Source organism: Solirubrobacter ginsenosidimutans, from assembly GCF_027587205.1.
On sequence record NZ_JAPDOD010000006.1, the window covers coordinates 56,639 to 226,223 of the forward strand.

The following is a 169,585-nucleotide window of genomic DNA, read 5'->3' on the forward strand; positions in this document are numbered from 1 at the left end:
GTTGATGCAGACTGCGTCGTCCGGCTGGCGACCAACCCGCGGATCGGCCGGCCGGACACGGTCGACGCCGTCCTGAGCTTCATCGACGTCGTGGCCGAGCCGCCTGCGCAGCTGCTGCAGGCGGGCTCGAATCGACGGATGAACTGGTCAGGCAGGCGCGCGAAGCGTCTCGATCGCCGCGTTGAACGTCTCGCTCGGTCGCATCACCGCGTCGGTCTTGTCGCGATCGACGAAGTAGTAGCCACCGAGATCGACACTCACATCTTGCACCCCATTGAGCTCATCCACGATCGTCGCCTCGTCCGCCGCCAGGCGCTCCGCGAGCGGCGCGAACGTCTCGCCCAGTTCCGGATCGGAGGCCAGCGCCTGCGCCCAGTACAGCGCCAGGTAGAAGTGCGAGCCGCGATTGTCGAGCTCGTTGACGCGGCGCGACGGCGACTTGCCCTCCTCGAGCAGCTTGCCCGTGGCTTCGTCGAGCGTGCGGCCGAGGATCGCGGCGCGCGGGTTATCGCTCGCTTCCGCGAGCTTCTCGAGCGAGACCGCCAGCGCGAGGAACTCGCCGAGCGAGTCCCAGCGCAGGTGGTTCTCGCGCACGAGTTGCTGGACGTGCTTCGGGGCCGATCCGCCGGCGCCCGTCTCGAACAGCCCGCCGCCGTTCATCAGGGGCACGATCGAGAGCATCTTCGCGCTGGTGCCGAGCTCGAGGATCGGGAACAGGTCCGTGAGGTAGTCGCGCAGGACGTTGCCGGTGACGGAGATCGTGTCCTCGCCGCGGGCCGCGCGGGCGAGCGTGAACCGCGTCGCCTCACCCACCGGCAGGACGCGGATGTCGAGGCCCGACGTGTCGTGGTCCTCCAGATACAGCCGCACCTTGGCCAACACCTGGGCGTCGTGCGCGCGCGTCTCGTCCAGCCAGAAGACGGTCGGCGAGCCCGTCGCCCGCGCGCGCTCGACGGCGAGCCGAACCCAGTCGCGCACCGGTGCGTCCTTCGTCTGGCAGGCGCGCCAGATGTCGCCGGCGTCGACGTCGTGCTCCAAGAGGACGTCGCCGGCCGACGAGACCACCCGCACCACGCCCGGAGCGGCGATCTCGAACGTCTTGTCGTGCGACCCGTACTCCTCGGCCTTCTGCGCCATCAGGCCGACGTTCGGCGTCGTGCCCATGGTCGTGGGGTCGAACGCGCCGTTCTCGCGGCAGAAGTCGATCGTCTCCGCGTAGAGGGCCGCGTAGGAGGAGTCCGGGATGACGGCCTTGGCGTCCTGCGGGTCACCGGCGGCGTTCCACATCTGCCCGCTGGTACGGATCATCGCCGGCATCGAGGCGTCGATGATCACGTCGGACGGCACATGGAGGTTCGTGATCCCGCGGTCGGAGTCGACCATCGCGAGGTCGGGCCCGGCCTCGTAGGTCGCCGCGATCGCGGCCTCGATCGCTTCCCGCGAAGGCGAGTCGGCGATCGACGTGAGCACGCTCGCGAGCCCGTTGTTGGGGTTCGCTCCCGCCAGCGCGTCGGCGAACTCGGTGAACACGCCGCCGAAGTACGCGCGCACCGCGTGCCCGAAGATGATCGGGTCGGAGACCTTCATCATCGTCGCCTTCATGTGCAGGGAGAAGAGGACGCCACGCTCCTTGGCGTCGGCGATCTGCTCGGCCAGGAACGCGTCGAGCGCGCTCCGGCGCATCACCGCCGCGTCGACGATCTCGCCGGCGAGCACCGGGATCGACTCCTTCAGCACGGTCGGAGCGCCGTCGGCACCGACGAACTCGATCCGCAGGGTGTCGTCGGCGTCGACCGTGACGGACTTCTCGGTCGAGCGGAAGTCACCGTCCGACATCGTCGAGACGTGCGACTGCGACTCCGGAGACCATGCGCCCATCGAGTGCGGGTGCGAGCGGGCGAAGGCCTTCACGGACGCGGGCGCGCGCCGGTCCGAGTTGCCCTCGCGCAGCACGGGGTTGACGGCGGAGCCCTTGACGCGGTCGTACGCGTCGCGCGCCGCGCGCTCCTCGTCGGAGGCCGGCGAGTCCGGGTAGTCCGGGACGGCGTAGCCCGCCTCCTGCAGCTCCTTGATCGCGCTCTTGAGCTGCGGGATCGAGGCGCTGATGTTCGGCAGCTTGATGATGTTGGCCTCGGGCGTCTTGGCCAGCTCGCCGAGCTCGGCGAGGGCGTCCGCGACCCGCTGGTCGTCGGTCAAGCGATCCGGGAACTGGGACAGGATGCGCGCCGCCAAGGAGATGTCGCGCAACTCGATGTCGACGCCCGCCTGGCCGGCGAACGCCTCGATGATCGGCAGGAACGAGTGCGTCGCCAGCGCGGGCGCCTCGTCCGTGTAGGTGTAGATGAGCTTCATCAGAGCCTGCCCCGAGTTCGTGATCCTGAGAGGGTGCAGGCTATCGGCGATAATCGAGCGGCGATGGCCTACGCCCCACCCGCCCGTCACCTGCTGCGTGCCAAGGACCTCGCGGACGCCCGCTACGCCGACGACCTCGACGTCGAGGACATGGCCAAGGCAGCCGGTTTGTCGAAGGCGCACTTCTCCCGCGAGTTCCGCCGCGCGTTCGGTGAATCACCGCACGTCTATCTCCTGACCAGACGGCTCGAACGGGCCGCGGCGCTGCTGCGGACCACGGATCGCAGCATCGCCGACATCTGCTTCAGCGTCGGCCTGCAGAGCATCGGCTCGTTCACCACGAGCTTCACCCGCATGTTCGAGCTTTCGCCGGCGGCGTACCGCGCCTCGTTCCCGCCCGCGGCGTCGCAAGTCGTCGTGCCGTCGTGCGTCGTTCGGGTCTACGGCCGCCCGCAGCACCGTCCCGCAGATCGCTGAAAGAGCACATTTCGAGAAGACAAGGCACGGCGGGTAGCGATTAGCTTCCGTCCATGCTCAAGATCGCCACCACGCAGGTTTGGGTCAACGACCAGGAGGAGGCGCTCGCCTTCTACACCGACAAGCTCGGCATGGAGGTTCGCGCCGACGTGACGATGCCCGAGATGGGCGACTTCCGCTGGCTGACCGTCAGCCCCGCCGGCCAGGAGGACGTGGCGATCGTCCTGATGGCGGTCCCGGGTCCGCCGGTCTTCGACGCCGACACCGCCCAGGCCATCCGCGACCTCACCGCGAAGGGTGCCGCGAGCGCCATCTTCCTCACCACGGACGACGTCTACGCGGAGGCCGAGGGCCTGAAGGCGCGCGGCGTGGAGCTCGTCGACGAACCGCAGGAGCGCCCGTACGGCATCGACTGCTCCTTCCGTGACCCGTCGGGCAACCACTTCCGGCTCACGCAGCTGACGGAGTTCTAGCGCGCTCCTCCCCGGGGTCGCCGCCTTCGGCCCGTCCACGGCGCCGGAGGCGGCACACCCTCAGAACGCGTACGCGTCTTCGCGGGAGATCCAGAATCCGACGCGGTGCGACGCCCAGCTCGGGACGTAGGAGCAGGACAGCCCGGAGGATGAGGAGTCGCAGCGGTACGGGCCGAGCTGGTAGGTGCCGCCGTAGTACAGCGTGCGCCCACGGCCGCGCGCGACGGGACGGTAGTGCGTCGAGTAGGCGTCCCCGCGGGTGGAGATACTCATCGTCCGCCCGGGGTCGTCGGCGCTGCACGTGAGGCTCCAGCCGGGGCCGCCGTAGTTGCGGGCCACGCAGTTGATGTTCCCGGTCGGGGTGTGGGCCCGGACCGCGCTGGACGCCGAGGCGCTGGAGGCACCAAAGGCACCGAGCAGCACGGCTGACGTGGCGATGATCTTGGTGATGTGCATAGGGGCAGGTTCCGGCGAGAAGGGTCGTTCGTGAATGACCCGGCCGGGGGGACCGCATCCCCCGGTAGGCTGCGATCGAATGTCGTTGGCCATGCCTCGCCCCGGCGATCGTGTGGGTCCCTACCGGCTGATCGAAGTGGCCGGCGAGGGCGGGATGGGCGTCGTCTACCGAGCGGCCGACACGCTGCTCAACGACCGCGCGGTGGCGGTGAAGGTGATGGCCGCGCATCTGTCTGCGGAACCCGCGTACCGAGCCGCGTTCCTGCACGAGGCGCAGGTCGCCGCGGAGGTCAGCCACCCGCACGTCGTCCCGGTGCACGCCGCGGGCGAGAGCGACGGCCTGCTCTACCTCGCGATGGCCTGGATCGACGGGCGCAACCTGCGCGAGCTCGCGGCCGCCGGCGGGCTCTCCGCCGCCCACGTGGTGATGCTGGTGCGCCAGATCGCGCGGGCGCTCGACGCGATCCACGACGCCGGCATCGTCCACGGCGACATCAAGCCGTCGAACATCCTCGTCCACGACTCCGACCACGCCTACCTGCTCGATTTCGGCGTCGCCCGAAGGACCCGCTACGCCGACCCACGCACGAACGAGCTCGTCGGCGGGACGCCCGCGTACTCGGCGCCGGAGGCCGTCAAAGGCCCTTTCAGCGATCGCTACGCGCTCGGCTGCGTGGTCTTCGAACTGCTGACCGGCGAGCGGCCGTTCGGCGGCGGCGACGCCCACCTGCTCGCCCGCCGCCACGCCCAGTCGCCTCGCCCGCGCGTCTCAGACGTCGTGCCCGAGCTGGCCTCGTTCGACGTCGCGGTGATGCGCGCGATGGCGATCAACCCGGCGGAGCGCTTCGACTCCGGCGCCGAGTTCGGCCGCGCGCTCGAGCAGGCGGACCGGGCCGCGGTCGAGCCGACGACGCTGGTGCTGCTCCCGCGCCGGCGGGAGCCGACGACCCCGAGCGAGCACGAGACCGCGATCTGGACCGACGACGACGGAGACGCGACCCCCGGGTTGACGGCGCCGCGTCGCGAGGTAGGGACGCGCCGCGCGCCCACACCCGCCCCACCGCCCGCCAAGACCCGCCTCGGCGTCCTCACCCTCGTCGCGCTCCTCCTCGCCGCCGCCGCCGTTCTCGTCGTCACCACCCAAGGCGGAGGCGGCGACGACCTCGCCACCCGCCAACGCGCGGAGGACCAGAAGGTCATCACCCGCCTGATCACCCACTACGGCACCGCGCTCGCCGACGGCGACCTCGACCTGCTCGCCCGCACCGTCTCGCCAAACGTGATCCGGCACGGCTCAGACGGCGTCCAGGGCAAGTGCGCCAACGATCAGGGCTCCAAGCGAGCCCTCGCCCGCTGGGCGGCGCAGTTCGACGAACTCAAGGGCTACAAGGTCGCCAAGCCGACCATCCGAATCGACGGCAGGAGCGCCACCGTCACGGCGCAGAGCGGCGTCGCCGAGTCCGAGCCGGAGCCCATCCGCTTCACCACCCACCTCGACGACGGCACCTGGCGGATCACCGAGGTCGTCGCGCCGCCGTGCTCATAGATCGGCGCGGCCGACCACGCCGAGGCGGACGGCCCGGGCCGCCAGCTCCGCCCGCTTCGCCGCCGGCGCGACGGCATCGAGCCCGAAGCGCTCATAGAGGTCTTTGAGGTGCGACTTGACCGTCTCGGGCGAGATCACCAGCGCCGCGGCGATCTCCGCGTTGCCCGCCGGCGACGCCGCACCCGAGAGCACCGGTCGCACGAACGCGACGAGCACCGCCCGCTGCGCCGCCGTGATCGCCGGAGCCGATTCGCCGGTCGCGGTCACCGTCGCGTCGACCGGCCGCACCGCACCCGCCCGGTACGAGAGCACGGTGTGCCCGATCCGGACCCGAGCGCCATCCCCGAGCCGGCGCCGCCCGTCGAGCCGCGCGTCATCCACCCACGTCCCGTTGCGCGAGAGCCCGCGATCCTCCACGACCCACCCGTCCCCGAGCCGGACCAGCTCGAGATGGGTGCGGCTCACGCCGGGGTCGTCGTCGATGACCACGTCGCAGTCCACGGCGCGCCCAACCGTCAAGTGATCGTCGCCGGCTTCGAGCACGACCACCTCCGCGAACCCGTCGCCGCGCGTGCGCTGCAGCAACGGCAACCCCAGTCGCTCGAGCGTCACCAGCAGCTGGAGTCCGGACGCGACCGTCGCCGATTCGGACACGTGCACCTCCACCGGCCAGAGCCTACGGGGGAGTCCGCACCCCCGCGCGGGCGATGGCGCGCAGCCAAACCCAAGCCAGAATCGACGCCATGAAGTCCGTCGCGCTCGCCCTCGCCGCGCTCACCCTCACCGCGTGCGGCGCCGAGACGCCCGTCCGTCACTCGATCGCCGGCGGCGACCCCGGCACCACGGCCGCACCCACCGCGACCCCCACGCCCAAACCCGAGGACTTCGAGTCCTTCCGGACCCCGTCCGGCCGCCTGCGCTGCACCATCGCCGAGCAGGCCCTGGTATGCCAGGTCACGCTGCTGCCGAGCGACACGCACTATCCCGAGCCGAGCCAGAGAATCTCACCGGAATGCGAGGAGCTCGCCCCCAAGCAGTGGGGCAACGCGGTCAGGCTCCCGGCGGACGCCGACGCGTACCCACTGTGCGCCACCGACGTCGAGGTCCCGGACCCGGATCCGCCGGCGCTGGCCTACGGGAAGACCTGGGAACGCGATGGCTTCACGTGCACGTCCGAGGAGCAGGGGCTGACGTGCAACAGCGGCCGCCACGTCTTCTTCGCCAACCGCGACGTCATCACGATCAACCCTTGAGCGAGGCGGCAAACCAGGTGCGCACGATTCGAGAAGACAGAGCGAAACGGCGCGCGTAATTTGCCTCCTATGCAGACACTCGCCAACGCACAGCTCTGGGTTCTCGATCAGGACGAGGCCCTCGCCTTCTACGTGGACAAGCTCGGCTGGACCAAGCGCGAAGATCTCTCCCCGCCGGAGCTCGGCGGCTTCCGCTGGCTCTCCGTCGCGCCGACGGCGGACGCCGACACCTCGGTCGTCCTGATGGCCATCCCGGGCGAGCCGGTGTTCACCGACGAGACCGCGGCCACGGTTCGCGACCTCCTGACCAAGGGCGCCGCCGGCGCGATCTTCCTGACCGTCGACGACGTCCAGGCCGAGTACGAGGCGCTCAAGGCCCGCGGCGTCGACCTCCCCGAGCCGACGGAACAGCCGTGGGGCATCGACACCGGCTTCCGCGACCCGTCGGGCAACCACATCCGGCTCGCCCAGCGCGTCGAGATCCCCGCGGTCGCGTAACGGCCATGTGCCTCTACGCCCCGCCGCGCTCATTCACGAGCGCGGACCGCATCACCTACCCGGCTGCCGGCGACGACGGGGACGATCTCGAAGTCGGCGAGGTCCTCCCAGTTGGCGACCCACGCCTGCAGAAGAGTGATGTCCTCGCATTCCATCACCTGGAAGCAGCGCGTTAGATCCGCGGTCACGTAGCTGGCCACGAACTCCAGGCCCTCGGGCATCAGGCGCCCGTCCCGCTCGAAGCGTTCATAGATGGGGCGGGCGCCGTTGACGAAGTGCTCGATCACCATGAATTGCATGGGGGCGATCCTATGGAGGGTCACGGGATCGTCACCGGCGCAGGGTGGAGCGGACCGTAGCGTCCGCCCGACACTGTCGCTTATGGAGGAGCGCTTCCTTGTCACGTGTTCTTCGCACCGTGCTGCTCGCCGGTGCGCTGTCTGTCACCGGCGTCGCCAGCGCGCACGCCGCCACGCCTGATCGGATCGCCGTCGTCGCCGTGGGCACGCCCGGCGGCCCGGCGTTGACCGCCGCCGCGGCGCCCGTCTCGATCCTGCAGGTCGTCGCGGGCGGCGACGGCTACGGCTCGTTCACGAAGCTGCCGAACGACGTCACGTTGAGCGGCACCGAGCAGATGGAGGGCCACTTGACGGCGTCGCCGGACGGCTCGCTGCTGCTGCCCGCCTACGGCGCCGCGGTCGGGACGCCCGCGGTGAACACCACGGCGTCCGCGGACGTCCCGCGCGTCGTCGCGAAGATCGCCGCGACCGGCACGGTCACCACGCCCACCCGCCTCACCGACGCCTTCAGCGGCGGCGCCATCACGTCCGTCTCGACGATCGACGGCGACCGTCTGTGGCTGTCCGGCACCGGCGGCAACGGGTCGGTCGTGACCACGACCACCGGCTCGACCACGTCGGTTCCGCTGGTCACGACGCCGAACGCGGCAAGCGCCGTCATGGCCGTCCCCGGCGGCGGGCTGTTCGTCAGCCCCGGCTACGCGAGCAACGACGAGCACCTGTACCAGGCGAGCACGGACCTCCCCACAAGCGGGATCCACCCCACGACCCGGGTCATGACGACCAACCCGAACAGTGACTCGACGATCCCGGGCCAGTCCGTGTTCCTCGACCTCGACGGCACGCCAGGCCCCGAAACCGCCTACGTCTCCACGCCGTCGAACCTCTACAAGTTCCGCCTGCTCAACGGCGTCTGGGAGAACGCCGGCGCCACGAGCACCAACGGCGGCACGATCGCGCTGACGATGTCCGACGGCGTCGCCCACATCTACACCACCAACCGCGTCGGGGTGATGGAGCAGGACGACCTGACGCCGAACGCGAACACGTTCACCTATTCGCAGTCGCAGTTCCTCGCGACGGCGCCGGACGGCATGGAGTTCCGCGGCGTGGCCGTGCTGCCGGCCGCCGCCACGCCCGCGCCGCAGCTGGACCTCAGCACGCTCAGCCTGCCCAATGCCGTCGGCGATCCGACGCAGCCACCGCTCGGGGCGACCGTGACCGACACGGTCACCCCGGCCGGCCCGTTCACCTTCTCGAGCACGACCGAGGTCCCGTTCACCTTCCTCGCGCCGAACGCCTTCGACGTGGCCGCACTCGACCCGACCCACTTCAACCTGACGTTCAAGCCCAGCGCCATCGGCCGCGCCACGATCACCGTTACGGTCGCGGCGCCGGACGGCCGCAGCTTCACGCGGACGTTCGGTTACGGCGCCTCGGCGGCGACCGACGCCACCTCGCGCTACCTCGCCGGCGGCTCGGACGCCTCGACGGCGATCGACGTCGGCGGTGGCTACTCGCTGGTCGCCGATGACGAGCTCAACGTGATCGGCCTCTACCCGGACGACCGCTCCGGGAAGCCGCTCACGAACTGGGACTTCAGCGCGGTGAGCAACGTCGATCTCGCCGTCGTCAACAAGAAGAAGGAGCGGGACATCGAGGCGTCCGCGCGGGCCGGCGATCGCGTCTACTGGGCCGGCTCGCACGGCCTGGACAAGGACGCCAAGGTCGCGCCCGAACGCAACACGCTCTACGCGACCGACGTCACCGGAAGTGGCGCCGACGCGAGCCTCAGATACGTCGGCCAGTACAACAACCTGCAGGCCGATCTCGCCGCATGGGATCACGCCAACGGCCACGGCCTTGGCGCCGACTACCTCGGCATCACGAAGTCGGTGACCAAGGGCAGCGACCCGAAGGCCGCGGACGGCTCGGGCCTCTCGATCGAGGGTCTCGAGTTCGCGCCCGGCAGCACGTCGACGGCGTACGTCGCGTTCCGCGCGCCGCTTGAGCCGGCGTCGAACCGGCACCTCGCGCTGGTCGTGCCGGTGACGAATTTCGACCAGCTCGTCCAAGGCAATCCGCAGACGGCCGTCCACGCCGCGTTCGGCGCACCGCTGCTGTGGGACCTCGGCGGGCTCGGCGTGCGGGAGATCCGCCGCAACGACGCCGGCCAGTACCTGATCGTGGCGGGTGCGGTCGACGCGGCGCCGCGGTTCGCGCTGTACGCGTGGGACGGGGTCGCGGCCCACGCGCCCGTCAAGACGCAGGACCTGGCGGCCGGGACCGAGGGCACCGGCTGGGAGGGCGTGATGTCGCTTCCGTCGCCGTTCGTGCACGGGTCCGTCGCGCGTCTGGTCGGCGACCGCGGCGACGCCGACATCTACGCCTACGGCACCGCGGCGAAGGATCTCGGAGCCGTCATGCGCACCTCGCGCAGCGACACGTTCGCGCTGGACGCCGTGCCGACGGTGCTGGGCGGCCCGGGCGGCGTCGTGCCCGCGACGCTGTCGCTCACGCTCGGCGCTCCGGCCTCCTTCGGCGCGTTCACGCCGGGCGTCGCGAAGGAGTACACGGCGGCGACCACCGCGAACGTCATCTCGACTGCGGGTGACGCGACGCTGACGGTCAGCGACCCCGGCCATCTGATGAACGGGACGTTCGCGCTGCCTGAACCGCTGCGGATCGCGATCGCGCCCGCCACTTGGAGCGCCCCGGTCTCCAACGCGCCGGTGGCCATCACGTTCCGCCAGACGATCGGCGCCACCGACGCCGTGCGCACGGGCACCTACACGCGTTCGTTGACGTTCACGCTGTCGACGACCACGCCGTAGCGCCTCTCTCGCGGGCGGGGGGCGAATTTCCTCGCTCCCCGCCTACGGGAGTCATGACCCCACTCCTCCAGCTCGTCGACGCGCTCATGGAGTCGACCGACCCGGTCTTCTCGATCGTCGACGACATCGACCTCGCGCCGTCACCCGACGACGCCCGCGCGATGCTCAGCGCGATCCTCGCCCCGCTCGAGCAGCTCTACGACCCGCGCGACCTGCTCGTCGCGACCGCCGTGCTGGAGGCCGTGGCGCCGATGCTCACCCACACCGGGATGCTCCTCGGGCCGCCGCCAACCGGCCGCCCGGTATAGCTCAGGGTCAGACGACGCGATGCAGTTGCTGCGGCTCAGGTAGGCGCAGAAACACGCCAATGTTGGACTCCGCGTAGCCAACGAGTTGAGCATCCACGATGAGACGCTTGCCCTGAGCGTTGAGCCGCACGATTGCCGGTTGGTACGTCCGTGCCGCCGCGCGCGAGAGGTGCGCGACATGGCGGCCGTCGACGTGGACCGCCACTGCGACTGCATCCCATGGGTTGTCTGGCTCCGGCACAAGCTCAGCTCGGACCGGCACGCGGACGCGTCCGGTGCGCGCAACGCCGTAGGCGTCCACGATCGCGCGGAGAGAGTCGCGGTAATGACTCTCTCCGACGACATCGACCTCTCGCCAATCCAACCGCGCCGATTGCGGTGTGCCAGTCGCACCATTGCGCGAGGCGTCGATCGCCGCTCCCACCCGGGCGACGATCTTGCTTCCGCGACGTTTGAACCCGAGCTCGGCGATCGCCGCCGTGAGCAACTCCTCGCGGGTGCGCAGCAGGGTGTCGGATTCGATCCAGCGGACGATCGCGATTAGATCACCATCGGTGAACTGGTCGATTTGGCCCCATGGGAACACGTCCGGTCGCTCCTCGCGGGCGGGCGCCGCGTCGGCGACGGTCAGCTCAAGCCGTTCCGCGTCAGACACCGGCTCTTTCCGGTCCTTTCCGGACACCGCAGCGTCGTACGCCGCGCGAGCGCGCTCGATCTCGTGCCCTCGCGCGGTAAACCAGTCCTGCGACCAGATGCGATGGAACCGCCACCCGAGGCGCTCCAACTGCTCTTGGCGAAGGCGATCGCGGTCGCGAGCGGTCTGCGCCGAGTGGTAGCTCGCGCCGTCGGCCTCGATGGCAAGTACCAGCCGGCCCGGCTGATCGGGGTGCTTCGCGGCGAAGTCCAGGCGGTATTCGCTGACGCCGTACTGGCAGAGCAGCGGGATGCCCGCATGCTGAAGCGCGTCGTAGACGTCAAGCTCGAACGGGTTCAGCTCGACCGGGATCACCCCCTCCCGGTCGAGGCGATCGCCATTGGTCTCCGCGAAGGCGAGATACCGGCGCAGCAGGTCGGCGCCGCGAGCGCGGGTGCGATCGGGATCGAGGTCGAACGACGTGAAAGAAGACACGACGGTCATGCGGCTGCGTGCGCGAGAGATGGCGACGTTGAGGCGCCGCTCGCCGCCCTCGTTGTTGAGCGGCCCGAAGCGATAGATCATGCGACCGTCGGCGCCCTTGCCGTACCCGACGGTGAGGATGATCGCATCGCGCTCGTCACCTTGGACGCGTTCGAGGTTCTTGATGAAGAAGCGATCGGGGACCGTCTCGTCGAAGAAATCGTCGAGGTCGCTCCTGTCGCGCAAGGCATCGCGCAACGCCGCGTCGATCCGGTCCGCATGCGCGATGCCCATCGCGATCACACCGAGGCTTTCGCTCGGCCGCAGCTCCGCGTGTTCGAGGATCAGCTCGACCACGCGCAGGACCTCGGCGCCGGCGCTGACGTCTGAGCCGTGGTCGTAGGGCTGCCATTCGACCAGCTCATGACGCAGGCACTCCGGGCCGCTGATCCCCGGGAAAGTGAGCAGCGAGCGCCCGTAGAGGTGGGCGTTGGAGAAGGCGATCAGGCGCTCGTCGCGACTGCGGTAGTGCCAGCTCAGCATCTGCCAGTCCACGAGGAAGAGCAGCGTGTCGAGGATTGACTCGAAGTCCCCACTAGCGGCCGACAGTGCGGACTCGTCCTCGTCGAGCGCACCGATCGTCGGCCCCGAGAAGAAGTCAGTGGGCGGCAACTGCTTCTCATCGCCTGCGACCACCAGTTGACGCCCACGAGCGATCGCTGGCACCGCTTCGGCAGGGCGCACCTGGCTGGCCTCGTCGAAGATCACGACATCGAAGTACGGCCGGTCGTTGGGCAGCACCTGGCTGACGACCAGCGGGCTCATAACCCAGCAGGGTTTGAGCGCCGTCATCACATCAGGAGCGTCGCGGACGTTGTCGCGCACCGGCCGGTGGCGCGACTTGCGCGCCGCCTCCTTGCGGATCAACGTCGCCTGTTCAGGATGCTCGTCCTCTGCGCGCGTCGCCCGCTCGGCCGCCAGTCGTCGTACACGCTGGGCGCTGCCCTTGATGTGACGCCGGTCCGACTCGCGGAAGTCGGCAACCGTCCGTTCGTGCTGCTCGCCGTCGAAGCCGCCGACTCGCAGGTCACTAAGCCGGATCTCGTCGACGATCGACGCCATGACAGCGTGGTCGAGCGTCGCGACGCCGACGTCGGAATCCACCGGTGCGTGCTCGAGCTCCCGGACCAGTTCGTCGATTCCGGCGGCCGTCAGCCCGGTCCGCAGCTGGTGCAGGTCCGGCAAGCGTCCCAGCGTTGCCGCGTCCGCGCGCAAAGCGCGCAGACGCTCGGTGACGCCCTCCCGCGAGCCGTCGACGGCGACGCCCAGCAGCGCCTCGAGCTCCGCCATGCGCTCGGTCAACGCAGCGTGCTCCTGGGACATTCGTTCGAGGGCCGCCGGCGCCGTCGGTGGTCCGTCGGCTCCCGCCGAGTGCCACTGGCGCTGAGCCTCCGCGCCGATCGAAACGGCATCCAGCAACGCCGCTTTCCCCAAGCCGGCACCATCGCGCAGCAGCCCCTTGATCTGCTTGCGCGCAGCACGGAAGTCCGCGTCCCCGAGCGTGGCTGACAGTCGCGCGCCAGCACCGCGGCCGAGGGGCGCGAGCTGCTCGGCCAACGTGTCCAGCGACTGCTCGAAGAGTTCGGGCTCGAACCGCTCGAGCGTCCGCTGGATCGCCTGCCAGAGCGCGATGCGCTCGCCCCATCCGCGGAGAGTCGTCGGAGCGGGAAGACCCACCTCCGCGCAACTATGCTCGAGGTCGTCGAGCGTCGCGTCCAGCAGTCCCGTGGCGAGCAGGTCGACGAGATCGCGGGCCTGCTCGACCTGCCCGCGGGTGGTGATCGCAGCGCCACCCCAGGGAGAAGCCGCCGCGGCGCGCAGCCCGCCAAGACCGATGTAGTCCCGTAGTCGCTCGCGCACGTCCTCCAGCACCTCGTCCGTCAACGCCCGCAGGACGGAGCCTCGCAGCCGCACGGACGTTTGCGCGTCGAGTGCCAGCAGCTGCTGCTGGGCTTCCAACAGCGACACGTCCCACGGCTCGCGACGTGCGTGCAGGGCGGACGTCCAGTCGTTGAGCGCTGTGCGCCGGGTTTCGAGCAGTCGCTGCTCGCGCTCGAGGTTCGGCTGCGGGATGCTCGCGTTGGTCCGCAGTGCCGCTTCCAGCGACTGGGCCACCTGGCGCTTGCCGGACACCCCGCCGTGCAAGTCCAGCACGAGGTCCCCAAGACCTGCCTTGTCCAGGCGTTTGAGGACCGCGTCGATCGCGGCCCGCTTCTCGGCGACGAACAACACGGTCTTGCCGCGCGCCACCAGCGCCGAGATGAGATTGCCGATGGTCTGGCTCTTGCCGGTGCCGGGTGGGCCTTTGATGACCAGGTCTTGCCCCGCGAGAACCTTATTGATCGCGTGGTTCTGGCTCGAGTCGGCGTCGAGGACGAGAAACTCGTCATGCGGGGGTGTCCGGTCCGGCAACGACGGGTCGATGTCCGCTCGCCGCGCGCGGATCGCGCCCTGTGCAGCCGGGTCGCCCGCGAGCGCCGCAATTAGGTCATGCGCGACGAGCGCATCGACCGAGCTCTGCAGGTCCCGCACCATCGGTAGCTTGGCGTAGCTGAAGTTGCCGAGAGCGAACTTCGGACCGATCGAGAAGCCAGGCACCGACGCGGCCTGCTCGCGCAGCCATGCGAACGCCGTCTCGAGTTCTTGCGGCGTGTCGATCGCTCCGTCGATCCCCGCCCTGGCCAGCAACTCGTCGGGATCGCAATGGCAGTCGAACTCCGCGGCGAGCGCGTTGAGCAGCGTGGGATTGACCTCGAGGTCCCCGGTCACCGCGAGATCGAAGCGCTTCTGCGCGGCGCCGCGGACGCTCAAGGTCGCCGGCGCAAGCAAGACCGGCGCGGCCGGGATCGCCGTCCCGTGCGCGTTCTCCCATGTGGCGAGCCCGCACGCGACGTGCAGCGTGTGGATGCCGCGCTCCTCGTAGATCGCCTGCGCCTTGTTGTGGATCGCCCGTGCACGACGGGCGGCGTCCGCGCGGGCCTCCGGATCGTCTCCGGCGAGCTGGTCGAGCGAGCGCGAGCGGCCGGCGAGCACGTCGAACAGCGTCGCGCCCGTGCCGAGATCAAGAGTGCCGGTTCGCTGGTCGCGGAAGAACAAGAGGTTGTTGCGCGCGGAGCGGTCGACGAGCTGGTCGGTCCAGGCTTTGACCGCGCGCTCGACGACCTGGCGGCGCGACGAGCTACTGTCGGATTCCGGTGCGGCGGGCATCAGAGGTCGATGAGTCTCTTTCGGTCCCTCGGGCGGCGCAACTCGAACGAATGTCCACACGCGGACCGCTGAAGAAACTCGAACTGAGCACTATGTCAGGCTCGGGCACCCGCAGACGACTCTGCCCCCGACATGCTCCTGCGCATAGACCCCTGGAACCCGGAATACGGGTCCTCAGTCGAACTCGACATCGAGTCCGAGAGCGCTCCGGCGCTTGACCTCACGGTCGAGGTGAGCGGCCCCTGGGCGCCGTTCGCCGCCGCGTTGCCCATCAGCGGGCGCTGTTGCGCCTTCGTCGACGGCGCCCGCCGGATCGACGCGAACTTGTTCGCCGAGGAGAACGACCTGAGCGTCCCCGCGCTCGCGGGGACCTGGGCGGTTGGCTGCGCCTGGTCCTCGCGCCCACCAGTGATCGACGACGTCCGGGTCGGCCGCGCCCTGGTGGTCGGGGGAGGGCTCACACCGCCGCCGCCGCTCGAGATCCGGATCGGCACCGGGCGCCACAGCTTCACACCGTCGTCGGTGACCGGCAGCGACACCTCGGACCCGCTTCGTGGGCTGCAGAACGCGATGCGCGCCGCCGAGGGTGATGCGGCGCGGGTCGCGCTCGAATCCGGCCGCGCCGAGCTCGTTGTCGTCGACGGCCCGCTCGGCTCCGCGCTGGACGGGGCGATCGTCGGGATGGTCAAGCGCCAGAGCCGCACCTACCTCGATCGCGAGCGGGCGAGGGTCGTGCCCGCGCTGCAGGCAGGCGAGCGGACGCCGATGTTCAAGCTCAGCCGGCAGCAGTTCGAGTGCTACTCGTGGTACCTGCGCCTCACCGATCGGCGGGCGATCGACGGGGCGATGGCGGGCATCGTCCGGGTCGAGGTCGCCGCGCAGGCGGGGCTCCCCGCCGCCCAGGCGCTGGCCGAGCTCGTCAGCGGCGTGCTCCCCCAGTTCGCCGGCGACCCCGCGCGCGACCCCCGCGCGCCGCAGAACCTGTACCCCGTCGGCGCGCTGGAGAGCGTGCTGCGTCACCGCCTGGGTGACCCGCTGCTCGTCCGCCGCGCGATCGAGGCGGCCCTTCTCGAGGAGATCACGCGTGTCTGATCAAGCCGGTTCCGGCAATGAAGTCGGGAAGGTCCTCGGGACCCAGGACGCGACCCCGCTGGACTTCTGGGTCGCGATCAACGAGGACAACTACCTCCAGCTCGACGACGTGGTGGGCGTGCAGACGACGGTTCCCGGCGCCGGGCGGCTGACTATCTCCGGGGTGGTCGACATGGTCCGCGCGCGTCACGAGGGCGTGACGTTCGACTCCGACGTGTTCCTCGCCGATCGCGGACTCCTGCCGGTCCAGACGTCGCGCGCCGCACACGTCGTCAGCACCCGCTTCGAGCCGGAGCTCTACGTCCCGCCCACGCCGGGCGACGCGGTGCGCCGGGTCGCCGGGCTGGAACGCGACCAGGCGCTCTACTTCGACACGATGGAGCAGCGCGTCGTCGCGGGATTCGCGCGCGACGGCGAGCCGATCTACCTCGACCTCGAGTTCATCGACGGCCGCCGCGGCGCGCACGTGAACATCTCCGGCGTCTCGGGCATCGCGACCAAGACGACGTACGCGTCGTTCCTGCTCTATTCGCTTTTCCACAGCACCGTCCTGGGCGCCGAGGCCGCGAATACCAAGGCGCTGATCTTCAACGTCAAGGGCGAGGACCTGCTGTTCCTCGACAAGCCCAACGCACGCCTTACCCCGCAGGCGCGCGAGCAGTACCGCTGGCTAGGCCTGCCCGCGGGCCCGTTCGAGTCGGTCGGGCTGTGGGCGCCGGTGCATCGCGGCAGTGACGTGGCCATGCCGGACACGGGCAGTCGCCAGCGCGGCGTGACGGCCTACTTCTGGACAGTGCTCGACGTGGTGCGCGACGGGCTGCTGCGGTTCATGTTCGCCGAGGAGGGCGACGAGCGCAGCCAGATCGCCGATCTCGTCGGTCGCGTAGAGGCCCAGCTCCAGCGCCACGCGGAGGAGATTCGCGACTTCCCAGCATCCGTCCGCCTCCCCGACGCGGACGGCAACCCGACCGTAGTGCACTCCTTCGACGACCTCTGCGAGCTGATCCGAGTGCACGTCGAGCAGGACGGCGGGTCCTGGCGCGGGCCGATCGCCACGGGCACGGTGAACGCGTTCCTGCGCCGGCTGGAAGGCGCGCGGTTCCACTGCGGTCACCTGATCCGCGGCCGCGACGCGGCGGACATCGAGCAGCACCGTGTCGATTGGCGAGCAAACCAGGTCTCGGTGATCGACATCCACAATCTGCACGATCGCGCCAAGCGCTTCGTCGTCGGCGTCGTGATCAAGAAGCTCTTCGAGGCCAAGGAGCGCTCGGGTCAGGCGCGTCCGCTGGTGTTCCTCGTCCTCGACGAGCTGAACAAGTACGCGCCGCGTGAGGGCTGGAGCCCGATCAAGGAGGTGCTGCTGGACATCGCCGAGCGCGGGCGAAGCCTGGGGGTGATCCTCGTCGGCGCGCAGCAGACCGCCTCTGAGGTCGAGCGACGGGTGGTCTCTAACTCGGCGATCCGCGTCGTCGGCCGGCTCGACCCCGCCGAGGCCGAGCGCGCCGAGTACGGGTTCCTGTCCCCCACGGCGCGCCAGCGCGCCGCGATCCTCAAGCCGGGGTCGATGCTGCTCCAGCAGCCGCAGATCCCGGTGCCCCTGCAGATCACCTTCCCGTTCCCGGCGTGGGCGACGCGCTCCAGCGAGGTCGCCGACGAGCCGGAAAGCGACCCGTTCGCGAGGTTCGGCGCATGAGGCTTCTCCACACCGGTGACTGGCACGTCGGCCGGACGCTGCACCGCCGCCAGCGCCTGGACGAGTGCGCCGCCGTGCTCGGCGAGCTCGTCGAGGTGGCAGCGGCCGAAGCGGTCGACGCCGTGCTCGTCTGCGGAGATGTCTTCGAGCACTTCGCGCCGTCGGCCGAGGCCGAGTCGATCGTCTACCGGACGCTGCTCGCGTTGCGCGCGACCGGGGCCGAGGTGGTCGTCATCCCGGGCAATCACGACTACGCGCGCCGGTTCGCGGCGGTCGAGGGCCTGTTCGCCGCCGCGGGCGTCACGGCCGTGTCGAGCGTCCGGCGGCCCGACCAGGGCGGGATCGTGCGGTTGACCGCCCGCGACGGGACCGCGCTGGAGGTCGCATGCCTGCCGTGGGTGGGGGAACGGACGCTCTCGAGCGCCGCCGATCTCATGCTCGCCCAAGAACGGCCGTACCAGGAATACGCCGACGAGCTCGCGAGCCTGATCGCCGCGCTCTGCGCGCCGCTGGATCCCGCCGCGGTGACAGTGCTCGCCGGCCATCTCTTCGTGTCCGGCGCCCGCACCGGCGGCGGCGAGCGCGACCTCACAATCGGCCAGGTGTACGCGGTCAGCCCGGCGGCGCTGCCGACGACGGTGCAGTACATCGCGCTCGGCCACGTCCATCGCCCGCAGGACGTTCCGGGCGCCGCGACCCCCGCTCGCTACGCCGGGTCACCGCTGCAGCTGGACTTCGGCGAAGCCGCGCAGCGCAAGACGGTCACGATCGTCGACGTCGAGCCCGCGCGTCCACCGCGCACGCGGGAGGTCGAGATCACCCGCGGCCGCTCGCTGCTTGAGATCCGCGGCACGCTCGAGGAGCTCGCCGAGCGCGCGGGGGAATTCGGTGAGGCGTGGCTGAAGGTCGAGCTGGTGTGCGACGGTCCGGCGCCCGGCCTCGCCGACCGCGTCCGCGACCTCCTCCCGAACGCACTCGAGGTGCGGCTCGACTACGAGCGCGAGGACGCCGAGCGCCGAGCGGGCGAGCTGCGGCGCTTGTCCGCCCACGACCTGTTCGCCCGCTACTTCCGCGAGACGCATGGCGCCGACGCGGACCAAGCCGTCATGAAGTTGTTCGACGAGTTGCTCGAGGAGGTCGGCGGTGCGCCCACGCAGGCTTGAGATCGAGGGCTTCACGGCCTTTCGCACGAAGCAGGAGATCGACTTCACCCAGCTCGACCTGTTCGTGATCACCGGCCCGACGGGCGCGGGCAAGACCAGCCTGCTCGACGCGATGGCGCTCGCCCTCTACGGCCAGGTCCCGCGCATGGGAAAGCAGGGGCTCGGGCAGCTTGTCAGCCACGGCTCCGCCGAAGCGCGGGTGCTGCTGGAGTTCGAGTCGGGCGGTGAGCGGCTGCAGGTCGCGCGGCGTCAGCCTCGTCGCGGCGCCCAGTCCGCCCGCATCGAGCGCTTCGACGGCGAGCGGTGGGTGGACATCGCCGAGCGCGGCGGTGTGCGCGCGGTCAACGAAGCGGTCCTCGAGCGCGTCAAGCTCGACTTCGACTCCTTCTGCAAGGCCGTCGTGCTGCCGCAGGGCGAGTTCGCGCGCTTCCTCAAGGGCGATGCCGCCGAGCGCCGGACGACGCTGGTCACCCTGCTGGGGCTCAACGCTTACGAGCAGATGGCAAAGCTGGCCCGAGGGCGGGCGCGTGAGTTGGTCGTCCGCGGCGACCAGACCCGCACGATCCTGGCCGAGCAGTACGCGGACGCGACCGCCGAGACGCTGACGGTGGCCGAGGCCGAGGTGGTCACCGCCGCCGCCGCGGCCGAGCTGGTCGCCAAGCGCCTGGACGAAGGGCGCGCGCACGAACGGGCGCGCGTCGAGGCGGTGTCGGACGCCGCGACCGCCGCGGGGTTCGCGACTCGCTTGCGCGTGCTCGGAGAGGACCTCGGCGCGGAGGTCGCGCGCTGCCGGGCCGCCGAGGCGTCGGCGGCCGGCGCCGCGGTTGCGCGCGGCCGCGAGGGCGAGGCCGTGACCGCCGTGCTCGCCCTGCTGGCGAGCGCCGACGCGGCCGTAACGGCGCTGCGCGAGCGGGCGGGAACGCGCGAGGCCCTCGGTCGCCTGATCCACGCCGCCGAGCGCCGGCCATCGCTGGACGAGCGCGTGACCGAGGCCGAGCGCGGCGTGGCCGCGGTGGCCGCCCGCATCGTCGAGCTGAGCGCTGCCCTGGAGAAGACGACCTCGGACGCGGCCGCGGCGACGCAAGCAGTCTCCGTGGCTGCGGCCGACGAGACCCGCCTGCGTGAGGCGGCGGAGACCCTGAGCGCCGAGCGGGCTGGGCTCGTCCGGCTCGCGCAGGATGCTGAGAAGGCGGCCGCCACGGTGGTCCGGGCGCAGGCGACGGTCGACGGCGCGGCGGCGAGCGCCGCCGCGGCGGACGTCGTCGCAGAGGCCGCGGCGCTCACGCTCGCCGATGCCGAGGAGACCCTCGCGACGCTGCACCGCGTCCACACCGTGGCCGGGCTTGTCGTGGGGCTCGCCGTCGGCGATCCGTGCCCGGTCTGCGAGCGCCCGCTGGCGTCGCACCCCCCGGTCGATGACGACGTCGCCGAGCGGCTGGCCGCGGCGGACGCTTCGTGCGCCACGGCGTGTGCGGCGGCGGGGCTCGCCCGTGAGGAGCGCAGCGGAGCCCGCGGGCAGCTGGAGCTGGCCGAAGGGCGGCTGACCGACGCGCGGGCCGCGCTCGCCGAAGTGCTGAGCGAGCACGCCGACCGCGCCGGCCTCGAGGCCGCCGCGGCCGAGAGCACCGTGCGCGCCGAGGCGGCCGGTTCCGCGCTCACCGCCGTGACGACGACGCTGACGCGGCTCCGCGGTGCCGAAGGCACCGCCAACGTCGCGCTCGAAGCGGCGAAGAACCACCTTGAGGCGGCCCGCGGGGATCAGGTCACGCGGCGCCAGTTGCGCACCACCGCGCTGGACGAGCGCGACTCCGTCGACGCCCTACTGCGCTCCCGCTTCGGCGAGACGATTCCCGGGGACGTGCTCGACCAGCTCACTGCGGCACGCGCCGAGCTCGTCGTGGCCGAGACGGCGGCCGAGGAGGCGCGCTCGAGCGCCGACGTCGCACGCGGTCGTCAGCGCGAAGCCGACGAGGCGCACGCGCAGGCGGAGAAGGCGCTCAACGCGATCGACCTGCACCTCGGCACCTTGCGCACGCGCGTCGAGACGACGCTCGACGAGGTGCACCGCGGCACGTCACCGCCCGCGCTCGCGCGGATCCCGGAGCCGGCGCCGGCGCGCGACGAGTGGGCGTCGGCGCTCGCCGGCTGGTGCGACGTGGCGTCGGCGGCGCTGGCCTCGGCGGGCGCCGGGTCGTCGGAGGCGGCGGAGCGCGCCGGGGCGGCGTTGGTCGTCCTCGCCTCCGCGGGCGCGCCCGCCGGGGCCCCGGTGCCGGCGGCCGCGGACGCACTGGCGGCCCTTGTCCGTGACGAGCGCGCGGCCAGCGAGCTGCACGTGCAGGCGCGGACTGCGGCCAAGCATCTCGAGCAGCGAGTGCAGCAGCGCGCCCAGCTCGAAGCGGAGGTGGCCGCCGACAGCGAGCTGATCGCCGTGTTGGAGGTCCTCGCCCGGGAGCTTCGCGCCGACCACTTCATCGACTTCGTCGTCCAGGAGACGCTCGACATCCTCGCGCTGCGCGCGTCCGAGGAGCTGCATCGCATCTCCGACGGCCGCTACAGCCTGGTCTCCGCGGATGCCCAGTTCAGCGTCGTCGATCACGTCAACGCCGACGAGCAGCGCTCGGTGAGGACGCTCTCGGGCGGCGAGACGTTCATGGCGTCGCTGAGCCTCGCGCTCGCGCTGTCCAAACATGTCTCCGAACTGGCGGGCGAAGGCCTTGGCGCTCGCCTGGAGGCCGTTTTCATCGACGAAGGCTTCGGCACGCTGGACCCGGAGACGCTCAGCGAGGTCATCGACGCGCTGGAACGCCTGCGCGAGGACGAGCTGATCATCGGCGTCATCAGCCATGTGCCTGCCCTGGCCGAGCGGATCGGCGTCGGGCTCGAGGTACGAAAGGAAGGCAACCGGAGCGTCATCGTGGAGGCGACTCAATAACGAATGGTTCACATGGCGTGAACTGGGCGTTCACGCCTCACCGGCTACTTGGCCTATGCTGGTGAGCGTGCCTGTCGCCGATCCACGCCCACTGCTCGGGGAACCGCTCCCGCTCGACCTGCTGAACACGACCTGGGTGTCCGGGGATGGACTGCAGGATCTGCTGGTCGACGCGGAGGGTGCACGGATCTTCCTCGACGCCCACGGGTTCGACGCGCCGGCCGACGCGACCGCGCGGCGCGCGCTGCGCGAGACGCGCGAGGTGCTTCGCGCGTTCCTGTCGGACCGTGATTCCGCGACCGCACGGCACGAGGTGAACGCCGTGCTGGCGCGCGGTGCGCAGCGTCCGCTGCTGAATCCGTTCGGCGTCGACGTCGAGGTCGACGCCGCGGCGGCGTGGCGCGTGCCGTGGGTGTGCGCGGCGGCGATGGTCACGCTGCTGGAGACGCGAGCGGACCGGATCCGCGGCTGCGCCAATCCCGACTGCGTGCTCTGGTTCCTGGACACGTCGCGGCCGGGCACGCGGCGGTGGTGCTCGATGGCGGCGTGCGGCAACCGCGACAAGGCGATTCGCCACGGTCGTAGTCACCAGTAATCTTGCGTTAACCGGTTACCTCCGTTATGGTGGTGAGCATGACAGCGCTCGCCACCGGCCACGTCGGCCTCAACGTCAGTGATCTCGACCGCTCCGTCGGCTTCTACCGCGAAGTGCTCGGCTTCGAGGTCAAGGCAAGTGGGGACGGGTACGCGTTCCTCGGCGACGAGGAGCGGCTCGTGCTCACGCTCTGGGAGCAGAGCGACGGCGCCTTCTCGACCGCGACGCCGGGCCTGCACCACCTCTCGTTCGAGGTCGATTCGCTCGAGGACGTCACGGCGGCCGAGGCGCGCGTGCGCGCCGCCGGCGCGGTGCTCCACCACGACGGCATCGTCGCCCACAGCGAAGGCGCCTCCAGCGGCGGCATCTTCTTCGAGGACCCCGACGGCATCCGCCTGGAGATCTTCACGGGCGCGGGCGTCGTCGCGGCCGCCCCGTCCGGCGACGCGCCGACCTGCGGCTTCTTCTAGGCCGATGGCCTTCCATCCCGGAGAGCTGGCGGTGCAGGAGCGGGCGGGCGTGCTGGACCGCGCCGCCCAGCTCTCCGGCATGTTCACGGACGTCGTCCCACCGTCGGCCGTCGAGTTCCTCGAAGATCAGCCGTGGATCGTGCTGGGCGCGGCCGACGGCGAGGACCGCATGTGGGCGACCGTCCTGTACGGCCGCCCGGGCTTCGTCACGGTGCCGACCCCGTCGACGGTCCACATCGCCGCGCTCCCCCTCGCCGGCGACCCGCTCGAAGGCGCTTTGAACGGGCCGGTGGGCGGCATCGCCCTCGAGCCGGACACGCGCCGCCGCATGCGGCTCAACGGCGAGGCGAGAACCGCCGCGGACGGGGTGACGATCGCGCTCGAACAGGTCTACTCGAACTGCCCGAAGTACATCGCGACCCGCTACATCAGCGCGGTCGCGCCACCGCGTCCAGCCCGCCACACGGGAACGTTGCTCGACGCACGTGCGATCGAGCTGCTTGGCAATGCCGACACCGCCTTCGTCGCCACCCGCGCCCCGGGCCACGGCGTCGACGCCTCCCATCGCGGCGGGAACCCCGGCTTCCTGCGCGTCGTCGACGAGCACACGCTCGAGTGGCCGGACTACACGGGCAACTCGCTGTTCAACACGCTCGGCAACATCGCGCTCGACCCGGCCACCGGGCTCACGGTGATCGATCCGGAGACGGGCACCACGCTCTATCTCTCGGGCCGCGCCGAGGTCGTCTGGGAGGACGGCGGATTCCCGAGCGCGCAACGCCTCGTCCGGTATATAGTGGACGCAACGGTCCGGCTGGAGCACGCGGCGCCGCTCAGATGGGCGCTCGAACGTCCAGCGCGGAACCCCCCGATCGATACTGGGGTCACCCCCCGGCCGTAGTGCGGCTAGCCCGAACGAATGTTCGTGGCCAGTTCCTTAATCTCGCGCTTATGCGCAGTCTTGCCGCTTGGTGCCACGATCGGCGCCGCACCGTAATCGGCCTCTGGGTCGCAGCCTTCATCGTTTGCGCGGGTCTCTGGGCGACCGCCGCCGGCGACTATGTCAACACCTTCAACCTGCCAGGGACCGAGTCCCAGCGGGCGTACGACCTGCTGAAGGACAAGTTCCCGCAGGCGTCCGGCGACACGGCCACGGTCGTGTTCGCGGTCAAGGACGGCAGCGTCCTCGACCACAAGGCGCAGATCGAGGCGGTCCGCCAGAAGATCGGCAAGTCGCCTGAGGTGCTGGCCGTCGCCGACCCGACCGCCCCCGGCGCGCCGGTCTCGGAGGACGGCAAGATCACCTTCGCGCAGATCCAGTTCAAGAACGCCGCGGGCGACGTCGACGCCCCGGCCGTCAAGACGATGGCCGAGGACGTGCTCACCCTCGACGGCAAGGGCGGCGTCCAGGTCGCGCTCGGCGGCGACATCATCCACTGGTCGACCGCGCAGCAAGGCGGCGCCGGCGAGATCATCGGCATCCTCGTCGCCGCGATCGTGCTGTTCCTGACGCTCGGCATCGTCGCGATGGGTCTGCCGCTGCTCAACGCGCTCTTCGCGATGGTCGTGAGCCTCTCGATCACGGCCGTGGTCGGCACCCAGCTGCTCGACGTCGTCGACTGGACGCCGCAGCTGGCGGCGATGATCGGCATCGGCGTCGGCATCGACTACGCGCTGCTGATCCTGAACCGGTTCCGGCTGGAGCGAGGTGCGGGCAGGGATGTCCGCGAGGCCACGCTGATCTCGATCGACACCTCCGGCCGCGCCGTGCTGTTCGCGGGCATCGTCGTCGTGATCGCGATGCTCGGCATGGTGCTGCTCGGGATCTCGTTCCTCTACGGGCCCGCGATCGGCGCCGCGCTCTCGGTGCTCGCGACGATGGTGGCCGCGCTGACGCTGATGCCGGCGATCCTCGGCACCCGCATCGGCCGCCGGATCAAGAAGGCCGCGGCGACCAGCGCCGACGAGGAGACCGGCTTCGCCGCGCGCTGGAGCGGGTTCGTCGCCCGCCGCCCCGCGCCGGTGGCGATCCTCGCGCTCGTCGTCCTGATCGCGCTCGCGCTCCCCGCGCTGCACATCCGCCTCGCGTCCAGTGATGCGAGCACGTACAAGTCCGACGACACCTCGCGCGTCGCCTACGACCTGCTCAAGCAGGGCTTCGGCCCCGGCTTCAGCGCCCCGCTGCTGACCGTCGTCGAGCTGCCGAAGGCGGGCGATCAGGCGGCTCTGCAGAAGATCAGCGACGCGCTGAGCAAGCAGGACGGGATCGCCACGGTCCTGCCGCCGGCCATCAACAAGGCGGGCGACACGGCGACGATGATCGCCTACCCGAAAACCACCGGGCAGGACGAGCGCACCGACGAGACCGTCAAGACCGCGCGTAACGTGACGCTTCCACCGATCGCGAAGGAGACCGGCACGCGGATCTCGATCGGCGGCACGACGGCGAGCAACATCGACTTCTCCAAGACGATCCGCGACAAGCTGCCGCTGTTCATCGGCGTGGTCGTCGGCCTGTCGCTGCTGCTGCTGATGGTGGTCTTCCGCTCGATCCTGATCCCCGTCAAGGCCGGCATCTTCAACCTGCTCTCGATCTCGGGCGCGTTCGGCGTCGTGACGCTGATCTTCCAGGACGGTCACGGAGCCAGCCTGTTCGGCGGCGCGACCGGGCCGATCGAGTCGTTCCTGCCGATCATGGTCTTCGCCGTCGTGTTCGGCCTGTCGATGGACTACGAGGTCTTCCTCGTCTCGCGCATGCACGAGGAGTGGACGCACACCAAGGACGCCACGTACGCGGTGCGCCACGGCCTGGCGATGACCGGCCGTGTGGTGACGGCGGCGGCGATCATCATGATCGCGGTCTTCGGCGCGTTCGCGATCGGCAACGAGCGCGCGCTGGCGATGATGGGCGTCGGCTTCGCGGCGGCGATCTTCATCGACGCGTTCATCATCCGATTGCTGTTGCTGCCGGCCGTGATGCACCTCGCCGGACCGGCAATGTGGTGGATGCCGAAGTGGCTCGACAAGCGCCTGCCGCACCTCAACATCGAGCCGCCCGAAGAGGTTGTGGAGCCCGAAGAGCGCGAGCTCGCGTACCGCTAGTGCAGTAGCTCTGCGCGCACCTCACCCTTGAGCACCTTGCCGACGCGCGAGCGCGGCAGCTCGGGGGTGAGGTGGACGCGCTTGGGCGCCTTCACGCTCCCGATCCGCTCCTTCACGAACGCGATCAGGTCGGGCGCCTCCGCGGTCTCGCCGGGCTTGAGCTCGACGACCGCCTCGACCCGCTCGCCCCACTTCTCGTCGGGCAGGCCGACCACCGCGCAGTCGCGCACGGACGGGTGCTGCATCAGCGCCTGCTCGACCTCCGCCGAGTACACGTTGAAGCCGCCGGTGATGATCATGTCCTTGAGGCGATCGACGATGAACAGGTAGCCGTCGGCGTCGAGGTAGCCGACGTCGCCGGTGTGGTGCCAGCCGAAGCGGCTCGCCTCCGCGGTCGCCTCCGGGTTCTTGTAGTAGCCGGCCATCACGAGCGAGCTCTTGACGACGATCTCGCCTCGCTCGCCGTCTGGCAGCAGCACGCCGGTCTCCGGGTCCATGATCCCGACCTGCACGAGCGGCGCGGGCCGCCCAGCTGAGGCGAGCCGGTGCGTCGCGATGTTCCCGTCCGCGTCGAAGTGCTCCTTCGGCGGGAGCATCGAGACCATCATCGGCGCCTCGGATTGCCCGAAGAGCTGCGCCATCACGGGGCCGATGGCGGTGATCGCCTCCTGCAGGCGCGCGGTCGACATCGGCGCCGCGCCGTACCAGAAGCACTGCAGTGACGAGAGATCCGCGGTGGCGAGGTTCTCGTGCCCGAGCAGCATGTAGATCAGCGTGGGCGGGAGGAACGTGTGGGTGATGCGCTCGGCCTCGACCAGCCGCAGGAACTCGCCGAGATCCGGCTGGCGCATCACGACGATCTTCCCGCCGAGCGCGAGCACCGGGAAGCACAGGACGCCGGCCGCGTGGGTGAGCGGCGCGAGCGCGAGGTACGCCGGGCGCCCTTGGAACGGGTAGCCCATCAGCGTCAGCGCGGTCATCGTCTCGAGGTTGCGGGCGGTGAGCATCACGCCCTTCGGCAGCCCCGTCGTTCCGCCCGTGCCGACGAGCATCGCGAGGTCGTGCGGAGGGTCCAGCTCCAGCGCCGGCATGCCCTCGTTCAGCCAGCTCTCGAAGTCGTCCTCTTGATCGAGGCAGACGACCGTCTGCAGGGCCGGCAGCTGCTCGGCGATCTTGGCGACCATGTCCGCGTAGCTGGAGTGGAAGAGCAGCAGCTCGCAATCGAAGAGCTCGAGCAGCGCGCGGTTCTCGTCCGCTTCGTTGCGGGGATTGATCGGGCACCACACCGCGCCGAGCCGAGCGATCCCGAAGACGCTCGCGAACGCGGTCGCGTTGTTGGACGACAGGATCCCGACCTTGCCGCCGGGCTGGACGCCGGACGTCGCCAGCGCGCCCGCGACCCGGTGGCTCAGGTCCTGCACGTCGCCGTAGGTCAGCGTGGTGGCGCCTTCGACCAGGCAGGGCGCGTCACGACCGAGCGACGCGCCCTTGTCCAGGTAGTCGACGAGCGAGGACATCGCGTTAGTCGTGGACGGTGATGATCGGTTTCAGGACCAGGCCGTGGGTGCGTAGGAGGCCGAGCAGCTCGCGGTGCCCGAAGGCCTGGCAGGCGCTCGCGAGCCCGACGCGCTTCGGCGGCTGCTGCAGCAGCGAGTACGCCGCGTACGCCTGGAGCAGCCCCGTCTGCTTGTAGTTGGAGTTGCCGTGGATCACGGCGTGGGCGCGGCCGAGCGGACCTGACGCGTAGACCGAGTCGACGGAGGTGTTCACGCGCGGGTTCTCCCGCGGCGGCATCCCCGCCTGCAGCGAACCGGCGATCTCGGCGAGCTTGGCCTCCTGCTCCGCCGGCGCGAGCGGCCGGATCTGCTCTTCGAACATCTGCGTCGTGGCGACGACGCCGTCCATCACGGCGCGGTCGAGCACGCCGCCGGTGACCGTGACCGTGGAGACGCGGGGGTCGTTCTTGAACCACACCGGATGGCAGGTGCCGCCCCAGGGCACGGTCAACGCGGTGCCGTGCTGGCCGGGGACGACGCACTCGCGGGTGGCGGTGTGATCCCACGCCACGTACTCGTTGTTGACCAGGTGGAACCAGTCCGCCTTCAGGATCGTGAAGATCGTCTGGGTCGAGGCGTAGGTCGGGAAGCCCTTCCAGAGCACGAGGATGTCCAGCGTCTCCATGCCCGGCGTCTCGAGCGCGAGGTTCGCGGCGATCTCACCGGTCGTGTACATCTGCGCGACGCCGGGCGCGATCAGCAGCCCCTGCTCGGCGAACTTCTCGCCCCATCTCGCCTGGGCTTCGAGCACCCAGTCCTGCTCACCCGTGGTGTCGAGGTAGTGGGCGCCGACGTTCAGGCACGCCTCGGCCACCTCGTGGCCATAGGAGATGAACGGCCCGACGCAGTTGCAGACGACGGAGGCGCCCTCGAACGCCTCGCTGAGCGAGGCGACGTCGTGGGTGGCGGCGGCGACCTCGTGGTCGATCGTGTCGACGCCGGGGACGTGGTCGACGACGTCCTGCGTGCGCTGAAGGTCGCGACCGACGGCCTTGAACGGCACGTGCAGCTCACGCAGGTACTCGCAGATCAGGCGGCCGGTGTAGCCGGACGCGCCGTACACGATCACTGGCTTCATCGTCTACATCCCCATTCCACCGTCGACGGGCAGGCCGATCCCCGTGATGAACCGCGCCTGGTCGGACGCGAGGAAGACCACCGCGTCCGCCATGTCATTGACCTCTCCGAGACGCCCGAGCGGCGTCTGCTCCACCACCGCGCCGACGGCGGCCTCCGGGCTTCCAAACAGGCCGAGCGCCGCCATGTCGACGGCGAGCCGCTGGCCCATCTCGGTCGGCACGAGACCGGGGTAGACGCAGTTGACGCGCACGCCGAAGCCGAGCTTTCCGGCCTCGAACGCGGCGACCCTGGTGAGGCGGTCGACGGCCGACTTGGTCGAGGAGTAGCCGGCGATGCCGGGGAAGGCGATGGTCGCCGCGACCGAGGAGACGTTGACGATCGCGCCGCCGTTCCCGGCCGGGCCGTCCGGGCGCATCGCGCGCAGGCCGTGCTTGATGCCCAGCGCGGTGCCGAGCACGTTGACCTCGAGCATCTTCTTGAGGTCATTGGCGTCGATGTCCACGATCAGGCCGGAGATCTCGATCCCGGCGTTGTTGACGAGGATGTCGAGCCCGCCGAGCTGCTCGACCGTCGTCGCGATCGCGCCCTCCCAGCTGCCCTCATCGGTGACGTCCAGCCGCGTCGAGAGCGCGCCGATCGACTCCGCCGTCTCCCGGGCGAGGTCCTCCTGGAGGTCGCCGATCATGACCTTCGCGCCGGCCGCGGCGAGTGCCTGCGCCATTCCCGCGCCAAGGCCCTGCGCGCCACCCGTCACCAGCGCATGCCGGCCCTCGAGCACACCTTCAGCCATCTCGTCTCCTCTTGCCGCTGGACTGCGCGGGACCCTACGACTCGGTCTTGACACTTGTCAAGGATTTCTTGGACGCTTGTCAAGACGCCCTGTAGTCTTCGCCGCCATGGCCACCGCCGCCACGCACCCGCGCCGCCCCGTCGACAAGTTCGAAGAGCGGCGCCGTGAGCTCGCCAACGCGGCGCTGCAGACCCTCGGCGAGCTCGGCTACGCCCGCACCTCGCTGCGCGAGATCGCCCAGAACTCCCCGTACTCGCACGGCGTCGTCCACTACTACTTCGCCGACAAGGTCGAGCTGATCACGTACTGCGTGCGGCAGTACAAGGCGTCGTGCGTTCAGCGCTACGACGCGATCGTCGAGGCTTCGCGCGATGCCTCCGAACTCGCCGTTGCGTTCGCCGACGCGCTGGTGACGACGATGGTCGAGGACGCCCCGATGCACCGGCTCTGGTACGACCTGCGCTCCCAGGCGCTCTTCGAGGCCTCGTTCCGGGCGGACGTCTTGGAGATCGACGCCCAGCTCGAGCACATGATCTGGCAGGTCGTCGCGCGTCACGCGGCGCTGCGGGGAGTCGAGGTGGCGATGCCCTCACCGCGGGCCTACGCGATGTTCGACGGCCTCTTTCAGCAGGCGCTGTTGCACCACCTCGCGGGGGTCGACGGTGCGTCCGAGGAGCTCCGCGCCGGAGCGCGGCAGTTCCTCGGCCTCACCGCCTGACGTCAGGTCAGCCGCGGGCGCAGCAGATCCGCGGCCTGACGCCGGATGCGTGCGTCACCCAGCCGCAGCGCGTCGACCAGCGCGAGCGCCTCGTGCATCCACGGGTCGCTCAGGGAGACCTCGCTCGCCGCCTTGTGCAACGGCGTCACCGAGAGCCCGCGAGCGCCGCCGAGCGGGTCCGGCCACACCGGCGGAAGCTTGTTCGAAGCCGGGGTCCGGGCGGAGAGCGGAGGCGCCGCCCACGCCGTCGGCATGCCGCGCGCCGGCGCGCCCAGACGCGCGGGTGCGACCAGCGCGACGGCGTTCAACAGCAGCTGCTGCGCCGCCGGGCGGATGACCTTCTCGCTCCGCTTGTCGAAGACCGGCGACTCGCCGAGCCGCGTCAGGGAGCGCTGCAACTCGGCCTGCGGCATCGCAAGATCGCCCGCCAATTCCTGGACCGACCACCCACCGCCCCGGGCGGGCGTCAACAGACCGAGCAGAACGAACACGTCAGGCGGGCGGAGCACCGCCGCAACCTAGCGCGGCGGACGTCGTGTATCTTCTGTATAAGTCCACGCTTATACTTGGGAGGGAAGATGATCGCCGACCCCGCAGCTCTCGCCGGCCTCGTCACACGCGAGGTCCGGACCGGTTCCCGCGCCGGAGCGACGACGAGGATCGCCGTCGCGCGCCGGCTCTACCCCACCGATCAGGCCGATCTCTGGGACGCCGTGACGAACGCCGAGCGGATCCCGCGGTGGTTCGTGCCGGTCAGCGGGGAGCTCGTCCTCGGCGGGCATTACCAGCTGGAAGGCAACGCGGGTGGCGTGGTCGAGCGCTGCGAGGCGCCTTCGGAGTTCGCCGTGACCTGGGAGATGGGCCCGATGGTCTCGTGGCTCGAGGTCACCTTGTCGGCGGTCGACGATGGAACCGTCCTGGAACTGGTCCACGAGGCGCCGGTCGATCCGGAGATGTGGGGGCAGTACGGTCCCGGCGCGGTGGGCGTCGGCTGGGATCTCTGCCTCCTGGGCGTGGGCATGTACGTCGCGGGCGACGCCGTGCCCAATGCCCCCGCGGAGGCGGATGCCTTCCGCACCTCGGTTGAGGGCACCGAGTTCATCCGCCGGTCGGGCGCGGGGTGGCGAGAGGCCGCGATCGCCGACGGCGACGAAGCGGACGCCGCCCGCGAGGCGGCTGAGCGCACGATCGCCGCGTACACCGCTCCCGTGGACGGTCACTCGAGCTAGATGGGCGATGTCTTCGACGCGCTCGGCGAGCCCACCCGCCGGCAGATCCTGGGCCTACTCGCCGGGCGCGAGCAGCCGGCGGGAGCGCTCGTGGCGGCGCTGCCGTCAATCTCCCAGCCCGCGGTCTCGCAACACCTGAAGGTGCTGCGCGACGCCGGCCTGGTGACCGTGCGCGCCGAGGGCACCCGCAGGTTCTACGCCGTCGACGAGGCGGGGATCGAAGCCGCCCGCGCGTGGCTCACGCATCTGGTCGACCCCGTGGCGCCGTTCGCGCAACCGCTCGACGCGCTCGCGACCGAGGTCGCGCGCGGCAAGCGGGATCGAGCTCGTTCACAAATGCGGGCGAGGCGCTCCGCTTAGGAGCCTCCGATCGCTCTCATCAAGCGTTCCTCCCGCGGTTGACGCCGCGCCCCAATAGTCGGAGAATCGGTTCCTTCGACTTGGAGGTGGTGCACCGTGGCCTGGAGCCTGCGCGGCAACTACGTCGAGACCTGCTCGTGCGAGCTGATGTGTCCGTGCAACCTGTCGTTCGATCACGGCGCGACGTACGACTTCTGCCGTGCGACGCTCGCGTTCGAGATCCGTGAGGGAGAGATCGAGGGCACCGCGATCGGCGGCCTCAACATCGTCGCGATCATCGACACGCCGAAGGTCATGACCGACGGGAACTGGAAGCTCGGCGTCTTCGTCGACGAGCGCGCCAGCGACGAGCAGTCCGACAAGCTCGTCCAGGTCTTCACCGGTCAGCTCGGAGGCCCGATGGCCGGGCTCGCGCCGCTAGTAGGAGAGGTGCTGGGCGTCGAGCGGGCGCCGATCGAAGTGCTCCACGACGGGCTCCGTCACAGCGTGCGAATCGGGGACGCGGTCGACTTCGAGGTCGAGGACATCGTTCCGTTCGGGGTCACGACGGGTGAGCCGGTTCGGTTCGACGGCATGTTCCACCCTGCGGGGTCCGATCTCACGATGGCGGAGGCGACCCGTTCGCAGATCAACGGCTTCGGGATCCAGTACGAGGGCAAGACCGGGCTCTCGAAGAGCGAGTTCGCCTGGGCGGCCTGAAGTACGTGATCGCCCCGGCGCGAGATTCGGTCTCCGCCGACGCCGGACTGGCGCCTGCGTTCACAGCCGCGCGTGCACGTCTCGGAATCGTCGCCGTGCTCGTCGGGCTCGCGGCCATCGGCTGGTGGTCGACGATCGATCGCATGCAGGGCATGGACGACGGCCCGTGGACGGCGCTCGGAACCGCGGGCTGGTTCGTCGGCACCTGGATCGTGATGATGGCCGCGATGATGTTCCCCGCCCTCGCTCCGACGGTCGCGCTGTATTCGCGCATGACCAAGGAGCGCTCGCCTGTGGCGCCGCTGCTGTTCACGGCGGGCTACCTGCTGTTGTGGGGTGCCGCGGGAGCGTTTGCGTTCGTGCTCGCGCGTGCGTGCGGACGGATCGCCGGCGATGCGCTCGCGTGGGACGAGGCCGGGCGGTGGCTCGCCGGCGGCACGCTCGTGGCCGCTGCCGTCTACGAGTTGACGCCGTTCAAGGACGTCTGCCTCGGCAAGTGCCGCAGCCCGCTGGGGTTCTTGCTCGGCGCGTGGCGCGACGGCCGCGCGGGGTCGCTGCGGATGGGCGCCGAGCACGGCGCGTGGTGCGTCGGGTGCTGCTGGGCGCTGATGGCATCGTTGTTCGCACTCGGCGTGATGAGCATCACGTGGATGGCGTGCGTCGCCGCGCTGATCGCCGTCGAGAAGACCCTCCCGTGGCGTCGCGCCGCGACCTTCGGCACCATGGCGATCCTCCTCGTGCTCGGCATACTCGTGCTCGCGGCGCCCGATTCCATCCCCGGGCTCACGATTCCCGAGCACATGGCGATGCCGCAGATGTAGTCGTCGGCGAAGATGTCTGGCGTGACCGTCGAAGCGCCCTCCTTCTCCCCTGAACTGTTCACGTTCCTGCGCGACCTGGCCGACAACAACGACCGTGAGTGGTTCGCGGCCAACAAGCCGCGCTACGTCGCCGAAGTGCAGGAACCCGCGCTGGCCTTCATCGAGGACATCGGCCTGCGGCTCCCGGAGATCAGCCGCCACTTCGTCGCCGACGCCCGCACCAACGGCGGATCGATGTTCCGCATCCACCGCGACGTCCGCTTCTCCAAGGACAAATCGCCCTACAAGACGCAGGTCGGCATCCAGTTCCGCCACGCCCGCTCGCGCGACGTCCACGCCCCCGGCTTCTACCTCAACCTCGAACCCGGACGCGTCTTCATGGCCTGCGGCACCTGGCGCCCGGACCGCGACACGTTGCACGCGATCCGCACCGCGATCGCGGCTCGCCCAGCCCGGTGGCAGGGGATCGTCGAAGCGCCGCCGTTCAGCGACCGCTTCCGCCTCGGCGGCGAGACCCTCAAGCGCCCGCCGGCGGGCTTCGACCGCGAGCACCCGCTGATCGAGGAGCTCAAGCGCAAGGACTTCATCGCCGCCGCCGAGTTGACCGAGGCCGACGTGACCGCGGATGGGTTCCTCGACCAGTTCCTCGAGCTGTGCGGCGAGGCGGGCGAGTTCATGCGCTTCCTCTGCGACGGCGCGCGCGTGGCCTACTGAACGTCAGAGCGGAGCGCGGGCCAGCGTCAGGGCCGAGATGCCGCCGAGCGCGGTGAGGTACTCGCGATCGGCGGTCGAGAGCGGCCGTTCGTCGGCGAAGCCGACGCCCAGCACGCCGAGGCGAGCAGAAGCACTCGCGCCAGAGCCGGCGTCGGTGCTGACCACTGACGCGCGTTTTGCACGCGCCGTCGCGGCACACGCCCGCGTTCCGGTGCTTCTCGTCGGCTGACGACACGGGGGCGAGTCTCGCGCCGCGGCACCTATGTAGGGGCATGGACGACCGACCCACACCGATAGATCCAGACCAGGTCGAACGGCGTTTCGCCGCGCTGCTCGAGAAGGCCGGGCTGCCCCGCTTCACCTCCTCGTTTCACGACACGGAGACGGACCTGCTCGAGGTCAGCTGGGATCACGGATTCACGATCCACATCGACCTCACGCGCTCCGACATGGCGCCGATCGACGACATGGAGCGGGCCGCGATCCTCGAACTGCCCTACCAGTGCGAAGACCATGAGCCGATTCACGTGACCGTTCCCGGGTCAGCGGACGATCCGCGCTCCGTCGCATCGATCCCCGGCGTCGTGGTCCACCGCGGGCCGCCACTGCACCCGGACGATCTCATGGTGTACGAAGGCATCCCGGTCACGTCTCCCTCCCGCACGCTGATCGACCTCGCCGAGGTCATGACCGCCGACGAGCTCAGGGCGGCGTTCGGTCGCGCGCGGGAGATCGGGCTGCTCGACCCGGACGCGCTTCGCGCCTCACGAGCCCGGGTCGAGTGGCGTCCGTCGCTGGCGATGCTCGACGAGGTGATCGAGGAGTTCTGCGGCTGAGGTCGAGCTGAAGTCCGCACAGAGACATCGACGCGCGGCGCGCCACCGCGCACGCGACACGGCCCTGAGCTTCGCACCGCTTCCTGGTGACGGCGACCGGTTGACGGCGTCGCCGGCGGCCCCGGAGCATCCCGGACAAGTGCACGATCGGTCGCGCGAGAATCCCAAGAGACGCCGCCGAGACCAACCAGCGCCGGTGGTCGAGCGCGGGCGCCCGGTCGGCGCGGCCGCGGTGCTGGCGCTGCAGCGCAGTGCCGGCAACCGCGCGGTCTGCGAGGCGCTCCGGCCGCGCACCGCGGGCGTCGCGCGCGCTCCGAAGCCTGAGCCGAAGCCTCAGCGGCCGCGCTTGCGCAGCTCCCGCGGCAGCCTCCAGCGGCTGATCGTCAACGTCGGCCACGACATGCTCGACACCGAGCTGCGCAAGGACAACGGCTGGATCATCGCCAAGGACATCGAGATCGCGCTGCGAGACGGCGGCGTCACGCAGCAGGTGCGCGAACTCGCCCTCGTGTCTGCCTACAAAGGGCTCAAGCGCGACGAGAACATCTACCTCGTCGGGCACGGCGCGCCGGGGTTCGTCGGTGTCAAGGACGCGGAGGAGGTGGCGGCGGCGCTCGGCCTCGCGCTGCCGGAGGACTACGCGGGGAAGATCAAATCGCTGTCCTGCTCGACCGGCACGGCCCCGATGCCGACCGAGAAGGAGCAGCGGTACTGGTCCGGCGTGGCCGAGCTCGCGGCGCTGCTCGAGCGGGTCTCCGTCCCGGTCGAGGGCGCGTACGGCATCGCGCTCAACCACCCGGCCTTCCAGGGCGCCAAGCGCACGGTCAAGCCCGGCGCGGACAACTGGGACAAGGTCCTGGCCGAGATCGTCAAGACCCAGAAGTACGTCGACGCTGCCTGGAAGAACTACGTCGCTCCACTCGCGAAGCAGCCGATGCTCGAGCCGTTCATGACGATCCCGCTGATGGCGGAGATGCTCTCACGGCCGTTCTACGTCGACCTCGAGCGCAGGATCGAGCCATATCTGGTCGACAAGACCGAGGACACGACGATCGCGGTCAGCTCCGGCACCGGCTTCTCGTCGATCATCCTCGATCTCCACGAAGCGAGTTTCAAGGCCTGACGCGCGCGTCAGTGGTAGCGGTCGAAGTCGTCCGGCCAAGGCAGCGGGAACAGGTGCCGGAGCGGCCGCGCGTTCGCGATCACCTTGGCGAAGGACGGGCGTTGCGCCAACGCGCGGTAATACCGCGTGAGGTGCGGGTGCGTGGCCTCATCCCACGGGTGGATCGCCAGGGCGTAGAAGAGTCCCGGCGCCGCGGCGCAGTCGGCGATCGTGAACGCGTCGCCGGCCACGAACTCGTAGCGGGACAGCTGCGCCTCGAGCATGCCGTACGCCATGTCCATCTGGCCGTGCGCCTTCGCGATGGCACGCTCGTCGAAGCGCTGCTCGATCGTGTCGAAGACGACCGCCTGGACCGCGTCGGAGACGTACTGGTCGCAGAGCCGATCCCACAGGCGGGCCTCGAGCGTCGGGACGAGCCGGGAGCCCGCGACGTGCTCGATGATGATCGAGGTCTCACCGATGATCTGGTCGCCGTCGCGCAGCACCGGGATCGAGGCCGGCGGCCACAGCTCGGCCAGTTCGGCACGGTCGAAGTCACGCTGCTCCTCGAGGATGTCGTACTCGACGCCCAGCTCGTCGAGCGCGATCAGGACCTTCTGGCAGTACAGCGCGAAGGGGTGCTCGTACAGGGTGAGCATTCCTTAGGCCTCCTCGCCGCCGCCCTGCATCAGCGCACGGATCTCCATGCCCCAGTGCAGGGCGTCGGGCCAGCGCGCGGCGATCTCCTCGGCGCGTTCCGGCGTGGCGACGTCGACGATGCAGTAGCCGGCCAGTGCCTCCTTGGCCTCCAGGAACGGGCCGTCGGTGACGGTGACGACGCCGTCGCGGACGTGCGTCGAGCGCGCCTGCGAGGCGTCGGCCAGACCCTCGCCGCCGACCCACTCGCCAGTCGCCGACAGCTCCTCGACGATGTCGCCGGCGGTGTGCATCAACACTTCCTTTTCCGCCTGCGAAAAGCCGTTCCAAGCTTCGGTGTTCTGGTAGATCAGCAGGATGTAGCGCATCGAAATACTCCTCGTGGTTAGGGCTGGTCACCCTACGGTCGGAGCTGCCGGCGGGTTCTCTACATCGCCTCGCAATCTTTCTGCTCGGGCCTGCAGATACCGCTGTTCGGGGATGCTGGTGGTGCGGCGGGCGGCCTCTTCGTACCCAGCGAGCGCGGCCCGCGTGTCACCGGCCATCTCATGCAGGTGCGCGCGCACGGAGGCGAGCCGATGATGCTGCGCGAGCCGCCGGTCGTCATCCAGCGCGTCGAGGCTCGCCAGCCCCGCGCGCGGGCCCTCGACCATCGCGACCGCGACGGCGCGGTTGAGCGTCACGACCGGACTCGGCGACAGCGCCTGCAGGAGGTCGTAGAGCTTGAGGATCTGCGGCCAGTCGGTGTCGGCGGCCGTCGCGGCTTCGCCGTGGACGGCCGCGATCGCCGCCTGTAGCTGGTAGGGACCGAGCGGGGCGCGCGACAACGCCTGCTGGATCAACGCGCTTCCCTCCTGCAGCAGCGCGCGGTCCCACTTGCCGCGGTCCTGCTCGGCCAGCGGGACGAGCGCGCCGTCGGGACGATCACGCGCACCGCTGCGCGCCTGGGTCAGCAGCATCAGCGCCAGCAGCCCCGCGACCTCGCCGTCCTCGGGTAGAAGCGCGCGCGTCATCCGCGTCAGGCGGATCGCCTCGTGCGCGAGCTCGCGCCGCTGGAGGCGCTCGCCCGATGTCGCGGTGTAGCCCTCGTTGAAGATCAGGTAGAGCACGTGCAGCACGACGCCGACCCGCGCCGCGCGCTCTTCGCCGGGCGGAAGCTCGAAGCGGGCACCGGCGATCGTCGCCTTGGCACGGCTGATGCGCTGCGCCATCGTCGCCTCCGGCACGAGGAACGCGCTGGCGATCTGCGCGGTCGTCAGACCACCGACGGCGCGCAGCGTGAGCGCCAGCTGCGACGGCGGCGACAGCGCCGGATGGCAGCAGAGGAACAGCAACGTCAGCGTGTCGTCCTCGTCGGGAACGCTGACGCTCGGCACCTCCTGGGCGAACGCCACCTCCTCGCGACGAGTCCGCGCCGCCTCGGCCCGCAGGGCGTCGATCAGCCGGCGGGTGGCGACGGCGATCAACCAGCCGCGCGGATTGTCCGGCACGCCCTCCTCCGGCCACTGCTGCGTGGCCGCGATGAGCGCCTCCTGGGTGGCGTCCTCAGCGAGGTCGAAGCGGCCGTGGCGCCGGGTGACGGCGGCGAGCACCTGAGGTGCGAGCTCCTGCAGGTCCCGTTCGTTCACCGCACCTGCATCTTCCCGGTAGAGGTCTGACGGCGGACAAACACTCTGCCGCAATCTCTACTACAGTCTGTAGTACGAGGTTCTGTAGTAGGCCCCGACAGGAGAGTGATGAAGCCCCGCATCCCCAAGCTTGCCTCGACCGCGACGTGTGCCGCCGCCCTGCTCGGCCCGGCGGCGTTCGCGCACGCGGCAGCCGAAGCCCCGAACGCAGCCCCGACGACGCACGTGAGCATCAAGCAGTTCGCGTTTCACGCCAAGCGCGTCGTCGTCAAGAAGGGGAGCCGCGTCGTGTGGAAGAACAGCGACAGCGACCCACACACGATCAAGAGCGCGAAGGGTCACTTCTCCTCCGAGGCGCTCGACACCGGCGACACGTACAGCGTCGTGATGCGCCACGCGGGGACCTTCTCCTACATCTGCACGATCCACCCGTACATGCACGGCGAGATCGTCGTCCGGTGATGGCCATGGAACACGACAGCGAAGACGACGGGATCGACCGCCGCGGGTTCCTCGGCTGCATGGCCTGGGCGGGCACGGCGGTGGTGCTCAGCGCCTGCGGCGGCCAGGTCACCTCGCGAAACGCCTCGAGCGCCGTCGCGAACCCGCGCGCCGACTTCACGTTCGCCCAGATCAGCGACAGCCACATCGGCTTCAATCACGCGCCCAACCAGGACGTGGCCGGCACGTTCGAGCAGGCCGTGGCGCGCTTGAACGCCCTCCCGCAACGGCCCGCCTTCGTCGTGCACACCGGCGACCACGTCCACCTCTCCGCCCCGGAGGAATTCGACACCGTCAAGCAGATCGTGAGCACGATCAAGACCGATCGGGTCTTTCACGTTCCGGGCGAGCACGACGTCTTCGTCGACCAGGGCAAGCGCTACCGGCAGTTCTTCGGCAAGGGCTCGCACGGCTCCGGCTACTACAGCTTCGACTACAAGGGCGTGCACTTCCTCGCCCTCGCCAACGTCCAAGCCTCCGAATCCGAGACCGGTGCCGGCGGCATGAATGGCCTCGGCCGCCTCGGAGCCGAGCAGATCGCGTTCGTCAAACGCGACCTCGCACACCACTCCTCCGACACACCGCTCGTCATCTTCGGCCACGTCCCGCTGCTCGCCGTGTACCCGAAATGGGGCTGGGCGACGGAGGACAGCGCCCAGGTCCTCAAACTGCTCACACGGTTCTCCTCGGTGACAGTGCTCAACGGCCACATCCACCAGGTGCTCGCCAAACACGAAGGCCGGATCACGATGCACACCGCCAACTCGACGGCCTTCCCGCAACACCGCCCAGGCGAAGTGGCGCCGGGCGCGTTCGACCTCCCGGCAGGCGAGTTGCCGAGCCGCCTCGGGATTCGCACGGTGCGCTTCGTCCGCGGCCGCTCGCGACTCGCGCTCACCGACCAGACGCTCGCGTGACCTTCGGGCGGGCGAGCGCCTCGCGGCGCTCACCCGCCCGAGGTTCAACTCACGGGTTCGTGGTCGACAGCGTGAACGTCAGCGTCTTCGCGTAGGAGCCCGTGCGGAGCGCCTCGTTCGCGCCGATCGACTGCTTGAAGTCGATCGCGACGTTGTCGTTGGACACCGGAGCCGCGTACGTCTTGACCGTCGACGGCAGCGGCGTGCCCGCGACCTGCAGCGGGGAGGTGAGGGCGAACGTGCCGTTCACCAGGCGGCCCGGAGCGGTCGTGCTCGGGTCCGTGGCGGTGAGCGCTGCGTCGCCGGCGGTCGAGACGACCGTGGCGGTGGTCGACGCCGTGTAGTCCTTCGCGATGCCCGGCGTGAACGCGCCGAACGCGGCCTGCGCGCCGAGCGTCAGTGCGAGAGTGGCCGGGACGGTGCCGCCGACCGGAGCGTCGGCCGGGGTCTCGGCCGCGTGGATGACGACCCTGTCGACGATGGAGCCGACCGGCTGCGCCGCGGCGCCGCCATTGTTCGGGCCGCACCACGAGACGTTGCCGACTTCGACGGCGGCGTTCGGAGCCGCGCACGTGCCGGAGCGGATGTTCTCGACGACGAGGGCGTCGTCGCGCGCCTGGACCTTGACGTAGGTCCGGACGTGCTCCTGGTTCTCGACCGAGTTCGCGTAGTGGCGCTTGCCCGTCGGGTCCAGCGGGTCCGGGCCGAACTCGCCGGCGCGCGGGGTGCTCAGGTCGTAGTACTTCGAGCCGGACGCGGAGTTGCCCGTGACGTAGATGACGCCGCCGGGACCCTGCGTCACCTGGTTGGCACCAGGCTGCTCGCTCGCGTTGCCCTTCTGGCCATTCTTGAGCGCGTAGGAGCGCGAGTAGCTGTGATCGTGGCCCTGCAGGACCAGGTCGACGCCCAGGTCAGAGAAGGCGGTCGGGAAGTCCTTACGACGCTGCACGTTGTCGCTGTCGTTGGCGTGCGACGCCGGCGAGTAGATCGCGTGGTGATACACGAGGACCGTGTACTTCGCCTCGGCGCCGTGCGCGTTGACGACGCTGGTGATGTAGTTGACGTGCGCGACGTCCTTGGCAACGCTGTACGCGTTGCTGTTCAGGTGGATGAACAGGACGTTCTTGTACGTGTACCAGTAGTCGCCGCCGGACCGGGTGCTCGCGTCGCCGTTGTAGAAGTCCGCGGAGCGGTCCGTGTTGGGCGTCCAGAAGTGCTGGTCGTAGGCCCTGCCGCCGACGTCATGGTTGCCGATCGTGGCCGCCCACGGGTACGAGCGCAGCTTGTCGGAGCCCAGGAACGCGTTCCACTGCGCCTCGGTGTTGGCGGTCTCGACCTGGTCGCCGCCCGACACGAGCAGCTCCGCGTTCGGGTTCGCCTCGGTCGCGACCTTCAGCGTGTCCTCCCAGCCGGCGCCGTCCTTCGGCACGTTGCCGGACGAGCCGATCTGCGGATCGCCGAAGAACAGGAAGTCGACATTGCCGCTGAACTTCTGCGTCTTGAACGTGTACGTCGCCGACCAGCCGCCCTCGGCGCCGACCCGGTACGAGTACGCCGTGTTCTCCTGCAGGCCGTCGAGGACGGCGTGCGCGTTGAACCCACCGTTGACGGTGTTGGCGGCGACGGTCGCCGCGAAGGTCGGGGCGTTCGCGGGGAACGCGCCGTCCACCAGCTGCGAGGTCGGCGCGAGCTGCACCGACTGCGTCGTGTTGGCCGACGTGTACCACGACACGACCCGCTGCGACGGCTTGGCGCCGACGCCGAGCACGATCGCGCTGTTGGTCGCCGGGGCCTGGGCACCGGCGATGGTGATCGAACCGATGCCGAACGCTGCCGTGACGACCAGAGCCGCCAAGCCAGCGACCCCCGCCGAACGGCGTGTGGCGTTGCGGGACTTCAATGTCCCATTGGAGAGCTTCACCGACGTTCCTTCCCTCTTTCGTCGATACGAGTGCGAGATAGACCGCGGTCAGCTTCCAAGACCCGCTAGGCCGGATTGTGAAGAACTCGGTGAACCTGTCGTGTGCTGACAATGAGGTAGGTGTGAGCACCTCGGAGTTCAGAGGCGCGGTGTCGCGAGGTCGGCCAGCGTGAAATCGAGGTCCTGCCCGAAGTGCCGCCGCATCCGGGCTCGCAGCGTCGCGTACCGGCGCTTGGCCTCCGAGTGGCGCCCGCGACGGATGGCGAGCGACAGCAACAGGCGTTGCACATCCACGTCGAACGGTTCCATCTCGGCCAGGCGCATCAGGTAGGCGGCGGCGTTGTCGAGCTGGCCATCGGCCAGATGGAGCCGGGCCAGCGTGCGCAGCGCTTCGGCAGCAAGGCCGCGGAGCCGCTCGCGTTCGGCGAGGACCCAGTCCGCGTAGGGCTCGTCGGCGAGAAGCTCGCCCCGGTAGAGGTCCGCGGCTCGCGTAAGGGATGCCGACGCACCAGCTTCGCCTCGAGCAGCGGCGGACCGACCCGCGGCGACCAGCGACTCAAAGCGGTCGGCGTCGATCTCGATTCGCGTCGTGTCGAGTCGGTATCCGCCGCTCTCGGCGACGATGAACGAGGAAGGTCGGCGCCGCTGCCGCTCGGGCTCGAGCGAGTTTCGGACGACGTGCACGAAGTAGCGCACGTTGCGCAACGCGGCAGTCGCTCCAGCGGGCCAGAACACCTCGGCCAGTTCGTCGATCGGCACGGGGCGAGCGCGGTGGACGAGCAGGTACTTGAAAAGCTGCCCTGCGCGCTGCTGCAGCCATTGGCCGGCGATCGACGTCTCCGCGCTCGCGAGCCTGGTCCTTCCCAGGACGCCGACGGTGAGCCGAGGCGTGGTGATCCAGTGCGGTTCCGTGCGGCGGCGGCGGTCGCCACGCTCGCCGGGCCGGGCAGTAACGAGCAGGCCCGCGTCCTGAAGTTGCGTGACGGTGATCCAGAGCGCACTGGGATCGCCGTCGCGTGCAAGGTCGACGCGGAACTCGGGAATCGGGTCCTGCGCATCGGCGACGAGGTCGAGGAGGCACCGCCTGGCCAGCACGCTGGAGGGACGCCGGCAACCGAGCAGATCGCAGCAGCGCAGCGGCAGCTCGCCGTCGGGCCGGCGCAGTGGCCCCAGCAGCCGCTCCGCCTCCGGGTTGTTGCCGATCAGTCGCCCATCGTGATCGAAGGCGAGCACTCCGAACGGGACGGACGCGAGCACCTCTTGAGAGCTCAGCCCAGGCATATCCACCCGCCCCACGCCGCTGGTTCTGGAGATCCAATGTCGCCGAGGACGGCGCGCGGCGAAACTGGCCACGCGACCAGTGCGGCCCCGTCCTCGGCCGTGTCACTCGACGGATCCAACTCCCTACCAACACGCCCGCCAACCGAGGGTCAACCGACCCCACGTAGCGTCAAAACGGCCGAGTCCAGACCGCTCACACACCAAGAGACAAGCGTCCAAAGCGCTGATCGGCGGCGGTCTGCTCGCGCCGTCCGTCCAAGACGGGCGGCACTTGAACAAATCCAGCGGGAAGGAGTAGGAATGGCGCGTCTCGGACGTTGTGCAAGTGCTATTGCGGCGATGGTGGTGCTGCTGGGGGTCGTGTTCGCCGGGACCGCGAGTGCCGTGCGGCCCGGCAGTCCTGGAGCGAGCGGTCGGGCGAGTCTCTCGCAGTTGCCCACGGGGCTTGCCTCGGCGGTCAGAAGCGCCGTTGTCACTTCGCCACAGCAAAAGCTCCGGGTTCCGAACACCGCCCTGTTCGGGTTCTCCGTGTCGCTGAGCTCAGACGGCGGCGTGGCGCTGATCGGCGCGCCCAACACCGACCCGCCCAACGGCGCAGCGTATGTCTTTGCACGCATCGGCGGCATCTGGATCCTGCAGCAGAAGCTCCAAGTCATCCATCCCATCCCGTTCAGCGCCCGGTTCGGCTCGTCGGTGTCGCTGAGCTCAGACGGGCGCACCGCACTGATCGGCGCGCAGGGCACCAACCCAGCGAGCGGCGGACAGGACACCGCGTACGTGTTCGCCCGCAACTTCGCGGGCCTATTCATGCTGCAGCAAGAGCTTCCGAACCCGGCGGGTGCCTCCTCCGGCAACGCGTTCGGGTTCTCCGCGTCGCTCGGCTCGGATGGGCGCACGGCGGTTATCGGCGCGCCCAACACCGGCGGCGGCAATTCTCCCACCGGCGCGGCGTATGTGTTCGCTCGAGGCTTGTTCGGCGGCTGGACCCTGCAGCAAACCCTCCGGCCTAGCGACAACGCTTTCGACGCGTTCGGCTCCTCGGTGTCGCTGAGCTCGGACAGCCGTTCGGCGTTGATCGGCGCCCCCTCCAGGGACGGCGGCGCGGCGTATGTGTTCGCCCGCGGCCTCGCCGGCGGCTTCAGCCAACAACAGAAGCTCCAAGCCAGCGATCGCGCCTCCGTCGACGCGTTCGGTGGTTCGGTGTCGCTGAGCGGCGACGGGCGTACGGCATTGATCGGCGCCTCGCAGAAGGCGATCGGCCCGAACGACTTCCAGGGCGCAGCGTACGTGTTCACTCGCGGCGTCGCCGGCGGCTTCACGCAACTCCAAAGGCTGCAAGCCGCAGACGGCGCTGCCTTCGATGCGTTCGGGACATCCGTCTCGCTGGACAGCAGCGGCACCCGGGCGCTGATCGGCGCGCCCGGCGTCGACGGCGAGACAGGCGCGGCCTACCTGTTTGCTCGCGGCACCGTGGGCGGCTTCACCCAGCGCCAAGAGCTCCAAGCCGCGGATCGCGCGACCCGCGACTTCTTCGGCTGGTCCGTGACGCTGAGCTCTGACCACCGCGTGGCCCTGATCGGCGCGATCCAGATTCCGGACACCCCCGCCCCGCGGACCGGCGCGGCGTACGTGTTCCCCGGCCTCACCTAATTGCAGAAGCTCGTGTGTGTGCCGTCCGCCCGGGGGCGGCGCACACACGATCTAGCGCGCTGGCGTTTCGAGAGCGTCGTCACACACGGTCGGCGGCGCGGCGCTCGACCTCGCGCAGCAGCGCCTGGACCTTCGGATCGCGGCGCAGCCGCTCGTCGACGAGCGGGTTCAGGATTCCGCGCAGCACCGACAGGGGCGCCCACCGGCGTGGACGCACGATCCGCGCGGCGCGACGCTCGATCCCGGCCGCGATCGCGGCGCCCGCCACCTCCGGCGAGAGCCGCTTGTGCAATGGCTTCGGATACGTCGCGAGCATCCGGTCGGCGAGCGGGTCGGCGTCGATGGTCTGGTGCACCATGTCGGTGTCGATGAAGCCGAAGTAGGCGACGCCCGCGCTCGCGCCATGCTGCGCGAGCTCGACGCGTAGCGCCCGGCCGAGCTGCTCGACACCCGCCTTGGCGACGGCATACGGCGTCGCTCCGACGCCGTTGGCAAAGGCATACACCGACGCCACCAGGACGACGTGGCCGCCGCGCTGTGCGATGTGCGGCAGGCCGGCGTGGACGGTGCGCCAGACGCCCAGCAGGTTGACCTCGACCACCCGCTCGAAGACGTCCGGGTCCATGGCCAGCGCGGTCGTCACGTACGGGGCGATGCCCGCGTTGGCCACGATCACGTCCAGCCCGCCGAAGCGCGCGACCGTCGCCTCCACGGCGTTGCCGATCGCCTCGCGGTCGGTCACATCGGCAGCGAGCCCTATTGTGCGCGCGGCGTCGAACGCGTCGGGCGCATCGAGGTCGATCAGCGCAACCGAGGCGCCGCGCGCGTAGAGCTCGCGCGCGGTCGCGGCGCCGATCCCGCGCGCCGCGCCGGTCACCAAAGCGACCTGGCCATTCAGCGAGTAGCGGCCCATGAGGGGACTCTATTCCGGTTGAATACGTCGATGTCGTTGGCACATGGTGAGACCGCCGTTCGTGAGGCCGCTCCCGAGGTGGTTCGCCCGAAGGGCGTCGCGCTGGCGATCGAGTCCGCTCCGACCCTGCTGCTCGGGCTGCAGCGGACCGTCGGCAACGCGGCCGTGTGCCGGTTCCTCGCTCGCCAGCCAACTCCGGCGCAGACGCCCACGGCCACACCGGTCGCGAAGGTCGGGACCGTCGGCGGCAAGCGGCCGGCGATCACGGAGACGTCGAAGACGTTCGACGACTGCAACGCCGCGGTCGCATGGATCAACTCCGGCGTTTACACCGGCGAGGCGCAGCCCGTTTACAAGCCGACCGCCGGGAAGATCCGGCACAAGAAGCTGCCCGACGGGACCCAACAGGGCGAGGTCGACATCAGCTGGGCCTACGACCCCTCCTCGACGGCCGAGGTGATCGTCCCGACCTGGGCGGACATGACCGCCGACGAGAAGGCGGCGGTCGCCAAGTACAAGTCCGCGCTCAAGGCGCACGAGGTCATGCACTTCGACGTCACCGACAAGGTCGTCAAGGCGCTACCGAAGACGGTCAAGGCGACCGGCAGCGACCCGCTGGACGCGACGACGAACCTCCAGAACGAGGTCAACACGTACCAGTCGGACGCGCAGACCGCGATCGACACCGCGACGACGGACTACGACACGCTCACCGGGCATGGCGCGACACAATCCGCGGTCGGCGGTGTCGATGTGCACCTCGCATGCCCGTAGGTTGACGGGGACACCGGCAAGGAGTAAGACCGAACGATGGCGCACGCCTCCGGCGCCCGCAGCGTGTTGATCGTCGCGAACCGCACGGCCGCGACTCCCGGGCTGCTCGAGGCGGTCCGCCGGCGCACCGCGGAGGGGCCGTGCCGTTTCGCGCTGCTCGTGCCACGCGCGTATTGGGACGGGGACACCGAGGAGTCGGGCGTCACGCTCGAGCTCGCCATCCCGCTCATCGAGGAGGCTGCAGGCGGCCGCGTCGACGGGCTGATCGGCGACGAGGATCCGGTTCGCGCCGTAGAGACCGCGCTTTCCCAGCGACACTACGACGAGATCATCGTGTCGACCCTGCCGGCGCGCGTGTCGCGGTGGCTGCACATGGATCTGCCGGCGCGCCTGCACCGCATCGGCCTGCCGATCACGGTCGTGACCGCGAAGGAGGCCGACCGGCCGCTTGCGCCGAGCGGGAAGCCGCGAGTGTGACCTCGCGCCCGCGCCCGACGATCAGGGCGCGGAAAGCTCGGCCCAGACCACTTTGCCGTCGGGCGTGAAGACCACGCCCCAACGAGTGGCGACCGCGGCGATCAGCTGCATCCCGCGCCCGGACAACCGCGTCACCGACGCCTCGCGCATCGCGGGTGCGACCGGGCTCCGATCCCCCACCAGGATCCGAACGCTCGAGCCCTCCTCGCGGACGGAGACGGAAAACGACGAGCTGGCGTGGACGACCGCGTTGGCGGCGAGCTCGGTGACCACGAGGCGGGCGTCGTCCAGGAGCTCGCCGTCGTGGCCGAGGTGCCTGAGCGCATCGACGAGCAGATCACGCGCTCGTCCCGGAGCAGCGCGGTCGGCGGAGAACTCCCAGCTCGTCTCGACCCGCGGGGCCGTCACGACGGCCGAATGCAGATGGCAGACTCGCTTGAGCGCGTCAGCGTGCTCGTGGCCGACAACCGACGTGCGGCGGTACGCGCAGTACAGCGAGAAGGGGACCCGCGTCCCAAGCTCGTTCCAGAGCGTCTCGAGGTCGATGGCGGCGATGACATTGCCCGCGTCCCAGAGCAGCGCCACCATCTCGCCGTACGCCCGCACCGGACGCCGAGTGGCGGCGGCCGAGTGGACGACGCTTCCGACGACCTCGAAGAAGGCGTCGCGGTCAACTGCGCCTTCGTGCATGAACCGCGCCAGCATCGTCGCCGCGTCGAGCCACACGAGCGTGCCCACGTCGCGTTCCGCCGCGACATCGACACCCGCGCTGCGCAGATGCGCCTCAAACGCCGCACGATGCGCCTCAGTGGCGATGACGATCCCGACCGCCCCGGCGAAGACGCCTTGGCTCAGGTAGCCGCCGGCACCTTCGACCAGCTCCGCGTCGCGCACGTAGAACTGGACGACATGCTGACCGTCGTCGACCGCGCGGGGATCGATCACTGTTGACACTCGCGGCCCAGCGTAGCCCTGCCACGCGGCGGGCCGTTCGACTTACCTCCGTGTTGGGCCTAATACTGACCGCGAAGCCCGCTCACGCCGCGATCAGGCGCGATTGAAGCGCTCGGGCTCCTCGCAAGGACGCGCTCGGTCAGTTCCCGCGGGCGTAAGATCTGGGTGCCTCGTTTACACCCTGGGGAGGAACGATGACGAAGCCGATCCCCGAGGGCTACCACACCCTCACCACGTACCTCGCCGTCGACGACGCGGAGGGCGCGATCGACTACTACACGCGGGCGTTCGGCGCGAAGGAGCTCGGGCGCATGCCTGCGCCGGGTGGGAAGATCGGGCACGCCGAGCTGCAGATCGGCGACTCGCATCTCATGCTGGCGGACACGTTCCCGGGCCAGTCGACGCGACCGCCGAAGGAACTGGGCGGCACGAGCGCGAGTCTGTTCCTCTACGTCGAGGACGTCGACGCGGTGGTTCAACAGGCGATCGACGCGGGTGCGACGGTCACGATGGAGGTCGCCGATCAGTTCTGGGGCGATCGCTTCGGCACGGTCACCGACCCGTTCGGGCATGTGTGGTCGGTCGCGACGCACATCGAGGACGTGCCGGAGGAGGAGATGGCCGAGCGGGCCAAGAAGGCGATGGCGGGCATGGCCTCGAGCTGAGGATCGCTTCCGTCGCCGTACATCCGCGACGGCTCTCGAGCACGAGCGGTCGGGATCAGTCGCTCGAACACCCCCGCGACTCCTACTCGTCGCCTGTGGGATGCTTCGGTGCACACCGCCGTGATCCGCCTGAGTAGGTGTGTGCGTCGCCTTGGGCTCCATTTCCGTCATCGCCTGGATGGACGAGGTCTCCGCGGTGATCGCGGCGGAGGCCGATCACCTCACGCAGCTCGACGCGGCGATCGGCGACGGGGACCACGGCGTGAACCTCACGCGCGGCTTCCTCGCTGTCCGGGAGGCGGTCGCGAGCAGCGGCGATCTGCCGCCGGGCCGCCAGCTGATCCTCGCGGGAAAGACGCTGGTTTCGACCGTCGGCGGCGCGAGCGGGCCCCTCTGGGGCACGGCGCTGCGGCGCGCGGGACGTGCGCTTGGTGACGCGCCGGAGCTGGACGGCGCCCGGCTCGCCGACGCGCTCGACGCGGCGCTCGCGGGTGTCGTGGAGCTCGGGGCGGCGGAGTCCGGCGACAAGACGATGGTCGACGCTCTGCGGCCGGCCGTGGCGGCGCTGCGCGCCGCGGTGGAGCGGGGCGCGTCGCTGGCCGAGGCGCTCGAGGCCGCCGGGAACGCCGCCGCGGAGGGGGCCCAGGCGACGGTGCCGATGCAGGCACGCAAGGGCCGGGCGTCGTATCTCGGGGAGCGCTCGATCGGCCACGAGGATCCGGGCGCGGCCTCGACCGCGCTGATCGTGGCCGCGTTGGGTCGCGCGCTGAGCGCGTGATCACGACTGCTGGGCGGCTTACACTCTCGAAGTGGATTCGATAATGCCGAACAGCGAAGAGCCGACGACGGGGCGCCGGCGAGGCACGATCCAGTCGGTGGACCGGGCGGCGCGCATCCTGAAGGCGCTCGCGGGCGGCCCGCGGCGTCTCGGCGTGTCGCAGCTCGCCGACCAGCTCGCGCTCTCGCGTCCAACCGTCCACGCACTGCTGCAGACGCTGTTGGCGCACGGCTTCGTGGAGCAGGATCGCGACTCCGACAAGTACCAGCTCGGGCCTGGGTTGCTGCACCTCGGCTCCTCCTATCTCGACCTGAACGAGCTGCGGGCGCGCTCGCTCGTGCAGGCCGAGCGGCTCGCGCAGCAGACCGGTGAGGCGGTGCGGGTGGGCGTCCTGCACGGGCCGTCCGTGGTCGTCGTCCACCACGTCTTCCGGCCCGACGCCGCCTTCCAGGTGCTCGAGGTCGGCGCGCAGTTGCCCGCGCACGCCAGCGCGCTCGGCAAGGCGATCCTCGCCTACCAGCCGGACGCCCTTGTGGCCGAGCTCACCGCGGAGGCGCTCCCGCGGCTCACGAGCCGTACGCTGACGGCCACGGCCGTCACCGCGGAGCTGGCCGGCGTCCGTGAAAACGGCTTCGCGCGCGAGCGCGACGAGGCCGTGCTGGGCGAGTCGAGCCTCGCGGCGCCGATCGTCGACCACGGGGGCCACGCCGTCGGCGCGATCGGGGTCGTGGGCGAGACGCGGCGGATCTTCCCGCGCGGGCCGGCGAAGGGACTGCCGGAGGCGGTCACCGACGCGGCGCGCAGCATCTCGCGCGAGCTCGGCGCGCCGCGCTGGCCGACCGCCGCGCCCTAAAACCTCCAGCTACTCGACCAGCCCGGCGACGCAGGCCGACAGGGCCGCGACCGCGCGGTCGGCGTCCGGGCCCTCGGCGCTCAGCCTGAGCGCGGTGCCGCGTCGCGCGCCGAGCGCGAGCACGGCCAAGATGGACTTCGCGTCCGCGCGGCGATCGGCGGCGAACACCTGGACGTTCGCGTTGAAGCCGATCGCGGTGCGCACGAACCGCGCGGCGGGCCGGGCGTGCAGATCGACGTCGGCCGGGAGCCAGACGACGGACTCAGAGCTTTCGGGCATCGCGCGCCTCCTCGGCGGCCTTGACGACTTCATCGAGCGGCAGGCCCATCGAGGCGACGACGGCCGCCGCCACGGCGCCCTCGACCACCGGCGCGTCGGCCAGCCGCACGCCGCCGTTGCCGCTCTCGAGGATGTGCCGGATCGTCAGGACGGCGCTTCCCAGGTCGGCCAGGATCGCCACGCCATCACCGTCGTCGGCCCGGTGGATCGCCTCGCGTACGCGGCCCTCGTCGGTGCCAAGCGTGCCGTGCGAGTCGCCGCCAACGCCCTCCAGACGCACTTCGCCACCGGCCATCTGGCCGGCCAGCTCCACGACGCCCCGCGCGATCTCCGCGCTATGGGACACGACGACGACACCCACCATCCGCTTCCTCCTAAGGCTTGGCTAGGTCTGAATGCTATTCGACAATGCCGAATCGGTCAATGGCACGTGCGGCTTGACATGAGCACCTCGAGGGGTTTACGGTTCGCTAATCGGATTCGGCATTACCGAATCGAAGTCCGCAGGAGCGAGGAGGAGGACGATGCAGGAGCATTCCCTGGGTCAGCGCGCGGTCGCCGAAACGATCGGTACGGCGCTGCTCGTGCTGGTGGGTCCCGGCTCGGTGGTCGCGACCCTGGTCCTCGCAGGCGACAGCAAGCCCGCCATCACGGGAGCCGACCTGCTCGGCATCTCGGTCGCCTTCGGCCTGATCATCGCGGCGCTCGTGTACACGATCGGCAAGGTCTCGGGCTGTCACATCAATCCGGCGGTGACGTGCGCGCTCGCCCTCACCAAGCGGTTCCCCTGGCGCGAGGTGCCGGTCTACGTCGCCGCCCAGGTCGCCGGCGCCGTCATCGGCGCCTTCGCCATCTGGGCGGTGTTCGCACACAACGCGATCGACCTCGGGATGGGGATGACCTCGTTCAACGAGGACTCCAGCACCTGGGCCCAGGCCATCTTCAGCGAGGGCATCGGAACGTTCATGCTGATGTTCGCGATCCTCGGGATCGTCGATTCGCGCTCGCCCAGCGACCTCGCCGGCCTGGTCATCGGCGGCGTCGTGATCGCGATCATCATGATCGTCGGCCCGATCACCGGCGCCTCGCTGAACCCGGCGCGCGCCTTCGGGCCTGAGCTGGTCTCGGCGATCGGCGGCGGCGCGACGCACTGGGGCCAGCTGATCCCGGTGTATGTGCTGCCCGGCCTCGTCGGCGCCGGCCTCGCCGCCGCGGTCTACGACCTGCTGGCCAAGCCGCGCCGCGTCAAGCGGCCGATCCACGAAGCGGTCACCACCCCCGACACTGTCCCGGCCGCCGCGGCGCGCTGACAGAGAGGATCATCATGGCCACCGAAGTCTCCGCCGCCTCGATGCGAAAGCTGCTCAACGATCCCGCCGACGTCGTCAAGGAATCCCTCGCCGGGCTCGCGGCCGCGCACGCGCGGGTCCTCCGCTACGACGCCGAGGCGCAGATCCTTACCCGCACCGACGCTCCCGTCTCCGGCAAGGTCGCGCTGATCTCGGGCGGCGGCTCGGGGCACGAGCCGCTGCACGGCGGGTTCGTCGGGAAGGGCATGCTCGACGCCGCGTGCCCCGGCGAGGTCTTCACCTCCCCTGTGCCCGACCAGATGCTCGCCGCGACCAAGGCGGTCGACGGCGGCGCCGGCGTGATCCACATCGTCAAGAACTACACCGGCGACGTGATGAACTTCAAGCTCGCGGCCGAGGACGCCGCCGACGAGGGCATTCACGTCGAGTCGGTGCTCGTCGACGACGACGTCGCGGTCCAGGACTCCCTGTACACGGCGGGCCGGCGGGGCGTCGGCGCGACCGTGCTCTTGGAGAAGATCGCGGGGGCGAGCGCCGAACGCGGCGACGACCTCTCGACGGTGGCGGCCATCGCGCGGCGGGTGAACGAGCGCGCGCGGTCCTTCGGGATCGCCCTGTCCTCCTGCACGCCGCCGGCGGCCGGGAGGCCGATCTTCGACCTCCCCGTCGGCGAAGTCGAGCTCGGGATCGGCATCCACGGCGAGCCGGGCCGCCGGCGCGGGCCGCTCGGCACCGCGCGCGAACTGGCCCGCGAGATGGTGGAGCCGGTGCTCTCCGACCTCAAGCCCGGCGGCTCGCGCGTGCTGGCGTTCGTCAACGGCATGGGCGGCACCCCGGAGCTGGAGCTCTACCTCCTGTACCACGAGGTCGACAAGCTGCTGCGCGCCGCCGGCCTCGAGCCCACCCGCAACCTCGTCGGCAGCTACATCACCTCGCTCGAGATGGCCGGAGCGTCGGTCACCGTGCTCGAGCTCGACGACGAGCTCGAGTCCCTCTGGGACGCGCCCGTCGACACCCCTGCCCTGCGCTGGGGGGTGTGACGCGCCGTGCTCACCGAAGCGCCGCTGCGGTCGGCCACCATCGCCGCGTGGATGGCGGAGGCCGGCGCGGCCGTGCGTGCGCACCGCGACCAGCTCACGCAGCTCGACGCCGCGATCGGCGACGGGGACCACGGCACCAACTTGGTCCGCGGCTTCGACGCCGTGGAGCAGGCGCTGGCCGGCCGGGGGGAGGACGCCCCCGGCCGGGTCCTGATCACCTGTGGCAAGACCCTGGTGGCGACGGTCGGCGGCGCGAGCGGCCCGCTGTGGGGATCGGCGTTCCGTCGTGCGGGCCGGTCGCTCGACGACACGGCGGAGATCGACGGCGCCCAGCTCGCCGCGGCGCTCGATGCGGCGCTGGCGGCGATCCAGGAGCTGGGCGCCGCCGAGGTCGGGGACAAGACGATCGTCGACGCCTTGGCGCCCGCCGTTGTCGCGCTGCGGACCGCGCTCGGCGCGGGCGAGCCGCTCGTCCTCGCCCTGGAGGCCGCCGCCGCGGCCGCCGAGGAGGGCGCCCGCGCGACGGTGCCGCTACAGGCGCGCAAGGGCCGCGCCTCGTATCTCGGCGAGCGGTCGATCGGTCACCAGGACCCGGGAGCGACCTCCACGGCGCTGATCATGCGAGCGCTCGTGCGCGCCGTCTCGCGAGATGGCTGACGTGCTCCAGGGTCTGCCTGCCTCCCCCGGCCTGGCCGCCGGCCGCGCGGTCATTCTGGACGCGCCGACCAGCGCCGCGGCGGACGTGCCGCTCGAGGAGCGGCCCGCTACGGCGCTGCTCGCCACCCGCGCGCTGTGGGCGGCCGCCGACGAACTCGAGGCGCTGGCGCGCACGCTGTCCGACGCTGACGCCGAGATCCTGGAGGCCGGGGCGCTGATGGCGCGCGACCCCGAGCTGCAGGCGGCAGTCGAGCGCGCCGTGCTCGAGCACGGCCGACCGGCCGTCGCGGCGGTCCTCGAGGCCACGGACGCGACGGCCGCGGTGCTGGCCGCGCTGCCCGACGCGGTGCTCGCCGCCCGCGCCGACGACGTGCGCTCCGTCGGACGCCGGGCGGCGCGCCTTGTGCACGGCGCATCCGCGGCGAGCGGCGTGGAGGGCGGCATCGCGATCGCGCAGGATCTCGGGCCCGCCGACGTGGCCGAGCTCCAAGGCTGGGCGCAGGGCATCGCGCTCGCCGCCGGCGCCCCCACGGCGCACGCCGCGATCGTCGCCCGATCGCTCGGGCTGCCGATGGTCACCTGCGCCGGGCCGGAGCTGCTCACGATCCGGCCGGAGGTCGACCTCGTGCTCGACGGCGAAGCGGGCCAGGTGCTGGTCGCGCCGCAGCGGGAGCGCCAGGCCGCTGCGCGGCAAGCGACCGCGGCCCGGGCCGCCGCGCGCCGGGCCGCGATCGAGGCTCGTTCAGAGCCCGCCGTCACGACCGACGGGCACCACGTGACCGTCCTCGCCAACGTGGCCAGCGCCGCCGAGGTGGGCGCCGCGCTGGACGCCGGCGCCGAGGGCGTCGGGCTGGTGCGCACCGAGTTGCTCTGCCTGGATGCGGGGCGGTGGCCGGCCGAGGCCGAGCACCGTCGCGCGCTCCGCCCGCTGCTCTCCCCCCTGGCCGGCCGCGTGGCCACGGTCCGGGTGCTCGACTTCGGCGGCGACAAGCTGCCCCCGTTCCTCGCCGGCGATGACGACGGCAGCCGCGGCATCGCGCTGCTGCTGCGCCATCCGGCGGCGCTCGAGGACCAGCTCGCCGCCATCCTCGCCGAAGGGGCGGGATGCCGGCTGCGGATCCTCCTGCCGATGGTCGATGACGTCTCGCAACTGCTGGCCGCCGGCGAGCTGCTCGCGCGCGCCCGCAAGCGCACGGGTATCGAGACCGGCTCGCTCGGCGCGATGATCGAGACCCCGGCCGCTGTAGCGGGTGCGGCGGCCATCGCTGCGCACTCGGCCTTCCTCAGCATCGGCACGAACGACCTGACGGCATCGACGCTCGGCATCGACCGCTTCGCCGCCGGCACCGCGCCCGCGGATCACCCGCGGGTGCTCGCAGCGATCGCCCGCACCGTCGCTGCCGCACACGACGCCGCGCTCACCGTCGAGGTGTGCGGCGAAGCCGCGGGCGACCCGGCGATGCTCCCGCTGCTGCTCGGCCTCGGGGTGGACGAGCTCAGCACCGGTGCGGCCCGGGTCGGGCCAGCGCGCGCGCAGATCCGCTCGCTCTCGCTGGACGATTGCCGCAGGGCGGCACTCGCGGCGCTCGAGGGCGCGGCCACGCCGCAGCGCGGGTAAGCGGCGCTCATTGGAAGGTGAACAGCACCTTTCCGTGGCGATCGTTCCGGTCGGCGTGACCGAACGCTTCGCGGTAATCCGCAAGCGCGTAGGTCGCTTCAACCTGAGTGGCGAGGGTGCCGTTGTCCACCAGGTCGGCGAGCTCGCGGTAGGTACGGACGATCGTTGCCTGCGGCGTGCTGGCTAGCCAACGGTTCAGCCAATAGCCGTGAACACTCAGCCCCCTGAAGATGAGATCGACGATCGGGATGTTCAGAGGCTGTCGGTTTCGCGCGGTATAGCTGACGATTGGGCCGCCGGCCTTCAGGAGGGATGCGAGCTTCGCCACGGGCTCGCCGGCGACCGCGTCGATGATCAGCTCGAGCGGCGCGTCGCCGATCGCTTCGGCGGCCCGATCGGCGAGATCGCCGCCCTCGACCAGCACGACATCGGCGCCCGCGTCCAGCAGAGGGGTGACGGAGTCTGCGCGTCGCACCACGTTGAGCGTCCGCAGGCCTGCGTGCTTGGCCAGTGCGACGACATAGCCGGCTGTCGCCGAGCTCGCACCGGTCTGCGCGACCGACGCGCCGGGAGCGAGCTTCGTGTAGCCGTGCAAGAGGCAGTGCGCCGTGATCGGGTTGATGCCGAGCATCGCCAGCTGCATCGGGTCGCCGTCGGCGTTGACCGGGACACCGTTGCGTTCGTCGAGGACCGTCGTTTGGCGCCAGGTGGTTTGCTCGAGCGTCGGGACGACCAGCACTCTCTCTCCTACACGCGATGGGTCGACGCCGTCGCCGACTGCTATGACGCGGCCGACTCCTTCCGCGCCGATCGCGGCAGGCAGCTCCGGGCGCACCCCATAGACGCCCTTGATCAGCATCAGATCTGATGGGTTGATCGGTGCCGCTTCGATCGCGACGGTGAGCTGGCCGGGGCCGGGATCGTCCGGCTCGATCTCGGCGAGCTCGACGACGTCAGCGGGCGAGCCGAAGCTCGAAAGCTGAAGGGCCTTCATCGGGACCGCTCCTTGCGGGAGATCTCGCTCTGTGCGGCTTCGAGGATCACCTTCGTGACTGCAGCAGGCTGCGAGATCATCGAGAGATGCCCTGCCTTGACCTTGGTGATGCGGGCGTGCGCACGGTTGGCCATGAACAGCTGAATCGACGACGGAATCGCGTTGTCGATCGTGCCAACCAGATCCCAGCTCGGAATCGTCTTCCACGCCGGCGGTCCTGACGGCGCCGTCAAAGCACTGAACACCGCAGGTCCCTGCGTCGCCTCGAGAGCTGCGCCCTCCTTCGCGGGCAGGTCGTTGGCGAAGCCCTGCGGGAAGACGCTCGGCTTCACGTACAGCAGCGCATTGCCCGGAGCCGCTCCGGGGAACGGCACGAAGTTGAATACGGTGTTCGGTGGTCCGGCTCCGAGCACCGAACCGGGCTGGCTGGAGTCGAGACCGAGCGCGGACTCGCCCTGATCCGGAATGAAGGCGTTGATGTAGACGAGCGCCTTCACGTTCGGGTTTCCGGCGGCCGCGTTGGAGATCACCATGCCGCCGTAGGAGTGGCCGACAAGGACGATCGGGCCGGGAATCGTCTGCAAGAGGTCCGCAATCGTCTCCGCGTCGCCGTTGAGACTTTGCAGCGGGTTAGGCGGTGCGACGACGGAGTAGCCGTCGTTCTGCAGACGCTTGATCACTCGTGACCAGCTGGCGTTGTTCGCCCATGCGCCGTTCACGAGCACGACCGTCGGCTTGGCGTGCGTCGTCCTCGCCACCGCGGCGGTGGAGCGGGCGGCGAGAGTGACAGCCGCGAGCGCGGTGATGGCGCACACCGCTGCGACGATGGCTGCAAGGTGTTTCATCGCGTCACCGCCGGCGCACCGACTGCATTGGCGGCCTTCTCGATCAGGTCCGCGACCTCGTTTGGGTGCGAGATCATGGGGACGTGGCTCGAGGGGATTTCGACGGTGGTCGCGCCCATGCGCGCTGCGAACTGCCGTTCGGCGTCGGGCGCCAGCGTCTCGTCGTTCTGGGCGACCAGGTACCAGGAAGGCAATGACTTCCAGGCCGGGGCGCCCATGACGTCGCCGAGAACAGACGTGCTGAGCGGCTGCTGTACGGCGTAGAGCACTCTCGTCTTGGTCGGGTCGACGTCGGCGGCGAAGTGATTGACGAAGTCGTCCTCTGGGATCCAGTTGAAGCCGCGCGCGTCGGTGATTAGGTGGGCGAGCGCCGGCGCCGCAGGCCCCTGGGACAGAAGCGCACCCAGCGATTCGCCCTCGTCGAGGCCGAAGGCGGCGACATAGACGAGTCCGACGACGTTCGGAGCCTCGGCGCCGAGGGCGGTCATGATCTGGCCGCCGTAGGAGTGTCCGACGACGAGTGTCGGACCGTCCTGGAACTCGAGCACCTGGCGCAGCCGCGCGACGTCGTCGGCCAGCGAACTCATCGGGAACTGGGGGGCTCTGACCTGGAAGCCGTCGGCTTGCAGGCGCTCGATGACGCCGCTCCAGCAGGACCCATCGACTCCTGCGCCGTGAACCAGAACGATGTTCGGTTCCTTCGGTGGCATAGCCCGCTCCCTTCGTGAGGCCCAATGCTTTCGATGACGATCGTCATCGGAACACACCGTACCAAAAGCGATGACGATCGTCATCGAACTTCGGTATTCTGTGCGGAATGCAGGAGAAAAGCGAAGGTTCAGTTCCGAGGCGAGATCGGCGGCGGTCATCGGCGCGGGCGCGCATGGTGCAAAGCGCCGCGACGCTGATGCGCGAGCGCGGCATCCACGGCGTCGGGCTTCGCGAGGTAGTTGCGCACTCAGGTGGCCCTCGCGGCTCGCTCGGCCGCTACTTCCCCGGCGGCAAGACGCAACTCATGAGCGAAGCGATCGATGTCGCTCTCGCCGGCCTTTATGACGAACTCGAACGGACGCTTGCCGAGGCCCAGACCTTCCCTGAAGCCGTCGGCCTGATCCTCGCACCCTGGCGGCGCGTTCTCGTCGACCACGAGTTCGCGCTGGGCTGTCCCCTCGCCGCCACGGTCGTCGACGCCGCCGAAAACGACGGGCTCCGCGTTCAGGTCAGCGACCTGCTCGCCCGCTGGCAACGCGCAGTCGCCGACGTCTACATCAAGTTCGGAGCGTCGCCGGCCGTCGCGGACGAACACGCGACAGTTCTACTGAGCGCAGTCGAGGGCGCCCTCATCCTCGCCCGCGCCCACCGCAGCGCCGCCCCACTCGACACAGTCGAACGCTATTTCGCGGCCGCAGCTCCAAGCGCGACCGCCGGTGTGCCCACGCCGGCGCCCTAGCCGGTCACTCCGTACCGAGCGCGTGCCGCTGAACGTGATGGTCTGCGGGCACGCACACGCCGAGCCGCGCGCTCGACCTCGCGCAGCAGCGGCTGAACAGGGCTCGAGGCCACAGTTCTGACTCCGGCACGAAGAACGTATTTGCGGCTGATGTTGGTCGCCTCTACAGTCGCGTGACGGTGAGCGGAGGAGGGACGTGGAGGGCCTGGCTGTTGGCCGCGCTGATGATGCTCGGCTTGGCGGGCCCGGCAGAGGCCGCCGGCGGCTACCCGCAGTCAGTGACGGACACCGCAGGTCTCCTCGGCTACTGGCGTCTCGGGGAGCGATCGGGGACGACGGCGGCCGACGTCACCGGGCGCGCGCCGGGCAGCCTGCTCGGCGGCGTCTCACTCGGGGCGCACGGCGGACTGAGCCTCGACGCCGACACGGCTGCGCGCTTCGACGGCGTCGACGACGAGCTGCAAACCGGCGACAGCAGCTTGGCGCTGGCCGACGCGGGTTCGCTCGAAAGCTGGTTCTTCTGGGAGTCCGGGGTGGCGCTGATGCGCGACAACACGACCGGAAGCGGCTGGATCCTGGCCTACGACAGCGGCAGGCAAGTCGCGTACCGCGTTCGCGGATCCTCGTTCACGACTGGGCTTGCGGTCTCGCAGCTGCGCGACGGCTGGCATCACGTCGCGCTCACGGTGCAGGGCCAAGCGACGGCCTTCTACGTCGACGGCGAGCCGGTGCACGCGGGCACGACCTCCGGGAGCGCGCCAGTCGCGCTGCCGTGGCACGTGATGCGCAACGGCGCCGTCACGGGCCAGTTCACGCGCGGACGAGCTGACGAGATCGCGGTCTATGACCGAGCGCTGAACGCCGAGACCGTGCGCGCGCACTTCCTCGCCGGCCGCGACGTCGCCGACGTCACACCCCCCGCCGTGCCCTCCGGCGTCACGGCGACCGCGCGTTTCGGGAGCGTCGAAGTCGACTGGAGCGGCAACGGCGAGAGTGACCTGGACGGCTACGACGTGTTCCGGGGTACCAGCCCGACCGGACCGTTCGCGCGCGTCAACGCCTCACGCCTGGAGGCCTCGACCTACACCGACACCAGCGTCGCCGCGGGAACGACCTACATCTACGTCGTGACCGCGAGCGACGTCGCCAACAACCGCAGCGCCAACTCGGCCACCGTCACCGCCACGCCGCCCTCGACGACCGACCTGCTGCGCCAGTATGCGCCCGAGCTGCGCTATGAGACCCAGGAGAGCTACTTCGCCGACTCCGCGGCGGAGATGACCGACAACTACGTCTCCGGGTCGCAGACGAACTACCTCGTCGACGGCAGCGGAACGCGGATCGCCGCCGCGAACCCGGCAAACGCGCTGGCGGACCTGTCGCTCGGGTTCCTCGGCAACCCGCTCTACGCCGACGGGCGGGCGGCGACCGACAGCGACTACCTCGACGCGGCGAACACGACCTACCAGCAGGACGCGCAACGGATGCGCGCGGCCGGCTACGGCGACCGGATCTACGGGCGGGTGGTGAGTTCCGCCGGCCGCACGTGGCTCCAGTACTGGATCTTCTACTACTACAACCCGCAGAACGTGATCGGGTTCGGCGTGCACGAGGGCGACTGGGAGTTCGCACAGGTCGCACTCGATTCCGACGGCGCGCCGACGGTGGCCACCTACGCCCAGCACGACAGCAGCGAGCGCTGTGTGTGGAGCCAGGTGCGACGGACCTCCGCGGGTGCGCCCGTCGTCTACGTCGCGCTCGCCTCGCATGCGTCGTACTTCGCGCCGGGCGTGGCCTCGCGCGGCTGGCTCCCCGACGACTACCACCGCGGCGACGGCTACCGCGTGCGCCCCCAGCTCGAGGTCATCACGCCGTCGACGCCGTTCATGGCGTGGCGGGGACGCTGGGGCGCCTCGTCGTCGAGCCCGATCGCGCCACGCCGGCAGGGCAAGTGGGGCGACCCGGCGGGCTTCGAGTCCAATGCGGCCGCCTGCACAGCGCCGAGCAGCGCGGCGACCGCGACACGTCGGCGACCGCGATCGTCCGTGCCTGCGCCGCAGATCCGCGTGCGCCGGCTCGGCGGCGAGGTCGTCGTCGACTACCGCTTCCCTGCCACGCGGCGGCGGCCCGTCACCCTGCTGGTCAGCGTCGCGCCGGCCGGCGCGCCGGACGTCGCGACAGCCCGGCGCACAACGATTCGCTCCCGCACGGGCACGGTTCGGCTCGCGGTGGCTTCTGGAGCGGACGGTCCCGTCGTGGTGCAGGCGAGCGCGTTCTCGCAACGAGGTACGCGCAGCGCCGTCAAGCGCGTTCCCGTCTCCTGAGCGTGCGGCGCCTGCTCGCGGCCGCGCTGTTCGCCGCGGCCGCGTTCGCGACATGGCTGGCCTGGATCGCGTATGAGGTGCTGTGCGAGGAAGGGTGCGCCGGCCGGCCGTGGCCGCTCGTGGCGCAGCTGATCGTCGCCTGCTGCGGGCTGCCGCTCGTCGCGTTCGCCGCAGTCGCAATCGCCCGTGGGGGCGTTCGGCATGCGCGCCGGCTGATCGTCGCCGCGGCGATCGTCTACCTCGCGTGGGCGCTGCTGTTGATCGCCGCGTAGTCAGTCGATGACGTCGATCCACCCGAGCGTCCGCGAGGTGCCACTGGGGTTGGTAGGTCGGCTCAGGGACCGATGACCCGGCCTACCAGCCGGATGACCCGAGCGGGAAGCACGGCGTTGCGTTCCTCCTCCCAGACCCGTGCGCGCGTGAAGCGCCGGTAGCCCAGCAGCCGCAGCCCGAGGTCGGCGGGGCCCGATGCGCCGCCGTGGCTCTGAGCAGGCTCCGCGGTCAGCACCTCGATGCGGCACAGGTGCTTGACGTTCACAAAGCCGTAGTGCGCTGGAGCGACCAGCCGCACGGGTGCGCCGTGCTTTGCACCGAGCGGGGTACCGTCGAGCCGGTCCGCGAGCAACACGTCGTCCGCGAGCGCGTCCTCGAGGAGCATCACCGACCAGTGTCCGTCGAGACCGACGAGGCGAACGTGGGTCGCCGCCGCGGACGGCCGCAGGACCTCGCGCAGCGGGACGCCCTCCCAACGCAGCCCGCGCGCCGACCACCCGGCGACGCAGTGGAAGTCGGCGAGCAGCGTCCGCCGCGGGAGTGAGGCAAAGTCGGCGGCGGCGATCGTCGTCGGCGCATCGACGGCTCCGGCGAACTCGATGACGGGTGCGGACGGCACGGCGGGCGGCGGGCCCTGGTTGGTGCCGAAGCGCGGGAAACGGTCGAGCGCGCGTTGGCCAGGAGGGAGCGAATCATCCATACGCATCCGTATGGATACGCTAGCGTATGGTTCATGCCCGCGCAAGCTCGTACGCCGCGCAGCGACTGGATCGCCGCCGGCCTGACCGCACTCGCCCGTGGCGGCCCAGAGGCGGTACGCGTCGAGCCGCTGGCGCGTGAGCTCGGCGCCACCAAGGGCAGCTTCTACTGGCACTTCGACGACCGCGCCGGGCTGCTCGAAGCCATGCTCGACGAGTGGGAGCGAACGGTTGTCGATGACGTGATCGCCCAGATCGACGCCGGCGGCGGCGACGCGCGCGACCGCTTGCGCCGTCTGTTCGCGCTCGCCGGCTCCTTCCGCGACCTGCCCGCCGTCGAGCTCGCGATCCGCGACTGGGCCCGCCGCGATGCCGGCGTCGCCCGCCGGCTCAAGCGCCTGGACAACCGCCGCCTCGACTACATGCGGACGTTGTTCGCCGCGTTCGCGGACGACGACGCCGACGCCGAGGTTCGCTGCACCCTGGCCTTCGCACTGTTCGTCGGGCACCCGCTGATCGCCGCCGACCACCCGGGCCGCACGCGCAGGGACGTGCTCGATCTGGCGCTAGCTCATCTCCTGCGCTGACAAGCCATCGACACCGCGTCGACTGGAGGCCCAGAGACGGACGGCATCCCAATGACGACCGTGAGCAGCAAAGTCTGCGAGCCGGCGCCAACCAGCGTGTCGGGGGGACGATGATCGCGGCGATACGACCCAGAGCGCTGACAGGAAAAGGGCCGGCACGCGGGACCTTTAGGGCAGAGCCCTCTGCCGGACTCGAACCGGCGACCCCTTTCTTGCCATCGATTCAGAGCGTCGCGTGTAGTCCGCAGTCGTCGTCCGTTTTGCCTGCAGGACGGCACTTTTTCGGCTGACGCTCTGAGTGGGATCGAGGCTCGGGCGCAGGCCCGTGTGTCCCTGGTGTGTCTCGCGCGATGGCTGGACGAGTCGCGTGACGGCTTCGAGTTGGGCTGCCGCAAATGTATTTTTCAGACTGCCGAATCTGTCTGCTACGGCCTTGATTCGGAGCTTGTGCGGCGTCCGCGAGCGGTCGTGGCCAGAGACGTTGCGCGATTTGGGGGGGCGAACTTTGTTCGGGCCCAGCCTATACGGGGGGTGAGACAAGACCAGGCGTTCGAGCATCGGCGCGAGGATCGTTCGTGACCGGCTCATTGTTCGACTGCGGGGCCCAGCTACGAACGGCCCCGGGCGAGTCGTTTGAGATCTGCCTTCGCGTCCGGCGAACGGCCGACGGATTCGAGGCCGAGCTCTCGGACTACGCCGTAGTGCGAGAAGCGGGCCAGACGCCGTGGGAGGCCGTCAATCGGTTGTTTGGCGCACATCGGGCGCTGCTCGAGCGGCGGTGGCCGGCGTGATCGGACGAAGCCTGGAGTTCCTGCTCGATCTCGATCCGCCGTGGTTTGTGTTCTGCGTGGCGAGTGTCATCACCGTCCGCGGATCCCGGGCCGGCTCGGAGGGGCATCGGTCAAGTGGAGGTGACCAGCGTGTTGATCGCTGATGGCGTGGCGCGAATCCAGCGCGAGCTGTTTGAGCGGCGGTGGTTGCAGTGACGCCCGACGACTATCTCGGCCAGGCGGTGTTTCGCGTGCGTGACTACGGGGCCGAGCACGAGCACTTCCGCTTTGAAGTGGACCTCGCGTTCGATGGTCCGTCGGTGCTTGGCTGGGGCACGAGCCCGTGGGAGGCGCTGCGCGATCTCCTGGGCACGCATCCGGGGCAGTTCGAAGCGGCGCTTGCTTCGCAGGATCGCGACGTCGACGCGTGGGTCCTGCTGGGCGATTGGCACATGCTGCCCGAGGACGAGCTGGTCGGGCTGACGTGCATGGTGCTCCGCGATGAGCGCCGGGTGCCGGTCGATCATCAGCGGCCGTACATCTACATGCCCGAGGACGCGCCCGAGGTCCACGAGCTGGCGCGCTGGCTGCTGCATCGCTGGCGCGACGCGCGGGAGCTTGAGTCGTGACCGGGCTACGTGTGCGCTCGCGCTCGGGCCGCTCGAAGTCGCTGACTCGCGGCGACTTCATCCGCCGGCTCGGGCAGACGGTGCTCTGGCTGCTGGTGCTCGTGCTGCTCGTGCGCGGGGTCGCGCAGATGTTCGCACGCGAGCCGGTGGCGGTGGTTCCGGTGACGCGTGCTGTTCCGGCGGCTTGGCCGGATGACGAGGCGCGCGCGTTCGGCGCTGCGTTCGTGCGGGCCTACTTCACGGCTTCGCCACGGGAGCCGGGTGCGCAGGCGAGTGCGCTTGCGCGGTTCGTCTCGCCGGAGCTGGCGGAGTCGATCGCTCCTGAGGTCGGCGAGCGCTCGCGTGGCGAGTCGGTCACCGCTGTCACGTTCGCTCGTGCTGCGCGTGTGGGTCGCCGGCAGGCGCTGCTGACGTTCGCTGTCGCGGTGGGCGACGGGACGCGGTACGTGACCGTGCCGGTTGCGCGCGACGTTCGCGGCGGGCTGGTCGTCGACGAGCTGCCGTCATTCGCGGCGCCGCCCCGTGTGGCCTCGGTGCCCGAGTCCTCGGCGGCGCCGATTAGCGGGGTGGAACGGGATCAGCTGGGCGCGATCGTCGAGCGGTTCCTCCGTGCGTACGTGGCCGGGGATGCCGGCGGGTTGGCCTACATGGTTCTTGCGGGCGCACGGATCGCGACGCCCGGAACGCGGGCCTACGAGCTCGTCGAGCTGGTGTCGCTCGCCCAGGCCGAACCGGCGAGGGCAAACGTGCGCGATCTCGACGCGACCGTGCGTGTGCGGGAGCTGGGGTCTGGAGCGGTCTATTCGCAGCTCTATCGGCTGCGGCTCGAGCGGCGCGAGCGCTGGTACGTCGCAGACGTCAACGGCTCGAGGGAGGGCTGAGCGATGCGTAAGCAAGTGCAGTGGTGGCTGGTCGCGGTGTTTGTCACGGCGGCGGTCGTGTGGGTCTCGCTGACGATTGCCACGGCGGCGTTCGCTGCGGGTGACGGGGAGCGAGTCGGCGAGAACGTCGGCCGGTTGCTCGGCGGTTGGGCCAAGAGCCTGTACGTCGGCATCGCCGCCCTGGTCGCGCTGATGTTCCTGCTCAACCGCCGCTTCGCCGATCTGGCGGTGTTCCTGCTGGCCGCGGCGCTCGTCGGCGGATTCGTGCTCGCGCCCAACGAGGTCGCCGGCACGATCCGGGACATCTGGCGCACGATCACCGCGTGATCCGCGATGGCACTTACGACGTCCGCTCATCGCCGGAGAGCTTCCGATGCGGAGCTGGCTGAGCGCGCATGCCGTGGCGACGGCGCCGCGTTTACAAGTCTGGCCCAGCGTTACGACCGGCTGATCGGCCACACGATCCGGCAGAGGGCCTTCGGTTTGAGCCACGAGGATCAGCGCCAGGAGGCGTTGATCGGCCTGTTCGAGGCGTGTCGAGCACACGATCCAAGCAAGGGTGACTTCGGAGCGATCGCCACCGTCTGCATCCGCCGCAAAGTCTGGAGCGCGAAGTACAAGCAGCAATCGCACCGACACCGGATCCTCACTGAGGCCGTCGGGCTCGAGCATCGCAAGACCCCGGACGCACCCACGATCGCCGAGCGCCTGCCGGCCGGCGCGGCGTCCGATCCCGCGATGGTGATCGAGCTGCGCGACGAGCTGCGCGAGCGAGCCGCCAACTACCGGCCGCCTCGACCGCGGCGCAAGCCAAACCCGAGCCCGATTCCGGCCAGGCGCTACACGCCCGAGGAGATCGCCACGGCCGTGCGCCTGGTCGGCGAAGGTAGGACGCAACGCGAGGCTGCTGCAGCGATCGGGGCTACACATCACAGCGTGCAGCGCTGGCTACGGGAAGCCGCATGAGACGCCTATGGACCACGCGGGGCCGAGTGGCGACGCTGTGCATGAGCCCAGTCGTCGCCCCTCGAACCCGGGGTCGCACCTCATCCGGCACCCGCCTCCGTCAACAGCCCGCTTAGCCGTCGTGCAGCACCTGAGGCTTCACCGCATCACGCATCGCTGGCCGATTTCGCGTAATTGGCTACTACGGGCTGCGGGATTGGCCAATAGCCGAGCTTTGACGCTGCCGATTGCGCCCCCTTGCGCGGCGCCACGACATTCCGCTTATGCCCAGGTTCCGCTGGCACCGGATACGGCTGATAAGCGGAGACGCCACGCCGCGACCGAATGTCTTCTCACTCCAGGATGCGATGTCCCGGGCCGGGTTCGAGCCGAACAAGGTGCCACGATGGGTCCGTGGGAAGTCTTGCGAGCGTGTTCGACGTGTGGGACGCCGACACGGGTCGTCGAATCGCGAGCGATGCGACTCGGGATGACGCGCGACACGCGCTTGAACATCACGGGGTTTCTGCTGCGGCGGCGCGCGCATGCCTGGAGCGTGCTGACGATGGGAGCGGCCTTGCATTGCTCGTCGGCGGCTTCACGATCCTCGCGAAGGACGGTCAGGCGTGTCCCGGCCCTTGACGTGTCTCAGCGCAGCGGACGTTCCCGCTGTCAACCGGCGCAGCCGGTCATACCTGGCTCATCAGCGCAGGCGGCCGGCGGGGTCAAGAGGAGCCCGACAGGGCCGAGCGCAGCGAGCTGCGAAGCAGTCCTCTTGACGCCGACGGACGCCGGAGCTATCTGCAGGTGGCTAGGAGGATCACAGCAGGAGGTCGATCGAGCCGTAGCGCGGTTGTTGATCGGTGACGCACGCGCTGTTCGTCAATCCCGCCGCGGCGTCGGCGGTGTGTCGCAAGCGGTCGGTAGCCCGGCTTTCTTGTCGCTACGGCTTGAGTCGCTTCAGGTGCCGAATCGCCTCACGTCGCAGTCGCGGGTCGTCGTGCTCGAGGAGGTCCAGCAGTGTGGCGGCGATGGGCGCTTGCGACGAGGCGATCGTGGTCCACAGCTCGTCCGCGAGGATCCAGCGGATCAGTGCGAGCCCCGGGCCTGGGTCAAGCGCGTGCGCGCGCACGATTTCTGCGCGATGCGCCATCGGAGCGTAGATCTCGATGTCGTTGCGGGCTCCGTGCACGCCGACGCGGTTCGCCGCCGAGGCGCCTGTAGGCATGGTGTCGTGGCGCGCCGCGAGACGGTTGAGTTCGGATGGATGGACGTGGAAGGACTCGGGTCGAGCTCGTTGTCTCAACGCGTGCGCTCGATTCGCGAGGATGTGTGTTTCGAGCCAGCGACTGGCCCGTCGCCGGTGATACGGCGGCCCGAGCTCTTGTGCGCGTTCGCCGATCCCGCTGGCGAGAAGCAGGACGGTCCAGGTCATCGTTGGCGAGAGCGGACGCCCTGGGCTGGTCGGCTGTCGGCGGCGCCGCTCGATGCTGCGGCGGTGGAGCCACCACATGTTGCCTCGCTTGATCGCATCGATTTCGTGGCCACTAGCCAACGCGCGAACCTCGCGCTCGCTCAGCCCGAGAATCTGTGCTGCTTCATTGACGGTCACGTAGTCGGCGAGACTCACCCGAACGGAAGTGTGCCGGAGCCGGAACTATTCTGTTCGACTGACGCATCGGCGCTCACGGTGTTTGATGCTTCGCGTCGTCTTGCGACGGGGGGTCCGTCGCTTATCCGATGGCAGTCGATTGGCAGATCAGGACTTGGCGCGTAGGGTTTCCCGAATGGCACGAGTTTTCGGCAACATTGCCGGCCAGCCCGAGGGCCGCCGATATGTCTCGCGTCGAGAGGCGCATGAGGCCGGGGTGCACAAGCCGCTGCAGGCCGGCATTTCTGGCGCATCGGCTGAAGGAGCCGATTCAATCGTCGTCTCGGGTGGTTACGAGGACGATCAAGACTTTGGGGACACGATCGTCTACACCGGGCATGGGGGAAACGACCCGGCCACGGGCGTACAAGTCGCAGATCAGGTCCTCGAGCGGGGCAACGCGGCCCTCGCGTTCAATCACCGGCGAGGACTTCCGGTGCGCGTGATCCGAGGCGCAGGTGGCGACCCGACGATCTCACCCGAGACCGGCTACCGATACGACGGCCTCTTCGATGTCGATGACTACTGGGAAGAGACCGGAAGGTCCGGCTTCCGCATTTGGCGTTTCCGACTCGTGAAACGAGCAACGTCCGGGCGAGGCTCTGACGGGCCAAGCACCGGCGCTGGCGTACGCCGGCCGGCGACTGGGACTTCGCCGCGGCCCTCGGAGCCCGGTACGACGTACGTCCCGGCGGTGCCGACGGTGGCAGCGGACGGTGGAGAACCGTTCGAAGTAGACCCCGACAAGCTTGATCGGGCAACGAGAGCTCACGCCGAATTGCAGAACTTCCTCGCGGAGCGGCTGGAGGCACTCGGGCTCAAGCCACTGTCGCCGGCGCTGCCGCATGATCCGGAGTTCGACATCGCGTGGCGCCATGATGGGCGTCTGCACGTGTGCGAAGTCAAGACGACAACCTCTGCGAATCGTGACCGGCAGCTTCGCCTCGCGCTCGGCCAGGTTTTGCACTACGCGAAGCAGCTCGAGCAGCGGGGCGAGACGGTTCGCACGCTGGTGCTGACGCCGGGGAGTCCTCCGGAAACGGGCGACATCTGGTCCAGCGTCATGGACGGCGTAGGCGTCGGTTGGATTACCCGAGAAATGATCGCCGGGGACGACGTCGCCGCGCGCGCCGCGATCCTTCGCGGGATCTGACGGCTAAGACCCGCGCGACCGCGCGTGACTCGTCTGGCGTACTGGGCCCGATGTGGCTCGGCGCGCCGGCGAGGACGGCCGCCTGCGGCCGCCCGCAGCCGGCGCCGGCGGCGAGCGAAGCGAGCCGCCCTTGAATATGTAGAGATAGTCCGCACGGAACGAGTCGCGGCCGTGTTGTCGTCGAGTGAAGCGTTGCGCCGGCCCGCGGGCGGGCGCGATCTCAAACCGTCGCCCAAGGGGGACACGCGCCAATCCGGGGAGCCCACCGCGCTCGGCCGTCGGAGTGCGCACGGGCAACGGGCGCAGCGAGCGCCCACCATTCGCACTAGCCAGACCGGACAGGATCGGAGAGGATGCCGCAGCCCAACGCGCAGGCGCGGTTGCAACGGAACCCAAAGGAGCACGAATCAATTGAGGAGCTTGACCGAGTTCGAGGTATGGGCCCCGCACGGAAATGCTGCGCGAATCCTGCACGACGGCCTCGTCGCGGAGGGGATTATCGAGGCCGAATCTGCCAATGACTTCGGGAAGACGGTCTCGGAGGCGATGGCGCAGCTCGAGCGCCGAACGCGTGAGGTGTACGGGTCATTGCCTTCCTACAAGGACAACTTGCAGGCACAAATTCATGCGCTGCCGGCCGACCCTGACCATCCGCTGATCTGGGAGATCGCCAACCAACACATTTCGGACCTTGTGGGGTCGTCTCCTCAGGGCGCGGAGAGCGCTCCCGTTAGCCTTGTCCCGCCAGCTGAGGTTGCGCGGCGAACCTTTCTCATCCGCAACGTGCTGGCGATCCTAGCGCAGACGCCACAGAGCAAACGGCTCTTGGCAGAACAACTCAATGTGAGCGTCCTGTACTTCAACAACCTCGACTCAGTCGGAATCATGTACTGGCTGCCCGACCGAAACCGAGTCGTTATCCGACTTCGCCAACGGAACCCTGTTCGACTTCGCGAGGTGACACAACTGTTGGTGACCACGCTGAAAAAGATCGGAAATCAGCAGCTAGGCAATCCTGAACACTTCGTGGGATCGACGGGGTCGGTCGTTAAGAGTAATCCGCAGCATCTGCGGTTTACGTTCGATCGGGTGCAACTATTCACGCACTCCGTCGGAGACGAGGAGGAAATCGATCACGGCGAGGTAGTGCAGTTCGAGAGTCCAAAGTCAATCTACAGATTCATCTGGCGCCGGCGGGTGGAGAGGGTGGCGCGACTTGCCGTCTATGTCACGGCGGCATTGAGTATCGCGTTCTTCGCTACACAGTTTGTTGTCGATGCGCCAGATCTAGCCAAGACGTTTGAATTCTTGTCTCAAGTATTCGGCCGACTCTTCACCACTGCTCTCTGGGTGGTCTTTCTCCAGATCTTCGTTGAGCATGGCGCACTCGTTCGGGCCATGCGGAGTAAGGGCACGAAATTCGCGGGCGGGGCCGTGGTTCTCTGGGGCGACGCTCGCCGATACTCGTTGATCAACTAGATTGCGCGACGAAAGGGATGGATCGAAGTCGCGACCGCTCGTCCCCTCTCGCCAGGTCAGCTGGGACGGCGACCGACCGCTGGCGGGTCCGCTCGCAGACAGCGGCGGAACTGGACGGGCGAGCGGGTTGCTCTGAGCCTGGCGGCGCACCGCTGCTTCCACGCAAGACGCAGCCGTGCGTCGGGCGGGCCGTCGGACGTTCGGACTCGGCCGAGTCCCATGGAACAAGCAATTCAGCGCCTGAGGATCGCAATTGCCGTCGCCAAGGTGTCTCGTTGGATTGCAAACCCTGAACCGATGTCTCAGGTCCGATTGACCTTTGAATCCGTTTAGCAGAGGATTCGAGGAGCGATGAGCAATACATGCCTCGAGTGGGCTGACGACAACCAAACGCTCGTCTTTCGACGCCTCAAGAAGCCGGAGGTGCTCGAGCTGATCGAGCGCACGCAACTTCTGCACGGTGCATTGTGCAACAAGGTGACGTTCGATCTGTCGGGGATCGACACGGCCTTCTCAGCGCAGGCGCTTCCGCTCGTGATTGTCGCCCACGCCCTGCGACAGCGGGGGGTGCAGGTCGACCTCATCCTGCCCGGGGAATACGGGCTGCGTACGCTCTTTACCAATACAAACTGGGCGCATCTCATCGCTCCGCACCAGTTCGACGAGTCGACTTTCGACGGCCATCATATGCATGCAACCACCTATTCGTCGTCTCCTGTCCAGCAAGAAATCGTTAATGGCGTCATGGATCTTCTCCTCGAGGAGGGCCACATTGATCGCCCGATTCTCGGGGCGCTTGAGTGGGCGCTGAACGAAGTTACCGACAATGTGCTGGTTCACTCCGGCTCCCATGGCATCGTCCAAGTGACGCGCTACCAGAACGAAGCGCACATTGTTGTGTGTGACGCAGGGCGTGGTATTGGTGCATCAATGCGCGACGCCTTCCCTGCACTCACTGACGATGTAACCGCTACCCAGCGAGCGATACTCCCCGGAGTCACGAGCGGTCCCGGACAGGGAAACGGCTTGGCCGGGATCAATAGCATCGCCCGGTTGGCTCAAGGCGAAATCAGCCTCATCTCGGGTCGAGCTTTCGCGATGCTGTCGTACGGATCGGGGCGGAGCCGAGCGACATGGGCGCCGGTCGCCGGGTCCGTAGCGTTTCCGGGCACCGCTGTTGTGCTGCAGTTGCCACTCAACGTCCATCTCGACCTTCGCGAGGCATTGCGCTTTCAGTCGCCAGACTGGGAACCTTGGGACTTCATCGACGCTCGCTACGAGCCAGAAGACGGGGAACTGACGCTGCGGCTAGCGGAGGAGCGGCGTGGGGTTGGAAGTCGCGAGGCAGGACACGCGATCCGAACAAAGACCGAGAATCTGCTTGACATGAGTCCGACGGCGCGTCTCACCATCGACTTCTCCGGCGTGCGCATGATTGCTTCGAGCTTTGCTGACGAGTTCATGGGCAAGCTGCGGTTAGCGCTCGGGGTTGCCACGTTCGATGAACGAATTCGACTCATCGGCCTAGATCCGTCGATCGAGGCGGTTGTACGTGGTGCGATCTCTCAGCGAATGCGATAGAGCGTCATTTCGGCGACGACCGGCGCCGCCTCCAGGACGACGAGGAGCAGTGCCGTTGATGGCCCGAGTCGACTTCGTGGACCGCGAATCGGATTGGCCGGCCGCATACACACCGCGCTGGAACGGCAAGGTCGAGCGCTTCCACCAAACGATGGAACGCGAGTGGGCCAAAGGCCCGCGCTACCGCAACAGCACCACCCGCAACCGCGCCTTGCCACACTGGCTCGAGCACTACAACCAGCGCAGACCCCACAGCTCACTCGGCGCTCACAACCTCCACGGGCACGACAACTAGGCGAGCGTTATTGAGGGAGCCAGCCGGTGCACGCTCCGGACGTGAACTGGTGGCTGTTCGCGAATCCTACGAGCGCTGCGGAGCGCCAATGGTTGACTCCGCGAATTGCGGCAACATAACCCGCCTGTCGCCGAAGGTCATCCTGGAGGTCAGAGGGAGATGCGCCGTCGGCCAGCTCCTCGGCCACGTACTGCACCTGAATTCCCGCCTCCTCGATGGCCCTACGTTGGTAGTACTTCGCCAAGTCGAGCTTCGTGAAGTGAGTTTTCAATCGACTGGCGACGTGTGCGGGAACTGCTGGGGTGGGTTCGACTCGGTACTCAATCTCCGGCACCCCGCTCTGCACGGTGACGTCGGCCACGAGAAATGGGTCGACATCACTCAACCTGTCGAGATACAGGTGCAAGTACAAAGGAGCACCATTCTCGCGAATCAAATTCAGTTTGGCGGTATTGCATTCTCGGCAGCAGGGCACCAAATTGAGCGGGAGCACTGCAAACTCCGGGTATTGTGACCGTGGGAGATAGTGATCCAGGGTAGTTGCCTCTCGATAGCCGCACATCGGGCAATTGCCCCCCGGAACCGCATTCAATATTTGGTTGCGGACGTCCTCATGAGTCCGCAAAAATGCAGGGTAATTTGCCTTGAGGCGCCGTCGTGTTGTCCCCCCCAACGTGAGAGGCTGCAGAGCAGTAACGTCCGCCGCCTGTGCTTCGTAAGCGCGGTAGCTGGCAATGACGTGTGGTCGCACCAACTGTAGTGCCAGGCGCGTAGAGGATCTGCGGCGAGAAAGCACTGTGTCGAATAGTTCGTCCGCATCGACGATGGGCGGTTTAAGCGTCCGCATCGCCCAGCTGCTCTAGTCCTCGTTTCTCCGATCTGATGATTGCTCGGCCCTGGGAGCTGATCCTGCCTCCAAACAAGGCTTCGATGCGTTCAAGTGAGTGGGTAGCCGCTAGAGCACGAAGTACGCCCTGAAAGTCGCGATCGCTGTTGTCGAGATTGAAGATCTCAGTCGTCAGGAGTGACACGTTCTCTCCGAATGTTTCAATCTCCGGGGCTTCGACCCGTAGCCATCGGCCGTGCCGCCGCAGCACTAACACATTGCGGCCGGGAATCTCCTGAACCACGACAGGAGAGTGCGTTGCGACGATTCCGAACGAGTCAAAGAGCTTTAGGCCTGCTCCGATGGACTTCAAAAGCGCGGCGACCAGCGGGGGATGAAGATGCATCTCCGGCTCGTCGATGAGCACGAGCGTTCGGCGTTCGAGTCGAGCGCACAGTTGCACAACGATGTTCAGAACAATCTTGTGTCCTGCGCTCAAGCGCGTGAATGCGTCGTCCCAGGAGTCCCGTTTCGAGTCAACCTCGGGCATCTCGCCAACCATCGCGAAGGACGGTTCATCAAAAATCGGTTCGAGGATGAGCCGAAGTTGTCCCTCTCGAAGTTTTGTGGACGCAAGTTCGCGAGCAACGTGGAAGTCTTGGACGATGTCGGACAGGCTCTTAAGTTCAGTTGCTGCTGTCGAATTCACTACACCGATTCGCCGAAGCCCAATGTATGTATAGCGGCGTGCAGAGGTCTGACCGGTGCGGTCGCGTGCCTGTTCGAGGGCTGCTTCGGAAGCCTCGAATGCGCCTTGACCTGGGACCGGAAAGTCGTCAAAGGCACTGTACGAAACGGCGATCACTGCGCCTAACTTCGGTCGATCGCCGTCGAAGGCTCCGTACTGTTCAAACTCAGGCGTGGACAGCTCATGATCGTCGGCGGCCGCGACCATCGCGAGGTTTGCGAGGAGACGTGTCTTTCCTACACCGTTGTACCCAATAACTGCAATTAGCCGGGTCGGAAGCGGATCATGTGCGCCGAAGTTGAAGGAAACAATGTCGTTGTTCACATGTGGTTGGTAGCTGAAGGACAATTGGCCTTCGGCTAGATCCGGTTCCGTACCCGAAAAGAGTTCTCGTCCAAGAACGTAGGCTTGATGGGCTGCAGGAAATCGGAAGAGGGACGTCGCGTACCCAGGCTCGGGACTGAAACGTTCGTCAATAGCTGGAGATGCTGAGATATCTCGCATCCTGCGCAAGTAGTCGGTTGCGACTGTCGAGCCCGCGGCCTGTAGTGCCTCGTAATACGAGGTAGCTTGCCCGAGCGAACAGAAGTCCTCGGGCAACTGTTCAAACGCCTGCGGTGGCTCCGCTCTCCCGGATGTTCCCATGCCAAGTTGGAGAATCTTGACGTCCTCCAGGTCGAGCTTTCGCCCGTCTTCCAGCCACAGGGTGACGTGAAACATCGTCACGAACCCGTAGTCGTTCCATCCGTCTGGCCGTAGGACAGCCGTCGGGCGAGTCTCTGGTGCGGCCGAGCGGTACGAGAGTCGGAAGAACACGCGGGCGTCAGGTTCGCAGATCGAGTCGAGGAGCGAGTCGTTGGCAGGCTCCTGATGATCCGCGAGATAGCGCCTTCATGACATCGGCGCGTTACAGCGGGTTGACGGTTGCTGAGACCCCGAGAGCTTCGAGCTCCTGGGTGACCTTGGTCGCGACCTCTGCGCTTAGGACAAGCTGGAGAGTCGCCTGCCCATAGCTGACCTGTCTCTCGTCCAGCGCCTGGTACAGGACGCGGAACACCGATGCAAGATGGTCGCTGCTCAGGTCATCTCCAAGAAGGTTCTGGGTGAACGAGAACGAGAGCCGTTGTTCGGTCACGGCTGGTGTGGTGTGCCCCGCGGTGGACCCGCTCTCCCCGGCGCCCGCTCCGTTGGGCGGCTGCGTGCCACCTCCGGTTTCCTCCGATGGGGTGTCTTCACCCGCGGCAGGAGGCGTGTCGGCCTCAGGTAGAGGCTTCGGCTTCGCTAGCCGTAGCCCGGCGCTGGCGAGGTTGACTTGATTCGGGGCCGTGACGTCGACTGAGTTTCCGCCAGCGTCGACGATAAGGACTATGCCGGCAATCACCGCGTCGTAGATTGCCTGCTGGAGGTCCCGGTCCCCGCCGTAAAGCAGGGGAAGGCGCGGCGCGGAGTAGAAGGACGCGCGGAGGTCCGACAGAGTGCGCCCGTAGTCGTTCTCACGAAGATTGTGAACGAGGGCCTTGGCCGAAAACGCGCCTGCGTCCAAGACCTTGTCCCGCTCGGCGAGTGCTTTCCAGACAATCGTGCCGTCCAGGCCACTCGAGTGCTCATCCTCGAGACTGACCTGGTCGAGCTTGCGCTCACCTTCAGGATCGGGCTGAGCTAGAAAGACCACGTGCTGATAGGCGCGTCTAAGCGCCTTCTCGAGTTGTTCCTTTGCTTGGAAGAACTCCTTTGCACCGGTGGCCTTGAGGTCCTCGTCATTCTTGACTTCGTCCGCCTCGAGCGCACGCTGGCGAGCCAGGAATTCGATGGCCATGCCACGCGCGTTGGCGCGGCGCTGAGTGTCGATGACGGCGAACACCGCGCTGGAGGCCCACTGGACCGGAAGCTGTTCAGTGCCTTTGCCAAGGCCCACTGCAACGTTGAGCGCATGCATCGTCGCCTGCTCACTGCCGTTTCGCAAGCTGAACTGGGAAGGGTCGAGCACGACGAGCCTGGTCGTGTAAGCCGTGTCGAGGCCGGCGGTCGCCAGCACTTCGGTCGGGGTGCGTCCCGAGTCTCCCGCGACAAACATTAGGTCGCGAAAGGGCCCAGTCGACGAGAGTCGCCGAGCGAACTCGGCAACTACTGCGTCGCGCTCGGTTTCGGTAATCGTGCGGCGGATGTCGTTGACGAGCATCCGGTGTGTCAGGCGAGTGGACAGGTAGTAGCGGGCGGGCTTGTTGTGGCCCTGACCCGGGACGACTTCGACCGCCGACATGCCGTCAGCGCCGACTAGATCGTCAATCACGGTGTCCGCGTCGGTGACAGTAAAGGCCAGATCGGGGACGCTGCAGGCCGCCTTGACTTCAGGGGCACTTGCGCCGCGACCACGTCCAGGCCGCAGCGTACCGACCACGCTCGCCAGAAAAATAAATGTGGCGGCGCGCTCGGCCGCACGTGGGTTGGCATCGCCCCACATGAGCGAATTGCGCTCGAGGTCTTGTCGGCGGGCGCTGCCAGAGGTGTCCGCATTGTTGACAACTTCGCGTTCGGCGAGGCTGCGGTAGTTGGCAATTGTTCGGTCGTCCTCGACCAGGCCTGAGCCGAGGAGCGCCTCGCGGACGGCAGAGTCGCTCAGTGGCAAGTCGCCGGGACCGATGAGTGCGGGAGTCCATCCGCCGGCAAGGCCGCGCTGTTGCTGCGCGAACACGGTGGCGGCGAAGATGCGAATGGTCGAGCGCACGCGCTGAAAGCCGGTGACTTGGCTCCATTCCTCGCGAGCGATCGCCATTAGCTGCGGATGGAACGGGTAGCACTCGGCGACCTGAGCGGCCCATTGCTCTCGCCATTGGCCTCCGACCTGATCCCAGACGTTCTTGACCCACACGGGGTCGGAGTGGAGCGGATGGTACCTAGCGACTGTTGCCGCTAGGACTTCGGCGGCGGGGTCGCCGTCGAACAGTCGGCGGCGGAGGATGTCAGCGAAGTCTCCGACTTCGGTGACGGTCGCTGGTGTCCCGTTGCGTTCGAGCAACGAATTCAAATCGTCGCGGCGTGCGGCAGCTGCAGTCGAAAGGGAGGTCTTGTCGCGGTCAGACGCGATCATCACGGCGAGCATCGCGACGTGTGGCACGTCGTTGATGACATCGAGCAGCGCGCGCAGGAAGGCCATGTCCTGCGCCGCGAGGTCGGGCCGGTTAGCACCGTCGAGGCCGTTGCCGACATAGTCGAGGATCTCGTCCACGATGACAAGCACCGGTCGGTTGACCGCCCTGATCGCCTCGGCGATCCGGCTCTTGTCGCTGAAGTACGGCTGATAGCGCTCATACAGCGAGTAGTCCTTTGAGAACAGTCGCCAGAGAAACCTTTCGTACAAGCTGGTGGCAGGTCCGTCGAACTCCTGTGTGGGAGCGCCAGGAGTCATGTTGTCGCAGGGCATAACGATCACATGCGGATGCCCGAGGTCGGCGGGGAGGTCGCGTCCGAGTTTCTGTTTGGCCCGCAGCAGGATGCCTTCGCCAAGCTGTGTGCCAAGGAGCGCGGCGGGGTTCGCGGCGAGGTGGTAAGCACCAATACAAGCGTGTGACTTGCCGCCGCCCATCCCTTGATCAAGGCGGGTCACAGGGCGGGCCTTCTGATAGTCGTCTCCGGCCCCGAGCCTGACCGCGATCTCCGACAGAAGGTCGACAAGGCGGTCGGTCGGGTGAGTGATCTCGCCGTAGTAGTCGGCCGCGGCGTAGGCGGGCCTCAAGGCCCCGGTGCCGTACACCGCCTGGAACAGTGACATCTGCACGTCGTCGATCTGGCCGGAAGCGGCGACGACCTCCCGCCGAAGCTTGAGGGCTTTCCACCATGGGGTTGGATTCATCATCGTTCGCTCCCTCGCGGGTCCTGCTCGTCGGGCGTCATAGCAGTGTCCCTTGGCGATCGGCGAGTTCCCGCCGGCTGAGTGCCTCCATGACGTTTCTAGTCGCGGTGCTGGCGGCAGCGCCCACGCCGGCCTTCGCTCGGAGGACGCGCGTGAAGGCGATGGAGTCGGCGTCCCCGTGTGGCAGGCGGTCGGCGAGGAACTTCACAGCGGCCCACAAGAACGGGTCATCGGCAGAGCGGCCGGACGCTGCGAGGCATTCCCCCATCGCGTCCAATCCGTCTTCGGACGCGGCCGCGAGCGCGAGCACGACGTCGATGACGGGCGAGTCGGCAGTGAGCTTGGTCTCGAAGTCGCTCGATCGGGTAAATGCCACCCCTTTGGCGGCGTCGGGCACCAGAGGCCGGACGTCGTCGAGCTCCATCGACGCAGCGAGTGCTTGCCACCGCAGTTCAGACTTCGGCTGCACGTCGCGGCTGTACAGACGCACCCACCACAGGGCGAATCGGGTCGGTGCGTCGAAGCTCTCCAGAGCGACGCTATCAACGTCGACGGCCATCGCTCTCTGAACTGACGCGCGTGCGAGTGGGAGGAAGGTGTAGATGTCGACGTGCTCACCGCGAGCATCTAGGACCTCGCGGTAACGCCCGACAACCTCCATAGCAGGGCCCGCGGCAGCCATGAGCATGTCGGTTGGGGCGAGTCCCCACCGCTCCCAGTCTGGGTAGCGACGCTTAATCTCGGCTTCGATCTCGGCTTCGACGGTGCCTTTACGGCCGTCGGGGCGATTCGGAGGCGCTGGGCGGCAGGCCATGGTGAGGGTCGTCTCGATGTGGGCGTTCCCGTGTGAGCCGCCGGCTTCGGTGCGAGCCGGCCAGGAACCCGTCATCACGAGGTCCGCAGCACTGATGGCATCGAGCAGCCGTTGCCACACCTCGGGCTGACCATGCCCGAACACGATGGTTACCAAGCCGTCCTTGGGAACGACGCGACGCATCTCTTTGAATGCCGCCTGGATGTTCTTGTCGTAGTGCTCCCGAGTGCGGTGATCCTTGACTGTGAGTTTGCCAGTGCCCTCCTGCCTCTTAACGATGATCTCAAGGTCCTTGTCCTGCGCGCCGTACGGGTCGGAGGTCATCGTCAATTCGGGCCAGAGCGAGTGCAGACAGCGCTTGAGCCACGAGTAGAACAGGTCGGAGGCGTCGGAGTAGGCGATCATTGCGTCATAAGGCGGGTCCGTCACGACGACCGTTACCGCGCCATCTCGCATAGCGATGTTGGTCGCCGAGCCCCGCTCGATTTGCGCTGGGCGACCACGTTCGTCGGCGAGTAGGTTGCGCAAAACAGCCATTACGTTTGCCGAGATTGACGACCAAGTCCCGGGACCTTCACCAAGGCCGGCCTCGAAGGAGTCGTGCGAGAACGTGATCGAACCTTCATTAACGAACAGGTCGCCTACGCGTGAACCTCCGCTCGTTTGGAAGCGTGCGCCGCGGGTCGAGCGCCGCAGCTTTTTCACCATAACGGCGGCGGCATACCCGGAGAGCGCTCGCGCATAGTCGCGCGACACACCCGCGTGAGTCAGCTCCTGCCCAATCTTATTGATCGTCTGGGCAAGCCGTACGTAGTACAGAGTCTGCCGATCGACCATAAAGTCACCGAAGGTTCTCGCCCCGTAGATCGAGGGTCCGAGGATGTTGTTGTTTCCCGGTCGTATCTCCTCGGCAGGGATCGCAGGCAGGAATGGCGTAAAAGGCGGCTCGGTCCGAAGGGCCGCAGAGGCGTCCGCCACTGCGTCGATATCGGCCGGCGACGGCTCCCTGAATGACTTGCTGCCAGCCGCATCAATGTCGGCCACGAGCAGTAGAACGTCGGTGCAGTCCCCGTCGTTTACGAGTCGACGGTGAGACTCGAGCGAGTGGACGTGTTGGCAGTGTACGCACACGGCCGATTTGCCTTTCGCCTTTTTCCCGGTAGGCAAGATGGCGTTGCGCAGGGTGGGCTGATGAAGAGGCGGACCGTCGTGCACGACGGTACGGACGCTGCCATCTGACTGGCCGCTGACGTAATAGGACTGGGCGCTGTGCTTTCCGCGGGCGCGGATCAATTCGTAAGACCCGACAAGCGGAAAGATCCGCGAGCATTCCTGGCACGGGATGCCGACAGCCCACAGGTAGCCCCATGGGTATTCACCGGCGTCATTGCGTGGGTAGACGCTGCCCAGGGACTCGTCGAGTCGACGCGCGATCTCGTCGATCATCGCCTTGGTGTCTGCGAGAAGGCGATCCGACGAAGATCGGAGCAACGGTCCTTCCTTCGCGAAGGGCAGCCCAGGCTCGCCGGTCCAGTCGCGGAAGGGGAAATCGGTCAGTAGGTGGCTCGCCAGAACGGCGACTGGGCTGTAGTCAATCCCGTACGCCGTGATTCCCAGGCGCGACGATTCCAGAGGAATCATGCCCCGGCCGCTGAATGGGTCGAGAGTGCTGGCACCTTGCGGGTTGGCGGCCGCGATGCTGTCTCGTAGCTCCTTCCAGGCTGCGTAGCGACCGGTCATCGCTTCCTGTACGAGCGTCTGGAGCCGTTCTTGTTCGGCTTCGTCATCTGGCCACGGAAGAAGGCTGCATAGGACTGCGGCCTTCGCTTGTGCGCTTGGGCGCGCGGCGAACCAGGTGAAGAGATTGCGTTCCTGATTACCGGAGCCCCACCCAGCACCGGCACTTTCGCTGACTTCGGCGCAAGGGAACCAGCGCTCGATCATCCGAATCATTGATTGCTCCCTGGCGCGTTCTTGAGGCTGCTGCCCGGGACGCGAAAGATGGCGTCACCGACCATATCCGACGAAAACAAGGTGGCAGGGTCCGCGTACGTCCCGAAGAGGCGGCCTCTGCCGTTAGAGCACTGGTCGACGACGTAGAGCCAGTAGCTCGCGCGGTGCTGTGTGGCAATAAGGACCTCGTTGCCAGTCATGCGGATGCCCTGGCTCGCCGCATCGCCAGCCACGCCCTTCACTTCGACCTGACGAATCTGCGAGTGGCGACGTGCTTCGAGGTCGTAGCCGCGGCCTTCGGTGTGGACGTCCTCCACTGACCAACCGTCAGCTTCTAGGTACTTCTGAACGTGGCCCATCGCCACCCACTCGGATTGGGCGTCCCCGACGAGCTCGGGTGCGCCGGCAGGGATCACGCGCAGGCGGCCGACGAGCCTGGGCGTCGTGAGCTCCACCTGCACCAGTTGCTCAAGCTGTGAGAGCCGACGTTCAGTCTGCTGCTGGAGTGTGCGTCGGGTCGCTATGCGCTCGGCGCGGTCGTCAATGGCGTTCGCCAGCTCGTGCGGCAGATTAGTCAGGTCCTTGCGAGCTTGAGCGAACCACTCGCCTCTGATCCGGCGGTGCTCCGAGACGGTGGTGGCCGCCACGGCAGCGGCCTGCGCTTCTGCGGCCTGTTGGCGGGCGGGGTGCGCCGCTGTGCCGACGACATCACCCGGAACGAGGTTTGCGAGTGTTTCCCAGCGCACTGCGCGCGCGGTACCCCCATCGTCGACCTTGATGAGTGCGGCCCAGACGCTCGCGCGCTTGCCGTCGGACTCGGTCATTTTCGACTCGAACGCATAGAGGTCGTAAGCAGTCAGGCTCGTGGGATCGTGGACGGCGCCGGACCTGAAGACGCTCTCGGCGAGCTCGTCGTCGGCAATTGCGATGATGTCAGTGAAGGCGGGCTCGCCGGGACCAAGCGTAACGAGGCCGTCGAGCGCTATCGTCGTCGCTTCGAGTACGGCGTGGCCGCTTGTAGCAACGTGCGCGCTCGTTGACCCGCCAAGGCTAGCGGGCAATCCGGCCGCCCGAGTGAGGCGTCGGAAGCCGTCGCCAGCCGCGGTTTTGCGTACACCAAGCACCTCGGAGGCGTCGAGACGGTCGAGGTATGCCTCGACGATTGCCGGGTTGATCCGCGCGAACAGGTCACGCTGCAGCAACGTGAGTGCTGCGACAGCGTCTACCTGACTAGCGAGACGTCGTTCAGTGTTCGCGACCTGGCGCGCGATGCGCTCGAGGTCGCGGGACTTCACTTGGTCCGCGGCGTGCTTAGCGGCTGCTTTCTTGACCTCGTCGTTGCCGAACGCATCGGTTAGCCATCGCTCGTAGTCGACCCCGTGCACCTCGGCGACCGCGGAGAGACTGTCAAACATCTGCCCGCCGAGCTCGTTCGCCGCCGTGACAAAGTTGTTGAGCAGTACGAGTAGTACGGCTCCCTCGCGCGTGTCGGAGGCCACGAGGTTGTAAAGGAAGACCGGGCGCGTCTGCCCAACTCGGTGGATGCGCCCCATGCGCTGTTCAAGGCGAACGAGCGACCAGGGGATGTCGTAGTTCACGAGGACGTGGGCGGCCTGCAGATCAATGCCTTCGTTGCCAGCGTCGGTGGTGACGATCACCTGGAAGTCGCCGCGCATGAACGCGAGTCGGACCTCGTCACGCTCGGGGTTGGTTTGTCGGCCCGAGTACACCCGAGTGCTGAATCCTTCCGCACGGAGGCGGGCTGCTATCCAGTTTGCGGAGTCCGTGTACTCGGTGAAAATGACTGCTTGGTCGCCGTTGCCTGGGAGGACTCGGTTCGCGCCCAGGCAGTCGTCCATCAGTCGCTTCCACTTTGACGGCCGCCACGTTTCCTCGTTGATCGTCGCAGTGATCTCGTCAATCAGCTTCTTCGCTGCCGACCGTTCAGCACGGGACGCCGTTGAGCCCGCATAGACGACCTTTGCCTCGTCGGTCTCGCTCTCGTCGCCCGCGAACTCCTTGTCGGCGTCCAGCGCGGCTTCGGCTTCGCTCTTTTGGCCCATGTGGTCGTGGCGGCGTTGCAGTGTCTCGGCGAGAGCCTGGAGGGTAGATGCGGCGCGCTTGCCGTAGACCATGCGAGCAAGCGGCTGGGCGACCGGCGGAAAGAACTGATCGACCATGTCGAGGGCGGCCTGGTAGTACCCAGCCTCAACGATTGAGAGCGGAACTCCGAAGTTCTCAGCGGTGCGCTCCTTGAACAGACGCGTCTTGCCGTCGTAGTCGAACAAGTCCTCCTTCATCCGGCGCAGGAAGTGGATCGGTCCCGGACGGAGAGGCGATAGAGCGACGCTCGGGTCGTCGCCGGGGTCTGGGAAGATTTCCGGATCAGTCAAGTGCAGCAGGTGACGGAAGAGCCACTCCTTCCCACGGTGCGGTGTAGCCGTCATCAGCAACGCGCGGGGTGTGTTCTTGGCCAGAAGCCTGCCAACCTGGTTGAAGGTCGCCGCGGTCGGCGTCAGGCGATGTGCCTCGTCGAAGATCACGAGATCCCAGCCCGCGAGATCGGGACGGATGGCCTCTTGAACTGCCGGATTCATCGCGGCGAGCTCGAGCGAGACGACCCACAGGGGATGGGCGCCCATTGCGTCCTCGCGTACCGTGCTACCCGTCAGGTGGCGGAGGCCGCCGCCAAAGAAGCGTTTGAAGTCGGCTACCCATTTGGATGCGAGATTCGCGGGACAGACGACAATCGCACGCTGTACAAGGCCCAGGCGTTGCATTTCCCGCAGGTACAAGCCGGCCATGATCGTCTTGCCCGTCCCGGGCTCGTCGGCCAGCAGGAACCGAAGGAGCGGTTGAGGCAGCATGGCTCCATAGACCGCCGTGGCCTGATGAGCGTACGGGCGCAGCTGTGTGGAGGCAATCGCACTGGTTTCGGCGTTCGTGGCGGCCGCCGCCATCCAGCGTGTCCACATGCCGGCGAGCACGCGCGCCGAGTCGCCGGACCCGTCCGAAGCGACGCTCCGCACGCTCGCCGGCTGGCCCGGCCCGACCGCGACCTCGTACATGGCGCCTTCGTCATCGATGAGGATCAGCGCACTAACCGCAGGATCGGCGGTGGGGGCCACCAGCCGGATCGTGGCGAAGTCGGGGATGCCCGGGGCCTCGACGCGCACACGCTGTCCCTGCTCGAAGTGTTCGCCGCCCCCGGTCACGTTCGGCCCAACGTATCGGCTTCGGTCCAGGTGGCCGCGTGGGAGCTGCTCAATCACACCTCCACAGTCGCTTGACGTGTTCGTGGCCTGACAGGCCCAAGCGACGGAAGTCGACCACCCACCCTCCACGCTTCCCCGGTCGCCGGCGGCTCCTATCTACGGTTTCTGGCGAAGTACGGCTTTGGGAGCCGACATGCTCCGCCGAAATGGCCCGCTCTAGGACTCTACGCCCATTGCCGCTGCCGCTGACGGCTATGGGTTGGACCGCGCTCGGCGGCAGCACGATCTCTCAGACGGCGACGATTACACGGTGCGGCCGCCTCGCGCGGTCGGGTTTGAGATCGTGAAACGTGGGCGGCCAGCGAGTCGGCGCCGGCATCTCAGCCGTCGGGTTCGGAATCGGTCTCGATGCGGAGTTGCACGAGCACGTTTGCCGAGATTGCCTCTCCTCGACCCTCTGGTCCAAAGCCGTCATTCGTCTTTCCCTTGACGTTGACGCGGTCGACGTCGCAGTCGATGCCTGTTGCGATGTTCGCGCGCATCTCGGCGGCGACTGGGGCGATCCGCGGTGCGGCACAGAAGACCGTGCAGTCGATGTTGATGACTTCCGCTCGCACTCTGGCCATCACGGGCCGGAAGCGCTCCAGAAACTCGATGCTGCGGACGTCCTGATCTGCAGGATCGTCCTCGGGGAAGTGGTCTCCGAGCGACCCGACGGCCAGCGCGCCGGCGAGGGCATCAATGATCGCGTGAGCGACGACATCACCGTCCGAGTGGGTGTTGAAGCCGTTTGGGAAGTCCGGGAAGGCGACGCCGCCCAGCACCGTAGGGCAGCCTGGGTGTAGGCGATGGATGTCGTAGCCCCAGCCGATTCGGACTTCGGGCAACGCGTCAGCGGAGAATCGCGGTCCGGGGCAGAGTTAGATCAGCGTATCGGGCTTTCACTGCCCGGTCGCGCGAGATCCGGAGGTTGCGATAGCTTGGATGTGGACGTTCCAAACGTCCCTCCTGCCGCGAGAGCAACCAAGGGTGCGCGCAATGGCGAACGAAAGACTTCGGCGAGCGATTCAGCAGGCCGGGCTGCGCTTGGAGGACGTCGCAGAGCACGTCGAGATCGACGTCAAAACCGTCGAGCGGTGGATCACGAAAGGCCGGCTGCCGCACGCGCGTAACCGTGTGCGTGCCGCGCGGTTGTTGCACATCGACGAGCTCGATCTGTGGCCCGAAGTTGCCGAGAGCAGAGGCGGCCGTGGCGCGAGTGACGGCGAGCTCGTGCGTCTGTATCCGCACCGCGGCGCTGTGCCCCGTGACTGCTGGTACGAGCTGCTCGAGGCGACGCGCGAGCAATTCGACGTCCTGGTCCACGCCGGGCTGTTCCTGCCCGACGGCCGGTCCGACCTCGCCGCGCTGGTGCGACGCAAGGCCGAGGATGGCGTCAATGTGCGCCTCGTCTACGGCGATCCCGACTGCGACCCGGTTGCGGTACGCGGGGCTGAGGAAGGCATCGGGGATGGGCTCGCAGCGCGGATCCGGCTGGCACTCGTCTACATGCGCGAGGCGTTCGACGAGCCGAACGTCTCCGTCCGGCTGCACGCGACCACGCTCTACAACTCTATCTACCGCTATGACGACGAGCTGTTGATCAACACTCACGCGTACGGCGTGCCGGCGGGCCAATCACCGGTTCTGCATCTACGGCGCTTCCCGGGAGGGCGCTTGTTCGATCACTATGCGGCGAGCTTCGAGCGCGTGTGGGAATCGTCGCGGCCGCTCGTCGAGGCGCCGGCGGAGCTGGTGGCGTAGTCGTGGGTCGGCGGATCGACTTCCTCGACGACCCGGAAGCGCCGGCTGCCAATAGCCTCGTCCTCTCGGTGAATGTCGCAGTCGCCGACGACGGCGGCCGGCTACTGCTGATCCGTCGCTCCGACAACGACAACTGGGCGCTGCCAGGTGGGGCGATGGACCCTGGCGAGAGCATCTCGGACGCCGCGGTCCGCGAGACGAAGGAAGAGACGGGCGTCGACTGCGAGATCACCGGGATCGTCGGGATCTACACGAACCCGGCGCACGTGATCCTCTACACGAGCGACGGCGAGGTGCGCCAGGAGTGCTCGGTGGTGTTCACGGCTAAAGCAGTCAGTGGTGAACCGACCCCGAGCAGCGAGTCGACCGAAGTGCGTTGGGTTTCCATGGCCGAGCTCGACGGCTTCACGATGCACCCGTCGATGCGCCAGCGAGTCGGGCACTATCTCGACGGGCGCGATCGTCCGTACATTGGGTAATTGGGCGCGCCCGGGCGGCGGGCCGCTTATGGGCGTGCGTAGAGTGGCTGTATGGACCTCGTTGCTTGGTCGCGAGTCGAAGCTGAGGCACGGCTGTCGCCGCTGGGCAGCCGCTGGGCGCACACGCTCGGCGTGGTCCATCGCGCGAAAGGGCTCGCGGGGACCGCACCGGCGGCTGATCGCGAGACGCTGATTGCGGCCGCATACGTGCACGACGTCGGCTACGCGCCGGAGCTCGAGGACACCGGCTTTCACCCGCTCGACGGTGCGCGATGGCTTCGCAGCTGCGGCCACGAGCGCCTTGCGCGCTTGGTGGCGCATCACAGCGGCGCGCGCTTCGAGGCGGAAGCCCGCGGCCTGGTCGACGAGCTCGACATGTTTCCCGAGGAGCGCTCGGTGGTCGCGGACTTGCTCACCTACTGCGACCTGACAACCGATCCGGACGGACACCAGGTGACGCTCTCCGCCCGGCTGGCCGGCATCGACAGTCGTTACGCTCGCGACAGCGACGTCTCGCGCGGCATGCGCACGGCTGCAGGTCGGCTTGCCGCGCTCGTGCGCCGAGCTGAGCGGGAAATCGCTCGCTCGGGCACCTCGATCTAGGCGATAGCGAATCGGGGACGTTTGGCCCCGCAGAGACGTCTGCGAAAGGTCCCGGCAGGCGGTAGAGACGTCTCGTCGGTTGACGCACCCTTGGTCGCGTTCAGCGATCCAGGGCCTAGGAGGTCACTCGCAATGCGCCTTCCGATCGATACGTCTGGGTTGACGTTTATGGCTGCGACCGACGCGCGGCCCGTGACGGACTTCGACACCCGTCAGCACAAGTCCGATGAGAACGGCGAGCTGCTGTTTAACCTGCAGGTCGTACTCCTCGACGCCGACGGCGCCCAGGTGATCACGGTCAAGCTCGCCGGCGATCCCAAGGTCGGCCAGGGAGCACTGCTCGAGGTCGAGGGCCTCGTGGCGATGCCGTGGTCGATGAACGACCGCTCGGGCGTCGCGTTCCGGGCGAGCCGTGTCAAGTCGATCGGCGTCGCCGGCGGCTCGGCGAACGGCCGCTCGGCGGAGAAGGCCGCGGCGTAGGCGTCTGCCATGTTCCGGCGGACGTCGGTCGTGCACCTGGTGGATGAGCTCGGGCGGGCGCAGCGTCGCGAGCGGGCGCGGGAGGACGTCCAGCTCCTGCTCGTCGGGGTGGCGTGGGCGCTGTGGGGCGTGCGCGTCGAGCTGGTCCTGGTGGTCGCGCTCGCCGCAATGCAGCGGTGGGTCTCGGGGATGCTCGGGGACGTCGTCGGCGGCGTTGCGGTTGCGGTGATCATCGCGGCGGCGATGCTGGTCCGCCCTGTGCGCTGCGCGCTGTTGGGGCTGCTCCGAGCGATGCGGCTGCGGCGGGCATGGGCGCGAGCAACGATCGACTCGGGCGTCGCGTCCGGTCCGTTCCGCGCGCCAGGCGTGTGGTCGGTCACACGCGTGCCCGCCGGCGAGTTGCTGGACGTGCATGTGCGGCGCGGACAGTCGGTGGCGGAGCTCGACAACCGCAGCGAGCACGTGGCGGCGTGCCTACGTGCGCGGGAGGTTCGCGTGCTGCGCGATCGGCGCGACGCGGCCCGGGCGAGCGTGCTCGTGGTGCGACGGGATCCGTTCGAGGGAGCCGACCCGATCGCGTGGCCGATGGGCGAAGCGAGCGCGGTGTCGTTGTGGGAGCCGATCCCGGTCGGCGTCGACGAGCAGGGCGAGGGCGTCGTGCTCGAGCTGGTCGAGCGCAACATCCTGCTCGGCGGCGAACCGGGCGCAGGGAAGTCGGCGGCATTGTCGGTGCTGCTGGCGGCCGGCGCGCTGGACCCCAACGCCCGACTGTGGCTGCTCGACGGCAAGCTGGTCGAGCTCGCGGCGTGGGCGCCGGTCGCGCAACGCGTCGCGGGCCCGAACGGCGACCAAGCGGTCGAGCTGCTCAGGGAGGTGCGCGGGGTGATGGAGGAGCGCTATCGCGAGTTGCTCGCGCGTGGGCTGCGCAAGATCCGCCGCGAGGACGGGCTGCCACTGCATCTGGTTGTCTGCGACGAGCTGGCGTTCTATCTCACGCTGCCGGACAAGTCGCAGCGCCAGGAGTTCGCCGAGTTGCTGCGCGATCTCGTGGCCCGTGGCCGGGCGGCCGGCGTGATCGTCTGCGCCGCGACGCAGAAGCCGGGGACCGATGTCGTGCCCTCGGCGCTGCGCGACCTGTTCGGGTTCCGTCTGGCGATGCGCTGTACGACGCCGCAGGCCTCCGACACGATCCTCGGGCAGGGCTGGGCCTCGAACGGCGCGGACGCCTCGGAGATCCCCGGTGCGCAACGTGGCGTCGGCTACCTGCTGGCGGAAGGCGAGCGGCCGATCCGGATGCGCGGCTACTACCTCGCCGACGACGACGTCGCGGCGATTGCGGACCGCGCCGCGTCGCAGCGCACGGACGCGTGGCTCGCCGAGAGGGCCGAAGCATGAACGCGCTCGCGATCACCCGCGGACCAGTGCTCCACGAGGTTCTCAAGCGGGCGGCGGACCCGGATGAGTGGGAACGCTTCGAGCGCCAGCTGCGCTCCAACGGCTACTGCCGGCAGCCGGTCAGGCTCAAGGGCCGCGTCGACTCGATCAACACGAGCACGGGCGAGGTCTTGCGTTCCTACTCGACCGAGCGCGAGCCCGACGGCACGCTGCTGAAGTGCTGCGGCAACCGCCGCGAGGCCGTCTGCCCGTCCTGCGCGCGCACCTACCGCGGCGACGCCTTCCAGCTCGTCGCGGCCGGAATGCGCGGTGGCAAGGGCGTCTCCGAGACCGTGGCGACGCACCCGCTCGTCTTCCTGACGCTGACCGCGCCGAGCTTCGGGCTCGTGCACTCGCGCCGCGTCGTCGACGGTAAGGCGCGGCGTTGTCGGCCGCGACGCAACGGGGGCGCGTGCGCGCACGGCGTCTCGGTCGCGTGCAATGAGATCCACGCCGAGGACGACCCGCGTCTCGGCGAGCCGATCTGCCCGAGGTGCTTCGACTACGAGCACAACGTGCTCTGGAACGCGCTCGCACCCGAGCTGTGGCGCTACACGTCCAACCAGCTTCCGCGCGAGCTCGCGCGCCTGCTCGGCGTCAGGCAACGCGACCTCGACGTTCGCGTCTCCTACGTCAAGGTCGCGGAGTTCCAACGTCGCGGCGCGCTGCACTTTCACTGTGTCCTCCGCCTGGACGGCATCGGCGAGGACGGCGAGCTCGACCCACCCACCGAAGGCTGCGGCGCGCAGCTGCTCATCGACGCCGTGACCGCAGCAGTGCGGCACGTGTGTGTCCTCTCCCCCGCGCCGGAGGAGACCACGGACCGACTGCCCGGCTTCGCGCCCGCGTTGGCGCGCGAGATCCGCTGGGGCACGCAGGTCGAGGTGCGCGAGCTCGACACCCGCGGAGCCGAGGCGGCGTCGTACGCCGGCTACATCGCCAAGTACGCCACCAAGTCCACCGAAGCGGTCGGCGGCCTGATGTACCGCCTCGACGCCAGCGACGTCCAGCGGCTCAAGACGCGACCGCACGTCCGGCGCCTCGTCGAGACCGCCTGGCGGCTCGGTGGACACCAGCACCTGCACGAGCTGCGGCTGCGGCGCTGGGCGCACCAGCTCGGCTTCCGCGGGCACTGCTTCACCAAGAGCCGCCGCTACTCCACGACCTTCACCCGGCTGCGCCAGGCACGCCACGAACACGTCCTGCACCGCAGCGGCCAGCGACGCGACCCGAGCAGGGAGATCCGCCGCTGGGCCTACACCGGCTCGGGCTACAAGACGCTCGGCGACGCCTGGCTCGCGGAGTCAGGACGCAAGCGCGCGTTCGAACAGCGACGGATCGCGCGTGAGGAGCTTCGCACCACACCGGTGCGGCACAAAGACGGCGACAGAGGGAGGCTCAGATGAGCCAGGACGACGGGCAGGGCGAGCGGTACATCACGGCGCGCGAGGTCGGCGAGCGGGTCGGGCTCTCGCCGGAGACAATCCTGCGCTACTACCGCGAGGGACGGATCCCGGGCCGGCGGCTGCCCGGGCAGATCCGCCCGGTGCGGTTTGTGTGGAGCGAGGTCCAGGCGGTGTGGGACTGCGACCGGCAGCTCGAGCTCGGTGACGCCGCATGACCATCCGGGCCGGCGCGCCGGAGCAGATTCGCGCGCTGGCGACGGTCACGCTCGACGCCCAGGCGCTCGACGAACTCGGGCCGCAGACGATCGACCGGCTCGCCGACCTCGTCGCTCAGCGGCTCGCGGAACGAAACGCGCTCGAGGACGACCCGTTGCTGTCAGCGCAGGAGGCAGGGCGCGTGGCGGCCGTGCATCCGGAGACGGTTCGACGAGCGGTCCGCTCGGGCGCGCTACCGGTGGCCGGATACGTCGGTCAACGGCCGCGATTGCGGCGAGCAGACATCGATGCCTGGATTGCCCGCGACGAGACTCAGACAGTCGGTCGCCACCGTGGGTCGCTGAGGCGAAACCGGTCGGGCACGAGCGGCGAGCGGGTACTGGGCAATGCACTGCGAGCGGTGTCGGAGGAGGTGCGCGGGTGAGTGTGCATCGGATTGAGCGACCGGACGGGTTGGTCAGGTGGCAAGTGCGCTGGCGCGATGGTGGCCGCGACACGCGCGCCCGAAAGCGCACGTTCGACCGCAAGCGTGACGCCGTAGCGTTCGACGATGAGCTCAGGCGCCGACGGCGGCTCGGCGACCTGGGACTCGTGGTCGGCTCGCAGGAGACACTCAATGAGTACGTGTCCGAGACGTGGGCGCGCACACACGCCGTAACGTTGGCGCCGCGCACGGTGGAGACCTACGCGTCGTTGTACGACTTCCACATCGCGCCAACGCTCGGGCGGCTGAAGCTGGGCGAGCTGACCCCTGAGGTGATCGCACGTTGGCAGGCGGAGCGGATCGCCGCAGGGGCCGGGACGGTGTCGGTGCTAAAGGCGCTGACGCTGCTTGGAACAATCCTGCAGCTGGCGCTAGAGTCCGAGCGGATCGCGCGCAACCCTGTGCGGCTGGTGCGCAAAGCACGGAGGCCGGCTAGGAGCGAGGTGCGGCCGCTGGCGCCGGCGACGGTCGAGGTCATGCGAGCGGTCGTCGATGAACGGGATTCGACGCTGATCTCGGTGCTGGCCTACGCAGGGCTGCGTCCTCAGGAGGCACTTGCGCTGCGCTGGCGTGACGTCGGCGAGCGGACGGTCATGATCAATGCGCAGAAGACCGGGCAGCGGCGCAATGTGCGCCTGCTGGCGCCGCTACTCGAGGACCTGGACGTCTGGAGGGATGCGGGGGGCTCATCGGGTGCGGATGCATTGGTGTTCCCGGGCCACGACGGTGAACCGTGGGCGGCTCACGACTACAAGAATTGGGCGAAGAAGCTGCCGCGCGGACGGAAGCGCCCTGGCCAGCGTCGGCGCGCTGGAAGCCCGGGACCGTTTGCTCGCGCAGCCCAGGCGGCGGGCGCGCCTGCGGCGACGCCATACACGCTGAGGCATTCGTTCTGCTCGTTGCTGTTGCACGAGGGCCGCTCGGTCATCTACGTCTCGCGTCAACTGGGCCATGACGCGAAGCTGACGCTGTCGACATACGGGCACGTCATCGACGAGCTCGAGGACGCGCCGCGCGTGCCGGCGGAAGAAGCGATCTGGGCCGCCAGGCGTGGCCCGTGTGCCCCTGGTGTGTCCGAAGAGGAGGCGTCGTGATGCTGCGTGGAAGCCCCGGGAACGACAAAACCCCCGACGGTGCGGGGGTTTTGGTGAGGAGCCCTCTGCCGGACTCGAACCGGCGACCCCTTCCTTACCATGGAAGTGCTCTACCAACTGAGCTAAGAGGGCGTGCGGGGAAGCAGGGTAGCGCCTAGAGGGCGTCGAGGCGATCCGCGATGACGCGGGCGATGGCCAGGGACGAGGTTGCGGCCGGGGATGGGGCGTTGCGGACGTGGAGGGCGCCCGCGGTCTCGGCGAAGGCGAAGTCGTCGAGTAGGCGGCCGTCGCGGGCGATGGCTTGGGCTCGGATGCCTGCGGGGCCGGGCTCGACGTCGTCGACCGTGAGGCGCGGGACGTAGGCCGCGCAGGCCTCGACGAAGGCGCGGCGGCGGGCGGCGAAGGACATCTCGGTCAGGCCGGTTCGCCAGAACTTGCGCGCCATTCGCCAGGTTCCCGGCCAGGACAGGGTCGAGCGCGTGTCTTCCAGGTCGAACGAGCGGAGTGAGTAGGCGCGGCGGGACGGGGCCAGCAGCGCGGTCGGGCCGAGCCAAACGTCGCCGGAGCTCGTCTTCGTCAGGTGGACGCCGAGGAACGGCAAAGAGGGGTCCGGGACCGGGTAGATCAGACCTCGCACGAACCCGCGCGCGTGGGGGCGGAGCTTCAGGTAGCTGCCGCGGAACGGGACGATCCGGACGTCGTCGGGCTCGCCCGAGGCGACGGCGAGCCGATCCGACCACAGCCCCGCACACGCGACCGCCCGCGTGGCCGGGATCGGGCCCGCAGAGGTCTCCAGGATCGTCGAACCACCGGCACGGTCCAGTCGGGAGACGGTCACGCCGGTCTGGATCGTCGCTCCCAGGCCCTGGATCTCGGCGGCCAGGAAGCGTGCGACGGCCGCGAAGTCGATGATGCCCGTCTCGGGGGAGTGCAGCGCTGCGGCGCCGTCGGCGCTCGGCTCGATCTCGGCGATCTCCGACCGGGTGAGTCGCCGCAGGCCTGGAACGCCGTTCTCAAGACCCCTCCGCTCGAGCTCGTCGAGCGCCGCGAACTCGGTCGGGTCACGAGCGATGATCAGCTTGCCGCACTTCTCATACCCGATGCCGTGCTCGTCGCAGTAGGCGTAGAGCTTCTCGCGACCCTCCACACAGAGTGCCGCCTTCAGAGAGCCGGGTGCGTAGTAGATGCCCGCGTGTACGACGCCGGAGTTGTGCGAGGTCTGGTGTGCGGCGATCTCGCGCTCGCGCTCAAGAACCAGAACCCGAGCGGAAGGGCGGCGCAGCAGGATTTCTCGGGCGGTCGCGAGGCCGAGGATGCCGGCGCCGACGACCGCGACGTCCCAGGGGCGGTCCATCAATGGATCGCGGGCTCGCCGACGCCTCCGCTTCCGTGGAGGAAGTCGAAGTCGCAGCCTTCGTTGGCCTGGGTGACGTGGTCGGCGAAGAGCTGCGTGTATCCGCGGGAGGCGGGGCGTTCTCGGGGCACCCAGACAGAACGTCGCGCTGCGAGTTCTTCTTCCGAGACGAGCAAATCGAGCCGGCGGGAAGGAACATCGAGCACGATCTCGTCGCCGGTCCGCACGAGCGCCAAAGGCCCGCCCACGAACGCCTCAGGCGCCACGTGCAACACGCAGGTGCCGTAGGCGGTGCCGCTCATGCGGGCGTCGGAGATCCGCACCATGTCGCGGACGCCCGCCTCCAACAACTTCTTCGGGATCGGCAGCATCCCCCACTCCGGCATGCCCGGCCCTCCCAAAGGACCGGCGTTGCGCAGAACCAGCACGGATGAGGCGTCGACTTCCAGTGCCGGGTCATCGATGCGGGCGGACATGTCGTCGTAGTCCTCGAACACGACGGCGCGGCCGGTGTGCTGCCACAAGGACGGATCGGCCGCGGAGTGCTTGATGACGCAGCCGTCCGGCGCCAGCGACCCATGCAAGACGGCCAATCCCGCCTCCACCGAAAGCGGGTTCGACCGCGGGCGGATGACGTCGTCGTCGTAGACCTCAGCGCCGCGCAACGTCTCCGACACAGTCATCCCCGACACGGTCATCACGTCGTGCAGGTCGAGGCGGGACATAAGACCCCGCAACCCACCCGCCTCGAAGAAGTCCTGCATCAGGTACTCACCGGCAGGGCGGATGTTGGCCAAGCGGGGAACGGTGCGCGACAACGCGTCGAAGCGGTCGAGCGACAGCGGCACACCCGCTCGGCCGGCCATCGCGATCAGGTGGATCACGGCGTTCGTCGACCCGCCCAAGGCCAAGACCACCGTGATCGCGTTCTCGAAGGACTCCAAAGTCAAAGGTGAAGTGGGAAGCGAGACGATCCGGCGTCCGGAGGCAACCGCCATGCGTGGGTGCTCCGAATCAGCTGCGGGGATCGACGCCGCGCCCGGCAGCGTCAACCCCAACGCCTCGACCGCGGACGTCATCGTCGACGCGGTCCCCATCGTCATGCAGTGCCCGGGGGTGGAGGCGATCCGCTCCTCGACCTCCTCCCACTCGGCTTGCGTGATGTTCCCGGCGCGCAGCTCGGCCCAGTACTTCCAGACGTCGGAGCCGGAACCGAGGGTCGAACCGCGCCAGCGGGCCCGCATCATCGGCCCGCACGGCACGAACACGAAGGGCAGCCCGGCCGACACCGCTCCCATGACCAATGCGGGCGTCGTCTTGTCACACCCGCCCAACAAGACCGCGCCGTCGAACGGATAGGACCGCAACAGCTCCTCGGTCTCCATCGCCAGCAGGTTGCGGTAGAGCATCGTCGAGGGTTTCATGAACGGCTCGCTCAGCGAGATCGCCGGCACCTCGACCGGGAACCCGCCCGCTTGCCAGACACCGCGCTTCACGTCGGCCGCGCGATCGCGCAGGTGCGTGTGGCACGGGTTGATCTCGCTCCAGGTGTTCACGACCGCGATCACGGGCTTGCCCGCGAAGTCCTCGCGGTCGTAGCCCATCTGGAAGGTCCGGGACCGGTGGCCGAACGACCGGAGGTCGTTGACGCCGTACCAGCGGTGACTGCGCAGCTCCTTCACACCCGCAATCCTCCCATGACCATGGATCGCACCCTCGAGCTCCTGAAGTCGGTCAGCACGGCCACGATCACGACGCAGCTGCTCTCGCGCGGCCTGCGCAACGTCTTCCTGCACGGCGTGACGCCGCTCAACCAGCTGCCGATGGCGGGGCCGGCGTTCACGCTCCGTTACATCCCCGCGCGGGAGGACATCGACACGCTCGACGTCTTCAAGGACTACGACCACCCGCAGCGCAAGGCGATCGAGGATGTTCCGCCGGGTCATGTCCTGGTCATGGACTGCCGCAGGCAAACGCGTGCGGCGTCCGCCGGCGGCATCCTCGCGACGCGACTGAACGCGAGAAGAGCCGGCGGGCTCGTGACGGACGGCTCGCTGCGCGACACGCCCGAGGTCGCCAAGCTCGGCCTGCCCACGTTCGCGGCCGGGGCGAGCCCGGTGACGAACCTCGCCCAGCACCACGCGACGGACATCAACGTGCCGATCGGGTGCGCGGACGTCGCCGTCTACCCCGGGGACATCATGGTCGGCGACGCGGAGGGCGTCGTGTGCATCCCGCGGCACCTGGCCGACGAGGTGGCGGAGGCGTCACGTGAGCAGGAGAAGCTCGAGCGCTTCATCCAGTACGAGATCTCCAACGGCGCGCCGCTGCGCGGCACCTACCCGCCGGACGAGGACACGCTGCGGCGCTACCACGAGTCCCAGTTCTCCCGGTAACCGCTCAGGGCGCTCACAGGAAAACCCCAGGGTCCGGGGCCAAGCTCTGTCTCGTGCTGAAGCGAACACCCTCCCGCTCACCAGCCAAGGTCTCTGTCGCCATCGCGCTTGAACGGCGACCGACGCCCGTGTCCTCGGCAGCGCAGCCCTGGACACCCCGCGTTCGCAGGAACTGACCCCTCCGCGCGGACGCCCCCGATGGACAGCAGTGCAGCCGGGCCCGCCTGACCAGCGAGCTCGGCTGGACTGCGTTTCGAGCGGCCAGCACCACTGCTCGAGGGGGACAACCGCACCATCGATTGACCGGGTGGCGCCCCCGAGACACGGCCCCGGGGCGGTCAAGATACGTCTCGTGCTGAAGCGAATCTCCCCCTCGCGAAACAGCCTCACCTCGGCCGCCAATGCGCTCCAACCGGCAGTCGACGTCCGCGGACATGGCAGCGCAGCCATGCTCGCCTCCCAGCGTTGGCGCTGACCACGCCCACGCCAGAACTTCCCTAATGCAGAACAGCCGGCTAAGCCGGCTGAACTGCGTTAACTCTGCAACAACTTCGTGCCAATTCAGTCACGGCGGGGAGCGATCGCCCGATCCCGTGAGACCGTCTTCGGCATGGACGAGATCGTCACCGCCAAGGACCGCACCGCGCTGTTTCGCCAGGGGATCACCGTCGTCGACGCCGAGTGCACGGCCGGCCGGCTGACGCTCGAGGTCACCGGTGGGGATGACGAACGGGTGCGCGCCGCGGTTCGTGCGCGCTTCGGCGAGGAGGCGCGGGTCGAGATCCTCGACAGCTACCCCCGGCAGTTGTACGTCCACCGGTGCGCGGGGCACATGGAGCGTGAGGCCGGACGGCTTCAACTGCGGTGGGTGCTCTGGCCGGGACAGGTGCTCGCGGACATCGTCGTGGTCGAGGACGACGAGTGCGTCGTCGTCCTGGGGCTCATCTCACAGCCGCCGGTGATCGACGACGGCGAGCCATGCGACGTGCCCACCCACGTCTACCTCGAGCAGCCGCTCGGCGAGCGGAAGGTCTACGACGCTTGCGGCGGTGACGAGATCCGCTACGTGAACGTCTACGCCGAGATGGAGGCCGAGCTCGCGGCGGGCACCCGAAGCTCCGCCGGCGGTTAGCCGCGATGCAGGACAGCCGGGCACGCGGCGTCAAGTGGTCACGCAACGGGGCCGGACATCGCTCAGTGACCGCGGGGTCAACCGCACGTCGGACGGCGGCTGTCCACACCCTCGATTCACCGGGCAGCGCCCCCAAGGACACCCTCGCGGACCGGCAAGCTTCGCCTCGTGCTGAAGCGAACCTCCTCCTCGCCCAACAGCCTCACCTCGGCCGCCAATGCGCTTCAACCGGCAGTCGACGTTCGCGGACATGGCAGCGCGGCCATGCTCGCCTCCACGCGCTGGCGCTGACCACGCCACCCGCGTCATCTCCCCATTGCAGCGCAGCCGGCCATCGAGCCGGCTGAACTGCGTTAACGCCTCGCCGCGGTGAGCACGATCGTCGCGTAGGGCATCGTGAACCGCGCGTCGATCGCGGCCCCGGTGGCCGCGAGCAACTCGCCCAGCTTCGCCTGCGGCAGCCGAGCGGCGCCGACATCGACACACTCGCCCCACGCTGATCGGCGCCGCCCACATGCTCTTCACCGGGCCTCCCCCGGACGCCGACGACGTCAAGCGGGTGGTCAAGGCCGTCATCAGCCCTGCATGAGCTGGAGGGTGCCTGGAAGCGGCCCGAAGCACAGCACGGCGGCCGCAAGCCGCGCCTCCCGCGGTGTCGCGAACCCGGACATGGACGCGCCGTCGAGGCCGTCCGGCGCCTCGCGCCAGTTGATGTACGGCACCGAGACGATCCGGTCGTCGAGCACCAGCGCGAGGTGCTGGGAGGTCTGGAGTGGATCGCCCCCCAGGGCCTGGTCGGCGCCGCGCTGCGCCAAGGTGCGGGTCAGCGTCCGGAACGCCTGCCGGCCGCCCGGGGTGAGGTCGAGCGCGACGGTCGTGCCGTCGGAACGCGCGGCAGCGACGTCCGTGTTGGTGAGCGCGGGATCGTCCGCCAGCGCGAACCACCCGCCGTCGGCCTTCAACGCGCGCCCGCCGCTCCGCGAGGCAAGCGCGCGCGCCGCGGACTCGCTCAACGCACCCGCCTGGCCGGCGTTCGGACCACCCGTCACCGCGTCATCGGTCGGCACGGGCCGGCCATCGGGCCCGAGCACGGAGCGCTCCCAGTCGTAGATCGCGAAACGGCCGGGCGCCGTCGCGTCGGCGCCGGCCGCGGGGATCGTCAGGACACCTCCGCCGCTGGCCACCTCGCCGCCAACGCCGGCGGCCTTGACACGCAAGCGCAGGATCTCCGCGGCCTTCCCCGCGTCCCCGCCGACGACGCGATACGTGAGCGTGCCCGCGTTCTGCGCCGGGACCTCGTCACGACGCGAGCCCGGCAGGAGCAGCACGACCACGGCCACGAGCAGCGCGACGCCCACGGCTCCGGCGAGCGGCCGCGACACGCGAGCGCGGCGCCGCGGCGCCGGAGCTGCCGCACCCGCGCGCAACAACTCGGCGCGCAACCGCGAGACGTAGTCGCTGTTCATCGGCTCTCTCCAACTCGGTCGCGCAGGATCTTCAGGCCGCGACTCACCCGCTTGCGCACGGTCGACTCGCTGAGCCGCCCACGACGAGCGATCTCCGCGTAGCCCTGGTCCTCCAGGACATGCGCGCGGATCGCGTCGCGCTGGTCCTCCTCGAGGTCCTCGACCATCTGCGTCGCGACCTCCTCACCAAGCCAGCGGATCATCTCGACGTCCTCCTCACCCACAGCAACCGGCTCCATCCCGAGCCGGGCGCGCATCCGCTCCTCCGCCCGCCCCCGGCGGCGGTAGTCCGACAGCCGCCGGTGGGCGATCGCGAACAGCCATGCGCCCGCCCCCGCCTCCTGCGGCACATACCGAGCACGCGACACCAAAGCCGCCGCGAACGTCTCGGCGGTCAGGTCCGCCGCCACCTCGGGATTGCCCGTGCGGCGCTGGAAGAACCCGAGGAGCGTGCGGGCGTAGCGGTCGTAGAAGCGGCCGAAGTCCTCCAGATCACCGGAAGTGAGAAGGGCGTCGTCCGTCGCATCCATGTACTCACACCAATCGAACCAGCCACCGCGTTTGTGACCCAAGGATCGCGCTATCAATCCAGGCCATCACCGAAACGCCGCATCCACGCTTCGCGCGGGTCTATCCGGGGGTGGCGGCCCGGGCGGACCGGCGCGGCGCCGCGGAGCACCGCCAACGGCTGCTGCGCGGCCTCGCCGGTCGTGTGGTCGAAGTCGGCGCCGGCCACGGCGGGAACTTCGCGCACTACCCGCCGACGGTCACCGAAGTGGTCGCCGTCGAGCCTGAGCCGACGCTGCGAGGCCTCGCGGAAGCGGCCGCCAAGACCGCCGCCGTAGCGGTCACCGTGATCGCCGGCCTCGCCGAGGACCTGCCCTTCGCGGACGGCGAGTTCGACGCCGCGGTGGTGAGCCTCGTCCTCTGCAGCGTTCCTGACCAAGCGAAAGCGCTCCGCGAGTTGCGGCGCGTGCTGCACGCCCAAGGCGAACTGCGCTTCTACGAGCACGTCATCCCGCGAAAGCAACCGAAGCGGGCGCTGTTCCAAATGGCCGATCGAAGCGGCGCGTGGCCGGCCCTCGCCGCCGGGTGCCATCTCTCGCGCGACACGGGTGCCGCGATCGCCGCCGCGGGGTTCGTCATCGAGCGCCTCGACCGGATCGAGTTCCGGTCCGCCGCCCTCGAGCCCCGCCTGCCGTACATCCTCGGCACAGCACGACCGGGTGGCTAGCCACACCCACATTGACCGGCCACCGCCCCCAAAACCGGCACCCGCAAAGGGCAAGATCCCTTTCGTGCTGAAGCGAACCTCCTCCTCGCGAAACAGCCGCACCTCGGCCGCCAATGCGCTCTCACCGGCAGTCGACGTTCGCGGACATGGCAGCGCAGCCATGCTCGCTCCCAGCGCCAGTGCTGACCACACCGGCGCCACCATCTTCTAGAGACAGACCTCCCTACAGCGCGGCCGAGCCCACTCCCCGGGGCTCGGCCACGCCGTAACGCCATATCCTCCGCCGACCAATGGATGACGCGGAGCTCAGACGCCGCTTGTGGGAAGGCTTCGCCGCCCTGCAGACCCTGCTGGGCGGAAGCGCCCGCAACGGGTGGGTGCTCCGCAAGGAGGGACTGGTGGCGAGCGTCGTGCCGAGCGCGCCCGACTCACCGGCGCTCAACGCCGCCGTCGCGCTGAATCCCGAGGCCGCGCCCGACGCCCTCACCGAGCTGGAGATCACCTACGGCGACGCGGGGGTCCGCCGCTGGGCGGTGTGGATCGACGGCGGTGCCCGCCACATCACCAGCCAGCTTCGCGCCCAAGGGCTCGCCATCGCGTCCGCCTCGCCGGGCATGGGGGCGACAATCGAGAAGCTCGGCCTCGACCTGACGACCGCCAATGCGCACCCGAACGCCGGGCTGAGAACCGTCGGCCGTGTGAATGACCTCGCCTACGGCAACGTGGACTCGCGGCTGGAAAGAACGCTGACCACGCTCCAGGAAGGCACGCTCAGGGGCTACCGGGCCGACATGAACGGCGCGCCCGGCGCCGTCGCGCTCGCTCTGCACCACGGCGAAGACTGCGGCGTGTCCTTCGTCGCCACGGTCCCGCAGGCACGACGGCACGGCCTGGCGACGCAGGTGATGCGCTCCGCGCTCGCCGACGCCCAGAACCAGGGCCTGACCACGATCACGCTCCAGGCCACCGAACTGGGCGAGCGCCTCTACCAGCAGCTGGGCCTGAGAAGACTGGGCCCGATGGAGCTGTGGGAGCACCGGAGATGAGCGGCCTGAACCCGGCGCTCGAGGACGTCCACCACTGCCCGCGCTGCGGAAGGCCGCCCCAGATCGACTACCCGCGCTCGATCACCTGCACCCACTGCGGCTACGGCGCCTTCTATAACCCAAAGCCGGTGGCGGCCGTCATCCCGATCGACCCGAACGGGGACATCGTGCTGATGCGCAGGGGCTTTGAGCCCCGGCGCGGGCACTGGTCACTTCCCGGTGGGTTCGTCGACCTCGGGGAGACGATCGAGACCGCCGCCACGCGCGAGGTGATGGAAGAACTGCACCTTCGGGTGCAAATCACGGAGCTCGTGGGCGTTTATTCGCGTGCGGACGAACGCACGGTAGTTGTGGTCTATGCAGCGACCACACAGGGCACTCCCTCTTTGAGTGAGGAGGCCCTCGAGGTGCGGGCATTTGCGCCGAACGACATCCCATGGCAGGACCTGGCCTTCTGGAGCGAACACCAAGCACTAAGCGACCTCCTGTCAGGAGCTGGCTCAAGGTCAAGGTCCGCGCCCTCCTGAACCTGCGGCGCCTGCTGGCGCTGCTACTGGTCTTCGCCGCCACGCTGTTCGGCGGCTATCTCGCCCTCGTCAGCTTCCATGACGAGGATCGGCTCTCTGTCGGCGAGATCCGGATGTCGATCGACCCCGGGCACAAGGGGGCGCTGGACGTCTACGTGCCGCTCGTGGACTGGGGAGCGCGCTTCGAGGCGATCCGCGCGCCGCTGCGGGTCAAGGTCGATCTGCAGACGATCGACCGCACCGTCGCCCAATCGCTGGCCGAGGGCAAGTCGCTGGACGTCCAGCAGGTGCGGCGCGAGGCCCGCGACGCGCTCGCGAACTACCTGCGCAAGCTGATCGCGCTCGTCGTCGCGGCGGCGCTCGTCCTCGGCCTGCTGGTCGCCTTCGCGATCCGCTCCCGCGTGCCGCGGCTGAGATGGACGAGCCTGCTGGCGATCGTCACCAGCCTCGGGATCGGCGTCGCGCTGGTCGTCCTCATCCCCCCGCGAGGCGAGATCTCGGACCCGCAGTACTACGCCCACGGGCCGGACATCCCGCGGGCGCTGGAGGCGGTCGAGGCGGCACGAAGGACGAGCGGCGTCCTCGACCAGGAGCTCGACGCGCAGCTCGTCGGCCTTGCCCGCCTGGTCGTCGCCCCGGGCCGGCGCCGCAGCCTCGCCGATCAGCCGGTGATCACCGTGGCGTCGGACCTGCACAACAACACGGTCGGGCTGGGCGTGCTGGAGCGGTTGTCCAACGGCGGCCCGGTGTTCTTCGTCGGCGACCTCACCGATCGCGGCAGCCAGCTCGAGACGAGCCTCGTCCGGCGCTCCGCGCACAGCGGCAAGCCGTTCGTGTTCGTCACCGGCAACCACGACTCCGACTACCTCGCCCGCGCGCTCGCGGGCGAAGGCGCGATCGTCCTCACCCGCACGGGGCGGATGCGGGAGGACGGGACGACCGACAAGCGCCTCGTCCACACGATCGAAGGGCTGCGCGTCGCCGGCTACGACGATCCCTACGAGCGCCGCTCGGCGGAGTCCTTCAAGGACCGCTACGACAGCGTGCCCGACCCGGTCGAGCAGGACAAGTTCACGGGATGGCTGATGCCGCTGATCGGCAAGGTCGACGTCGTGATGGTCCACGAGCCGGCGCTGATCGCCCCCGCGCTGCAGATCCTCAAGGACAAGCCGCCGCAGCAGCCGCTGGTCTTCCTCGTCGGCCACACCCACAAGGCCGATCTGCAAAAGCAGCCGGGCGTGACGGTGATCAACGGCGGGAGCGTCGGGGCGGGCGGGACCGGGAACCTGAGCGAGCCGACGGCGCTCGGCATCGCCCGCTTCGTCTTCACGCTCAAGCCGAGCTTCCAGCCGCTGGCCGCCGACCTCGTGTCCATCAACCCCGGAACCGGCAGCAGTTCCGCCCGCCGGGAACGCCTGGATCCAACGGGCTAATAGAGTCACGCCCACGTTGTGGGATGAGCTGCTGGAGCTGGACCGCGGTCGCGTGTGGCACCCGTACGGGCCGATGCCCGCTGTCGTGCCGCCGCTGCCCGTCGTCTCGGCGGAGGGTGTGCGGCTCAAGCTCGCCGACGGGCGCGAGCTGATCGACGGGATGGCGTCGTGGTGGTGCGCCATCCACGGCTATCGCAACCCGGAGATCGACGAGGCGGTGCGGGAACAGCTGGACCGCATGGCGCACGTGATGTTCGGCGGCCTCACCCACGAGGGCGCGATCCGGCTGGCGGAGCGGCTGACCGACTGGACCGGGCTCGACCACGTGTTCTTCGCGGACTCGGGCAGCGTCAGCGTCGAGGTCGCGATCAAGCTCGTCCTGCAGTACTGGCACGGGGAACGGCGCAAGCTGCTGACCTGGCGGGGCGGGTACCACGGGGACACGTTCGGCGCGATGGCGGTCTGCGACCCCGACGGCGGCATGCACTCGATGTGGAAGGGAACGCTCGCCGAACACGTCTTCGCGCCGCTTCCGGAGTGGACGCCGGAGTGGGAACAAGCAGTTCGTCAGCTTTTCGAGGACCACGACGACCTTGCGGGTGTGATCGTCGAACCCATCGTCCAAGGCGCAGGCGGGATGCGCTTTCACCCGCCGGAATGCGTGGCGCTGTTGCGCGAGCTGTGTGACACGCACGAGGTCCCGCTCGTCCTGGATGAGATCGCGACCGGCTTCGGAAGGACCGGGACGCTGTTCGCCGCGGCCGAGCACGCCGACATCCTCTGCCTCGGCAAGGCGCTGACCGGCGGGTACATGACGCTGGCGGCGACGCTCTGCACGGCGGCGGTCGCGGAGCGCCTGAACGGGCCGCTCATGCACGGGCCGACCTTCATGGCCAACCCGCTGGCGACCGCCGCCGCGCTGGCGTCAACCAACATCCTCTCCAACGGCGCGTGGCGGTCCGATGTTGCGCGCATAGAAACCGGATTGTCAGCCGGTTTGCAGGACGTGTCCGGCAGCCGGGTCAAGGGCGCGATCGGCGTGATCGAGCTCGACGCACCCGTCGACGTCGCGGGGGTCACGGCCGTCGCCGTCGAGCACGGCGTGTGGCTGCGGCCCTTCCGGAACCTGATCTACACGATGCCACCGTACATCACGTCCGACGAGGACCTGACGCGCATCACCGAGGCGATGGTGGCATGCGCATCGTCGTAACCGGGACCGACACCGGCGTGGGCAAGACCTACGTGTCCGCGGCGCTCTGCGATGAGCGCAGCACCTACGTCAAGGCCGCGCAGACGGGCGATGACGACGACGCGCGCACCGTGCGCGAGCGCTCCGGCGCGACCGTCCACACGCTCGCCGCCTATCCCGAGCCGCTCTCGCCGGAGCGCTCGGCCGCCCGCGCCGGCGTGCCGTGCATCACGCCGCAGGAGATCGCGCGGTTCGTCGACACGCTCGAAGGGCGGGTGGTCGTCGAGGGCGCCGGCGGGCTGCTGGTGCGCTTCGGCGACGGCGGCACGATCGCCGACGTGGCCGAGCTGCTCGACGCGCCGCTGATCGTCGTCGCCCGCGCCGGCCTCGGCACCCTCAATCACACTGCGCTGACGGTCGAGGCGATCGAGCGCCGCGGCCTGCGATGCCTCGGCATCGTGATCGGCTCGTGGCCGCACGACCCCGATCTCGCCTCGCTCTGCAACCTTGACGACCTCGCAGCCATCGCCCCTGTCCTCGGCAAGCTTCCCGAAGGCGGCAAAGACCTCAAACTGGAGATCCCCGCATGATCCTCGACATCGCCCGTGAGCAGGTCCTCGAGCGGGGCGTCGGCCTCGACGAGGCGCAGACGTTGCAGGTCCTCCAGCTGCCCGACGAGCGGGTCGACGACGCGCTCGAGCTCGCCCACGAGGTGCGGATGCGCCACTGCGGACCTGAGGTGGAGGTCGAGGGAATCGTCTCGATCAAGACCGGCGGCTGCCCGGAGGACTGCCACTTCTGCAGCCAGTCGGGCCGGTTCGAGACGCCCGTACGGGCGGTGCGACTGGACATCCCGTCGCTCGTCCAGGCCGCGCGCGAGACCGCCGCGACCGGCGCCACCGAGTTCTGCATCGTCGCCGCCGTACGCGGCCCGGACGAGCGGCTGATGGCGCAGGTGCGCGACGGCGTGAAGGCCATCACCGAGGCCGTCGACATCAATGTCGCCTGCTCGCTCGGCATCCTCACCCGCGAGCAGGGCCACGAGCTGGCCGACCTGGGCGTGCACCGCTACAACCACAACCTCGAGACCGCCCGCTCGCACTTCGGCAAGGTCGTCACCACCCACACGTGGGAGGAGCGCTGGGAGACCCTCGAGCTCGTGCGCGAGCTGGGGATGGAGGTCTGCTGTGGCGGGATCATCGGCATGGGCGAGACGCTCGAGCAGCGCGCCGAGCTGGCGGCGCAGTTCGCCGCGCTGGACCCGGACGAGGTGCCGCTGAACTTCCTCGACCCGCGCCCGGGCACGCCGTTCGCGGACCTCGAGCCGGTGCCGGCGCTCGATGCCCTGCGCACGATCGCGGCGTTCCGGCTCGCGCTGCCGCGCACGATCCTGCGCTTCGCGGGCGGGCGGGAGCTGACGCTGGGTGACCTCGGCGCGCGCCAGGGCATGGTCGGCGGCATCAACGCCGTCATCGTCGGCAACTACCTGACCACGCTCGGCCGCGACCCGCAGGAAGATCTCGACCTTCTCGCGGAGCTCTCGATGCCGGTCAAGGAGCTCAGCAAAACCCTGTGATCACGGAAGTCGAGAGACGAGCTCTCGCGCCCTATTGCGCCGGGTGCGGCAAGCCCGTGCGCGAAGGGGAGCACGCCCGCTGCCTGCGCCCGCTGGACCCGCCCCGCTTCTGCGCGGACTGCGGCCGCAAGCTCGCGGTCCAGGTGCTGCCGACCGGTTATGAGGCGACGTGCGTCCGCTGCCCCTGATCGACCCGAGCCTGCACCGCGAGCTGCGGACGATCGAGAGCGCACAGGGCCCGAAGGTCACGCTCGACGGGCGCGAAGTCCTGCTGCTGTGCTCGAACGACTACCTCGGCCTCGCGGGCGATCCGCGGGTGCGCGCGGCCGCGGCGCGCACGGCTGAGCAGTGGGGCGCCGGCGCCGGCGCTTCGCCGCTGCTGAGCGGGCACATGGGCATCCACGCGGAGCTCGAGGCGCGGCTCGCCGAGCTCAAGGGCACGGAGGCGTGCGTCCTCTTCGGCTCCGGCTTTCTCGCCAACACCGGTGTGATCGCCGCGCTCGCGACCGACGGCATCGTGGCGTCCGACGCGCTCAACCACGCCTCGATCGTCGACGGCTGCCGCCTGGCCCGCGCGCAGACGCTGATCTATCCGCACGGCGAGGTGCCGCAAGGCGCCGACGTGATCGTGACCGACGCGGTCTTCTCGATGGACGGCGACATCGCGCCGCTCGAGGCGCTGGTCGAGACCGGGGCGCGGGTGATCGTCGACGAGGCCCACGCGACCGGCGTGATCGGCCCGCAGGGACGCGGGCTGGTGCACGAGCTGGGGCTCGCGAACGAGGTCATCACGGTGGGCACGCTGGGCAAGGCGCTCGGCTCGTACGGCGCCTTCGTCTGCTGCGACGCCGAGACCGCGGACGTGCTCGTCAACCGCGCCCGCACGCTGATCTACTCCACCGCGCTGCCGCCGCCGTCGATCGGCGCCGCCCTGCAAGCGCTCGAGCTGCTGCCGGAGCGCGTTCCGCGACTCCATGCCAATGCCCGGACACTCCGCGCGGCACTGCATCTGCCCGAGAGCGACATGCCGATCGTCCCGCTCGTGTTCGGCTCGCCCGAGGCGGCGCTCGAACGCTCGGCCGCGGCGCTGGAGCACGGGATCTTCGCGCAGGCGATCCGCCCGCCCACCGTCCCCGAGGGGACGAGCCGGCTCCGCCTGGTCGCCACCGCCGCCCACGATCCGGCCGATCTCGAGCGTGCGGGACAGATCCTTTATGAGAACGTTATGAGCGAAACGCGCTACGCTGTTCCTTGAAGGGAAGTAGTCCCGACGGGTGACGTACGTCAACACGGCCGCCGATAGCGGCCCGGCGTCATCGGCCTGAAGCAAGGCGGACGAAACCTTCTCCAACCACCAGGAGAAGACCCCTTGCTGCTCACCGCTGCCGCCGAAGCCGACAAGCTCAACCTCGACATCTCTCTCGGAACCTGGGCGATCCTCGGCGCGGTCATCGTCGCGATGCTCGCGTTCGACCTCTTCGTCTACGCCCGCGGGCACATACCGAGTGTCCGCGAGAATGCACTCTGGTCGGTCGGCTGGATCGTCGTGGCGCTGGCGTTCGGCGCGATCTTCTGGGTGTGGCAGGGCAGTGAGGCCGGTTCGCAGTACTTCGCCGGCTACCTGCTCGAGCGCTCGCTCTCGCTCGACAACCTGTTCGTCTTCGCGGTGATCCTGAGCTACTTCGCCGTCCCCGGCGAGAAGGTCCAGGGCAAGGTGCTCGCGTGGGGGATCATGCTCGCGCTCGTCCTGCGGCTGGTCTTCATCATCGCCGGCGCGGCGCTGCTGGACGCGTTCCACATCACGTTCTACGTCTTCGGCGCGCTGCTCCTCTACACCGCGTACAAGCTCGCCCGTCACGACAACGTCGAGATCGAGCCGGAGCACAACCCGCTGCTCAAGCAACTCCGCAAGCGGGTGACGATGACCGACGACTACGACGGCGACAAGCTGTTCACCAAGGTCAACGGCAAGCGCGTCGCGACGCCGCTACTCGCGGTCTTCGTGGTGATCGCCTCGACGGACATCCTCTTCGCGGTCGACTCGATCCCGGCGATCTTCGCCGTGACCCAGGAGCCCTTCATCGTCTTCGCCGCCAACGCGTTCGCGTTGATCGGCCTGCGGGCGCTGTACTTCCTGCTCGTGGGGCTGATGGACCGCTTCGTCTACCTCACGCAGGGCCTGTCGGTCATCCTCGCGTTCATCGGCGTGAAGATGCTGCTGATCGACGTCTGGCACGTGCCGATCTGGCTGTCGCTGGCCTTCATCGCCGGCACCCTCGCGGTGACCGCGGTCTTGTCGCTGCGGGCGGAGCCGAAGGCTAAGACGCCCGCGTAGCGCGGGCCAGCGCCGCGGCGATCAATAGGCAGCCCGGCGAGTACAGCCGGGCGTTGAACGTCGCGAAGGGTGGCTTGTCGCCCGCGGGCAGGAGCTGCGGGCGAGCCAGGCCGATCACGCCGCGGGCAGCGAAGGCGGCGGCGGTGATACGCGGGGCGCGCGCGGCGCCGAGCGCGAGCCCGGCGCTCACGGCGAGACACCACGCGGTATTCGGGACGGTGTCCGTGCCCTGGACCGCGTTGGCCAGCTGCTGCTGGTCGGCGAACGGGAACGGCGATCCGGTCGCCCACAGCGCGTGCATCGCGCTCAGCCCGAAGACCGTCGCCCGCCCCGCGTCGATCACGCGTGGGCCGCGACCGGGAGCGCGATCTGGACGTGCTCGTGGGTGCAGGGCTGGCCGGCCGCGACGTGGAACCGCCGCGCGGCGAGGTTCATGACCACCGAAGCGACCGTGACGGTCTGCTCCACCCACGGCTCGGCGGGATCGAGATGGCGGCACACGCCCTTCGGGTGGGACTCGTGGCTGCGCAGGGCGTCGAGCAACGGTTGCGTGCGGACGACCTCCAGGCGCGGGATCGTGCTCGGCGACTCCTCCGGCACGACGTCCTCACCGCGGCGCGGCGGCTCGAGGAAGTGGTTCGTGTGGGCGCCGACGGCGCCGCGGATCACGTTCGCCCCACCCGGGGACAGCTCGACGCTGGCGACGTCCTTGGGCGCCGCGACGGTCACCGCCGAACTGGCGCTCGTGGAAGCGCTCGTCAAGAGCTCGATCGCCTCGTCGACACTGCGGCACGTCTGCAGCGTCCGCCGCAGCAGCAGGTGGATCGGCGTGCCGTCCAGGCCGCCGTCGGCGGTCGTCTCCAGCAGGTTCAGGCACACGCCGAGGCCCGCGTCGTTGAGCCCGATCTTGCCCAGGATCCCGGCCTCGGTCAGCGTCGCGAACCAGCCATGCTCATGCTCGACGATCCACACGACCGTCGACGCGGCCGCGTCCGGATGCCAGTCCCAGTTCTGGGCGAGCAGCCCGCCCTGACCGACGACCGAGCACTCCGTCTTCGGGCCTTTGCCGGCGAGGATCTCGGTGCGCGCGTTGGCCGCCCGCAGCTCGAACTCGTCCTGCTGCGCGCCGTCGGCGATCCCCCGGATCTCCTCCTGCTCGGCGGCCTCGAGGTTGACCGAGTGGCCGATCGCCTTCGCGTCGGAGCCGTCGGTCTCGGCGAACATCCGGCGATACAGCGCGACCGTGTTCGCGACCGGCCGCGCCTGCGCGCGCCCGAACGCCAGCCCGCGTTCGTACGGCGTTCGCTCGTCGGAACGATGGACGGGGAAGGTCATCCACTGACGAAGGCTGCCACATCCTCGTGGCTGGCGAACCACACCTTCGCCCGTTCGGTCATCGCGGCGATCATCCGATCCAGCAGCTTCGCCCGGTGGCCGCGCCCGATCACCTCCGGATGCATGGTGTAGGTGACGTGGCGCCCGTCCTCGCGGGCAGCGTCGAATTCGGCGAGCCAAGTGGCGAGGAACGCCTCCGGCGCGGTGAACGCGTCACCCCGGCCGGGCTTCCAGTGCAAATGCGGCCAGTCGTCGAGGCTCCAATGCACGGGGAGCTCCAGCAGCCCGTCGACGACATACGGCCGGTCGTCGCCCATCAGGCTGCTGTCGTAGCCGAACCGGTGCTCCTTCAGCAGCGCGAACGTCTCGGGCGTGAGCTCCCAGCTGGGGCTGCGGTAGCCCTTCGGCGTGACCCCGAGCCGCCCCGCGAGCGCCTCGAGCCCGCGCTCGATCTCGTCGCGCTGCTCGCGAGCATCGATCGCATCGCTCTGCTTGTGCAGGTACCCGTGGTGGCCGATCTCGTGGCCGGCCGCCTGCACCGCCTTGATCGCGTCGGTATGGCGCTCCGCCGTGTCTCCGGGAACGTAGAACGTCCCCTTGATCGAGTGCTTCGAGAGGATCGCCAGGATCCGCGGCAACCCCCGCGTCACGCCGAAGCGCCCCTCGCTCAACGTGCTCAATCGCCCCGCGTACGCGGGATCGCTCCCGAGCCAGCCGCTCTCCGCATCCACGTCGAAGGTCAGCGAGACCGCGACCTCCGCCGCTCCAGGCCAGTCTGTTCGCATGAGCTGATTGTCCGTCGCGGGTTGAAATCGAGGCGGCGATCTGGAAATTTGGGCGCCCCCGTGACGTCGATGAGACACCTGCTGGTCGCCGCCGTCCTCGGGCTCGCCTTCCTCGCCACCGCCGCGCCGGCACGCGCCGGAACGTATGAGGTTCGCTCGTGCGGGACCAATTCGGCGAGCGCGTTCGTCCTGTCCAACGACAGCCCGTCGACGCTCGCCACCGGCACGCAATGCCCCCAGAACGGCTCGCAGTTGCTGAGCGGGGTGTTCGCCGGCGTCTCGAACGCGACCTTCACGCTCGCCGGGTCGGGGGCCTCGTGGACGATCGCCGCGCCGCCCGGTCTGCTGCTGCAGCGGCTCGACGTCCGGCGCTCGATCGGCCGGTTGAATTCGGCGTGGAATGTCGAGGTCTCGACCCCGGAGCGGGTGCTCGAAGGCTGCGGCAGCGCCGATTCCTCGAACTGCAAGCGCGGCAACGCCGGGGGCGAAGCCATGAGCTACCCGGACCTGGGTTCGCGGTCGGTGACCTTCCGGGTCGAGTGCCGCCCCTCCGACGAAGACGTGGCCTGCGTCGGCCGGCAGAACACGCAGGCGTGGGTCGCCATCTACAGCGCCACCGCGCAGGTGGCCGACCCGGCGCCCCCGGTTCTCTCGCCGTTGCTCGCTTCCGGCTGGCAGAGCGGGAGCGACAGCATCGACCTCCAGGCGAGCGATGCCGGCGGCGTGAAGTCGTTGAGCCTGTTCGCGGGCGACACGAAGCTCTTCGAGCGCCAGCAGGCCTGCGACTACTCGCGGATGCAGCCGTGCCCGCCGAGCCAGCACGAGACGGCGAGCGTCGACACCTCCAAGCTCACGGATGGGACGTACCAGCTCAAGGCGGTCGCGACCGACGCCGCCGATCAGCCCGGGACGGCGACCTCCGTGCTCAAGGTCGACGGCACCGCGCCCACGGCACCCACCGGCCTCGTGCTCTCGCGCAACCCCGACGGAACCTACGGACTCACGTGGGTCGACCCGGATCAGGGAACCGCGGCGCCGATCGCCGCGGCGCACGTGCAGGTGTGTGACGGCGCGACCTGTGACGCGAGCAAGGTGTTCGCCGGCAGTGGCATCAACCGGGTCGGTTCGCTGGACCTGCCGGCCGGAGAGCGGACGCTCAAGGTGTGGCTCGAGGACGAGGCGGGGAACGCGAACGCCGCCAACGCCGCGACGCTGACGGTCGACCCGACGACGATCGAGGCGCCGAACGTCCTGCAGACACGGCCGCCGGTGCTGGAATCCGGCTCGATCGCGCCGCCGAAGTTCCGGGTCACGAAGGCGCGGCGAAGCGGTTCGACCCTCACGCTGTCCGGCACCATCGCCAAGGGCGCCAAGGCCTCGATCACCGCGAAGCTCGCGAAGGCCATCCGAACCACGACGCTCACCACCGCCAAGGCGAAGCCAAAGAACGGAAAGTGGTCGCTGAAGCTGAAGCTGAGCTCCAGCCTGCGCCGCGCGAACTCGTACTACGTGAGCGTGAGCTTCGCCGGCGAGAGCGCGTTCGGCAAGTCCACGCTGCGCCGCCGCCTGGCCAAGAAGGCCGGCCGCACGGAGCTCAGCTTGCAGTCGGTGCGCTGACGCGCACCGCGATGCCCACGAGCTCCTCCGCCGGCACCGGGCGCCCGAACAGGTAGCCCTGGCCCAACCGGCAACCGAGTGCGCGCAGGGCGTCGGCCTGCTCGGGCTCCTCGATGCCTTCCGGGATCAGCACCAGCCCGAGCGATTCGCCCATCGCGACGATCGCCTGCAACAAGCCGCTGTCGTCGCAGGCATCGCGGGTGAAGGAACGATCGATCTTCAGCACGTCCATCGGGAAGCGGCGCAGGTAGCTCAGGGATGAGTAGCCGGTGCCGAAGTCGTCGATCGCGAGGCGGACCCCGAGCCGGCGCAGCGCCTGCAGGCGCTCGGCCTCCAGATCACCCACCAGCGAGGACTCGGTGACCTCCAGGACCAGCCGCGCGGCGTCCAGGCCGCCGTCGGCCAGTGCACAGGCGACCTCCTCGACGAAGCCCGGCTGCTCGAGCTGGGCGCCGGCGACGTTGACGGAGAGATAGGGCGCACCCGCCCACCGGGCGGCGTCGCGGGCGGCCTCGCGCAGCACCCAGCGGCCCAGCGGCACGATCAGCCCGGTCTCCTCGGCCAGCGGGATGAACTCGCCCGGGCCGAGCAGGCCGCGCGCCGGATGCTCCCAGCGCACGAGCGCCTCAAAGCCCGCGACCCGGCCCAGATCGAGATCCACGATCGGCTGGTAGTGGAGCACGAGCTCCTCGTTCTCGATCGCGCGCTCGAGCTGCTCGCGACGGTCGAGGCGCTCCACCGCGTGGGTGTGCATGTCCTCGGTGAACAGCGCGCAGCGGTTGGTGCCGGCGGCCTTGGCGGCGTACATCGCGAGGTCGGCGTTGCGCAGCAGGTCCGGGCCGGCCGCGGTCGTGGCGATGCCGATCGACGCGCGCAGATGCAGGCGCTTGCCCTCGAGCATGACGGGGCCGGCGAGCACGGAGAAGATGCGGTCCACGAACGCGTCGATCTCGGAGACCTCGCGCGCCAGGATCGCGAACTCGTCGCCGCCCAGGCGGGCGACCATGTCGTCGGCGCGCAGCGCGCGCTCCAGGCGCTCGCCGCAGATCTGCAGCAGGCGGTCGCCCGCCGCGTGCCCGAGCGAGTCGTTGACCTGCTTGAAGTCGTCCAGGTCGAGGAACGCGACGACCGCGGGCTCACCCGCGGCCAGCGTCTCGGCGATCCGGCGCTCGAACAGCGGGCGGTTCGGCAGACCGGTCAGCGAGTCCGAGAAGGCGAGCCGGCGCAGATGGCCGTCGTGCAGGCGCCGCCGTCCGGCGCGCTCCAGCAGGCCGAGCAGCGCGGTCACGCCCACCACCAGGAGGATCATCACGGCGACCGTGCCGATCCACGAGACGCGATCGCTGCGCGCCGCGAGCCGGCGGTTGAGCGCGGCGGCGCTGCGCAGCTCGTCACGCAGGTCGTCGAATGCCGGGTCAACCACGGCCACGACGGCTTCAGCGCTCGCGAAGTCGCGCGACCGCATCAGCGCGAACTCCTGCTCGAGCCCGGGCCGGAGGGTGCGGTAGGCGGCGAGCGCGCGGGTCGCACCCGCTCCGCCGTCGCCCTGGAGCGCCAGCAGCTGGCTGCGCATGGCGTCCAGTCGCGCGGTCACCTCGGCCTGAACGGGGAGCGGAACGCGGCGGCGCGAACTGGCCTCCCACTCGAGCGCGCTCAGCCGATCGGCGCTGGCCTCGATCACCATCAGCTGCTCGTACCGGCCGCGGCGGTCGTCGGCGCGGCGGTGGAAGGCGGCGATGCCGAGCGTCGCCACCGCGGCGAGCAGGGCCACGACGGTCGCGATGAAGATGGTGCGGCGGCTGCCCTGCATCTCCCCCGTGTAGTCGACCTGGGGGAGATGCACTTGACGCGCCATTTTTCGGGGACGAACGTCAACTGCGCCGGATGGTGAGCGAGCGCGAACCTGATCGAGCACACGTTCCGACCGCTAGGAGCCGAGCTTTGCCTTCGTGACCTTGCCCAGTGCGTTGCGGGGGAGCGCGTCGAGGTAGCGCACCTCGCGCGGGCGCTTGTGCGGCGTCAGGAGGCCGGCGACGTGGTCCGCCAGCTCCTTCTCGCTGGGCCGGGCCGCGCCCTCCTCGACGACCACCCACGCGACGATCCGCTGGCCGAGGTCGTCGTCGGGCTCGCCGGTGACGGCGGATTCGGCCACTGCCGGGTGCTCGTTCAAGGCGTTCTCGATCTCGCCCGCCCCGATCTTGTAGCCGCCGCTCTTGATCAGGTCGGTGGCGCGGCGCCCCACGATCCGGATGTAGCCGTCCTGGGCCCGCGTCGCCACGTCGCCCGTCGCGAACCACCCGTCACGCAGCGCCTCGGCCGTGGCGTCCGGGCGGTTCAGATACTCGAGGAAGAGGTTCGGCCCGCGCACCTGGATCTCGCCGACGGTCTCGTCATCGGAGACATCCAGCTCGGCGCCGGAGTCGTCCACCAGTCGCACGGACACGCCGTCCAGCGGCAGACCGACGGTCCCGGGCCGCCGATCGCCGTCGGCGCGGATCGCGGTGTTCATCAGCGTCTCGCTCATGCCGTAGCGCTCGACCGGCAGCAGCCCGCACGCCGCCGCGATCCGGGCGTGGTCGGCGGCGGGCAGCGCCGCGCTGCCGGACACCAGCAGCCGCGCCGAGCCCACGGCAGCAGCCAAGGACGGCGACGCCTCGAGATCGGCCGCGAGCCGGTGGTACATCGTCGGCACGCCGAAGAGCATCGTCGCCCGCCCCGCCAGCGCCGCACCCGCGGCCTCGGAGGAGAAGCGCCCGAGGTGCCACACGCCGCCGCCGAGCCGCAGCGGCCCGAGCACGCCGAGGATCAGCCCGTGCACGTGGAAGAGCGGCAGCCCGTGGGCGACGACGTCGTCGCCCGTCCAGTCCCAGGCGTCGCTCAACGCGTCGAGGTTGGACGCGATCGCGCGCCGCGGCAGCACGACGCCCTTGGGCGGACCGGTCGTGCCGGACGTGTAGATGACGATCGCCGGCGCGTCCTCGTCCGGCTCCGACGCCGGCAACTCACCCGCCGCGCGGAGGTCGACCGGGATCCCGTCGGGCCCGCCGAAGATCAGCTCGGGTGACGAATCGCTGAGGATGTGCTGTAGCTCGCGCGTCCCCGCCTTCGGGTTGATCGGGACGACCGGGACGCCCGCTGACAGCGCACCCACGACCGCGACGCAGGTCTCGAGCGTGGACTCCGCCCACACCGCGACCCGCCCCGCGCCCGCCACCCGCGACGCCACCGCACCCGCCGCGGAACGCAGCTCCGCATAACTCAGCGCATCCCGACCCACCCGCACGGCCTCGCGACCGGAGGTGTCAGACAAACCGTTCAAGAGCACGCCTGAAGTTCTACCCGGTGCATATTCGTCGCGACCTGCCGATCACCCAGGCTGATCATGCCCGGCATCACCACCGCACCCCGCGCCCTCGTCGTCGACGACGCACCCGAGAACCGGATGCTCGTCAGCGCCCTGCTCGTGCAGCAGGGCTTCGATGTCGCTCAGGCCGAGGACGGGGAGGCCGCTGTCAAGGCGGCCTCCCTCAATCCACTGGACCTGATCGTCCTCGACCTGGGCCTGCCCGACATCGACGGCGTCGAGGTCTGCCGGCGGGTGCGCGAGTTCAGCGACGCCCACGTGCTGATGCTCACGGCGCAGGACACCGAGCTCGACAAGGTCGTCGGCTTCGAGGCGGGCGCAGACGACTACGTGACCAAGCCCTTCAGCGTCGCCGAGCTCGTCGGCCGCGTGAAGGCGGTGCTGCGGCGCACGAGCGCGAGCGCCGCGGTCGCCCAGCGTCCGATCGCCCCCGACAACACCCGCCAGTTCGGCTCCCTGACGGTCGACGCGGTCGCCCGCGAGGCCAAGCTCGACGGCGCCGAGCTCGACCTCACGCGCATCGAGTTCGACCTGCTCGAAACGCTCACCGCCGCCCCCCGCGTCGCCTTCTCGCGCGCCCAGCTGCTCGAGCGCGTCTGGGGCGAGAACTGGTTCGGCGACGACCATCTCGTCGACGTCCACATCTCCAATCTCCGCCGCAAGCTCGCCGACGACCCGCGCTCGCCTGACTTCGTCGCCACCGTGCGCGGTGTCGGGTACCGGATGGGCGCCGGCCGGTGAACCTGGGGGCCGTCGCGGCGCCCGCGCTCGCGCTGCCCGAAGTCCTCGAAGAGGGCGTGATGATCTGGGACCCGCACGGCCTGGTCCTGAACGCCAACGAGGCAATGGCCCGGATGCTCGGCGCGCCGGTCGACGCGCTGATCGGCTCCCCGTCGGACCCGAGCCTGCTGCTCGCGCCCGGAGGCGGCTCGATCCCGCCCGAGCAGCTCCCCGCCCACCGCGTCGAGCGCACCAAGGGACGCGTCGACCAGGAGTTCGGCATCCCGCACGTCGACGGCGGCCACGTCTGGGTGTCCGTGCGCTCCGCGCCGCGCCCGGACGGCACGATCATCAGCGCATACACGCGGATCACCGAGGCCGAGGCCAAGGCCCGCTCGACCGCCCGCATCGCGACGCTGGTCGACGACTCGCCCGACCTCGTCTGGATGTTCGACAGCCACGGGCTGATCGAGTACGCCAGCCCGAGCTTCAGCGCGACGCTCGGCCTGCGCCAGGACGAGGTCATCGGCCGCCTGTGGCGCGCGCTCACCCACCCGCTCGACGTCCCGGTCCTGCGCGCCGCGATCGCCGACGCCGGCCCGGACGAGCCGCGCACCGGGATCATCGAGGTTCGCCTGCGCCGCAACGACGGCACGTGGGTGTGGGTCGAAGGCCAGGCGACGCTGCGCTTCCGCGGCGGCGCCGCGATCGCGGTCGAGATCATCGGCCGCGACGTCACCCGCACGCGGGCCGCCGAGGACAAGGGCCGGCGGATGGCCGAGCAGCTCAAGGCGCTCGTCGCGGGCGCCCCGTACGGGATCCTGATGCTCGACCAGACCGGCCACGTCGCCGTCGTCAACGAGCAGGCGTGTTCGCTGCTGGACCTCAGCGCGGCCGCCGAGGAGCTGATCGGCAGCCCGATGTCGGCGATGCTGAAGCCGATCGAACGGATGCTCGCCGATCCCGAGGCGGGCATGGCGCGGCTGAAGGAGATCGCCGACTCCGGCGAGACCGTGCGCTTCGTGCACTTCGAGTGCGCCGACGGCCGGCGCGTGACGTTCGACCACGTCCCGCTGGGCGAGGACGGGTCCGCTGGCCGGCTGTGGACGTTCCGTGACATCACGCAGTTCAAGCTCGCCGAGCAGGAACGCGAGCAGTTCCTGGCGACGATGAGCCACGAGATCAAGACGCCGCTGTCAGGCATCGCGGGCGCGGCGGAGCTGCTGTGCGGCGCGGGTCTGCCGGAGCGCGAGCGCGAACTGGCGCAGGTCATCTCCGACGCCGCGCAGGCGCTCGGCGGCCTCGTGCGCGACACGCTCGATGTCAGTCGCGCCGAGGCCGGCCGCAGCGAGAACGAGGCGGAGGACTACGACCCGCGCCGCCTGCTGACCTCGATCGCCGGCGTCCTACGCCCGAGCCTGCGCGGCCGTCCGCTCGAGCTGCTGGTCGACGTCGCCCCCGATGTTCCGGACGCGCTGCGCGGCGACCCTGCCCGCGTGCGCCAGATCGTCCTCAACCTGGCCTCCAACGCCGTCAAGTACACCGAGTTCGGCCACGCGCGCATCGGCGCCCGCATCGACGGCGAGCGCCTGCTGATCACGGTCTCCGACACCGGTCGTGGCATCGGCGAGGACGACCTGCAACGCCTGTTCGAGCCGTGGACGCGCACGCACACCCGCGCTTGGGCGGGCACCGGGCTCGGCCTGAGCATCGCCCGCCGGCTCGCCCGCGCGATGGGCGGCGATGTCACCGTCGTCTCCGAACTCGGCTCCGGCTCGGCGTTCACGCTCGAGCTCCCGCTCGAGGCGGGGGAGCTGAAGCCGATCGCGCCCGCGAGGGCCAACGCGACGCTGTCCGCGAGCCGCGTGCTCGTGGCCGAGGACGACGCCGCGCTTCGCCGCCTGATCGGCATGCAGCTCGAGCGCCTCGGCGCGCAGCCGACGCTGGTCGACAACGGCCAGGCGGCCGTCGACGCCGCCACGACCATCCCCTTCGACGCGATCCTGCTCGACCTGCGGATGCCGGTGATGGACGGCTTCGAGGCCGCCGCGGAGATCCGTCGCCGCGACCCCGAGATCCCGATCCTCGCGCTGACCGCCGATACGGCGGCCCAGGACGTGGAGAGCTGCCGCGACGCGGGCATGGACGGGCACATCGCCAAGCCCGTCTCGCTGCCGGCGCTGCGCGAGGAGCTCGACCGCCGGATCGCGCCGGTGATCGACGACGGCCTGCTCGACGAACTGGCCGACAACCTCGGCGGCCGCGCGCTCGTGAACCAGATGCTGCAGGTCTACCGCGACAGCCTTCCGGAGCGGCTCGAGAGCCTCCGCGCCGCCGCCGACCCGGACGCGTTGCGCGACGCCGCGCACGCGCTGCGCTCCCCCAGCGCCGGCTTCGGCATCGCCCGCCTCGCGGCGCGACTGCGCGTCGTCGAGACCGCCGCCCGCGACGGCCGGATGGCCGAGCTCGGTGCCGCGCTGGTCGCCGCCGCGCACGCGGATCGCGCGCTCGCCGCGCGCCTGAGCGGTTCTTGACCTCCGCCCGAGCAGGGCTTGAGGAGCCGCCGCGGACCTGACGGTCGCCGTCACGCCCGTCACCGCCCCGATCGACGCGACGAGCGAGGACCTGCGCAAGCTCGCCGAGTTCGCGGTTTAGGCAGCGCTCGAATACGCCGGCGCGAGCCAGCGCCGCAGCAGCATCGCGAGATGCACCGCGGCGGAGTCGTCGGTGAGCATCGAGTAATGATCGCCGCCGCTGCCCAGCACCTCGACGGGGCCGAAGCGGTCCCAGCCGAGCGCGCGACTGTCGGCGACGAGGCTGCGGGCGGCCTTGACCACGGTCAGCGGCGACCCTGAGGGCGTGTAGCTCGCCGTCAACCGGTGATCGCGCAGGACGCGGGCGGAGTGCTGCTCGAAGCAGCGTTCGATCGTGGCGAGCGCCGTGTCCTCGCGCAGCGCGCCCGCCGCCACCGCTCCCTCGGCGATGTGGGCGAGCGAGAGGCGCTCCGCGTCGAGGTTCAGCACGCGGCCCCGCCGGGCGCCGACGTACATCGCGAACGAGCGCAGCCGCTGCGCCTCGCCCGGCTCGGCATGCAGAGCGCCGGGCGCCGCGCCGTCGAGCACGATGACGCGCCGCGCGGGGGTCGCGAGCGCGTCCGCCACCACCCCGCCGACGCCCCAGCCCACCAGCACCCGCGGCGCCCGTGAGCTGCCGAGGCGCCCGCGGAGCCGGTCGGCCAGCTCCTCGACGGTCAGCCCCGGGTCGTTGCCCCAGAACCGGGTGATCGTCTCGAGCTCGAGCACCCTGACCGGCGTGCCCGCGGGCAGGTGAGAGGCCAGACGGGCCCAGCAGGAGGCCGACAGGGCGCCGGGGTGGATCACGCAGAGCTCGGTGGCAGGCATCACCCGCACAGAGCCCCTACCCGGCGCCGTGATACTTCGTTAGAGGAAATCGCGCACTAGCGCGTGATACTCCGGCACGTCCATCAGGAACGAGTCGTGGCCCCAGGGCGAGACGACCTCGTGATGGACGACGTCGGCCTCGATCGCACTCAGTTGTGCGGCGATGTATTCGGAGTGCTCGGTGCCGAAGCGCCAGTCGCTGTCGAAGGAGACCAGCAGGAACCGCGTCGCCGGTGCCGTGACGCCCTCCTCGGCGAACGGCTCGTAGTAGTCCATCACCCGCGACAGGTAGAGGTAGGAGTGCGGGTCGAAGCGCTCGAGGAAGATCTTCGCCTGGTAGTCGAGGTAGTGCTCGACCTGGAAGTCCGAGGTGAGCGTCATCGTCGCGTCCGGCACCTTGCGCTCGCGGTCGAACTTGCGCCGCAGCGACTCGTCGGAGACGTAGGTGATGTGGGCCATCATCCGCGCGACGTCCATCGCGTCGTGGGTGAGGATCGCGTGGCGCGCGACCTTCGAGAACGCGATGTTCTGCGCGCTCAGCCGCGCCGTCGCGCAGACCAGCACGGCGCGCTCGATCTCGTCCGGATGATCGAGCGACCACTGCAGGATCTGCATGCCGCCGAGCGACCCGCCGACCGCCGCGTGCAGCTTCGAGACGCCCAGCGCCCGCAGCAGCGCGCGGTGGACGGTGACCATGTCGCGGATCGTGAAGAGCGGGAAGTCCAGCCCGTAGCGCTCGCCGGTGGCGGGGTTCGTCGACGACGGCCCGGTCGTCCCCTTGCACCCGCCGAGGATGTTCGCGCAGACGACGAAGAACCGGTCGGTGTCGATCGGCTTGCCCGGCCCGATCAGCGTGCCCCACCAGTCCGCGGCGTCCGCGTCCCCGGTCAGTGCGTGCGAGATGTAGACCACGGGGTCCGACGGCGAGCCGTACGTCGCGTACGCGATCTCGAGCGGCGCGACGTGCGCCCCGCTCTCGAACGTCAACCCTTCATCGAGGGTGAGCGTTTCAGCCACGGGTGCGGCGCGACGAGATGACGCCGGTGTCGAAGCCCGCGAGGTGCAGGCCGCCGTGGAAGCGGGCGTGCTCGATCTTGACGCAGCGGTTGGAGACGACGTCGAGGCCGGCGCCGTGCGCGATCTCGACCGCCTCGTCGCTGTGCAGGCCGAGCTGCATCCAGAATGCTCCCGCGCCCACGTCGACCGCCTCACGCGCGACGCCCGGGAGCTGATCGGCGCGTCGGAAGACGTCCACGATGTCAGGCGCCCCCGGCAGGTCGGCGAGCGACGGATACGCCTTGACGCCGAGGATCTCGGTCTCGTTGGGCGTGACCGGCCAGACCTCGTAGTCGGCGCTGGACGAGAGCAGGTAGGTGAGCACGAAGTTGCTCGCGCGCGCCGGATTGGCCGACGCGCCGACGACGGCGATCGTCTTCGCGCGGCGCAGGATGTTGCGGCGCGCGGTCGCGCCCGGCGGTTCCCAAGTACTCATCCGAGTGCCTTGTCGAGGTCGTAGAGGATGTCGTCGACGTCCTCGATGCCGACGCTGATGCGCACGAGCTCGGGCAGCACGCCGGCCGCCTCCAGCGCCTCGGTGGACAGCTGGCGGTGCGTCGTCGAGCCGGGGTGGATCACGAGCGTGCGCGTGTCACCCACGTTGGCGAGGTGCGAGCACAGCTCGACGCGGCCGATGAACGCCTCGCCCGCCTCGCGCCCGCCCTTGCAGCCGAACGAGAAGACCGCGCCGGGGCCCTTCGGGAGGTACTTCTGCCCCAGCGCGTAGTTGGGGTCGTCCGGGAGGCCGGCGAAGCGCACCCAGCTCACCCGCGGGTCCGCGTCGAGCCACTCGGCGACCCGCTGCGCGTTGGCGACGTGCGCCTCCATCCGCAGCGGCAGCGTCTCCATCCCCTGCAGGATCAGGAACGCGTTGAACGGCGAGAGGACGCCGCCGAGGTTGCGCAGGCCTTCGACGCGCAGCTTGGTGGCGAAGCCGTACTCGCCGAAGTTGTCCCAGAAGCGCAGGTTGCCGTAGGTCGCGACCGGCTCGGTCATCACCGGGAAGTTGCCGTTGTCCCACGGGAACCGGCCGCTGTCGACCACCGCGCCGGCGATCGAGGTGCCGTGGCCGCCCAGGTACTTGGTGGCGGAGTGCACGACGATGTCGGCGCCGAAGTCCATCGGGCGGCACAGGTACGGGGAGGCGAGCGTCGAGTCGACCGCCAGCGGCACGCCGGCGGCGTGCGCGACCTGCGCGAGTGCCTCGAGGTCGGCCACCGTGCCGGCCGGGTTGGCGACGATCTCGGTGTAGACGAGCTTGGTCCTGCCGGGCTGGATCGCGGCCGCGAACGCGGCGGGATCGTCGGGCGCGACGAACGTCGTCTCGATGCCGAGCCGGCGCAACGTCACGTTCAGCAGCGTGTAGGTGCCGCCGTAGAGCGCGCTGGAGGCGACGATGTGATCGCCGGCCTCGCACAGCTGCGTGAACAGCAGGGTCTCCGCCGCCTGGCCGGAGCCGGTCGCGACGGCGCCGATCCCGCCCTCCAGGCTCGCGACGCGCTCCTCGAACGCGGCGACGGTCGGGTTGCCGAGGCGCGAGTAGATGTTCCCGTACTTCTGCAGCGCGAACAGATCGGCCGCATCCTCGGTGTTCTCGAACACGAACGAGGTCGTCTGGTAGATCGGTACCGCGCGCGCACCCGTGGTCGGGTCAGGGCGCGCGCCGGCGTGGATCGCGCGGGTGCGCATCCCCCAATCCCGGTCCTCAGGATCACTCATGGGCCATGACGGTACCGGCCCGCCCATCTGGCCCAGCGTTCCGGCCTGCTCGGTGACCTACTGGGGCGGAGACATTTCCGCCACCCTCGACGCGTGCTCCCTCACCCTGCCGGGGGAGCCCGATGGCCGCCCACGACGGTTCTGTGGGAGAGTGCAAGGCGGATCCCGTCGTGCCGATGGAGCACGCTTAGGTCAGCACGGCGACATTTCGCCACGAAAACCTGCTTGCAGCTAGTGCTGGGGATCGTTCTGGTGCATCGCACGGGACGGCGTTGCGCCGTTAACTGGTGTGACCGCGGTCAGACACCGTCTGTAAAGCGACCCCTACCTCCGTATAGCTTCTCGGCCGCACAGTAAACGGTGGGGGGGAAATGTCCCGACGCGCAGGTCAATTGCTGGTAGTCGTTCTGATGGCGGTGGCGCTCAGTCCGAGCGTTGCCCAAGCCCATCAGAATCCGCCGAATTGCGATTCCAATAGCCCGACCCTGAGGATTTCGCGCGATCGCCCGGTCGTTCGCATCGGCGAAACCGTCACATATACGATCTTCGCTGGGAATCCTGGTCCCACAGCCTGTGACATCACCAACGCGACGATCACGCTGCAACTCCCCGGGGCCGACGGCAAGCCGACGGGGAACCCGATGACGATCGCGCAGGGCCTGGACCTGCTCAGCAACACCGCCGAACGCCAGGTGGGGCGGGTGACGACGCCGATCAATGTGACGCTCGGCGTGACCGACGCCGTCGTGCGCGTGGCCGCCAGCGGCGTCCTTCATGACGCTGTGGTCGACCACACGGCGGACGACTCAAAGACGCTCGGCACCACGGTGATCGTCAAACCGGGCATCGACGTGACCAAGACCGGCTCGATCGTCAATGGCGTGGCGCCGCAGGACGTGACCTACACGTTCACGGTCAAGAACGTCAGCGTCCCGCCGTTGCCGCTGGACAACGTCACCGTGTCCGACAGCCTCTGCCCGAACGTGACGGGCCCGGCCGCGGGCGGTGACGCCAACGGCGATCATCGCCTCGACGCGAACGAGACCTGGGTCTACACCTGCACGATGAACCATCCGGTCGCGGGCCAGTACGACAACGTCGTGACCTCTTGCGCTGAGCTCATCCTCAACGGCAAGACCGACAAGGTCTGCGACCAGGCACCGTTCAGCGTCGTGCTCACCGCGCCGCCGCTCGCGGCACCGGTGCCGCAGGGCGCGGTCAAGCCCGTCGCCGTCAACCAGGCGCCGTGCACCATGGCGCGGGTCAACAGCACGACGGTGCGCGCCGGCCAGCTGAACACGATCCGGGTGCGCGTCCGCAACGTCGACGCGGGCTCGAAGGTGACGCTCACGCTGCCAGGCGGCAAGAAGTACACGGCGAAGACCGACAAGACCGGGCTCGCGACCTTCCGCGTGCGCCCGACCAAGTCCGGCACGGCCAAGGTCACGGCCGCGGAGTGCTCGGATACCGAGAGCCTGTCCGTGAAGGCAGCCCGAAAGGTCGTGGCGCAGAAGAAGCCACGGGTCACAGGCTGACGTGCTGAAGAAGCATTTCGCAGTACTCGGCGCCGTCGCGATCTCTCTGATCGCGGCGGCGCCGTCGCGTGCGGCCACGATCGAGAACCTCCAGAAGCTGGGCAAGGAGTCGTACTTCGCGTACGTCGAGAAGGCCGTGCCCGCCAAGAAGGACCCGAAGACCACCGCCAAGACGGTCGGCAAGCTCAAGCTCAAGACCGGTGAGGGCACCGACGACCTCGTGCTCGTCCTCGCCCGCACGACCGACGCCAAGGACCGCGTGTGGCTGAAGGTGCGGCTCCCGATCCGCCCGAACGGCACGACCGGGTGGGTCCAGGAGAACGCGCTGAGCGAGCTGCAGCCGGTCGACAGCTGGATCAAGGTGTCGACCAAGACCTACAAGGTCACGGTGATCAAGGGCGGCAAGAAGGTCTTCAGCGCCAGTGTCGGCGTCGGCCAGTCCCAGTGGCCCACACCGAAGGGCCAGTTCTACATCCGCGCGAAGCTGACGAACTTCGGCGACCCGTTCTACGGGCCGATCGCGTTCGTGACCAGCGCCACGTCGGACACCCTCACCGACTGGCCGGGCGGCGGGATCGTCGGCATCCACGGCACCAGCCTGCCGAACCTGATCCCGGGCAAGATCTCGCACGGGTGCGTGCGTATGAAGAACGCGGACATCCTCAAGCTCGACAAGCTCGTCGAGGTCGGGACGCCGATCACCATCACCTGATCCCCTGCGCGGGGCGAAACCGGTTCGCCGGGTCGAGCTCGTGCTTGATCCGGCGCAGCCGGGGCAGGTTCGCGCCGTAGTAGGCGCGCAGCGCGTTGGTGAGATCGGGGTCGGCGTAGTTGGCGTAGGCGCCGCTGCCGTACGGGGCGATCAGCCTGCGTGCGTGCCTGACGCGCGCCTTCGCGACCATGATCGGCGCGTAGGACAGCACCTGGACGCTGAAGCGCTCGTCGCGGTGCGGGAACGCGGTGTCGGCGCGGTGTGGGCGGTTGATCGCCCCGCCGTAGGCGTCGAGGATCAGCGCCGCGCCGGTGTCGGCCGCGCCGAGGAACGCCGTGCGGGCGGCGTGGGTGAGCGGCTTGCGCACGTAGAGCGAGGAGGCGGCGAAGGTGGTGCGCGCAGGCTTGGCTCCCACCCAGCGCTTCTGCACCGTCAGGTAGTCGGCGCTCCCGACGACGGGGGTCCCGCCGAGCGGCCTGATCAACGCGCGCAGCGCGGGCTCTGAGCCCAGGTACTGGCCGAAGGCGCTGGCGCCGCCTGAGTCGAGCGTCAGGATCGCAGTCAGCGCCCGGGGTGCGTGCGGGGCGAGCGCATCCCACGCCGCGAGTGCCTCCTCTCGCGCGGCTCGCGGGTAGCTGATGCTGAAGAACGCGGCGTGGGTGACGTGGGGCGTCTTCACGCGGATCGCGGTGACGATCGCGAAGCTCCCGCCGCCGCCGCGCAGCGCCCAGAAGAGCGCGTCGCCGTCGTCGACCCGCCGGCGCTTGCCGTCCGCGGTGACGGCGTCGAAGCTCGTGACGCGATCGAGCGTCAGGCCGTAGGCGCGGCCGGCGAGCCCCATCCCACCGCCGAGGACCAGGCCGCCGACCCCGACGGTCGGGCAACTCCCGGCGGGGATCATCGCGCCGTGGCGCGCGAGCGCGGTGTAGACGGCGAGGGTGCGGGCGCCGGGCCCGAGCGTGGCGGTCCCGTCGCGGTAGGAGATGCGGTTCAGCGCGTTCAGGTCGACGACCACGGCGGTGGCGCTCGTCGAGTCGCCGTTGTAGCCGTGGCCGCCGGAGCGGCTGACGAGCGGGATCTCGAAACGGTTCGCCCACTCGACCACGGCGCGGACGTCCGCGGCGTCCTTGACCTGCACGACGGCGGGTGGCTTGACGCCGTCGTAGCGGCGGTTGAAGACCACGCGGGCGGCGTCGTAGCCGGCGCTGCTCGGCGTGAGCACCCGGCCGCGGACGGCGGCCTTGAGCGCGCGGACCTGCTTCGGCGTCAGGCGGCGCGCCTCGGCGAGGTCCGCACCCGCGAGCAGCGCGGCGGTCGCGGCGAGCAGAGTGCGCCGCGTGACCCTCCCCGTGTGAACAGTTTCACGGTTCACCGCTCAGCCGCCTCGGTAGCGTTGCAGGTATGCGCTACCGGCGATTCGTCGCTCTCGGAGACAGCACCACCGAGGGTTTGATGGACCCGCTGCCCGACGGGAGCGGGTTCCGCGGCTGGGCCGATCGCCTGGCCGAGATCCTCGCCGCCATCGACCCGGAGCTGCGCTACGCCAACCTCGCCGTGCGCGGGAAGCTCGCCCGCCAGATCCGCGAGACGCAGCTCGACGACGCCCTCGCCCTGGAGCCCGACCTCGTGTCGCTGCTCGCCGGGCTCAACGACATGCTGCGCCGCAACGTCGACGTCGCGGGTGTGGCTGCCGAGATCGACGGGATGGTCTCCCGTCTGCGCGAGGCCGGGGCAGACGTGATCCTGTTCACGCTGCCCGACCCCGTGCCGATCAACCCGCTCGCCAAGACCGCGGCGGGCGCGATCGCCCAGCTCAACGACGCGATCCGCGAGATCTCCCAGCGGCGCGGGACGTTCATCGTGGAGCTCGACGTGCACCCGGTCTCCTCCGATCGCCGGCTCTGGAACGAGGACCGGCTGCACGCCAACCCTGAGGGTCACCGCCGGATCGCGCTGGCCGTCGCGCACGCGATGGGGCTCCCGGACACCGATCTCTCGTGGGCGGCCGGATTCCCCTCCCCGCTGGGCCGGCGCTCGTCGGTCTCGCACGTCGTGTGGTTCGGGCGCTACTTCACGCCGTGGGTGATCCGCCGCCTGCGCGGGCGCTCCTCGGGCGACGGGCGTGTGGCCAAGCGCCCCGAGCTCGAACCGTTCACGTAGCGTCCTCGCGCCCGGGGAAGCAGGAGCGCGGGGAAGATTGCGAACGCGGTTAGACCCAGCGTCCAGGCGAACGCCGTGCCGAGCGAGCCGCCGACCTGCTGGAAGATCCGCACGCCGACGGTGGCGCGCGGGATCGCCTCGCGCTCGAGCCCGTGGTAGGCCGCGCTGATCACCGGGACGAACGCGGCGCCGCTGAACGCCCGCGAGCGGAAGAGCCGGAGGTCGAGCTCTAGCGTCTGTCGATCACGCGGACGGCTTTGCCCTCGCTGCGCGGGATCTCGCCGGGCGCCTTCACGTGGACGGTCACGCTGACGCCGATCCGCTCCCGGATCGCCTGTTCGATCTTGGTGGCGAGTGCGATCGGGTTGACGCCGGCCTCGAGTGGCTCGCAGCACACGGTGACCTCGTCGAGGGTCTCAGGACGCTCGACGACGAGCTGGTAGTGCGGGGCGACGCCCGCCTGGCCGAGCAGGACGTGCTCGATCTGGCTCGGGTAGAGGTTGACCCCGCGGATGATCAGCATGTCGTCGCGGCGGCCGCGGACCGCGCTCATGCGGGCGAACGTGCGCCCGCAGGCGCAGCGCTCGTGGGTGAGGCTCGCGATGTCCCCCGTGCGGTAGCGGATGAGCGGCAGCGCTTCCTTGGTCAGGGTCGTGAAGACGAGCTCGCCGTCGGTGCCGTCGGCGGCTCGACGGCCGGTCGCGGGGTCGATGACCTCGACGAGGAAGTGGTCCTCCTGCACGTGCAGGCCGTCGCGGGCTTCCGGGCATTCGGCGGAGACTCCGGGTCCGACGATCTCCGACAGGCCGTAGACGTTGAGGGCGATCAGGCCGAGCTCGTCCTGCAGGCGCTCGCGCATCCCCTCCGTCCACGGCTCGGCGCCGAACATGCCGATTTCCAGCTTGAGGTCTTGCCGGTCGATACCGGCCTCACGTAGACCTTGAGCGATGTGGAGCGCGTAGGACGGGGTACAGCAGAGCACTTGGCCCTGGAGGTCCCTGAGGAGCGTCGCCTGGCGCGCGGTGACGCCGCCGGAGACCGGGATGACGAGCGCTCCGAGGCGCTCCGCGCCCTGGTGGAAGCCGAGCCCGCCGGTGAAGAGCCCGTAGCCGTAGGCGTTGTGCACGATCATCCCGGCCTTCACGCCGGCCATCGCCATGCAGCGGGACATGACCTTCGACCAGACATCGAGGTCGTGCTCGGTGTAGGCGACGACGGTGGGGACGCCGCCGGTGCCGGAGGACGCGTGGATGCGCCGCAGCTGCTCACGCGGGACGGTTATGAGGCCGAGCGGGTAGCCCGCGCGGAGATCGTCCTTGGTGGTGAACGGGACGTTCTGCAGGTCGTCCAGCGACTCGATGTCCGGCAGGTCCGCGCCGCGTTCGGTGCGCTTGAGGCGGGCGACGACCTGCTGCAGCCGCTCGAGCTGGAGCGTCTCGAGGACGGTGCGCGGCGCGTGCTCAATCCTGACGCTCATGGGCGCGCCAGTTCTCCTCGAGGTTGCGGATCAGCGCGGGGCTGAAGTGACACACGGCCTGCTCGCGTGAGTACGTCGCCATGTATTCGCGGAAGGTACTCAACGGTTCCTGACCGATGCGCAGCGCCCGGCGGTTGGCGACGCCGCTGACGGCCCCGGCGCTGGCCAAGTGGGTGGCCGTGCGCTCGATGTACGCGTCCATCTCGCCGGGCGCGACGATGTCGTCGGCGAGCTCCTCGGGCGCGAGCTCGCGGTCGGAGAGGATCGCCTGGCGCGCGCGGCGATCACCCACGAAGCGCGGGAGCCGCAGGTTCGCCGCGCCGGGGATGATGCCCTCGTTTCTTGCGGGCAGCGTGCAGCGGGTGTTCTCCTCGGCGAGGATGTGATCGGCGACCAGCAGCAGCTGGCAGCCGCCGCCGATCGCGAACGTCTCCGCCGCGGCGATCCACAGCTTCTCGGTCTCCGGTCGGCTGAGGCCGCGGTAGATCTTGTGGACGAGGCCGAGGTCTCGCATCGGGAAGAACAGGTAGGAGATCTGGCCGCGGTAGAGGTGGGTGAGGTTCAGGCCGGCGCCGAAGATGCGGCGGCCGGCGTAGCGGGGGTGCTCGACGATGCCGCCTCTCAGCACGGCGATCTCGACCTGCGGGTCGAGCAGGACGAGGTCGATCGCGGCCTCCAGCGGGCCGGTCGTCGTGTCGTCCTCGGCGTTGAGGTAGCGGGGGTTTGAGAGCTCGACGGTGCCGACGTTGCCCCGTCGTGTGACGCTGGCCGTGCCGAGGTTCGCGTAGCCCGTCTTCTGGTAGTCGTCCTGGTGGTCGAGCGCGAGCTGCGTCGGGCGCAGCATCACGTCGATCAGGTGGGTGCCGGCGTCGGGGTTGGCGAGGACGTGGCCGAGCAGTTGCCCCTGCGCGATCTCGTAGCCCTCCTTGTCCTTCTGGAAGCGCTCGCGCTCGCGCTCGACCTGGTCGCGGCTCGGGGTCAGCCCCGGGACGCGGTCGGCGGCTGCGTAGACGAGGTCGTCGGCTCGCAGCCCGTCCTTGCCGTCGTCCGTCAGTTGCGCGTAGAGCGTGTGGACGTGGCGCTCCAGGAAGGCGTCCCTGAGGCCGTGCGGGTCGTCGGCGAACCCGTCCAGCCGCTCGCTCAGGCGGGCGGCGTCGCGCTCGAAGTCACCGTCGAACATCGGCGACATCTTCGCGCAGCCGCTCGCCCGGGGCGATGCGGGTGCGGACGATCAGCTCGGCGATCACCGTGGCGGAGAGCAGCTCGACCGCGAGCAGCGTGAGCAGGACGGTCAGCTGGACGCGGGCGGCCTCGGCGGGTGAGGCGCCGCCGAGGACGAGGCCGACGAACGTGCCCGGCAGCGTCACGATCCCGACGTTGCGGGTCTGGTCGATGGCCGGCACCAGGCCGGTCTTGATCGCCTGGCGGACGGTCGGCGCGAGTGCCTCACGAATCCGGTCGCCGAGCGAGAGCCGCGCTTCGATCTCCTCCTCGTCGGCGCTCAGGCCTTCGAGCAGGCGGCGGCCGGTGAGCGTCGTCGCGGTCATCGCGCCACCGATCAGGATGCCGGCGGTGGGGATGGCCGCGCGGGGCGTGGGTTCGAACGCCCCGACCGCGATCAGGATCCCGGCCGCGCCGACGGCGGGCACCCCGATCGCGGCGATCGCCCGCGCCCGCGCGTTGGGGACGGACTTGATCCGCCCGCCGCTGGTGATCGCCGCCGTGGCCACCATGCCGGCGACGAAGGCGATCGCGAGGACGTCGACCCGGAACACGAGCGCGATCAGCGCGCCGACCGCCGCGAGCTGCACGATCGCCCGCGCCGCCGCGATAAGGATCTCCCGGCTCAATCCGAGCTTGAGCCGGTGGGCGAGCAGCGCGGCGAACGCGACGAACGCGACGCCGCTCGCGACCTGAAGGACCCCGGAACTCACGCGGCGCCCGCCGCCGCACCCACGAGACGCAGCGTCGCGTCGGCGACCGATTCGGCGAGGGCCATGTCGTGGGTGGCGACGATCACCGCCAGGTCGCGGTTCGCCAGGGCCGCGACCGTCTGCGCGATCACTTCCGCGGTCTCCGGATCCAGCGCAGCGGTGGGTTCGTCGAGGAGGATCGCGTCGGGATCGCGGGTCAACGCCCGCGCGAGCGCGACGCGGGCGCGCTCCCCGCCGCTCAGCGCACGTGCGGTCCGCGGCAGGAACGAGCGGTCGAGGCCGGCGGCGGCCAGCGCCGCGTCGCGGACTTCATCGTCGAGCGCGTCGAGGGCGTAGGCGAGGTTGTCGGCGACCGTCCCCGGCAGCATCACCGGCGCCTGCGCCACCAGCGCGACCCGCCGCCGCAGTACCTGGGGCGCGACCGCGCGGATGTCCTCCCCGTCGAGCGCGACCGTCCCCGCGGCGGGTTCGGCGAGCCGGTTCAGGCAGCGCAGGAGCGTGCTCTTCCCCGCGCCGGAAGCGCCGACGAGCGCGAGCACCTTGCCCCGCGGAGCGTCGAAGGAGAGGTCGCGCAGGACGGCCCGATCACCGCGGCGAACGGTGAGTTCACGGACCTCGATGCCGCGGTTCATACCGTGTAGTTTCACGCGCTCATGGCCATGACCAACGAGGAAGCCCACGAACTGTCCCGCAAGCGCGGGACGTCGCGACTGATCTATGGCACCGCACGGGTGGTGCTCTCGCCGATCGCCGGCGTCTGGTACCGCTTCAAGGTGACGGGTGCGGAGTACGTCCCCAAGGACGGACCCGCGATCATCGCGCCGAACCACAAGAGCTTCTACGACTCGTTCTTCATCGGCCTCGCCACGCGCCGCCACCTGCACTTCATGGCCAAGACGGAGCTCTTCGAGGGCCGCTCCGCGCGGCTCTTGAGCGGCCTCGGCGCCTTCCCGGTCCGCCGCGGAGAAGCCGACCCCGACGCGCTCGAGACCGCCCGTCTGCATCTCGACAAGGGCCGCGTGCTCGCGCTCTTCCCCGAAGGCACCCGCCACCGCGACCCCGAGCAGCTGCGCGCGCCGCGCAAGGGCGCCGGGCGGCTCGCGATCGAGGCGCAGGCGCCGATCGTCCCGTGCGCGATCACCGGCACCGACCGCCTCTTCAACGGCTGGTTCCCCCGCCCGGTCAAGGTCCAGGTCTCCTTCGCCCCGGCCATCCAACCGTCGCAACTCGAGGCCACGCCCGAGGCCGCCGCCGACCTGATCGAGAACCAGGTGTGGCCGGAGGTCGAGCGCGAGTTCGCCAAGCTCAAGGCCAACCCGGGCCTGCTCGCGGCGATCGTCGCCGCCCTGTCCGCGGGTGCCGCCGGCGGCAGCATCGCCTACAGCAACCAGCACAAGAAGAAGCCCAAGCGCAAGGTCGTCGTGCGCAGGCTCAAGCGGCGCGGCAAGAAGAAGAGCAACAACCCCTTCAAGCGCTAAGCCGCGCGGCGAACGTCAACTTGTTCGGGCTCTGCCCGACGAACCTTGCTCTCGATCAGCGCGGCGCGCACGCGGGCGACGACGACCGCCGGCCGCGTGACGACCTCGCGCCACGTCGTCCGTAGCACGATCTCGCCCTGCGCTTCCAACACCGCTTGGCGCGCGGCGTCGTCGGCCCGCGCGAGGAGGTGACCGTGGTACTTCCGGCTGTCGGCCTCGAGGATCACGCGGTGCTCCGGCCAGCGGAAGTCGGGGATGTGGCGGCCGCGGCGGACGTTGACGTCGGGCTTCGGGAGGCCGCCCTGGTGCAGCACGGCGAGCACGATGTCCTCGTACTCGTTGCGGGTGGGCGCGGCGGTGGCGAGGATCTTGCGCAGCTTGGCCGCGCCGCGATGCCCGCGCGTCACGAGCTCGCTGACCTTCACCTGCCCGCGGTTGAGCGCCTCGTTGACCGCTCGGCGCAGCCCTGCGTAGGGCAGCTTGCCCGCGAGGTCGATCAGCGTTCGGGCCGGCGGCGTGACCGGAATGCCCTTGAACTCCGTGCGCTCGATCGACTGTGAGCGGTGCGTGTAGATGCCCGCGTGCCCGCGCGGATGGTTCGCGGTGACCTCCGGGAAGCGGTCGTCCCAGTCGAACCAGCCGTACAGCACCGCGGCCGAGAAGTGCGAGAGCACCGCGCTGGGCCCGCACGCCCTGACGGCCGCCAGGAACACGCCTTCGAGCGTGAGGTTCGGATGACGCCGTAGACGCCCCGGAAGATCGCGAAGAGGCGGCCATGCGCCACCCGCCATGAGATCGCATCCGCCGACATGCCGCAGGCGCGCAGGTCGGCGACGTCGAGCACGCTCCATTGCCGCGCGGCCAGCCACGCGCAACGAGCGTCAACTTTGTCGGGCTCTAGCCGATCAACCTTGCACTCGATCTCCATGGCGGCAGGATCGCCCGACCGCCTGCAACCGAACAAGACGCGTTCGTGACGAGTGTGTGCCGGAAGTGCGTCAATTCGGCGCGGAGACCGTGAGGAGGTGGCGGAGGAACACGTCCGGGTCCGGCCAGGGCATGTGGGGGCGTACCGTGCGGAGCATCGCGTAGCCGTGCAGGCTGGTCCAGACGAGGATGGCGAGCTCGTTCGCCGCCTCGCTGGAGAGCGTCGGTGTGCGCGCCTGCAGCAGGGCGACGACGCCGTCGAAGGCCTGGTCGCGGTGGCCGTGCACGTGCTTGTCGACGACCGGGCGGCGCGCGGAGAAGAGGATCGCGTAGAGCGCGGGCTTGTGCTCGGAGAACGCGAGGTAGGCGAGACCCATCGCCATCAACCGCTCGTCGGGTGTGCCGGAGACCGCGGCGGCGGCCGTCAGCTCGGCGTTGAAGGTCTCAAAGCCCGCGTCCACGGCCGCGTCGACGAGCGAGTCGCGGTCGGGGAACTGCAGATACAGAGCGGTGGGTGAGACGCCGGCGCGCGCGGCGATCGCCCGCACGGACACGCGGCTCGCGTCACCCACCTCGTTGAGGACCTCCGCGGTCGCCGCCAGCAACTGCTCACGCAGGCGGTTGCCCTCACCTCGGGGATTGCGTGGACGGCTCGACGCGGCGGACATGTCACCGAGAGGTTAGCGCTGACTTGACAGCTGTACATGTACTGATGTTCACTTCTGGGAATGTTGACCGCCCGCCCGAAGCGCACGCTGCTGTTCGTGGTCCTGTTCGTGATCGTCGCCGGGGTCGTCGGAGGCCCGGTCGCCGGGTCGTTGCAGACCGACGGCGGATTCGCCGCGACGTCCTCGGGCTCCGCTCGAGCGGAGGCGAAGATCGAGCAGGCGACCGGCACCGCCGCCACGCCGGGCGTCGTCGCGCTGATGGACACGCCGCAGCGCGCGGCGGCAGTACGCGAGCAACTCGCCGCGCAACCCGGCATCGCAGCGGTCGCCAAGGAGCCCACGCTGAGCCGCGACGGCCGCTCGGCCTACCTGCTCGCGACGCTCACGGCTGACGCCGACGACGACACCGTGGTCAACGGCCTCCAAGAGCGCTTCCCGGAGAACGGCGACGTCCTCCTCGGCGGCTCGCTGTTCGCGCAGCACCAGATCGGCGAGTCCGTCTCCGCCGACCTCGGCCGCGCCGAGATGCTCGCCTTCCCGATCCTGCTGCTGCTCTCGCTGCTCTTCTTCCGCGGCCGCGCCACGGTGCTCCCGCTCGTCGTCGGGATCACCACCGTGCTCGGCACGTTCCTCGTCCTCACGGCGGTCAATCAGGCCTACCACCTCTCGATCTTCGCGCTGAACCTCGTGATCGGCCTCGGGCTCGGCCTGGCGATCGACTACTCGCTCTTCCTCGTGACCCGCTTCCGCGAGGAGCTCGCCAAGGACAACCCGGACGCGGTCCGGACGACGATGCGAACGGCGGGCCGGACCGTCGCCTTCAGCGCCGTGACCGTGGCGCTGGCGATGATCACGCTGACGGTGTTCCCGCTCGGCTTCCTGAAGTCGATGGGTGTCGCGGGTGCCGCCGTGTCGATCGTCGCCGGCGCCGCCGCGCTCGTGATCACGCCGGCGACGTTCGCGATCTGGGGCACGAAGCTCTCCGTCAAGCCGCGCGGGCGCCAGGGCGGCTGGTACCGGCTCGCGCACGGCGTGATGCGCCGCCCGCTGCCGATCGCGCTCGCCACCGGCGCGCTGATGGTCGTCATCGCCCTCCCCTCGCTGCGCGCCGTGTGGACGCCGGTGGACTCGACCGTCATCCCCAAGGGCCAGAGCGCGCGCACCGTCGCCGACACCGTCGACCGCGACTTCCCCGGCGGCCAGGGCTCGAGCCCGCTCGCCGTCGTGCTCACCGCGCCGCAGTCCGAGCGCGCCGGAGTGGAGCGCTACGCCGCCACCCTCGAGACCCGCCCGGGCGTGCGCGCCGTCTCAGAGCCGCGCGCGCTGAACGCCACGACGTGGCAGATCGACGTGCTGGCGGAGGGCGAGCCGGTCGGCCCGGCGGCCCGCGACCTCGTGGGCGACCTGCGTGACGTCCGAGCGCCGTACCCGACGCTGATCGGCGGCGCGGCGGCGGACTTCGTCGACCAGCAGGCGGCGATCGGCTCCAATCTCCCCCTCGCCATCGGCCTGCTCGTCGGCCTGACGATGCTCGTGCTGTGGCTGATGACCGGCTCGATCGTGCTGCCGATCAAGGCGATCATCATGAACGCGCTGACCGTCGGGGCCTCGCTCGGCATCCTCACGCTCGTCTTCCAGGACGGGCGCTTCGAGGGCCTGCTCGGCTACACCGGCAACGGCGGTGTCGAGCCGACGGACTTCCTCGTCGCCGCGGCGCTCGTCTTCGCGCTGTCGACCGACTACGGCGTGTTCCTGCTCGGCCGGATCAAGGAAGCGCGTGAAGGAGGACTCACCGACCGCGAGGCGGTCGCCGTCGGCGTCGAGCGCACCGGCGCGGTCGTCACCGCCGCCGCGATCCTGCTCGCGGTCGCGATCGGCGCCTTCATCACGTCCTCGATCTCCTTCATCCAGCAGATCGGCGTCGCCACCGCGGCGGGCGTCCTGATCGACGCCTTCATCGTCCGCGCACTGCTCGTCCCGTCCCTGATGGGCCTGCTCGGTCGCTGGAACTGGTGGTCGCCACGCCCGCTCACCCGCCTCCACACCCGCGTCCGCCTCCGCGAGGCCACAACCTAAAGGGACAGTCCCTTTAGGTTCGCTCCGCACCGCCATCACGGCTCCTCCGCACGGGCCGAAGATAAAGGGACAGTCCCTTTAGGTTGCGACGCCGTCGATGAGGGTGACGGCGCGGATGATGCCGCCGCCCGGGTGCACGGTCCGGGCGAGGGAGGGTGGGACCGTGGGCGAGCGGTCCCGCCAGCCCAGCAGCAGCTCGTCGAAGGCGGGCAACGCAACGCGCGGGACCGGCCCGTCCTCGACGGAGCACGGGCCCGGCTCGCGGCAGTCGCGCTTGGGCAGGCCGGACCAGTAGGCGAGGTCGTCGCGGGTGGCGCCGGCGTGACAGGCGCCGTAGCGGCGGGCCAGCTCGTCCAACGCCGCCTCCCGCGAGCCGGGGCGCGGTAGCGAGAGTGCGACGAAGACGCGGTCCGGCGTCAGGGCGACGACGCCGCGCATCGCCGCGCGGGCGAGCAGGTGCACGATCGCCTGCCCGCCCACCGGGATGTCGTGCGCCGCCAGGTGCGAAGCCAGCTCCGCCCGCGTCGCCGGGACCCGCGAAGCGATCAGCGAGACCGCCCGGTCGGCATCGGCCTCGCTCACCCCCAGCTGCCGCAACCGACGCACGTTCGTCGCCTGCATCCGCGGGGCGAACAGCGGGTGCAGCCATTCCAGATCGGAAGCGTGCACGAGGTGCAGCGTCTGCCGCATCAGCCAAGTGATCCGCATCGAAGCGTCCGGCGCGCCGCCGCGAACCCCCAAGGCCAAAGCCGGTGTCCGCACGTCCTGCGCCTGCACCGCGAGCAGATGACGCAGGACGTCGCCCCCGGGCGCGTGCAGCCACTGGCCGCGCGCCCGCAGCGTCGCCTCACCCACCCGCGTCGAAGGCCGCGATCGCCCGCTTGGAGGCCTGGATGCGCCACGCGTCCTCGATCAGCTCGGCCAGCTGCTCCAGCCCCACCGCCTCCAGCCGGACGAGCACCGCCGGGTACCCGTCGTAGTGGGGCGTGATGAAGAAGACGTCCGGCTCGCCCTTCAACAGCGCGTCACGGTCGGCGAGGTCGATCACGCGTACCACCAACGCGTCGGGGTTGGTCCGCAGGCGGCACATGAACTTGCCGCGGACCTTCATCGACGGCGTCCCGTAGGACGTCCCTTCCTCGACGCCCGGGAAGCGCGAGCCGATCTCGACGACGTCCTTCCACTCGGGCATCGCCATCAGCCTACATTCCACGGCATGAGCGACTTCGAGCAGCTGGCGAGCGCGATCGACGTGCGCGGAAAGGTCGTCGTCGACATCGGGTGCGGGGACGGAGCGTTCGTGCGCGCGCTCGCGAGCGCCGGAGCCGACGCACTCGGCATCGAGGTCACCGAGGACGCGGTCGCTCGCGCCCGCGAGAAAGACCCCGACCACCGCTACGAGCTCGGCGGCGCGCAGGCCCTCCCGCTCGCAGACCAGTCGGTCGACGTCGCGACGCTGATGCTCAGCCTGCACCACGTTCCCGACCCGAGAACGGCGTTCCCGGAGCTCAAACGCGTCGTCCGCGAGCACGTCTGGATCGCCGAGCCGCTCCCGGAGGGCGAGTTCTTCGAACTGCTGCGCCCGGTCGACGACGAGACCGAGGTGCGCGCCAACGCGCAGCGGGCAATCGCGGAGCAAGAGGGCTTCGACCGCGTCGAGACCGTCGAGTACGAGGTCACGCTCACGATCGGTTCCTTCGAGGCGCTGCGCGACCGCATCCTCGCGGCCGACCCGAGCCGAGCGGAGCGGTTCGCCCAACTCGAGGCCGGCCTGCGAGAACGCTTCACGCCCGGCGAGTACGTCGTGCCGATGCGTGCGGACCTGCTGCGGAGCGCCGGCCGTTAGCACCACCGGCCGACGCCCCGCCCTACCCCTGCCTTACGGCGTCGTCGCTGACAGCGTGAAGGTCAGCGTCTTGCCGTAGCTGCCGGTGAGCAGCGAGTCCGTCGCAGCCACCGGCTGCTTGAACTCGACGCTCACCAGACGCGCGCCGACCGGCGTCGCCCACGAGGTGAGCGCGAGCGCCGCCCCCGTGGAGCTCAGCGGCGCGAACGCCCCCGTGTCGGCCCGGACCTGGAGTGCCTGCGGCATCACCGACGCGCCGTTGACGAGGTGACCCGTCGCGGTCGCTGAAGGATCCCGCACCGTGAGCGCAGCCGCCGTGGCGCTCGACGTCACCGTCGCCGCCACCGAGGCCGTGTAGTCCTTCGCGACACCCGGGACGAACGTGCCGAGGTTCGGCGCGGCGCCGAACGTCAGCGCGAGCACGCCCGGCACGTTGCCGCCGACCGTGACCGGGACGTCGGTCCCGCCACCGGCCGCGGGCGACACCGTCACCGTGACTGTCTTGGTACCCGACAGACCCGCCGGATCGCTCACCTTGGCGACCGCCACGTACGTGCCGGGCGTCGTGTAGGTGAACGACGGGTTCTGACCCGTGGTCTCGAACGTACCGTTGCCGTCGAGGTCCCACGTGTAGGTCAGCGTGTCGCCGTCGGGGTCGGTCGCGGTGGCCGCGAAGGACACCGCGAGCGGAGCCACGCCCGAGGCGGGCGTCGCCGTCGCGGTCGAGACGACCGGCGCGGCGTTGGCCGTCGGCGCCACACCGCACGCCGCTGACGGAAGCACGCCCGCCGCGATCTCGATGCCCGCCCCGATGTGGGACAGGATGCCGGGCTCGGAGAACGAGGCCTGCGTGTGACCGAGGCCCGTGTACCAGGACCGGCCACCGTCGTACTTCTGGCACCACGAGATCGGGTGGTCGTCATCGACGCCGTCCGACCCGTCGTTCTCCGCGTACGTCGACTCGTCCATCTTCAACAGGACGTGCACGCCGGTGGTGCTGCGCGCACTGTAGTCGTCGCCGTTGGCGTTCGTCGGCGCCTTGTAGTTGTACCACTCGTCGGTCCGCGTCCAGCGGGCCGGAAGGCCGGCCGTGGACGGGTCCGTCGTGTCTTCCGTGACCACCGTCGCGGTGGGTGTTCCGTCCGGGTGGTTGCGGAAGTACGCGCCCACCAGGTTGCCGTACCAGCGCCAGTCGTACTCGCCGTCGGCGGCCGCGTGGATGCCCACGTAGCCCTTGCCGGAACGGATGAACCGCTCGAACGCCGCCTGCTGGGTGTCGTTGAGCGTGTCACCGGTCGTGGACATGAAGATCACGACCTTGTAGTGCGCGAGCACCGCGTCCGTGAACAGCGACGCGTCGTCGGTCGAGTCGACCTGCCAGTTCTTCTGCGTCCCGAGCGTCTTGACCGCGGCGGTGCCCACCTCGATCGAGTCGTGACGGAACCCGGCCGTCTTGGTGAAGACGAGCGCCCGCAGCTTCGCGGTCGGGTTGTCGGCGGCGAGCACCTGAACCGGGATGTCCCGGGTCGCGGTGCCGCCCTTGCCGTCGGAGACCGTCAGCTTCACGGTCTTGGCGCCGGCGGTGGTGAACGTGGTGTTCGCGGTGGCTCCGGTGGCGTCAGCCGTGCCGTTGCCGTCGAAGTCCCACGAGTACGTCAGCGTGTCGCCGTTGGCGTCGTTCGCCGCGGCGCTGAACGCGGTCGCGAGCGGAGCGAAGCCGGACGACGGCGTCGCCGTGGCGGTCGTGATGACCGGCGGCGTGTTGGTGCCGCCGGAGCAGCCCGTCGCACCGTTGACCTTGAAGTAGTCGAACGTCGCGGTCTGCCCGGAGCCGTTCACGCCGGCCGTGTAGAGACCGAAGCGCGGCGCGACCATCGGGTTGGTGACCGGATCGCCGACCTTCGTCCAGGCCGTCCCGTCGTACGAGATCTCGCCCTGGTAGCTGGTACCCGACTTGGTCAGGCGGAGATAGATCGTCGTGACCCCCGCGGGGACGTTGACCTGCGGCTGCGGCTGGATGATCGTGCCGGCCACATTCGAGCGATTCTCCGAGCGGTTGATCCGCGTGTTGTTGTTGTCGGAGATCGCGTTGAACTTGACGTAGTTGCTGTCGTCCAGCCAGGCCACGATGCCCGCCTGCTGGAACGAGTTGGACAGCGTCCAGGCCGACAGCTTCGCCTCGAGGACCCAGTCCTCGCTCGTGTGGTCGGCGGTCTGGAGGATGTAGTTCTTGTTGTTCGGCGCGATCTCGGATTGCACCGTGGTCAGCGTCAGGCCACCGTCGGCGACCTTGTAGAGCGAGGTGTCCTCGCGGACGATCCCGTTCCAGCGCGTCTTGTCCAGCGACGTGCCGTTGAAGTCGTCACCGGTGCCGCCGCTGCCCGAACCGGGCGTCGTCAGCGTGAACCAGTCGAACTCCGACGTGACGGTCGTCGCCGCCGCATTGCCGAGGGAGAACATGCCGAGGCGGACCGTGCCCGTGGGCAGGTTGGCCGGCTGGCCGACCTGGGTCCACGTCGTGCCGTCCGGCGACGAGTAGCCCCGGATCTGCGTGCCGTCGGACTCGATCTTCATGAAGAAGTCGGCCTGGTAGGTGGCGCCGAGCTGCGGGCCCGAATCGGCCTGCGTGTTGCGCGGCGTGCCCGCCACCTCGTTGATGAACTCGAAGTGCTCGGTCACCGGGTTGGTCGGCGTGTTGTCGGCCAGGCGGTCGAACTTCGTGTAGTTGTCATCGTCGCCGTAGACGATCAGGCCCGCCTGGTGGTACTGGCGGTTGCCGGCGTGCTTGATCTTGGCGGTCATCGTGAACGGCCCGGCCGGAGCCGCGCGCAGCACGATGTTCTTGGCGTTGTTGTCGCCGCCGTAGACGTCGCCGGTCTGCGTCGGGATCTTCAGCGTGCCGCCGGAGACGACGAGGTTCTGGTCGCGCCGCACGACGTCCCAGCCGGCGCCGAGGTCGGTGCCGTCGAAGTCGTCGCGGTACGACGTGCCGCAGCCCGCGGGCGCGGTGACCTTGACCGTGAACGACTTGGTCGTGGTGCCGCCCTGGCCGTCGGTGACGGTCAGCGTGGCGGTGTAGGTGCCCTGGTTGGCGTACGTGTAGCTCGGCGAGGGCTGCGCCGACGTGTCCGTCGTCGTGCCGGGGACGCCGAAGTCCCACGCGTAGGCCAGGGTCCCGCCGTCCGGATCGGTCGCGCTCGACGTGAACGCCACCGGAAGCGGAGCCGCACCGGTCAGCGGCGCCGCCGAGGCGGTCACCTCAGGCGCCGCGGTCTGCGCCGCGCCCTTGCCGATGAAGTCGATCCAGTTGATGTTCAGCAGCGACGCCGTCTGGCCCGGGTTGCGGGTGATCATGAACAGCTCGTGCGTGCCCGTCGGGACGGCGGTGAGCGGCAGCGAGACGTCCTTGAACGTCTGCCAGTTGCCCGTCGGGGTGATCAGCGCCGTCTTGCCCAGCAGCGGGCCGGTCGGCGAGTCGTAGCGCAGCTCGATCGTGCCGCCCGGGCCGGCGGAGGCCACGCGGAAGCGCGCCTCGGAGATGTCGGCCAGGTTGAACGGCTTGTAGGACGTGTAGTCGCCGTCCTCGATGAAGCCGATGTTCATGCCGCCGCCCCCGGTGTCGGAGGTCGTCTCGGTCTGCACGCCGGCGGTGCCGCCCGTCGTGCCGTCCGGGACGCGACCCGTGGAGGCGAAGAACTCCGCCTGCTTCTGCTTGGGCTGCAGGATCGCTTCCGCGCGGCCGGTGAGCGGAACGATGCCGCCCGGGCCGCCCTTGTCGGTGTAGGCGACGCTGATGACCGTGAAGGTGTTCGCCTCCGGGCCGTGGCCGGCCGTCAGGCCGGTCTGCAGCGTGCCCGTGCAGCCCGTCGCGGACGACAGGTCGTGCGCGTGCTCGTCATGGCCGAGCGAGATCTTGACCGTGATGTTCGCGCAGTCGATGCCCGCGCCGGTCGTGCCGTCCTCGGGATCGGTGACGGTGACCTTGTACGGGATCTTGTCCGTGAAGGACGCGAGCTTGCCGTTGAGCGGCGTGTCGATCGTGACCGTCGGCGCGCGGTTGCCCACCGAGATCAGGATGTTCTCGACGGCGGTCAGGCCCGTCTGGTCCTTGACCGTCAGCTTGGCCGTGTAGGCGCCGTTGGTCGTGTAGGTGTAGGACGGGTTGGGATCGGTCGAGTCGACGTTGCCGTCGCCGTTGAAGTCCCACGCGAACGTGATCGGGCCGCCTTCGGGGTCCTTGGAGTTCGCGCTGTTGAAGTTGACGGCCAGCGGCGCGAGGCCGTTCGTCACCGACGCCGTGGCGTCCGCGATCGGGGCCTTGTCACCCGCGACGTAGTCGATGCGGTAGACGCCCGAGTCGGCGTTGTCGCCGCCGAAGCCCGAGCCCCACTCGATCACGTAGAGCGCGCCGTCAGGACCGAAGTCGAGGTCCATCGGCCGCTTGTAGCCGGTGCCGAGGGCGAACGGGTCGACCGCCGTCATCGCGCCGGTCGCGTTGAGGTTCGCGGTCTTGATCCAGCCGTTGTTCCACTCCGCGATGAACCACTTGTTGTCGTAGAACGCCGGGAACTTGCGATCGGAGTCCAGGGACGGATCGAAGTGGTAGCGCGGGCCGCCCATCGGGGCGCCGCCGGTGCCGAGGTTCGGCCGGAAGCGTGCGTCGGTGTCTGAGAAGCCCATCCACGCGGTCGCCGGCTGGGCGGCCGGGAGGTTCGTCAGGCCGGTGTTGTTCTTGGACGTGTTGACCGGCGCGTTGCAGTCGAACTTCGCGCCCGAGACCTTGGTGGCGAAGTCGTAGTCGTTGTACGGCACGTTCTCGCGGATGCAGTACGGCCAGCCATAGTTGCCCGACTTCGTGAGGACGTTGTATTCGACCGAGCCCTGCGGACCGCGGTTCGCGTTCGTCGTGCCGGCGTCCGGGCCGTAGTCGGCGCTCAGGACCCAGCCCGTCGTCTGGTCGACGGTGAAGCGGAACGGGTTGCGGAAGCCCATGCCGAAGATCTCCGGCCGGGTCTTGTTGTTGGTGTCGGCGGCCTCGTCGAAGAGGTTGCCGGCGGGGATCGAGTAGGTCGTGTTGACGCCGGGCGGACCCGTCTGGATCTCGAGCGGCTTGATGCGCATGATCTTGCCGTTGAGGTCGTTCGTGTTGGCCGACGTGCGCTGCGCGTCCCAGTACTCGCGGCCCGTCTGCTCGTCGATCGGGTTGTAGCCGTCGGAGTCGAACGGGTTCGTGTTGTCGCCCGCGGAGATGTATAGGCTGCCGTCCGGGCCGAAGTAGAGCGAGCCCGACGAGTGGCAGCACTGCGCCGTCTGGTGATTGAAGGTCAACACCTTCTGCTCAGACGAGAGGTCGAGCGTGTCGCCGACCATCTTGAAGCGCGACACGACCTGCGTGAGCGTGTTGTCGGGCAGCTGCGAATAGAACAGATACACCCACTTGCTGAACGCGAAGTCGGGTGCGAGCTGCAGGCCGAGCAGCCCGTTCTCCTGCGACGTCGTGACCGGCACCTTGCCCGCCTGGACGGTCTGCCGGGTGTCCGGCTTCCAGACCATCAGACGTCCGTCGCGCTCGATGTAGAAGACGCGCCCGTCCGGGGCGATGTCCAACTCCATCGGGTTCTGTGTGTTGTCGTCCAGCGTGACCTTCTGGAAGTCGCCCGCGACGGGGGTCTGTGCCCGCGCCGCGCCGCTCCAGATGAGACACGCCAGCATCGCCGTGAAAACGGCGAAAACTGCCCTCCGACCCATCTACCTCTCCTCCTGATTGGTGACTGCTGACAGGCGGTAGACACGCTCCGCCGTTCCGGCGAGCACCCTCTGGCGCTCGCCCTTTCCCAGCAACCCGGACACGACCTCGAGCCACTGCTCGTAGGTCGTGGTCAGGCTCGCCACGGGCCAATCGCTGCCGAACAGGCAGCGGTCGGGCCCGAAGACGTCCAGGGCGTGCTCGAGGTACGGACGTGGGTCCGCCACCTCGGTCGTGAGCCCTGACAACTTGCAGACGACGTTCTCGTGCGTGGCCAGCTCGGTCAGCTGCGCGCGCCACGGATCGAGCGCGTGCGGCTTGCCGCAGTGGTCCAGCACGAACGTCGTCTCTTCACACGCTCCGACAAGCGCGATCAGCTTGTGCATCTGGTCTGCGGTGATGCAGGCGTCGAACGGGAGGTCGTGCTCGGCGAGCGCGCGGACGTTCTCGCGCACCGCGTCGAACACATCTGTCCCTTGCAACAGCCGGCGAACGCCCCGCACGAGCGGCCGCTCGGCGAGCGCCGCGAGATCGCACGGCTCCTCCAGCGGCGCGTGCGCGACGATCGCCTCGACGCCGTCGAGCGACTCGAGCCAGCCGAGTTCATCGCCGCGCGCGTCGGCCTCGACCACGACCGCGCGACCCTCGAACGCGGTGTGCGCGAAGCGCAGCGCGTCCGGGAGCCAGGGGTAGTCGAGCACCTCTGGATCCCAGAGGTGGACATGCGCGTCGACGATCACTCCTGCGCCTGCCCCGAGGTGACGCGGGAGACGATCAGCGCCACGAGGATGATCCCGCCGTTGAGCGCGTCGATCCACTGCGGCGGCACGCCGCCGAGGGTCAGCACGTTCTGGATCGTGTAGAGCAGCAGGATGCCGGTGAACGCGCCGAGCACCGTGCCCTTGCCGCCGTTGAGGCTGACGCCGCCGATCACGGCCGCCGCGAACACGGTGAAGATCGCCCCGGAGCCCTGGTTGGCGGCGACCGACGCCAGCCGCCCGCTGATCAGCAGCCCGCCGAGCGCGGCCAGCAGGCTGGCGACGATCAGCACGCTGAAGAGCACGCGGTGGGTGCGGATGCCGGCGGCGCGCGCCGCGTCGACGTTGCCGCCGATCGCGTACAGCGAGCGCCCCCAGCGGGTGAAGCCGAGCACGCCCCCGGCTGCCGCGAACAGCCCGACGCAGATCCACACGCTCAGCGGGATGCCGAGCGCGGAGTTCTGCCCCAGGTACGTCATCGACGACGGCAGCTGGAAGAACGTCTGCCCCTCGCTGATCCCGGTCAGCAGACCGCGCAGCGTGATCAGCATGCCGAGCGTGACGATGAATCCGTTGAGCCCGAAGCGCACGATCAGCAGCGCGTTGATGAGACCGATGACGGCGCCCACGAGCAGCACGATCGGGATCGCCCACGCGTTGCCGAGCACGCCGAGTCCGTGTGCCACGCCGACCGGCGCGATCAGCCAGGCCGCGATGCCGGGGGCGAGCCCGAACGTCGACTCGAGCGACAGGTCCATCTTGCCGACCAGCAGCACGAGCGTCTGAGCGAGCACCAGCAGCCCGACCTCGGACATCTGCTGCAGGACGTTGAGCAGATTGTCCGAGTGCAGGAAGACCGGGCTGACGATCTGCCCGACGATGCCGATGAGGATGATCGCGGGGACGAGCGCGAAGTCGCGCAGGCGGGCGATCCGGACGCGCGGAACCGCGCGGTGGGGAATTGCCACGTCAGCCACCGATTCCCTCCATCGCCGACACGAGCTCGTTGTCGCGCCAGCCGCTGTCGAACTCCTGCACGATCGCCCCGCGGAAGAGCACGATCACGCGATCGCACCCGCGCAGGTCGTCGAGCTCGTCGGAGACCACGAGCACGCCGGTGCCGCGCGCGGCGGCGCGATCGACGGCCTCCAGCAGCGTCTCCTTGGAGCGCACGTCGACACCCGCCGTCGGCGCGATCAGCACCAGCACCCGCGGGTCGCTCGCGAGCGCGCGCCCGAAGACGACCTTCTGCTGGTTGCCGCCGGAGAGATCGCTCACCGGCGCGTCCAGCCCGGACGTCTTGACGTTGAGATCGTCCACCAGCGAGCGCGCCACCCGCTCCCGCCGGCGCGGGTCCATCAGCCCCGCCGGGCCGAGCCGGTCAGGCACCGTCATCGTGATGTTCTCGGCGACGCTGAGGAGCGGGACCACGCCCTCGCGGTGGCGGTCCTGCGGCACGAGGCCGACGCCCGCGGCAAGCGCCGCGGGGACGCTCCCGGGCTTGGGCGTGTGCCCGCACACCTCGACGGTTCCGCCGCGCTGCAGCCCGACGATCGACTCGGCGACGGCGAGCTTGCCGGACCCGGCGCTGCCCGCCAGGCCGACGATCTCCCCCGCACGCACGGTGAACGCGATCGCGTCGTCGGAGAAGCGCAGAACGATCTCGCCGGTCGCGCGCGGCTCCCGGTGCGCCGTGACCAGCCGCGCAGCCTCGCCGGTCATCGCGTCGACGAGGTCGTCCTTGGCCAGCTCCGCCACCGGCGCGGTGAGGATGTGCCGCGCGTCGCGGAACACCGTCACCGTGTCGCAGATCTCGTAGACCTCCTGCAGGTGGTGGCTGATGAACAGGAACGTCACGCCCTGCTCCTGCAACGCACGGATGCGGTCGAAGAGCCGCGCGATGGCGGCGCCGTCGAGCTGCGCGGTCGGCTCGTCGAGGATCACGAAGCGCGCGCCGAACGACAGCGCCCGCGCGATCTCCACCAGCTGGCGCTGCTCGACCGTGAGGTCGTCCGCGAGCGTCTGCGGATCGACGTCGACCGACCATTCCCCCAGCAGATCCCACGCCCGGTCGCGCAGCCGGCGCCACGAGATGAACCGGCCCTGGCGATTGAGGAACAGGTTCTCGGCGACGGTGAGCGTCGGGATGATCGTCGACTTCTGGTAGACGCAGGCGACGCGCTCACGCCAGCCTTCGCGGTCCGAGAGCGCGGGCGCGGGCGCGCCGGCGAAGAAGACAACGCCCGCGTCGGGCGCCTGCAGGCCGGTGAGCAGCGAGACGAGCGTGGACTTGCCCGCGCCGTTGCGGCCCACGAGGGCGTGCGTCGACCCCGCGGCGACCGCGACTCCAGCGGCGTCCAGCGCCACGGTCGAGCCGTAGCGCTTGGACACCCCCACGGCCTCAGCTACTTGAGGTTGTTGCCCCACAGGCTCTTGTCGTCGAATTTGACGCTCTGCTCACTGCCGTACGCGCCGCCGTCGCGGGTGACGAGCGGGGCGGCGAGCTGGTCCTCGAGCAGGCCTGGGCGGACCTGGATGATGTTGGAGTCGTGGTCGGTCGGGCCGGGCTTGAACGTCTTGCCCTCGGCGGCCGCGGCGACGTAGTCGATCCCGTACTTGGCGTACAGGTCGGCGGGCTGGGAGACGGTCGCGTCGATCGTCCCCGCCTCGATGTCCTTCAGCTCCTCCGGGATGCCGTCGTTGGAGACGATGAAGACGTGCTTGGGATCGTCGGGCGGCACGAGCAGGCCCTTCTGCTTGAGCACCTGCTTGGTGCCGGCGAGCGCGAAGCTCGCCTGCATGTAGACGCCCTTGAGGTCCGGGTTGGCCGTCAGCGTCGTCTGCAGCTTGGACGCGGCCACCGCGCCGTCCCACTTGGTCGCGATCCCGAAGACCTTGATGCCGGGGAAGTCGGACTTCATGCACTCGTTGAAGGCCTCGGTGCGGTCGCGCCCGTTGATCGACGCGAGGTCGCCCTCGAGCATCGCGACCTTGCCCTTGCCGTTCAGCGACGTGCCGAGGAACTGGCAGGCCTTGGTGCCGTAGGCGCGGTTGTCGGCGCGCACGACCATGTATACGTTGCCCTGATCCGGGCGCGTGTCGATCGTGACCACCGGGATCTTCTTGCCCTCCAGCTGTGTGAGCGTCGGGGCGATCGCCGCCGTGTCCTGCGGCGCCATCACGATGCCCTTCACGCCCTGGCTGATCAGCGTCTGCGTGTTGGCGATCAGCTTGGAGACGTCATTGGACGAGCTGGTCGTCTTCAGCGTCACCCCGCCGTCGCCCGCGAACTTCGGGACGTACGAGATGTACGAGTTCCAGAAGTCCGTGTCCGCGCGCGGGTAGTCGACGCCGATCGTCGGCTTCGACGCGCTCGAACCGCCACTGCTGCCACCGGCCGCGCCGCCCGCGCTGTCGGACGCATTGTCGCTCCCGCAGGCAGCCACCGCGAGCGCGGTCGCGGCCGCCATCCCGGCGAGCACCGTCGAGGTCTTCATCGGTCACCTCTCTCCTGGGCTGAGATCACTCCGACCTGCCACTCGGGACCGTCGGGGTATTCGTGGCGGCGCACGGAGTCGGCGAGCATGCGCCCGCCGGCCCCGGCACCGACCGGCGCCACGTAACGGCCAGCACGGATCTCCACCGGCTCGGTGAAGTGCTCGTGGAGGTGATCCACGTGTTCGATCACGCGGTCCTCCCACGTGCCGCTGACGGCGACGTAGTCGAACATCGCGAGGTGCTGCACCATCTCGCACAGGCCGACTCCGCCCGCGTGGGGGCAGACCGGCTTGCCGAACTTGGCCGCCAGCAGCAGGATCGCGATGTTCTCGTTGACGCCGGCCACGCGGCTGGCGTCGATCTGCACGACGTCGACGGCATCGGCCTGCAGGAGCTGCTTGAACAGCACCTGGCTATGGCCGTGCTCGCCGGTCGCGACCTTCACGGGGGCCACCGCGCGCTTGATCGCGGCGTGACCGAGCACGTCGTCCGGGGCCGTCGGCTCCTCGATCCAGTACGGATCGAAATCGTGGAGCGCGTCGACCCACGCGATCGCCTCCTCGACGCCCCAGACCTGATTGGCGTCGATGGCGATCCGGACGTCGGGTCCCACCGCTTCACGCGCGAGCGCGAGGCGGCGGCGATCGGTCTGAAGGTCTCCGCCGACCTTCAGCTTGATCTGGGTGAAGCCTTCAGCGACCGCCGCGCGGGAGAGCCGGACGAGCTTCTCGTCGTCGTAGCCCAGCCAGCCGGGGGTCGTGGTGTACGCCGGATAGCCGGCGCGGCGCAGCTCCGCGATCCGCTCAGAGCGGGTCGGTTCGGCGCGGCGCAGGATCCGCAGCGCCTCCTCCTCGGTGAGCGCCTCGCGGATGTAGCGGAAGTCGACGAGCGCGACGAGCTCTTCCGGGCTCAGCTCGGCGAGATGCAGCCACAGCGGCTGCCCGGCGCGGCGCGCCCGCAGGTCCCACAGCGCATTGACGATCGCGCCGTGCGCCATGTGGGCGACGCCCTTCTCCGGGCCGAGCCAGCGCATCGGGCTGTCGGCGCCGAGCCGCCGCGAGAACGCGCCGGGATCAGCCAGCGCCTCCTCCGCGGCGAGCCCGACGACCAGCGGCGCGAACGCGCGCACCGCCTCGACCTGCACCTCCGTGCCCCGTCCGATGGTGAAGACGAGGCTGTGACCTTCGTCGCCGGCGCTCGTGCGCAGCACCACATACGCCGCCGAATAGTCCGGCTGCGGGTTCATGGCGTCCGAGCCATCGAGCTGTCGCGACGTCGGGAAGCGGACGTCGCGCACCACCAGCTCGGTGATGGACTCGGGAGCCGAGAGGTCGGAGGTCCGTCGAGTTGAAACGAGTGAAGTCATCTATACATCGAGGGCATGGCACGACTGGGACTTGGCTGTGCGCCGTTGGGCGGGCTCTTCTCGGAGGTCTCCGAGACCGACGCCCACGCCACCGTCGAGGCGGCGTGGGATGCGGGTGTGCGGTTCTTCGACGTCGCCCCGCAGTACGGCCTCGGGCTGGCCGAGCGGCGGCTGGGCGAAGCCCTGCGCGGGCGCAGCGACTTCCGCGTCTCGACCAAGGTCGGACGGCTCGTCGTGCCGCGCGGCGAGGGCGACGGGCAGGACGCGAGCCAGTTCGCCGGGATGACCGAGGAGCTGCGCTTCGACTTCACCCGCGACGGCGTGCTGCGTTCGCTGGAGGCCTCGCTGGAGCGACTCTGCGTGGACCGCATCGACGTGGTCCACGTCCACGACCCCGACGAGCATCTGCAGGCCGCGCTGACGCAGGCGATCCCCGCCCTGCTCGAGCTGCGCGCCCAGGGCGTGGTCGGCGCCGTGGGCGCGGGCATGAACCATGCCGCGCCCCTGCGCCGGATCGTCCGCGAGACCGACGTCGACCGGATCCTGCTCGCCGGTCGCTACACGCTGCTGGACCGCTCGGGCCTGTCGCTGCTGGACCTCTGCTTCGAACGCGGCGTGTCGGTGATCGCGGGCGGCGTGTTCAACTCGGGCGTGCTCGCCGACCCGCGGCCGGGCGCGACGTTCGACTACGCGCCCGCCTCCACGGAGGTCATCGAGTTGGCCCGCTCGATCGGCCACATCTGCTCCGAACAGGGCGTCCCGCTGACGGCGGCGGCGGTGCAGTTCCCCGCCCGCCACCCCGCCGTCGAGACGGTGCTCGTCGGCGCCCGCTCGGCCCGGGAGGTACGGGCCAACGCGGACGCCTTCGAGTTCCCGGTGCCAGCGCAACTCTGGGATGAGTTGGACTGATCTCACGGCGCTGTCGTCGAGAGAGTGAACGTCAGCGCCTTGCCGTACGCACCCGTGTGGAGTCCGTCCGTCGCGTCGATCGCCTGCTTGAAGGCGATCGCCACCGGGTCCATGCTCTTGGGCCCGCTGTAGGTCAGGAGCGGCGTAGGTGCGCTTGCGCCGCCCACGGGGGCGAACGCGCCGGTTCCGGCTTTGACCTGCAGCGCCTGCGGCATCACGTAGGTGCCGTTGACCAGGTGCCCGGTCGCGGTGGAGCTCGGATCGTGCGCGCTCAGCGTGGCGTTGAGCGCGCTCGTGGTGATGGTCGCGGTGAGCGAGGAGGTGTACTCCTTGGTGACGCCCGCGGCGAAGTCGCCGAGGCTGGCGCTGGCGCTCGAGAGCGTGAGGCCGAGGACCTGCGGGACGGTGCCGCCGATCGGGACGTCCGCGTTGACGGCGTCCACGAACGCCAGCGACTGCCACTTCGCGCGGTCGGTCGCCGACAGGACCTTGTTGAACATCGCGGTGCGGTCGAGCTCGGCGCTGATGCGCTGGCCGCCGCCCTGGTCGGCGCCGAAGCGCAGCTCGGCCGGCGCGCAGCCGTTGATGCCGAGGTCGGGCAGCGAGCCGCCGCCGATCCGGGTCCCGTCGACGTAGACGTCGAGGTTGCCGTCGCGGCCCGCGGTGATGACCAGGTTGATGAAGCGCCCGGTCGGCGGGACGGCGTTGGTGGTGACGCCGCGGCCGGAGGTGATGATGCGGACCTGGCCGGTGGGCGTGAGGTCGATCAGGAAGCCGACGTCGTCGCCGCCGCTGGCGGTCTTCCAGTCCCAGATCCGGCGGTAGGTCGTGCCGGCGTTGATCTTCACGTCGGCCGCCCAGGTCGCCTCGCGCAGGAAGCCGAGCGTGGTGTTGGGCGTGCGCAGGTAGCGCGGGCCGCTGATGTCGGCGCTCGTCCCGGTCGGGCCGGTGGCGAGGTACGCCGCGGCGCCGCCGCCGAACACGCCGTCACGGGCGTAGCTGGACCAGTCGCGCACCGTCGCGCCGCTGGTCGCGTCCCACGCGAACAGCGGGTTCTGCGCCGGGATCGGGCAGGGCGTCGGCGGCTCGGTGCCGGGCGGGTCGATGCCGATCTTGGCGTTGGACTGGGCGAGGTGGCGGACGGTGGTCGCCGGCGTGCCGCTCAGCGGCGCCTTGCTCAGCGCGCCGGTGGGCGCGGTCGGCTTCTGGATCAGGTAGGTGCCGTTGGCGGTCGCCGGGATCGTGAGGATCGCGGCGCTCGTCGTGGGCACGACGACCGTCGTCGCGTCATCGCCCTTGACCACCTGGGCGTCGCTGCCCGGCCACGGGTTCTTGACGCGGACGCTGCGGGCGGTCGGCCCGTTGACCAGCGCGGCCGTGGTGATCGCGCCGTCCTGGACCTGGACGTGGACCTTGGACTTGTGCTGGAGCGCGACGGTGCCCTCGGCGGTCCAGCCGGGCGGGACCGCGGGGGCGATCCGCACGAGGCCGTCGAAGTCCTGCGCGAGCGCCTCGTTGAGCGTGAGGGCGACGATGCCCACCTGCTCGTCGTAGGTGTTGGTCAGCGTGCCGCCGGAGCCGAGGTCGGCCATGCCGTTGCTGAAGCGCTGGAACGAGTTCGCCGACGCGCGGAGGCGGCTTGCGACCTCGATGCCGTTGCCCAGGCGGGCGGCGTCGACCGCGTCGTAGCTCCAGTCGTTGGAGTTGATGTTGCGGCGGTTGGCGTAGGTCGTCTTCGAGAGCTCGAAGTCGGCCGTCGTCTGATCGGAGATCAGGTTGTACGGGAACAGCGGCTCGAGATCGAGGTTCTCGGAGTTGTTGAAGGCCGCGGTCGGGTTGCTTGAGAAGCCGAAGACCGTCTGGTTGTTGCGGGTGGTCTGCGGATAATCGGGGATCTTCGGGATCGCCGCCTGCAGCTGGGTGACCAGCGCTGCGTCGGTGCCGAGCAGCTGGGCCGCTTCGATCACCGTCGGGAAGAGCGACTTCATCGCCGCGATGTCAGTGATCGGGTCAGTGACGTCCCATTGCGTCTCATGCGCGTTGGACGGGCTGGTGTGCAGCTTGCCGTCGGCGCCCTCGACCGCGTAGGCGAGCAGGAAGCGCGCCGCGTCGGCCATCACCGGGTAGTTGTTCTCCAGGAACGCCCGATCGTCGGTCGCCAGGTACTGGCGCCAGATGTTCAGGCCGACCTCCGCGCCCGTGCTCAGGTTGCGCTTGTTGTAGGAGGCGGGGCCGAAGGAGTCGCAGCTCGAGTTGCCCTCGTCGGTGCCTGTGTACCAGCCGCTGCCATCGAAGCGCATCGTCTCCGGCACGCAGATGCCGGGGCGCATGTTCATCCGCAGCGTCGTCCAGCTGCGGATCGCGTCGAGGTTGTCCCGGTAGAGGCGGAAGCGGGGGAGGTTGAAGTCCGCGTTGCCGGCGCCGAGGTTCGCGGCGAGCTGCATGCGCAGGTTCCAGAACCAGTAGTGGCCGCCGCCCCATGACTGGCTGTCACGGCTGAAGTTGAACAGCGGGTTGGTGCCGGCCTGGCTCGTCGGGAACGTGCCGCGCTCGCTGGCGCCCTCGATGTAGAGGAAGAGCGTGCGCAGGTTCTCCATGTAGTCCGCGGTGCCGTCGGTGGAGCTCAGGCGCATCAGGCCGACCTTGGCCCAGTAGTCGTGCCACCACTGCACGTGGCCGGCCTTCAGGCTCGCGGCGGTCGCGCTTGCGTCGGTGCCGATCAGCGCGGCCGCGGTGGCCTGCGCGTCCCCGCCCGCCCACGTGGGGCTGGCGACGATGATCCGGAACGTGCCGTCGCTGTTGGGCTTGAAGGAGACTTCGACGGTGCGGGCGTCGACGACGGAGGTCGTGACGTTCTGGCCGCCGGCGGTGAGCGCGGCGAGGCTGCCGAAGGTCTTGCCGGTGCCGCCTGAGGCGCTGCCGGTGTCCACCCACGTCTCGGCCAGGCGCCCGATCGCGCCGCTCGCGCCCGCCGTCGGGTTGCGCCCGTTCTGCAGGTTGATGCGCGCGGTCTGCGTGGTGTTCGGGTCGGCCCCGGTGACGTCGACGATCAGCTCGTCCTTGTCGGCGCGGACGTAGGTCGTCGCGGTCATCCCGCCGCCCTGCTGGCGGTAGATCGCGTCATACAGATCGACGCTCGCCGAGTAGTCGCTCGCGCCCGTCATGGTGGCGAGCCCCGGGATCGTCACCTGGCCGGGCGAGCGGCGCGTCGGCCACGTGTCCGTGCGGTTGATCTGCGCGGTGAAGCCACCCGCCGCCCAGACGGCGGCGCCCATCTGGCCGTTGCCCAGCGGCATCAGCTGCGCCGCCTGAGTCGGCGCGGACCCGACGATGATGTTCGCGCGGCGCACGAGGTTCGGGACGTCGACCTCGAACTTGTTGCCGATCCACGCCGTCGATGGCGCGGCCTGAGCCGTCGGCACTGCGACGACCAGACTTGTCAGCCCAGCGATCAGCCACGCCGCTACGCGGCGAGGGCTCCTCTCCCCCAGCATCAAACCTCTCCTCGTTTGATCCGTTTGACCGGCCGCGCAACTATTGCGCCGGGCTCTCATGAAGTCAAGGGATTCACCCGATGTTTCGTCCCGAATTCGTTTTCGCCCGCTTGATCGGCGAGGTATGGTGCGCAGAGATCGGAGGAGTGAGAGTGAGCGTCACCCAAGAAGCGATCAACAAGATCAAGGCCATGATCATCAATGGCGACCTTCGTCCGGGCGCACGACTACCGAAGGAGGCCGACCTTGCGGAGCAGCTCGGGCTCTCCCGGAACTCGCTGCGCGAGGCCGTACGGGCGCTCACGCTGATCCGCATCCTCGAGACGCGGCAGGGCGATGGGACCTATGTGACGTCGCTGGAACCGTCGGTTCTGCTCGAAACGATGACCTTCGTCGCCGATTTCCACCAGGACGGCTCACTCCTGCACGTGTTCCAGGTGCGGCGCATCCTGGAGTCCGCGGCGACGTCACTCGCCGCGCAGCACATCACCGACGAGGAGCTCGAGGTGCTGGATGACCTCGTCGGCGGGATGGATGCGTGCGTGACGGTCGAGGCGTTCGTCGAGAATGATTTGGCGTTTCACCGCACGATTGCGCTCGCCTCGCGCAACCCGGTGCTCGCTTCCCTGCTGGAAAGCTTCTCCTCGCGCACCTCGCGTGCGCGCGTGTGGAGAGGGATCACGCAGGCGGGCGCGATCGAGCAGACCAAGACCGACCATCGCGCGATCTACGACGCGTTGCGCCATCGTCGCCCGGACTTGGCCGGCGGGCTCGCGATCGCCCACATCGGCTCGGTCGAGTCCTGGTTCGAGCAGACGTTGTCGGAGACCGAGGCCGCGCAGGGAGTGGTGGCGTAGCGAGCGTCGAGTTTCTCGCGCTGTACTCGCGTAACTCGACGCTCGCGTAGGTGTGCGGCGTAATCTGCGCCCGATGGACGCGATCAGGGCTCTGCGGGACGGGTTGCTCGCCAACCGCGAGGACTGGGAGGCGGCCTGTGCCTCCTTCGCGTGGCCGGCGCTGGACGAGTTCAACTGGGCGCTCGACTGGTTCGACCCGTTCGCGCGCTCCAACGATGCGGTCGGTCTGCTGGTCGTGGAAGCCGATGGCTCGTCCGCGTCGTTGACGTTCGACGAGCTGGCGACACGCTCGGACCAGGTCGCGAACTGGCTGCGCGCGCAGGGCGTCGCGCGCGGCGACCGGATCGTCCTGATGCTCGGCAACCAGCTCGAGCTGTGGGAGACGATGCTCGCGGCGATGAAGCTCGGCGCCGTCGTGATCCCGGCGACGACGCTGCTCGCCGAGTCCGACCTGCGCGACCGGATCGACCGCGGCAACGCCCGCCACGTGGTCGTGCGCGCCGCCGACGCAGCGAAGTTCGACGGCGTCCCGGGGTCGTATTCGCGGATCGCGGTGGGCGAGGGCGTGCCCTCCGGCTGGCTCGACTACGCGATGGCGTACCGCGCGCCCGCGGAGTTCGCGCCCGTCGACCCGACCCACGCTTCCGACACGCTCCTGCTGTATTTCACCTCCGGCACGACCGCGCGGCCGAAGCTCGTCGAGCACACCCACGCGTCGTATCCCGTCGGCCACCTCTCGACCCTGTACTGGATCGGGCTTCAGCCGGGCGATGTCCATCTGAACCTGAGCTCGCCGGGCTGGGCGAAGCACGCATGGTCGAACTTCTTCGCCCCCTGGCTCGCCGAGGCGACCGTCGCGATCTTCAACTTCGAGCGCTTCGACGCCGCCGCGCTGCTGAACGTGATCGCCTCGCATGGTGTGACCACGTTCTGCGCGCCGCCCACCGTCTGGCGGATGCTGATCCAGGCCGACCTCGGCTCGGTGAAGACCCAGCTGCGCGAGGTCGTCGGCGCAGGCGAGCCGCTCAACCCCGAGGTCATCGAGCAGGTGCAGAAGGCGTGGGGGCTGACGCTGCGCGACGGCTACGGCCAGACGGAGACGACGCTGCAGATCGGCAACCCGCCCGGCGCGCGGGTGAAGCCGGGCTCGATGGGCCGCCCGCTGCCCGGGTACACGATCGCGCTGATCGACCCGCTGACCGGCGAGCCGGCCGACGAGGGCGAGATCTGCCTCCCGCTGGACCATCGCCCGCTCGGCCTGATGGTCGGCTATCGCGACGACGACGACCGCACCTCGGAGGCGATGCGCGGCGGCTACTACCACACGGGCGACGTCGCCTCGCGCGACGCGGACGGCTACATCACCTACGTCGGCCGCACCGACGACGTCTTCAAGGCCTCCGACTACCGCATCTCCCCGTTCGAGCTCGAATCGGTGCTGATCGAGCACGAGGCGGTCGCCGAAGCGGCGGTCGTCCCGTCGCCCGACCCGCTGCGGCTCGCCGTCCCGAAGGCGTACGTGGTCCTCGCCGCGGGGTTCGAGCCGTCGCGCGAGACCGCGCTCTCGATCCTCCGGTACACCCGCGAGCACCTCGCCCCCTACAAGCGCATCCGCCGGATCGAGTTCGCCGAGCTCCCGAAGACGATCAGCGGCAAGATCCGCCGAGTCGAACTCCGCGCGCGCGAGGACGCCGACTCGGGCGGCGGGTGGTCGGAAGCCGATTTCCCGGAGCTGCGGGGCTAGGTGGGTTGAAAGTCAACTGCGCCGGGTGGGGGAGGGGGAGTGGCGCACCCTCCGGGACTGACTCGCCGCCGTCCGCCGCTCGGCGCGGCTCTGTCGGCCCGATTTGCGGTGCTGGGATACCGACAGTTACGGGCGTGGGCTGGCCAGTGTGTCCCGCACTCGCGCTGTCCCGCTCGCCGTGATCGACCGTGCGCGCTTGAGGGCCGGATCTCGGATTTCGATCAGGTTCGCACTGGTCGAGTTGGCGCACTAATGGGGGTGACGAACATTTGCGTCCTCACAGGACGCATTTGTTCGTCACCCCCCTCGCGCATGACTTCGTTGCTCGCCGAAACCGATCACCGGAAGGCCCCGCGCGGACCGGGGTGTCAGCACCACGCCCGTAACTGCCGGTATCCCAGCACGCCACTTCGAACCAACAGAGCCGCGCGCCGAGCGGGTCCACGCCAGCCCGGGACGGGTGGCACTGCCACTCCCCCCTCCCCACCCGGCGCAGTTGACGTTCGTCCCGCCTAAGCGAACGCTTCCTCGAGCGCCGCCGCAGCGGCCTGGACGCGGTCGCGCAGGGCGACGATCTCTTCGCCGTCGAGGTCGTCGGCGAGGAGGATCTCGGCGTGCAGCGTGCGCAGCGCGCTCACGACGTGGTCCATCTCTTCGAGGAGGCGGGTGAGGCGTGCGCGGATGCGTTCGCGCACTGCGTCCGGCGCGTCGTCGGAGCGGAATTCGGCGATGCGCTGGGCCCGCGCGGCGTGGCCCTGCAGCGCGAGCACGAGCGCGTCGACCTCCAGGGCGACGTCGTCGAGCCCGAGCCCCGATTCCTCGACCGCGCGATGGATCGACGTGCGCGCCGCGTCGGCGGCGCGCAATCGCGCGGCGATCTCCGGCGACAGCGGTCGGAGCGGCGCGCGAGGTGCGGAGAGCCGCGCCCGTTCACCCACGCGCGTGGCCTCGTCGTCGTCGAAGAACGTCTGCACGACCAGCGCGAGCCAGCAGACGATCGCGACCAAGAGCAGCCACGGCACGGCGAGCACCAGACCCGCCAGCGCGATGCTCGTCGCCACGAGCACGTTGGCCGGCTTGGTCGCGGCGTTGACGACGAGCGCGCGGCGCAGGTCGCGGCGGGTTGCGGGTGGCGTGCTGCGCATGCGCTTAGAAGAAGGAGCTGATCGAGCGGTAGATCGACGCGATGTCGTCCGCGCCGCCCGTGTAGCTCTGGCCGCCGCTGGCCTTCGCGTAGGCGGCGAGCTCGTCCGTGTTGGGGTCGCGGCCGTAGGCGATCGTGAAGACGCGGATCTGGCCGGTCTCCTTCTCACGCTGTTGCTCGAGCGCGGCGATCACGTCGGCGGCGCTGTGTGTGGAGGAGGTGTCGTCGCCGTCGGTGAGGACCACGACCGCGTTGATCGCGTCGCGGTCCAGGTGGGCGCTGACGGCGTCGAGCCCCGCGAGGGTGGCGTCGCGGACGCGGGTGTCGTTGTCGGGCAGGATCGTGTCGGTCGCGGCGAGCAGCGGCGCGCGGTTGGTGCGCATCGGGGCGATCGCGACCAGCGGCGTGATCGTGTCCGAGAACTTGATCAGGCCGATCCGGTCCTGCGGCGCGGCCTGGCGGAAGAAGCCCTTCAACCCTTCAGCGGCCTGCTCGAGCTTGTTCTCCTCGCCCATCGAGCCGGAGCTGTCGAAGACCATCATCACGTTCGCCGGCTTGCGATCCGCGCGCCACGTCGCCTTGATCTTCGCCAGCACCTTCGGCTCGGGCAGGCGCAGCGTCCGCGCGGGCTGCTTGGGGTCGACGCCGTTGGCGGCGGTGACGAGGCCGGCGGGCGCGACGTCCGGGTCCGCGGGGCGGAAGCCCCGGCGGCCGGCGACCTCCGGCGTGATCTCGCGCGCGAGGAACGCCGCGAAGACCTGCGCGGCCCGGCGCTGCTCGTCGCTCACCCAGTCGCCCTGGAGCGTGATCAGCGGGTTGTCGGAGAAGAACGTGCCCTCACGCGGGTAGACCGCGACGAGCCGCTCGCCGTCGCCCGCGCGGCGGTTGAAGTCGATCATCGTGGTCTCTTCCATCGCCGCCGCCGAGGCGTAGCCCAGGCCGCGCCGGCGCATCTCGTCGGCGATGAACAGCGTCGTGTCCCCGTAGTGCACGATCGAGCGCTCTAGCGCCTGCACCTGGGCCCGCCCGCGGGCGACGTCGGCTTCGGTGAGGCCCTCCTTCTTGCCCACCGCCGCGTAGTAGGAGGCGGCGACCGCGGACAGCCCGGCGGTCGAGAAGTCCGGGTTGGTGTGCACGTACTTGAAGCTGCCGAACTGCGGCTTGCCGACCGCCGCCCACCCGCCCGTCGCCAGCTCCCCGAGCTGCGCGTAGCCGAGCGGCTGCTTCGGGTAGCCGTAGGCGTCGGCCAGCCGCTTCCACATCGCGATCACGAGCGGCGTGCGCACGATCGAGGGGTTCTCGTCGGCGACCAGCGGCCGGTCGGCCTCGTAGTTGACCAGCCGGCCCCAGAACGAGGACGCCGGCGACCACAACGTCGGGCGCAGTGTCCCCTTGGCGATCCGCGTCTCGGCGTCGCCGGAGGCGATGATCGAAGCGTCGACGACCACGACGTGCGTGCCGCTGGCGTGGTGCTCGGCGTTGAAGCGCTTGATCAGGGGCGCCAGCAGCGGTTCCTTCTCGGGCGAGTACACGAGCGACACCCGCAGCGCGTTGGCGGGCAGCTTGGCGGCCGGCTCCCGGGCCGGCCGCTCAGGGTCGCCGCCCCGCGAGGCGACGAAGGCGATCGCCACGGCGGCGAGCGCGAGGCCGATGATGAGGATGCGTCCACGCATGCCACGATCGTCGGGCTCCACGCGCCCGCGCACCATGGGCCCTAGGGGTGCGAGTTCACACCTCTCACGGCGTGTAGATCGACATGCAGAACGACCGCGAGGCGCCGGTTCCCGCGGCCGGCACGAAGCAGTCGACGAGGGCCTCGGCCGTGGACGCGGTGGGGTCCTGGACGAGGAACTTCAGCTCGTGGTCGCCGACGCCGTTGAGCGGGCTCGCCGCCCCGTCCTTGATCTTCAGCGTGCCGCCCGGGGTCACGGTGGTCGCGCCCGGGTCGCCGGTCACGGCGAGGTTCGTGGAGCGGAGGTTGCGAAGCGTCACCGTCGCGTCGAAGCCGGCGACGCCGTCGGTCTCCAGGCGGAAGCCGAGCGGCGAGGTCAGGAACGTCTGGGCGGGCACCGCCCAGGTCTGTGCGGAGCCGGCGAGCACTTGGCCCGCGGGCATGAAGGCCTTGGCGTCGAGGCCGTCGAGGGTGCTCGCGTCCTTGGCGTGCCCGGCCTCGTCGGCGCGGCCGGCGTGGGTCGCGTCATCGGCGGCGGTCGCGTGCGACGCGTCGTCGGCAGCCGCCGCGTGCGCGGCGCCGGTGGCCGTCGTCGCGGTGTCGGCGTGCGCGGCGCTGGCCGCCGACGGCACCGTGCCGAGCTTGGCGACGTCGAGCTGGTTCGCGGTGAGGGAGTGGTTCTTGATCCGGTCGGCCGGGAGCGAATGCTGCTTGAGCTTCGCGCCGCTGATCATCCCGGTCGCGGCGACGCTCGTCCCACCGAGCGCGACGAAGAGGGCGAGCGAGGCGACCACGTTGGCGTAGGTCAGGGGGAGTCGGGGCATGCCGATGACTCTTCCGCCTCGCCGGCACGCCAACGATGTGGCCGCCCCCACCGCGATGTGAAGGCAGCCTCCGTAATGCGCTCAGCAGGTCTTCGCCGGCACGGTCGCGCCCTCCGGGACGCACTGGCGGGTCGTCGCGAGCGGCCGTTTCGCGAACCTCGTCAGGCCCTTGCGACCCGAGCCCGGACGGTTGACCTTCGTGACGACGTAGTCGCCGATCAGCCCCGCCTGGGTCACCTTGATCGCGATCACCGTTCCCGGAGCCAGCGTCTTGCCGGCGAACTTCGAGAGGCGGATGCGCTTGCCGGCCGACGTCCGCTTCTGCGCGTAGGGACACGCCTTCCTGCCCGGGCAGAGGACTTCGACGACGGCGCCCTTCGGCGCGTCGTCGATGCTGACGCCGCTGAGCTTGACGCCCCTGCGGGTGACCGACGACCAGCTGACCGTCGCGGTGATCGAGATGCGCGCGAGCGCGGGCTTGGCGGCGGGCACGACCGGCGCGACGATCGGCGCGGGAACGACGACGACCGGCGGCGCGACGACGGTCCAGGAGCGGCTCGCCGGTGAGGCGTCCGCGTTGCCCGCGCCGTCGATCGCGCGCACGTCGAGCGTGTGCGGGCCGAGCGAGAGATCCGACAGCGCGTGGCCCGCCGGCCGGTTGCACGGCGCGAAGTCGTCGCCGTCGAGGCGGCACTCGTAGCGCCCGCCCTCGCCCGCGCCGCCGAAGCTGAACACGGCGGTGGTCTCCGTGGTCGTGCCGCCGGCGTCGGGACCGGTCGCGATGGTCGTGTCGGGCGGCGTCGCGAGCACGCGCCAGGCCCGCGACGCGGTACCCGGGTCCTGGTTGCCGGCCGCGTCGGTGGCGCGCACCTGCAGGGTGTGATCGCCGTCCTTGAGCCCGATCACGGTGAGGCTGCCGCTCGCGCACGGCAGCGCCGCGCCGTCGAGCCGGCAGGCGAACGTCCCCGCCTCGTCGCTGGCGAGCGTGAACGTCGCCGTCGTCGCGCTGCTGATCGAGCCGTTCGCCGGGCCGCCGGTCAGCGTCGTCGTGGGCGGGTCGGTGTCGACGGTCCACGTGCGACTGACGGTCGTGCCGATGTTGCCCGCCCGGTCGGTCGACGTGGCGCTGAGCGTGTAGGTCCCGTCGGCGAGGGCCGAGAGCGCGATCGACGAACCGCCGCACGCCAGCACCGCGCCGTTGAGCTTGCACGTGCGGCTGGTGAAGACCTCGTTGGTGCTGATCGCGAACGTGGCCGAGCGGCTGTTCGTGCGCGAGCCGTTGACAGGGCCGTTGGCCAGCGTCGTCACGGGCGGCGTCGCGTCGACCGTCCAGGTGCGCGTCGAGGCGCTCGCGTCCAGGTTGCCCGACGGATCCTTGGCCTGGACGCGCAGCGTCTTCGCCCCTTCGGGGAGCGCCGTCAGGTTCAACGTGCTCGTGCAGGGGATCGTCGTGCTGTTGAGCGTGCAGACGTAGGTGCCGACGTTGCCCGGCTGGGTCGTGCCGAGGGTGAAGCTCGCCGTCCGCGCGCTGGTGAAGCTCGCCTCCGCCGGACCGCCGGTGAGCGTCGTGTCGGGAGCGGTCGTGTCCTTGAAGTACACGCGCACCGCGTAGTCACCCGCGTCCCCCGCCGCCCACGTCCAACTCGACTGGTTGCCCGACGCCACGATGTCGGTCGGGTGGACCCACTCGTAGCGGTCGAAGACGAAGCCCGCCGCGGGCGTGGCCTTGAGCGTGTAACCGCACCCGCTGCAGTAGATGTCGCCGGACACGCAGGACGGCTGTGCCGCGTCGGTCGCGGTGGTGTCGGTGAGGCTCCCGCAGCGCTGCCGCGTGGGGTCGGGGTTCTGCGTCTCCTCGACGAGCCCGCCACCGCGGATGTCGATCGTCAGCTTCCACGCATGCGCGGTCGCGACCCCCACGCTGAAGAGCGCAACCAGTGCGGTGAGAACGACGAGCACGGCGTTGCGGCTTCTCAGCATGGGGGGCCTAGTCGGGGACGATGGCGACCGCTGGGATGAAGTAGATCAGGCGCTCGATCAGCGGGCTCAGCGGGGGCGACTCGCGCAGCAGCTCGATGAGCTCGTCGACGTTGTCCGTGCCGAGGATCTCGGCGTCCTCGTCGCCACGGTCGGCGGCTGCCTCGAGCTCGGCGAGGAAGTCGGGATCGCGGAGCACGGCCTGGCCGACCGCCGGCCAGCGCTCGCGAAGCACGATCCACCTGGCGAGATCCCGCGCCTCGAGGTTCGGCTCACCCCCGAACATCTCCCGCGAGCGGGCGATCTCGGTCATCAACTGCGCATGGTTGAACATGCGCTTGCTCTCACGCGGCAGGCGTGCCGGATAGTCGGCCATGAACTGCTCGACGGCGCGAAACTCCGCGCTGTCCAGGAACGATCGCGATACGAGGTCGCCCACGAGCGCATGATCGGCCGGCTGGACGCCGGCGATGACCTCGGCGGCGACGACGTCCGGTGTCAGCTCGCCCTGCTGTTTGAGGTCCTCGATCTTGCGCTCGTACGCCTGGCGCTGGCGCCGGCGCCGGCGGCGAAGCCGGCTCGACCAGAAGATCAGGCCGATCGCGACGACGAACGTGATGTACAGGCTCTCGTCGACGCCCGCCGGCGTGTTGCTCTCTTCGTCGGCCGTCGCGCCGACCAGGACGAAGAAAAAGACCACCCACACCGCCAGCGGCCACCACTTCGCCCGCTCGATCCAGCCGAGCCACTGGCGTCGCTCCGCCGCCGGCGCCGCAGCGTCGCGCACGAACCGCGGCCCGGTGCGCAGTGAGTCGCTGAAGCCCGAACTGACCCGGCGCATCGCCGCCGGATCGGGCGGCGGGAGCGTCAGCTCGACCTGCGCGATCTTCTCGAGATACCGGCGGCCGGCGTCATCCGCGCCCGCGAAGCGCACGGACGCCGAATCGGCGATCCGGCGCATGTCGGCGAGCAGGATCGTCACGACGCCTTCGTGCGCCAGCAGCTGGCTGGCGACGCGGCAGACCTCCAGCGCGCGCTCGCTCTCGCAGCGATCGAGGTCGTCGACCAGGATCACGAGGCGGCCCTCCCGGGTCGCATGACGGATCAGCGTGCCGAGCTGGCCCTTGACCTCCGCCATCGATCCGTGCGCCGCCGCCGAACGGGGATCGTCGATGAACTTCGCTGCGCTCTTGGCGGTCGCGAACACGCGCTGGAAGATCAGCAGCGCCACGAGCGCCACGCCCACGGCACCCGCGCCGCGGGCGGCGTCGGTGCCGATCAACGGAAGATCCGGTTGCAGGATCGCCACCGCGGTCGCGACGACCAGGCACAACGCCGCGGACGCCAGCGTCCGCCGCAGCCGCTCGCCGGACTCGAGCATCACGCTCGGGAGCGGGAACAGCGCGCGCCGCCACCACACCCGCCGCCGGCTCGCCTCGCGCGCGACGGCACCCGCGAGCGCCGCGCCCAGGTGCTCGGCGTCCTCGTGCTCCCACGCGTTGAACCAGCACACCAGCCGCGGCTGGTCGCCGTGCCGGCGGGCGACGCGACGCTCCAGCAGCGTCTGCAACATGCCGCCGACGGAGCTCTTCCCGCCGCCCCACGGCGCGCTGACCGCGATCGTCAACGGCGTCGCGGTGTGCTCGTTGTCGGCGACGAGGCACAGCGCGTTGGAGAACGCGACGAACCCGAACCCGTCCAGCGCGGGATCGCGGAGCGGCGTATCGGCCAGCAGCGGCACCCGTTCGGCGCCAGGCGCATCGCTCGGCTGCACGGTCATGGTGTTCATCGCCTCAAAGACAGGGAAACCCGGCCCGAAGATACATCGGTTTCTTCATGCGGCCAACCTCTCGCGGCGGGGCGGGGTCTCTCCCTCCATGCAGATCACCCCTCCGAGCCGCCGACGGCGGTCGACCATCTTTGCCCTCGCCGCCGTGGCCGCGGCGCTGATCGCCCCCGCCGCCGCGTCCGCCGGCGTCTTCTCCTACGACGAGGACACGAACACCACCGACCCGGCGGGGTACGGCAACGCGCCCGGCCAGCCGCAGAACCAGAGCTCGTCCGACCCGTGCAAGTGGACGGTGAAGGGCCGGCTGTACGTGCGCAACCCCACGCTCGACGGCATCGCCGACGGCGACCCGCTCCCGGGCGTCGAGATCAAGGTGTCCGGCGCCGACTGGCTCGGAACGGTCGGCAACGTGTTCGGCCGCTGGGACACCGTCCACACCAACGCCAACGGCGAGTTCACGGTCACGCACACCGAGTGCGATCAGCGCCGGGTCCGCGTCGAGGCGAAGTTCGAGAGCGCGAGCGGCGACCTGCGCGTGCTCGGGTCGAGCAGTCCCGAGTGGTACGTGCTCAAGGACACGGGCGAGCTGCAGCTACCCGGCACGATCGACCTCCAGGGCGAGCCGTTCGGGGGCGAGACCGGCGATCAGGCCACCGGTCAGGCGCGCACCGATGCGCAGGACTGGCTCCTGTATCGCCGGGCGATCGACTACGTCACCTCGCTCGGCCACTCCTTCCTGAACCCCGTCACCCTCAACAACCCCGCGTCGCTGCACGACGGCGACAACTCATGGACCGACCCGGTCTTCCACGGCATCCACATCGCCCCGGCCAACACCAACAGCCGCTGGAACATGCTGCACGAGCTCGGGCACGCGTTCGCCTACCCGCGCGAGCAGGGCGAGGACTGCCTGGTCTTTGGAGCGCTGGGGACCGACACGACGCACGGCGCCTCGGAGAAGCCCTGCGTCGCCTTCAACGAGGGCTTCGCCAACTTCTTCGCGAGCAAGCTCGACGAGGAGCTGACCGGCGCCGGGCTGATCGCGCCGCGCGACCCGTCGAGCTCTGACCCGCGTTCCCGCGCCTATCTGGTGTCCAAAGGCGTGCTGAACCTCGACGATGCGTCCCACAGCGACCTCGGCTTCGACCAGGCGTTCCGGATCCTGACCCAGGCGGACATCACCCGCGACCTGCTGGGCGACGGCCTCGGTCCCGCCAAGTGGGCGACGGACTACGCGGGCGCGAGCTGCGCCGGGCGCGGCGTGCCGAGCGGGTTGAGCGGCCTGGGCAGCGCGCTGAAGGTCCTCGGTGACGCGAACGATCAGTTCGACCTCCGCGACGCTGACCGGCCGACGATCACGCAGTTCTTCAATCGCGCCGACGACCGCTTGAGCGCGTTCGACGCGTCCGATGCGACCGCGTACCGGAAGCTCGTCGACCCGGCCAACGACACCGAGCCGCACACGCTCTACGGCTGCTGAGCCTCGTCGTCAGGCGCCAGGAACTCCGGGTCGGCGATCGCGAACACGCCCGCGATGACAAACGCGAAGAGCAGCGGCACGCCGAGCCAGATGATGTCGAGCACGACCATCAGGATCACGCCGATCACCAGGCACGACACGGCGAAGATGACGAGCCGGCTCATGTGTGGAAGCGCTGGTCGAGGGGCTCGTAGGTCTGGTCGAGCTGGCCGCGCAGCACCAGCCGGTACAGGTACCACAGCGACGGGCCGAGGATGAGCATGCCGACGGCGACGATGATGATCGTCGCCTGAAGCGTGGCGTCGGCCGCCGCGGCGGCGTCCAGCGTCAGGTGCGGCGGGAGCAGGTACGGGTTCTGCGCCAGCGCCCAGCCGACGACGATCGCGACGACGGCCAGCGCGGACGAGACGCGGGCGAGGCCGTAGCGCTCGGTCCAGACCAGGAACAGCGTGAGCCCGCCCGCCGCGGCGGAGACCAGGACCATGGCCAGGCCTGCGCCCGACGTCAGCCCGTCGAAGATCGCCCGCGAGTCCGAGCGCAGGATCGCCAAGCCGCCGATGGCGACGATGCCGCTCGCGCCGCCGGCCGCCAGGGCCCGCGCGCGGAACGCCGCGGCGAGGTCCGGCAGGCCCGCCCGCACCGAGTCACCCGCGAGGTACACGGCGGCGAGATACGCGCCGGTCAGCACGGCGATGACCCCGATCAGCGCGGAGGTGGGGTTCAGCCACGACGACCACGGGTCACCGGTCGCGTTGCCGAGCCCGACGCGGCCGGAGGCGATCCCGCCGAGCACCGCCCCGAAGCAGAACGGGATCAGCACCGACGCCGAGGCGAACAGCGCGCCCAGCACGCGGGCCTCGTTGATCGTCGCCGCCTGGCCGCGCAGCGCGAACGCGGTGCCGCGGAAGATGATCCCGATCGCGGCCAGGAAGAGCGGGATGTACAGCGTCGTGAAGATCGAGCCGAACGCCGTCGGGAACGCGGTCCAGCAGATCACGAGCACGAAGATCAACCAGACGTGGTTGGCCTCCCAGACCGGCGCCATCGACCGCTGGATCATGCCCCGCAGCCGCCCGCCGCGCGCGGCGCCGCCCGCGGTCAGGTCCCAGAAGCCGGCGCCGAAGTCGGCGCTCCCGAGCACCGCGTACGCCGCGATGCCGAGCACGATGAACGCCGCGCAGACCTCAGCCACGACCCGCCACCTCCGTCTCCGGCGGCTTGCGCGCCAGCCGGCGCAACAGCCACACGACCGCCGCGCCCAAGCCGATGTAGACGAGGATCAACACGACGTAGCCGACGCCGAGCCCGTTCGCGTTCGTGACCGCCGCCTCGGTGCGCATCACCTGGTAGACGATCCACGGCTGGCGGCCGACCTCGGTCACGATCCACCCCGCGATCAGCGCGACGAACGACAACGGCCCGGCCAGCATCACCAAGCGGAAGAACCAGGGCGAGAGCGGCAACCGTCGCTTGCGGTACCAGGTGACGATGAACCAGACGCCGAGCAGCGCGAGCCCGGTTCCGATCCCGGCCATCGTCTGAAACGCGTAGCGCACGATGTTCACCGGCGGACGGTCCGCGGGCGGAACCGAGTCGAGGCCGGTGATCGTCGCGTTCGGGTCGTGCTTGGCCAGCAGCGACAGCATCTTCGGGACTTCGATCCCGAAGCGCACCTCGCCGCGCGACTCGTCGTAGAACCCGCCGAGGGTGAACGGCGCGCCCGTCGTCGTGTGCTGCAGACCTTCCATCGCCGCGAGCTTCACGGGCTGGCGCTCGGCGACGGTCCGCCCCGCCCAGTCGCCCACGATCACCTGCACCGGCGCGACGAGAGACGCGAACGCCAGCGTCACGACCAGCGCGGTGCGGTGATAGCGATCGCGGCGCCCTTTCAGCCACGCGTAGGCGTACACGCCGGCGACGATGAACCCGCAGACCAGGTAGCCCGCCAGGTACATGTGGATCAGCTCGTGCCACATGTTCGAGTTCAGGAGCGCGGACCACGGCTGCGGGTCGAGCACCTCGCCGTTGGGACCGAGGTCGAACCCCGTCGGGTCGTTCATCCAGCCGTTGACCGCGATCACGTTGAACGACCCGGCGAACCCGCTCAACACGACCGGGATCCCGGTCAGGAAGTGCGTGCGCTTCGGGAGCCGGTCCCAGCCGTAGACGTAGATCGCGATGAAGATCGCCTCGACGAAGAACGAGATCCCCTCGAGCGCGAAGCCGATCCCGAACACCTCACCGAAGCGCGCCATGAACTCCGGCCACAGCAGGCCGAACTCGAAGCTCAGGATCGTCCCCGTCACCACGCCCACCGCGAACAGCGTCACGGCGACCTTCGACCAGCGTTTGGCGAGCGCCTTGTAGGTGGCGTCGCCGGTCCGCAGGTACAGACCCTCGACGAACAGCATCATCGCCGGGAACGCGATCCCGAAGCAGACGATCGGGATGTGGACCGTCAACGACAGCGCTTGCATCTGTCGCGCCTGGAGCAGGTCGGCGGCCGCGGCGACCACGAGGCGAAGATACTGTCACGCGGCAATGAGGATCGCTCGCGTGACCAGCTTCGGCTACGACCTGCACTACGCGCACGGCGAATACGTGATGTCCGGCGGGCGCACGATCACGTCGCTGCCCAGCACGATCGTCAAGCTCGAGACCGACGACGGGCTCACCGGCTACGGCGAGACCTGCCCGCTCGGTCCCGCCTACCTTCCCGCGCACGCCGGCGGCGCCCGCGCGGCGCTGCGCGAGCTCGCGCCCGCGTTGAAGGGCATCGATCCCCGCAACCTCAACGCCGTCTGGCACGCCATGGACCACGCGCTCGCGGGCCACGACTACGCCAAGGCGGCGGTCGACATCGCCTGCTGGGATCTGCTCGGCAAGGCCGCGGGCCTGCCCGTCAGCACGCTCCTGGGTGGGGCGACCGCCGCCGACTTCCCGCTCTACGTCGCCATTCCGCTCGGCCCGATCGCGTCGATGGTCGAACACGTCAAAGCGCGCCGGGCCGAGGGCATCCGCCTGTTCCAGCTCAAGCTCGGAGCCGACCCGCGCGAGGACGCGCAGCGCGTGCGAGCGGTGCTGGAGGCGACCGAGCCCGGCGAGACGATCATCGCCGACGCCAACGGCGGCTGGCGCCTGCAGGACGCGACGATCGCCGCGCGCGCCCTCGAGGACCTCGACCGCGTGCTCTTCGAGCAGCCCTGCCCGACGCTCGAGGAGTGCCTGATCGTCCGCGAGCGCACGACGCTCCCGATGGTGCTCGACGAGGTCATCACCGACATCGACGCGCTGCTGCGCGCGCGGCCGGCGATCGAGGCGATCAACCTCAAGATCGGGCGCGTCGGCGGCCTCACCAAGGCGAAGCTGATGCGCGATCTCGGGCAGCGGCTCGGCCTGCGGTTCACGATCGAGGACAGCTGGGGCGGCGACGTCACCACCGCCGCGGTCGCCCACCTCGCCGCCAGCACGGCCCCGTCCCAGCTGCTGACGGCGAGCTTCATGAACGACTGGACGCTCGAGCACATCGCGGGCTACGAGCCGCGCAGCCACGATGGCCGCGGACGCGCCCCGAACGCGCCAGGTTTGGGCATTACCGTCGACGACAGTAGCCTCACGCCGCTCACCACAGTCGATTGACGCAAGCCGAGGGCTGTGCGCGCTCCATAGCGTCACGAAGATGAGACTTCTTCGCCGCATCGCGGTCCTCGTGACCGCCTTCGCCGCGCTGGCCACGCTGCCCGCGGCCGCGCAAGCCGCCAAGCCCACCGTCGTCCTCGTCCACGGCGCCTTCGCCGACGCCTCCGGCTGGTACGGCGTCCAGACGATCCTCGAGGACAAGGGCTACAAGGTCGTCAGCCCGCCGAACCCGCTGCGCGGCGTGTCCGCGGACTCCGCGTACATCAAGAGCGTGCTGAGTCAGATCAGCGGGCCGATCGTCCTCGTCGGCCACTCCTACGGCGGCATGGTCATCACCAACGCCGCGACCGGCAACGCGAACGTCAAGGCGCTCGTCTACATCGCCGCCTACGCGCCGGACGCAGGCGACACCGTCCTGACCCTGAGCGCGCTCGGCAAGCAGGGGCAGATCGGGCCGGCCACGCTCGACATCAAGAACTTCCCGAACCCGGACGGCAGCATCGGTCAGGAGGGCACGATCAAGCTCAACGTCTTCCACGAGATCTTCGCCGCCGACCTGTCGAAGAAGCTCGCGCGCAACATGTCGCTCGCTCAGCGCCCGGCGTCGCTCGTCGCCCTCGGTGAGCCCTCCGGCCCGCCCGCCTGGAAGACGATCCCGAGCTACTACATGATCGCCGGCGCCGACAAGGCGATCGGTGCCGACGCCGAGAAGGCGATGGCCAAGCGGATCAGCCCGAAGAAGACCGTCACGGTCAAGGGCGCGAGCCACGTCGTCTTCATCTCCCAGCCGAAGACGACGGCCGACTTCATCCTGCAGGCGGCGAAGTAGCGGCGTCTTCCTCCTCCTTCGCCGGCCTCCACGGGAGGCCGGCGTTGAGGGCGCGTACCGCCGCTCGGCGCTGTTCGGTGGAGGTGCGGTCGAGCATGAGGACGCCGTCGAGATGGTCGAGCTCGTGCTGGAGCACGCGGGCGTGGCCGCCGTCGGCCTCGATCCGCAACGGCTCGCCAGCCGCGTCCTGGCCGGTGAGGACGACCGCGCGCGGGCGCTCGACCTCGACGTTGACCCGCGCCTTGCCGAGCGACAGGCAGCCTTCGAGCATCGTCTCGACGTCATCGCTGGACGACTCGATCTCGGGGTTGACGACGACGCGCGCGGGCGCGTCGTCCTCGTCGTCCGGGAGCCGGTAGACGAACACCCGCCGCAGCGAGCCGACCTGCGTGGCCGCGAGCCCGGCGCCGTCGGCGCCCTTCATCAGCTCCTCGAGCTCGGAGACCTGCTGCGCGAAGGCGCGGTCGAAGGTCTCGACCGGACGGGCTTTCTCGCGCAGGACCGGATCGCCCCACTGGCGGATGTGCGTGAAGGCGCTGTCGTCGGCCACGGCGGGGCAGGATAACGCCGCTCAGGCGCCGTCCGGATACCCGCCGCGGTGCAGCACCATCGGGAAATGGGGGAGCGTCTCCGGCTGCTTCGCGCTCTCGCGCCACCCGCTCGGCGCGGGAACGAAGCCCGCGATCGGCTCGAGCGCCGCGAGCAGCTCGCCGTCGCCGATCCGCGCCTCGATCCGCGCCAGCCGCTCCTGCGCGGCGGCCCGCGCCTCGGCTCCGGCCGGCGTCAGCCGGGCGACGTTGAAGCGTCCGTCCTTGCCGATCTCCGCGAAGCCGCTGCGCTCGAGCCAGCCGAGCGCCATCGCGTTGCCCTCCTTCGAGACGCCGGTCAGCTTCGGGAGATCGGCGACGCGCGCGTCGAGCACCCGCAGCGTGTTCGCGGCCACCGCGAGCGAGACCTTCGACCGCCGCTCGAAGATCAGCGCGATCGCGAGCAACGCGCGGGAGAGCAGGACGCACAGGGGCGCCTCCGCGTCGGCGGCGGCCCGCTCGCCGGTCGTCACGCGGCCGCGGGAGAACAGGCCGTAGCCGAGGATCGGCAGCGTGTCCGGCATCTCCACGTCGATGCGCCCGCTGAGCGCGGAGCGCAGCCGCTGGAGGTCGAAGCGCTCGGCCCAGCGCATCTCGACCGCTTCGATCTGCCTTGCGAACTCCGCGCTCGCCGTGAGCCCCGCCGGCGTCACGCGGACGACGCCGTCGTCGACGCTCACGTAGCCCCAGCGCCGCATCCCGTCGAGGTTCGTCGCTGTGTGCGCACGCTGCGCGATCTCGGCCTCGGTGCGGCCGTCCGCGTCGACGAACCGCAGGCAGTTGAAGTACATCGCGAGCGAGACGAGCCAGGGCGCGCCGCGCGGGCCGCCGTGGTCGGTGGTGCGGTGCGGGACGCGCGCCTCGAACCCGGCGTCGACCTCCAGCGTGTAGGCGACCAGGGCGTGTGAGAGCAGGCGGGTGAGCGGCATCGGCCGCCCCCATGGTGGCGGCGCCGCGGCCACGATGGGATGAGCGTTTCGGCTACTCGATGACGATCCACTTCAGGAAGAGCCCCATCGCGCGGGCCTCCTCCCAGGTCGCCTTCTCGTTGGCGCCGGTGTAGTGGCCGGGGTCGTCCTTGATCACGAACTCGTCGGTGACGGCCTGCAGCCGGACGAAGTGGCGGTACTGGCCGATCACGACCTGCCGGCCCGCGTCGAGCTGCGGGCCGAGCTTGGCGATGACCGTGCTCTTGTAGCGCTCGAGCGGGACCTTGCGCTCGATCTCGGCGGTGGAGAGGCCGCCGGCGTTGGCGGCGCGCTGCTCGGCCGTGCGGTTCTTCTTCGTCTCGTCGGTGGCCTGGTTGTCGGCCGCCTTCCAGTGATCCTTGCCGTAGCTCGCTAGGTCGTCGGCGGTCGCGAGGTTGCCCTTGGTCGCCTTGGCGCCGAAGTCGGCCGCGAGCGTGGCGATCGCGTCCGCACTCGGGATCGCGTTGAACGCGTCGTTCCCACCCTTGAGGATCGCGGCGTCGTTGCCGGTCTTGTAGCCCATCTGCCACGCGATCGCCGCCATCGCGACGTAGTCGGGGAGCCGCAGGCCGGCGAGCTCGGACCCCACCTTGCCCGCGGCCTTGTCGTCGATGTCCTTCTTGAAGACCTTGGCGATCGGCGGGATCAGCTCAGGGTGCTTGTAGTCGCCCGAGGACTTGCCGAGCGCCTCGAGCGTCATCGACAGCGACGTGATGTTGCACGTGTTCCAGACGTGCGTGATCTTCCCGGTGACCTTGTCCTTGCGATCGAACTCGAGAATGATGTTCAGGCCCTGGTAGTAGTAGGGCGAGAGCGTGTTCATCGCGCGGTAGAAGTGCGGCTGCAGCGCCGGTTCGAGCACCGCGACCTTGGCCCGCAGCGACCGGAACCCGGCCACGAGGTCGTCGCGCCCCTGCCCGGTCTCCTCGTTGCGCTCGTTGTGGGCGAGGCCCTTGAACGCGGTCTCGAGCGCGGCGAGCTCGGCCGCGGCGGCCTGCACGGCGGGCGTGTGCGAAGCGACGACGAGCGCCTCGAGCGCCGCGTCGGCGAGCGGCGCGCGCGGACCGGCGGGAACGGCCGGCGCGGTCGCGGTGGCGGGCGGTGCGGCCTGTGCCGGCGGGGCGGCAACGGGCGG

At 69.7% G+C, this 169,585-nt stretch carries 152 protein-coding genes, 1 tRNA gene and 3 pseudogenes; 83 read left to right on the top strand and 73 right to left on the bottom strand.

Annotated features, from left to right (window positions below; translation table 11 throughout):
* Window positions 1-147: 147 nt before the first annotated feature.
* Window positions 148-2,352 carry an NADP-dependent isocitrate dehydrogenase gene (locus OM076_RS09880; protein WP_270039504.1) on the bottom strand — a complete coding sequence of 735 codons (2,205 nt, stop codon included), beginning with the start codon at window positions 2,350-2,352 and terminating at the stop codon, window positions 148-150.
* A 63-nt stretch (window positions 2,353-2,415) separates the two neighbouring features.
* Between OM076_RS09880 and OM076_RS09885 the strand changes: the two genes are divergently transcribed.
* Together OM076_RS09885 and OM076_RS09890 are read left to right on the top strand one after the other, a co-directional pair.
* Window positions 2,416-2,829 carry a helix-turn-helix domain-containing protein gene (locus tag OM076_RS09885; protein ID WP_270039506.1) on the top strand — a complete coding sequence of 138 codons (414 nt, stop codon included), beginning with the start codon at window positions 2,416-2,418 and terminating at the stop codon, window positions 2,827-2,829.
* Window positions 2,830-2,882: 53 nt separating this feature from the next.
* Complete coding sequence (locus OM076_RS09890) at window positions 2,883-3,302, top strand: VOC family protein (protein WP_270039507.1); 420 nt, start codon at window positions 2,883-2,885, stop codon at window positions 3,300-3,302.
* A 60-nt stretch (window positions 3,303-3,362) separates the two neighbouring features.
* Here the strand turns inward: OM076_RS09890 and OM076_RS09895 are convergent, their stop codons facing one another.
* A complete protein-coding gene (locus OM076_RS09895) occupies window positions 3,363-3,758 on the bottom strand; it encodes a hypothetical protein (protein WP_270039509.1) in 396 nt (131 codons plus the stop codon).
* 91 nt (window positions 3,759-3,849) lie between these two features.
* Here OM076_RS09895 and OM076_RS09900 point away from each other — a divergent pair, with 91 nt between their 5' ends.
* On the top strand, window positions 3,850-5,304 hold the full coding sequence (locus tag OM076_RS09900; RefSeq protein WP_270039511.1) for a serine/threonine-protein kinase: 1,455 nt from the start codon (window positions 3,850-3,852) through the stop codon (window positions 5,302-5,304).
* Here OM076_RS09900 and OM076_RS09905 read toward each other — a convergent pair.
* Entirely contained in the window at window positions 5,299-5,970 is a 672-nt protein-coding gene (locus tag OM076_RS09905) for an FHA domain-containing protein (RefSeq protein WP_270039512.1), read from the bottom strand. The two genes, OM076_RS09900 and OM076_RS09905, sit on opposite strands and share 6 nt — an antisense overlap.
* A gap of 77 nt (window positions 5,971-6,047) precedes the next feature.
* Between OM076_RS09905 and OM076_RS09910 the strand changes: the two genes are divergently transcribed.
* Together OM076_RS09910 and OM076_RS09915 are read left to right on the top strand one after the other, a co-directional pair.
* The gene (locus OM076_RS09910; RefSeq protein WP_270039513.1) at window positions 6,048-6,557 is read left to right on the top strand and encodes a DUF6636 domain-containing protein; all 510 of its coding nucleotides are present in this window, start codon (window positions 6,048-6,050) and stop codon (window positions 6,555-6,557) included.
* A gap of 69 nt (window positions 6,558-6,626) precedes the next feature.
* The gene (locus tag OM076_RS09915; protein ID WP_270039514.1) at window positions 6,627-7,055 is read left to right on the top strand and encodes a VOC family protein; all 429 of its coding nucleotides are present in this window, start codon (window positions 6,627-6,629) and stop codon (window positions 7,053-7,055) included.
* A 29-nt stretch (window positions 7,056-7,084) separates the two neighbouring features.
* Here OM076_RS09915 and OM076_RS09920 read toward each other — a convergent pair whose 3' ends face one another.
* Window positions 7,085-7,354, bottom strand: coding sequence for a DUF3303 domain-containing protein (locus OM076_RS09920; RefSeq protein ID WP_270039516.1), 270 nt, complete (start codon window positions 7,352-7,354; stop codon window positions 7,085-7,087).
* A gap of 98 nt (window positions 7,355-7,452) precedes the next feature.
* Here OM076_RS09920 and OM076_RS09925 point away from each other — a divergent pair, with 98 nt between their 5' ends.
* Window positions 7,453-10,188, top strand: coding sequence for a hypothetical protein (locus OM076_RS09925; RefSeq protein WP_270039517.1), 2,736 nt, complete (start codon window positions 7,453-7,455; stop codon window positions 10,186-10,188).
* 53 nt (window positions 10,189-10,241) lie between these two features.
* The gene (locus OM076_RS09930; protein WP_270039518.1) at window positions 10,242-10,496 is read left to right on the top strand and encodes a hypothetical protein; all 255 of its coding nucleotides are present in this window, start codon (window positions 10,242-10,244) and stop codon (window positions 10,494-10,496) included.
* A gap of 7 nt (window positions 10,497-10,503) precedes the next feature.
* Here OM076_RS09930 and OM076_RS09935 read toward each other — a convergent pair whose 3' ends face one another.
* Window positions 10,504-14,880, bottom strand: coding sequence for a PDDEXK-like endonuclease domain-containing protein (locus tag OM076_RS09935; RefSeq protein WP_270039519.1), 4,377 nt, complete (start codon window positions 14,878-14,880; stop codon window positions 10,504-10,506).
* Window positions 14,881-15,012: 132 nt separating this feature from the next.
* Here OM076_RS09935 and OM076_RS09940 point away from each other — a divergent pair, with 132 nt between their 5' ends.
* The 8 genes from OM076_RS09940 to OM076_RS09975 are packed head-to-tail and all read left to right on the top strand — an operon-like array spanning window position 15,013 to window position 25,930.
* Window positions 15,013-15,972 carry a hypothetical protein gene (locus OM076_RS09940; RefSeq protein WP_270039520.1) on the top strand — a complete coding sequence of 320 codons (960 nt, stop codon included), beginning with the start codon at window positions 15,013-15,015 and terminating at the stop codon, window positions 15,970-15,972.
* A complete protein-coding gene (locus tag OM076_RS09945) occupies window positions 15,965-17,668 on the top strand; it encodes an ATP-binding protein (RefSeq protein ID WP_270039522.1) in 1,704 nt (567 codons plus the stop codon). The genes OM076_RS09940 and OM076_RS09945 overlap by 8 nt, the downstream gene beginning before the upstream one ends.
* A complete protein-coding gene (locus OM076_RS09950; RefSeq protein ID WP_270039524.1) occupies window positions 17,665-18,831 on the top strand; it encodes an exonuclease SbcCD subunit D in 1,167 nt (388 codons plus the stop codon). The genes OM076_RS09945 and OM076_RS09950 overlap by 4 nt, the downstream gene beginning before the upstream one ends.
* A complete protein-coding gene (locus OM076_RS09955) occupies window positions 18,812-21,763 on the top strand; it encodes an AAA family ATPase (RefSeq protein ID WP_270039526.1) in 2,952 nt (983 codons plus the stop codon). The genes OM076_RS09950 and OM076_RS09955 overlap by 20 nt, the downstream gene beginning before the upstream one ends.
* A gap of 55 nt (window positions 21,764-21,818) precedes the next feature.
* Entirely contained in the window at window positions 21,819-22,358 is a 540-nt protein-coding gene (locus OM076_RS45965) for a CGNR zinc finger domain-containing protein (protein WP_372518015.1), read from the top strand.
* A gap of 38 nt (window positions 22,359-22,396) precedes the next feature.
* The gene (locus OM076_RS09965) at window positions 22,397-22,828 is read left to right on the top strand and encodes a VOC family protein (protein WP_270039530.1); all 432 of its coding nucleotides are present in this window, start codon (window positions 22,397-22,399) and stop codon (window positions 22,826-22,828) included.
* A gap of 4 nt (window positions 22,829-22,832) precedes the next feature.
* Entirely contained in the window at window positions 22,833-23,729 is an 897-nt protein-coding gene (locus tag OM076_RS09970) for a pyridoxamine 5'-phosphate oxidase family protein (RefSeq protein WP_270039532.1), read from the top strand.
* A gap of 50 nt (window positions 23,730-23,779) precedes the next feature.
* Complete coding sequence (locus OM076_RS09975; RefSeq protein ID WP_270039534.1) at window positions 23,780-25,930, top strand: MMPL family transporter; 2,151 nt, start codon at window positions 23,780-23,782, stop codon at window positions 25,928-25,930.
* Here OM076_RS09975 and OM076_RS09980 read toward each other — a convergent pair.
* From OM076_RS09980 to OM076_RS09990, 3 genes are read right to left on the bottom strand one after another with little or no spacing between them, the layout of a single operon-like run.
* Entirely contained in the window at window positions 25,927-27,447 is a 1,521-nt protein-coding gene (locus OM076_RS09980; protein WP_270039536.1) for an acyl-CoA synthetase, read from the bottom strand. The genes OM076_RS09975 and OM076_RS09980 overlap by 4 nt on opposite strands.
* A gap of 4 nt (window positions 27,448-27,451) precedes the next feature.
* A complete protein-coding gene (locus OM076_RS09985; RefSeq protein ID WP_270039537.1) occupies window positions 27,452-28,564 on the bottom strand; it encodes a DUF5938 domain-containing protein in 1,113 nt (370 codons plus the stop codon).
* 3 nt (window positions 28,565-28,567) lie between these two features.
* Window positions 28,568-29,356, bottom strand: coding sequence for an SDR family NAD(P)-dependent oxidoreductase (locus tag OM076_RS09990; RefSeq protein WP_270039538.1), 789 nt, complete (start codon window positions 29,354-29,356; stop codon window positions 28,568-28,570).
* Window positions 29,357-29,462: 106 nt separating this feature from the next.
* On the opposite strand from OM076_RS09990, the gene OM076_RS09995 reads away from it, so the two are divergent.
* Window positions 29,463-30,074 carry a TetR/AcrR family transcriptional regulator gene (locus OM076_RS09995; RefSeq protein WP_270039540.1) on the top strand — a complete coding sequence of 204 codons (612 nt, stop codon included), beginning with the start codon at window positions 29,463-29,465 and terminating at the stop codon, window positions 30,072-30,074.
* Between the two features lie 2 nt (window positions 30,075-30,076).
* Here OM076_RS09995 and OM076_RS10000 read toward each other — a convergent pair whose 3' ends face one another.
* Window positions 30,077-30,583, bottom strand: a complete 507-nt coding sequence (locus OM076_RS10000; protein ID WP_270039541.1) for a hypothetical protein — start codon at window positions 30,581-30,583, stop codon at window positions 30,077-30,079.
* A 69-nt stretch (window positions 30,584-30,652) separates the two neighbouring features.
* Between OM076_RS10000 and OM076_RS10005 the strand changes: the two genes are divergently transcribed.
* From OM076_RS10005 to OM076_RS10025, 5 genes are all read left to right on the top strand, one after another.
* A complete protein-coding gene (locus tag OM076_RS10005; protein WP_270039543.1) occupies window positions 30,653-31,303 on the top strand; it encodes an SRPBCC family protein in 651 nt (216 codons plus the stop codon).
* Window positions 31,304-31,663, top strand: coding sequence for an ArsR/SmtB family transcription factor (locus OM076_RS10010; protein WP_270039544.1), 360 nt, complete (start codon window positions 31,304-31,306; stop codon window positions 31,661-31,663). It begins immediately after the preceding gene.
* A gap of 96 nt (window positions 31,664-31,759) precedes the next feature.
* Window positions 31,760-32,362, top strand: a complete 603-nt coding sequence (locus OM076_RS10015) for a DUF1326 domain-containing protein (RefSeq protein WP_270039545.1) — start codon at window positions 31,760-31,762, stop codon at window positions 32,360-32,362.
* A gap of 95 nt (window positions 32,363-32,457) precedes the next feature.
* Window positions 32,458-33,183: a DUF2182 domain-containing protein gene (locus OM076_RS10020; RefSeq protein ID WP_270039546.1), complete on the top strand. Its 726-nt coding sequence runs from the start codon at window positions 32,458-32,460 to the stop codon at window positions 33,181-33,183.
* 21 nt (window positions 33,184-33,204) lie between these two features.
* Window positions 33,205-33,897: a DUF2461 domain-containing protein gene (locus OM076_RS10025; protein WP_270039547.1), complete on the top strand. Its 693-nt coding sequence runs from the start codon at window positions 33,205-33,207 to the stop codon at window positions 33,895-33,897.
* A 3-nt stretch (window positions 33,898-33,900) separates the two neighbouring features.
* Here the strand turns inward: OM076_RS10025 and OM076_RS10030 are convergent, their stop codons facing one another.
* Entirely contained in the window at window positions 33,901-34,062 is a 162-nt protein-coding gene (locus OM076_RS10030; protein ID WP_270039548.1) for a hypothetical protein, read from the bottom strand.
* A gap of 107 nt (window positions 34,063-34,169) precedes the next feature.
* On the opposite strand from OM076_RS10030, the gene OM076_RS10035 reads away from it, so the two are divergent.
* Together OM076_RS10035 and OM076_RS10040 are read left to right on the top strand one after the other, a co-directional pair.
* Complete coding sequence (locus OM076_RS10035) at window positions 34,170-34,733, top strand: hypothetical protein (RefSeq protein WP_270039549.1); 564 nt, start codon at window positions 34,170-34,172, stop codon at window positions 34,731-34,733.
* Between the two features lie 196 nt (window positions 34,734-34,929).
* Window positions 34,930-35,856, top strand: a complete 927-nt coding sequence (locus OM076_RS10040) for a hypothetical protein (protein ID WP_270039550.1) — start codon at window positions 34,930-34,932, stop codon at window positions 35,854-35,856.
* Window positions 35,857-35,864: 8 nt separating this feature from the next.
* Here the strand turns inward: OM076_RS10040 and OM076_RS10045 are convergent, their stop codons facing one another.
* The 3 genes from OM076_RS10045 to OM076_RS10055 are packed head-to-tail and all read right to left on the bottom strand — an operon-like array spanning window position 35,865 to window position 38,120.
* Window positions 35,865-36,494 carry a glutathione S-transferase family protein gene (locus OM076_RS10045; protein ID WP_270039552.1) on the bottom strand — a complete coding sequence of 210 codons (630 nt, stop codon included), beginning with the start codon at window positions 36,492-36,494 and terminating at the stop codon, window positions 35,865-35,867.
* Between the two features lie 3 nt (window positions 36,495-36,497).
* Entirely contained in the window at window positions 36,498-36,860 is a 363-nt protein-coding gene (locus OM076_RS10050; RefSeq protein ID WP_270039554.1) for a YciI family protein, read from the bottom strand.
* 27 nt (window positions 36,861-36,887) lie between these two features.
* Entirely contained in the window at window positions 36,888-38,120 is a 1,233-nt protein-coding gene (locus OM076_RS10055; RefSeq protein ID WP_270039555.1) for an RNA polymerase sigma factor, read from the bottom strand.
* Between the two features lie 108 nt (window positions 38,121-38,228).
* Here OM076_RS10055 and OM076_RS10060 point away from each other — a divergent pair, with 108 nt between their 5' ends.
* Together OM076_RS10060 and OM076_RS10065 are read left to right on the top strand one after the other, a co-directional pair.
* Window positions 38,229-38,582 carry a cupredoxin domain-containing protein gene (locus OM076_RS10060; RefSeq protein WP_270039556.1) on the top strand — a complete coding sequence of 118 codons (354 nt, stop codon included), beginning with the start codon at window positions 38,229-38,231 and terminating at the stop codon, window positions 38,580-38,582.
* A 5-nt stretch (window positions 38,583-38,587) separates the two neighbouring features.
* The gene (locus tag OM076_RS10065; RefSeq protein WP_270039558.1) at window positions 38,588-39,538 is read left to right on the top strand and encodes a metallophosphoesterase family protein; all 951 of its coding nucleotides are present in this window, start codon (window positions 38,588-38,590) and stop codon (window positions 39,536-39,538) included.
* A 49-nt stretch (window positions 39,539-39,587) separates the two neighbouring features.
* Here OM076_RS10065 and OM076_RS10070 read toward each other — a convergent pair whose 3' ends face one another.
* Window positions 39,588-41,393 carry a purple acid phosphatase family protein gene (locus tag OM076_RS10070; protein WP_270039559.1) on the bottom strand — a complete coding sequence of 602 codons (1,806 nt, stop codon included), beginning with the start codon at window positions 41,391-41,393 and terminating at the stop codon, window positions 39,588-39,590.
* Between the two features lie 204 nt (window positions 41,394-41,597).
* Window positions 41,598-42,740, bottom strand: coding sequence for a BTAD domain-containing putative transcriptional regulator (locus OM076_RS10075; protein WP_270039560.1), 1,143 nt, complete (start codon window positions 42,738-42,740; stop codon window positions 41,598-41,600).
* 339 nt (window positions 42,741-43,079) lie between these two features.
* On the opposite strand from OM076_RS10075, the gene OM076_RS10080 reads away from it, so the two are divergent.
* Window positions 43,080-44,390 (top strand): FG-GAP repeat protein, encoded by a 1,311-nt coding sequence (locus tag OM076_RS10080; protein ID WP_270039562.1) that lies wholly within the window; start codon window positions 43,080-43,082, stop codon window positions 44,388-44,390.
* Between the two features lie 79 nt (window positions 44,391-44,469).
* On the opposite strand, the gene OM076_RS10085 is transcribed toward OM076_RS10080, so the two are convergent.
* Window positions 44,470-45,303, bottom strand: coding sequence for a short-chain dehydrogenase/reductase (locus tag OM076_RS10085; protein WP_270039563.1), 834 nt, complete (start codon window positions 45,301-45,303; stop codon window positions 44,470-44,472).
* A 30-nt stretch (window positions 45,304-45,333) separates the two neighbouring features.
* Between OM076_RS10085 and OM076_RS10090 the strand changes: the two genes are divergently transcribed.
* Both OM076_RS10090 and OM076_RS10095 read left to right on the top strand, forming a co-directional pair.
* Complete coding sequence (locus OM076_RS10090; protein ID WP_270039565.1) at window positions 45,334-46,077, top strand: DUF922 domain-containing protein; 744 nt, start codon at window positions 45,334-45,336, stop codon at window positions 46,075-46,077.
* Window positions 46,078-46,113: 36 nt separating this feature from the next.
* Entirely contained in the window at window positions 46,114-46,554 is a 441-nt protein-coding gene (locus tag OM076_RS10095) for a hypothetical protein (RefSeq protein ID WP_270039566.1), read from the top strand.
* A gap of 21 nt (window positions 46,555-46,575) precedes the next feature.
* Here OM076_RS10095 and OM076_RS45970 read toward each other — a convergent pair whose 3' ends face one another.
* The gene (locus OM076_RS45970) at window positions 46,576-47,508 is read right to left on the bottom strand and encodes an MEDS domain-containing protein (protein ID WP_270039568.1); all 933 of its coding nucleotides are present in this window, start codon (window positions 47,506-47,508) and stop codon (window positions 46,576-46,578) included.
* A gap of 194 nt (window positions 47,509-47,702) precedes the next feature.
* Here OM076_RS45970 and OM076_RS10105 point away from each other — a divergent pair, with 194 nt between their 5' ends.
* The 3 genes from OM076_RS10105 to OM076_RS10115 all read left to right on the top strand — a co-directional run bounded on the left by OM076_RS10105 (window position 47,703) and on the right by OM076_RS10115 (window position 49,804).
* A complete protein-coding gene (locus OM076_RS10105; RefSeq protein ID WP_270039569.1) occupies window positions 47,703-48,173 on the top strand; it encodes a VOC family protein in 471 nt (156 codons plus the stop codon).
* 178 nt (window positions 48,174-48,351) lie between these two features.
* Entirely contained in the window at window positions 48,352-48,951 is a 600-nt protein-coding gene (gene dhaL / locus OM076_RS10110; RefSeq protein ID WP_372518019.1) for a dihydroxyacetone kinase subunit DhaL, read from the top strand.
* A gap of 43 nt (window positions 48,952-48,994) precedes the next feature.
* The gene (locus OM076_RS10115; protein WP_270039572.1) at window positions 48,995-49,804 is read left to right on the top strand and encodes an IclR family transcriptional regulator; all 810 of its coding nucleotides are present in this window, start codon (window positions 48,995-48,997) and stop codon (window positions 49,802-49,804) included.
* A gap of 9 nt (window positions 49,805-49,813) precedes the next feature.
* On the opposite strand, the gene OM076_RS10120 is transcribed toward OM076_RS10115, so the two are convergent.
* A complete protein-coding gene (locus tag OM076_RS10120) occupies window positions 49,814-50,083 on the bottom strand; it encodes an HPr family phosphocarrier protein (RefSeq protein WP_270039574.1) in 270 nt (89 codons plus the stop codon).
* Window positions 50,067-50,447: a dihydroxyacetone kinase phosphoryl donor subunit DhaM gene (dhaM, locus tag OM076_RS10125; RefSeq protein WP_272597825.1), complete on the bottom strand. Its 381-nt coding sequence runs from the start codon at window positions 50,445-50,447 to the stop codon at window positions 50,067-50,069. The genes OM076_RS10120 and dhaM overlap by 17 nt, the downstream gene beginning before the upstream one ends.
* Window positions 50,448-50,607: 160 nt before the next feature.
* Here dhaM and OM076_RS10130 point away from each other — a divergent pair, with 160 nt between their 5' ends.
* Genes OM076_RS10130 through OM076_RS10145 form a run of 4 tightly spaced genes read left to right on the top strand, consistent with a single transcriptional unit; the run spans window position 50,608 to window position 54,708 of the window.
* Entirely contained in the window at window positions 50,608-51,393 is a 786-nt protein-coding gene (locus OM076_RS10130) for an MIP/aquaporin family protein (protein ID WP_270039578.1), read from the top strand.
* A 41-nt stretch (window positions 51,394-51,434) separates the two neighbouring features.
* Window positions 51,435-52,433 carry a dihydroxyacetone kinase subunit DhaK gene (gene dhaK, locus OM076_RS10135; RefSeq protein WP_372518020.1) on the top strand — a complete coding sequence of 333 codons (999 nt, stop codon included), beginning with the start codon at window positions 51,435-51,437 and terminating at the stop codon, window positions 52,431-52,433.
* A gap of 51 nt (window positions 52,434-52,484) precedes the next feature.
* On the top strand, window positions 52,485-53,090 hold the full coding sequence (gene dhaL, locus OM076_RS10140) for a dihydroxyacetone kinase subunit DhaL (protein ID WP_272597846.1): 606 nt from the start codon (window positions 52,485-52,487) through the stop codon (window positions 53,088-53,090).
* Window positions 53,083-54,708, top strand: coding sequence for a putative PEP-binding protein (locus tag OM076_RS10145; protein ID WP_270039582.1), 1,626 nt, complete (start codon window positions 53,083-53,085; stop codon window positions 54,706-54,708). Before dhaL (OM076_RS10140) ends, OM076_RS10145 begins: the two co-directional genes overlap by 8 nt.
* Window positions 54,709-54,715: 7 nt before the next feature.
* Here OM076_RS10145 and OM076_RS10150 read toward each other — a convergent pair whose 3' ends face one another.
* From OM076_RS10150 to OM076_RS10160, 3 genes are read right to left on the bottom strand one after another with little or no spacing between them, the layout of a single operon-like run.
* A complete protein-coding gene (locus tag OM076_RS10150; protein WP_270039583.1) occupies window positions 54,716-55,702 on the bottom strand; it encodes a zinc-dependent alcohol dehydrogenase family protein in 987 nt (328 codons plus the stop codon).
* The gene (locus OM076_RS10155) at window positions 55,699-56,547 is read right to left on the bottom strand and encodes an alpha/beta fold hydrolase (protein ID WP_270039584.1); all 849 of its coding nucleotides are present in this window, start codon (window positions 56,545-56,547) and stop codon (window positions 55,699-55,701) included. Before OM076_RS10155 ends, OM076_RS10150 begins: the two co-directional genes overlap by 4 nt.
* The gene (locus tag OM076_RS10160; RefSeq protein ID WP_270039585.1) at window positions 56,544-57,416 is read right to left on the bottom strand and encodes an alpha/beta fold hydrolase; all 873 of its coding nucleotides are present in this window, start codon (window positions 57,414-57,416) and stop codon (window positions 56,544-56,546) included. Before OM076_RS10160 ends, OM076_RS10155 begins: the two co-directional genes overlap by 4 nt.
* A gap of 14 nt (window positions 57,417-57,430) precedes the next feature.
* On the opposite strand from OM076_RS10160, the gene OM076_RS10165 reads away from it, so the two are divergent.
* From OM076_RS10165 to OM076_RS10175, 3 genes are all read left to right on the top strand, one after another.
* On the top strand, window positions 57,431-57,997 hold the full coding sequence (locus OM076_RS10165) for a TetR/AcrR family transcriptional regulator (protein WP_270039587.1): 567 nt from the start codon (window positions 57,431-57,433) through the stop codon (window positions 57,995-57,997).
* 179 nt (window positions 57,998-58,176) lie between these two features.
* A complete protein-coding gene (locus OM076_RS10170) occupies window positions 58,177-60,321 on the top strand; it encodes a LamG-like jellyroll fold domain-containing protein (RefSeq protein ID WP_270039588.1) in 2,145 nt (714 codons plus the stop codon).
* 2 nt (window positions 60,322-60,323) lie between these two features.
* The gene (locus OM076_RS10175) at window positions 60,324-60,593 is read left to right on the top strand and encodes a hypothetical protein (protein WP_270039589.1); all 270 of its coding nucleotides are present in this window, start codon (window positions 60,324-60,326) and stop codon (window positions 60,591-60,593) included.
* Window positions 60,594-60,655: 62 nt separating this feature from the next.
* On the opposite strand, the gene OM076_RS10180 is transcribed toward OM076_RS10175, so the two are convergent.
* Complete coding sequence (locus OM076_RS10180) at window positions 60,656-61,294, bottom strand: molybdopterin-dependent oxidoreductase (protein ID WP_270039590.1); 639 nt, start codon at window positions 61,292-61,294, stop codon at window positions 60,656-60,658.
* A gap of 33 nt (window positions 61,295-61,327) precedes the next feature.
* On the opposite strand from OM076_RS10180, the gene OM076_RS10185 reads away from it, so the two are divergent.
* From OM076_RS10185 to OM076_RS10205, 5 genes are all read left to right on the top strand, one after another.
* Window positions 61,328-61,879 carry a TetR/AcrR family transcriptional regulator gene (locus OM076_RS10185; protein ID WP_270039592.1) on the top strand — a complete coding sequence of 184 codons (552 nt, stop codon included), beginning with the start codon at window positions 61,328-61,330 and terminating at the stop codon, window positions 61,877-61,879.
* Window positions 61,880-62,861: 982 nt separating this feature from the next.
* The gene (locus OM076_RS10190) at window positions 62,862-63,278 is read left to right on the top strand and encodes a hypothetical protein (protein ID WP_270039594.1); all 417 of its coding nucleotides are present in this window, start codon (window positions 62,862-62,864) and stop codon (window positions 63,276-63,278) included.
* A complete protein-coding gene (locus tag OM076_RS10195) occupies window positions 63,275-64,159 on the top strand; it encodes a conjugal transfer protein (RefSeq protein WP_270039596.1) in 885 nt (294 codons plus the stop codon). Before OM076_RS10190 ends, OM076_RS10195 begins: the two co-directional genes overlap by 4 nt.
* Window positions 64,160-64,162: 3 nt before the next feature.
* Window positions 64,163-64,486: a hypothetical protein gene (locus OM076_RS10200; RefSeq protein WP_270039597.1), complete on the top strand. Its 324-nt coding sequence runs from the start codon at window positions 64,163-64,165 to the stop codon at window positions 64,484-64,486.
* A 156-nt stretch (window positions 64,487-64,642) separates the two neighbouring features.
* Window positions 64,643-65,125, top strand: a complete 483-nt coding sequence (locus OM076_RS10205; RefSeq protein WP_270039598.1) for a hypothetical protein — start codon at window positions 64,643-64,645, stop codon at window positions 65,123-65,125.
* A gap of 922 nt (window positions 65,126-66,047) precedes the next feature.
* Here OM076_RS10205 and OM076_RS10210 read toward each other — a convergent pair.
* Entirely contained in the window at window positions 66,048-66,734 is a 687-nt protein-coding gene (locus tag OM076_RS10210) for a helix-turn-helix domain-containing protein (RefSeq protein ID WP_270039599.1), read from the bottom strand.
* Window positions 66,735-66,891: 157 nt separating this feature from the next.
* Here OM076_RS10210 and OM076_RS10215 point away from each other — a divergent pair, with 157 nt between their 5' ends.
* The 4 genes from OM076_RS10215 to OM076_RS10230 all read left to right on the top strand — a co-directional run bounded on the left by OM076_RS10215 (window position 66,892) and on the right by OM076_RS10230 (window position 71,263).
* Complete coding sequence (locus OM076_RS10215; RefSeq protein ID WP_270039601.1) at window positions 66,892-67,908, top strand: YDG/SRA domain-containing protein; 1,017 nt, start codon at window positions 66,892-66,894, stop codon at window positions 67,906-67,908.
* A 420-nt stretch (window positions 67,909-68,328) separates the two neighbouring features.
* Entirely contained in the window at window positions 68,329-69,387 is a 1,059-nt protein-coding gene (locus tag OM076_RS10220) for a hypothetical protein (RefSeq protein WP_270039603.1), read from the top strand.
* 351 nt (window positions 69,388-69,738) lie between these two features.
* The gene (locus tag OM076_RS10225; RefSeq protein ID WP_270039604.1) at window positions 69,739-70,968 is read left to right on the top strand and encodes an STAS-like domain-containing protein; all 1,230 of its coding nucleotides are present in this window, start codon (window positions 69,739-69,741) and stop codon (window positions 70,966-70,968) included.
* A gap of 58 nt (window positions 70,969-71,026) precedes the next feature.
* Entirely contained in the window at window positions 71,027-71,263 is a 237-nt protein-coding gene (locus OM076_RS10230; RefSeq protein WP_270039605.1) for an integrase core domain-containing protein, read from the top strand.
* Window positions 71,264-71,270: 7 nt separating this feature from the next.
* Here OM076_RS10230 and OM076_RS10235 read toward each other — a convergent pair whose 3' ends face one another.
* The 7 genes and pseudogenes from OM076_RS10235 to ispF all read right to left on the bottom strand — a co-directional run bounded on the left by OM076_RS10235 (window position 71,271) and on the right by ispF (window position 83,556).
* Window positions 71,271-71,675: a hypothetical protein gene (locus OM076_RS10235; RefSeq protein ID WP_270039607.1), complete on the bottom strand. Its 405-nt coding sequence runs from the start codon at window positions 71,673-71,675 to the stop codon at window positions 71,271-71,273.
* A 42-nt stretch (window positions 71,676-71,717) separates the two neighbouring features.
* A pseudogene (locus tag OM076_RS46810) lies at window positions 71,718-72,110 on the bottom strand (HNH endonuclease); the annotation flags it as partial.
* Entirely contained in the window at window positions 72,097-73,557 is a 1,461-nt protein-coding gene (locus tag OM076_RS10240; protein ID WP_270039608.1) for an AAA family ATPase, read from the bottom strand. The pseudogene OM076_RS46810 and the gene OM076_RS10240, both read right to left, overlap by 14 nt.
* Window positions 73,558-73,744: 187 nt before the next feature.
* On the bottom strand, window positions 73,745-76,690 hold the full coding sequence (locus OM076_RS10245; protein WP_270039609.1) for a DUF499 family protein: 2,946 nt from the start codon (window positions 76,688-76,690) through the stop codon (window positions 73,745-73,747).
* A gap of 34 nt (window positions 76,691-76,724) precedes the next feature.
* Window positions 76,725-79,445: a hypothetical protein gene (locus OM076_RS10250; protein WP_270039610.1), complete on the bottom strand. Its 2,721-nt coding sequence runs from the start codon at window positions 79,443-79,445 to the stop codon at window positions 76,725-76,727.
* Window positions 79,446-79,450: 5 nt separating this feature from the next.
* The gene (locus OM076_RS10255; RefSeq protein ID WP_270039611.1) at window positions 79,451-82,669 is read right to left on the bottom strand and encodes a helicase-related protein; all 3,219 of its coding nucleotides are present in this window, start codon (window positions 82,667-82,669) and stop codon (window positions 79,451-79,453) included.
* Between the two features lie 380 nt (window positions 82,670-83,049).
* Complete coding sequence (gene ispF / locus OM076_RS10260) at window positions 83,050-83,556, bottom strand: 2-C-methyl-D-erythritol 2,4-cyclodiphosphate synthase (protein WP_270039612.1); 507 nt, start codon at window positions 83,554-83,556, stop codon at window positions 83,050-83,052.
* 151 nt (window positions 83,557-83,707) lie between these two features.
* Between ispF and OM076_RS10265 the strand changes: the two genes are divergently transcribed.
* The 9 genes from OM076_RS10265 (at window position 83,708) to OM076_RS10305 (ending at window position 90,668) form a co-directional block, all read left to right on the top strand.
* Window positions 83,708-84,472 carry a helix-turn-helix domain-containing protein gene (locus tag OM076_RS10265; RefSeq protein WP_372518021.1) on the top strand — a complete coding sequence of 255 codons (765 nt, stop codon included), beginning with the start codon at window positions 83,708-83,710 and terminating at the stop codon, window positions 84,470-84,472.
* 2 nt (window positions 84,473-84,474) lie between these two features.
* Entirely contained in the window at window positions 84,475-84,951 is a 477-nt protein-coding gene (locus OM076_RS10270) for an NUDIX hydrolase (protein ID WP_372518016.1), read from the top strand.
* 51 nt (window positions 84,952-85,002) lie between these two features.
* On the top strand, window positions 85,003-85,554 hold the full coding sequence (locus OM076_RS10275) for an HD domain-containing protein (RefSeq protein WP_270039617.1): 552 nt from the start codon (window positions 85,003-85,005) through the stop codon (window positions 85,552-85,554).
* A 168-nt stretch (window positions 85,555-85,722) separates the two neighbouring features.
* Complete coding sequence (locus OM076_RS10280; protein WP_270039619.1) at window positions 85,723-86,034, top strand: hypothetical protein; 312 nt, start codon at window positions 85,723-85,725, stop codon at window positions 86,032-86,034.
* 9 nt (window positions 86,035-86,043) lie between these two features.
* Window positions 86,044-87,429, top strand: a complete 1,386-nt coding sequence (locus OM076_RS10285) for an FtsK/SpoIIIE domain-containing protein (protein ID WP_270039621.1) — start codon at window positions 86,044-86,046, stop codon at window positions 87,427-87,429.
* Entirely contained in the window at window positions 87,426-88,874 is a 1,449-nt protein-coding gene (locus OM076_RS10290) for a replication initiator (RefSeq protein WP_270039622.1), read from the top strand. Before OM076_RS10285 ends, OM076_RS10290 begins: the two co-directional genes overlap by 4 nt.
* Window positions 88,871-89,089, top strand: coding sequence for a helix-turn-helix transcriptional regulator (locus tag OM076_RS10295; protein WP_270039624.1), 219 nt, complete (start codon window positions 88,871-88,873; stop codon window positions 89,087-89,089). Before OM076_RS10290 ends, OM076_RS10295 begins: the two co-directional genes overlap by 4 nt.
* A complete protein-coding gene (locus OM076_RS10300; RefSeq protein ID WP_270039626.1) occupies window positions 89,086-89,514 on the top strand; it encodes a helix-turn-helix domain-containing protein in 429 nt (142 codons plus the stop codon). The genes OM076_RS10295 and OM076_RS10300 overlap by 4 nt, the downstream gene beginning before the upstream one ends.
* Window positions 89,511-90,668, top strand: coding sequence for a tyrosine-type recombinase/integrase (locus OM076_RS10305; RefSeq protein ID WP_270039628.1), 1,158 nt, complete (start codon window positions 89,511-89,513; stop codon window positions 90,666-90,668). The genes OM076_RS10300 and OM076_RS10305 overlap by 4 nt, the downstream gene beginning before the upstream one ends.
* Before the next feature lie 59 nt (window positions 90,669-90,727).
* Here the strand turns inward: OM076_RS10305 and OM076_RS10310 are convergent.
* The 3 genes from OM076_RS10310 to araD all read right to left on the bottom strand — a co-directional run bounded on the left by OM076_RS10310 (window position 90,728) and on the right by araD (window position 93,704).
* Window positions 90,728-90,800 (bottom strand) — tRNA-Thr (locus tag OM076_RS10310).
* 22 nt (window positions 90,801-90,822) lie between these two features.
* The gene (lhgD, locus tag OM076_RS10315; RefSeq protein ID WP_270039629.1) at window positions 90,823-92,022 is read right to left on the bottom strand and encodes an L-2-hydroxyglutarate dehydrogenase; all 1,200 of its coding nucleotides are present in this window, start codon (window positions 92,020-92,022) and stop codon (window positions 90,823-90,825) included.
* Window positions 92,022-93,704: an L-arabinonate dehydratase gene (gene araD / locus OM076_RS10320; RefSeq protein ID WP_270039630.1), complete on the bottom strand. Its 1,683-nt coding sequence runs from the start codon at window positions 93,702-93,704 to the stop codon at window positions 92,022-92,024. The genes lhgD and araD overlap by 1 nt, the downstream gene beginning before the upstream one ends.
* 21 nt (window positions 93,705-93,725) lie before the next feature.
* On the opposite strand from araD, the gene OM076_RS10325 reads away from it, so the two are divergent.
* On the top strand, window positions 93,726-94,418 hold the full coding sequence (locus OM076_RS10325) for a ribonuclease activity regulator RraA (RefSeq protein WP_270039632.1): 693 nt from the start codon (window positions 93,726-93,728) through the stop codon (window positions 94,416-94,418).
* 610 nt (window positions 94,419-95,028) lie between these two features.
* On the top strand, window positions 95,029-95,550 hold the full coding sequence (locus OM076_RS10330; protein ID WP_270039633.1) for a hypothetical protein: 522 nt from the start codon (window positions 95,029-95,031) through the stop codon (window positions 95,548-95,550).
* A 575-nt stretch (window positions 95,551-96,125) separates the two neighbouring features.
* Here OM076_RS10330 and OM076_RS10335 read toward each other — a convergent pair.
* Window positions 96,126-97,016, bottom strand: coding sequence for a SecDF P1 head subdomain-containing protein (locus OM076_RS10335; protein WP_270039634.1), 891 nt, complete (start codon window positions 97,014-97,016; stop codon window positions 96,126-96,128).
* On the bottom strand, window positions 97,013-97,546 hold the full coding sequence (locus OM076_RS10340) for an RNA polymerase sigma factor (RefSeq protein WP_270039636.1): 534 nt from the start codon (window positions 97,544-97,546) through the stop codon (window positions 97,013-97,015). The genes OM076_RS10335 and OM076_RS10340 overlap by 4 nt, the downstream gene beginning before the upstream one ends.
* A gap of 110 nt (window positions 97,547-97,656) precedes the next feature.
* On the opposite strand from OM076_RS10340, the gene OM076_RS10345 reads away from it, so the two are divergent.
* The 10 genes from OM076_RS10345 (at window position 97,657) to OM076_RS10390 (ending at window position 106,359) form a co-directional block, all read left to right on the top strand.
* The gene (locus OM076_RS10345; RefSeq protein ID WP_270039637.1) at window positions 97,657-98,250 is read left to right on the top strand and encodes a class I SAM-dependent methyltransferase; all 594 of its coding nucleotides are present in this window, start codon (window positions 97,657-97,659) and stop codon (window positions 98,248-98,250) included.
* Between the two features lie 290 nt (window positions 98,251-98,540).
* On the top strand, window positions 98,541-99,296 hold the full coding sequence (locus tag OM076_RS10350; protein ID WP_270039639.1) for a GNAT family N-acetyltransferase: 756 nt from the start codon (window positions 98,541-98,543) through the stop codon (window positions 99,294-99,296).
* Window positions 99,293-99,823, top strand: coding sequence for an NUDIX domain-containing protein (locus OM076_RS10355; RefSeq protein WP_270039641.1), 531 nt, complete (start codon window positions 99,293-99,295; stop codon window positions 99,821-99,823). Before OM076_RS10350 ends, OM076_RS10355 begins: the two co-directional genes overlap by 4 nt.
* Complete coding sequence (locus OM076_RS10360) at window positions 99,733-101,256, top strand: metallophosphoesterase family protein (protein WP_270039643.1); 1,524 nt, start codon at window positions 99,733-99,735, stop codon at window positions 101,254-101,256. The genes OM076_RS10355 and OM076_RS10360 overlap by 91 nt, the downstream gene beginning before the upstream one ends.
* A gap of 73 nt (window positions 101,257-101,329) precedes the next feature.
* On the top strand, window positions 101,330-102,469 hold the full coding sequence (gene bioA, locus OM076_RS10365; RefSeq protein ID WP_372518022.1) for an adenosylmethionine--8-amino-7-oxononanoate transaminase: 1,140 nt from the start codon (window positions 101,330-101,332) through the stop codon (window positions 102,467-102,469).
* Window positions 102,454-103,038: a dethiobiotin synthase gene (gene bioD, locus OM076_RS10370; RefSeq protein WP_270039646.1), complete on the top strand. Its 585-nt coding sequence runs from the start codon at window positions 102,454-102,456 to the stop codon at window positions 103,036-103,038. The genes bioA and bioD overlap by 16 nt, the downstream gene beginning before the upstream one ends.
* Window positions 103,035-104,024, top strand: a complete 990-nt coding sequence (bioB, locus tag OM076_RS10375; RefSeq protein WP_270039648.1) for a biotin synthase BioB — start codon at window positions 103,035-103,037, stop codon at window positions 104,022-104,024. The genes bioD and bioB overlap by 4 nt, the downstream gene beginning before the upstream one ends.
* Entirely contained in the window at window positions 104,021-104,212 is a 192-nt protein-coding gene (gene bsaP, locus OM076_RS10380; protein WP_270039650.1) for a biotin synthase auxiliary protein BsaP, read from the top strand. Before bioB ends, bsaP begins: the two co-directional genes overlap by 4 nt.
* Window positions 104,194-105,279 carry an aminotransferase class I/II-fold pyridoxal phosphate-dependent enzyme gene (locus OM076_RS10385; protein WP_270039652.1) on the top strand — a complete coding sequence of 362 codons (1,086 nt, stop codon included), beginning with the start codon at window positions 104,194-104,196 and terminating at the stop codon, window positions 105,277-105,279. Before bsaP ends, OM076_RS10385 begins: the two co-directional genes overlap by 19 nt.
* A 114-nt stretch (window positions 105,280-105,393) precedes the next feature.
* A complete protein-coding gene (locus OM076_RS10390) occupies window positions 105,394-106,359 on the top strand; it encodes a TerC family protein (RefSeq protein WP_270039653.1) in 966 nt (321 codons plus the stop codon).
* Here the strand turns inward: OM076_RS10390 and OM076_RS10395 are convergent.
* Genes OM076_RS10395 through OM076_RS10405 form a run of 3 tightly spaced genes read right to left on the bottom strand, consistent with a single transcriptional unit; the run spans window position 106,343 to window position 108,479 of the window.
* Window positions 106,343-106,702 (bottom strand): hypothetical protein, encoded by a 360-nt coding sequence (locus OM076_RS10395; RefSeq protein ID WP_270039654.1) that lies wholly within the window; start codon window positions 106,700-106,702, stop codon window positions 106,343-106,345. The genes OM076_RS10390 and OM076_RS10395 overlap by 17 nt on opposite strands.
* Window positions 106,699-107,694 (bottom strand): C45 family autoproteolytic acyltransferase/hydrolase, encoded by a 996-nt coding sequence (locus OM076_RS10400; RefSeq protein ID WP_270039656.1) that lies wholly within the window; start codon window positions 107,692-107,694, stop codon window positions 106,699-106,701. Before OM076_RS10400 ends, OM076_RS10395 begins: the two co-directional genes overlap by 4 nt.
* Window positions 107,691-108,479, bottom strand: a complete 789-nt coding sequence (locus OM076_RS10405; protein ID WP_270039658.1) for a polysaccharide deacetylase family protein — start codon at window positions 108,477-108,479, stop codon at window positions 107,691-107,693. The genes OM076_RS10400 and OM076_RS10405 overlap by 4 nt, the downstream gene beginning before the upstream one ends.
* Window positions 108,480-108,548: 69 nt before the next feature.
* Between OM076_RS10405 and OM076_RS10410 the strand changes: the two genes are divergently transcribed.
* Window positions 108,549-110,096: a hypothetical protein gene (locus OM076_RS10410; protein ID WP_270039659.1), complete on the top strand. Its 1,548-nt coding sequence runs from the start codon at window positions 108,549-108,551 to the stop codon at window positions 110,094-110,096.
* Here OM076_RS10410 and OM076_RS10415 read toward each other — a convergent pair.
* On the bottom strand, window positions 110,074-111,939 hold the full coding sequence (locus OM076_RS10415; protein ID WP_270039660.1) for a putative bifunctional diguanylate cyclase/phosphodiesterase: 1,866 nt from the start codon (window positions 111,937-111,939) through the stop codon (window positions 110,074-110,076). The two genes, OM076_RS10410 and OM076_RS10415, sit on opposite strands and share 23 nt — an antisense overlap.
* Before the next feature lie 84 nt (window positions 111,940-112,023).
* Window positions 112,024-113,406, bottom strand: a complete 1,383-nt coding sequence (locus OM076_RS10420) for an acyl-CoA synthetase (protein WP_270039661.1) — start codon at window positions 113,404-113,406, stop codon at window positions 112,024-112,026.
* Between the two features lie 72 nt (window positions 113,407-113,478).
* Here OM076_RS10420 and OM076_RS10425 point away from each other — a divergent pair, with 72 nt between their 5' ends.
* Window positions 113,479-114,201, top strand: a complete 723-nt coding sequence (locus OM076_RS10425) for a response regulator transcription factor (RefSeq protein ID WP_270039663.1) — start codon at window positions 113,479-113,481, stop codon at window positions 114,199-114,201.
* The gene (locus OM076_RS10430; protein ID WP_270039664.1) at window positions 114,198-116,714 is read left to right on the top strand and encodes a PAS domain S-box protein; all 2,517 of its coding nucleotides are present in this window, start codon (window positions 114,198-114,200) and stop codon (window positions 116,712-116,714) included. Before OM076_RS10425 ends, OM076_RS10430 begins: the two co-directional genes overlap by 4 nt.
* 117 nt (window positions 116,715-116,831) lie before the next feature.
* Here the strand turns inward: OM076_RS10430 and OM076_RS10435 are convergent, their stop codons facing one another.
* From OM076_RS10435 to OM076_RS10450, 4 genes are read right to left on the bottom strand one after another with little or no spacing between them, the layout of a single operon-like run.
* The gene (locus OM076_RS10435; protein WP_270039666.1) at window positions 116,832-117,581 is read right to left on the bottom strand and encodes a hypothetical protein; all 750 of its coding nucleotides are present in this window, start codon (window positions 117,579-117,581) and stop codon (window positions 116,832-116,834) included.
* Between the two features lie 39 nt (window positions 117,582-117,620).
* Window positions 117,621-118,598 carry a homoserine O-acetyltransferase MetX gene (gene metX, locus OM076_RS10440; protein ID WP_270039668.1) on the bottom strand — a complete coding sequence of 326 codons (978 nt, stop codon included), beginning with the start codon at window positions 118,596-118,598 and terminating at the stop codon, window positions 117,621-117,623.
* A complete protein-coding gene (locus OM076_RS10445) occupies window positions 118,591-119,073 on the bottom strand; it encodes a CoA-binding protein (protein ID WP_270039669.1) in 483 nt (160 codons plus the stop codon). The genes metX and OM076_RS10445 overlap by 8 nt, the downstream gene beginning before the upstream one ends.
* Window positions 119,070-120,356, bottom strand: coding sequence for an O-acetylhomoserine aminocarboxypropyltransferase/cysteine synthase family protein (locus OM076_RS10450; protein WP_270039671.1), 1,287 nt, complete (start codon window positions 120,354-120,356; stop codon window positions 119,070-119,072). Before OM076_RS10450 ends, OM076_RS10445 begins: the two co-directional genes overlap by 4 nt.
* Window positions 120,357-120,997: 641 nt before the next feature.
* Between OM076_RS10450 and OM076_RS10455 the strand changes: the two genes are divergently transcribed.
* Window positions 120,998-121,891 carry a hypothetical protein gene (locus OM076_RS10455; protein WP_270039672.1) on the top strand — a complete coding sequence of 298 codons (894 nt, stop codon included), beginning with the start codon at window positions 120,998-121,000 and terminating at the stop codon, window positions 121,889-121,891.
* Window position 121,892: 1 nt separating this feature from the next.
* Complete coding sequence (locus OM076_RS10460; RefSeq protein ID WP_270039674.1) at window positions 121,893-122,603, top strand: L,D-transpeptidase; 711 nt, start codon at window positions 121,893-121,895, stop codon at window positions 122,601-122,603.
* Here the strand turns inward: OM076_RS10460 and OM076_RS10465 are convergent.
* Window positions 122,596-123,975 carry an FAD-binding oxidoreductase gene (locus tag OM076_RS10465; protein ID WP_270039676.1) on the bottom strand — a complete coding sequence of 460 codons (1,380 nt, stop codon included), beginning with the start codon at window positions 123,973-123,975 and terminating at the stop codon, window positions 122,596-122,598. The two genes, OM076_RS10460 and OM076_RS10465, sit on opposite strands and share 8 nt — an antisense overlap.
* Window positions 123,976-124,004: 29 nt before the next feature.
* On the opposite strand from OM076_RS10465, the gene OM076_RS10470 reads away from it, so the two are divergent.
* Window positions 124,005-124,763 carry an SGNH/GDSL hydrolase family protein gene (locus OM076_RS10470; protein WP_270039677.1) on the top strand — a complete coding sequence of 253 codons (759 nt, stop codon included), beginning with the start codon at window positions 124,005-124,007 and terminating at the stop codon, window positions 124,761-124,763.
* Window positions 124,764-124,992: 229 nt separating this feature from the next.
* Here OM076_RS10470 and OM076_RS10475 read toward each other — a convergent pair whose 3' ends face one another.
* The 4 genes from OM076_RS10475 to OM076_RS10490 are packed head-to-tail and all read right to left on the bottom strand — an operon-like array spanning window position 124,993 to window position 128,806.
* Window positions 124,993-126,240 (bottom strand): phenylacetate--CoA ligase family protein, encoded by a 1,248-nt coding sequence (locus OM076_RS10475; RefSeq protein ID WP_270039679.1) that lies wholly within the window; start codon window positions 126,238-126,240, stop codon window positions 124,993-124,995.
* Window positions 126,224-127,420 (bottom strand): enoyl-CoA hydratase/isomerase family protein, encoded by a 1,197-nt coding sequence (locus tag OM076_RS10480; protein WP_270039681.1) that lies wholly within the window; start codon window positions 127,418-127,420, stop codon window positions 126,224-126,226. The genes OM076_RS10475 and OM076_RS10480 overlap by 17 nt, the downstream gene beginning before the upstream one ends.
* Window positions 127,407-128,174, bottom strand: a complete 768-nt coding sequence (locus OM076_RS10485; protein WP_270039682.1) for an ABC transporter permease — start codon at window positions 128,172-128,174, stop codon at window positions 127,407-127,409. Before OM076_RS10485 ends, OM076_RS10480 begins: the two co-directional genes overlap by 14 nt.
* The gene (locus tag OM076_RS10490) at window positions 128,171-128,806 is read right to left on the bottom strand and encodes an ABC transporter ATP-binding protein (protein ID WP_270039683.1); all 636 of its coding nucleotides are present in this window, start codon (window positions 128,804-128,806) and stop codon (window positions 128,171-128,173) included. The genes OM076_RS10485 and OM076_RS10490 overlap by 4 nt, the downstream gene beginning before the upstream one ends.
* A gap of 21 nt (window positions 128,807-128,827) precedes the next feature.
* On the opposite strand from OM076_RS10490, the gene OM076_RS10495 reads away from it, so the two are divergent.
* A complete protein-coding gene (locus OM076_RS10495) occupies window positions 128,828-129,652 on the top strand; it encodes a lysophospholipid acyltransferase family protein (protein WP_270039684.1) in 825 nt (274 codons plus the stop codon).
* On the opposite strand, the gene OM076_RS10500 is transcribed toward OM076_RS10495, so the two are convergent.
* From OM076_RS10500 to OM076_RS10505, 3 genes and pseudogenes are all read right to left on the bottom strand, one after another.
* The gene (locus OM076_RS10500; protein WP_270039685.1) at window positions 129,649-130,365 is read right to left on the bottom strand and encodes a DUF559 domain-containing protein; all 717 of its coding nucleotides are present in this window, start codon (window positions 130,363-130,365) and stop codon (window positions 129,649-129,651) included. The genes OM076_RS10495 and OM076_RS10500 overlap by 4 nt on opposite strands.
* Before the next feature lie 38 nt (window positions 130,366-130,403).
* Window positions 130,404-130,580: pseudogene (locus OM076_RS46815) on the bottom strand (type IV toxin-antitoxin system AbiEi family antitoxin domain-containing protein); the annotation flags it as partial.
* 70 nt (window positions 130,581-130,650) lie between these two features.
* The gene (locus OM076_RS10505; protein WP_270039686.1) at window positions 130,651-131,247 is read right to left on the bottom strand and encodes a TetR/AcrR family transcriptional regulator; all 597 of its coding nucleotides are present in this window, start codon (window positions 131,245-131,247) and stop codon (window positions 130,651-130,653) included.
* A gap of 60 nt (window positions 131,248-131,307) precedes the next feature.
* Here OM076_RS10505 and OM076_RS10510 point away from each other — a divergent pair, with 60 nt between their 5' ends.
* Window positions 131,308-133,323, top strand: coding sequence for an MMPL family transporter (locus OM076_RS10510; RefSeq protein ID WP_270039688.1), 2,016 nt, complete (start codon window positions 131,308-131,310; stop codon window positions 133,321-133,323).
* A 78-nt stretch (window positions 133,324-133,401) separates the two neighbouring features.
* On the opposite strand, the gene OM076_RS10515 is transcribed toward OM076_RS10510, so the two are convergent.
* A complete protein-coding gene (locus OM076_RS10515; RefSeq protein ID WP_270039690.1) occupies window positions 133,402-134,178 on the bottom strand; it encodes a DNA glycosylase AlkZ-like family protein in 777 nt (258 codons plus the stop codon).
* Window positions 134,171-134,515, bottom strand: a complete 345-nt coding sequence (locus OM076_RS10520) for an MmcQ/YjbR family DNA-binding protein (protein ID WP_270039691.1) — start codon at window positions 134,513-134,515, stop codon at window positions 134,171-134,173. The genes OM076_RS10515 and OM076_RS10520 overlap by 8 nt, the downstream gene beginning before the upstream one ends.
* A gap of 24 nt (window positions 134,516-134,539) precedes the next feature.
* On the opposite strand from OM076_RS10520, the gene OM076_RS10525 reads away from it, so the two are divergent.
* The gene (locus tag OM076_RS10525; protein WP_270039693.1) at window positions 134,540-135,169 is read left to right on the top strand and encodes a class I SAM-dependent methyltransferase; all 630 of its coding nucleotides are present in this window, start codon (window positions 134,540-134,542) and stop codon (window positions 135,167-135,169) included.
* A 33-nt stretch (window positions 135,170-135,202) separates the two neighbouring features.
* Here the strand turns inward: OM076_RS10525 and OM076_RS10530 are convergent, their stop codons facing one another.
* The 6 genes from OM076_RS10530 to OM076_RS10555 are packed head-to-tail and all read right to left on the bottom strand — an operon-like array spanning window position 135,203 to window position 146,537.
* A complete protein-coding gene (locus tag OM076_RS10530) occupies window positions 135,203-140,917 on the bottom strand; it encodes a ThuA domain-containing protein (protein WP_270039695.1) in 5,715 nt (1,904 codons plus the stop codon).
* Window positions 140,918-141,655 (bottom strand): amidohydrolase family protein, encoded by a 738-nt coding sequence (locus OM076_RS10535; RefSeq protein ID WP_270039696.1) that lies wholly within the window; start codon window positions 141,653-141,655, stop codon window positions 140,918-140,920.
* Entirely contained in the window at window positions 141,652-142,650 is a 999-nt protein-coding gene (locus OM076_RS10540; protein ID WP_270039698.1) for an ABC transporter permease, read from the bottom strand. Before OM076_RS10540 ends, OM076_RS10535 begins: the two co-directional genes overlap by 4 nt.
* On the bottom strand, window positions 142,643-144,100 hold the full coding sequence (locus OM076_RS10545; RefSeq protein ID WP_372518017.1) for a sugar ABC transporter ATP-binding protein: 1,458 nt from the start codon (window positions 144,098-144,100) through the stop codon (window positions 142,643-142,645). The genes OM076_RS10540 and OM076_RS10545 overlap by 8 nt, the downstream gene beginning before the upstream one ends.
* Entirely contained in the window at window positions 144,079-145,170 is a 1,092-nt protein-coding gene (locus OM076_RS10550; protein WP_270039702.1) for a sugar ABC transporter substrate-binding protein, read from the bottom strand. Before OM076_RS10550 ends, OM076_RS10545 begins: the two co-directional genes overlap by 22 nt.
* On the bottom strand, window positions 145,167-146,537 hold the full coding sequence (locus OM076_RS10555) for an enolase C-terminal domain-like protein (RefSeq protein WP_270039703.1): 1,371 nt from the start codon (window positions 146,535-146,537) through the stop codon (window positions 145,167-145,169). The genes OM076_RS10550 and OM076_RS10555 overlap by 4 nt, the downstream gene beginning before the upstream one ends.
* Window positions 146,538-146,552: 15 nt before the next feature.
* Between OM076_RS10555 and OM076_RS10560 the strand changes: the two genes are divergently transcribed.
* The gene (locus OM076_RS10560; RefSeq protein ID WP_270039704.1) at window positions 146,553-147,446 is read left to right on the top strand and encodes an aldo/keto reductase; all 894 of its coding nucleotides are present in this window, start codon (window positions 146,553-146,555) and stop codon (window positions 147,444-147,446) included.
* Between the two features lie 2 nt (window positions 147,447-147,448).
* Here the strand turns inward: OM076_RS10560 and OM076_RS45975 are convergent, their stop codons facing one another.
* On the bottom strand, window positions 147,449-150,868 hold the full coding sequence (locus OM076_RS45975; RefSeq protein ID WP_270039706.1) for a glycosyl hydrolase family 95 catalytic domain-containing protein: 3,420 nt from the start codon (window positions 150,866-150,868) through the stop codon (window positions 147,449-147,451).
* Between the two features lie 224 nt (window positions 150,869-151,092).
* Here OM076_RS45975 and OM076_RS10570 point away from each other — a divergent pair, with 224 nt between their 5' ends.
* A complete protein-coding gene (locus OM076_RS10570; protein WP_270039708.1) occupies window positions 151,093-151,797 on the top strand; it encodes a FadR/GntR family transcriptional regulator in 705 nt (234 codons plus the stop codon).
* Window positions 151,798-151,870: 73 nt separating this feature from the next.
* The gene (locus OM076_RS10575; RefSeq protein ID WP_270039709.1) at window positions 151,871-153,541 is read left to right on the top strand and encodes an AMP-binding protein; all 1,671 of its coding nucleotides are present in this window, start codon (window positions 151,871-151,873) and stop codon (window positions 153,539-153,541) included.
* 512 nt (window positions 153,542-154,053) lie between these two features.
* Here OM076_RS10575 and OM076_RS10580 read toward each other — a convergent pair.
* From OM076_RS10580 to OM076_RS10600, 5 genes are all read right to left on the bottom strand, one after another.
* Window positions 154,054-154,686: a hypothetical protein gene (locus tag OM076_RS10580; RefSeq protein ID WP_270039710.1), complete on the bottom strand. Its 633-nt coding sequence runs from the start codon at window positions 154,684-154,686 to the stop codon at window positions 154,054-154,056.
* Between the two features lie 4 nt (window positions 154,687-154,690).
* The gene (locus OM076_RS10585) at window positions 154,691-156,358 is read right to left on the bottom strand and encodes a VWA domain-containing protein (RefSeq protein WP_270039713.1); all 1,668 of its coding nucleotides are present in this window, start codon (window positions 156,356-156,358) and stop codon (window positions 154,691-154,693) included.
* Window positions 156,359-156,422: 64 nt separating this feature from the next.
* Entirely contained in the window at window positions 156,423-157,181 is a 759-nt protein-coding gene (locus tag OM076_RS10590; protein ID WP_270039715.1) for a hypothetical protein, read from the bottom strand.
* A gap of 81 nt (window positions 157,182-157,262) precedes the next feature.
* A complete protein-coding gene (locus OM076_RS10595; protein WP_270039716.1) occupies window positions 157,263-159,161 on the bottom strand; it encodes an Ig-like domain-containing protein in 1,899 nt (632 codons plus the stop codon).
* A gap of 7 nt (window positions 159,162-159,168) precedes the next feature.
* Window positions 159,169-160,947, bottom strand: a complete 1,779-nt coding sequence (locus tag OM076_RS10600) for a P-loop NTPase fold protein (protein WP_270039718.1) — start codon at window positions 160,945-160,947, stop codon at window positions 159,169-159,171.
* A gap of 145 nt (window positions 160,948-161,092) precedes the next feature.
* On the opposite strand from OM076_RS10600, the gene OM076_RS10605 reads away from it, so the two are divergent.
* Window positions 161,093-162,427 carry a hypothetical protein gene (locus OM076_RS10605; RefSeq protein WP_270039719.1) on the top strand — a complete coding sequence of 445 codons (1,335 nt, stop codon included), beginning with the start codon at window positions 161,093-161,095 and terminating at the stop codon, window positions 162,425-162,427.
* Here OM076_RS10605 and OM076_RS10610 read toward each other — a convergent pair.
* From OM076_RS10610 to OM076_RS10620, 3 genes are read right to left on the bottom strand one after another with little or no spacing between them, the layout of a single operon-like run.
* Entirely contained in the window at window positions 162,415-162,591 is a 177-nt protein-coding gene (locus OM076_RS10610; RefSeq protein WP_270039720.1) for a hypothetical protein, read from the bottom strand. The genes OM076_RS10605 and OM076_RS10610 overlap by 13 nt on opposite strands.
* Window positions 162,588-163,619 (bottom strand): cytochrome d ubiquinol oxidase subunit II, encoded by a 1,032-nt coding sequence (locus tag OM076_RS10615; protein WP_270039722.1) that lies wholly within the window; start codon window positions 163,617-163,619, stop codon window positions 162,588-162,590. The genes OM076_RS10610 and OM076_RS10615 overlap by 4 nt, the downstream gene beginning before the upstream one ends.
* Window positions 163,612-164,943: a cytochrome ubiquinol oxidase subunit I gene (locus tag OM076_RS10620; protein WP_270039724.1), complete on the bottom strand. Its 1,332-nt coding sequence runs from the start codon at window positions 164,941-164,943 to the stop codon at window positions 163,612-163,614. The genes OM076_RS10615 and OM076_RS10620 overlap by 8 nt, the downstream gene beginning before the upstream one ends.
* Window positions 164,944-164,968: 25 nt before the next feature.
* On the opposite strand from OM076_RS10620, the gene OM076_RS10625 reads away from it, so the two are divergent.
* Window positions 164,969-166,066, top strand: coding sequence for a mandelate racemase/muconate lactonizing enzyme family protein (locus tag OM076_RS10625; protein ID WP_270039727.1), 1,098 nt, complete (start codon window positions 164,969-164,971; stop codon window positions 166,064-166,066).
* 40 nt (window positions 166,067-166,106) lie between these two features.
* Window positions 166,107-166,895, top strand: a complete 789-nt coding sequence (locus OM076_RS10630; RefSeq protein WP_270039728.1) for an alpha/beta fold hydrolase — start codon at window positions 166,107-166,109, stop codon at window positions 166,893-166,895.
* On the opposite strand, the gene def is transcribed toward OM076_RS10630, so the two are convergent.
* From def to OM076_RS10645, 3 genes and pseudogenes are all read right to left on the bottom strand, one after another.
* On the bottom strand, window positions 166,873-167,445 hold the full coding sequence (gene def / locus OM076_RS10635; protein WP_270039730.1) for a peptide deformylase: 573 nt from the start codon (window positions 167,443-167,445) through the stop codon (window positions 166,873-166,875). The genes OM076_RS10630 and def overlap by 23 nt on opposite strands.
* 21 nt (window positions 167,446-167,466) lie before the next feature.
* Entirely contained in the window at window positions 167,467-168,411 is a 945-nt protein-coding gene (locus OM076_RS10640) for a hypothetical protein (protein ID WP_270039733.1), read from the bottom strand.
* Between the two features lie 52 nt (window positions 168,412-168,463).
* Window positions 168,464-169,585, bottom strand: a pseudogene (locus OM076_RS10645) (hypothetical protein); the annotation flags it as partial.

Coding starts and splice junctions, on each gene's coding strand:
- OM076_RS09880 (WP_270039504.1), bottom strand. CDS start 2,352: ATGAAGCTCATCTACACCTACACGGACGAGGCGCCCGCGCTGGCGACG.
- OM076_RS09885 (WP_270039506.1), top strand. CDS start 2,416: ATGGCCTACGCCCCACCCGCCCGTCACCTGCTGCGTGCCAAGGACCTC.
- OM076_RS09890 (WP_270039507.1), top strand. CDS start 2,883: ATGCTCAAGATCGCCACCACGCAGGTTTGGGTCAACGACCAGGAGGAG.
- OM076_RS09895 (WP_270039509.1), bottom strand. CDS start 3,758: ATGCACATCACCAAGATCATCGCCACGTCAGCCGTGCTGCTCGGTGCC.
- OM076_RS09900 (WP_270039511.1), top strand. CDS start 3,850: ATGCCTCGCCCCGGCGATCGTGTGGGTCCCTACCGGCTGATCGAAGTG.
- OM076_RS09910 (WP_270039513.1), top strand. CDS start 6,048: ATGAAGTCCGTCGCGCTCGCCCTCGCCGCGCTCACCCTCACCGCGTGC.
- OM076_RS09915 (WP_270039514.1), top strand. CDS start 6,627: ATGCAGACACTCGCCAACGCACAGCTCTGGGTTCTCGATCAGGACGAG.
- OM076_RS09920 (WP_270039516.1), bottom strand. CDS start 7,354: ATGCAATTCATGGTGATCGAGCACTTCGTCAACGGCGCCCGCCCCATC.
- OM076_RS09930 (WP_270039518.1), top strand. CDS start 10,242: ATGACCCCACTCCTCCAGCTCGTCGACGCGCTCATGGAGTCGACCGAC.
- OM076_RS09935 (WP_270039519.1), bottom strand. CDS start 14,880: ATGCCCGCCGCACCGGAATCCGACAGTAGCTCGTCGCGCCGCCAGGTC.
- OM076_RS09940 (WP_270039520.1), top strand. CDS start 15,013: ATGCTCCTGCGCATAGACCCCTGGAACCCGGAATACGGGTCCTCAGTC.
- OM076_RS09950 (WP_270039524.1), top strand. CDS start 17,665: ATGAGGCTTCTCCACACCGGTGACTGGCACGTCGGCCGGACGCTGCAC.
- OM076_RS45965 (WP_372518015.1), top strand. CDS start 21,819: ATGCTGGTGAGCGTGCCTGTCGCCGATCCACGCCCACTGCTCGGGGAA.
- OM076_RS09965 (WP_270039530.1), top strand. CDS start 22,397: ATGACAGCGCTCGCCACCGGCCACGTCGGCCTCAACGTCAGTGATCTC.
- OM076_RS09970 (WP_270039532.1), top strand. CDS start 22,833: ATGGCCTTCCATCCCGGAGAGCTGGCGGTGCAGGAGCGGGCGGGCGTG.
- OM076_RS09975 (WP_270039534.1), top strand. CDS start 23,780: ATGCGCAGTCTTGCCGCTTGGTGCCACGATCGGCGCCGCACCGTAATC.
- OM076_RS09980 (WP_270039536.1), bottom strand. CDS start 27,447: ATGTCCTCGCTCGTCGACTACCTGGACAAGGGCGCGTCGCTCGGTCGT.
- OM076_RS09985 (WP_270039537.1), bottom strand. CDS start 28,564: ATGAAGCCAGTGATCGTGTACGGCGCGTCCGGCTACACCGGCCGCCTG.
- OM076_RS09990 (WP_270039538.1), bottom strand. CDS start 29,356: ATGGCTGAAGGTGTGCTCGAGGGCCGGCATGCGCTGGTGACGGGTGGC.
- OM076_RS09995 (WP_270039540.1), top strand. CDS start 29,463: ATGGCCACCGCCGCCACGCACCCGCGCCGCCCCGTCGACAAGTTCGAA.
- OM076_RS10005 (WP_270039543.1), top strand. CDS start 30,653: ATGATCGCCGACCCCGCAGCTCTCGCCGGCCTCGTCACACGCGAGGTC.
- OM076_RS10010 (WP_270039544.1), top strand. CDS start 31,304: ATGGGCGATGTCTTCGACGCGCTCGGCGAGCCCACCCGCCGGCAGATC.
- OM076_RS10035 (WP_270039549.1), top strand. CDS start 34,170: ATGGACGACCGACCCACACCGATAGATCCAGACCAGGTCGAACGGCGT.
- OM076_RS10045 (WP_270039552.1), bottom strand. CDS start 36,494: ATGCTCACCCTGTACGAGCACCCCTTCGCGCTGTACTGCCAGAAGGTC.
- OM076_RS10050 (WP_270039554.1), bottom strand. CDS start 36,860: ATGCGCTACATCCTGCTGATCTACCAGAACACCGAAGCTTGGAACGGC.
- OM076_RS10060 (WP_270039556.1), top strand. CDS start 38,229: ATGAAGCCCCGCATCCCCAAGCTTGCCTCGACCGCGACGTGTGCCGCC.
- OM076_RS10065 (WP_270039558.1), top strand. CDS start 38,588: ATGGAACACGACAGCGAAGACGACGGGATCGACCGCCGCGGGTTCCTC.
- OM076_RS10075 (WP_270039560.1), bottom strand. CDS start 42,740: ATGCCTGGGCTGAGCTCTCAAGAGGTGCTCGCGTCCGTCCCGTTCGGA.
- OM076_RS10080 (WP_270039562.1), top strand. CDS start 43,080: ATGGTGGTGCTGCTGGGGGTCGTGTTCGCCGGGACCGCGAGTGCCGTG.
- OM076_RS10085 (WP_270039563.1), bottom strand. CDS start 45,303: ATGGGCCGCTACTCGCTGAATGGCCAGGTCGCTTTGGTGACCGGCGCG.
- OM076_RS10090 (WP_270039565.1), top strand. CDS start 45,334: ATGTCGTTGGCACATGGTGAGACCGCCGTTCGTGAGGCCGCTCCCGAG.
- OM076_RS10095 (WP_270039566.1), top strand. CDS start 46,114: ATGGCGCACGCCTCCGGCGCCCGCAGCGTGTTGATCGTCGCGAACCGC.
- OM076_RS10105 (WP_270039569.1), top strand. CDS start 47,703: ATGACGAAGCCGATCCCCGAGGGCTACCACACCCTCACCACGTACCTC.
- dhaL (WP_372518019.1), top strand. CDS start 48,352: ATGGACGAGGTCTCCGCGGTGATCGCGGCGGAGGCCGATCACCTCACG.
- OM076_RS10115 (WP_270039572.1), top strand. CDS start 48,995: ATGCCGAACAGCGAAGAGCCGACGACGGGGCGCCGGCGAGGCACGATC.
- OM076_RS10120 (WP_270039574.1), bottom strand. CDS start 50,083: ATGCCCGAAAGCTCTGAGTCCGTCGTCTGGCTCCCGGCCGACGTCGAT.
- dhaM (WP_272597825.1), bottom strand. CDS start 50,447: ATGGTGGGTGTCGTCGTCGTGTCCCATAGCGCGGAGATCGCGCGGGGC.
- OM076_RS10130 (WP_270039578.1), top strand. CDS start 50,608: ATGCAGGAGCATTCCCTGGGTCAGCGCGCGGTCGCCGAAACGATCGGT.
- dhaK (WP_372518020.1), top strand. CDS start 51,435: ATGCGAAAGCTGCTCAACGATCCCGCCGACGTCGTCAAGGAATCCCTC.
- dhaL (WP_272597846.1), top strand. CDS start 52,485: ATGGCGGAGGCCGGCGCGGCCGTGCGTGCGCACCGCGACCAGCTCACG.
- OM076_RS10145 (WP_270039582.1), top strand. CDS start 53,083: ATGGCTGACGTGCTCCAGGGTCTGCCTGCCTCCCCCGGCCTGGCCGCC.
- OM076_RS10150 (WP_270039583.1), bottom strand. CDS start 55,702: ATGAAGGCCCTTCAGCTTTCGAGCTTCGGCTCGCCCGCTGACGTCGTC.
- OM076_RS10155 (WP_270039584.1), bottom strand. CDS start 56,547: ATGAAACACCTTGCAGCCATCGTCGCAGCGGTGTGCGCCATCACCGCG.
- OM076_RS10160 (WP_270039585.1), bottom strand. CDS start 57,416: ATGACCGCCGCCGATCTCGCCTCGGAACTGAACCTTCGCTTTTCTCCT.
- OM076_RS10165 (WP_270039587.1), top strand. CDS start 57,431: ATGGTGCAAAGCGCCGCGACGCTGATGCGCGAGCGCGGCATCCACGGC.
- OM076_RS10180 (WP_270039590.1), bottom strand. CDS start 61,294: ATGGATGATTCGCTCCCTCCTGGCCAACGCGCGCTCGACCGTTTCCCG.
- OM076_RS10185 (WP_270039592.1), top strand. CDS start 61,328: ATGCCCGCGCAAGCTCGTACGCCGCGCAGCGACTGGATCGCCGCCGGC.
- OM076_RS10200 (WP_270039597.1), top strand. CDS start 64,163: ATGCGTAAGCAAGTGCAGTGGTGGCTGGTCGCGGTGTTTGTCACGGCG.
- OM076_RS10215 (WP_270039601.1), top strand. CDS start 66,892: ATGGCACGAGTTTTCGGCAACATTGCCGGCCAGCCCGAGGGCCGCCGA.
- OM076_RS10225 (WP_270039604.1), top strand. CDS start 69,739: ATGAGCAATACATGCCTCGAGTGGGCTGACGACAACCAAACGCTCGTC.
- OM076_RS10230 (WP_270039605.1), top strand. CDS start 71,027: ATGGCCCGAGTCGACTTCGTGGACCGCGAATCGGATTGGCCGGCCGCA.
- OM076_RS10240 (WP_270039608.1), bottom strand. CDS start 73,557: ATGTTTCACGTCACCCTGTGGCTGGAAGACGGGCGAAAGCTCGACCTG.
- OM076_RS10245 (WP_270039609.1), bottom strand. CDS start 76,690: ATGATGAATCCAACCCCATGGTGGAAAGCCCTCAAGCTTCGGCGGGAG.
- OM076_RS10250 (WP_270039610.1), bottom strand. CDS start 79,445: ATGATCGAGCGCTGGTTCCCTTGCGCCGAAGTCAGCGAAAGTGCCGGT.
- OM076_RS10265 (WP_372518021.1), top strand. CDS start 83,708: ATGGCGAACGAAAGACTTCGGCGAGCGATTCAGCAGGCCGGGCTGCGC.
- OM076_RS10275 (WP_270039617.1), top strand. CDS start 85,003: ATGGACCTCGTTGCTTGGTCGCGAGTCGAAGCTGAGGCACGGCTGTCG.
- OM076_RS10280 (WP_270039619.1), top strand. CDS start 85,723: ATGGCTGCGACCGACGCGCGGCCCGTGACGGACTTCGACACCCGTCAG.
- OM076_RS10285 (WP_270039621.1), top strand. CDS start 86,044: ATGTTCCGGCGGACGTCGGTCGTGCACCTGGTGGATGAGCTCGGGCGG.
- OM076_RS10290 (WP_270039622.1), top strand. CDS start 87,426: ATGAACGCGCTCGCGATCACCCGCGGACCAGTGCTCCACGAGGTTCTC.
- OM076_RS10295 (WP_270039624.1), top strand. CDS start 88,871: ATGAGCCAGGACGACGGGCAGGGCGAGCGGTACATCACGGCGCGCGAG.
- OM076_RS10300 (WP_270039626.1), top strand. CDS start 89,086: ATGACCATCCGGGCCGGCGCGCCGGAGCAGATTCGCGCGCTGGCGACG.
- lhgD (WP_270039629.1), bottom strand. CDS start 92,022: ATGGACCGCCCCTGGGACGTCGCGGTCGTCGGCGCCGGCATCCTCGGC.
- OM076_RS10325 (WP_270039632.1), top strand. CDS start 93,726: ATGGATCGCACCCTCGAGCTCCTGAAGTCGGTCAGCACGGCCACGATC.
- OM076_RS10330 (WP_270039633.1), top strand. CDS start 95,029: ATGGACGAGATCGTCACCGCCAAGGACCGCACCGCGCTGTTTCGCCAG.
- OM076_RS10335 (WP_270039634.1), bottom strand. CDS start 97,016: ATGAACAGCGACTACGTCTCGCGGTTGCGCGCCGAGTTGTTGCGCGCG.
- OM076_RS10340 (WP_270039636.1), bottom strand. CDS start 97,546: ATGGATGCGACGGACGACGCCCTTCTCACTTCCGGTGATCTGGAGGAC.
- OM076_RS10350 (WP_270039639.1), top strand. CDS start 98,541: ATGGATGACGCGGAGCTCAGACGCCGCTTGTGGGAAGGCTTCGCCGCC.
- OM076_RS10355 (WP_270039641.1), top strand. CDS start 99,293: ATGAGCGGCCTGAACCCGGCGCTCGAGGACGTCCACCACTGCCCGCGC.
- OM076_RS10360 (WP_270039643.1), top strand. CDS start 99,733: ATGGCAGGACCTGGCCTTCTGGAGCGAACACCAAGCACTAAGCGACCT.
- bioA (WP_372518022.1), top strand. CDS start 101,330: ATGCCCGCTGTCGTGCCGCCGCTGCCCGTCGTCTCGGCGGAGGGTGTG.
- bioD (WP_270039646.1), top strand. CDS start 102,454: ATGCGCATCGTCGTAACCGGGACCGACACCGGCGTGGGCAAGACCTAC.
- bioB (WP_270039648.1), top strand. CDS start 103,035: ATGATCCTCGACATCGCCCGTGAGCAGGTCCTCGAGCGGGGCGTCGGC.
- OM076_RS10400 (WP_270039656.1), bottom strand. CDS start 107,694: ATGACCTTCCCCGTCCATCGTTCCGACGAGCGAACGCCGTACGAACGC.
- OM076_RS10405 (WP_270039658.1), bottom strand. CDS start 108,479: ATGCGAACAGACTGGCCTGGAGCGGCGGAGGTCGCGGTCTCGCTGACC.
- OM076_RS10410 (WP_270039659.1), top strand. CDS start 108,549: ATGAGACACCTGCTGGTCGCCGCCGTCCTCGGGCTCGCCTTCCTCGCC.
- OM076_RS10425 (WP_270039663.1), top strand. CDS start 113,479: ATGCCCGGCATCACCACCGCACCCCGCGCCCTCGTCGTCGACGACGCA.
- OM076_RS10435 (WP_270039666.1), bottom strand. CDS start 117,581: ATGCCTGCCACCGAGCTCTGCGTGATCCACCCCGGCGCCCTGTCGGCC.
- OM076_RS10445 (WP_270039669.1), bottom strand. CDS start 119,073: ATGAGTACTTGGGAACCGCCGGGCGCGACCGCGCGCCGCAACATCCTG.
- OM076_RS10450 (WP_270039671.1), bottom strand. CDS start 120,356: ATGAGTGATCCTGAGGACCGGGATTGGGGGATGCGCACCCGCGCGATC.
- OM076_RS10455 (WP_270039672.1), top strand. CDS start 120,998: ATGACGATCGCGCAGGGCCTGGACCTGCTCAGCAACACCGCCGAACGC.
- OM076_RS10470 (WP_270039677.1), top strand. CDS start 124,005: ATGCGCTACCGGCGATTCGTCGCTCTCGGAGACAGCACCACCGAGGGT.
- OM076_RS10475 (WP_270039679.1), bottom strand. CDS start 126,240: ATGAGCGTCAGGATTGAGCACGCGCCGCGCACCGTCCTCGAGACGCTC.
- OM076_RS10480 (WP_270039681.1), bottom strand. CDS start 127,420: ATGTTCGACGGTGACTTCGAGCGCGACGCCGCCCGCCTGAGCGAGCGG.
- OM076_RS10490 (WP_270039683.1), bottom strand. CDS start 128,806: ATGAACCGCGGCATCGAGGTCCGTGAACTCACCGTTCGCCGCGGTGAT.
- OM076_RS10495 (WP_270039684.1), top strand. CDS start 128,828: ATGGCCATGACCAACGAGGAAGCCCACGAACTGTCCCGCAAGCGCGGG.
- OM076_RS10505 (WP_270039686.1), bottom strand. CDS start 131,247: ATGTCCGCCGCGTCGAGCCGTCCACGCAATCCCCGAGGTGAGGGCAAC.
- OM076_RS10510 (WP_270039688.1), top strand. CDS start 131,308: ATGTTGACCGCCCGCCCGAAGCGCACGCTGCTGTTCGTGGTCCTGTTC.
- OM076_RS10520 (WP_270039691.1), bottom strand. CDS start 134,515: ATGCCCGAGTGGAAGGACGTCGTCGAGATCGGCTCGCGCTTCCCGGGC.
- OM076_RS10525 (WP_270039693.1), top strand. CDS start 134,540: ATGAGCGACTTCGAGCAGCTGGCGAGCGCGATCGACGTGCGCGGAAAG.
- OM076_RS10530 (WP_270039695.1), bottom strand. CDS start 140,917: ATGGGTCGGAGGGCAGTTTTCGCCGTTTTCACGGCGATGCTGGCGTGT.
- OM076_RS10550 (WP_270039702.1), bottom strand. CDS start 145,170: ATGAAGACCTCGACGGTGCTCGCCGGGATGGCGGCCGCGACCGCGCTC.
- OM076_RS10555 (WP_270039703.1), bottom strand. CDS start 146,537: ATGACTTCACTCGTTTCAACTCGACGGACCTCCGACCTCTCGGCTCCC.
- OM076_RS10560 (WP_270039704.1), top strand. CDS start 146,553: ATGGCACGACTGGGACTTGGCTGTGCGCCGTTGGGCGGGCTCTTCTCG.
- OM076_RS10575 (WP_270039709.1), top strand. CDS start 151,871: ATGGACGCGATCAGGGCTCTGCGGGACGGGTTGCTCGCCAACCGCGAG.
- OM076_RS10580 (WP_270039710.1), bottom strand. CDS start 154,686: ATGCGCAGCACGCCACCCGCAACCCGCCGCGACCTGCGCCGCGCGCTC.
- OM076_RS10585 (WP_270039713.1), bottom strand. CDS start 156,358: ATGCGTGGACGCATCCTCATCATCGGCCTCGCGCTCGCCGCCGTGGCG.
- OM076_RS10590 (WP_270039715.1), bottom strand. CDS start 157,181: ATGCCCCGACTCCCCCTGACCTACGCCAACGTGGTCGCCTCGCTCGCC.
- OM076_RS10595 (WP_270039716.1), bottom strand. CDS start 159,161: ATGCTGAGAAGCCGCAACGCCGTGCTCGTCGTTCTCACCGCACTGGTT.
- OM076_RS10600 (WP_270039718.1), bottom strand. CDS start 160,947: ATGAACACCATGACCGTGCAGCCGAGCGATGCGCCTGGCGCCGAACGG.
- OM076_RS10610 (WP_270039720.1), bottom strand. CDS start 162,591: ATGAGCCGGCTCGTCATCTTCGCCGTGTCGTGCCTGGTGATCGGCGTG.
- OM076_RS10625 (WP_270039727.1), top strand. CDS start 164,969: ATGAGGATCGCTCGCGTGACCAGCTTCGGCTACGACCTGCACTACGCG.
- OM076_RS10630 (WP_270039728.1), top strand. CDS start 166,107: ATGAGACTTCTTCGCCGCATCGCGGTCCTCGTGACCGCCTTCGCCGCG.
- OM076_RS10640 (WP_270039733.1), bottom strand. CDS start 168,411: ATGCCGCTCACCCGCCTGCTCTCACACGCCCTGGTCGCCTACACGCTG.